Source organism: Bdellovibrio bacteriovorus, assembly GCF_041888015.1.
Classification (GTDB): domain Bacteria; phylum Bdellovibrionota; class Bdellovibrionia; order Bdellovibrionales; family Bdellovibrionaceae; genus Bdellovibrio.
On sequence record NZ_CP168968.1, the window covers coordinates 623,926 to 852,168 of the forward strand.

The following is a 228,243-nucleotide window of genomic DNA, read 5'->3' on the forward strand; positions in this document are numbered from 1 at the left end:
AATCCCTACATCTCCGTAGGAATGGGTGCAAGCCAGCTTGAGTTCGCCGACTTCGGCCTCAATACCCAGCTCTTCATTTAGTTCACGAGCCAAAGCTTCTTCAGGGGTTTCGCCATTTTCGATTTTGCCGCCAGGGAATTCCCACTGGCCAGCCAGAGAGTTGTTTTCAGGACGTTGACCGACAAGAATTTTACCGTCTTTGCGCAAAAAACCAGCCACCACAGGAATCCAATGACCCTTGCGGATTTTAGATTTTTTGGGTTTTGTCTCTACTGCGCTATCGTCCGTCATTATACCTTCTTGCTACGTTATGGAAAAAACCGGGTCCATGGAAAACAAGTGCAGAATAAATTTGAACAAGATCTGCGCCCATTTGCAATCTTTCAAAGACATCTTCTGGGCTCATAATGCCCCCAACGCTGACTAAAAGCAGTCCTTCGCGTTTTTTGCCTAAAGTTTGAACAGCAACTTCCAAGGCGCGCTTGGAAAGATTCTTTAGCGGAGCTCCGGAAAGTCCACCTTCTGCCGGGAAATGACAGCTCTCGGGGCGGGATAATGTGGTGTTCGTCAAAACAAAGCCATCAACACCCAGCTCCTGGCAGTTACTAACGGCTTCTGCCAAACCCTCATCACCCATGTCCGGGGACAGTTTCACCAAAACAGGTGTGGGTTCAAAGTGAGAGACGCGATCCATGATCGGTGAAATCAAGGCACGCAGATTTTCTTTTTTCTGAAGATCTCGCAAGCCTGCCGTGTTAGGGCTGGAGATATTCACAACAAAGGCGTCCGCAAACGGGCGGAATTGATCCACCAAAGTCAGATAGTCATTCACGGCACTGTTGTTGGGAGTATGACGATTTTTTCCGATATTTACAAAAATAGGGGTGCGATAGTTTGGAGCATAGTGCGCCAGATTGTAAAACACCTCATCCGCGCCATGACTGGGGAAGCCCATCTTGTTCCACATGGCCTGAAGATTCAGGTCACGATCCATGATTTTTCCGGGATTCGGTGATTGCGCACGCGGAGTGACTGTTCCGACTTCGACGAAGCCACAGCCCAAGGCCCACCACTCTTTCAAGTGTTCTGCATTTTTATCGACCCCGCCCGCAATGCCCAATGGGTTGGGGAAGTGCAGATCGCGCCAAGTGAAGCTGTTCCAGTGTGGGGTTTTTCTGCCGTGAAGAAGTGCGTAGGCAGGTAGGGCCAGTGAGCTCAGGTCATGAGCCCACTGGGGTGGTAAAAGAAGCCAAGGTTTTTTCATGAAGTCCAGTCCCACATCCTGTGCCCGGCGCCTTAGCGAGGGTACAAGCCTCTCAAAAGCATCGCGCGCTCAAGACGTTGAACAGAAACTGCCATTGCCGCAGATCTCATGTCGACGTTCTTTTCTTTCGCCAAAGAATATCCTTTGTCGAAGGCCTTTGTGATGATGCCTTTCAGGCGGCCATTGATTTCTTCTTCATCCCAGAAGAAGGACATGGTGTCCTGAACCCATTCAAAGTAAGAAACGATCACGCCTCCGCCATTGGCGATAACATCCGGAGCAATGAAAACACCGCGTTTGTGAAGGATCTTGGTTCCGGCGTTGGTCACGGGACCATTAGCGCCTTCCACGATGATTTTTGCCTGGATTTTTTCTGCGTTGTGAGTGTCGATTTGGTTTTCCAACGCGCACGGGAACAAAGCATCACACTTCACTTCAAGCAGTTCTTCGTTGCTGATTGGTGAAGCTTTTGGATAGCCCTTCAGGAATTTGTGAGCCTTGATGTATTCCATAACATCATTGATGTCCAGACCTTCACCGTTGAAGATGCCACCGGAAACATCACTGACAGCCACGATGCGAGCACCACGTTCAAAGGCGAATTTCGCAGCGAAGGAGCCCACGTTACCAAAACCCTGGATCGCGATGGACGCGCCTTTCAGGCTCATCCCACAAACTTCGAAAGCTTTTTCGGCAACATACACAACACCTAAACCGGTTGCGTGGTTACGCCCCAAAGAGCCACCGACTTCCACTGGTTTACCAGTCACAACACCTGGTTGTGCAAAGCCACCGTGTTCTTGAGAGTAAGTGTCCATGAACCAAGCCATTGTTTGTGGATCTGTGCCCACGTCCGGAGCCGGGATGTCTTTAGTTGGTCCAACGAAAGGACCAATTTCAGAAGCATAACGACGAGTCAGGTTTTGTTTTTCAGTGCGAGAAAGTTTTGTGGGATCAACAGTGATACCACCTTTTGCACCACCCAAAGGAAGACCAAGAACAGAGTTTTTGAAAGTCATCAAAGCCGCAAGGCCGACAACTTCAGAAAGGTCTACATTTTGGTGATAACGGATGCCGCCTTTGTAAGGGCCCAATGTTGGAGAGTACTGCACGCGATAGCCTGTGAAAACCTTCACACTGTGATCGTCCATGCGTACAGGAACGGAAACAGTGATGCAACGACGAGGTCTTTTCAGACGCTCAAGGATGTTGGGATCACAGTTGATAATTTTGGCAGCTTCGTCGAGAGTTTGGATGGCGTTTCGGAAAAGAGGTCCGTCATAAAGAGGCTCTATCTTGTGTTCCATGATGTGTGTCTCCTTAAGTACACCGAAAAATTTTATTGAAGTAAAAACTCAAAGTCACTCCGGAAAAAGGTGATGACTCAATGATTCTTTTTGGCCACAATGAGGCCTATGCTTCGGTCGTGGTTTTGTTTTTTCAGCCTTATTGTCGTCAGCTCCAACGTCTTTGCCGCCAACCCGCAACGAGCTTTTCTTGAACAGTTTCAAAGCTCTCGCATCAGTTTCCCCGGGGACAACTCTCCTCTTTTGGCAGACAGCCCGGGGCGTTATCCGGAGCCGTTGAATTTCATAATGAGCAATATCATCAGTTGGATTCCGACGGGGGAGCCTAAGTTGATGTCCACAGCCTGTGCGCCCGAGGTGTGGGCCGCACGACTGCAGGATCCTCGCGTCCAAAAGTCCGTTCAATTGCAAGGGGCTTTGGTTCAGAAATATTTCCAGGATTGTCGTGCGGAGCTTGAAACGGGGGATGATGGATGGCTGATAAACGTCCGTCGTATGATGACGATGAAGTACAATCCTCAGGGGCATCCTTTCTTGCGCCGAGTGGTCGTCAACTTGCCAGGCAATGTGAAGCTTAAAGGTTTGTTGGGACTTAAGGGGGACATGAAACGTCGTCCACTGGTGATCGTGCGTCTGGGAATCTTTTCGAATGTCGAAGATTTCAAGCCCGAGCGTGCCTGGATGATGATGCTCTTTGAGCAATCGCCATTCAATGTTTTGATGCTTGAGAATATGTCGAGCCCGGATTTTGTGGCCAACAACAGTCGCTTCTCTTTCGGGGGATATGACGAAGGCATTCAAAATATTCAGGTGGCTCGTTTGCTGACAGATCCGGTGGAGCCCTTGTCGCAGTTGGTGGACAGCATTCATCTTTTTGGTATCAGCCTGGGCGGGCATGGCGTTTTGTATTCTTCCTTGTTGAACAAATACAATTCACCGAAGCGCGGACCTTTGATCAACTCTTTCACGGCTTTGTGTCCGGTGGTGAACTTGCGGGCGACGATGGAAAGCCTGACCCACAGCGGGGTGAAGTCGGCCTTTGTGGATTTGTGGAGTCGTCAGCGTCTGAAAGGTCTTGATAGCAAGCTGCCTGCTCTGGAAAGTTTCGAAAGCTTTTCTTACTTGAGCAAAGCCATTTCCGAAATTGCCCGCACTTATCATGGGGGCCTTTCCTATGTGAACTCTGTAAAATTGCCGCCAGGGGTGGAGGATAGTACCCACTTCTGGGAGCTGAATGACTTCTGGCGCTTTTACAAACAAGTTGAAGAACCTGTCCTGATTTATGCAACCGAACAAGATCCGGCAGTTCCTTACGATTTGAACGCTCAGCAATTGCAAAACAAAGAGCTGAAAGTGGATAGCAAAAATATCCGGGTTGTGGAGTTACCGCAAGGAGTGCATTGCACGCTTCCGGTACCCTATGACTGGTCTGCTCTGACATCTTTGTTCCAGTCTTATATTCTTTCGCACTCTCCGGATTTTAAGATGAGCGAACGTCATTTGGATGTGGATTTGTCGGATGATGAGTGGAAGGGCTTCTTTGATCAGGGATCGCTTGTGCGTTTTGAGGTGGAAGAGCCGGGCAAGAAATCTGGTTTTGTAACCATCGCCCTGGAAGTCGAGAATGCCAAGGGTAAAGAGAAATCCATGAACCTTAGCCTGCCGCTTTCACAGTTTGATTTCCGTTTCCTGAATCAGGATATGACGGCGTCCGAGCAGGAAATGATTGTACGCTGGTTGAACCAGAATTTAAAAGTTTCCATTGATCAGAACAAAGGCAAGGCGACCCTTAAGGCTGTTTGGCCAGTTGCTCTTTAAAGAATTCCGAACGCTCGGCGAGCTTTGCCATGTACCCGCTGATATCTTCTTTGGCCTCGGCGGGCAGTCGGCTGAAGGGCGTGATATGTTCATCAGGAACATAGCGGAACGTGAAGTTGATTCTTCGTGTTTCAAAGTTGGTGATTTCATTTAGCGGGAAAACGTGACTTTCTTTGCGGTCCACGCGCTGAACACGATGGAACAGATGCTTTTTGAATTTATCCCCACCGAAAATTTGTAACGAACTGTCTTCAAGCCACTGCTGGAAGACTACGTTGGATTTGGATTCTGTCCCCTGACTGGAAACAAACTGGAAGAAGGCGCGTTCACCGAATGAAATCGAAGCCACGGGTCCCGGTTCAAAATCCTTGTGTTCACCCACGCGGGCGCAGTCGTTCTTTTTGCCGTCTTCACCGATTTGATCGCCATAATAATTGATCAAGCAGGTATTTAGATGCCAGCCGCGAGGGATGTCGCGCGGAGCATAAGTTTCGTGAACGAGGCCTTCAATTTTTTGGATCAGATATTCCAGGATTGGCGGGTAGCCCTCGGCCGTTACACAGCGGTTGTAGATCCCTTTCGGTGGGTGGTAATAGTTCAGGCAGGCAAACTGCCAGTTCCCCAGCCAGTACACGGGACGCAAGAGAGAGCGCTGTTTTTGATTATCCGGTGGGGGATTGTTTTTCGAATAGCGCATTTCCCAGATCGGATAAAGTGTGCGGAGGTATTCCAGGATCTCGGTTTTTTCGCGCGCTGAGATGTAGTTTTGTTTATAGATCAACCCGTAGGGCAGGCTTTTTTCCGAGGAACGCTCGGCCCCTTGGTTGCGGGCGGGGGCGCCTTTATGCGCAGGAGATTTGCCTTGAAACTTGCCTTTGGGTTTAAACATAGGTTGAGGGTTCTATCATGAGGGCGGCCTCAGAGCCAAGTCCGGGGTTTTAGGGGTGACAGTCCTGCCCCCATGGGCTACAAAAGAGCCATATCAGCTTCGGGAGAATGAAAAAATGACAACACCCGTAAAGGCCACCGTAGGCCCTCAGGAAAAAGAACTTCTCTTAAATCAGATCCCTTTTTTGAAGGGTAAGAAGATCCTTATTCTCGGCGACGTCGGTTTGGACGAGTACGTCATGGGCCAAGTGCGCCGTATTAGCCCTGAAGCTCCCGTTCCGGTTCTGGAAGTGGAAGAAGAAGATATGCGCTTGGGTTTGGCTGCCAACGTCGCTCAGAACGTTGCCAGTCTGGGTGGGGAAGCAATGTTGATTTCGGTTGTTGGGGATGACACCGGGGCGAATCTTCTGCGCGAGTTGTTTGAAAAGAACGGCGTTAGCTGGGACTACATGATTGTGGATAAGGCTCGCCCGACCACGCGTAAAACCCGTGTGATGGCAAAGCACCATCATTTGGTGCGTGTGGATTATGAGCTTAAAAAATATCTTTCGGCGGAAGCCGAGGCCCGTTTGATTGAGGCCGTGGAAAAGAATGTGGCAAAAGCTGACTGTGTGGTGATTGAAGATTATGCCAAAGGCGTGATCTCTCGTAACGTGGTGGAAAAAGTGGCCGCGATCTGCAAAAAGCACGGTAAAAAGCTGATGGTCGATCCACATCGCAATAACCATGGCTCGTTCTATCAGGGTGTGGATTTAATTAAACCCAATTATGATGAAGCGGTTGTGTTGACGGGCAAGGACTTCAATGATCTTCGCGACAACCCAAATAAAGTGATCGAAGTGGCGCGAGAGCTGCAAAAGATCACAGGAGCGAAGGATGTTGTTCTGACTCGTGGAAAAGATGGCATGACCATCGTTTCCGGCGATGAGATCACAGAGGTTCCGACCTATGCCCGCAAGGTGTTCGATGTGACCGGAGCCGGTGACACCGTTATTGCCACATTAGCGTTGGGTTTGATGTCGGGTCTATCCTTGGTTCATTCTTGCATGTTGGCAAACTATGCGGCGGGTGTGGTTGTTGGCAAAGTAGGCTGTGTGCCTTGTGAAATTCCTGAATTGAAAGAATATATTCAGACAGCGCACTAGGATGGGAGGGCAGATGCAAAAGACCTACACTGTGAATAGCAAGCTTTTGCCATCTGGTTTTCCCCGTGAGTTTGATGCACACATCTACTTTGATAAAGCTCATCGCGAAAAGGCGGAGCACTTCCGTGACGAAGCCATTCGCATGTTTGAAGGTAAAAAAGTTTTCGTGGGTGAGATGATTCCTGAGGCGATTGGTCCTCATCCTGTTCCTATGTTTGAAATCAATTTCCCCAAAGAACATTTTGCTGAAGTGGTCTTGTGGCTTATGCATGAACGAGGCGACCTGTCGGTCCTGGTGCATGAGCTGACCGGGGATGACCTTTATGACCATACCCAGGCGGCCTTGTGGCTGGGGCCTGCGGTTGAGCTCAAATACGATAGATTTAAGTAATCTTCGGGATTTTTTTAGTATTTGGACTGGCGGGATGCCTTTGGAATGCTATACTAGTTGTAACGACCGCAGTTCTTGTCGGGTCGCCCAAGATCCTCGTGACTCAAATTGATACTCGTTAGCTGTTTTCATAGATACTGAACCACAAGTGTTTTTTGTCCCAACAATGTTTCGCCAACAAAGGACATGCTATGAACGTTCAGATTGTATCGTTTCACTGTGTTCTTAAAAACAAGCTGGGTCAGGTCATCAGCTCCACGTACAACCGTGATGTTCTGACGTCGTTGCCGGAAGGTACAGATCATTCTTTGCCGGGGCTATCCGTTGGTCTTAAAAATCTCCGCAAGGGTGAAAAACGTCAGATTGAGCTGAGTGCCGGTGAGGCCTATGGTTTCTATGACACCACCAAGGTGCTGGAACTGGCGCGGGAATCTTTGTCGGGCAGTTCAAAACTGAAAGTAGGGGAAAGTGTTCTGTTTGCCCGTGAAGGCAAGAAGGCTGAAAAGTTTCGGGTGACCGACCTATCCCAAGACCGGATTACTTTGGATGGAAATCATCCTTTGGCAGGGCAGGACCTGATCTTTGAAATCGAGGCTTTGGATGTTCGGGAAGCCACGCCGGAAGAAATTCGCGAGTCACTTCCTGAAGAAGATGACGGAGTCATTCTTCACTGACAAACGGGCGCTGACTGCGGCCGTTCTTTATTTACATCCCATGGCTGAACTTAGCTGTGTCTGATAGGGACTACCCAGCTTTTTAACCAGTTCACAACTGTCGTTGATCTTGTGCGCGCAGACTTTGTAGGTGGGAACACCTTGAACTTGTAGCGTTTGCAGGATTTCAACAGCTGCTGGGCCACTTTGGATATGGCTTCTTAAGAACCAGTTGGTCAGACTGATGGAGCCCAGGCAAAGATCCATATTGATATTCCAAGTCGTCATTTTTTCGATAAAGGCTGGGCATTCATATTCCAGGGCTTGGAAAATCAAGGATTCAATCTGCGGCTGGGTGAGCATTCTTTTAAAACGGGATTCAGAAACAGACTCAAACATCTCGCGATTGCACTGGACGACGGCGGTTTCCATTGTGGAAAAAGAAATCGGGTTGTCTGGTTGAATCAATTGCCAAAGTGCAGTGGAGTTCTTGTAGTCTTCGTCAAAGATACCGACGATTGGCAAAAGCTCATGAAGGGCAAGGAGGTTCTTTTGTTTTTCGCTGAGGAACTTCCAAGCGGTGCGGGATATCACAATTTTGGGTGGAGTCGCCAAGGGCTGATTGATGGCGGCCACCTCGCGTCCATCAAGAATAAGGGTGTCGACAGAAGAAAGCACTACGGTTGCTTTGGCCTCTTCTAAGACTTCGCGTTTGATCGCAGCACCGTTTTCCAGAGGCAGGGTCAGAGGCAGTCGGGCCAAGACAGAATCCAGTACGACCAAGAATTCAGCAACAAAAGGATCGCCGCCGTTGGTTTCCTGTCCGTCCAATGGTGAAGCCGCGGCTGAAAAACTCAAACTCCAGATCAATAGAAATGAAAGGGTGAACTTCATAGAGTCTCCTGGTTGACGGGATAGAATGCGCTGCTGAAGTTATAGACGGCATTCAGCTGGTGCTTTCTTTTTTCCGCCAGGCGATGAATTTTCAGGCGCGCTTCGCGAATGATGTCTTTCATGGCAGGAATATCGTCGGTGTGAATGGCGACGGTCAGCGTGCTGTTGTCGCGTTTTTCCAAAGGAACCTCTTCCAAGGCCTTCTGAGCCATTTCCAAATATTTTTTTTGCAGATTGCGGCGCAGGTCACTGGTGTAGGGGATTTGGACGGTGGTTAGATTCGAAGTTGTATATCCCGGCCCATGAGGGTTCTTGTGAAGAATTTGATGGTTTTCCAGGAATGAAATCGTCTGCTCGATTTTTTCAACGGACATTCCAAAAAGCTCTGCAAGCAACGGAAGATTGCGGGGTGCGTTCGGAAGCTTCAGGGTCTCCAGCAGAATCGGATGGACCCAACTGTAAGTGGATTCAAAAAAATCCGCATTTAATGGATTGAACGAGTGAGTTTCGGTGATAGCATTTTTCAACTCGGCGGTTTCTTCTGATGACAGTTTCAGGCAATCCACCCACTTTTCCACCGTCTCATCTGAAGGAATGCGCAGACCATTGAGAATTTTAGAAAGAGAACTCGGATCTGTCTTAAGTAAGCGGGCAAAGGATCTTAAGGAGAACTTCGGGTTTTTCTCTTGGCGCTTTTTAAGCTGAGATTGCATGAATTTCTGTACAGTCATGGAACACATTAATTCATGACTCTTCCTTGCTTTTAAACAAAAAAGTGCAATAGGCGCTGGAAATGTGGCTTTAAACGAAGCCACATATTGCGCCGCAATGTGCATCTGAGAGCTAGACGAAGGCCTTTTGAAGTGAGCCACGGGCGCTTTTAAATGCATTACGACAACATAACGTGGCGACGAAATCGAGCAACACTGCGATTAATCCGAACCTTTCTTTAGATTATTTAAAAGCAGTACGTATTTTAACAGCGGAGCCCTGAATGAGTTGGGTCAAGATTTTAGCAGCTTTATTTATTCCGGCGATAGGCGTGGGATGCACCATTGAGGCCCGGCTTATTGACATGCACAAGTCCTTGGCGGTCCCAGAGGTTCGGCACGACAGGGATTATCAGAATACAGAAGTGGCTGTTTCCGGCTCTTATCAAGTTCAAGGGCAGATCGCTGAGACTGCAGAAAAGCGAAGCAGTGGGCAGTATACAATGGAAGGGGTGATCTCTTATGAATAGGTCCAAACTTTTTGTGCTGAAGCTGTTGATGTTGCTGTCTTCTTTCGCGCATGCACAGGTTTTGAATGCAAACAAAGGAATCACTTTTCAGGGTGTTATCAAAGACATCTCAAACCCCGCGAATCCAACTTTTCCTACAGTCACCTCCAATGTGGCGGTGCAAATTTTAGGAATTCGCAGCGACGGACATTCCTGTATTTTGTGGGAAGAACTGCACTCGGCGGTTTCAATCGAAAAAGGTTATCTGTATTTGATAGTTGGACGGGGCAATAAAACAGCGACGTCCTCCTTGAGCTTTCAGGATGTCTTCAGTGACAAACCCAAGACCGGGCTTTCCTGCTCCAGTGGTACGACTTACACGCCTTTGGCGACAGATGCCCGCAAACTTCGTGTTGTGGTGAGCAGTCTTAGTATTACGGCCGACTTTAATTTCCGTTCAGCGCCGTTTGCGGTGCAGGCCGAAAACGCAAATAATTCTGAAAAATTGGCAGGGAAATCGGCCGCCGAATTTCTGACAGTCAATGCCGGAGCGGGACTAACGCAAGCTTCAGCGGAAGCGTGGTTTTCGCAGACTGTGTTAATGAATAGTCTGATTAATGGAACCTACAATGCGGCGACTGCCACTTCGATTTCGGGAGTGGTGGCCTTGGCTAACGGGGGAACGGGAGCAACCACAGCCGCAGGTGCGCGTAGCAATCTGGAGCTGGGAACTTTGGCGACTCTTTCTCCGACGGGGACTGCCAACGGCAGCTCTTTCTTACGAGGCGACGGGACTTGGGCATCATTGCCTTCCGCACCGAATTTGGCGGGTGATGTGAGTGGGGCTTCCGGAGCAAACACCGTTGATAAAATCAAAGGTGTTGCCGTAAATGTAACAGCACCAGCGGCTGGAGAATTCTTCCGCTTTTCCGGGGGCGCCTGGATCAACGGAGCTTTGGTAGCTGCAGATATTCCCACCTTGGATTGGAATAAGATCACAACAGGAAAGCCGACGACGTTGGCGGGTTATGGAATTTCAGATGCCGTGAATAAAAACGGCGACACGATGGCCGGGCCTCTGAATATGGCGGGTAATAATATATCTTCAAGCGGATATATTTTGATGAGCCCGCAACGCGCTCTGGGGTTGGGGACTTACACCAATGCTCACGAAACCACTTTGGTGGGTTCGTTAGATGCGACTCACAAGGGTTATACTTGGTACAACAGTGATTCCAACCAGGTGAAGTTCTGGAACGGAGCTGCTGTTCAGACCTTGGGGGTTGCGGGTTCCGGAATAACCAGCATTGGTGGGCAGACCGGAGGAGTACAAGGATTTGCAACAGGCATCGCGGGGACGGCTCCGGTGTGGTCCTCTGGATCTGATACTCACACATTGAATATTCCAATGGCGGCGACGGCAACAGTGACAGCGGGGCTATTGAGCAATACCGACTATGCCGCCTTTACCGCAAAACTTGGGACCGCGACCACTTTTGGTGGCGATGTGACCGGTACTTACAATGCCATCACTTTAAATACGGTTCCTATTGGGAAAGGCGGAACCGGGCAGACCACGGCTGCGGCGGCCTTTGATGCCTTGTCTCCGCTGGCCAGTAAAGGGGATGTGCTTGTTCATAATGGAACGACAAACCAGCGCATGGCGGTGGGTGCGAATGGCAAAGCCCTGATTGCCGACAGCAACGAAACATCCGGAGTGAAGTGGGGCGATATCTTCGCCACGGACTTGCTTTCCATGGTCACCACGGGGATTGTTCAGCGTAACAGTGCTGGTTCCTATTCTGCAGTGACGGTGAACGGGCCTGTGACTTATTCATCCGGAGCTTTGGGACTGAATGTCGGCACAGTTGCTGGCAGTGTTGCAGCCGGGGATGATTCCCGCATCACTGGGGCTTTACAGCGCAGTGGTGGCACGATGGCAGGTGCGATCAACATGGGCGGCCAGGATCTGACTGCCGCAGGTTATGTATTGATCAGCCCGCAACGGGCGCTGGGGTTGGGAACTTACACCAATGCGCAGGAAACAACTTTGGTGGGTTCGTTGAATGGGGCTCACAAGGGCTATGCTTGGTTTAACAGTGACGCCAATCAAGTAAAAATTTGGAACGGAACTGCGGCGCAAGCTTTGGGTATTGCTGGTTCCGGGATCACTTCTTTCGGAGGACAGTCCGGAAACTCACAGTCCTTGGCGATTGGGACGGCTGGAAATTCACCAGCGTGGAGTTCTGCTGCCGACACACACACTTTGAATATTCCCATGGCATCGGCTGCGGGAGTCACTGCCGGTTTGCTGAATAAAACTGACTATGATGCTTTCGCAGCGAAACAACCCGCAGGTAACTATGTAACGGCATTGACGGGAGATGTAACGGCAACAGGACCCGGCTCCGTCGCGGCAACGATAGCCGCAGACGCGGTGACTTCTGCGAAGATCGCCAATGGTACGATTGTCAGTGCAGATATGGATTTCACCGGTGTGAACGGCGCTACGACGTCGTTCGCGATGAAAGACAGTACGGGCAAGTTTTATAGCTTTGCTTGCGCGACCACGGGCCATGTACCGACGTGGACTGTCGCTGGTTTTGCCTGTCAGGCGCCGACGCCTCTGTTGCCGACTTTGAATTCTGGAAACATCTGGGTTGGGAATGGTTCGAACGTGGCCACATCCGTAGCCATGTCTGGAGATGCGACTCTTTCAAATTCTGGCGCTTTGACCTTGGCAACTGTTGCGGTCTCCAAGGGTGGTACGGGGTCTACGTCTTTGACTGCTGGAGGTCTGATTGTAGGTAATGGCACGGGCGCTGTGACGTCTCTGGTCGGCGGGACGGCTGGAAATGTGGTCTATGCATCAGGTCCGGCGGCCTGGGCAAGTGGATCACCCGATGCGGCGGGCCTTGTCGATAAATCATCAACTCAAACTATTGCCGGAGCAAAGACCTTTACGAACTCTGTGCAAATGGCCGCGCAAAATCAGATGCGTTTCGCCGATTCAGATTCATCGCACTATATCGCCGTTCGTGCGCCGTCGACAGTGTCGTCTAATGTGATTTTGACTTTGCCGCAAACGGCCGGTTCGTCGGGGCAGGTGCTTTCAACAGATGGAACGGGGGGCTTGGCGTGGTCTACGCCCGCTAGTGGTGCGGCGTTGTCGGCACTGACTGCAGCGACCGCAACCAATACCATAGACAACTTGAACTTCGCCCAAACCTGGAACTGGTCAACTGCGACAACGCAAAATCCGATGACAATAAGTGCTAATGCTTTGTCGACGGGCTCGATTTTAAGACTTACGACGTCCAATGGTTCAGTCAATTCAACAAATGGTCTTTTGTATGTGGCCAATACAGGAGCATCGACCAATGGGAAAATTGCCAGAATTCAGTCTAATTCAACGGCTGGTAGTGGGCTGACAGTTCTAGCGAATGGAAATGTGGGAATTGGAACAAGTACACCTGGTCACCTGCTAAACTTAAGTGCACCGATGCCCGAACTCAGAGTTGAATCAACAAACTCATCGCTGATGGGAAGTTTTGATTTATCAAACGATGGTGCGGATATGCTTTCGTTCCGGCTTCAAGGGACAGCAGTGACAGGCAACTATCTCGGTGTTCCGCAAGCTGGGATGGGGGTTTTGGCCTATTCAGGTTTGCAAGCGTTTGCAATCTCCAGTTCCGCCGCGCCCATTGTGTTTGGAACAAATGGTTCGGAGCGTGTTCGTATTGCCGCGAACGGTAACGTTGGTGTCGGTACAGGGGTGCCAGGTTCGGCTTTGGATGTAAAAGGTGAAATCAGAACATCCGGAACGACTTCTGGCTATTCAGGATTCAGAGCTCCAGCTTCCGGTAATAATATCACTTACACTTTGCCAGGAGCAGACGGCAGCGCCAACCAGGTTCTGACGACGAATGGATCAGGCACACTTTCGTGGACGACGCCGGCGGCAGGAGGCATCACGTCACTGGGTGGTTTGACCGCGGCAACGCAAACGTTTGCTGTTGGTACAGCGGGGACAGCGCCAGCCTTCAGCTCAGCGACCAGCACGCATACTTTGAATATTCCGATGGCGTCGGCAGCCTCAGTGACCGCCGGTCTGATCAGCAAGTCAGACTATGACACCTTCAACGGCAAGCTGTCGGCTTCGATTACATCTCCTTTGGCGGGACAACATATTCGATATAATGGATCTGCGTGGGTGAATTCTTTGGTGGCATTGTCGTCAGATGTAACAGGGACTTTGTCCATTGCCAACGGCGGTACCGGCGCCACCAGCGCGGGATCGGCCCGGACAAGTTTGGGCATCGGATCTGCCGGTACAAAAGACACAGGGGCAGTTTCTGGAAATGTGCCTTTGGTGGGGGTCTCGGGGATCACGGCGAACAAGATGTGTACTGCCGATGGGACCAGCTCAATTATTTGTAATACCGACATCCCTTCCAGTCAGTGGATCAGTTCGGCTTCTGATATTTACTTCAACACCGGCAAGGTGGCCATCGGGGCTGCGGGTGCGGACCGCAATCTTTCGGTGGTAAACAATTCCTCGGGGCAAGGGACGATCAGCGTTCAGAACAATCACGGCAGTGGTGTGAGCTCGGTTGAGTTCTTTAATACAGGGGGCGGCTCAGAAGGATTTGTGGGTTGGGGGAACAGCAGTGCCAGTGGCGTCTCCAATACGGTTGTTCTTGGTTCTAACGGAGTTCGCCAGATCGCACTGTTTACCAATAACACAAAGGTTTTAACTGCGTTTCCGGCAGGTAATGTCGGTATTGGTGTTTCTGGCGATCCAGGGGTGAAGCTGAAGGTCAACGGAACCATCGCTTCGAATCAGGTAAGTGATGCCAGTCCGACTAGTTTTGATCTTTCACTTGGAAACTCCCAGCACACTTCGACAGGATGTTCCGGGGCTTCATGGGACCTGCAAAACATGGTGGAAGGTGCGACGTACACCATTGCTGTCCAGAACAACACGCACACGGGGGCTTGCAACTTCACTAATTCTGGTTCGACATTCCGTTATCAGCCGAGCAATGCGACTCCGGCCCCAGGGCATGTGATTTATTCCTTTATGAAGGTGGGCACAGTTGTTTATGTCTCGTGGATCGAAGGATTCAACTAAGTGTCTGAAAGCGGGGGAGAAATGTTTAAAAAGGCTGTGATGCTTCTTTCATTCATCTCGGTGCTGGTATCGCCAATGGGCTCTTTGGGATTTGGTAGAGGCGCATTTTGGCAAAAAAAGTATGTCGGGCTGCAACTTCTTGCAGGTCAGTTCCAAGCATCCGCCATGATAAACGGGCCCTTGAGCTTAGCCAGGTTTCGCGACCCTCGTGCGGTCGCCGTCAATGCGGCGGGCGACATCTTTATCGTAGACAGCAGTGCCTCTGTCATTCGTAAGATTTCTAATGGATTTGTTACGACTTTTGCCGGGAAGCTTGGTGTTTTTGGACATGTGAATGGAACGGGTGAAAATGCCCGGTTTGACTATCCGAAGGCAATCGCCATCGATGGAGCTGGAAATCTATTTGTAACTGAAGGAAATACATCCACCATCCGCAAGATCACCCCGGGGGGTGTCGTGACGACGGTGGCGGGATCGCCTGGAAATACCGGAAGCGAAGACGGGACCGGATCTGCGGCAAGATTCAACGACCCGGAGGGTATAGTATTGGCGGCGGACGGCAATTTTTATATCGCGGATAAAAACAACAGTATGATTCGTAAGATGACTCCAGCGGGGGTGGTGACGACTTTCGCCGGAAGCGAAACTGCTGGCTGTGCTGATGGGACCGGAGTGGCAGCGCAGTTCAGTTATCCGACAGGAATCGCTTCTGACTCTGCGGGGAATATTTTCGTAGCCTGTTCGACGTGTGCGACTATTCGTAAAATTACCCCGGCCGGGGTTGTAACAACTTTTGCAGGACAAGCTTATTCCAATGGTGCGGTTGATGGGACTGGTACGGCGACCCGATTTAACTGGCCGGTGGGGCTTACCATCGACAGTTCTGACAACTTGTATGTGGCCGACTATGGCAATTCTGCGATTCGCAAAATCACACCTTCGGCAGTGGTCAGCAATGTTGCCGGGGCTTACGGTGATTATGGTGCAGAAGATGGCACAGGGACCGCAGCGAAATTTTCCGGTCCTACGGGCATAGGCATGGATGGAGCCGGGAACCTGATAGTCACTGATTCAGACAATTCGACAATTCGTAAGATCACGCCCGCACGTGTTGTGACCTTGGTGGCAGGGAGCTTCAGCTGGGGCGGAGACGGTTCAGTGGATGGGACAGGGACCACCGCGCTGTTTTCTGCCCCGGAAGGTATCACGGCGGATTCTGCCGGTAATATCTATGTCGCAGACACGGCGAACAGAACTATCCGAAAGGTCACCCCCTCAGGAGTGGTAACCACCATTGCAGGAAGTCCCGGGCTGGCTGGAGATGCCGACGGAACAGGTTCGGCAGCCCGCTTCAGCTATCCCACAAGCTTAAGTATGGCAGAGGACGGCAATATCTACGTTGCCGACGAATATCGCATTAGAAAGGTCACTCCAGCGGGTGTGGTGACCACGTTGGCGGGAAGCTATAATAATTCCGGATTCGCTGACGGGACGGGGGCTGCGGCCCGTTTTGCTGGAGTGGCTGGAATCGCCAGTGATGGGGCTGGCAATCTTTTTGTCTCTGATTCGGGCAATTACGTCATTAGAAAGGTCACGCTTGCAGGGGTTGTAACGACATTTGCAGGACAGGTGGGAGTTCAAGGGAGCACGAACGGTACAGGAACCGGCGCAACCTTTTCCAATGTTAGGGGGATCACAGTTTCCTCTTCCGGACATATTTTTGTTGCCGATACAGACAACCACATCATTCGCAAGATCACTTCGGCGGGGGTCGTGACCACTTTTGCCGGTGCGGCCGGCCAGGGTGCAAGTACTGACGGAACGGGCAGTGGTGCGCGTTTTTCTCAACCCCATTCCCTGGCTTCAGACTCTGCAGGCAATATTTATACTGCGGAATGGGGTGAACCGATAATTCGCAAGATCACTCCAGGTGCGGTTGTCACTACCATCGCTGGGTTGCGAAGCACAGCTCCTGGGTATACGGGAGCTCCGTCAAATGGAAGCAAGGATTCAGAAGTTGGCTCGGCTTTCGGTCTTGTTGTGTCAGGGCGAAAAATCTTTTTCGTGGGCGAAAATACTGTCAAGTGGGTGCCACGCCCCTAGGGGCTTATTTGTACTTTCCAAAAATTCTGTCCAGTGTGCCATTCGACTTTACTTCAGCAATGGCACGATTCAATTCAGAAATCTTCAGTGGTGAGTCTCGGCGCAGCCAACAGCGCACCGGGATTTCCTCGGTGACAAGTCCACGTCTTTGAATCTTTGAACTTTTGTGGCGCTTAAGATAATAAGCCAAATGTATCTCTTCAACCACCGCATAGCTAAAGCGTGAAGCATCCAGCTTTTGCAGGTTGGCATCTTCGTTCGGGGAGTCGTCCCGAATAAGTGTTCCTGCATTAAAGCTGTCTTGAAGCGCCGGGTAGCGATACTTTAACACCGTTCCGACTCGTTGTTTTTTCAGTTGATCCAAAGACTTTACCGCCGCGGTATTTGAAACAATCAGATTTTTTGAAATAAAAAGAGGTTCCGACCAAAACACGTCGGCCTCGCTAACCTGGGCCCATTCACGGGAAGTATAGCAATTCAGATCAATTCTGTTTTTTTGGGAATACTCGCGAATTCGGAATTTCGGCAGGACAAGAATGTCAATTTGCCGTCCCAGCTCTGCAGCCAGTGCGCGCATATAGTCAGCGGTAATTCCCTTTGGAGATGCCGCCGAATCTGCAAAATACCATGGCGCCGACATATTTTCCCCAATCACGGTTTTTAACGGTGAAGAGGCCTGTGTCTGCAGGTGAAAAACGGAAACAAAAATAAAGGCGAAAAGTTTTCGGAATGGCACTCCCTATCTTAGTCACTAAAATAAGGAACTTCAACTATTCCGCGAAATCCTTTCCGAGCTGAAATGGAAGAGATAAGGGTTCGAATCGCGCCGATGTTTTTGCCTTTGGATCCCAGTATTTGTCCAATGCATTCTTTTTTGCAGCCGACGTGATATACGGTGGTTCTTTCTCCAACCTCGATATCAATGGACAGGCTTGAACTGTCTGTGACCAGTTCAGTCAGTAACCCCAGAATCAGTTTGCGTCCGTTTTCCCGTTCTGCTGCAAGATCAGTCGAAGACGGGGACACATCCACTTTGGGTGCTGAAGAAGATGAAGAGGCGGATCTGGTAATAATTTTCGGCAAACTCATAGAACTCCCGCAATAACAGTTGCTCTTTAAAGAGTATGCGGGTTTGCAGAAACAATCATGACTGAAGCAGCAAAAACGAGACCTTGTCGACGGTAAACTGAGGCTTTGGGTTAAGCCCCGAACGTTCGTTCAGGGATTCTTTTCGATTGCTGAAAGCGCCGTCCAGATCAGCAGTCCGCCTCCAGAGAAGCTGACCAGGTCCCTTGCTGAGTGCGGCAGCAATCGCACTTCCGGCTTTTGGTTGCGGGGATTGGTGCGAATTTCAAGACGGGCGCGGGAATAATGGCCCGGATTTTCGGGATCGATAAATAATATTTCCTGAGTTGCCGAGTCTGCAGCGACCTTCAGGACGAAGTGAAAACCGCGGATCTCGTTTTCATCCAGAATAGGAATTCCCATATCACGACCACCCTCTCGATCACCGCCAATGCGCGGGCTGCGGCCGCGTCCCATCGGCGGTTGCACCGGTCGAGGACGGGAGTCATAGCGCAGCAGCAGAATCTGTGGTTCGGAAGACAGCAGATCAGAAACCGTCAGGTCAGTGCCACCAAAGTGACGGCCTTTTCCACCGTAGTGGTTGTTTCGTCCCGTCAGTTGATCCAGATTCTTCAAGTATTGCACCAGTTGCGGTTCGATCAGCCCCTGATTCACATCGGTGCCCTGGGTTAGACTGACACTTGCGGCCTGGGCCAAAAGGTCAATCTGCTGGGACTTTGAAAGTGACTTTTTTTCAAGCTGCAACCAGTTGATCGCACTTGCGGGACCACATAATGAACTGGGGCGGGAATGAGGAATCACTCCTCGCAGATAGAGTTCATCATCATTCTGGTTCAGCATCAGCGCAGACAACTGGCTTTCGTGGGGAAGTTCAAGTGCGGCGAAGGCCAGATTGAAACCAAACAGGAAAATTGCCAACAGTGTTAAGCGCATTTGGACCTCTTAAACAGCCACGCATAGCTGTTCACCATTATGAAGGATCCCACCAGAAAGACAGAGCCAGCCAGGATCGCATTTTGAATGCCGAAGAAATCAGTCAGTTTGCCAATTCCGACGTGCATCAGGATCAGCATCAGAGAATCCGTGGTCATCATGTAAGTCACAGCTGTGTCGAGATCTTCCGGAAACTCGGATGAAATCCACGAAATCGCCAAGGGGTAAAAAGGTGCGATGGCGAGGCCCGTTCCCGCAAGGAACAGAGGATGAATATAGATGCCTGCCAGCAGCACCATCAAACAGATCACGGCAGAGGCCGACAGCAGAAAACGCGCCGTTTGACGGAAGCGAATCACAGCAAAAGCAAAACGTCCCAGCACCATGCAGACAAAGAAGTAAGTCACATAGATGCTGGAAGCCTCCATGGAATAGTTCCAGGTTCGTTGCATATACAGAGCCAGGCGCGAGGACACCATGATCTCCGCAGCAACTGCGAAGCTTAGCATGATGGCCAGGAACAACTGGGGCTTCAGGTTTTTCTTTTTGTTCGCGCGGTGCTGGTCGTCCGTCACTGAAGAGCGTGTGTGCAGGGACTTGTGACTTGAATGAAACATGTAAAGGTAAAGTGCTATCGGACCCACTGTGGCGGCGGCAAAGGTCCATCTCCAGCTTCCGGTCAGGTACTCAATGGCGGCGGCCATTAACGGAGCCACCAAGCTGGCAAGGCCATACATGGTGTGAAGGCCCGCCAGCATCTGCTGCTTGCGCTCCGGACTGGAACCCATCGGAACCAGAACGTTGGGAACAAGGCCTAAAATCCCCATGCTGAAGCCAAATCCGAAACTGAAGATCAAAAACACCGGGAAGATCGGGGATGCCGCAAGCCCCAGCAGGGAAATGATCAACCCCAGAGTGCCGGCCTTCAAAACGGTCAAACGGTCATAGCGACGCAGAAGATAGCGGCAGGCATAACTGGAAATCAAACCCGAAATGTTTGAGAAGGCAAACATCAGGGATCCCATGCCGTCGCTGACCCCGAATTGCTTCAGAATCTCTGGAAAAAGGGGGCCTCGGATGTTGTCGGTAAGGCCGAAAACAAACAAGCTGGCATAGGACAGGAAAATAAAGGGCCAAATCATGTTCGCCAATATAGAGATGCGCCGGGGAAAAACAAGGGGCCCCCGGGGGGCACTGGATTCTTTGCAGTATTGGTCAGGGCTTAGGCAGATGGTGTAAGAATTCCTGAAAAAGACTCTGAAGGCGCTCTATTGGGCCCCCAATTATATGAAATCCCTAGGAAAAGGGGGGTGCTTGTGCTACAAACGCCGCACACATAATCCTTTAACCAACGGGATCAGCCTTAGTGAAGGTAAGGTCCCAGCTGTAACAAGCACGGCTGTAACAAGCCAAGGAGCCCGAAGATGGAAGCAAACGCCGGCAGCATTCTTGCGCCCGTTAATTATTCTGACGACAACGTCGCCAAACCCCTTGAAAATCAACCTGTCAATTTTTACTCCCTGACATTGGAAGATCTGAAAGCTTATATCAAAAGCAAAGGTAAAGAGCAGTTCCGTGCTCAGCAGATCTTCAAATGGGTTTACGAGCAACGCGTGACTGATCCAGAGCAGATGACCAATCTGTCCAAGGAGTTCCGTCAGGATCTTCCATCGATGCTTTCTTTTGAGCTTCCTCCGGTGCTTCAGCATTTGAAGTCTGTGGATGGCACTCAGAAATTCCTTTTCGATATGAAGGATGGCATGTCTGTGGAAGCGGTCGTGATCCCTTCTGAAGACCGTCTGACTTTGTGTATTTCTTCTGAAGTGGGCTGTAACATGGCCTGCAAATTCTGCTTCACTGGCAAACAAAAACTAAAACGCCGCTTGCGCACCGAAGACATCGTGGGCCAGTTCATGCAGGTACATGACCGCTTGGGTGAAGGTCAGCGCATCACCAATATCGTGTTCATGGGTATGGGCGAGCCTTTGGATAATCCAGAAGCAGTGTTTAAAACAATCGACGTGATCCATTCTCCATGGGGGATCAATCTGTCCCGCAAAAAGATCACTGTCTCCACTTCTGGCATCGTGCCGGAGATGTGGCGTGTGGCTGATGCAAAAGTGCGTTTGGCCGTCAGCTTGAATGGTCCCAATGACGAAATCCGTACTCAGGTAATGCCAATCAATAAACGCTGGGACACCAAAACCTTGTTGGAAGCTTGTAAAGAGCACTACCGTGTTTCCAAAGACAAAATCACTTTCGAGTACGTTTTGCTAAAAGGTATTACGGATCAGTTGGAACACGCCCGTCAGTTGGTAAAACTTGTGAAAGACGTTCCATGCAAAATCAATATCATTCCGTTCAACGAACACCCAGGCTCTGGTTACGAGCGTCCTGATGACGACACGATCCAGGCGTTCCATACGGAATTGATGAACTTGGGCGCGCACGTTCTTCTTCGTCGATCCATGGGTCGCGATATCTTCGCAGCTTGTGGTCAGTTGACGACTGTGAAAGAGCGTCCTCAGACGATGGATATTTCCAACTCTCGTCTGGCGGGTCTTCCTAAATACAAACGTGAACTCTTGGCTGCTGAACAGGCTCAAGAAAGTAATCAACAATAGAGGTAACATTATGTCTGAAATTCTTGTTGTCGGCAGTCTTGCTTACGATTCCATCGAAACTCCCTCCGGTAAAGTGGACCGTGCTTTGGGTGGTTCTGCGAACTACTTCTCTTTAGCAGCGTCCTTGTTCTCTAAAGTCCGCGTCGTCGGTGTGGTTGGTGAAGACTACGATCAGAATGACTATGATCTTCTGAACAACCGTGGCGTGGATCTGGCGGGTCTTTCGAAAGTTCCGGGGAAGACATTCCACTGGGCCGGGTCCTATGAGGGTGACTTGAATGAAGCGAAAACTTTGAAAACGGACCTGAACGTTTTTGCAGACTTCAATCCGCAATTGCCAGAGCATTTCAAAGACTCCTCTTTCGTGTTTTTGGCGAACATTGCCCCGGAACTGCAATTGCAGGTTTTGGAGCAGGTGAAGTCCCCGAAATTTGTCGGCATGGACACGATGAACTTCTGGATCTCCATCAAAAAGGACAAGCTGATTGATGTTCTAAAAAAGGTGGATCTGGTTCTGATCAACGAAGGTGAAGCGAAAATGCTGACGGGTGCTGCGAATGCGATCTCTGCCGCTCCGTTGATCACGGCGTTGGGTCCTAAGGCTGTTGTGATTAAGCGTGGTGAGTATGGTTTTGCGATGTACACCAAGGACGAAGGTTACTTCATCCTTCCAGCAATGCCGATTCCAACTGTTGTAGATCCAACAGGGGCGGGTGACACCTTTGCCGGCGGTTTCTTCGGCTATCTGGCAGCTCAGAAGGAAGTTCCAACGATTGCTCATTTGAAGCAAGCTTGCATCATGGGCTCTATGATGGCTTCGCACACGATTCAGGATTTCTCTGTGAAGGCGTTGGCTAAGGTTACTCTAGGTGATCTTGAAAAACGTTTGGCTGACTACAAGAAGGTCATCACAGTTTAGTATTCTTTGTGCCACGGGGCCTTCAGTCAGAAGGCCCTTGGTCTAGTTCCTTGCAGAATTGCGCTTAATTCCCAATCCTAGGTCTGGCTATCGTCAGGCAAACCAAACAAAATTTAGCAAAAAATCCTCTGATGTATCAATGAGATGCGAGAGTTTGCCGATAGATGTGGATATGAAAACAAAGTACATCTTGTCATGGATTCTCTGTTTCGCAATAGTCAGCACAGTTTCCTGTTCTGGAAATGATCCTGCATTTCCAACAGTAACTGAAAACCCAAGTACCGATCCGGGTACCAACCCAGGGACTGATCCCGGTACAGACACGACGGACACAACAGTTCCAGCTGGCTCGGCCTTGTACTTCCGCTTGGGAGTGAAGTGGGAGTCCGCAGCAGAAACGGCCGCTTTTACGAATTTGAATAGAGCCGAAAGCGGTGATTGTATTGTCACTTCAGTGACTCCCGATATTACTTGCAGCTTTGCGATTCCAGAGGGACAGCTTTATCACAGTATCCTTCAATTTAGGATGGGCAGCAAAGCCGCAGCATCTTGCCCAATTTTGAAGTTCTCCCCATACTACTACCGAAAATCAGCGGCTTCCCCTGTGACGGATGATGCGGGCACTCCGGCGGATGAAACAGCTCCGGGCTATAATCCGGCTGGTGGTGACGCCGAACTATCTTGTGCTGATGGCAAAGAGCCGTTGTGTTACGGAGGTGCTGCGCCACATATGGTGGAAGGATTCCCGAAAAATACAGGGCACTACTTCTTGCCGCAGGTGACACCGGAGACCAGCTATACATTGAATTCAGAGAATAAATTGAGATCCTACTATGGAGCTGGAGTGAACTATCTGGTGACCAATGATCTTCCGACTTTAGATCGTGCAGCGAATGCGAATGCACCTGCTGATATTGCTGCTTCTAGAGAGCGTGTCGGAAATACCTTTAATGACTATTATATCTGGTGTGAGACTTTCTGGGCCGAGCCTGTTTTTAGTATCAAGGTTATGATTTCCGATGAGAACGTCGATCCGGATGGTGGTTTGGATCAATATCCAGACTGGCCCGGTGTTAACAACTAGTTGGCATTTAATATTTTATTCTTCAAGAGACCCTAGGCTTCTAGGGTCTCTTTGTTTTTGGCGATGGCTTTTGCGGGGATTTGTTCGGCGATATATTCCGCAATGGCGGCGATGGTCAGAGACGGGTTTGGTCCTGTGGAAGTGGGCAGAATACTACCATCCACAACATACAACCCGGGATGACCATAGACTTCACCCAAAGGGCTGACAAAGCCCGTGTCTGGAGTTTCCCCCATCGGACAGCCTCCTAAAGGATGGACAGCGACGACTTTATTTAGATAGGTCAATGGGTTGTCGACGAAAATACCACCGATTCTTTCGGCAATTTTTTTCATCTGGGTTCTCAGGCGGTCAAAATGCTCCCGGCTGGACTCCATTTTCCATTTGATAACCGCCTGATTGTCTTCGCGCAGGTGAACTTCGCCATCGGGTTTGTCGCGTCCCATGCCCAGCAGGACAAAGCATCGTTTCGTAAATTCAGCCCGATCGATGGCGCGCGCGAACTCTTCGCCGACATTGACGGGTGCGGTATTTTTAGCGCCAAAGATTCTTAATACGTATTTTTTAAGACTCTGTGTCACCAGATTCGTCAGTCCGGCAAGGCCGTGCAATTGCGGGATTTTGCCCGACAAATACCACGCAAAACCAACAGGAAACCCGGCTTCCTGAAGGTACATGCCATGAGGATATCCGTCTGAATAATCCTTGAAATTATACTCGATAGCACTCGTGATGACAGGACCGTTGGTGGCATCGACGTTTTCCTTTGAGCCGAATATCAACCCCAGAAGATCTCCATTGCCACTCCATTTTTTTCCCAACCAGGAATTCAAATGTGGCAGATGTCCCTGCTTTTTCATCTTCAAAAGCAGGGATGCTGAACCAATGGAACCCGCCGACAAAATAACTTTTTTAGCCGTGAAGCTGTTTTCTTGCTGAGGAAACTCTGGGATCACATAGGTGACTTTGTAGTGATCGCCCATGGATTCAATGCGGATGACTTGGGCATGAGTGCGGATATCCATGTTCGCGTCCCGCAGGTGTCGGGCCCGGAAGAGGTAATTCAGATCCAATGTGTTTTTTGCCTGGATGTTGCAACCGATGTCGCAATCACCGCATTTATTGCATTTGCTCTGTAAAGCGCCATGCATGTTGTGAGTTTGATGACCCGGGAAGCTGCCTTCAAAACGCACTGCTAAAGCGGGCAGTTCAAAGCGAGGTGCTTCCGTCGTCCCACTTGGAGGTGGCACTTCCTGCGAAAGTCGCTTGAGCAACGCTGTCTTGGGAGTGTTGCGATAGTAATTCTGACTTTCGAAGGGATAAGGTTTGGCCTCCATCATTTGCAGAACCCGGTCATAGTACTTGTCCAGAGAGCTTCTGTTGTAAATGCTCGGCCATCCTTTGAAGAAACGTTCGGGCATGCGATAAAGGACGTTGGCATAAATGAGACTGCCACCACCCAGTCCACTGGCGGTCAAAGTCAGAACATCGCTCTCAGGATTGTCGCGGACTTCCATCAGGCCGTACTTTTGATCCTCCGGGTCCCAGAACATTCTTTGCTGAATGTCGTGGGGACGACGGGGAAACTCATTCATTTTCCACTGTCGGCCTCGCTCCAACAGGCAAACTTTGTATCCTTTTTCCACCAATCGGCAGGACATGACAGAACCACCAAAACCCGAGCCGATCACAATATAGTCATAGTCCATAGTCATCCTAGGCAATACGCAAGCGTGCCTTTTGTTGAGGTTGTTGCACAGACGAGTGCTGCTTCAGAAATTGAACAAGTTCCGGAAAGACTTCTTTGTCGCAGAATTGTCCCATGAAAATATCCTGATGGCCGTAGTGGGGATACTCCCGGTATTGCACGCGAGGTCCGTTCGGCGTTTTTTGCAAGGCCTCGTAGGTCACTTTATTAGATTGTGGGAAGATGTGATTTTCTTCTCCGGAAATCAGAAGAGTCGGCGGCAAAGCCCGTGTCTTCATTTCTTCCAGATAGTTGATCTTACCATCCCATGAGACGGACTTTTTTTGTAACAGCATCTTTCGGATGTGTTTGTGATAGTGGAAGCTGGTTCCTCCGAACAGATCCGCCAGTCTGCGGTGAGTGGTCGGATGTATATTGCGGTGATTGAACACCGCCGGGAAACCCCATCCCCACATAAAGCTGATCATGTGACAGGCAGGTTCTTTGCATTCGCTTCGCAGCGAGCGCTCCATCACAGATATCCATTTCCCAAAAGTGGTTCCGGGCATATAGGGAATGCGTGGACTGATGTAAGGGTAGCCCAGAACATTTTCGAGAAGCTCTGGTCCAACCATCATCTTCATCAGGGCAGGCCAGTGAACTTGAGGGGTTAAGGAAACACTGTTGGCAGTGATACTGGCAATATCGTCAATATAGCCAGCTGCATAGGAGGCCATAAATGCCAGTGAGCCCACGCAATGTGCGATCACATGAATGCGCACATCCTTGCCGCAATGTTCGCGAATATACTGCACACCACGAGGGATATCATATTGAGCGATGTCATCTATTGTATAGCCATGTGGGGTCAGGTTGTATGCGAAGCGGCCACTGCCACGCCAGTCCAGCGACCAGACGTCACCGAAGCCGGATTTGTGCAGATGGTTCACCAGATTTTCATGTTCTGGCATAATGAACATATCCGTAGAGGAAGTCAGGCCATGAACCAGAAGAATGACATCCTTGGTTGCTTGGTATTTAAAACGCTGGATGGAAATGCTGAGTCCATCGCGGGTATCCAGAGGGTGCAGAGTGGATTCCCCCTGATGAACCCCCTGAAGTGTTTGAGGAGGGAAGGCGTGTTCATTCCAGCGATGAGTTGTCGTACTGAAAATGAATGGCGCATAGGCCTCCCACAGATTGCCCAGAAAGGCTTTGAAGTATTTTAGGATGGCCTGTTTGTCTTTAAGGGCGGTGGGGGCGTTGGTTTTAAAAGTTGAAAGTTGTTTAAGGAAATCAGTCGGACTGATTTTTAGAACTCCCACACCTGTGACTTCTTTGTCGCCAAAGTTTTCATAAAAGGAATGCCCTTCCCAAAGATAGAAATAGAGTGTGGTGGTCTGCGACCAGATGTCAGAAGAAGCTTCTTTTAGAAGATTCTTATATCCAAATAATGTCCACTTTCTTTCTTCGCGATCTGTCAGAAAAAGAGTGTAGTGCATTTCTTTGGCGGTATCACGATCCGGGCTGGCGGCTGGGCGGGTGAAGAGATGAAAGAAGCCGTGCTCGACAGATAAAGAATCTCCGAAGCGAATATCCGTAACGGCTCCCTTTACGGAAGAGGGAGTGCTGTTGTCAGCAAAGAATTTTTCCAGATCGGGAACTTGAATGGTTAGGTTGAACTCAAAGGGAAGTTTGTCAAAACGTTGGGCTTCCTGCTCAAAGTCATTCTGTGAAAGAGGTGAAGAGGGTGATAGGTTGAATCTCTTTGCGACAAAAAAACCGGCCATTCTTTCTTGAAATTCTAGATATGTGGCTTGTTTTGACATGTAACAATCCTTTGTTTATTGACTCACAATACGAACTTTCCAAATAACAGTAAATACGTCGCAAGCCTAGGTTTCATGGACGCACTAAAGATTTGACGGACGCACGCGTAGAGGGAGGAATGATGTAATCTTCAAAAAAGACGCGGGTCAAAAAATACCGATTGCGGCGGACAAGAGCAGCTTCTTTTGTTAAGCTGTCTTTACATTCATAGGAATCTTTGGGTTCCAGCCCGTCGGGTTGGAAGTTTATCGATGGTAGGGTCGCCGTCATAAGGAGTGCCCATGGATCTTCCTCAGAAGTTCTTGAACCTTTTGGTTATACTTATCCCTCTTGTCGTGCTGGTTTCAGCATTTTTCATTCTGGATTACCTGCAAAAAAGAAAGAAAAAGGATGCGGAATAGTCGCGCTCTTGTCTCGGATTGAGACGGGCCCGACCTAGATCCTGTTATTGATAGGGCTTTGTTTTATCCTTAAAGGGAGGACCGGAAAATTCCGATATTTCCCTTAGACATGAGCAAAAAGAAAAAGAAATCTTCAGCTGCTGAGAATCTCATTGAGTCATTAATGGATGACCTCAAGGATATTCAATCCGAGTCCTCGTATCGTACGGGTGGCTCTGATGATGATTTTGCCGGCTTGCCGGGGCTTGATGCTGATGAACACCGCTTGGATAAAACCTCTGCCGGGAATCTTTGGGACAGTCTGGAAAAAGATATCAGCAAAGACCCAGGTAAGGATCTAGATGCCTCTGAATTCATCGGTGGTGTGGACTATTCTTCTGATGCTGAAGTCAGTTCGTATGACGGATCTTACAAAGAAGCCGTTGTTGAAAACTCGGAAGATTCTGGCGATGCAAATGACTTTGAAATGCCAGATGGTTTTGGAGATCTGCCACCTTCAGAACGCTTCATGACGGGCCCGTCTGCAGGGGAAGAGGATCGCTATGACGGTCCTTCCGCGGATGTGGGATACCAGTCTGCAGATGAGTTGATGTCTCCTCCGACTCCGGAAATGGATGATGATTCCACACGCCCGGTCTTTAGTTCACATGCTCCGGCAGGTGAAGATAAGACGGTCTCTATTCAGCAGGATTTTGGTGCGACCAGTTCCGCTGTAGGTGGGACAGACGCTGACAAGACCGTGGCTGTTGAAGGCTTTGCGAATGCCCGCGTCGGTGCCCGTAAGGCTCCGGACGTGGATGTCAAAGTCAGTGTGGGCAATTTCCGTGGCAGCCGTGGTTCTGCCAATGTGATGACATCCGTTGATGCCAGTTTGGCTCAGGCTGAGAACCTGAAGCTGGCTCAGCAGCGCATCTTGGAGTTGGAAAAAGAAGTCGAGCTTCTGCGTGGCGAAAATGAGGAGCTGGCTTCCGCTGGTGAGATCATTCGTTCCCGCACGGATGATTTGACGGTCCGTATTTCTGAAATTGAAAAAGAAAAAACCGAGATGCAGGAATCCGCGCACAGCGAGATTCTGATTCTTAAGGGCAACCTTCAATACAAAGAAAATGAAGTGGCCAAGGCCCGCATCAAGGTCGAAGAGCTTGAAGCTAGACTTAAATCTGACTTTAAGAAGATCCGTGTTCGCGAAAGAGAGCTGGAAAACCGCCTGGAATTGCTCCGTGCAGAAAAATCCGCTCTTGTTCGGTCCAAAGATGAGTATATCTTAGAACAGAAAAGAAAGATTGATCAGCTCTCTCAGGAACTCGATAATTATCGTAAGAAATGTCTTGAGCTTAACAAGACTATCGAGGCCAATCAGGATCAGGTCAAACGCACCGAACGCGCACTGCGTTTGGCTTTGACGAACCTGGAGGCGAAAGAAGAGAATCTCGTTCCGTTGAAGAAAGCTGAGTAGTATGGAAGCCACTTCCCAGGCCGAGAGTAGCGAAGGCACCGCCGTCGCGAAACCCGCTCCCATTAAAAAGGTTAAGGTCATTATCAGTGATCTCCATTTGGGGAAGGGCCGTCTATTGGAACAAGGGGGGATCAACTCCCTGGAAGAGTTCTACTACGGTGAAAAACTGGTGGAATTCATTCACTACTACTCCACTGGTGTTTTCCGGGACTACGAGGTGGAGCTCATTATCAATGGCGACTTCCTGAACTTCCTGCAGTGCGATTACAAAGGGCATTTCCTGTCTGTGATCACAGAAGCCGTCACTTTGGAGATTCTCAAAGATTGCGTCAAAGGCCACCAGAATGTCTTTACAGCTCTGGCAGAGTTCGCCGCCAAACCGGGGAACACAATCACCTATATCGTGGGCAACCACGATCAGGGGATGTTGTGGCCAGCATGTCGCGCGTACCTGAATCAGGTGATCGGGACTCCCATCCGCTTTAAGAACATCGTTTATTTCTTCGATGGCGTGCATATCGAACATGGTCACATGCACGAGGCCGCCAACCGCATGGACCCCAAAAAAGTTCTTCCTGAAGAAAGATCTTGTCGAACCGATTCTGAATCTTCCCTTCGGGTCCCACTTCTTTTTTGGAAGTGGTGTTGAAGATCAAGCAACATTACCCACATGTGGATAAGATTCGCCCTTTTGGCAAGATGTTGCGGTGGGCTTTCCTGAATGAAACCGGAACTATGATCAAGGCGTTCTTTATGGCTATGGGCTATTTTGTGAAAAGTGCCTTCGTGAAGGACCCGCGCCGTCATTGGCCTCTCAAGCGTATTATTCAGGTTATTGCAGAAAGCGCTATTTTTCCGGATCTTAGTGAGTCTGCGCGCAAAGTTCTGAGCGATGAACGTGTCCATACGGTTATTTTTGGCCACACCCACGTTTACCAATATCGCCAGTGGTCAGAGAATAAAGAATATTTCAATACAGGAACATGGACTGAAGTCACATCTTTGGATATCGTGTCTTTGGGAAAAATCACGAAGCTGACCTATGTTCTTATCGAGTACCCGGAAGACGGAGGACGACCGCGAGGGCGTTTGAAGGAGTGGAAGGGTTACCACAAAATCGAAGAAGACGTAGCTATATCCTAACCGGCCGATGAAAACAGCCCGATCGACTGCGTTGTCGGAAAACCTTCTCGCTCCGACGTGCTTTGAGCACGCCTGCGCTGCGAGGGTTTCCCTCCGCCTTGCGCTCGAACTGTTTTGATCGGCCTTCAGCTTTAGGTAGAACTTTTTGGGGAAAGAATTTTTATGTTGGAGATTACTCAGGGGCTTCATAAGGTTGATCCGGTTGTTTTGGGGAAGTGTCAGGAGTCCTTGAAGTTGTTTTTGCAACGTAAAGAGATTGGCTTTCCTCAGTTGATGGAGAGGGTTTCTTTGTGGCAGCAGTCCTATAAAGTGGGGACGGAGCTGGCGGCGAAATTTAGGAAGCTTGTGATTGTGGGCCTGGGTGGTAGCTCTTTGGGGACTCGGGTTATTGCCGAGGTCTTCCGCGCTCGCAATATGTACTTTGTTGATAATGTCGATGCCTTGGATTTTGAAGCCATGATCGAAGAACTGGGTGATCTGAAAGAGGTTGCTTGGGCGTTTATTTCTAAAAGTGGTACCACGATTGAATCTTTGTGTGCCCTGGAGCTTGTGGATCAGGTCTATAAGGAGGAAGGTCTTTCTCTTTCACAACATAGCGTGGTTATTTCTGAAACCAAAGACAGCAGTTTGACCAAGTGGGCTCGGGATAACTCCGTCACGGTCTGTGAGATTCCGCTGGATATTGGTGGACGTTTTTCTGTGCTTTCCCCTGTGGGGATGATGCCAGCGGCCTTCCTGGGATTGGATCTGGAAAAGTTTCGCGTGGGCGCGATGCGTGCCTTGAATGATACAGCGGTGATCACGCAGACCATGGCGCAGGTGGTGCAAAGTTATTCCCGCGAAGAATGGATCACGCTTTTGTGGATTTATAACTCTCGTATGAAATCTTTCGGGGCGTGGTATCAGCAGTTGTGGGCAGAGTCTCTGGGGAAACCTGTGACCCGCGCAGGAAAACCGGCACCTCGAGTCAGCACGCCAATGGCGGCGGTGGGTGCTTCTGATCAGCATTCTATTTTGCAACAGGTGATGGAAGGTACGAAAGATAAGTTCGTGATCTTCCAACGCGTGGAAGAGTCCGAAGGCGGCTCTCAGCGCATTCTGCATGCTCAGTTTAAAGAAACGCAGGACCTGCAAGGGCGCACCATGGGCGAACTTCTGCGGGCAGAATGCCTGGCCACACAAGAGGCCTTGAATCAAAATGGGATCTCAACAATGACTCTTAAGACGAAGGTCTTAGACGAACACACCTTGGGGTACATGTTCATGTACTGGCAGCTGGTCGTGGCGGGGCTGGGCGAATATCTGCAAATAGACGCATTTAATCAGCCTGGTGTTGAGCTGGGCAAGAGACTAGCGAAAGAGAAATTGAAGAAAGCATGATTGTCATTCGTCGCCTCGGGGACTTATACTTTTCCTTATGGCTCACAATGATGACAATTCAGACAACTTAGAGAAAACCAGTATTGTTGCCAGCGACACTTTTAAAGGTCGTTTGAAAGAGGCTGATGATGTGCCTCCGGCAATTGTTGTATTGATTGGACCTCCGGGTTACGTCGGTAAACAGTATCCTATCACGGCCAATGATATTGTGATTGGCCGCTCTGTCGAGAGTCAGGTTTACATTGATGACAAAAGCTTGAGTCGTTCCCACGCGAAATTCGCAGTGAACGGCAGTGAAGTGTCAGTGATTGATTTGGGTTCGACCAATAAAACCATTGTGAATGGTCAGGTGATTCCACCATTGGCCTCTTGTCTGTTGAAAAATAATGATCAGATCAAAACCGGGAACGTCATTTTTAAATTCCTTGAAAAAGGCAGTATCGAAGCGATGACCAATGCGGCGATGTACGATCGTGCGCAAAAGGATGCTTTGACCGGAGCTCATTCCAAGGGTGCTCTTTTGGATAAGGGCCCTGAGGCGATGAAACGCGCCGAGGTTCTGAACGAGCCATTCAGTCTTGTGACTTTCGATATCGACCATTTTAAAAAGATCAACGACAGCTTTGGTCACCCGGGCGGAGACCATGTTCTGAAAGAACTTTGCCGTATCGTGATTACGAAGCTGATCCGCTCCAATGACTTCTTTGCCCGTTATGGTGGGGAAGAGTTCGTCTTGCTGTTGTCCGGGTCTCCGTCCAAGACGGCCGGTGAAGTTGGCGAACGTATTCGCCAGACTATTGAGGCCCATGACTTTGTTTTTGAAGGTAAGAAGATTCCAGTAACAATCTCTGTTGGGGTTGCCACGAAACTTCCGAACGAGACCGAATGGACTCAAGTGTACGATCGTGCCGATAAGGCCTTGTACCAATCCAAACAGGGCGGTCGTAACCGCACCACTATCGTTTCATAAAACTATTTGCATCGGGCTGCTGTGATGGTGGCTCCGGTGGTTGTTGTATTCAAAACCAGGTCGGCTCCGCAGCGACTGGTTTTGGCGATTCCACGCGCTTCTGTGCAAGCTTCCTGTGAACTGAAATAAAAAACTTTGCCATCAAGATCTGAATAGCGGCTGTCCACGAACATGACTTCGGATGTTTTGTCATTGCAGAACAAAGTCGCAAAGGCCGAACCGTCCTGCCCATAATAGCGATCCACGAACGGCGTCAGCTCCCGCACTGAATAGATGCGGAAAGAGCGAACACTTGTGGCATGGCTCAGGGAGGAAAACAGAATCAGGGAAAGGCAGGTGGAAAGGTATTTCATGAGACCTCCTGTTTTTCGGACTCCCTTAAACTCTATCTAAGAACGTCGGCGGCTTTAACATATTAATAGTGACCTTAGGCAGACACTGCTGCGCAGAAGGCGAACCGCAACACTTTAGACCTTGGTCTAGCCCATAAGGAATGATTATGGGTGTCATAACAAAACGCGTAATTCCTAAGATATTTCATATATTTAGAGCCACTTTGACTCCTGCCAATTCGGCATCATCGTTGCATTAATGAAAGAGTGTAGGCACCGCGGGTTTGGGGGCGAATTTACCGGGGGCTGAGGGGGGCAGAATGGCTCTTCTGGGAAAAAAATTCAGAACGTTAACCGAATTTAGACAGAAACGAGTCATAGTATGGAGAGAGATCTAAACGTGACGGATCTTGAACTGGTTGAAAAAGTAAAGTCTGGCGACAGACGTGCTTTTTCCGAACTCGTGAAACGACATCAGAGAAGTGTGCTGCGGTTGAGTTTGAGGTTTGTGAAGGACATGGACACTGCGGAAGATGTGACGCAAGAAGCGTTCATCAAAGCTTACGAGAAGCTGAACTCTTTTGAGGGCAGAGCTTCTTTCAAAAGCTGGTTGTTCCAAATTGCAGTTAACACTGCGAGGAACAAAATCCGCGAGTGGAAAAGGGACACCGTCGATATAGACGATGTGCAGTTAGCGGTGGATGCCGAAGCTGAAACTACATTAGTCCATACGGCGGTGGCAGATATCCTGCACAACGAAGTGGAAAAGTTGCCATTTAAACAAAAGACAGCGTTGGTACTTCGTGTATACGAAGACCTCAGCTTTAACGAAATTGCCGATATCATGCAGTGTCCTTACGACACAGCGAAGGCGAACTACCGCCACGCTCTCATGAAGCTTCGCCAAACTTTTGAGCAACAAGCAGAGCTCAAAAATTGGACGGAAGAAGTTGGTGGTTTCTTTATGGAAGTAAACCAAAGATTTGCGGAAGCAGAGGGATAATCAATGGACCGTATCGAACCGATGGATCGTATGGATAAAATGCGTAAGGGGCTGAAAGCCACCGATGAACTTGAACTCCCGATGAACGAAGATTTTTTCGATCGTCTGCACGACAAGATCATGGCTGAGGTTGAGCAAACAGAAATTGCGCCGGCTCCTCTACTTATGAAGCCCAGAAATGTTCTTCGCGCTCACTGGCGAGGATGGCTTTATCCGGCAGGCGGTATGATGTCACTTTTCCTTTTCTCAGCATTGTTGTTGGGTCAGGTGTCAAAAGTAAACCAGTCTATGCAGCGTGTGGGCTTATTGAGTGATGGTCACGAGCGTATCGTAGCGCAGGCTCTTCTGTCCCCAGAGGACCTATCCCAGACTTTAATCAGCACGCAGAGCGAATCTGACTTTTTTATGGACGTAGCTCGCGAATCATTCGAAAATTTATCTGTAGATAAATTCAATAAAATCATGGGTGAAAGCGGACGCTAACACCCTGACTTCGGGTGAGACGACGTGCGCAGACTGACTCTGTTATTACTTTCAATTTTCTGTCTAAATTCGGCTTTCTCCGTGGCGGTCCATGCTGCGGAGAAACGCAATCAGCTCGAAGAACTGTTAATCTGGAAAATGAGTGATGAGCTAAAGCTCAGCACCACCGAGGAAAAGAAATTTTCGGACATCGTCAGAGAAATCAATAAAAGAAAAGCACAATACAATCAGGAGCTTCAGGCTTCCGTTGAGAAGATGGGCAAAGCCACGACAGGTAAAGCCAAGGATGAAGAGCTGACTTTGTATCGCAAATCTTTGCAAAACTACGGACGTATGAGCGAGGAAGAGTTCGACAAGCTCAAGCCTTTATTGGGGCCGGAGCGTATGGTGCAGTATCTGCAAATCAAACAGGACCTTACAAACCGTATCAAGACCATGCTGACGAATCCCGAGGTCAGCCCCAAGGCAACCAAGCCGTTGCCTTCACCGAAGTTGATTGAGGAAAAATAAATCAGCGGCAATCTTTCCCATTGGGCCGACGATCACCCCAGCGCACCGCCGGGGCATAGTCTGAAGAGGAAATCAGTTCGCCACTGAGGGCTTTGGAGGCCACGTCCCACGCGGATATCTGGCGCCCCGGCCAGTGTTCAAAGCGGCACTGCTCAAGCTGGGCTTGGCCGTCACTGATGTCTCCGGTCAGATGAGGGTCCCCATCAGTTCTTTTTTTCCAGTCATACAGGTCACGCACTTGCAGGTAGGCATCGCGAATGCGCTTGTCGCGACTGTCTGTGGAAAACTCATCACGTAGATCCCCGCTTAAGCAGCGGTTTCCGTTGCTGGCCACTGCGCTCCATCCTTGATGAACAAGTTTTGCGCGGGCTTTCAGCAGGCCGCAAATACTTTCCACGACGACATCCACACGTTCTTCAAAGGTGGGAATGCGCGTGCGCAGAAGGCGGCGAATTTCTTCGTGCCACTGAAAGATCTGGCGGCGGTTGATAAGCTTTAGTGGGGCCCATTCGGCCAGTTCAAACTGATTCAAGCCATAACTTGGCAACTGCTCAGTGCGCAGGCTGTAGTGGCCTGGCTGTTTCCAAATGCGGTAGCCAGCACGTTTCAGCAGTGGTGCCATGTACGGGTTTTTGCTTTGGCTCAAGGTGCGTACCAGTCTTGGGGAGGTGGAGGAAATCACCTCGACAAATCCGGTGTCGGTAATGGATTTGACGTATTCGGCATGGCCGCCGTTAAATCCGGTTCGGCGTTTTTCTTCTTCAGAAAGATGCGGGCTCAGAAAGATGACGCCTGGGCGGAAGCTCTCTTTGGAAATCTGTACCGGGTAGGAATCCAGTTCCAGAGTATAGGTTGAACTCAGATCGCTGACGTATTCCAGGAAATTGCGCAGACGCTCTTTTTCAGGCAGATGATCCCAGCGGGACATCTTGTTGCTGATATAGCTGCCGCTTTTGGTTGGATCGGCAAACTGAACGGGCAGGCCATTTTTTGCAGCAAAGATCACTCGGGCAGCATAGACGGCATCCGCACAGTCGGTTTTCAGGCCATAGAAAGGTGACTGCGGGGAAGAAAAGATCTCTGCATGGAATTCCTTTTCGATAAAGGTAGAAAAGGCGATTTCATGCTCTTGATTCCAGGACTGGTGTGCGTTCCAGACGGAGGCACTTCCCAGGCATGGCAGAAGAAGGATCAGAAACGAAGTAAATAAAGATTTCATCAGTTCAGGTTCAATCCGGGCCAGGAAGAATCCGTGGCCTCTTTGATGATGTCAGTTCCCACTGTGAACTCGACCTGGTCTTCTGCATTCTTACGTGGAGCCTGGCTGGTTTCGCGGAACTCAAATCGGATCAGGCAGAAGCGGGGGACATTCATCGCGTTGGAATTCAAAAGCAGGCGATAGAAGGTCATTTGCAACGAAGGGAAGTTCATGAACGGAGTTCCTGAATTACCCAGAACCAAACCGGGAGCCGCAATTTCTGTCAACTCGCGAGGGCCGCTGTTATTGCGGTATTCGCAGACGAAATAAGAGCGCACTTGCAGTCCCGAGTTTTGGATATAGTTGCGGCTGGTGGCACCCAAAAGAGTTTGAATGCTGTATTTACCGATTGACAGATCTTCCAGCGGATTTGATCCGCCATTGCCATTGCCATTGCCATTGCCATTGCCATTGCCATTGCCATTGCCATTGCCCCCAGGTCCATTTCCGTTTCCTGGGTTTTGGTTGTCGACGCTTTCAGGATCATTGGCATTGTCCGGATTCTTGTATTGCCCGTAGCAGTTGCCGTTACTTTTTTTAAGGCCTTTGTCGCAGACGCCATTTTTTGAAGGTGTTTCATATACAGGGCCCAGATAGCAGAAATCCAGGTGGTAGCTTGCACCATATCGCTCGCTGGATAAATTCACTGTCAATTCGGTGATGTTATTGAACCACTGAGTTTGTGCCGAGGAATACACTTTCGGTTCTGAATCGGAAACCAGCACGTCATTGTCGATGGAATTGTTGTGACGGTCCGAGAGCTCAAAAGACAGGGAATCAGTTCCGGCCATCGGGTTGGTGATGACTTCGGATTCGCAGTTGGGATTTTCGCAGGCCCCGGAAGTCGGAGCCGACTGCCTTGGATGAGAAATCCCCAGATTGCATAAGTATAGATCTTCAGAATAGGTTCCATTCGGAAGAGGTTCGTCCTTTTTCTTTTTGATATTTACCTTTGCAGAGGCCTGCAGGCAGAACCCCAGGGTCAGCAGCAAGACAGCCAGAAGACGAATCATTACGGAGCCTCACAGTTTACAGCAGGGTCCTGTTGGAATGAGTGTGTGTAGTTACCCAAGACTGGTGATTCACGTTTGTAGGTATACTGTCCCAGCTTCAGGACGCCAGATGATGAATCGGCCTCCAGAATCTTAAAGCGAGTCGTCAGCTTGGAATAGAATTTGGACTTTCCTGCATCAGCACAGGACGATTTGGAAGGATTGCAGACTTTGTTGTAATAAGATGGCCATTGGTTGTTATCGCCAAACATGCGCAGGGACTGAATGGCTTGCTCTACGATTTGATTGGCATCGCCTGAGCTCAGCGCTGGCAAACCGGCCACGGGTCGCAAGCCACGGCTGCTGGTAAAGCCCGGCAATGAGCTGATAGGGTCAATGCCCGCAGTTCCCAAAGTGCCCTGGATATTGATCAGGAACTGGAAGAAGTCCTGAGTCGCCATTGTAAAGTCATCCAGAGGATCAACGAAAAGAGTGACTAGTTCGTACTCATCGCCTGCTTCAATATGAGTCTCTTGCAGATTATGAGGCACGGTTTTCAGAAGTCCCTGCCATTGTGGGAAAATAAAATCGGCATACCACCATGAATCGACAAGTTCTTTTTTTCCGTTGGCGGTGACACGGTACAACTCCATCTCTGCCGCGACTGGAGCCATGAAGTTGTTTGGTGTCGAGCAGTTGCCTTGCTTGCAGCTGCTTTGGCCAAGGTTTGAGGCCGCCAAAGATGTGATGATGGTGTAGGTGTTGTTTTGTCCCGTGATGCTGATGTTGCCCATGTGGGTATCAACCATAAAGTCAGTCGGGAAGCGCGGGTTTTCTTCGCCATTGTCTTCCGTCAACGCCATAAGCTGCTCGGAAGGCTGAATGTAAAAGCGTCCTTGGCGCGTACCCAGGGCCGTCAAGTCGGGACTTAGGCCGGAGTCGTCCCCAGAGAGGTAAGAGTTAAGAGCAAAGGGAATGTCCTGAGGATTGATGCCATGAGTTTTGAGGAATTCAGGACTTTGGCATTCTTCCTTGAGAGCGACACTGATGGAAACGCGGTTGAAGGGTCTTAGTCTTAGGAAACAATAGTCGCCTTCCATGCGAATATAGCCGCGGTTGTCATTGGTGACTTTGCAGGCTTTTTGATCAACTTTGAAATTTAAAGCGCGGCCTTCGAGATCAGCAACCGAAAGATAGGTGCATGATTTCAGGATCTGATGCTGTCGTGCCACCAGGCCGGCTGTGGGATAGATCGGTTCCTTAAGTTGGAACGGAGAGTTTTTGAAGGAGCAACGAGGTGCTTCCATTTTGCCGTCGAACACCAAATCAGAAAAATTGGCATCCACCTGAGGTGAAACAATGCCGACCGCCAACATCAGGAAAGGACCATCAGTCGCAGCACAGTGTTCAACAAGAGAGGGAACTTGGGAAGTTTTGGCACCGTTGGAGAATCGTCCAACGGCACCCGTTTCGGAATTCAAAAAGATGTTCAAAGAACCGAGATTCTGCATTCTGCAGGCAGCAAAGCCCGAAGAGGCAGAGACCAGAACCCCAAGAAGAGTCGCGAAGGTAAATATTTTTACAACATTTGATTTCATAACAGCCTCTTGGAGTTACCCGGCATCAGTAATTAGTGAACTTCTTCAATAGTTGTGTGAGTGCAAAGCTCAGCACCGTGACGCTGCCATTTTCTCAAGTTGAATTTCAATGCATTTGCAGAGTTCAAAGTCTGACGACCGTTAGTCTCTGTGAATACGTATCTAACTTTGCAGAAACGTGGAGTTTTAGTGTTATTTACGTTCAACCATTGACCGTTGTTGCCGCCAGCAGACTGAAGACCGGAGAAGTTCAGGTTCAAAGCGCCGCTGCCGAAGTCAGTTGTACCGAAAGAAGAAGAGGAAGCAGGAGTCGCAGTTGCGAACAAGTCACCAGCAAGCTTCTCAGTTGTTTTGGAAGCGTTGAATTGGAATGTCGCTTCGTTGATTGTAGTGTCATAGTAACCTTGGTTGTTTGCTGCATTTTGCAAGCTGCCCAAACCTTGTTGGTCACATACTACGTGTGCTTTAACTTGCAGACCGGAAAGCTTAGTGTATTTCAAAGCTTCAGCAGTTGCTTCTTCCAAACCTGGAGTGCCTACTGCGCCAGTGCCATCTTGACCGTGACCAACTGCAGAGTTCAGGAAGTCAGTCGCAGAAACCTGAGCGATGATGTTGAAGTTAGCAATAACGTTGTCAGCATTGTATTCGATTTGTGGGCCACGATAGCAGATATCAACGAAGTATTCAGCAATGTAAAGCTCAGAACCCAAGTTGAACTGAAGGTCACCGATACGGTTGCCATAAGCTTCATTTTCGCCGTTGCTGCCGTTGAACAATGCGTTCCAAGCACCACCGTCATCAGAAGATCTAGTTACAGTGTTAGTGTAAGCTTGACCAGCAGAACCAGCAGCTGGGTGATCTGTCCAAGGAGCATAGCTGACTTTCATGTAGTTCATCAAAGTATCGCCACCGTTTGTGCCAGAGCACACACACTGAGTGTCACAGATTTCTTTAGCTGTGTCACACGCAGTTGGAGTACAGGAAGCACCTGTTGTTTGGTTGTAGCAAACTTTACCTGTCTGAGCTGCGGCACGGATACCGGCGTTGCAGGCATAGATGCTTGGGCCAGAGCTGAAAGTTTTGAATTTGAAACGCAAAGAAATTGCGTTCGCGCTTTGTGCAGAGATCAATAGCATTGCTACTGCTGCGAATTTCATAATGTTAGTCATATTTTCTCCTTTTGATCTAACGTTCTGTTTTTAAGGTTGGTTTAATTTAATTTCCTGAGCACCGGATTCGACCCGAGGGGAATATTCCAGCACTTGCATTTCTTGGTTATAAGGGCCGACGCCGTCGCAGATGACGTACTTGATCCGGGTCGGTTCGTTATTCAGATTTTTTTCCAGAACCAACAGCGGTTGAGCTGAAGGGCTGGGACACAGGTTCTGGAAGCGTGTTTGAACCTCTACGCTGTCGATGGCAGAGTAGAAGTTGTAAATGCTACGAGCGGCAACGAAGACATGGCTGCTCTTAAACACTTTGGCAGCATTCTGGACCGGAACAGCCTGAAGCGTATTGCGATACAGGCGATCCACCTCTGTGAAGACAGTACGCAGAATTGGGTTGGCTGTGCCCAGGCAGTTAAAGCAAAGCTCCTGTTCCTTGTGGCAGGAATTCTTGTCACCACAGACGGTTTCACACAAAGACTCATCCGCGCGGCAGAACAAAGTGACAGTGTCGCTGAATTCGCCTTTGGAACCGACTTGAACTTTAGATTCAAGCGTCCAGGCGTGGACATTCAGAGCTCCCAGGAGAATGAGGGCGGTCAGAAGGTGCTTCATAGTCTATTTCCCCAAAGCCCTGCGGCAGCTTTTGCTCCAGCCGTAAACATTTGTAACTCGGAATTTTTCAAGTCGGTTTTCGTTGCAATAGGCAGTCACGGAGATATCGCCTTCGCAAAGATTGGTTCTTAGAACCGTATCTGTAGACAAACCTTGATAATCCCCATCATTGTGCACATACGCACTATGAACCTTGGCATTGTAAGTCTGCTCAATGTATTGGGCGGCCTTGGCAGCACAAGTGTCCGCGAAGCAGTTCAGACCTTTCCCCAGCATGTCTACGCAGTGAGAAGGAATCTCGCCATATTTTTTGTAAACTTCTGCTGCATAGGCAGGGTTTACGGTCCAGCCGCGAGGAATGTTGACCTTGTCCTTCTTCGCGTTGAAATATTTTTGGAAGGTACGGAACAGATAAACGATGAACTTGGCCGGATTCACACCGCCACTCCATGTGGCTGTGGAGGCCGCAGCAACAGCCGTGAAGTTCAATGTACAGCCACCGCAGAAAGAGCGCTCCGTGCTGGCACCATTGGCGAAGTCAGTGGCTTTCAGGGAGATAACTTCATTCTTTTGTTTGGAATCACAGTAGTTCACGCTCAAGCCGGTGAAAGAATAGAAGTTATAATGTTTGATTCCGTTGTTATTCAAAGAAACCGCGCATGGAGCCCCCAGTAATGGGCCGAAGTCAGCGACCAGTGAAGTTTGCGCTTTGGATTTCTCCAGGCGGGGATCGAACTTCAAAACTCCGTTCTTCATCAACTGATTGAAGGAAACCACTTTAGGTGCCGTGAAGTTCACGTCCAGATAGACGGGCAGAACGTTCCAGCCAAATAGCGCTGTATTGGCAAGATCAATCATAAAGACCTTGTTCATACGTTGAGTTTGGAACCAAGGATCGTACATCTTGCAAGTTGTCAGTTCCGCATAAGGATTGAACAGGTTTGGATCAGAGGATTTTCCTGCCAAAGGAATCAGGGCGTCGGCATAGACGGAAACGGCATACAGGTCGACAACACTCTTCACAGCCAGACGGGCACAGTCGATGGAACTGCTGCAGATCGTCTGAGCGCCAGCAGCAGTTTGACTGCTCCAGGACAGGGTGGCTTTGCCAGAGAATGCGGTCGGGGCAAAGGGAGCAGCATCCGGTTCCGCACCGATTTGCAGCATTTCTTTCGCCCAGGCAGAGAAACCCGTTTTGCTGACAGTGTAGCCCGGTTTGCTCCAATAGTTTTGCTTCTCAAGCTGGTTACAGGTCGCCAGAATCGGAGATGTCAGTCGATTGAAGAAATCAATGTGTTCTTTGATGGATCTTCTTTCGGAATACTGCATCTGAGTCATATTTTTAAGCTCAGCAATGCGATCGATATTGGATTTTAGGAAATCCAAAGAGTTGTCACCGGCAAGGCGTACTTCCGTGCACAGATAATAAAGCTCATTCATCAGGGCGTCAGATGAACCGTGAGAGGCAACTTCTTTGTTCATCCCATGCGCCAGCAGATCCACGCCCAGTTGGTCCTGAAGCAGGTTCAGATGCATGGTTGCGGCCTGATATTTTGTTTTGATCAAGGCGCGGGACTGAATAAGGTTCTTGCGGAAGTTGGACAACCAGCCCTGGGCTGTGTCGTGGGATTGAGTGCCCAGGAAGTCGTTATTGACGCCACGAACACCTTTTTCAAGAAGTTCCAACTCCGTTCCAACGGGCACATTGTCAAATTGTTCAGGTGTGACAGAGTCGCTGAGCTTTGCCAGTTCGCGAACGCTGTTGACGGAAAGGTATTCGCTGTCACAGGAAGGTTTGGTCATGCTCTTACAGCCGTTTGGAGAGAACATGATGGATTCTTCCAGGGCAATAGAGCGGAAAAGACGCCCAAAGGAAGGGCTGAGCATTTCAACTTCGTTGGTATTGCGCCATGCCCAGGACAGATAGATTTTCAGACTGTTCCAGAAATCAAAACCCTGAATTTCAAGAGAGTTTTTATTGGTTTCCCAGTCGATTTGCAAAGTCACAAAACGATTAGGCAATTTGTCGTCAGAATCAAAGCAGCCTGTCAGATAGTCAGCTTCATTCAGATAGGCCAGAGCCACATCCTGCAGATTGCTCTGATTGACTTCGGTATTGTGAAGGTGCCCCTGCAGGGCCGAGAATTTTTTAATATAATAGCAACCCAAGCGGTCTTTGGAAGAGTGCAGGGGGAAGTTGTATTGAGTGAAGCGGTCATAGGTCGTTAGTTCGGCGCGTTTTCCGGCGCGTGCCCAGATGCCAGCCAGATATTCATTCATGTCACCGCAGTTGTTTCCAGCTTTTTCGCATCTTTGAGATGCATCGACATACTTGGGAAGCTGGGCGGTTTTCAGATTCGTCGGCAGAACGGGCAACTGACCACGAATCATTTTGTTCATGATATTCAGGGTCATATAAGCCACAGAAAGACGGAATTCTTTCATGGCCTTGTTGCTTTGTTCTTCAGGAGCCAAGCCTTGCAGTTTTGCGACGGAGTTGGCCAGCTTCCCGGCATTGTAACCGTCAACCATCACCAGAACTGAAGACGTGGGTTTGTCAGCATCCAGAGCGCATTGCGCTCTGTTAGTGAAGCTCAGAGGACTCAGAAGTGTCGTTTGATGGGCTGGCACTTGGGCCAAAGCCAATCCAGGAACAAGTCCTGCCAGAACGAATCCGGAAATTAGAAGAGAGATCTTTGTAGTGATCTTCATGAGTCCTCTGTGAGTGAGCGATTAGTTAAGAGCTTTACAGTTATCGACTTTGTTCAACATTGTTGTGTAGAACAGGATGACGGTCTGATCGGCAGGAGAGAAGTTGCGTTTTGTAGAGCCGTCAGCGTTCACCATGTTGTACATGTATGTGTTTACAAAGCGATAAACAGAAGGCGTCACGCGCAGAGTGGAGTTACAAGAATAGTTTTTGTAAGTCACAGTGATGCCAGCGTGGTAGTCAGAGCCATCCTGCTGTTGAGAGCCCTTGCCGTCCCCGATGTAGAAGTTGTTGCCACCAGAGTTTGGATTGTTGCCGTAGCCAACCTGGAAGCTGACTGTCCAGCCTTCGCCGTGGCCATCAGTGCCGACGATAGAGCAAAGATTGCCTCTGCAGGCTACAGCCATTTCGTTCTCAATCTTTCTTTGAATCTCTGCTTCAGAGTAGTGTGGGTTTGGACGAGGATCGTAGTCAGGGCTGCCGCCGTCGAATTCATCAGCATGGACGTTTAGAGACATTGCCAAGGCAACAATGCCTGCAGCAAGGAACTTCAATTTCATAGTGCTCTCCAGTTATTTTGTGACCTGTCAGGTGCTGTGGACGTACTAATGTTTCCTGACAGTTTTTTAAAAGTTTTGGAGTTTTATTCTTATTACTCGTATTCCGCCAGAGCAGACTCACCGCGTGTAAAGAATTCTTTACCGCATGGGGTAGCCTGAACAGGTTACGTTGTTCTTGGAAACTTTCGTTTGTTTGTTTTTTTTACAACACGACGATTGGGGGAGAAGGTCTTCGCCAGTGATTACGTGAGCTTAAGGGTCATTGAGAAAATCTTGTAAAAGGCCTTTGATGTTACTTTTTAGCAATCATCTTCTTGAGTTCTGAGGCCGGATCTTGAGCCTTCTCAAGTCCGCGGCAGGTGGCGATGAATTTCGCGTAGTTTTGGCCAACTTGAAGGTACAGAGACTCGAAGTCCCCGAGATCCTGCATGTAGGTTTTGTAAACGAGAAGGCGGGCATTGTTGAGTTTGGCATCACTGAATTTTTTGTAGTTATCAGTCTTCAACTGCGGGCCGATTTCTGCAGTGAACTTTTTTTGAATTTCACGAATTCGTTCGCTGCGTTTCTCTTCGATACGTTCGCTGGCTGGCAAGTTCTTGTACCACTGTTCAAGCAGCTTGAGTTCACCTGAAATGAAAGTTGAAAACACCTTATTGTCTTCATTTTCCATTCGAATTTGCGCGAGAGTGGGGGAGTCGGGACCTTCTTTTTTTAGATAGAACAGCTCCGCACCTTTGTTGCCCAGAAAGGTCGCCAGACGTTCATTGAAGTCAGCGGCATGTTTGATGTACAGCGTGGCATGAACGGTCTCGTGAATGATGGTGTTCACAAGATCATAGTCATCATAGCGAAGCATGGAGCTGAGGATTGGATCATTGAACCATCCCAGAGTGCTATAGGCAGAAACGCCGCGCATGTAAGTGTCGAGATCTTCTTGTTGGAGCGATCTTTCTTCTTCGACAGCATCAGCTTCGTTGAAATAGCCTTTATAAGGCATCTTTCCCATGAAGGGATAGGACCATTGATAGTGCTTCAGCTCCCACTTGGGGGCGGCACTGACAACATAGGTGACATAAGGTCGGCCCAGTTCGACGTAAGATGTATAGTTTTTTGAAGAAGCCAAATGCAGTTCCTGTTCGGCAAACACACGGGCTTCCCGGGCCAGGCGCAGTTTTTTCTTTTTAGCTTCATCCAAGGCCGGGTCTTCCAGGGCCTCTTCCAGGGGGACTCGGCTGCTTAAAAGTTTCATCTGGCCATAGCCTGATTTCATCAGATAGCCCATCTGACAACCGCTGTTCAAAGCCGCAACGGCGACCAGCAGTGTGAGTGGTAGCAAATGTTTTACAGGGCCCAAGTCACACCCGCACGCACGGAGTTATCGTCCGTTTGCAGGCCGCCACCGATAGGAGTTTTCCAGACATCGTAGCTCAGTTTGATCCCCAGGGATTCCGTCACCTGAATTTTCAACCCGGCACCATAACTGGGAACCGTCACACTTTCAGGTTCAATCGTGTAGGTGTCTTGTCCTTCGATTTTGATTTGTTGGAAACGGCTGATCTGGGCACCGCCGCCTTTGATGTACGGCTGGAACAGAGCTTTGCGATCAGCGAAAGTCAGAATCAGATCGGCACCCAGGATCTGGGATTTTTGAGTGGTGGTGCGGCGAGCGTCACTCGGGCTGGCTTTTTCCTCGCGTAAACCTTTGGCGTCTGTGTAACTCAGTTCCACAGCCATGCGCTCAAGGAAATACAGAGATAGCGAACCGGTGATGGATTCCGAATCAAAAGAGTTGTCTTTATCGAACGTGGTGGTTTTTCGTCCGTAGGACAGCCCGAGTTCAGTGAAAAGAGCATGTGCAGGCACAGAGGTCCAAGTCAAAACGGCCAGGATGGTCAGAGATAAAAGCTTCTTCATATCCTTAGATCTTAGCAAGGTTGCATGGCGAACGACATGTCTTCAGACACACTCTGGACTAAAGCAGCTGGACCGGGTAAAACCAAAGTATGGATAAAAAGACTTTAAAATGCGGTTTGCCCTCGGACGAGGCGGAATTGCGAAAACTTCTGACTCCTGAGCAATATCAGATCATGGTACAAAACGGCACGGAAAGACCTTTTCAGAATGCCTTTTGGAATCATCATGAAGAGGGTATCTATGTGGATGCGATTTCCGGCGCACCTCTTTTTTCAAGCCAGGACAAGTTTGATTCCGGAACGGGATGGCCCAGCTTCACTCGTCCTATTGACGAGACGGCGGTGAAAGAGATCTCCGATCATTCCCACGGGATGACACGAGTTGAGGTGCGTGCCATAGATTCTAACTCGCACTTGGGGCATGTGTTTGATGATGGCCCTGGGCCGACGGGGTTGCGTTACTGTATTAATTCGGCGTCACTGCGTTTTATCCCAAAAAAGTCTTAAGGTGCTGAGCCCGCCTCAGCATTTTTTTTCCGCAAGCAAAAGAAAATCGTCCATAATGTGGCGATGAAAATGTTGGGATTTTTTCTTTCTTTGTTCTTCTGGGGTTCGCAAGCTTTGGCGCAGGATTGGCGGACGGCCACCCGTGAAAGTGCTCAGCTGGCGCCGCCCCCTCTGCAGGAAAAGCAAGCCGTGGTGCAGGTCTATGCCGCAAGAACGGTGAGCTGGCGTGGATACTTTTCAGTCCATTCCTGGATTGCCACCAAAGCCAAAGATGCTTCCCATTACACCACCTATCATGTGATTGGCTGGCGCGTGAAGAGGGGGCTTGAATCTGTCAGAATCGAGAATGACATTCCGGACCGTCACTGGTTTGGAGCCAAACCAGAGCTGATCGAGGACCTGCGTGGGGAAAAAGCCGAGGCGGCCATTCCTAAAATCGACGAGTTGGCGCGGAACTACGCTTATAAAAATACCTATCGGGCCTATCCGGGGCCGAACAGCAATACCTTCATTTCACATATCATTCGCAATGTTCCTGAGTTGACGGTGGAGCTTCCGCCCAATGCCATCGGCAAGGACTGGATCAACGAAGCTGATGTCGTGGGTTGGAGTGAATCCGGAACCGGCGTGCAGTTTTCCCTGCTGGGATTGTTGGGCTTGACCGTGGGTTTGCATGAAGGTGTGGAGTTGAATTTGTTGGGCCTGAATTTTGGAATCGACTTCTGGCGCCCGGCTTTGAAGCTTCCGATGGTCGGCCGTGTGGGAATGACCGACAAACCTTAGTTGCGGTTCACCAGCGCCGGTGGGCTGTAGCGCACCGTGAATGAAAAAACCAAATGAATAAAGCCATCATCTTTGACCATCTCTTGTGGAGGGTTGGGGAAGATGCGGGCTTCTTTAAAGGCATTGATCGCGGCCATATCAAAGTTTTTGATGCCGGAACTTTTCATGATCAAAGCGGATCTTAAATTTCCATTTTTATCCAGAATGAACTCGGCCTGAGTCACCCAATTGCGGTTGCCAGCATTGATGCGATCGATGCGATCGAAGCTGTCGATGGCTTGCTGAACTCGAGTTTCCCAGCGGAAGCGGATCAGCTCCTCCACTCGCGCATAGAAAGTATAGAACAAATAGCGATCCGTATTCAAAGCGGTGAAAGAGCCCACTTTGACGTCGGTGGGCAGGGATTCACCAACGGACGAATAGCCGTCGTTGAAGCGCTTCATCTCGGCTAACTCTTTGCTGATATCCACGTTGCGATAGCCATCTTTGTCAGCTTCTTCCGTCTTGATCTGTTCGCGTTTTTGCTCGGCCATCTGCGGGGCTTGTTTGGGGTCTTGCTGTTGAACGTTGCTGTCGCGATTGCTGCGGTTTTGAGTCATGCCGGTTTTTGCGGCTTGAGTTTCCTCTTTCACGCGCTGGTTTTTTTTCGGAAAGAAAGCGCGCCAGAGTGTCGTCTTCGGGAAGTTTCACTTTTTCGGGGACCAAAGCCTGACGAACCACGCTGCGATCCTTGGGTTTCAGCGCCTGCATGATCTCCTGTTCTGGAGAAAGTGTGACTTCGATCACTTCGGGTTCAGGCAGTTGCAATTTGGGCGCAAGCCAGATCAAGCCGATGATAACCAGCAAATGGAACATAAAACTGCATAGAATCGCCCTGACAACCGCCATGTGTCTCATTTTAAGCCGAAACTAGACCTAAGGGCAAGACGGCTAAAGTTGAAACACATCCTGCCGATAAGAATTAAGTCACAGGGGGACAAATGGGGAAAATTCTCGATATCACGCCACGTCTAAGATCTCAAAATTCTTTGGAAATTAAGGAAATTGAGGTCCGCGCGGAGGTGCTCGATATTACGGAGGCTCGTCAAGAGATTCTGAGCCGCGATCGCCGTGATGTAAAAAGAACCATTTTAACTGAATTTGTAGGAGCTTTTGTCGTATTACCAGAGAAGGGTCTTTTGAAGGCTGCTCTGTACGACATCTCAGAAAACGGGATGGCTTTTGACTTGGAGTTGGCCGAAGGTGGCTTTGCTCAGGGCGATGAAGTGGCTATGCGTGTGTACTTGAATCATTCAACGTACTTCCCATTCACGATTGTTGTATCCAACAGCCGTGCGATTGAGGACGAAGGCGTTGTTCGTCATGGTGCTGGATTTGTGAAGGGCACAATGAATGATGTTGCACTTCATCATTTTGTGAAGTTTATCGAAAATGTCAGTGCAAGTTTGAAAACCGATACGGGCGACGTCCTGGTATCTCATATTTCCTAAAAAATTTTGTAAGTCTGGCGAGGGAGCTCCGGTTCCCTCGCTTTTTTATTTTTCGGGCAGTGATTTTGACCTGCCTGCTTAGTAATGCTTTTCCGTGGACTTTGGTCCTGCGATTTGTTGCAATTTAGCTGTGGAGTATCTGCAGTCTAAGGGCAGATCACATGGACTATAACTACGGAGGGTGTCCATTGAGTAAATCAAAGCGCAGAAAAATCGTGGTCGATACGAACGTAATCCTTTTCGATTCTCAGGCAATCTTGAGATTTGGAGAGGCGGATGTTCATATCCCTATCTCTGTCATCGAGGAAGTGGACAAGTTCAAAAGAGATCAGGGTGAGAACGGACGCAATGCTCGTCAGTTCAGCCGCTTTATCGACGTTTTGCGCTCCAAGGGTTCATTGGCCAGCGGTGTTCAGATCGACAACTCTGAAACGATGGTTTACATCAACACGGATCTGATGCTGGCAGGTATGCCATCCGAACTGGATCACCAAAAAGCGGACAACCGTATTTTGAATACAGCTTTGGCTTTGCAGAAACAGCATCCACGCTACAAAGTGGAGCTGATCACCAAAGATATCAATCTTCGTATCAAAGCGGACGTTTATGGTGTTGTTGCCAATGACTACGATGCCAACGACATCAACCGTGATGATTTGTACGAAGGTTATCAGGAGATCATGGTGTCTCCAGAGCAAATCGATGCTTTCTACAAAGAAAAACGCTTTGTCACTGATGTAAAACTTTATGGCAACCAGTACGTGATCATGAAGGACTCGGCGAATCCAAATCACTCGGCGATTGGTCGCTACAGCTTGGCGGAAAAAGCCATCGTTCCTTTGATGCAGGCCGCTGATTCCATCTGGGGTATTCATGCGCGAAATGTCGAGCAAGCCTTCGCATTAGACTGCTTGCTGAATGATGAAATCATGTTTGTGTCCCTGGTTGGTAAAGCCGGCACGGGTAAAACATTGATGGCGATTGCTGCGGGTCTTCATAAAACTTTGGATCAAGGTCAGTTCCAAAGATTGCTGGTGTCTCGCCCGATTTTCCCAATGGGACGCGACATCGGTTACCTGCCTGGTGACATCGAGCAGAAATTGAATCCTTGGATGCAACCTATCTTCGATAACGTTGAGTTCTTGATGGGTGCGGACAAAAAAGCTGCGGGCCGTGCACAGGAATTGATCAATCAAGGGATGTTGAACATTGAGCCGCTGACTTACATTCGCGGTCGCAGCATTCCGAAGCAATACCTGATCGTCGATGAAGCACAAAACTTGACTCCGCACGAGATCAAGACAATTGTTACGCGTGCCGGTCGGGGGACAAAGGTTGTCCTCACAGGTGACGTTTATCAGATCGACAATCCTTACGTGGATTCCGCGAACAGTGGTTTGACTTACGCGGTAGAAAGATTCAAGGGCCATCCAATTGCAGCCCATGTGACTCTGACGAAAGGTGAAAGATCTGAGCTTGCTGAACTGGCAGCTAATATCTTGTAGTTTTTTAGGAGTTTTTTCATGGCTGAAGTGATTGATGTAGGATTCGAAGCAAAGGTAACTGTGCAAGTGACGGATAAAATGATCCAGCAATTTGCGGAGCTATCCGGAGACCACAATCCGATTCATTTGAACGATGAATACGCATCAAAAACACGTTTTGGTCGTCGTATCGCACACGGTATGATCGTCGGCGCTCTGATTTCCAGAGCGCTTGTTGATGGTATCGGTCAGGGCGGTATTTATCTTGCTCAAAATATGAAATTTGTGAACCCGGTTTTTGTTGATGACACAATTGTGATCACCATCAAAATCACGGGTCTGAGAAAAGAAAAAAGGCATCGCCACGGTTGAAACCAACGTGGCGAAGGTCAATGGGGATGTTGTGGTAAAGGGTGATGCCGTTATCATGATGTCTACGACTGGCCCTGCCGGTATATGAGTTCTGTCTTCCATCTTGTCTATTACAGCAAGGCGGCCGAGGATCTGAGTTATACGGACATCCGTGAGATCCTTGAAGTGTCCAGACGGAATAACGCTGCTCTGGGCATCACCGGCCTGCTGATCTTCCGGGATGGATTCTTTTTACAGCTTTTGGAAGGCACTGAAAAAAATGTGCGCGACACCTTAGGCAAAATCCGCGACGATGATCGCAACTACTCTGTCCGAGTTATGATTGAAACGGAAAGTGCCGACCGCCTTTTTGAAGGATGGTCCATGGCCTTTTATGACGGAGATATCTCGACGAATTCCACCCAGCATTTGGTGGATTTGTTTGAGGCGGTTTTGGAAGGTGGCATGAGTAAGAAGAATCTGATCATGCCGATTTTAAGAAAATTCCGCGCTTCTGCGCCTGATTTAAAATAGGTTCCGAATACACATCGAGAGAAAGGATTCTTTTTATGGCATCTCTGTTTAAGAAAATTATGGCTTCTAGAAATTTCAACACCAGCTATGATGACTTGGCGCTAACGCTTTTGCGGGTGTTTATCGGTCTGACTATGGCGTTCTCTCACGGTCTGGGGAAATTGCCTCCGCCGGAAATGTTGGTGGAAGGTGTTCGTGGTCTGGGATTCCCTATGCCGGAATTCTTTGCATGGTGTGCTGGTTTGGCTGAATTTGCAGGTGGCATTTTGTTGGCGCTGGGTCTTCTAACTCGTCCGGCAGCTGCCTTTGTTGTGTTCACAATGGCGGTGGCAGCCTTCGGTGTTCACGGTGCGGATCCTTTCATTAAAAAGGAAATGTCATTGCTCTATCTGTTTGCCAGCTTGTTCTTCGTGATTCACGGGGCAGGCCGCTGGTCTGTTGATCACAAAATCACTTCCAAAAAATAAATTCTCAGCGCTGATGAAAACCTTCTGTCCAGTCATCTATTTAGGTGACTGGACCACCCCTGTTCTGGGGGTGTATCTCTTTTCTCAAATCCCTACACTGATTTGCAGATTAAAGATGAAAGGAAGTGTCATGAAGTCTGCGAGTCGTTTTTTCGTTGGTAATGTTCTGGCTTTAAGTTTGTTGTCAGTTGTGGGCTGTGCAACTTTGCTCATGTTGCCAGATGAGGTCTCTGAAGATCACTATCGTTCCCAATCAGGGGATCAGAGTGCGCAAATCAAATCCAAGATGGCCATGATGAACCCTGGTGCCAAGCTGACGGCTCGGGAATCAAAAGAGGTCGGGATTCTTCCGGTTGTATATATCTATGATACAACGAACACTCTTAAAAAAAATGAAGAGGCTTACTATACTTCGATCTTCAACAACAGCACCGGCTCCTGGATTAGACCTTTTGCGGTGAGTGCCAGCAATGCTATTCGTGATGAGCTGACGACGCGTGGATTTAAACCATTTATCTATGCAAATTCAGATCTGGTCAGTTTGGGCATGGAAGACATCAATGCTTTGCTGGGGGATCTGACCGGTACAACTTTTAAAGCGGTGGCTTACAATGGGGACAGCCGTGAGACCAACTATGCCATGACGGATGTCACACAATTCCGCAGAGCCATCGTTGGGAAGGTTGATGGAGTGGCATTTATGAAAATCAAAGCAGATTGGGAGCCGTCTTCTGCCAATACTCTCAATGGTGATATCGTCCTAAATACAGGTCTAAAGCTGGGGTATGAAATCGTGCTTTGTGGTGCAGATTCCGGCTGTACAACTGCGGCGACTTCCTATGACAAGGGATTGATGTCGAATCTTTTTATGCCGAACAGAAATACCATCAACGACGCGGGCCTGGACAAAAACTATGAGCTTTTGCGCGATCTGCATGAAGCACAATTGAAGCAAATTGTTAAAATTGCTTTCGAAAGATTTGATCAGCAAGGCACTTTCAAAGACTGAGGATATATCAGCGGGGGCGTCCGGATGGCTATAGAACTTCCAGCAGACGCCTTTTCATTTTTTCTTTAAATTCTGTTTGGGGGACGGGCTGTTTGAGCAGCTCTTCCAGGCTGATCATAGTGTCTGAGGTGAAGCCGCACGGGTGAAGGCCTTGGAAGGCTTTGGGATCGTGAACGATATTGATCGCGGCTCCATGGAAGCTGACCCATTTGCGCACGCCAACACCGACGGATGCCAGTTTTTTACCCTGAACCCAGACGCCGGTTTCGTCGGCCTCTCCGGGGGCTTGGGCGGTCTTTGCTGATGAACGGCTTTCAACACCATTCAATCCGTAGCTTTTAACGACATCAACAATAGCTTCTTCCAAAACACGCAGATAGGCCGAGATTTCGCGTTCTTGCCGGCCTTTACGGGTCTTGGTCAGATTTAAAATTGGATAAACGACGAGCTGGCTGGGGCCATGATAGGTGGCTCGGCCGCCACGAGTGACTTCCACTATGCGACCATTCCAGGCAAAAACATCTCCAGGCTTGGTAGCACGTCCGACAGTGACCACTGGTGGGTGGGAGCAGAAGACAAGATAGCCGGGAAGGTCGTCGTTATGGACCTTTTCCACCAGCTCATTTTGTTTTTTTAGAGCCTCTTCATAGTCGATGAGACCCCAATCCTGAAATATCAGATCAGCCATGAATTCTTTGTGCCACTGATCTTTGGACATGTCATGCATTCTCTTCAAAGGTCCAATTCAGAGGAGAGTGCGAAATCTTTAGACAGCAATGTTTTTGAGTGTGTAAAGGCTTTAGTCACAAAAATTTCAAAATGAGATTCGTTTGAAAAGCCCCAGAAGATACCCCCACAATGGAATCAGGATCACATGAGCAGGGAGAGAACCTTATGAAAAATCTAGGACTGATGGGCATCTTGGTTGCGATGTTCGCGTTGACAGGATGTCTTGATAACGGTGGTGGCTCCGAGGTTAAGCAAGACCTCAACAACGGAGACTTCAGTGTTGTTACAGATCCAGAAGAAGGTGGCGGCAACTCCGGTGGTAACACGGACGAGGGCAGCACTGGTGGCAATGCCGGCGGTGGCTCAACGCCAACCACACCTGAAGCAAAAGAAGGCCTGGAAATCAATAAAGGAGCCACCCTGACGGGCTCAACCAAGCTGGCCTTGGATTTCTACTCTCCGTTTGTAGCGGCTTATGTGAAGGTTTCGGAAGGTGATACTTGTGCCACCGGGGCATGGGTGGATTATGTGGATTCCGGAACACTGAACAGTTCCAAAACCAATCAGAATGTTCCGGTCAGCGCTCAGTTCCGCGACCATGACGGCAGAACCAGTGCCTGCTATACAAGAAGCATCTACATTGACCAAGCCGGTCCGGAAATCATCTTTGCCAAATATCCTTCGGCTCCGGTGGAAGAAGGTTTGGATGTCGAGATTGTCTTCACCGTCACTGATGTGCCAGCAGGGGTGGCGAGTGTGACATGTTCCTTCGGTACAACGTCCAAGGCTTGTGCTGCTGGAACTAATAAAATCACTTTCCCGAAAATGGCGGGTGGGGATTACTCTCTGAAAGTTTCTGCAAAAGACAAAGTGGGCAATGCTTCTGAAAAATCCATCAGTTTCAAAGTTTCTTCCATGTATAAACAAATGGTGAACAATGTCCGTGTGAACGAATATCAAAAAGTCGACATCTTGTTTGTTATCGATAACTCCGGCTCTATGGAATATGAACAAAAAAGCATGGCGTCCCGTGTGCGCAACTTCCTGGATGTAGTGAAGGGTCTTGATTGGCAGATTGCTGTAACAACGACAGACCCGGTTCACAAGACTTTGGGTGATGGCCGCTTGGTGCAGCTTGCAAACAAACCGGGTCAGTATATTTTGACCTCATCCATGAACGACACAGATGCCAGAAACACTTTGAGCAGTACTTTGCAAAGAAGTGAAACGGGCAGTGGCAGTGAGCAGGGTATCTTGGCGGCTTATCGCGCAATTGAAAGATCTTTGAGTTCCAGTGGTGGCAATGCCAACTTCATCCGTAACGATTCCCAACTTGCGGTTGTGGTGATTTCGGACGAGGACGAATCCGCCAATGGACCGAAAAATGACCCTGCGAACTTTGTAAAGTTCGTTCAAGACAGCTTCGGGGCACAGAAGGCCATGAGTTTCCACTCTATCATCGCGCGTCCTGGTGATCAGGCTTGCTTGAAGGGTGAAGGTTACTCTGCAGGTTTCCGCTATGAGCAGATCTCCAAACTGACTGGTGGTGTGATCGGGGACGTGTGTGCGACGGATTATGCCGCTCAAGTGCAAGGGATCGCCGAAGGTGTGCGTAAGACTTTGAAGTCTATCACTCTGTCTTGTGCTCCGGTCGTGGATGCAATGCGCTCGATTCTGGTGCTGAAAGACGGTCAGGTGTATGACGGCACAAGAAAAATGGAAGGTCTGAACTTGGTGTTTGACCAGATGCTGCCACAGGGCAACTACGAAGTTTACTACTCTTGCGTAAAATAGGCCGGTTGGTGAAAAGGGCCCAATCGACTGCGTTGTCGGGGCCCCTCCTTCTCTCCGACGTGCTTGGAGCACGCCTCCGTTTCGGAGAAACCCCTCCGCCTTGCGCTTGAACCCTTTTGACCAACCTTAGATCTCAGGGTTGGTCTTTGTTTTTTTGCAGAAGCTTAGTCGTTGTCGCCTTGGTGAGTTGGTGGTGCGCGCAGGGCTAGGGCGGCAAGGACTTCTGTTTTTAGCAGGAAGGCGACCTCGCGGACGTCTGCGTGAACGGCGCAGATTTCAACCTTACGGTCGGTCATGGTTGTTTTTTTGCAAAGTGCAGGGTCCATAGTTTCGATCTGATCGAACAACGAACCATTGTTCTGGGCAGATTGAACAGAGGCGATGGCCTTGTCCAGTGCAGAAAGTACTTTGGTTGCGACATCTTTGCGGCCGGACTTTTCCAGAAGGTCATCCAATCCAAATCCAGGCTGGCTGTTGCTGAAACTTCCCGTGAAGATCGTACGGAAACCTTTTAGCTGGGCTTCAGCAGATCCCAATGACAGGCCGGAATACAGGTGTTCAACAGTGCTTGAGCACTTGTCTTCAGCGCAGTCTTTGTGACGGCCCATAGGTGCACCCAGCTTCGCATCTTTAAGTTTTTCAATGTGGGCCAGGGCGTCGGTCAGGGCATTAATGGATTCCTTGATGCTCTTGTAGCGGGAACCATCGATGAGTGTCTTGGTGAAGTTGCCGTCTGTAACGGACCAGCGGGACTTTAAGGTGACAGACTTGGCTTCAACATCCTTAACCAGCTCTTGCGCCCAGTGGCAGCGATCCAGTTTTTTCTGAGAGGCAGGACGTTCATTCCATTCTTTCATAGCCGGATTTGCGCGCAGATTACAGGTGCTTTTCAGGGACTTTTCAAACAAAAGATATTCAATCGCACTCAGGCCACGCACATTGAACAACAGGCGGTCACTGCTGATCGGAGTGTTGGAGTTTTCATAAGTTTTTTTGTCGATGTCACAGGTGTTCAGGTAAGGCCATGAATAAATAAAGTCATTCAAAAGGCGGCCGTCATCCAATAGGGGACCAAAAGGTGCGGCTTCCAACTGGTGGAAGGCCAGCATTGCACGTTCCCAGTCCAGCTGGGCTTGAGTTTCTTCGCGTCGGGTGGAGGATCCGTTGGACAGGGCCTCACAGTACTGGCGTAAAGAATTTTTTAATACCGGAACGGTCGCAGCAAAATTATCAGCAGAGCGGGAAAGAACATTCACGCCGATATTGATCAGCATTTTTTCTTCAGTAAAGGCACCCTCGTTGGGATTTTGGAATTCTCCCGGAAGGTTGCCATCTTGAGGTTTGTTGACGTTGTTGCCCGGAGTAGTCCCGCCGGAAGTGGTTGGTTTTTTAGTGTCAAAAAAATCTGAACAAGACGCCATGAACAGGCAGGCGACAGCACCAACAGATATCTTCAAAATCAGTGATTTTGCATTCATAAAACCCTCACTTCCCAAAGATTCTTTTTGCCTGAATCCTGCCGTTCTGACAAGTTTTTCATAGTCCCCCCGGACGTAAATGAAAGCCCATTGAGGATCAGGACTTGTCAGTGTCATTTCACGGTGTTTTATGCTAGAAGCTCTCTATGCTGGAAAATCCCGAGAATTGGACAAGGCTGCAAAAATTACTCTTTCAGTTTGATGAGCCCACCTCAAGGCTTTATCACGTCAATATTCTGTCCAGTCTGGCTTTGATTCTGGTGGTTTTGTTTATTCTGGCCCATCAGCAGAAAACCCCTCTAGGGACTCTGTTACGCCGCTGGGTTTTGCGCAGAAAGTACTGGTGGAATCACTCCACGAAGCAAGACTATCTGATCTATTTCCTGAATGCTTTGTTCAAAAGCTTTCTTTTTGTACCGCTCTTTGAATGCAGTTTCGTGATTTCACAAATGGTGATTCGTTTACTGGTTCGCTTCAGCGATGACGAGGTCCTGAATATCCCGGTGAACAATGGTTATTTACTGGCATTCACCTTGGGAGTTTTCGTCTGGGACGACTTCCTCAGATTTTTCCACCACTGGTTGATGCATAAAGTCCCCTTCCTGTGGGAGTTCCATAAATTACACCACAGTGCCCGCGTTCTGACCCCGGTGACTTTGTATAGAGCCCATCCGGTGGAATCCATCATGGCTATTTTCCGTAACAGCCTCAGCCTGGGAACCTCGACAGGCATTTTCATTTTCCTTTTCGGATCGAGCTTTTCTTTGTGGACCCTGCTGGGGATTAACGGCTTCGGTTTCCTGTTTAACTTGGTCGGAGCCAACCTAAGACACAGTCACATCCCACTGAGCTTCGGCCCTTTGGAAAGACTGCTGATCAGCCCGATTCAGCATCAAGTGCATCATTCCAAAGACGAATCCCACTACGACAAAAACTTCGGAGTCAGCTTAGCCATCTGGGACGCCTTCTTCGGCACCCTGGTCTTTTCAAAACAAGTAGGAAAAATAAAAGTAGGCTTAAACGAAAGATTCCGCACCTCCTTGTGGCATCACTACAAGGATCCATTCCTGGCGTTGCTTCCAAAGAAAAGCTCAACCCGCGAGCCTTCCCCAAAGTAATGTAAGAGTCTCAAGAAAAACCGAACGTCGTCCGCCGAAGCCCCTCTCAGGTCCTCGGTCGGTGGTTGATGTTCATGTTTAGAACGTGTGTTTGATTCCCACCAGAAGGCTTCTGGCTTTGCCTGGGCGTGCGCCAAACGGGCGCAAAGAAACCAAGTAGTCATTGTCGAAGATATTATCAACACGGGCATAGAAATTACCCTGTTTGTTGTATTGATATTTCGCCGTCCAGTCCACAACCCCGTAAGCGGGAATTTCAGAACGGTCAGTCTCGACAGTTTGGTCGTACATTTTGCCAGTCCAGGACAGGATCACTTCCTGAGTGTACTTGCGGTACTGAGTACCGAAGCTCAGGCTGTATTGTGCTTGCGGTACGTACGGCAGAGGATCGCCAGAATGAATCGCCCCAACACCCCATTCAGGATTGGTGGATTGAGAGTCTGATGCAAACTCCGCCTTGGTCACGGTCACGTTCAAGCTGACCGGCAGATACACGTTCTTATACTGGAAACCTTGAGCAAAGCGCGCCTCAAGACCTTGAATCAAAGCCTTGCCGCCATCAAATTCCTGATCAAGGGCATTACCCGTACACCCGGAAGAGAATGAACAAGTGTCTTTGATGTTCTTATAGTCTGCGCGGAAGGCAATCGCTTCGGCAAAGAACTCGCGGTCCGCGTTCGAATAGCGAACACCGGTTTCGTAGTTCACACTTTCTTCTGCTTTGTTACTTTGTGTCTGGCCAGGTCCCACAGCACTCATGCCGCGGTTGACACCAGCAAGCCAGGACCAATTTTCATTGAACTGGTAAAGAGTTCCAACACCCGGAACAAAGACACTTTGGCTGCCATCAGTAGTGACGCCTGTCAGGCCATTGTAAGATTCATAGTTCAGGCTTTCAAAGCGGCCTGCGGCTGTGAACTTCCAGGCATTCCAAAGAATCTCGTCAGAAGCAGTGACGGTGACGGCTTGAGTTTTATCCTGAGTCTTGTTTGTGTTCTTTTCAGGATCTGCCGTGCGCACCAGACGTCCATTGGTCATTGCGAAGATGTTCTCAGTATGGTCACGGCGAATCTGATCTTCATGCAAGCGCAGTCCCAAGCTGACCTGATGCATGAATTCCCCAGCTTGGTGAGCTGAGAAAGAACCCAACTGCAAACCCTGACTGTAGAAGAATCGGTCGTTGTTGGCCATAACGATGTCAGCTCCGGCGCCGACGCTGGAAGAGTCCGCCTGGCCGGTGATCACGTCATAGTACAACTGATTAGAGCCCGTTGTGGGATTACGCAGAACTTTGTTCACATCAATGGTTGTGTCGCGGAAGTTATTAAAACGATCCCAGTCACGGTGGAAATTGTTGCGATAAATGGTGGACCACAAACCCCAAGTGGAAGTCATTTGAGTCTTGTAGGTCACCTGTGCTTGTTGATGCTCAAACTTCATCAGGTCATTTTCCGAAGCGGCATAGCGACGGAACGGAGAGTTTGCGAAGTCATCCAGGGTCAGCCCCAGATAAGTTTCATCAGAAGCCTCGTCGGCATAGCCCAGCTTCCAGGAAATGGACTGCTGTCGGTCGCCGGGAAGTCGGTATTCACCTTTGATCAAAATATCATTCTTATCAAAGCCGGTATTACGACCTGTATCGAGTTTTTTGAAACCATCTGTTTTCAGGTGCGTGCCTTCAAACATGATAGCACCACGGTCCCAGACGTAACCCAGATTGCCACGGTATTTTTGCGTATTGAAACTGCCACCAGCCACTTCGACTTCCGCACGATTTTGAGTGGGAAGGCTGCGGGTGATGTAGTTGATCGCGCCACCGATGGAATTGGGACCGTAAGGAACAGAGGCGACCCCTTTAAAGACTTCCAGGGACTCAATTTTACTCATGAACGGAGTATAATAAGCCGCCGGAGCCGAGTAGGGAGCCGGTCCGATCAGAATACCGTCTTCAAGAATAACAACTTTACGACTGCGGTGCGGATGAGTTCCGCGCAACCCGATGTTCGGGCGAAGGCCAAAGCCATCTTCTTCCTGAACATAAACACCAGGAATCTGCTTCAAGACGCGGGTGACGTCAGTCTGTTGTTGTTGCTCCAATTTTTCCTTGCCGAAGAAGTGTGCAGAGTTTGGTTGAGTCAGTTCCTCTTCGGAACTGCCAATGACCTTGACTGCGCCCAGTTCGGACATGGAAGCGGAGACCTCAGAAACGTCTTCGGCCTGTGAAGACAGGCCGAAGAGGGAAATAGCTAGAAGTGTAGAAACAAACTTGCTCATGATTATTTGTAGTCAAGTTCCTTGATGATTTCTTTAGCTGCTGGAACGGATTCACCGATAACAGTCCAGTTGGTCGCATCCGCTTTGAATGTACCCCAGTCCTTGATCACAGTGTTTGGAGTCACACCCAAAGCTGCTGGGTATTCCAAGTGGCTGCCAGACAACCAAAGTTGGTTGTTCTCTTGCAACATCAAAGAGATGAATTGTTCAGCCAAAGCTGCTTTTTTGGAGTACTTCACGATACCAACGCCGGAACCGTTGACGTGGGCGCCAGTGGAGTCTTGGTTGGCGAACAATGGCTTGATTGGGAAGTTTGGATTTTGATCCAACATGCCTGCCAGGTAGTAAGTGTTAGCAATACCGATATCGCAGATACCGTTTGCCATTGCAGTCATCATCGCCGTGTCATTCGGATAAACGTCAACAGCCAAGTTGTCCAGGATGCCAGCCATGATTTCTTTCGCAGCAGCAGCACCTTTGTGGTGAACAAGGCTTGCGATCAAAGCAACATTGTAAGTGCCTTTGGAAGTTCTCATGCACACGCGGCCAGCCCATTTAGGATCAGCAAGATCTGCATATTCAGAAACTTCAGAAGGATTTACGCGATCTGGAGCATACACCAAAGTACGTGCACGGTAAGTGATGCCGATCCAGTTGTCGTTAAGGTCTTTCATTGCCGGAGCAACGCGGGACTTAACAGCCGCAGAAGTCAGTGGCTGCAACAAACCTTTTTGAGTCAGGTCAGAAAGGAAAACCAAATCTTTAGTGAAGATAAGATCTGCAGGAGTCGCTTCGCCTTCAGCTTGGACTTGTGCCAAAACGTCTGCATAAGCTTTTTCAACGATAACAACATCAACACCTGTTTGGGCTTTGAATTGATCAGCAATAGGCTGAACGCGCGCCGTAGGGCGGTCTGTGTAGATTGTCAGTGTTTCTGCAGAAGCAACAACAGCCGTCAAAGAAACGATAGCGGCAGCGATAAGCTTTTTCATGGAAGGAACTCCTTTGGTTTATGGCGCAGGAAATACCCAAATTAAGGCGCATTCACAACTGATGATTGTTAAGTCGCCCTAAATGATAAGTGACTGAAGATGAAAACCAAATGAAAGTGCTAATGGGCCTTCAGATAGCGATTAATTGCATCTGCCACCTCGGCGGACTCGTGAATGACCCTTTGGCTGATGGCAGGGTTTTCACCAAAATACCCAAAAGCCCTGATAATTTGTGTATTTTTCAAACCGGGGCTGATGTTTTGAAGGTTGTAACCGGCATTTTTATACGCTCCAGCCAAACACGGGCGGGCTGAGCGACATGGCAGCTGGCGCAGTCCATGTTTTCAGGGTTGAAGCTGTGGGGATCTTCGGCGCGATAAATGGCGCGAAGTTCTTTGCGCAGAATTTCTTCATTTCCAACCTTCAAGCGATCGGAATTCCCGATAACTTTATTGAAAGAATCATCCCCCGTTGCCGCCGGAGAAATCATACATATCGCCACCGCCACGCACCACCATTACAGTGACACGAGAGATATTCGCTGGTCCCGCATATTTTTTCACGATGTCATTGAAGGCGAGCAAAGCAGGGCTCTTGTCCGCTTGTTGGGCCCAGGCTGGGTGAATCTGCAAAGGCAGGCCCGCAGTTTGTAGCTGGTGAATCTTCTTCCAGGTCTCAAGGTCTTTCAGCAAGGATGAGAACTCCTGATCTTCAAGCACGTAAAAACTGTGCAGAGCTGCATCGACACTTTGCACGCGCCCGCGGAAGCCGGGTTCAATCGGCTGCCACACCAGGCGGATTTGTTTTTGACAGGATTGTGGGGTCGGCAGCGGGAAGCACGGATCCACGCGCACCGCGATCACTCGCAATGAAGCCGCGATATCCCCTTCATTCATCACGGGAGTCAAAGGGGGAATTGTTCCCAGAAAGGCCGGATTCAAAAGAGGCCCACTACGTCCGGGGGTGTGGATGCCCATAAGATTATCTCCTCCAACATGGGTTGGAAGAGGCATTAAGTAGGACACGTCATTCAGGTCCCAGGCAGCAGATACAGAAGAGCCCAGGGCTAGAGTCAGAATAAATGCGAGAGAAGCTTTCATGGACAGGAAAATTTCCATTTTTGATGCATCAATTCAACAAGTTTTCATGAAAGCTCCGGGCTAAGGCCCTAAATGAAAATGAAATAAACGCGCTTCGTGTTATCATGGTCTTTTCTGGAAGGAGCTGGAATGAAGCTACAAGGCGGAATCAATTTTAGGGATATGGGTGGATATTTGGCTGCCGACGGTCGTCGCGTAAGAAAGAACCGTTTGTATCGCTCAGGCTCCCTGTCTCGTTTGACATCGCAAGACTGTGCTCAGTTAGAAGCTTTGGCCATAACCCAGATTCACGACTATCGTGACGTCAAAGAATCCGAACACGATAAAGATGTGATCTGGAAGGGGGCTCAATATGAATGCTGCCCGGCGAATCCGGATTCTCATTCTGTGAAAGTGGCGGGTCATGACTTCTATGCAGAAGAAAGCCTGCAGGGCATTCCCAATAATTTTATGGAAAGCCTGTATCAGCAACTGCCATTTTCCAATACTGCTTATAAGCGCCTTTTCGAGCGTGTCGAGCCGCTGCAAGATGGAGCGTTGGTTCAGCACTGCGCCGTCGGGAAGGATCGCACCGGTGTCGGGTCGGCGTTGATGCTGATGTCGTTGGGAGTGAAGAAAGAAGTGGTTGTGGAAGACTATCTGCGCACGGAGCAGACCTTGCAGCCTTTTCGCGATATGATTCTGAATCAAAGCGAGAACAAGCTGTCCAGCCGAAGTCTTGAAACGCTTCGCTATTTGATGTCAGTTCGTGAACACTTCCTGGATGCGGCCTTTCACGAGATCCACCAGCGCTATGGCAGTATGGACCGCTATTTTGCGGCTGAGTTCAATTTGACTCCCGAGCGCCTGAAGGCTCTTCAGGACAAGTATCTGGAATAGTTACTTCAGAATCATCACCAGATTGGGTTCACTGACCAATACCAGCTCGCCCTGTTTCCCAAAGGTCTGCCCTTCATATTGAGGGGCTTCGCGCGGCAGATCCAAAGTGCTGACGACTTTTCCCAGAGCATTGACTCGCATCACGCGAGAAGATTCATGACTTAACAGCACTAGTTCAGACTTGGTATCGTCATAGAAGCAGGCAGAAAGATCACTCATGGTATGTTTTAGCAAGGCATCTGTGTCGTAGGGCTCACGCAGGCGCAGTTGTTCCGGATTGGTGATGTCGTCGGTGGTTTGAGGGCGCTTCCATTGAAAAATTCTTTTGGGCTTTTTTTCCTGAACAGCAAAGAGCAGATTCTGGGACTTTGAAAAACAGACGCCCTCCAGTCCTTTATTGTTTTTTGCCGGGCGGGGAAGCTGCATCAGTTGCACATCGGCGCGAGATTCACGCGCATCAACAGTGGTTTGCCCGGGCGAGATCTTCAGAATCAGAACGTGATTGGACTCGGTGCTGAGAGCGAATTCGTTATTTCCCAAATAGACAATATCTTCGGTGTCGTCATCCAGCAGATTCAATAGACGAATCACGCGCAAGGGCTTGGTGAAGTCCGCTTTGTATTCAAAGATCGTCCCGGAGTTATTTTGGATCAGGAAGTAAGAATCACTTTCTGGATTGTATGTGATCCCGGACAGGTTTCCACCCACTTCAGGCAGCACTTTTAGTTCGTTGGCAAAAGCAGATGTGGATAACAGAACTAACGTTGCGAAGATGCTCAGTGTTTTCATCAAATCCCCCGGGGTGCAGTCTTATCCTGAGACAGGATTTCATAGAACCTTATTCTGGCTCTGTTTCCTTTTTGTAAAGATTGTGCCGTTGGGGCTTAAGTCTAGTCCAGTCCTGCCGAAACTTAATCCGCGATTGCAACAAAGGAGACTCACAATGATTGCATCCCCGTTTAAGCATCTGTTTTTGGCTATCACTGCAGTAATGAGTTTGGCCGCGTGTTCTCAGGAAAGTGTTATCAAGGGCGCCGAGCTGACAACCCAGACACAGCAAGGAAACTTGTTTGTGGGTCTGAAGACCCATCTGGATTCCAATAGCATTCAGATCATGAATATCCAATTGCCGATCTATAATCCCGACAGTCCGCTGGAAATTCTGGGAATGTTGCAGGTGAACTCGCCAGCTCCGGGGGTGACGGATGTGGATCTTTTGGTGAATTTCACCCGAGTGACACAGATTCCTTCTTTGAAGGCTGAAAGGGGGCTTCCGAATGGAACCTTCTTCCCGGTGATGGGGGTGAAGACCGACAATTGGTATTCTATCCCTTTAAGCGACAGTCGCATTTCAAAGCTGTATCTGAATGTGGATTTGGCAGCATCGAAAGTGGTGCTGGGATATGCCTTGGGAACAGATGCAGTCAGTGCCGGGATCATCGCCAATCTTTTCACAGGATTTAGCTCAAACGGGATCACGGGTTATGGCGGTCTTTACAGTGGCGTGCAGCCTGGCCAAAGTGGGTTTGCCATCTTTGCGGATGTCAGCTCTATTCTGAAAAGCACAGTCACCTCTAAGGTGTTCTTTGTAGATAATACGACGGAGTCTCGTAAGAAGCCTTTGCAGAAACGGCTATGGGATTTGAACTTGAAGAAGACCTGGTTGCGGATTAATTAAAATTTCCAGTCTTCGATCAGCAAAGCCGCTTGCAGTTTGCCTTGGCGGGTCAGTGCGCTCAGGGATTTGATTCTGTAATCAAATGAAAACTGATTGGCAGAGTTGAGCTCTGTCACGCGATGGAATGGGAAGTTCAGGCGAAGTTTGGTGAACTTCACCACTTTCAAAGCCGTCGACGCCAAGCCAAACAATGCATAGTAAAACAGACTGTCCCGCTCCCAAAGATCAAACCATGGGTGCGTTGTCAGCTGTTCCAGTGTGAAAGAGCAACGATCATAGCAGCTCAAAGAGCGGAAGATTTGCAGTTGGTCCGAGTTGTAGATCTGAATGTACTTTTCGCGATGAATGGTGTCGTTCAAGTCTTCCGAAGGAATGATACCCACCCGGAACAGGAACTGAAAAACGAAGCGTTCGTGATTGAAGTCCTCGGTTTTGTATTCAGACTTCAATGCGCCTAAATAAGCTTCCAAGGCAGCAATCACAGCAGATTGTTTGCGTGTAGACAATTGGTGAAAGTGTGGCAGGTGATCGTGATCGAAAGGGCGAATGTTATATCCCATTTTTTTCAGGATAGACGAGAGCTCTAGCAAATTTGATCGATAAGTTGCCGTCGGTGAATTTAGTGTAAGGTCCATTTCCATAGTCTATCCGTCTTTAATAAAGTTCTACCGGATTAGGGGCGGGAAGGGAGCTATTTTTGAACTTACTTACAGATTTGTAAGGCTCGTAATGTTTAAGTGGGAAAAAACTCTTGATTGTCTACTTCCCCGGCCGAATGGAGAGAATAAAAAAAGGCCGACTTTTCAGTCGGCCTTTTTGCGAAAGCTTATGCCTTCAAAGGTTTTTGAATGATATGGATCGCGTGACCCAAGGTCGCTTCAGCGGCCTCCATCATTGTTTCACCCAGTGTTGGGTGAGGATGGATGGTAAGAGCCAAGTCTTCAATGCGAGCACCCATTTCGATCGCTAGAACTGCTTCAGAGATCAAATTGGAAGCTTCCGGACCAACGATATGAACGCCCAACAAAACGTGGGTTTTCTTATCTGCGATCATTTTTACAAAACCATCAGTTTCCATCATGCTCACCGCACGGCCATTGGCTGCGAACGGGAACTTGCTGATCAGAAGGTCGGTGTGACCTTTGGCTTTCGCTTCAGCTTCAGTCATGCCAGCTGCCGCAATTTCCGGGTCAGTGAAGACAACTGCTGGAACTGTTTTCGCATCGTAAACGCGGTTGTGGCCTGCGATCACTTCAGCAACCAAGACACCCTCGTGGGATGCTTTGTGCGCCAACATTGGCTGACCACAGATATCACCGATAGCAAAGATGTTGGAAACGTTTGTGCGGCGTTGAGCATCGACTTTTACGAAGCCACGCTCGTCAACCTGAATGCCTGCGGCTTTCAAGTTTGCCTGATCGCCATTTGGACGACGACCTACAGTTACAAGGATCTTGTCGCATTTAACGACTTCGTCTTTACCGTTGATTTCAACAGTGACTTCGTAGCCGTCTTTAACTTTTTTCTGACCTTTGGCTTTGGCTCCGTAAAGAACGTTCACGCCCGCTTTAGTCAGCTTGCGAGTCACGATCTGAGCGCAATCCGGATCTACCACGCCCGCAAGCAAAGATGCTTGAGCTTCGATCACAGTCACTTCAGTGCCCAGCTTGCGCAGGTAAGAAGAGATCTCCAGACCGATGTAGCCGCCGCCGATAACCGCGACGCGCTTAGGGATGGTATCAAACGCCAAAGCGCCTGTGGAAGAGCAGATGTCTTTTTCGTCGAATTTGAAACCGGGGATTTCAATCGGACGGGAACCTGTTGCCACAACGAAGTATTTCGCCTGAACAGCTTCAGTTCCTGCAGAAGACTTCACAGAGATTTCTTTGGAAGACTTGAATTCAGCATCACCCTTAATGATGGTAACGCCGTAACCTTTAAGAAGCTGGTTCACGCCGCCGGACATCTTGTCTGAAACGGATTGCTTCCATTTCACAAGCTGTTTCATATCCACATCGATGCCACCTTTGATATTCAAGCCCATTTCTTTGAAATTGTGCTGAGCTTTGTGCAAAAGGTGAGTCGCTGTGATCATGGCTTTGGACGGGATACAACCCACATTCAGGCACACGCCACCCAGGAATTCACGTTCGATAACTGCTGTTTTAAAACCAAGTTGTGCAGAGCGGATCGCAGCGACATAACCGCCAGGACCCGCACCAATTACTACTACGTCAAAATTTTGCATAATAAATCTCCAATTAAGTCCAGCTGAAACACCTGCCGGCGCTTCAGCCTCCTCCGGCGAGCCGGCTTAAACCAACTCCACCAAAAGTTTGCCTGGGTTTTCGATGCGGCCGATGAAGGCAGCAAGGAATCTTGCAGCAACAGCGCCATCGATCAAACGGTGATCCGCAGTCATTGTGTAGTTCATCACTTTGATTGCAGAAACCTGACCGTTTTTCAGAACGATCTTCTCGTCGATTTTGTACATGCCCAGGATCGCCACTTCAGGGTGGTTGATAACAGGAGTTGCATAAGTACCACCGATAGAACCGATGTTCGTCACAGTGATAGTTGCACCCTTCATTTCGTCTGGTTTCAACTTGCCGTCACGAGCACGTTTGGAAAGATCCAAGATCTCTTTGGAAATTTCCAAGATGGATTTTTGGTCTGCATTCTTGATCACAGGAACAACAAGTCCGTTTGGAGTGTCTGCCGCGAAACCAAGGTTGAAGTATTTTTTGTAAACGATTTCGCCAGCCGCATCGTCGATAGATGCATTGAACATCGGGAATTCGCGGATCGTTGCGATCAAGGCCTTCATCACGATTGGAAGATAAGTGATCTTCGTTCCGTTCTTCTCAGCGTGTTCTTTCAGACCTTCGCGAAGTGCAACCATCGCATCCACTTTCGCTTCATCCATGATGGTGAAGTGAGGGATCACGTGTTTAGAACGCTGCATGTTTTCAGCGATCTTTTTACGGATACCGATCAATGGAACGCGCTCTTCCGCAGCACCTGCTGGGCCTTGGTAAGCTGGTTTTGGAATAGAGATAGAACCTGTGGAAGCCGCTGCCGCTTTCGCTGGAGCTGCACCACCACCGGAAGACATCACATCTTCACGAGTCACGCGACCCGCAAGACCAGTACCGGAAAGGGAGTTGATATCAACACCCATTTCACGTGCCAGACGGCGTGTAGCCGGAGTTGCCAATACTTTGGAGTCCGCAACTGGAGGATGGATACCAGCAGAAGTGGAAGTCACGGCTGCCGGAGCTGCTTTAGCAGCCGGAGCCGCCGCAGGGGCTGCTGCCGGTGCAGAAGCTGTTGGAGCCGGAGCTGCTGCGCCGCCCGCACCCTCAAGAGTGATCATCGTGGAGCCGACTTTAACAACTTCACCGGCTTTGAATTTCAATTCTTTGACGATACCAGCTGCTGGAGTCGGAACTTCCACAGTAGCTTTGTCAGTCAGAACTTCAGCAATCGCTTGGTCTGCTTTTACCGAGTCACCTGGTTTTACCAACCATTTAACAAGTTCGCCCTCGGTAACGCCTTCACCCAATTCAGGAAGTTTTACGTCTTGAGCCTTACCTGCGGCGGCAGCCGCGGAAGGCGCAGGTTTTGCCGGAGCCGACCCAGTACTTGCCGCTGCCGGTTGAGCCGCTGGTTTTGCAGCGCCTGCACCATCAAGAGTGATCATGGTGGAGCCGACCTTAACAACGTCGCCGGCTTTGAATTTCAAATCTTTAACTACGCCAGCAACAGGAGACGGAACTTCAACCGTTGCCTTGTCGGTCAATACCTCTGCGATAGCCTGATCAGCTTTTACAGAATCGCCTGGTTTTACCAACCATTTTACCAATTCACCTTCAGTAACACCTTCACCAAGTTCGGGCAGTTTTACATCAGTTGCCATGTTGAGAAAGTTCCTTTCCTTGTTGCATAACTTAAATAAAAATAAATCAAAACCAGAGCTCGCGCCCTTCGCGATAAAGACACCTCTGCGAAGATATAAATAGCAGGTTGCGAGCAGCATCCCGTTCTATGCTCACGGTAGAGCATTTGCACCCATTAACGCCCCGCATAAGTGGTTATCTGGAGGGCTCTTTTGAGCTGCTACGCAACAGTGTCATTTTTGCAGGGAGGCCCTAAAGCTGTAGGGTGTCGGGTGGGACTTGAAAGGAATCGACAAAAGGGCGCCTCCCAGACTAATTTCATGAAAAAGAATTCGATTTTCAAATGAGGTTTTCATGAAGTTTCACAGCAAGTTGCAAGAAGGTATTTTCCTAAAACGCTATAAGCGCTTTTTTGCAGACATTGAGTGGAAAGGCCAGACCATCACAGCCCATGTGCCTAACACGGGCAGCCTAAAAAGCGTGAACAATCCGGGACAGCACTGTCTGTTCTCTGAAAGCACCAATCCGGAACGCAAGCTGAAGTTCACATTGGAAATGATCAAATCTCCAACGGGAGCGTGGGTAGGGGTTAACACCGCCACACCGAACACCGTGGTGCGTGAGACTTTACAGCATGTCGTGGGTCACAAAAAAGAGGTCGTTGGCACTTTTGCCCATTGGGCGGGTTTTGATGAGGTGAAGCCTGAATACAAGATCAGCGCAGAGACCCGTTTGGATTTTGCGTTGAAGAAAACAGGCAGCGAGTCCCTGCATTTTATCGAAGTGAAGAATGTGACTTTAGGGGAAGATGGCGTGGCTAAATTCCCGGATGCTGTGACTGAGCGGGGGCAAAAGCATCTGCGTGAGCTGATGGCTTTGATGGATCAAGGGCACACTGCTGAAATTGTTTTCACTGTTCAACGTCACGACTGCGGAACGTTTGCTCCGGCAGATGATATCGATCCTGAGTATGGCCGTTTGCTTCGGGAGGCTCATCAAAAAGGTGTGAAGGTTTCGCCGCTTGTGCTGGACTTGACCCCGGAAGCCATTGAACTATCAGAGACAGTTCTTCCGCTTAAACTGTAAGGAGTGTTGTGATGATTCCAGTGAACGCCTATGCCGCCTATCAATCCAAAGAACCTTTGAAGCCCTACAAGTTTGAACGCCGTCAACCGGGACCTCATGATGTCCAAATCGACATTCATTTCTGCGGCGTCTGTCATTCAGATCTGCACCAGGTGCGTGATGAGTGGGGTGGCTCTAAATTCCCGATGGTTCCGGGCCACGAAATCGTGGGAAAGGTGATCAGCGTCGGAAGCTCCGTGAAGAAATTCAAAGTGGGCGACTCGGTCGGGGTGGGATGTTTGGTGGATTCCTGTCGTACTTGTCCGTCTTGTGGGGAAGGGCTTGAGCAGTACTGTGAAAATGGTTCTGTCGGCACTTACAACTCTGTTGAAAAAGACGGTGTGACGGTCACTCAAGGCGGGTATTCCACTCAGATTGTGGTGAATGAAGACTTTGTTCTGAAGATTTCTCCAAAGTTGCCCTTGGATAAAGCGGCTCCGCTTTTGTGTGCGGGAATTACAACCTATTCGCCGCTTCGTCATTGGCAAGCCGGCCCTGGTAAGAAAGTGGCAGTGATGGGGTTGGGTGGCCTGGGTCATATGGCCGTGAAGTTGGCTGCTGCGATGGGGGCAGAGGTTACGGTGCTCAGTTCTTCCAATAAGAAGAAGGACGATGCACATCGCCTGGGAGCGCACAATTACGCTGCCACCTCTGAAAAAGAGACCTTCAAGAAATACAATCGCAGCTTTGATTTGATTATCAACACTGTGTCTGCACCGATTGACCTGAATGCTCACCTTCAACTACTCAAGCGCGACGGAACCATGGTGTTGTTGGGGGTGCCTGACAAGCCGGAAGCCATTCATGCATTCCCTCTGATCGGCGGGCGTCGCAGTCTGGCCGGATCTTTGATCGGGGGAATTCAAGAAACTCAGGAGATGTTGGATTTCTGTGCTCATCATGGAATCACCTCTGATATCGAGTTGATTAACATCGACAAAATCAATGAGTCCTATGAAAGAATGCTCAAGGGTGATGTGCGATATCGTTTCGTGATTGATATTGCTTCTTTGAAGTAAGACGCGTTCGTAAAATGATTATTCAGAGAGGGCGAGGTGATCCTCGCCCTTATTTTTGAGGCCTTTTCCAAGGTCTGGAGAGTGTCTGAAATCTCGACACTTTCCCTCTGAAAGTCTGACCAGTATTCAGCCAGTTCTTCGGTCTTTAAAGTTTCAAATATGAGCGGCCGATCTGCCTTCCGTGAACTATCACGGAGGATCACCATGGCTCTTATAAACTCAAAAACACTCTTGGTACTTTCCACGACATTTTTACTGGCAGCGTGCGGACCTGGGCTTCCCGTGTTGCCGGACGACCCGAATAACGAACCGACTGCCGAGATGCCTAGTGAAGGCAATAACTCGCAAGGCAGTACTGAAACTCCGGGGGTTGTTGAACCTCCCACGGTAACAACACCACCAACTCCGACTGTGCCTGACGAGGTTGTGGACGGGGACGAGGCGATTTTAAAACAGTACGACTATCTTGATCCAAACCATATCGTACCGACAGCGGGATTGAAGGCGGCGGTGTTGTACTTCCATAAGAACAAGACCCAGTTTAAGAATCAGTCTGTGATCTCGGTTTTGGATTTCAGTCAGAAATCCTCGCAAAAACGCTGGTATTTTATCGATATGAAAACCGGGGCAGTGTGGAATGTGCATGTGTCCCATGGAAAAGGATCTGACAGCGACCACGACGGATTTGCTGAAAAATTCAGTAACGTGTCTGGTTCGAATGCTTCTTCATTAGGGGCCTATAAAACCGCAGAAACCTACCAAGGCAGCAACGGCTACTCTTTGCGCCTGGATGGGCTGTCTTCCACCAACTCCAATGCGCGCTCTCGCGCCATTGTGGTTCACGGGGCCAGCTATGTTCAGGATTCAACTGTGATCCAGGGCCGCAGTTGGGGTTGCCCGGCGGTATCCCAAGCCAACCGCGACAAGGTCATCAACCTGATCAAGGGCGGCAGTTTGCTCTATGCATTTAAATAATAATTCAGTTCGTTTTTTTAAAGCTCATAGGACGACGGCATTCCTCCGATAAAAAGTCCTATGAGCTTCTTTTATTCTGTGTTCTTCTTTCAGTCTGACATGCCTTTGGTCGAGTTTTATAAACGAGACTTAGCTTATTTGTATTTAATCCGAAACGAATCTCATGTTCGAGGCCATCCGGCAACTCTATTTTAAATGCTCTCTTGTCTTGTTGCTATTGGTGGCAGCAGGTTGTTCCCCTGTGGTTTCCCAGGTGAAACAACTGCTGACGCCCGCAGATGGCATTGCCGTTCCAGCGCCAAATATTGCCGGGCAGGTGTCGACGGAATTCTATGTCGATGGAAAATGTCACAGCAAGACCATCGACATTCAGTATTCTTTGGATAGCGGCACGAATTGGCAGTCCGCCAAAGAATCCATTGTCGTAAAAAACCTGGTCCTGGAATGCGAAACCAAAAAGGAATTTTCGTTCGCGTTGGATCTTTCGGGTTATCCGCAAGTTTCCAAAGTGGGCCTGCGAAGTGTGATGCCGTCGGGGTATTCCAATGTTTTGGAAAAGACCATCGCCATCGACATGACCGCACCCACTGCCGTTTTGCAAGCTGAAGGAGCGGTCACCAATCTGCCTAATCCAACAACGGTTTTGGAATTGATCACCACAGACAGCGATATTTTTCAAATCTACCTTACCGATCAAAACACGTGTTTGAGTGGTGGTCAGTGGCGCAGCCTGGAGAAGAACAAACTGCCATGGACCTTCGTTACTGAGGGCACGCAATCAGTTTACTATAAGGTTCAGGACTTTGCCCGGAATCAAAGTCCCTGCCAGTTGTTGACCTTGACCGTGGATAGTTCGGTGACAGCTCCGACCGCTTTGGCGCTGGTCTTTCCACTGCAGAGTGTTTCCAATGAGCTGACCCTGACTGTTCGGGTGGAAGGGGTGGCATCAGGGGACACGGTGTTTGTGTATTCAGCGGGCGATTGTAATCCCGCCTCATTGATGGTTTCAGGACTTGCCGCAGGCAGTACCGCCACTCTCAACGCTACAATTCTGGGTTCTGATGGAGTCTATAGCCTTCATGCAAAACGTCGGAACAGTTTCGGAAATGAATCGGCCTGTTCCAGTGCCTCTTTGGCGTATTCACTGGATCGCATCGCACCCACGGGGCCTGCGGTCTTGGTCGCGGATACACCGGCGGTCGTAAACACCCAGTATGTGAATTTGGTTCTGGCAGCCGGAGACGGGCCGGAATTGATGCGTCTATTCAATGATGCCACCTGTTCGGTCGGGGGTTCTGCCTGGGCTCCTTATGCATCTCAATATCCTGCCTGGAATATGGGGGCTGGGGATGGCGTCAAAAATATCAGTGTGCAGTTTAAAGATGTTGCCGGGAATATTTCGGCTTGCACCAGCACTACCGTGACTTTGGATACAACACCACCGAGTTTGACCGGGCTTTCCAGCAGTACTACCGCGGTGCCTTCGCATACGTGGACCTGGGGGTGCTCTGAGCCTCCGTGCACTTATGATTTTGTCGTGGATGAATTCCCGACGGCAGAGCCGGGAAATAACTTTGTAGGCACTAATTCGTATGTGATTTCCGTGGGATCGCCGGACGCGTTTTATTACCTTCATATCAGGGCTAAAGATTCAGCCGGGAACATATCCACAACGGAACATTTCCTGGCTGTTGTGGGTGACTTTCCGGATGCGCCCAGCACGTTGACATTGTTGTCGCCCGCGACCCCTGTTTCCAATGTGAATGCGCCGTCAATTCAGGTCGCGGGGACCGCCAGTGGTAATATCATTGACCTGCATGCAACAGTCGATTGCAGTGATGACCCCTTAGCCAGTGTGACAGCGACAGGTTCTTCCGCCACACTGTCGCCATCGTTGTCGACGAATGGTATTTATAAATTTCATGCACGGGCTTTTAATGGAACAAATTACTCAAGTTGTTCTGCGGGCTCTTTAAGTTACACCTTTGACAATTCACCGCCTGCAACCATGGCGGTGCTTGATGATGGGGCTATGGCACTGAAGTCATTCAGTCCTTATCTTTCCTGGGGCCCAGCCACGGACAATCTTTCAGGTATTTTCCAGTATGAACTGCAGATAAAGCTGGCTGCAACTCCATTTACGGTGGTTAAACCCTGGGTGTCCGTGGGGGATGTGCGAAGTTATACTTTTGCTGGATTAAGTCTTACCGCCGGTACTGCCTACAAAGTGGAGATTCGGGCCACGGACGCAGCGGGAAATGTATCTGCCGTGCTATCTTCAGATGGCTGGACAGCCAAGGCTGAAACGACATTGCCGGGTCCACTCTGTTTTACAAGCGGAGGTGCTAAAGGCAGCGTTGACGCGGTCACTACGCAAGGGAATGTCGCTTACTTGGGCGGAAACTTTACAGAGGTCGGCACCTGCCGGGGCGGATTGGTCCTGTTGAATTCCAGTGGTGGATTTGTTTCAACATACAACGTGGCGGGAAGTGTGTCGGGAATGGTTTCCGACGGTTTCGGCGGCTACTATGTTTATGGTGACTTTGTGTATAAGCAGGGATCTTATACGGCGGCCAATTTCATCCGCATCAAGGCAGATAAGTCCGTGGATACAAGCCTGAGCCTGACAGCAAATGGGGTCATTAGTTCAGCCATAGTTTTTGGAACAAACCTTTATATTTCAGGGGGCTTCTCAAATATCAACGGGCAAGTAAGGTCTGGTCTTGTCCATCTTGATATCACGGCTCCGAACACTCCGGTATTAATGGGATCCGCTTTTTCAGTCAGCGGCAGCAGTATTAATGGAATGTACTATGAAAGCAGCGATAACAAGTTGTATGTGTATGGCTCTTTTACAAGTTTCGCCGGACAAGGCAAAAAGTTTCTTGTAAGGCTTTCGACCCCGGATACTTTAGGTGCAAGTCTGGATAATGCTTGGAGCCCGGTGCTAAGTGCGGCTGTGACAGATGTGGTGGCGGTAGGCTCAAATCTTTTTGTTGGCGGTTATTTCACATCGGTCAATGGCAGTCCCAGTAATTTCCTGACGAAAATGGGTCTGGCAACTGGTACATTTACTGCGATAGGCACCTCTTTTTCTTCCTCTACTTCCACCTCTAATGCGATATCAAGCTTGTTTGAAAAAGGTGGGGACTTGTATGCTACTCACTATTCAAACTTCAGTCGCATTAACACTTCCACACATGTTCCTTCCGTTGTTAACTCAGGTGCTAGTGGCATTAAGATCATTGGGGAGCTCGACTCTAAAGTTTTGCTTGGTGGTAGTTCCGGAGTTGTTCGTGATGTGCTGCCAGGTTTAAGTCCCCCAGTCTTTGGCAGCTATTCCATGTCTGTAAAGGGAGGCTCGGCAACGAAGATTGTACCTCTGGGTGGGGAATATCTCTTTGCGGGCAGCTTTATGACTATTGATAGCTTTGTGAACCGAAGCAATTTGGCAGCGGTGGATCTTGCCTCAGGCGGTCTTACTGCCTGGAGTCCATCTGCAAACTCCTACGTCAAAGATGTTATTAAATACAACGGTGATATTTTTGCGGTTGGAGGCTTTAGTTCCACATCAGGAGTGAACACCAGTTCGGTAACCCGACTTGATAGTGTTAATGGTAACGTGAAGCCGGCGAATATTGCAGCAGCAGGAGCCGTTAATGGAATTATAGCAAATGGCGACCTGGCGGTGTTGGCTGGATCATTTAGTGGTTTGAATAACAACAGTCGTACACGCATGGGGGCCGTGGATTTTTTGACGGGTGTGTTGGATTCCTGGGACCCATTCCCGTCAAGCACGGTTACCCAACTTGTGAAATTTGGTGCTGATAGGTTCATCGCAACTGGATCTTTCAATGTTATTGCCGGTGAAAGTCGGACGGGATTTGCGATATTCAATAACAATCTGCAGTTAGAGCCTCAGGTTATATCCGGTCATACCTCGTATACGCGGGTGGATGCTGATGCCGACAACCTCGTTATCAGCGGTGCGATCGTTGGTGGCACGCAAAGAAATTTGGCCTGCTTCGATAAGAATCTTAACCTGATTTGGAATACCCCAGAATCGAATGGTCTTGGAAGTATCAGCGTGAAGGTCGGAGACGCGCATATCTTTGTATCAAACAGTTCAGTATATCAGTATACGCTCGGGGCGGTTCCAGTTCCTGGTTATACTCTGGTGCGAACCCCCAAAGGGAGTTCGCTGAATATCGATGCATCCTGGTCGGCAAAGAGCAATGCCAATATAGTTCCACTCAGTGCCCAATCAGATAAGGTGCTGGTCGGAGGAGCTTTTGATCGTGTCAACTTCCAGCCGCGCAGTGGCTTTGCCATTGTGCCGTTAGCTGGGGATGGAAGCCCCACTCAGTAGCTACAGAAGGCGAAGCTGTTCGCCCACCAGTTTTTTCAGATTTTCGACGTAGCCAACGTATTCTTCCATATCCAAGCGTTCATCAGCGCGGACATGGGCGTTCGGAGAGTTGTAAGGGGTCAGTTCGATCACATCCGCGTGAGAGGAAATCGCGGAGAAGTTATTTTCTTCCAGAACTTGCATCAGGGCATCGAGGTCATGGCCTTCGTCGTCGTGGGGATATTCCAAACCACGCATTTCACAAAGAGCTTTCAGGAATTTTTCGCAGGCTTGTGCCAGGTTGTAGCCAACCAGGTCGTGCTGTTTTTCGTCGTTCAGGTGTTTTTTGGCGATGTCGAGATCGTCCTGGGCTTTGAGGATCATCGACTTGGCGTGCGCGCTCATGGTGGAGCTCCTTGGTGTTTGGTTCTCTTCCACTTTAGAGGCAGGACGTGGGTCTGGGCAAATAAAAAACCCACAGTTTTGAGGCTGTGGGTTTTTATTTTGATCTTTTTTAAAGAAGAATTACTTAGCTTCTTTAAGGTGACGATCGATGATTTCTTTGAAGTCAGCAAATGGATATGCACCACGCAAAGAAACACCGTTGATCAGGAAGCCTGGAGTCCCGGAGAAGTTGAATTTACGAGCTTCTTCCATGTCCGCTTCGATACGTTTTTGAACAACTTCAGACTTAAGGTCTTTTTCAACTTTCTTCAAGTCCGCGCCAACTTTTTTAGCGAAGTCTTTCAAAGCGCCTTCTTTTTTAGTACGCAGGTCGCCTTGGTTCTCAAACACTAGGTTGTAGAATTTTTCAGCTTTAGCGTGATCTTGAAGAGAGATAGCTTCGAAGTATTCAGCCGCAGGCATTGCCATTGGGTGGAAATCCAAAGGAAGGTGCTTGTACACAACGCGTACGTCTTTAGGGTAAGCTTTCATCACTTCATCAACAGTTGCGTGACCTTTAGCGCAGTATGGGCACTCGAAGTCAGAGTATTCAATGATAGTGATTTTGGCATCTTTAGGACCGAAGACAACGCGGCCTTCTTCGATAGCTGGTTTCAATGGGTTTTTGAATTCGTCATCGCGCTTTTTGCCTTCTTCAGCAACAGCTTTTTCCTGAGCTTTACGTTGAGCATTTTGAGCCGCTTTGTTAACAACTTCGATGAATTGCTCAGGATCTTTTTCAATCGCTGCGAATACGATGCTCGGATCTTTTTCTACTGCTTCCTTGAGTTGTTTAGCTGAAGGGGCACAGTTTACCAATGTAAGTGCCAGTGCTGAAATTCCAAATAACTTAAGTGCTTTCAATGTTTCCTCCAAGATGGATGATTTAATTTTTTGAGCCCCTTTATTTGACATCATTTTCAGTTTAGAGGGAAGGAAAAAATCCCGGTCCTAAGTCCTGCTAATCAGGACTTGTCTCACTCAGAGACCCCTTTAAACTGAGTTCTATGAATAAATCAAATTTCCTTTTAACAATGTTCGCTCTTATGTTTCTTGGCGGGACGGCGTATGCTGGCTTGCTGTTTAACTATTCTCAACTGGCTTTGAAGGATCTTGATCAGATGAACAAACTGGTCAGTGACAAGGTGACTGAGTCCAAAAAGTCATCCAGTGGCAAGGCTGTGCCACTGAAAGAGGCACTTCAGGCTGTCTATTCTCGTCCTAACGATGATGAAATGATTGAGAAAATTGTGTCACCTTTGCGTTCAAATCTGGATGAGTTGGAGTCCTGGGAAAAAACGATCAGTCAACTTACTGACGAAGCCATCAATGCCCTGAAAAATCCTCGGGCTTTTAAACCTGTCGTCCAAACAACCTACATCGTTTTTCTTGAGAACCTTTTGTCAGAGATCAAGCCGTACATGAAGAATGACGGATTTGAAAGGAAGATTGCCGAGCGTATCCGTGACGCAAAAATCGAAGTTTCCAAAGAAGCGGTCAGTGAAAGAAAGTTGCGCATGATGAAGGACACAACGTCTCCTTCTGAAATTGCGGGCAAAATCCTGGCTGAATCCTCTCAAGTTCCGACCGAAAAAGCGGCAGATTCTGCCGCCTCCGAACAGTAATTTCCCTCGACTTGACCGGGCCCAAGTCCGATTCGAATCTGGGCCAGCGTCAAACGATAGATCTCCTCAAGTCTTCAAAAATCGCCTCAAATTGACTCAAGTTCTAATGAACTCCTACCGATAGAAACACCATGTGGGCTGGATGCCCTTGAGCAATTAGGAGGATTCGATGTTTCTGCAAGGCGATTTGCAATTAGTGTTTGATGCTCTCTACAGCGTAGGGGCGATCGACCCTGTATTGAAGCTTGATTGGTCCGAAGTAACGAAGGAAATGATGGCGAACCCACAGATCCTGAGTGACGCTTTCCAGACAATCAACGGCTGCCGCGGCGACAAAGACCTTCTGGTTCAGAAGCTCCACATGATGGACCCTAGGTCCGTGAATTATATCGCTATGGAGGTGGCCCGTGAGTTTTGTGAGTTCCAAGATCGCACAGAGTTGCACTAAGGTTCTTTGCCTGTTGTTGCTTTCTTCTGTAGCGAATGCGTGGGAAGTGGATTTCTCCCGTCGTCAGGTTGAATTCAATAAGGTCAAAAACGAAGATCGTCTGCCAGCCAGTGTGCAGGAAGATCAATCCGTGAACATCCTGAGCAAGGTGTTTGATTCCGTCGAACCCACTCAGGACATCGTTATCATGAATACGGACAAGGGCTTCGTGCCCGAACAGGTGCGCCTGAAAAAGGGTGGTAACTACCGTGTTCATATCGTGAATGTGAACAGCAAGGAAAAAAACGTTAGCTTCGTGCTGGATGCGTTCTCTGAGCACCACAACACGGTGTTCGGTGAACAGAAAACTTTCTTTGTGAATCCAAAGACAGATGGGATTTTCTCTTACCAGTGCCCGGAAACAGCGGTGCAGGGGAAGTTCATCATCTATTCTGATGCGGTAGCGGCAGATCGCAAGCCGGCATCGAACTAATCTTTAGTGAGGAAAGGCACCCATGTCTGATCAGTCGAACGTTTTCAAACAGACCATTCAGCAGAATCTCGGTCCTGTTGCGAAATACCTCGAAGACAAGGGTGTGTCGGAAATTCTTGTAAACGGCCATAAGGAAATCTTCGTGGAAAGAAAGGGTAAGCTCGAAAGGGTTGCCGAATCTTTCCCGTCCGAAGATGATCTGCGAGCCGCAGTCAACAGTATCGCGCAAAGCGTGGGTCGACGTATTGACGACGAATCGCCTCGTCTGGATGCGCGTCTGCCGGATGGTTCGCGTATTGCGGCGGTGATCCCGCCGATGTCGCGCAAGGGGACGACTCTTTCCATTCGTAAGTTCACCAATAATAAAATCACTTTTGCCGATTACATCAAGTTCGGAGCGATCACTGAAGATGGTGCACGCTTTCTGGACATCTGCATGTTCCTTGGCAAAAATATCATCGTCAGTGGTGGTACCGGTTCTGGTAAGACCACACTGTTGTCATTGCTGTGCACACGCATTCCGAAAGGGCAGCGTGTGATGGTGATTGAGGACTCGTCCGAGCTTCAGGTGGACTATGAGCACGTGGTGATGTTTGAAACCCGCCAGGCCGATGCGGCTGGGAAGGGTGAAGTGACGATCAAGGATCTTCTGAAGTCTGCTCTGCGTTTGCGTCCCGACAGAATTATCGTGGGGGAGGTTCGTTCCAGTGAAGCCATGGAGCTTCTCAATGCGATGAACACCGGTCACAAAGGCTGTATGGGAACGGTTCACGCCAACACGCCCGAAGATGCGATTGTGCGTTTGGAAGCTTTGGCCCAAGGGGGCGACGCCAGGGTCAGTGAGAAGGCTTTGCGTTCTCAGGTGTCCTCGGCCATTGAAATTATTATCCAAGTTTCGCGTTTCTCTGATGGATCTCGACGTATCGCAGCAATTAGCGAAGTGTGCGGATTCAATGCGGATGGTTCATACAACGTGATTCCCATCTTCGAGATGTCCCGCTTAACACGTCGTCCTGACGGCACACTCGAAGGCAAGCTGATCCCAACCGGCAACGTCCCATCGTTTATGGAAGAGATCATCGACAATAACCTCCCATTCCCCAAATCCAAGTTCACCAAAGCCGCTTAAAGCGGTGAAAACCGTCCCATCGACTGCGTTGTCGGGCCTTTCGCTTCACTTCGACGTGCTGTGAGCACGCCTCCGCTGCGCGAAAAACCCTCCGCCTTGCGCTGGAACGGTTTTGACCGCTTTACTTCAAAAGGTGCCTGGTTGTTTTTTCTGGCGATGGCGCGTTATGGTCATGACGCGGATGCTCTTTTTCGAGTGAAAAGGGGGGGTGTTTTTTTGTGTTTAAAGAGTGGGGAAACTAGGCTAAGACCTACTTCGTGCACTTTAGTTGTAAGATTTCAAACGCAGTTTTATCCGTCCTGGAGCAGCAAGGCGAAGACCTCAGCCAGCTGTATGAGCAGGCCCATCTTCCGATGGAGCTGCTTAAGGATTCGTCGTATTGGATGACGGCGCCGGAAATGGAAAATTTCCTGGAGTCTGTTCTGCGTCTTCCCCTGAAAAGAGAAGAAAATATTCTGCTGCGGGCAGGGCATGAAGGCCCGGAGCTGCGTGCCTGGGGTGTGTTGGATAGCGTTCTGCGCATGATGCCGCATCCTCAGGAGATCTTCAATCAGCCGGAACAATTCCTGTCGTACTTTATTTCTCCAAAGCCGCCGATTGAAAATCTTCGTCGTGACGAAGCCAGCATCTCATTTGATTTGCCTTTGCCAGCAGAGCAATACCCTTTGGTGACGACCTACCTGAAAGCAGCGTTTGAGTCCCTGCCAGTGTACGTCGGTCAGCCTCCAGCGGTGTGCCACTGGGAAGGCATCACGATTCAGTTGAACTGGTCCACGCAACAGAGTTCCATTTTTAGTGAAAGTGTCGGCCATCAAGTCAGTCCGGCCTTGTTCCAAAGCCTGATCGACGATCTTCAGCGCACTCAGCGTGAGCGTGAGGATCTGCAAAAATACGTCGGCGATCTGGAAGAAAAAATCCGCACGATTGAAAAACAAAATCTTAAATCCTCCACGGGAGTGCCACCAGAAGAGGCGACGAATAATGCTTCTTCCCTGTTGCCTCATGAAGGATCTCTGTCACACTTGAATTTTGACAGTGAAACTCCAGGATATGTTTTGAGTCAGAACCTGGCGCGTTTGCACGACTACATGGTGCGCGCACAGCAGCTGATCACCATGCTCGCTGCTCAGGGGAAAATGACCCCGGCGGTGAAAGAGGCCATGCGCCGAGTGGATTGGGAGTTCGTAAAGACCCAGTATCCACGTACGGTCTTTGAAAGCATGGACCTGGTTAAGAAAACTATGAATAAGAACGCCGAGAAAGAAGGAAATCATCATGTCTGAAATTATCAACATCGTCTCTCGTGAAATTCTTGATAGCCGTGGAAACCCAACTGTTGAGGTTGAAGTCACCACTGCTGATGGCAATATGGGCCGTGCGGCTGTTCCGTCTGGAGCCTCCACAGGCGCGCATGAAGCTTGTGAGCTTCGTGATGGCGATAAGAACCGTTTCTTGGGTAAAGGTGTTTTTAAAGCTGTTGATAACGTTCGTGAAAAGATCGCTCCGGAAATCATCGGCTTGCAAGTGACTGAACAAACTTACATCGACAAGATCCTGCGTGATATCGATGGTACTGAAAACAAATCCAACTTGGGCGCAAATGCGATTCTGGGTGTTTCTTTGGCAGTAGCTAAAGCCGCTGCGGCTGATTGCAATTTGCCTTTGTATCGCTATGTGGGTGGTTCTCAGGCAACTCGTTTGCCGGTGCCTTTGATGAACGTTCTGAACGGTGGTGCGCATGCGAACAACGGTCTGGATATTCAGGAGTTCATGATTGTTCCCACTGTGAACAACTCTTATGCGGAATCTCTGCGCGCGGGCGCTGAAATCTTCCACACTTTGAAAAAAAATCCTGGCGAAAAAAGGTCTTTCCACGGCGGTGGGTGACGAAGGGGGCTTTGCTCCTAAACTGGGTTCCAATCAGGAAGCTTTGGATCTGTTGATGAACGCGATCGTGGATGCGGGTTATGACCCGGGCCAGAATGTGTTCCTGGCATTGGACGTTGCTGCGACTGAAATGTTCAGAGACGGTAAATATCAATGGCAAGGTGGCCAGATCAGCCCGACCGAGCTTCTGGGTATCTACAAATCCTGGGGTGAAAAATATCCGCTGGTATCCATCGAAGACGGCTTTGCTGAAGATGACTGGGATTCCTGGGTTCAGTCCACAGCACAAATGGGTTCCACTATGCAGTTGATCGGTGATGACTTGTTCGTGACCAATCCAAAACGTCTGCGCATGGGCCTTGAGAAAAAAGCGGGTAACGCTTTGTTGGTGAAAGTGAACCAAATCGGAACATTGTCTGAAACTTTCGATGCTGTGAATCTGGCGCAAAGAAATAAATATCGCACGATCATGTCTCACCGTTCTGGTGAAACAGAAGATGTGACGATTGCTGACCTATCTGTGGCGTTGAACTGCCATCAGATTAAAACCGGCAGCTTGTGCCGTGGTGAAAGAACTGCGAAATACAACCAGCTTCTGCGTATTGAAGAAGATTTGGGTGGTATGGGCTTGTATTGGGATAAAGCGGCTTTTAGATAAGCCGCCCTGGAAAGTAAAATTGAAAAAGCCCTGCGGGTTGTGCTCGCAGGGCTTTTTGTTTTTTTTACTTGAGCCCTAGTTTGGCGGCGATGCGGGTGCCGTAGTCGGGATCGCATTTGGTGAAGTGGGCGATGTTTCGGCGTTGCAGACCTTCGGGGATCGACTTCATCGTTCCTGCGATGTTTGTTGTCAGGCGGTCTTTTTCAGCATCGCTCAGAATACGGTACAAGTTTCCGGCTTGTGTGAAGTCGTCGTTGTCCTTGTGGGAATCATGACGATCCAAAGTGCCTGACAAAGCCAACGCGGGTTCGCGTACTGAGGTGTCCTGCACGGGGCCGCCAAAGCCGTTGGGTTCGTAGTTGTCACTGCGACCACCATTGCCATCAAAGCGCATCGCTCCGTCGCGGTGATAAGCATTCACCTCTGAACGTGGGCGATTCACCGGCAGATACTGATAGTTCACACCCAGGCGATAGCGTTGAGCATCGGGATACGCGAACAGGCGTCCTTGCAGCATCTTGTCTGGAGAGAATCCCACGCCTGGAGGCACGTTGCTTGGCGAAAACGCAGCTTGTTCCACTTCCGCAAAATAGTTTTCAGGATTGCGGTTTAGCTCCAGCACGCCGACATCAATTAGAGGAAATTCTTTGTGAGGCCACACCTTGGTAAGATCGAATGGGTCGAAGCTGAACTGCTCGGCCTGGCGTTCTGTCATGATTTGCACTTTCAGAGCCCATTTTGGGAACTCTCCGCGCTCGATGGCCTCAAACAGATCACGACCTGCATAATCCGGATCTGATCCGGCCAGTTCAACAGCCTTTTCGACAGGAAGATTCTTAATTCCTTGCATGGATTTGAAGTGGAACTTCACCCACACGCGTTCGTTTTGGGCATTGATAAAGCTGAATGTGTGACTGCCATAACCATTCATAAAGCGATATCCGTCAGGAATGCCACGATCACTGAACAAGATCGTGATCTGATGAAGGGCTTCCGGGGCGTTCGCCCAATAGTCCCACATGCGCACAGGATTTTTGTAACCAGTCTGAGGATCACGTTTTTGCGAGTGAATAAAATCCGGGAACTTCAGCGGATCGCGCTCAAAGAACACAGGCGTGTTATTGCCCACGATATCCCAGTTGCCTTCTTCGGTATAGAATTTCAGAGCAAAGCCACGGGGATCTCGTTCGGTATCGGCAGAGCCTTTTTCTCCGGCTACTGTTGAAAAACGCAAGAAGGCGGAAGTCTTTTTGCCAATCTGAGAGAAAAATTTGGCTTTGGTAAAGCGGGTGATGTCATGAGTGACCGTAAAGGTGCCGTAAGCGCCGGAGCCTTTTGCGTGCACCACGCGTTCGGGAATGCGCTCACGGTTAAAGTGTGCCAGCTTTTCAATCAGGTGATAGTCCTGCAAAGCTACCGGGCCACGCGGCCCAGAAGTCAGGCTGTGTTGATTTTCAGAAACGGGGATACCTGCGGATGTTGTCAGTGTCTTTTTGCTCATGGAATTAAGCTCCTTTAGTTGAAAGGGAAAAAAGTTTCATCACGGCTGAAATTCGACGAAGGAAGCGGGGGCGGTCCTGCTGATTTTCAGAGTTCAGATCGGCTAGCAAGGTTGCGACCTCGTGACGGCCAAAGGCTTCGGCAAAAGTCAGAGCTGTTTGTCCTTTGGGATTGATCACGCGCGGATCAGCGCCAGCGCGAAGCAATTGCTGAACAATTTGTTTGTGCCCTTTGAAGGCCACGCCCATTAAGATGGTATTGCCGGAATCATCACGGGAGTTCACATCCGCGTGGCAGGAGATTAGCAGACTTACCAGGGAAGCGTGGCCATTGTAGGCCGCCAACATCAGCAGGGAGTGCCCTTTGTGGTTGCGCAAGTTGGGGTTTCCCAGATTTTCCAGATATTTTAAAACTTCAGAATAACGTCCTTCGCGCACGGAAGCGAAGATGGGATCTTCAGTTTGTGCCGTTTTAAGATAGTCGGACCATGTTCTCATAACACCTCTCATGAGGTTAAGATCGGTGATTTTTGACAATAAATCGAATCGATAAAAATCATCATAAATATTGATTTTATCTATAGTTGGAGGACTGGACCTAGGCCTCAGTCCTGTAGCCACACACCCAAGATCTGGCTAGAATAAATTTATGTCTTACACTCAGTTTGCAGTAGGTTTACGACGTTTTTTAAACAGCCCCGCGAAAGTGGCCGTGGCATGCCTGACGGTCTTTTCTATTTCCATCGTGGTGAATGGGAATGCCTTCCGACTGTGGGGGCTTCACCGGGATTTCGATCGTATCACCTTTGAGATTCAGCAAACGCGTCAGAACATTGCAGCCCTGTCGGGCCAACTAAAGCAGGCCAAGGATCCTTCGTTTATTGAGCGCCAGGCCCGCGATAAATTGGATCTGGCGGGTGAACACGACCTTGTCTTTGTTTTCCCTGAACAATAGTCTGCAACCCATCGCATTATCGAGTGCAAACCGCCTATAATAGAAATAGTATTCCTGCTCTATTAGAGGATACTTTTTTAAGTGAATCTAGGGGTTTATATGCTTGAGAATCAAAAGCTTGATTGGAATAAAGAATCTGTCCACGATCTTCGCCTGCGTTTAGGCTGGAGCCGCTCTGATCTTGCCCGTCGTTTACGTTGTTCATCTGAAGATATTGAAGCACTTGAAACTGGCCGACGCTCTGTTGAAGGGTCGTTGAAAGGCGAGTTGGAAATCATCCTTCGTCAGGCGGAAGCTTGCTGTGATGAGGTTATGTACACTCCCGCTGCGGAAGCGGAGCTGGATAAAAAAGCCTTGGAGCAGATCGACTTTTCCCGCGTGAAAGCCGACTTGAAATAAGCATCAAGCATCGACATTCGGGCCCCTGCGGTGTAGACCTTAGGTTTTACATCCGGAGGTCCTTATGAAAAAACTCTACCTCATTGACGTCAGCGCTATGTTCTTTCGCGCTTACTACGCGGTTCGTCCGCTGTCGTCTCCATCAGGATTGCCGGTTAATGCCATTTATGGCTTTTTGTCGATGATCATCAAGCTGCTCAAGGAAGAAAAGCCTGAGTATCTGGTGTTCTGTTATGACCGTAAAGAGCCGTCTTTCCGTAAAACCATGTACGAGGCTTACAAAGCTCATCGTACCGAAATGCCGGACGAACTGGCGCAGCAGATTCCTTACATCAAAAAACTGGCGGACTTACTGGGTGTACCTTCCTTTGAAGTGGAGTCCTTCGAGGCCGACGATATTATTGGAACTGCCGCCAAGTGGGGCCGCCGCAATGGCATGGAAGTATTCATTGTCAGCGGGGATAAGGACTTCGGTCAGTTGGTTGAAGACCACATCATTCTTTACGACACCATGAAAAATGTCCGCTACGATGCTCAAGGAGTCTTCGAAAAGTGGGGTGTGCGTCCGGATCAGTTCATCGACTATCTGGCGATTGTGGGGGACACCTCTGACAACGTGCCTGGGGTAAAGGGCATCGGCGAAAAAGGAGCCATCAAGCTTCTGGAGCAATTCAAGCATGTTGAAGATATTTATGAAAATATCGACAAGGTTGAAAGCAAGAGCGTTCGTGAAAAGCTGCTGGCATCCAAAGAAAATGCTCTTTTGTCCAAAAAGCTGGTCACAATTTCTTTGGATGTGCCAATGCCGGATGAGCTGGCAGCCTATAAGTTAAAACCTTTCCATACGGAAGAACTCAAGGCCTTGCTGCATGAACTGAACTTCCGAAGTTTTGAGAAGAGTTTGTTTGGAACCGTTTCTGAAACGGCTCCCGCGACGGCTCCTCCGGCAGTGGCTCCGAAAGAGCTGGTCACTGCGGCTCCTGCAGGGGCGACCATTTCTGTACAAGAGGATGTGGTTCCGACGATCGTGATTGCGAAGGAAGAGCGAAGCTTCGTTGAAAAAAGTCTGAACACGCGTGAGCTGGCCGATATTCTGAAGGAAAAGCAGAACTTATGGGGCTTTGCTGATGTTCGTGGCGTTTTTGTCGGAACTGAAAGCGAGATCATTGAGATTCCAGACTCAGAATTTTTGGGCAAGTTGACCGATACTTTCCAGATTCAATGGCATGGCTATGATTTGAAAAACTTCTGGCATAAAATTGGTGCACGCACACCGACAGCGGCCTGGGATTCCCAGTTGGCGGCGTATGTGCTGAAAGCCGGGGACACCTCTGATTTCGGCAAGATCTACACTCGCTTTATGGCGGACGTGCTGCCTGAATTGGCCTCACCAGCGTATTTGTACAATGCTCATTTGAACTTTGCCAAAACCCTGCAGGATCAACTTAAGAATGTGCAAGGCGAGCAGGTCTATCGTGAATTGGATTTGCCACTGGCGCGCGTGCTTTTGTCCATGGAACGCTATGGAGTGCGCATTGATAAGGATCTGTTGGCGCAGCAAAGTGCCGATCTTGCCAAAGAGATTTCCAGCTTGGAAGAAAAGATCCATGCCGCTGCTGGTGAATCCTTCAATGTCGGAAGCCCGAAACAGTTGGGCGTGGTTCTGTTTGAAAAGCTGGGACTGCCGGTTGGTAAAAAGACGAAGACAGGATATTCGACAGATGAGGAAGTTTTGCTGGGGCTGGATCATCCTATTGCCAAGCTGGTTCTGAGCTGGCGCGAGCTATCCAAGCTCAAATCCACTTATGTGGATGCCTTGCCAGCCATGATTGATCCGAAAGATGATCGTGTACATACCAGTTTCAATCAGGCGTTGACGACAACGGGCCGTCTTTCCAGCACAGCGCCCAACTTGCAAAATATTCCGATCAGAACAGAGCGCGGTCAGCAGGTGCGCAAGGCCTTTATTGCGGCTCCTCGCATGAAGCTTCTTTCTGTCGATTATTCTCAGATTGAATTGCGTATTCTGGCGCATATTTCGGAAGATCCGAACTTGTGCAAGGCATTTGCTGACGACCTAGATATTCACGCCGCAACAGCATCAGAAGTCTTTGGGGTTCCTTTAAAAGAGGTCACTTCTGAACATCGTCGATCCGCCAAGGCGGTGAATTTCGGTATTGCGTACGGACAAGGGGCCTTCGGCTTGGCCGAGAATCTGGGTATTTCCAGAACCGAGGCTAAGGACATTATTGACCGCTACTTCAGTCGTTTCAAAAACGTGCGTGAATATATTGATGGCACAGTCAAGATGGCCCATGAAAAGGGCTATGTTGAGACCCTGTTCGGGCGTCGCCGCTATATCGAAGAACTTCAATCCAAAAATATGGCTATGAAGAAGTTCGGTGAACGAGCCGCGATCAATGCACCTATTCAGGGAACAGCCAGTGATTTGGTGAAAAAAGCGATGATCGAGGTCTTTGAAAAAGTGCCGGTGCGCATGCTGCTGCAAGTGCACGATGAATTGATTTTTGAGGACTTTGAAGAAAACCTGAAAAAGCACTCTGCAGAACTGGTTCACATTATGGAAAATGTGGTGAAGCTGAAAGTGCCTTTGAAAGTGAATTACGCCATCGGTAACAACTGGGACGAGGCCCACTAAAACAGGGCCCGCCGTTTTAAGGGAAACTATTCCGTTTCCCAGCCCACCACGCGACCGCCTTCGAAGTAAACGTATCGTGTTTCTTTGCGATAGCCTTCGGGGGCGGAAACAAACTTCTGATATTTCCAGCGTTCGTTCTTATAGATTGGATTTCCGGAAACCTCCACACTCATCGGGTCCCCCCAGGAGCGTTTAACATAATCCTGAGGCATGCCGACCGCGATGTCCTGAGTTTCAATCAAGCCTTTCATTTCCTCATGAGGGGCTTGAGAGCGGCTCCAGATATTATTGCGGTTGATCCATTGCTGGCGACCTTCGATGGAGGGTACAGACAGGAAATCGATTTTTTCCGCATCGCTCTTCAGCCACGGCAGGATCTTGGAATACTGTTCACGCTCTTTGCGCGAGGACAGGCTGCGCTCCAACTGGCGAATTTGCTGACGATTGCGGATTTCCTGAATATCTTTGCCGCTAAGATTAGCAGGGTCTTTGCCCAATTCATACGCGGTCTGACGTGTTTCGCGGTCATAGGTGCCACGATCTGACTGATCACTGTAACGAATGTCTTGAGGACTGCCTGCATATCCACTTTCTGTGGAACGGTGGAGATTTGCACAACCGGACAAGGCCATAGCGGCCACAAATACCAAAATCGATACTCTCATTATAAAGCTCCTACCCCTTTATGCTAGCCGATGGACTTCTGTTTATAAATTGTTCTTGCGGCGTATTTGATTCCTTCCTTACAATCGTCTTGGGGGAATGCATTTGGCTGAGCAGGAAAACACGACCAAAGTTGAGGAAGAGATCAAGGACGGCGCCACCGAAGGGGAAGGCGAAGATTTGATGTCTTTGGAGTCCTTGGACTCTGTTTTGGCTGAAGAAGATCCTGACTTTGCCAAATCTCTAAATGAAATCGGCCCGGATGTGGTGGGTGCGGGCGAGATCTACGAAGAAGGTCTTGAGCTGGAGTACACCTTGGCTGAGGAAGAAAAGCTTTGGCAATCAGCCACAGGTTTTCGCGCAAAGCTTTTAAAAGTCTTCCCGTTCCTGCCTAAGATTTCCTACAAGATCAAGATGAAGCGTACGGTGTTGCGCTTAAGCTTTAGAAAATTCAAAGAACAAGCTCGCCATCGTATTGTGAATGCAGGACCCTTGACGCTGGCCTGGCTGAAGTCAGCTTTGACGGGAACGAAGAAGACCGTTGGGGACGGGCTGACGTCTTTCAAAGGTTATTCTTTATTGAAGAAGTTGTCCTTGCTGGGCTTAGTGGTAGCGACCGGGGTTGCTGGATTTGTTTTGTATCGGGTCAGCACGAAGGGTTTGCTGCCGCACAGGGAAGATCTGTTTGTTCGTTCTTTGGCAGATTGGTCTTCGCAAAAATACCAATATGATCCCAAAACCGAAACGGAACCTTTTTACGACTCAACCCGTGCGGCTCAGAATATTTTTTTGATGAAACGTATGGTGGTGAATTTACGCCGTTCTGGCGAAGCCGGCGCAAATCCCATGGGGGCGTTTGAGTTCTATGTGGAAGGCGCGGCCTCTGATGTCGTCGTGGAAATCAAAGACCGCGAAGCGGAAGTGGAAGACTTGTTCCTGAGGACGATCGAAGAGATGACCTTCGATCAGGTATCCTCAGCGGAAGGTAAGCAGGCTCTTTGCGAGCGTTTGCGCAAAGAGGTTAATAAGGTTCTGACGAAAGGTTATGTTCGTCGCATCTTTATCAAAACGGCGATCGTTAAACCTTAAAATTGGCCAAATCAATATTGTAGTACTTCAGGCGGTCATGCAGAGTGCTTTTGGGCATTCCCAGGTCTTGGGCAGTTCTGCGTTGATTGCCACGATTGGCTTCCAGACGCTTGATGATCATCTGCTTTTCAATCTCTTTGATGACTGGAATATCATTGGTGACACGATCTTCTGATTTTTCCAGCAGGGTTTTATCCAGCAGCTTTTCAATATGATTTTCTGTGATATGCATGCGCGGGTAAAGAGCCGCAGCCCGGCTGACCAGATTTTTCAGTTCACGAATATTCCCCGGCCACGGATGCTTTTTAAGGCGGACAATCGCACCGTGAGAAAAGCGCACGCGCATTTTCTTGGCAAAGGTATAAAGCAGCTCTTCAAAGTCCTCCATGCGCAAAGACAGTGCAGGGGGAGCAATCGTGACAACATTCAAGCGGAAATATAGATCTGCACGGAATAGGCCTTCGCGAATTTTTTGTGCCAGATTCTGGTGAGTGGCCGCGATGATGCGAACGTCTGTGCGCACGTTGCGGTCTGCCCCTACCGGGCGGATCTCATTATTTTCCAAAGCGCGCAGCAGTTTGGCCTGTAAGCCGTACGAAAGATCGCCAATCTCATCCAGGAAAAGGGTGCCTGCGCGAGCAGCTTCAAAGGCTCCTTTGCGGTCATTGATGGCGCCTGTAAAGCTGCCTTTGATATGACCAAACAACTCACTTTCAATCAGGGTTTCACTGAGGGCGCTGCAGTTGACACTGACAAAAGGACCCTGATTGCGGCTGCTTTGTTCGTGCAGAGCATGAGCAATAACATCCTTACCGGTTCCAGAAGGTCCCAGAATCAACACGGGGAATTCAGTTTGGGAAACGTTGGACAGGGCTTGCAGCTCTTCATTCCAGACTTCGTTGCGGCTAGTGATAGGGAAGGGATTATTGGCTCTCTCTTGAGTCAGGAACAAAAACTCCTGATCTCCCAGGCGAATCACATCGCCTTCATTCAGAAAGGCTTCCATCACGCGAGCATCGTTGACGAAGGTGCCACTATTCGAGCGCAAGTCGCGAATCAGATAGGCCTGATCCTTCTTTTCGATGCGGGCGTGGCGATCTGCGACGTCAGTTCCGAGGATTTGGAACTGGCAGTTTGAATCCCTGCCGAAGGTTGAGAAGTCCTGAAGGCTGAGGGTTCTTCCGTTTTCATCCATAGTTTTCAAAAAGGCCTGTGACATGGGGTCTCCTGCTTAAAAAATGTCCAGCGTGAGTGCCGGGTTTGATGCTTTGGGCCTATTCAAGTCCCTGGCCGGGCTGGACTCAAATATAAGGGGGGCTCGGGGTTTTTCGACTCACCAGATTATCGGTGGGGAGACTTGATTCCGAGAATTGAGAAAAGGGGGGAGCTTTGATAGTCTTAGCTATGCCAAAGACGATTCAATTTATTAAAAGTGCCGTTCTGGAAAAAGACTTCCCTGTCCATAAAAAAGCAGAAGTAGCCATCGCCGGCCGCTCCAATGCCGGAAAGTCGTCTTTCATCAATGCGATGACCAAAAATAAGATCGCTAAAGTCAGCTCAACGCCGGGTAAAACACGTCTGTTGAACTTCTTTGATTTGGATCAGTCCTATGTTCTGGTGGATATGCCGGGGTACGGGTTTGCTGCGCGTTCGGGTGACGAAATGCGTGAATGGCACCGCATGATCGAAACCTATCTGATGAATCGTGAAAATCTGCGCGGTCTGGTGCTGGTGATGGATATTCGCCGTGCGTGGACTCAGGATGAAGAGCTTTTGAAAGAGTTCTCTGAAAGACGTGGCTTCCCTTTGGCTGTCGTATTAACCAAGGCCGATAAAATGTCCCGCAGTCAGATGTTGCAGGCGACGGCGAAAGTCAAAAAGGCTTCGGGCCTTAGTGCCGTGTTCCCGGTCTCTTCTTTGAAGAAAGAGGGCCAGGATGCAGTCGAAGAATACATTTACGAAAATTGGGTAAAAGAATGAAAATTGTTGGCGTGATCCCCGCTCGTTTTGGCTCCACACGATTCCCAGGAAAACCTCTGGTGAACTTGAAAGGCCGCCCCCTGATTCAGTGGACGGTGGAAGGAGCCAAGAAGTCCAAACTTCTGAGCGAGGTGATTGTCGCCACCGATCACGAAGGCATCAAAGCCGCGGCCGAAGCTGTGGGTGTCAAAGTCGTGATGACTGACAGTGAACTTCCGACCGGAAGCGATCGTATTCATGCCGCTATTAAAGACGTGGAGTGTGATGTTGTTGTTAACATCCAGGGTGATGAACCGTTGGTGACGGGCGAGTTGATTGACCGTCTGGCACAGGTCTTTGTGGATGATCCAAAGATGGATATGGCCACGCTGGCTCATCCTATCAGTGCGGAAGAACTGCAGTCTCCGAACTCTGTTAAAGTAGTGACGAATATCCGTGATGAAGCTCTTTATTTCAGTCGTTATGCCATCCCGTATTCACGCGTTTCCGCAGCGGATGCCGGGACGACGGACGGTTGCCTGAAGCATATTGGCATGTATGCCTATTCCAAAAGTTTTTTAAAGCAGTTCTGTGAAGCTCCTCCGGCCCTCATCGAGAAAGCCGAGAGTTTGGAGCAGCTTCGCGCTCTGTATTTAGGTGCAAAAATCAAAGTTATCAGAGTCAAGGAAGCCAGTATCGGGGTGGATACTCCCGAGGACTTGGCGCGACTCGAAAAACTCTTAAGCTCACAGGGGATGTAATGGCGAAGAGAAAGACAACTACCAAGGTTTCAACAGCAAAATCGACGAAGAAAGCTTTGAAACAGAAATTTATTTTTGTCACCGGGGGCGTTGTTTCCTCGATTGGCAAGGGACTGACAGCAGCAAGTCTTGGGGCTTTGCTGGAAGGCCGTGGTCACAAAGTGACCATCATGAAATTTGACCCTTATTTGAACGTGGACCCGGGCACGATGTCTCCTTTGCAGCACGGTGAAGTGTATGTGACGGAAGATGGCGCTGAAACAGATCTGGATTTGGGCCACTATGAACGCTTTACTTCGGCCCTGATGAATCGTTCCAACTCTGTTTCCACGGGGCAGATTTACGACACGGTTTTGAATCGTGAAAGACGCGGGGACTATCTGGGCGGTACGGTTCAGGTCATTCCTCATATTACTGAAGAAATCAAAGCGCGTATTTACGAAGCAGCTCAAGGCAGTGAGATCATTCTTGTAGAGATCGGCGGAACTGTCGGGGATATCGAAGGTCAGCCGTTCCTTGAAGCCATTCGTCAAATGCGCAATGATGTGGGTGTGGAAAACTCAGTCCTGGTGCATGTGACTTATGTGCCTTACATCGCTGCAGCGGGCGAACTAAAATCAAAGCCGACTCAGCACTCAGTGAAAGAGCTGCGTGAAATTGGTTTGCAACCGGATTTCCTGGTCTGCCGCAGTGAAAAGATCATTGATGACAACCTGAAAGCCAAAATCGGATTGTTCTGTTCTGTAAAACCTGAAAACGTGATCGCCGCTCAGGACAGTCGCTTCATTTATGAAGTGCCATTGTCTTTGCATAAAGAAAAGTTGGATGAGCTGATCATCGCACGTTTGGGCCTTTCTGCGGGTAAACTGAATCTGAAAGGGTGGCAGAATCTGGTGAAGATTCTGGGGAGCCCGGCTCATACCGTTAAGATTGGTGTGGTTGGAAAGTATGTGGATTTGAAAGAATCCTATAAATCCCTGCATGAATCCCTAGTGCATGGTGGTGTTGCCAACAATGCTCGTGTGGAAATTATCTATGTCGATTCCGAGAGCGTGACCGACAAAACAGTGAATTCTTTGTTGGGAAAAGTGGACGGAATTCTGGTGCCGGGTGGTTTCGGAACAAGAGGTGTGGAAGGTAAAATCACGGCGATCAAATTTGCCCGTGAAAAACGTATTCCATTCTTCGGTATCTGCTTCGGGATGCAGTTGTCGGCCATTGAGTTTGCTCGCAACGTTTGTGGTATCAAAGATGCGACCAGCCGTGAATTCCATGCGGAAAACAAACGCAGTGGCAATTTTGTGATCGATTCCATGGTTGAACAACGAGGCATCGTCAACAAAGGCGGAACAATGCGTTTGGGCGCTTTCCCTTGCGCGATTGTTTCCGGCACGCGTGCGCACCAAGTCTATAAGAGTTCGTCCATTATGGAACGTCACCGTCACCGCTTTGAATTTAATAACAAGTACAAAGCTTTGTTTGAAAAAAATGGCATGGTGGCTTCTGGAATCTGTAAAGAGCGTGATCTCGTTGAGATCGTGGAACTGCCGGATCACCCATGGTTTATCGGGGTGCAATTCCATCCGGAATTCAAATCCAAGCCTCTGGCTCCGCATCCCCTCTTCGTGCACTTTGTAAAAGCCAGCTTGAAGAAGAAGTAAGAAAGGTTTTGTTCTATGTCTAAGGTGATTCAACAGGCTTTGAAAGTTTTGGATGTCGAAGCTCAGGCGATTCTGGCTTTGAAAGAGCGAATAGGTCCCGATTTTGAAAAAGTGGTGCAGATGATTAAAGCCTGTGACGGAAAGATCGTTCTGACCGGGATGGGGAAATCCGGCCAAATCGCGCGCAAACTGGCGAGTACTTTTTCCTCGACCGGAACTCCGGCGGTGTTCTTACATCCTGCGGAAAGTTCTCACGGGGATCTGGGGTTGGTGGAAAACAACGATCTGGTGATGGCTTTATCCTATGGGGGAGAGTCACCGGAATTCGCAGGTATTTTGCGCTTTGTGAATCGCAAAGGGATTCCACTGGTGGCGATCACCGGGAAGCCGGAATCTTCCTTAGCGAAGGCCGCTCAGGTGACTTTGAATGTGCATGTTTCTGAAGAGGCTTGTCCTTTGGGTTTGGCCCCCACCGCGAGCAGTACGGCAACTTTGGCGATGGGTGATGCCATTGCCATGGCCGTGATGGCGGAAAAAGGTTTCAGCTCTGACGACTTTGCGGAATTCCATCCCGGTGGAAGTCTGGGCTATCGCCTGCTGACTCGCGTTCGCGATGTGATGCATGCCGGGGACGCTTTGCCGACAGTCAGTCTGGATATGCCAATTCGTCAGGTTTTCACTATCATGACCCATAAAGATGTGCGCGGTGCTGCCGGTATCGTGGATGAAAAAGGGGACTTGGTGGGGGTTATCACAGATGGTGATATTCGCCGCCGCTTGGAAAAGTCCAATGATCCATTAACTGGTGTTGCCAAAGATTTGATGACGACGAATCCGCGTACCATTGATGCCAATGAGCTGGCGGAAAAGGCGCTGTTTGTGATGGAACAGTTTCAGATTCAAATGGTCTTTGTTCTGGACAAAGAGTCGTCCCAGCCGAGAAAGCCTGTGGGCATCCTGCACATTCAGGATTTGTTGCGCGCAAAAGTTCGCTAGGTTTTATCGCTGCGATCGAGGACTTTTTCAAACAGCCCCTCGATCGCGTCTTCCAGAATATCAATCACCTCATCAAATCCTTCGGCCCCGCCATAATAAGGGTCCGGGACGCCTTTGTGTTTTCTTTCAGAGCAATAGTCAGTAATGAGTGACAGCTTGGAAAGCAAAGTGGGGTCAGGGCAGATGCGTTTGATAAAGTCCAAGTTGGAAGAGTCCATTGCCAGAATCCAATCAAAATCATAAAAGTCGGATTCGCGGATTTGGCGAGAGATGCTGGTCAGTTCATAGCCACGGCGACGAGCATGCAGGATACTGCGGGGATCTGAGGATTCCCTGTCATGGGCTCCCGAAGTCCCGGCAGAGTCAGCCACCCATGGCAGATCTTTCTGTTGAATAAGATGCGCCGCCACGGCTTCTGCAGTCGGGGATCGACAGATATTTCCTAAGCAAACAAAGAGTAACTTTTGGCTTTTCATTTAAAAGATTTTAGAGCTATTATTGGACCTTGTCACTATGTGGGGCTGTAGCTCAGCTGGGAGAGCGCAACGCTGGCAGTGTTGAGGTCGTCGGTTCGATCCCGATCAGCTCCACCATTTTCTCTTTTTCCGTTTTGTAATTGTTTGTATTTTGGCTTCGTTGTGGGTTTTCCTTGGATCGGGATGCGAGCCCGACGACGTCGGTCGCCGACCCGCCTTCGCGGGGCGGCTCCCTCCATGCTCCGCAATAAAAAGCGCCACTGTCGCTTTTTACCGCGGGCACAAGGTTCGATCTCTTTGTGCTTGTTTTGTGGGGGTGCTGATTTTGCAGTTCTCATTGAAAACAAAAAACAGTGTAGAAAGCCGGACTAAAGACGGTGTGGAGGCATCTCTGAGATTCCGATAACGAATCATGGCATATGTACTAGTTGTTTCTATTCTCGTAGCCCTCTCGGTGTTAGCAGTTTTTTTAAGTCGTAGATTTTTTAGTGCAGATGCGAGGGCGCAACGAGATTTGAATAAATATTTGCGCAGTGACCTTTCCTTTGTGGAGGTTGGAAGATTATATGAGCGATACATCGGGCATTTATATGAAAAAGAAGGCTACGACGTTGTGTATAACGGGGCACTTCGTGGTATCTCCGATCTGGGACGTGACCTTGTAGTCGGCTGCGTTGATGAGGTTTTTGTTATTCAAGTTAAATGCTGGGCGAAGTATAAGGAAATTAAAGAAAAGCATATTTTTGAACTTTTTGGCACAACGACTCACTTTAAGCTGACATCGGAAGGGGCAGGGCGTTCGGTCAAAGCAGTTTTCTATACGACTGCTAGGTATAGTGATGGAGCCAAGCACGTTGCAAAGGTTCTGGGGGTGGACTTAAAGACGGAACGACTGGACCGTTTTTACCCGATGATAAAATGTAGCATTTCTGCAGATGGAAAGAAGCTTTACTACCTACCTTTTGACGTGAATTACGATAAAATCAAAATCAATCTTCATAGAGATGAGCTATTTGCACAAACCGTTAAAGAAGCTGTTGGCAAGGGCTTTAAGAGAGCCGGATAGTTAGTATCTTTGTGCTGGAGCTGTTCAAGGAGGCAGTAAACCCTCCTTATTTTTTCAGAGATCTATAAATCTCATCCCAGTCAATGTCCTTGGTCTTGGCGAAGACCTGTTCTTCTTCTTCTGCGGAAAGAGCTTCATAGCCCCGGTGCTGACGCCAGCCGTATCCCCAGCGAAACGGGGTTTTAAATTCGGGGCCGCCACCGACGCGAACTCCGACCCAGTATAAGTCTCCGGTTTTTTGATCGGAAGCTTTACTAATGCAAGAGCGCAGCTCTTCATCTGCAAGGGATTTTTGCTCGACCGTGCCCCCTTGCCAGTACTGATAGTCGTGGCGCACACAGCATTGCAGGAAAGCCCGAGGTTCTTTGTGAGTGCCATCCGGGCTAATGCTGCAACCGTCAGTGGTGAAGGGAAGCAGCTCGTTGGATCTTTTCAGGACCGAGCTGCAGGACGCAAATATCAGGGTAAATAGAATAAGGCCGAACAGTTGTTTCATCTCCTCAAGCATACGAGATCTGCTTGAGGGAAAGAACTATTTTGTTTTTACCGAAGCGCCGCGAACTTGTTGGATATAATCCACAATCTGAGCTTCTGCGGCCAAGCGGGCTTTGCCTTGAGCTTTGGTTTTGGTGAATTGTCCATTCAGCATGACTTTTTGAATAGTGTCATCCACAACAATGGCGTGTCCGGCATTTTTCAAGATGGCTCGTGTATCCATGACCGCTTTCAAATAGCGGGTCATCTCGTTGATTTCAACGTCATTGTAACGATTCAAATCCAAAGACCACTTCATACCCAAAAGACCCAGTTTGATTTTGGTTTTCAGGTCCTTGTCGATATTGCTGGCTTTGGCAACCAGCATGGTCAGGATAAAGTTCTGGCGAGCCTGAAGGATCTGAATCAGTTTACTTTCAAAGGCCAAGAGGTCATAAGACGCCGGAGCCAGATCGTTGATAGAAATACGGCCAGCATCCAGTTCGGTCTTTTGTTTCAAGGCGCGTTCGATCAAAGAAAGCATCGACATGTGCTCAATGCCTTTGGGGTCAACGCGATTTTTCTGTTTGTCGTTGACCTCGTGTAAAGTCGTCACCAAGGCCAGGAAGTTCATATCGGTATTGTTGTCTGAAGTCGGAGAGATGAACTCTTCCGTTGGAGCATATTCATGAATCTCGCGGATAAATTCGCGTGCGGCTGAAGAGGCCAGCTCTTCGCGGCGATGATCGTTGTCCAGGCCCTGCATGGACCATAACTGGAATTCATAAGCCCAGAAATACTTCACTCCCAGGCTCAGCTTTTTTGCCATCTCTTTGGATTCGTTCATCTGCTGCAGGAATTCCTTGCGCAGAAGGGCGGCATTACCCTGGCGAAGGGCATCGTAAAGCTCGGCAGTTTTGTCATCCAAAGAGCCGGATTTTTTATCCAGCTCCGACGTCTTTTCTTCCATGCGCTTGGTGGTTTCACTCATTTCCACCGTGGCCTTGTGCATGTCATCCAGATTCTTTTTTACTTCACAGGCGCTAGTCAGACTGCCAACACAGGCAAGCACCAGCAGGGTTTTCAAACGTGAATCCCGAATCATAGATCCTCCAGACCGATAGATATCTCCGGAGGTAAAGCATAAAGGATGCCATCAAGACTAGAGCTTGGATTCTAATACAGAGTTTTATACGGGTTTTTCTGAACGCTCTGTAATGCAAAGACTGTCCTTCTTTTTGACAGAGCGGCAAAAAACCTCATCAACGTGCTATGTAGTACACGCCATCTTCCGGTGCGGGGCAGGCCCCCTTAAACAGGCGGCTGTGTGATGGCACCAGATAGACGCGACTCCACTTGTATCCGTTGCTTGTGACTACGGAAGAAGGACGAGGGTCGATATAAATCAGATCCCCATCCACAGTCTGTCCGCAGACTTTGGCGCTGGTGCCAGGGGCTGCGCGGATGTTACGGGTATCCACAACTTTCACTTGAGAATAACGTTGATCCACATCTGTGGGCAGACCTGATATCCAAGCCGCGATGATCTTGTTTACGCGCTCGCCTTCAGCGGTGCCATAGATTTGCTCTTTGTCTGCCGGAGGCATGGGGGTATAGCCCTCAACCCGTGCCACGGCTCCGTAGATTTTACTGCGCTCCACTTCGCGAGGCAAAATCCATTCATTCTTGATCAGGAAATCCAGATTGCTGAAGCGGTCGCTGGCGATATCCTGAGCTTGCATGTTACCGTGACATCCCAGGCAGTGCTTCTGAATCAGGCCTGTCTGAATCTGACGATAGCCTTCTTCCAGCTTCGCATTTTCGCGAATGGCAGATCGCCAAGCCAGCAGTTGCACCTGCGGGTCCACGCTGGAGCGGCGGCCTTCGCAGGGCTCTTGATAGTTTGCATCTTGCGTGCGGGCCAGGCGCAGGATCGTGCGGTTTTCGCGATCTTCAACAATCCATAAAGATCCATCCGAGGCTTCGGTAAAGGCCACCGGCGCGCCTTTCGGACGTACGCCTTTGACTTCATCCCATTTGGAAATGATCTCGCGGTAAGAACCGTGGCGATCCATGCCTCCGTGAGGCGCAAAGCCTTTGCGGGCGGAGCAAGCCCCTCTTTGATTGATGTTGTAGGCCGAGTTCTTTTCGTCTGCGCGAGGGCGTCCTTTGTCGTCAACAGGGTAGGCCACCAGGCGTTGTCCCGCCGGTTGGTAGCCGTGCCAGGTCACCAGCAGTTGACCACCGAAAAGATCGGCGAACATCTTTCCTTTGTAATAAGCCATGTGCAAAGGGGCTACATGCGGTGGCATCAACAGCCACGGGGCTTGATAGTCGCCGACCTCACGAGGTTGTATTTGTTCACAGTCCACGGGTTTTTTAAATTGCTGGTGCAGAGGAAGGTTTTTGTTTTCTGGGAACAGCCATTCCGGCGAAGTGGCGTGGAAGTTATAGCAATAAGGCCATCCATAGTGATAGCCACGGCCGTGATCCAGGTCGACGACGTTGATTTCCTCATAGGGCTCTTCCAGCTCTTGGAAGTCGCGGCTGTTTTCTCCTTGAATCAGGAAGCCGGCATCAGAAATTGCCATTGCCATTGAATTGCGAAGACCCGCTGCCGCCACTTCAAAGAAACGCAAACCCTTTGGGGGAATGTTTTTAAGATGTTCAGCCGGAATGCGATAGATAGCACCGTTGCCTTGAGCTTGCTCTTCGGGGCAGGTTTTGTAAGCGCCCGTTCCTTGAACCACACAGTGATCGCTGGGCGAGCCGGAGTTGATATAAAGATCCCCATTGCGTGGATCAAACACGAATTGGGACAGAGGATGCATGTAGCCCTCTTTGCGAGCGATATCGCCAATCACCAGCGTCCAATCTGTCAGCTGGTTGTTGCGCAAATGAAATTTCGAAATGCGCGTGCGTTCTCCGATGTAGAAGAACCCATCTGGTCCCAGCGCCAGTCCATGTGGAGTTTCCAATCCAACTTTGAGAGCTTTGATTTCATAAGGACCTGCCGCAGAGGGGGTCAGTAGGAACAGGCGGCCGTTTTGAGGGCTCCAGCCCCCCATGTCCACGACGAGGAAACTGCGAGTGCTTCCGATTTGCAGAATGGTGCGGGGCTTGATGAAGCTTTTTTGAGTGGCATTGTCCATAGCCCGGTCCCGCGGCATGACCATCCCAAGGCAAGTTCCCTGCATTGTTTCAACTTGCACACGGGGGAAACCGTCGCAAGAGGTGTCAGTGGGATCATAGAGATAACCACTTTTATCCAGCACCATGCGAGAGGCCGCAGCTCCACGTTGGACGGGATTGTTTTTGCTTTGGAAATAGGAACACTGAACCAGGACTAAAGTCAGAACGGACAATAATAGAATGCGCATATTTTCCCCGGAAAGAGTCTTTATTATAGAAGACCTTTCCAGGGTTTTGAAAAACAATTCTGTTATTGCTTGCTGAGACTGACTGAAGGTGTAGTGGAAATCGTGTTGTATTCCGCCAGGTAAGATCCCGTATCGAAAGCCAGAGGGATGAACTCAGTATAGCTAATCGCGCGAGGACCGGAGCGGTTGTTGATCATCTGCGCCACTTTGTTTTTGATCATCTGGCTGGCCACACCGCGATCGGAACTGTTCTGATCCATATCCGCATGCAGAAGAATGGCAAAGAAGAACTCACCATCTTTGGTGGAAATACTGCCCGCCAGAGTTTTGGCTTTGTTCACAGTTCCAGTTTTAGCGACCATCGCTCCGCTGGCAACCCCGCCAAAGTTATCCACAGTAGAGTCAGAATCTTTATTGGCAACAGCAATCACATCACTGAGCTTGTAGCCTTTTGCCGTCAGGGCCTTGTTCAATGCATAGATGGCTTTGATCATGGTTTCGCAACTGGCTTCGTTATAGACGGGTTTTGCGGTTGTACCCTCGTTATTGCCGGAACCGTTATGGAATACGATCTGACTACTGGTTGCATTCAGAGTCGCTTGCGCAAATGCATTAAAGGCCGTTGTACCGCCCAGATTCCAGTAAAGGTTGTCGGCGATATAGTTGTTGGACTGGTTGTTCATACGTTTCAGTAGCATACGCAAAGGAGCTGATTTCAATACGACAGAAGCTGTCAGCTGATCTTTTTGGTATTTGGCTTTGGGTACAAATTCCACAGCACGCACAGAGATTTTTGGTTTCTCGAGCATGAAGACATTGTTCTTTGTCGCTTTGGAACGCAGATTTGTATACATGGACTGATTGATCGCGGTGGCGAAGTATTCAGTCAGGTGTTTGCGAACCACGGCGGCTTGTTGTTCAATGGTATCGTATTTTGGTGTGACTCCACCAATCAAAGGGGATTCTTCCGCTAACCAGTGCATCAGGAAGTTTTCATCGAAGGTGAGGCTTTCAATGCTGGTGATCTTCATGCGATTGAGTTCGGAAATCAGGAAGTAACTCATGTTGCGACCGAACATAGGGTCGCGACTGCCTTCGATATGAATGTCCATTTTGCCATTCGCTGTTGGCGTCATATGCAGGATGGTTTTATAGCGATAATCCACACCGAGCTTTTCGACAGCCCACAAAGACGTCACAATCTTGGAGATAGATGCCAAAGGAAACTTCTTTGCAATATCACCATCACCTTTGATCTCTTTGGTGCTGGCGGACGTTTTCATGTGGCAGACGGAGTTGACATAAACTTTGGCCGAAGCCACAGAGGAAACCAGTAAAGTTCCAGCTACTGCCGTTAGAATATTTTTTGCGAACAGACGTACCATGGGCACTCCTTCCAGACGTTTGCCGCTGTTTCATAATCTGTGCCCGGAGGTTTTTCAATATGCTGCCATCTATAGAGGAAAGGGCTGTCAAATAGCCTGACAGGTGACAATAAAGGGACCCAAAAAAGGTCCCTTTCTGGAAAGGACACTGCCTAATAGCAATAATCCACGGCGTATCGAGTGTTGCCCCAGCGGTCCCAAGCTTCGCAATAGACACGATATCCGGCGATATATTCGGAATAGCAACCATAGCCACGGGCCCAGCAGGAGATGGTATATCCGCCCGCGCAGCGGGTCCACGCACGGCAGGTGTAAGTTTGGGCTTCAGGGGTTGAGCTGAGTTTTTCGGTGCCGCCGCTGACATCCTGGGCAACATCCAGCACCTGATCAAGATAGTTCAGGCCCGCACTGACATCACCGGTGGCCTGCGCCGAAGGAAGGCTGAACAAGAAGGCGAACATAGTGATTGCGAACAGAGTTTTCATAGATCCTCCTATTTTGGGGTGCATGACTCTTCTGACTACAAGATTAGGATGTGAATTTGAAATCAGCCAATCGCGGGTGGTCTTAGTGGCAGAATAAACATTCAATGGTTTCGGTCTTGTAATCTGTCGAACGACAGTGTGTAGATTGTCAGGACAGGCAAGAGCACAGAGGCAATTAAGACTCTGTCATTATGTTTTATTTTGGTTGAGATAACAGGCGATTGTTTGAAAGATGGGCCCTTCCTGATTATTTCTGTGGAGGCAGGGTATGTTGGATTTCACAGTCCTCAATTCATCGTTCGCAAACCCCACTTGGATTTCCGTCATCTATGCTTTTCTGCTCAGTTTTATTCTGGGTACGGCTTTGGCTGTGGCGTATGTGCGCACCTTTCGCGGTCTTTCTTACTCACTCAACTTTCTACATGGACTGGTGCTGCTTCCCATCGTGATCGCTATTGCGATGCAAGCCATCGGTGACAATGTGGCTCGCGGTATCGGAATGATTGGGGCGTTGTCATTATTGCGTTTCCGCACCAACGTCAAAGACCCTCGCGATATGTTCTTTATTTTCGCTTCCTTGGCAGTCGGACTGGCTTCGGGGGTGCATGCTTATGGTATTGCCATTATTGGTGCGGTCTGCTTTATCGCGGCCCTGATGGTGCTGCAAAAATCTCCTTTTGTATCCGGACCGCAGTTCGATGGTCTGTTGCGTTTGAATCTGGCGCGGATCGGTGATGATCAGCGTGAAGTGGAGGACATCTTAGGTCGTTCATGCCGGCATTTTGCTTTGGCGACAATCCGCGAGATGGGGCAAGGGGACCGGTTGGATTTTTCATATCAGGTACGCTTGAAACCTCAGGCGACATCCGCTGACTTGGTGGAGCAGTTGGGCAAAGTGTCCTCGGTCCGAGGACTGAATTTTATGAACCAGGAATCGGTGATCGAGGTCTGATTTGAAGCTGAGTGAGGTCTTCGGGACCGAAAACCGTTTTCTGCTAGGATGTTGGATTGCTGCTGTCACTTTGGTGGTTGTGCTGGGACTTTTCTTAAGCTCTGACCCTGTGAATATTCTAGGGGTGGCCGAATCCCGGGAGTTTCAAGTCAATTTTGACAGCCCTGTGGAGATCAAACATATCTATGTACTTCCCAGTCAGATTGTAAAAAAAGGTGATCTTCTGGCCGAACTTGGACAGTCCGAATGGGATGCTCAGCTGCGTGTTCTGAAAAGTCGTTATGACAAGCTGAATGCAGAAATGCGTTTACGCCGCGAAATTGCAGGCATTGCCAAGGACCTGGGGACCTCGGTTCCCAATGGGGCCGATCCTTTGCTTGTTGATCTGGAAGACACCAAACGCGAAATGGATCTGATCGAAGGTCGTCTGAAAAATCTTTTTGTGTTTGCCGAGGTCGATGGTGCGGTGGGGGCTGTTAATTTCAAAAGTGGCGAGAAGGCCCCGTCATTTGCGCCTTTGATCACGCTGCTGCCACTAAATCCAACTTATGTGAATGGTTATGTGAACGAAAGCCTGAACTCTTCTTTGTCTGTAGGACAGCCGGTGGAGGTTGTTTCCAGTGGCGGAAAGACAGTTCGAGGGCATGTGATGAGTGTGGGATCTCGGATAGTCCCGATCCCGGAGCGGTTGTTGCGAATTCAAACCTTGCCCGCATGGGGCCGCGAAGTGGTTATTAAGATTCCTCCGACCAATGGCTTCCTGCTGGGGGAAAAGGTGTCTGTGCATAAGAGCTGGGGTCTTTCTTTTGTCAACTTGGCTCAAGCCGACGAGCCGGTACCAGAATCAGTAGAGCAGCTGCCTCAGGATTTGGAAATGCCAGCGGATATTCTGACACAGTTCCGCCCCGAAATGTCAGGGATGGTCTTTGTGCCGGAACTTCGTCAATTTGTTTTGGTTTCTGACGACTATCCTGAAGATCGTCCGGTTCTTTTTCTAATGAATGAACAGGGGCAGGTGCAACCCCATCAGATTGCGATTGCAGGGCTGGATCAGATGCAGGATATCGAGTCGGTTTCTCTGCTTGGGGACCGGCTGTATCTCATGGGGTCGTTGTCTCGCACGAAAAAAGGCAAGCTAAAACCAGCCCGTCACCTGTTTGCGAAAGTACGTCGCAATGGATTGCGCTATCATGTGGAACAAACTATAGAGCTGCGTGAAAAGATATTGCAGGCATTAGCTCATTCAAAAGAGGCAGTCTTGCGTAAGATTGCAACTCTGGATCAACAAAATCCCAAGGGCGGTTTTGAAGTGGAAGGCCATGCCATCGAAGGGGAGGATCTGTATCTGGCCCTGAAAGGTCCAGCGTTATCCATGAATAAAGGCTTGATCCTTAAAGTGGATGATTTTCAGGAACTTTTTGAGGATCGCCCGGTGGCTTCGGATCGGGTTCATGTCGCAGCGGAATTTGAAATGAAGCTGCCAAATCTGAATGTCGAGTCTGTGGTTACTGATCTGGTCAAGGTGGGGGATAATTTTTATCTCGCCTCCAGTTGCCGAGGGGCTTCGTGCAGTGCGGTCTGGAAAGTGAAGGCCGGACAGTCGCAGGCAGAGTTGGTTCGGGATTTTTCTTACCCTCATTTGGAGGCCTTGGCTTTGCAGCCGGACAGCAAAAAATTATTTGCGGTGTTTGAGGCAAAAACCGGCGGACGGTTTGTGGTGATGCCCACAGTAGAAAAAAGGACACCCTGATGCTGTGGTTGTTGTGGCACTTATTCTTTTCTTTGCAGTCACAGGCGTTGACGGCAGAGCAGGTCTTAAAAACGGCCTGGCAGGATGAAACTGTGCTGTCGCAGGAACAGATGCGTTCTACAGATTCGCAGAATCCTTTAAGAAATGTGGAAGCCTTTGCTTCCGTGGAACGTGAGGACCGGAAACGGGAATATGAAGTCGGACTGAAGTTTCAGTTTCGTTCGTGGCCCGAGTGGAAGTTGGGTTCCAGTGCTGAGACGCAAAAGCAGATTGTGAAAGAGGCTTCCTTGGCCTGGGCGCTGCATGAACGCTATGTGCATCTGATCTCTTTTGAAATCACCCGACAGAAGAAAGAGGCCTTGCAAAAGGTGTTGAAGCTGTCGGACAGCTATCTGAAAGCTCAGGGGCTTTCCCTGCGAGCTGGGCGCAGCACCAGTAAATCATTTCTGGGGGCGCAGTCTGATATTTACAAGCTGAAACGTCTGGAAAGTGTTGTGGAGCAGGAGCATCTGGCGGTTGTTCAGAAGATCAAACAATGGGCCCCGGATTGGAATGAAGGGATCATAGCCGACTTTGATATGGTGGCGGTGGACGACATCCTGGATGCAGTCAGTTCCCAAAAGATCCATGAAAGCTCCTTAAGTGCGCGTCTGCTGCAGGCCGAGTACAAAGATTTGGGGAAAGAGCTGGAGATATTGCGTGCCCGGGAAAATCAATGGATCAAGGGGATGGATGTTTCGCAAAGCCGCAAAGATGAAGAAATTGGCTATAAGGTTGGGGTTAGCATTCAACTTCCCGGATTGGGGGCAGATGATCTGTCTCGCCAGAAACAAAATGAATTAGTTTTAAAAAGAGCCCTGAAGTTGAAAGAGGTCACCGGCAGCCAAGATCGTCTGCAAAGTCTTCGCAACCATATTCAGAATTTAGCCAGCTTATATAAGATGTCCAAAGCGGGGTTTGTGATGAGTCAAAAATCGCGCGGGGCCGATACGCTGACCGAACTGGAAAATCGCATGTCTTCGGAACAGGCCCAGTTGGATTTACTGTCCCAGCAGCAGGAAATCTTGGTGCTCTATGTGGAATACCTTCTGGAAAACGAGCGGTTGAGCGCGGAGCCGGCACGCAATTTTTTAAGCCGAACTTTGAAAACGGTATCCTTATGAGTGGCCCCGTTTCACCCTTGGCGCTGGAGCGCTATGAGTTGAAGTACCTGATTCCTCTTCAACTGGTAGATCCCATTTCTCAGTTCGTCGAACGCTATTGTGAAATGGACTATTATTCGCAGGTTTCGCCGGATCTGTTTTATACTATCAACAGTCTGTATTTAGACACCCCCAGCCTTTATATCCTTCGCTTTAAGGAAACAGCCAACGCGTTCAACTTCAATATGCGCATTCGTTCTTATGGCGAATGCCCCAAGCCTCCCTATTTTTTTGAGATCAAGTACAAGCTCAGGGACTTTGTCCGAAAGAAAAGGGCCAGGGTGGACTCTCAAGACTGGATGGACATTCTGGAATGGGGACATGTTCCGCCAGAGATGGAAGCAGGTTCACGGCATAATCTGGAGAACTTTCTTTTTATGAAGCAGACCTATAACGTCGAACCGGTCATACTGACCCAATATCGTCGCAAGGCCTATTTGTCTGTGATTGATGACTATGCCCGGGTGACTTTTGATCGGGATCTGCGCTATCAGGAGATGAATCGTTGGTGTGTGACTCCGGATGAAAGAAGCTTGTGTCATTATGATCATCCGGATTCGTTTGAAGAGCCCGGATGCAATGTCATATTGGAACTCAAGTGCGAGAAGAAGATTCCTCTTTGGATGATCGATTTGATTCGCTACTTCCAGTTAGAGCAAGGGGCCTTTTCCAAGTTTGGTAACTCTATGCAAACGCACTTGCAGCTGCCGGAAGTCTTAAGGCCGGGTGGGCTCTACTAGCGATGGATCAAAACTTTGCTCAGGAAAGTGCGGGTTCTTTCGCTCTCGGCGGAAGAAAAGATTTTTTCCGGTGTTCCTTGTTCGACAATTTGGCCTTGGTCCATAAAGAGGATGCGATCACTGATCTGGCGAGCAAAACCCATTTCATGGGTCACCACAACCATGGTTTTTCCTCCATGGGCTAGTGACTTGATAACATCCAGAACTTCCCCGACCATCTCGGGGTCCAGGGCAGATGTTGGTTCGTCAAAAAGCATTACCTGCGGTTCCATGGCCAGGGCCCGGGCGATAGCTACGCGCTGTTGTTGTCCTCCGGACAACTCATTCGGGTAAGAATGAGCCTTTTCCGCAAGGCCCACACGGGCCAAAAGCTCCTGTCCCTTGGCTTCGGCTTCCTGGGCCGAAAGACCCTTCACTTTCATTGGGGCCAGCATGATGTTTTCCAGTGCTGTTTTATGCGGGAACAAATTGAAACGCTGAAAGACCATGCCCACGTGGGCGCGAAGTTTGTTCAGATCCGTTTCCGGAGAGGTCACACTAAAGCCATCGACCTCAATAGATCCGCCTTGAGCTGTTTCCAGAGCATTGATACAGCGAAGAAAGGTGCTTTTGCCAGAGCCGGAAGGGCCGATCACGCAGACCACTTCGTTGTCCTTGATCTCGCAAGAGACATCTTTCAGAACCTGCTTGCTGCCGAAAAATTTCTGCAAATCACGAACTTTGATCATGCGGCTTGATACCTTTTTTCAAGGCGGTGAACCACGAAAGACATCGCCAGAGTGATAATCAGATACAGAACTGAGATAAACAGATAAGGCTCCCAGTAACGGGCATAGGCACCTGCGGCGGTGCGGGCGGCATAGGCCAGCTCGGCCAAGCCAATGGCCGACACCAACGAGGAGTCCTTTAACAGCGTGATGGCTTCATTTCCCAAAGGGGGCAGCATACGTCGGAAGGCCTGTGGGATAACAATGGACTTCATTGTGTGGAAATAGCTAAGCCCTAAAGAGCGGGCCGCTTCAAATTGCCCACGGTCAATGGACTGAATTCCAGCCCGGAAGATTTCGGCAATATAGGCCGCAGAATTTAAGCTCAAAGCCAAAGCTCCAGAGATCAAGGCGCCATATTCACGTTTCAAGTACAAAGCCCATTCACCCTGAATCAGAAGGCCGTCATCGGGGTGAATCAGCAGGGGCACCAGGGCAAAGTGAATCAGAAGGATTTGCACGAAAAGAGGCGTTCCACGGAAAAAGCCAATATAGATCTGTGAAGGCAGACGAATCAGAAGTTGAACGGGCCATTTCCACAGACCACGCTCGACTTTGGCAATTTTCCCCAAGCCCAGAAAGAGCCCCAAAAGGGTTCCGAAGAAAATACCAATAGCAGTCAGGATGAGGGTTGTACGCAGCCCCTGCAAAAACAAGGGCCAGTATTCGATGATAATATCAGTACGAAACCAGGCGAACATCAGTTCTTCTTTTCCCCGAAGTATTTTTTATAAATGCTTTCGTAAGTGCCGTCGGCTTTGATCTGGCCAAGGCCTGAATTGATTTTTTGCAGAAGTTCGGTATTGCCTTTTTTCACTGCAATACCATAGGACTCTTTTGAAAAGCTGGTATCAGAAAGTACTTTGAAGTTCTTGGGATTATTGGCAAAGAAATTATTGATAACACCGTTGTCGGCGACAACCGCATCGACACCGCCATTAATCAGTTCCTGCAAAGCCAGAGGCGTTCCCTCAAAGCGTTTGACACTGGCGCTGTCGCGGCCCAGGAGTTGGGTGACAACCGTGTCGCCGGTCGTGCCGATCTGAACACCGACTTTCAGTTTTTTCAGATCTTCAAACTTGCTGACCGTGGACTTGTTCGGGATCGCGATCAATTGAACAGCTTCAAAATAGGGCTCAGAGAACTCCATGGACTTTTTGCGTTCGTCGTTGATCGTGATGGCAGAGATAAGGATATCACGGTCTCCGGAATCCAGTTGATTGAACAGGCCTTCCCAAGGGGTGTTCACCACCTGGATTTTTAGACCGGCTTTGGCTGCGACCGCTTGGATAATTTCGATATCAAAACCGCTTAAAGTTCTATCGGCATTTTCACTTTCGAAGGGGGCATAGGCGGCATCGGTGCCCACGATGAGTTCTTTTTTTGAAGAGGATTTTTCCGCAGGAGAGGAGATCGACTCCTCCTTTTTCTGGGTGCATCCGAAAGAAGCTACAAGAAGGAAGCTGGTCAAAAGAAGCGCGAGTCTGGTCATAGCGATCTCCATTTAGGCTCACTTGACCATCGCTTCCATCTTGAGTCAAATATCATTTCAGGAGTCATTGATGAAAACGGTATTGGCCAAGATCTTGGGTTCTCTTCTTCGCAGTATTTTTGTTTCTGTGGTCATGTTCGTTATCGTTTTTTCTGTTATTACCAGAGAGTTCCCACCGAATTTTTCGAAACTGCAGAACTCCTGGCAGAGTTTGCAGAAGATGGCCCAGTTGAGTCGACAGATTCACGACCAGCATCAACTGCTCAAAGGACAACAGTCCGCAGGGGATGGGTTTGTTGAAGACGCAGATCTGGACAAATTGCAGGAGTTAAATCTGCGCCGGGCTGAATTAGGGGCAAATCTTTTAAATGGCACAGTTTCTGGTTCAGATTCTTCAGCAGAGGACCGGGCCCTAAAAGGGCGGGTCCAGGAATTGGAAAAGCAGCTCTTCAAATTGCAACAGCGAGTGAACGAGTTAGAGGCGAAGTGATCTGGACGTTCGTCGGGATCTGAATCAAACCCTAAGTCCTGTATCAGGGTGGGGCACTTGCCCCTTGATCTTTTATTTTTCACAATGATTCAGTGGGATTAGAAATATCAAAATTGAAAAATATCAAGATGTTGGTCCTCGATGTGGATGGCGTTTTAACGGACACTCGCTTGTGGTTTGATGGCAAAGAATGGCGTCGATTCTTTTCAATTCGTGATGGCGTTGGCATCAAACGCCTGACAGAAGCGGGTTACAAGATTGCGGTCATCACGGGCAGCAAGGCGGAAGACATCCGCGCGCGCGTTAAATCCCTGGGAATTCATTACTTTTACGAAGGCGCTCTCGACAAAGAGCCCTCTTTCTTACAACTGCAGCAGGAATCCGGCATCTCTACCAGTGAGATGGCCTATGTCGGCGATGACATTTTCGATATTCCGATGATTCAGGCAGTGGCCTTTGGTGCGACCGTCCCCGAAGCGGTGGACGAAGTTATGGAAGTTGCTGATTACGTCACTCGCAGACCAGGCGGTTGCGGGGCAGTTCGGGAAGTTTGCGATTACATTTATAAATACGGTGCCTTTTCATCGGGTAGGTAATACATGCTAAAAAATGGTTTCAAAGCCGCGCTCATCATAGTCCTTGCGTTGATGCTTCATAAGGCCGCCTTTGCTGCGGAAGTTGTGAATCTTCCAACTGAGGAACTGGCGCAAGAGTCCGTCCTTCCTGTTTTCGACAAACCCGTCAGCGTTAAGAACCGCAACGTGGTGACTCAAGGTCGATTTGAAATTGACGGCTTTTATGGCTATGCGATGACAGAGCCCATTGCCAATGTCAGCAAGCTGGGTCTTGGTCTTTACTACAACTCCAGTGAGCACCATGCCTGGGGTCTTCTGATTGCCAAAAACTTCTCCGGTCTTTCCAGCTATGCAGAGCAACTGCAGACTCAGTTCCCGAATGTGGAATATGGACCGGCTCCTTATCCTGAAATGACGATCATGGGAGACTACAATCTCAAGGCTTTCTACGGGAAGATGAGTTTGACCAAATCAATTGTTTTCAATACCCAGTTGTACGGGTCGCTTTCTGCAGGTGCGGTAAAATACGTCCACAAGACTTATCCGGCGGTAGCGTTCGGAATCGGCCAGAAGTTCTATTTCACAAAACAATGGGCCTTCCGCTTTGACTTGCGCTTGTATGCGCATCAGGCTCCGATTCCATTTATCGCAAACTCTGGATCGAATCCACCCCCTCAATATAGTGCTTATCAAGAACGCGTTACTTACACGACAAACCTGGATGTGGGTTTGTCTTATTTGTTCTAAGAGGAGCTGACAGATGTTAAATAGAAAAATCTCTTCTTTGTTACTGCTGCTGACTCTGCTGGCTCCGGGGCTTTCACAGGCTCAATCAGAAGGTGAAGAGCTGGACGTTATCGAGATGGAGCTTGAAAAAGAGGCTCCACGTCCGGCCATCACTAACTCAGTGCCCTCCTATCAGGAAACGTCTCCGAAAGACAATACACTGACTGATTTCTCAGGTCTGGGTGGTTTGGCTCCTTTTCAGGAAATTTCCGTTATTCAAAAACGTTTCCTTCCTAAAACGGGCCGTTTCCAGTTGTTCGGAGGTCTGACAACTGTGACCAATGATCCGTTCTTCCTGACGTTCGGGGGCGTGGCGAAAGCCAGCTACTTCATGAGCGAAAGCTGGGGATTGGAACTAAATTACTTCGGTTTGACGACCTCTAACCGCCAAGGAACTGATGAGCTGAGAGAGATTCAAGGGGTTTCCACTGAAAACCTTGTGTATCCAAAGTCTTTCATCGGGGCTGATTTGATGTACATTCCGGTGTACGGAAAAATGTCCTGGTTCAATGAAAAGATCATTCCGTTCGATCTGTATTTCTCTGCAGGTTATGGAACGACGAACACTCAGTCTGGCGAAAATGCCGGAACCATTCATCTGGCGACGGGTCAGATCTTTGCCATCAGCAAAGCCTATGCCTTGCGCTGGGATTTCAGTTGGAACTTCTTTAACGCCAAAGGCATCGACGGTTCGACAAACTCTTTCAACAACCTCTTCCTTACCGTGGGTATGAGTTGGTTCTTCCCGGAGGCTAGCTACAGATGAAGAAATTATTACTACTCCTGATTGCAGCAAGTATCGTGACTCCGGTTATCGGGGATGCGCAACAGCGAAAGACGTTGAAGAAGCAACCTGCGCGCAGCTCGGCTGTGCCGGGCAACTCCCGCGAAGCGACGCTCAGAAACCAACTGAGCAATGCTCTGCGCATGGCGCAAGGTGGGCAGTATGAATCTGCGGCTAATGCCTTATTTTCGCTGAGTCGTCGCTCTGAACTGACTGCGGAACGACCTCAGATCAAGTACATCCTGGGAACTATGTTGGTCGAGCTGAAGTTGTACCAAACAGCGGCTTTCCAGTTTGTGGATGTGATTCGTATGAAGCACCCAAAATACTCCAAGATGGCCATCGAAAAGCTGTCTGTGGTGGCCGATACACTGGGTGATGATACGATCCTGAATTATGCGGTTTCCCGTGTGGACTTGAACGACTTCCCAGCAAACCTTCGTGACATGATCAATTACCGCTTGGGTGAAATTCGCTTAAGAAACCGTGATTTTGCCAAGGCGGCAGAGCTCTTCGGTAAAGTCAGCTCAACCAGCAGCTATTACTTCCAGGCTTTGTATTCCAAAGGCTTGGCAGAGCTTGAAGCCAACCAGACATCTTTGGCCATTGGGACCTTTAATAAGATGCTCGATGCTCGCCGTAAGGCTCCAGTGACTGACACGAACAAAGTGGCAGCTCAGATGGGTCTGGCGCGTGCATTGTACCAAAAGCAGGATTGGGATCTGGCTGTAGAAGCTTATTCCCAGGTGCCGCGTGATACCCTGATGTGGCATGACGCTGTCTTTGAACAAAGCTGGGCGATGCTGCGCGGGGCGCGGTTCCGTTCGGCATTAAGTAACTTCCAAACTCTCCACTCGGCATATTACGAAGACTTCTATATGCCGGAGAGTTTACTTCTGCGCGCCATCGTTTACTTGTACATCTGTAAGTACGACGAGATGGAAAAAGTCCTAAGCTTGTTTGAAAAAACATATGGACCGGTTCGCGCGAAGATCGGGGATTTCCTGAAGTCCACCAACGAGGCGGGTTCCTTCTATAGTGAGATCGAAAAAGCCCACTTGATGAAGACAACCGACAAGTCCGCGAATCTTCGTCTTCCATACATTGTCCTCAGAAATGTTCTGGATCAGGGGGATGTGAAGCGGTCCATGAATTATCTGGAAAAGCTGACTCAGGAAAGACACCGTGTGGAATCCAACTCCTCTTTCCGTGCGTCTCCGTTGGGCCAGTATTCCCTTAAGATTCTCGCAAATCGCAGCAAGAACACCAAGTTTGCCATTGGCGATATGGCCAAAGCCCACTTGTTGAATATGCGCGTAGAACTGCGTGATCTTTACGAGCAGGCCGGATTCATCCGTTACGAGATGATCACGGGTCGTAAGGAAAGCATCAAAAAGAAAATTGCCGGTAAGGACATCAGCGGAGATCAGATCGACGAAAACGTCAACCGTAAGTTCTATATCGAAAATGGTTATGAGTACTATCCGTTCCAAGGCGAATACTGGCTCGATGAAGTTGGAAACTACCACTACCTTGGAAAACAAAGCTGCGAGTAATATATGAAATTCAACAGGCATCAACTTCTTGTCTCAGGATTTTTAAGCTTTCTTCTGGCGGCGCCTGCAACGCAGGCCCAGACGAAGACGGTGAAGACCACCAAAACTGTGAAGAAAAAGACAGTCGGTGAACTGTTGTCTCAGGCCAGCGAAAGCAGCCGGGGCGGCAAGGTGCAGATGTCCAAAACGGACACGTCCCTGCCATCCACGAACATGGGCTTTAAGCAGGATGTTCAGAATTACAATCTGGAATCTGTAAAGCCGCCGCGCTCTTCTGAAATCATGGAAAGAGACGCCGGTGGTGGTAATAAGGCCGAATATGAACGTGTTCTGGATCAGCAGATCCGTGAACTGTATAAGCTGACACAAAAGTTCAAATCCAGTCCGAACCGCGGGGAACTGTGGTTGCGTCTGGCGGAATTGTACGTTGAAAAAGCCAGCATCATCGATTCTCGCAAACAGGATGAATACGATGCCAAGCTTCGTGCCTTCCAGGCCGGTAAAACCAAAAGCAAACCGCGTTTGGATACGGCGGATGCCCGCGAATATAATAAAAAAGCCGTTCAGCTTTATGAATGGTTCCAGCGCGACTTCCCTCGTGATGAGAAGATGAGTCAGGCCCTGTTCTTCCTGGGTTATAACTACTTCGAGCTGGGGGATGTTAAAAAAGGGGCTGAGTACTACGAGCGCCTGACCAAGGGTTATCCGAATTCACCTTTTGTGGGTGAAGCGCACTTTGCCCTGGCAGAGTATTACTTTGAAAATGAAAAGTGGGCGAATGCTTACAAAGAGTATTCCCACCTGATCAAAGAAAAGAAACATCGTTTGCACACCTTTGCTCTGTACAAGGGTTCTTGGTGCTTGTTCCGTCTGGGCAAGGTTCAGCAGGCGATGGGCTATCTTGAGTACATCATCAAAGCGGGCAAGGCTGAAACTGGGGACCAGTTGGCAAGCCGTATGAAGGTCAATCGCAACCGTCTTGAAGGTGAAGCTTTGCGTGATATCGTTGTCTTCTATGCGGAAGGCGGCGATCCGAACAATGCGGCGAACTACTTCAAGAATCTGGTTGGCAATAACTACAGTCCATACCTGGAAAAGCTGGCTTATCAGTATGCCGACCGCGGTAACAAAGACGGTTCTCGAGAAGTCTTTAAGCTTCTGATTTCTCAAAATCCAACGGCACCGAAGGCCTTTGAGTACCAATACCAAATTGTTCAAAACTATTTCTATGCGAAAAACACCCAGCGCTTTAAAACCGAGCTTTACGGCTGGGTGAAGGACTATGATTCGTCCGGTGCTTGGTATGCCGCGAATAAGAACAACAAAGAGCTGGTGGAAAACTCGTACAAGCTGCGTGAAACCACGCTGCGTAACTATGTTTTGCAACAGCATCAGACCGCTCAGAACTCCCGGGCGGCGTTCTCTCAGACACAGGCTTATGAAGGTTACCAATTGTACCTTCGTGAATTCCCGGATTCTGCCAATGCCGCGGACATGCACTTCTACTTCGGTGAATTGCTGTACGATATGGCTAAATATGATGAGGCTGGGGCTCAGTACAAATGGATTGTGGACAATGCTCCACAAAGCAAGTTTTACGGCAAAGCCGCACAGAACTTGATTCTTTCTGTGGAAAGATCCATTCCATCTGATCAGGAAATGCAAAGACGCGTGGGTGAGTCGACGGACCCGGTTCCTTTGGAGCCGAAGGTGGATCGCTTCATCAAAGCGGGTCAGTGGTATGTGGAAAAGTTCCCGACATCCGAGAAGACCCCGGAAATCAAATTCCGTATCGGTCGTCTTTACTATCAAAGCAATCACTTCGATCCGGCAACCACTCAGTTCCGCGAGATCGTAAAGCAGTATCCTAATACCAAGCAGGCGGAATATTCCGCGAACTTGCTTTTGGATATCTACAATCTGCGCAAGGACTATGCGGGACTGGAAAAAACTGGAGCCGAGCTTTTGGCTGTTCCGGGCATTGCTTCCTCCAAAGCCGGCGCGGATATCCGCGGCGTGATGGAAAAGGCGTCCTTCAAACGTGGTCAGGATCTGGAACTTGAAAAGAAGTATGCAGACAGTGCCCAGGTGTTTGAATCCTTCGCAAAACAGAATCCGAAGTCCAGCCTGGCAGCCACGGCAGCCTTTAATGCGGCCGTCAACTATGAGCGCGCCGGGATGAATGGTCCGGCTATTGCGTCTTATCAGGGTGTTTTGAACTCCAAAGATCCGGCGGCAGATAAGTTAAAACCGAAATCCCGTCGTTTGTTGGCAAAACTTTATCAGGATTCCGCTCAGTTTGAAGAAGCGGCGAAGCTTTACAAGCAAGCCGCCCAGGAAAGTCCGACAGATCCGTTGGCTCCGAACTTGCTGTTCAACGCCGCAGTTCTTTATGAAGCCTTGGGTAAGACGGATGAAGCGATCCGGGCCTATACGGATTTCACCAAGATTAATAAAAAGCACAGCGACAACATTGAGGCTGTGTACAGTATGGCGCAGATCCATCGTAAAGCCGGTCAAACCGGGGCTGCGATTGCCCGTTACACCGAATATGTGGAAGGTGGCGGTCGTGATCAGGAAAGAGTGGTGGAGAGTGCCTACTGGGTGTCCGAGTTGTCGGCTCGTCAGCGTGCCACAACCCGTGCTCAGGAATGGAAGCAGAAGACTTTGGCTATCCAAAAACGTTTCGCACCAAATAAAAAAGGTGTCGGTGCCTCTTATGCCGCCAAGCTGAAGTTGAGCGATGCGGAAGACACTTATAAGGAAATGAAGGCCATCACATTCCCCAAAGATCCAGCCAAACAAAAAGCGGCTGCCGACAAGAAGGTCGCTTTGCTGACTCGCTTGACGGGGGAATTGGCAGAAGTGATCAAGTTTGACAGCGCCGAAGAAATCGTCAGCTCCCTTTCGATTCTGGGCGATGCCAACTTAAACATGGGGCACTCAATCCTGAATGCACCATTGCCTGCCGGTCTGAATGCCGAGGAGACGAAGCAGTATCAAGCTGGTGTTGAAAAGTTCGCGGAACCGTTCAATGTGAAGGCTCGTGAAAGCTATAAAGCCACTGTGGATCGCGGTCTGGAGCTGGAAGTTTATAATGCCGGCTTTAAATCCGCTTATGAATTTATGAATAAACTGGATCCGAAAAACTACTATAACGGTGGCGAAGTGGGATCTGACATTCGTCTAGTGAATTGGATAGGTCAATAATGAAAAAGATCATCACCTGTTTTTCTCTGTTGGCTTTGGCGGCTTGTTCATCCAGCCCCACAAAGGAAACTAAGGAAGAGACCAAGACTTCGACAGTGTCCGAGGCTCCGCGCGCGGAAGTGGACGAATTCAAGGATCTGGAAAAAGTAGAGCCGGTTCGGCCGGTGACACCTCCGGCGCCGTCTCAGTACGCTTCGTTGAATGAGGCTATCAAGTCCCAGAGTGACGAGAAAATTTATCAGGCGTCCACGCAGATTCTGACTCAGTCTCCGAATGATGCTCGCGCCTTGAATGCACTGGCGATGTACCACTATAAGCGCAGTCGCTTTGATCTGTGCCGCTATCTTCTGGGGAAGGCGATCACTGCCAGCCCTAAAACTGCGGAACTGTATTCAAATATGGGCATTGTTCAATTGGCGCAGGGTGAACGCCGGGATGCAATCAAGTCCTTCCGCAAGGCACTTGAAATCAACAATGATGAAGCGGTGGCTGCGGCTAATCTGGGTGCTATTTACGTCCAGGAACGCGACTACAATAAGGCCAATGTGGTTTTGGAAACAGCTTATCGTAAAGGCGTCCGAGATCCGAGAGTTCTCAACAACTATGCGATTGCATTGACGGCACAAGGCAAGCTGGATCGTGCAGAAGAGCTGTACAAAAACTCCTTGAAAGACAATGCGAACAGCAAGGAAGTGCTTTTTAATTACGCAATTCTTCTTGTGGATCACATGAAGAAGTATCAGGACGGTTTGGAAGTCATTAACAGACTAAAGTTTGTAGGTGGGCCTGCTGATAGCCGTAATCGCATTATTGCTTTGGAAAATAAGGCGAAAGCTGGTTTAAAATAGAGTGAAGGGTCGGGTGAAGACTATGTTGCGATACCTAAAACACATTACAATTTTGCTAGCGGCGCTTTTGGTTTATGAAGTAAGCCTTGCGCAGTCCACGACCCGCAGCACGACCACAACCACAACGACGACGACAACCGCCAAGAAAAAGGCGACATTGAGCTTCGAAGACGAATTGGTTGAAGGTTCGACTCAGAAGCCAGAGCTTTTTTATCTCTTCCAAAAGAAGAATTTCAACTACAAGAGATTGATCAAGTTGAGAGAGAACTTTTTACCCGAGATGAGAAGAACAACAGAGGATATACAGCGAGTTCGGGGTGCTAATTGAGATCGCCGTTAATTTTTAGAATTTTCAAAAACAATCAGCTTGTGGGCGTGAAGCAGTTTGACCAGGATCAGATCGTGGTCGGGCACAACGCTGAAGTGCATCTGGATTTGGACGCCGATGGCGTTTCTCCGATTCACTGCCTGATCGAACTTCGCGATAATGGATGGTATGTCTGTGATTTGGGGTCTTCGCAAGGGACTTTCAAAAACGGGCAGGCTGTGCTGGATGAATCCATCTCTTCTGGGGATGAGATCGAAGTTGGACCTTTCCGCATTGCTTTCTTTGTCGGTGTGCCAAAACCAAAAATGGTTCCTGGCGCAGCGCCAGTGATGGCAGACGAAACCCCGGCACCGATTGTTGAAGTTAAGGTTCCGCCTGCGAAACCAGAACCCTCCATGCCTCCGGCTGCGGTGGTGAAGACTGAGGAAATCAAAGTCACTCCGGTTATCCCCGTGGTGACACCAGTGATCCCAGCGGAAACTGCGAAGGCAGAGGAAAAACCTGTTTTGACATCAGTTCCGGTAAAGCCGGAGATTCGCAAAGAACGCAATTCTTATAAGAAGGTCAAGAAGAGCAAAACCTTTGCTCCGCCGAGTGAAATTAGAAATTTGAAGACTCATTTGAAACCGGGCAAAGGTTCTACAGTAGAAGTGCTTGTTGCTTGGAAAGAACGTGTTCTGACGACTTACCACTTCAAGGGCAATAAGACCATTCGTGTGAATACGGGTGGTGATCAGCAAGTGGCTTTGCCAGAAGGACTGGTTCCGCGCGGTTATGCCCTGCTGGATATGTCAGCCGGCTTGCGTGTAAACACCACCAGTGAAATGGAATCTGAACTGGTGACCTCTTCAGGCACCCAGTATGCGGAAGATCTGGTGAAAACCGGAAAAGCGCAAAAGGGTGGAGCTGGTTACAGCGTGCGGGTTGATCAAAACGAAATGCTTTGTATCACCTTGCCGGGTGGGAATATCTGTCTTTATATCCGTTTCGTGCCACAGGCACCAACGGTTCCAATGTTGCCTCCGCTGATGTTGTCGGGTTCCGAGACGATGGGTGTTCTGATGTCACTCATCATGGTGGGTTTGCTGGCTTTGTATATCTCTGCCACAACTCCCAAGGACTGGCAGGAAAACAAGCAGGAAGAAGTGCAGCGTATTGCTCAGGTGGTTTTCAACAATCCACCGCCAGCTCCGACGCCAACACCGACACCTCCTCCGCCGCAGCCGCCAACGCCGCCACCACAACCAGTGGCGACACCGACTCCGCCACCACCACCTAAGAAAGTGGTTGTTGCGGATCAGAATAAGGATGCGCAGAAGAAAGGTGCCAAGGCTCAGAATGCCGCTGCTAAAAATGAAGTGGCTGCACGGGCAAGTGAAGTGGCTCCGAAACCAAATGCCAAGGATCGTACGAAGAAATTCACGTCCACTCGTCAGGGTGGTGCTGTGAAGACGGGAAATACCGCCGGAGCAAATGCTCAATCTTCGAACAAAGATCTGTCTAAAGTGGGTCTGTTCAGTGCCTTTGGTGGCGGTGGAAGCCGTGCCAATATTGATAAGGCTTATTCTGGAGCCGGTGAAGTTCTGGGGATGGCGGACAAAGCCACGGGGACTTCCGGTTTCAATGAAGACCGTGCCGGTGATGACCTGGGTTCCAAGTTCAAAGACGCCGGAGCCGGCGGTAAAGGAACTGCGACTCAAGGTATTGCCGGGATCGGAACAAAAGGTCGTGGGTCAGGTCAGGCAGCTTATGGTGCGGCTGAAGGCTTTGGCTCTAAAACAACTGTTGCTATTGAAGGTGGCGGGAACGAAGAGTCCTTCGATCCGACTATTGATAAGGAAGCCATCCGTCGTGTGATTCGTTCCAAGTTGAATGAAGTGAAGAGCTGCTATGAGCGTGCTCTGAATACCTTGGAAAAGGGTCGTAAGATGGAAGGTAAAGTGATTCTGGGATGGGAGATCATTGAACGGGGTCAGGCGCGCAATGTGAAAGTGGTTAGCTCCACTTTGGGCAATGGCGAGGTGGAGGAATGTATCCGCCGCCGTCTGGCAAGCTGGGTGTTCCCGGAACCACCGACGGGCATGACTGCAGAAGTTCAGGCGTATCCGTTTGTTTTGAACCAGGCTAATTAAATTTTATAAAGTTTTTTAAGGAGGAGTTCTCGTGAACCCAACAGTTACAGTAGACAACATGAATTTCATCCAGCGTGCTTTCGCTGAGGGTGGTTTCGTCATGTACGTGATCGCAGTTATCGCTATCTTGGCGCTATTTGTGATCATCGAAAGAATGATGAAGCTAAAAAATCTTTCCGTGGACAAAAAGGAGTTCACTGACCAGATCTTCCGTATGGTTGTCGCTGGTGACCTTCGTCAGGCAATCAGCTATTGTGATGCTCGTCCGGCTCCCCTTACAAACACAGTGAAAGCTGGTTTGGTTCAGGCGATGAACAAACGCCCGGATGAAGAAGTGCAAGTGGCCATGGACGCAGCGGTTATGCGTGAAATGCCTAAAGTTGAAGGCTGGACTTCCTTCCTTGCCGTGTTTGGTAACGTTGCGGTTCTTGCGGGTCTTTTGGGTACGATCATCGGTATGATCGGTTCCTTCCGTGCGGTGGCAGCTGCCGATCCGGCAACCAAAGCTCTGGAGCTTTCCAAAGGTATTTCCCACGCCCTGAATTGTACGGCGTTTGGTCTTTTGGTTGCGATCATTTCCATCGTTGCTTACGGTTTGTTCCAGCATCGCATTCAAAAAACTGAAAACGAAGTTGTTGAAACAAGCATGAGTCTTTTGAATCTTGTTGTTGCAAATAGAGAAAAGATTAAAGACTAGTAGAGGTTTTCTATGGCTCACATAGATAGTGGCGATTCCAGCGGCAGAAAAAAGAATATCGAGTTAAATCTCGTGCCTTTCATCGACTTGATGAGCGTTCTTATCACGTTCTTGCTGATCACGGCCGTTTGGACCCAAGTGTCTATGATTCAAATTGGTAGTTCCCTCTATGGGAAGAAATCGGACACGCAGCCAAGCCCGACACCTCCGCCGAATGCCGATGTGGTATTGAAAGTGGATGTGAAGGAAGTTGGTTATGTTTTAACTGTTGGGAAACAAGTCATCAGTCTTCCCATGGTGAACGAACAATTTGATGAAGCAGGTCTTGTGGCGCAACTGCAACGTGTAAAGCAACTGTATCCTGAAAAAGTGGACGCGATTGTTTCGGTTGCAGACGTCATTCCTTATGAACAACTGATTAAAGCAATGGATAACTGTCTGGCTGCAGGCTTTTCAGCGATCTCTGTTGCGACGGGAGGGCCACAATAATGGCCATCTTCAGACCGGGTGAGCGTCATCGCTACCACAATATTTTAAGCAAAAGAAAAGGGAAACGCGACGTGACTGCCTTGCTGTCTTTGACGGCGATGGTGGATATGTTCACGGTTCTGGTTATCTTCCTTTTGCAGAACTACAATGCGACGGGTGAAATTCTTTATATCCCGAAGGAAGTTGTTCTGCCAAAAGCGGCTTCTGTTCGTGAGTTGAAGCCATCCCACGTTGTGACGATCTCCAACAAGGAAATTTTGTTGGACAAAGAAGTCGTGGCGACCTTTGATGAAGTCAAAGGCCAGGAAGACTGGATGATCGCAAAGTTGAAAGACCAGTTGGTGGATGCTTTGCAGAAATCCAAGGCTGAGCAGGACAGCAAACTTCAGAATAAAATTCGCGACGTGGTGGAAACAGCGCGCGGAGAGACTGAGGAAGACCCGAATGCCTGGAGCAAGGTGACTGTTCAGGCCGATAAGGGCGTCGATTTCGGAACGGTGAAAAAAGTGATGTACACCGTCACGGAAGCCGGGGCCAGCGAGATCAATTTCGCTGTTATGAAGCTTCCGCAGGAGTCGACATCAAATTAAGTGAGATGAGTACTAAAAAAGGCCCGAGTGACGGGCCTTTTTCTTTTTCGCTCTATGCAGCCCGGCTAGGCGATCCTTTTTGACCGATCCTGCGGGATAGTTTAAGCTTTCTTTCAGTTATGGGTAAATATAAGAATATTATTTTTCTGGTTCTGCTTCTCGCATTGTTTGTCGAGATTCTTATCATTTTCCCGGCACGTCTGGAGCATGAGGACGAAGCTGAAGTCCGCGCTCGCGTTGAACGTCAAAAAGAAGAAGCCGAAAAGAACAAAGATGCTCCGACACCCTCCACCTTGGCGGAACAGCGCATGGGTGGAGTTCACTTGGTTGAAAGCCAATCCGGCACTCGCGATTGGGAATTGTTCGCCGTTTCCGCTGAAGGGAATCAGGGGGAAGGCACTTGGAAGCTTAAGCAGGTTCGGGTCCTTTTTTATAACCGGGAAAAGGTGGAATTCACCGTCACCGGAGACGAGGGTTCCATTGATTCCAAATCCAAGGATCTGAGTGTTATTGGAAATGTGGTGACGAAGTCCGAGAATGGCTACGTTTTCAAGACGTCATCGATTTTTTATTCTTCAAGGACCCGTAGAATTGAAAGTCCCGAACAGGTTTTGATGGAAGGCCCCAAGGATTCTTCCGGAGCGGCCTTGTTCCTGAAGGGAGCCAGTATGAAAGTGCTGGTGGATCAGTCCAAGATGCTGATTGAAAAGCGAGTGACGGCGCAAAAGCCAATGAAGGATGGAAAGTCCTTCGATATTGTGGCGGATGGAGCAGAGTTCAGTGGCAAAAGCCGCGAGGCCCGCTTCTTGGGGGCCGTTCGCATGAGCTATGATAATATGAAACTGGAAGGACCTGAGGCCTCTTTCATGTATGGCAAAGGCGCAGATATTCTGAGCTCGGTGTCCATCAAAGGCGGGGTTCGAGTCAGTGACGTGGATAAATTTGCGACCGCAGAAAATGTGGATCTGGACCTGCTAGCGAATAAATACACCTTCAAGGGCCGTCCTAAAGTGATTCAGAATAATGATGAGCTGACAGGCGAGGAAATCATCTTTCTCGATGGCGGAAAAAAGGTTAAGGTAGAAAGAGTACGGGCCAAGGTGGAGAATAAAGATCAATGAGCATGCTCACCATCAAAGACATTTCTAAATCTTTCAAAAAACGCAAAGTCGTTGATGGCGCCTCTTTTTCAGTGGAATCCGGCCAGGTGGTCGGTCTGCTGGGGCCGAACGGTGCGGGGAAGACCACTTCCTTTTATATGGTGGTGGGACTGGTCCAGCCGGATGCAGGTTCGATCAATCTGGATGAGGTAAATATCACGCAAGAACCGATGTACAAGCGGGCTCGCGTGGGCTTGAGCTATCTGGCTCAGGAACCCAGCATTTTCCGTAAGCTGACAGTGGCAGAAAATATCACGGTGGCTTTGGAAGCCCACGGCTATTCAGGTGCTCAACGCTCTGAAAAGCTAGAGCAGCTTATTGGTGACTTCCATGTCGGCCATATCAGGGACAGCTATGGTTATGCCCTGTCAGGGGGAGAGCGTCGTCGGGTGGAGATCGCCCGGGCGTTGGCGGGATCTCCGAAGTTCATCCTTTTGGATGAACCCTTTGCCGGGATTGACCCGATCGCGGTCGCCGACATTCAAAATATCATCCGCGAACTTAAGGCCAAAGGTATAGGAGTTCTGATTACCGATCACAACGTGCGTGAGACTTTGGGCATTTGTGATTATGCTTATATACTGAAGGACGGGAAGATCCAGGTCAGCGGAAGCTCGGACGAAATTGCAAATTCCGAATTGGCACGTAAGTTCTATCTCGGCGAAAACTTTAAGCTGTAAAGCTTGTGCGAGGCGATCTGCCTCCAGCTCAGCAGTTTTCTTAGGAAAGGGAAAAATTAATGGCTCTTCGACAGACGATGAACCTGAGCCAGTCTCTGGTGATCACTCCGCAGCTGCAACAGGCGATCAAGCTTTTGCAGATGTCGCGCATGGAGTTGGAATCGGCTGTTCGCTCGGAGCTGGAAGAAAACCCTATTCTGGAAGAGGCAGAGGCTCTGAAAGAAGAAGACCTGCAAAGAGCCAAGGAAGCTGCCAACGAAGTGGAGCATTCCGAGGCCCCGGATCAGCAGAATATTCAGGACCCGCAAAAGCAGGACGAATTCGAGTGGGAATCCTACATCGAAGCCAATCAAAAGCCGCCTCAGTCCGGCATGGCCGGTTCTGAAGAAATCATGAACTATGAGAACATCATCACGGCGTCTCAAACCCTGCACGATCATCTTTACTGGCAAGTTAAAATGAACGGTTTCTCTGAAGAAGAGGAAAGAGCTGCAGACGCCTTAATTGGCGCTATTGATGATGACGGTTATATCAAGGTTCCTCTTGAGCAAATCGCGGAAGAGGAAAAGGTCGATCTATCATTGCTGGAAGACACGCTGACCCTGATTCACGAATTCGACCCGCCGGGCGTGGGTGCTCGTGATCTTCAGGAATGTCTTCTGATCCAGGCCAAACACATGGAAGAAGACACCCATGATTTGGTAACGCTGATCAAAAATCACGTGAAGGATCTGGAAAAGAAAAACTACGAGGCTATTGCCAAGGCCTTGAACCGTGACGTGGAAGATATTGTGGAAATCTGCAAGATTATCTACGCCATGGACCCGAAACCGGGCCGTGCTTTTGTCAGCAGTGACACGCACTATGTGACTCCGGATGTTTACGTTTACAAAGTGGGTGACGACTATGTTGTTTCCCTGAACGAAGATGGGTTGCCGCGTCTGAAGATTTCCAATTTCTATAAAAATATGCTTAAGGGTGGAAAAACCACCGGAGATAAAACTCAAGACTATATCCAGGAAAAACTGCGTTCTGCGGTCTGGTTGATTAAGTCCATCCATCAAAGACAGCGCACGATCTACAAAGTGACAGAATCCATCGTGAAGCATCAGCGCGACTTCTTTGAAAAGGGTTCCGAACACTTGAAGCCGATGGTCCTGCGTGATATCGCCAACGATATCGGCATGCATGAATCCACGGTCAGCCGTGTGACGACAGCGAAATACGTGCATACGCCACAGGGTATTTACGAACTTAAATACTTCTTCAACTCTGGTATCAGTTCTTCTGATGGGGATTCATTGGCTTCTGAGTCGGTGAAAATCAAAATCAAGGACCTGGTCGCGAAGGAAGATCCGAAGAACCCATTGTCTGACCAGAAGATCGTGGATCTTCTGAAGGTGGAAGGGATTCAGATCGCCCGCCGAACGGTGGCGAAATATCGTGATGTGCTGAAGATCCTGCCATCTTCGCAGCGCAAAAAATACTTCTAAAAAAACGCCCTCTGAAAAGAGGGTTTTTTGTCGGTGGAGACTGCCATGGATATAAAAAGCCTTATTCGTGATGTGCCTGATTTTCCGAAGCCGGGGATTCTTTTTCGGGATATGTCTCCGTTGTTGCAAAATGCGGAGGCTCTGAGTTTTGTTTCTCGCAATCTGGTGAAGCGGATCGATCTTGCAAAGGTCGATTATTTTGCTGGGATTGAGTCGCGGGGCTTTATTCTGGCGGCGCACATGGCGGCGACTCATGGAAAGGGTTTCCTGCCCATTCGCAAGGCGGGGAAACTGCCTCCTCCAACAAAGAAAGTTTCTTATGCTTTGGAATACGGTGCTGCGGAAATTGAACTTCCATTGGGTACGGGCAGTATCATGATTGTCGATGATGTTTTGGCCACTGGTGGCACGTTGCAGGCCGCGATTGATTTAAGTCAGGCGGCAGGGTATTCGGTGGAAGGGGTGGCGGTTCTGGTGAACCTGACCTTCCTGAATCAGATGAAGTTTAATAACGAAGAGGTCTTTTCCCTTGTTCAATATTAATGACGTGGCTCTGGTTATGGCTCTTCCTGGAGAGTCACAGGGGCTTTTTGAAAAAGAAAATATTCCAGTAATCTATTCCGGTATTGGCAAGGTGAACGCCACTTATGCAGCACTGGATACGATTCATAAAACCAAATGCAAAGTGATGATCAATCTGGGAACGGCGGGAAGCTCGCGCTTCAAAACCCATGATCTTGTCGAAGTTTCCAGTTTCGTACAGCGAGATATGGATATTTCGCCTTTGGGTTTCAAGGTCGGTGAAACCCCATTTGACCCACTGCCGGGCGCTATTGATCTGATCCCTTATTTCCCGGAACTGAATGCCGGAATCTGCGGGACGGGAGATGCCTTTGAAACCGGCACACCTAAAGTCACTTGTGATCTGGTGGATATGGAAGGGTATGCGCTGGCCAAAGTCTGCCGTAAAATGAATGTGCAACTGATCTCTTTAAAATACATCACTGATGGTGCGGATCACAATGCACACAATGATTGGGAGGCCAATCTGCTTCATGGAGCAAAAAAGCTTTTGGAGTATTATAAGAAAATGGTGAATCTCTAGGCGATCGGGTGAAGTCAGTCGCCTTTCTTAGTTAAAGTCTCGAATTGGAACATGGAATTTCCTCATCTTTAGTCGGGGAGTTCCGATAAGTTCCATATGATAAAGCCAGCACAAGTCGCAATGTTTGCTGTGGCCCTGTCCGGGCTGACCTTAGGAGTTCTTGCCAACCCGTTTGGCTCTTCAAAGAAAAAGATAGATCCGTTGGAAGTTGAAACCCGTATCGAACGGGCGGAAAGCTATTTCCATGCGGGCAACTATGAAGGAGCCTTGGAGGCGTCTAGAAAGATCCCTCCACACGTTCCGCGTTATGCTGATATCCGTGAGTTGCGTCGCAAGTCCGAAGAAGCCTTGCGCGAGTACAAACGAAAAATCGAGGTGGGGGAGGCGGAACCTCGTACGGTGGATCGGTTGCCGGCCGCTTTGAGAGATTCTTATTTTGATGCCAAGCTGGAATTCAGCCGCGGTCAGTGTCAGGAGGCTTATGCTTCTATGACCCCGGTGGCAAAATACCTGAAAAATCAGCAGGATGTTGAAATTTTTAAGGCCTGTCTATTAACCCAAAGAAAATCTAAATGAGTCTCAAAATAGGGCTCATCTTTAGTCCGGCTGGACCGATAAGAAGTCCAGGTACGAAACCAAGGCCTTGAAAGGGGCCGAGAAGGAGAAAACATGAAACTCAACTATACCTTTAAGCATCTCGATCACTCCGATTCCCTGGTGAACTATACAGAAGAAAGAATGTCTGAGGTCGGGCGCTTCCTGCTTAAAGAGGGTTACGGCAGCGTGTATTTCAGTAAACAGAAAAATGAATTCTGTGTTGAGATTTCCGTGAACACTCGCGAGAAATATTTTAAGGCGACGGCTTACGGTCCGGACATTTATAGTGTTGTAGATTCTGTGGCGGAAAAGCTGGAAAAGCAGTTCTTGAAAATCAACAAACAGTACAAGGACCACAAGAAACCGGAGAATACAAAAGAGACGCGTTATGAGACTTATGCCCGCTGGAAAAAGGCGGCTTGATTTTCGTGCAATTTTTATAGCATCGAACTATAGTATGGAGGTGGGCTTATCCACCTCTTTTTTTGTTTGGAACGTTGCTTGGAACAGGAAAGTCGATTGCATTGGGGCGCCAGTTTGTTCTCTTTGGATGTAAAAGAGGACGGTCTGGTTCGGCATTACAAGAGCCGCTTGCTGGTTCTTATCACGGTTCTGACGGGTCTCTTGATGTGGACCTATAGTTTGATTTCCTTATTTTTTGTGGAACAGCCGATTTTGGCCCGGATCGGTTTTACCTGCTCAGTGATCCACGCCTTTTCGCCGCTCGTGTATCGCTTCACCCGCTCTATGGTGGCCGCAGCCTATAATATGGTTTTGGCCGGAATGGCGTTTCAATTTTCCTTCTCGTTCTTTACGGGCGGTTTTTTTTCGCCCACGCTATTGTGGTTCGCCGTATTGCCTTTGATAGTGGGACTGCTGACTAATCGGACCCATGCGATTGCTTGGACTTTTATTTGTGTTTTGGCCTATATCTTCATGTTCTTTTTGCAAAACCAGGGTTGGGTCCCAGAGCCTGCCATCAGTTCGTTAGGTAAAACACTTGCCCAGTTCATGATTGGAATGGGGCTGATCGGCCTGGTGGGAGGCTTTACGGTCTTTTTCCTGGAGCTGGCCTATTTTTACCATCACAAACCCAAGGACTCTTGACCCCTCAGACACGTTTTGTTAGGTTGGCCGTTCGCTAAAAAAGGCCTGTTTCTTGGGCTGAATTTAGGATGGCCTTTTTGATGAGGCCGAGCTCATTAACACCTTTCCTAATGAGGAACGAAAGCAGTGAAAAACTATCTTTTTACGAGTGAATCTGTATCTGAAGGCCATCCGGATAAAATGGCGGATCAAATCTCTGACGGTATTCTTGATGCCATCCTGGCTCAAGACCCGAAGGGCCGTGTTGCCTGTGAAACCATGCTGACAACCGGTTTGGTTGTTGTTGCCGGGGAAATCACGACTTCTGCAAAAGTAAACTTCTCTGAAGTGGCTCGTGATGTTGTAAAACGTATTGGTTATGACCACTCTGATAAAGGTTTCGATTACAAAACTTGCGGCGTGATGATCGCCGTAGGTCAACAATCTCCAGATATCGCCGTCGGCGTAAAAGAAACTCTTTCTGATGATCAAGGCGCGGGCGACCAAGGTTTGATGTTCGGTTACGCAGTCAATGAAACTCCAGAGTTGATGCCTTTGAGCATCGCGATGTCTCACCAGCTTGTGAAGGATCTTGCGGTTCTCCGTAAAGCAAACAAGGTGGACTGGTTGCGTCCGGATGCGAAATCCCAAGTCACAGTTCAGTACGAAAACGGTATTGCAAAACGTATCGACGCAGTGGTGATCTCCACTCAGCATGCGGACAGTGTTTCCAATGCGGTCATCAAAGAATTCATCACTGAAGAGCTGATCAAAAAGTCCATCCCATCTCAGTGGATTGATGCTAAAACTAAATTCTTCATCAACCCAACAGGCCGATTCGTAACCGGCGGTCCAATGGGTGACGCTGGTTTGACAGGTCGTAAGATCATCGTGGACACCTACGGTGGTCATGGTGCGCACGGTGGCGGCGCGTTCTCTGGTAAAGACCCTTCAAAAGTGGATCGTTCCGCAGCTTACGCGTCACGTCACATTGCAAAGAACATTGTGGGTGCGGGCCTGGCAGAACGCTGCTTGGTTCAGGTCGCTTACGCAATTGGTATTGCGGAGCCTGTGAGCATCACTGTGAACGACTACGGAACAAGCAAAGTGGGTCCGGAAGTGTTGGAAAAAGCGGTTCGTCAGGTCTTCGATTTGCGCCCAGCTCGCATTACGAAGGATTTGGACCTGCTAAGACCAATTTACAGCCCCACAGCGGCTTACGGCCACTTCGGTCGTAATGAAGAATCTTTCACTTGGGAGCGCTTGAATAAAGTCGACCAATTGAAAGACGCTGTTAAAACCTTGTCTTAAAAATCTTTAAAACCTTAATCATTGCGCCGAGTTGTTCCTAGCAACTCGGCGCTTCTTATTTATAATACCGCCCTATGGATCCTAAATTTATACGTAACTTCTCAATTATCGCTCACATCGACCACGGCAAATCTACTTTGGCTGACGGTCTTCTTTCTGCAACCGGCTCTTTGTCGGATCGTGAGAAAAAGGATCAGTTCCTGGACAACATGGAACTTGAGCGCGAGCGTGGTATCACGATCAAAGCGCAAACGGTGTGTTTGGATTTTAAATCCAAAGACGGCAACATGTATCAGATCAACTTGATCGATACACCGGGGCACGTGGATTTTTCTTACGAAGTGTCTCGTTCTTTGGCTGCCTGCGAAGGTGCGATTCTGGTTGTTGATGCCGCTCAAGGTGTCGAAGCTCAGACGCTGGCCAACGTTTACCTGGCTATGGAAAACAATCTGGAAATCATTCCGGTTCTGAATAAAATTGATCTTCCCTCTGCGGACCCTGAAGGGGTTGCCAAGCAGATCGAAGACACCGTGGGCTTGGACTGCACAGGCATTATCCATGCTTCTGCCAAAGAAAAAATCGGCATCACGGATATTCTTGAAGCTATCGTTGAAAAAGTTCCGCCGCCAAAAGCGGATCGTTCTTTGACTCCGCGAGCGTTGATTTTCGACTCTTGGTTCGATGCTTATCAGGGCGTTGTCGTCTTGGTCCGTATGGTTGATGGAGTGATCAAAAAAGGTGATAGAATTAAATTCATGGCCACAGATCGTGACTATGAAGTTCTGCGCATGGGTAAGTACAAACCATTCCCAGCGATGCAGGACTCTCTTGAGGCTGGCGAAGTGGGCTTTATCGTTTGCGGTATCAAAGACATCCGTGACGTTCAGGTCGGTGACACGGTCACTGCGGCCAAGCACCCGGCAACGGAGCCGCTTGCAGGTTTCCAGCGTATTAAGCCGATGGTTTTCGCCGGTATTTTCCCGGTGGTGGCTTCTGAGTACGAAAACTTGAAAGTTGCTTTGGATAAGTTGTGTCTGAATGACTCGTCCCTGACATTCGAGGTGGAAAAATCCGCAGCCCTGGGTTTCGGTTATCGATGTGGATTCCTGGGCCTTCTGCACATGGAAATTGTACAAGAGCGTCTGGAGCGTGAATTCAACCTGGACTTGATCACGACCGCACCTACGGTGGTATATAGAATTACCAAAACTGATGGCACTGAAATTATGTTGGAAAATCCATCAGGCATGCCGATGGAAACGCAAATTGAAAAATTTGAAGAGCCCTACGTAAAAGTGACCTTGCATACGCCGACCGACTATATCGGTGGCATCCTGAAGCTGTGTGAGGACAAACGTGGCACTCAGTTGAAGATGGAATATGTCACAGACAAAAAAGTCATCATCGAATACAAGTTGCCGATGAATGAAATGGTTATGGATTTCTATGACCGCTTGAAGTCGATATCCAAGGGCTATGCGTCTTTGGAATATGAATTCATCGGTTTTGAAGAGTCAGACCTGGTGAAGCTCGACATCCTGATCAACGGCGAGGCGATTGATGCCCTGTCTTTGATTGTTCATCGCTCCAAAGCGCTGAATCGTGGACGTTTGCTTGCAGAAAAAATGAAAGAGCTGATTCCTCGCCAGCAGTATCAGGTTGCCATCCAGGCGGCGATTGGTTCGAAAATTGTCGCGCGTGAGACACTGGGGGCGATCAAAAAAGACGTGACCGCGAAGTGTTATGGTGGTGATATTTCCCGTAAGCGTAAGCTTCTGGAAAAGCAGAAAGAGGGTAAAAAACGCATGAAGGCCATCGGCCATGTGGAAGTCCCTCAGGAAGCCTTCTTGGCCATCTTGAAAGTGGAAGACTAGGAGAATCATCATGAGTGACAACAAACCTAAAAGCTGGGACTTCAAAACGAAGCACTTTTGGACCGAAGGTTGGGGCTCTTTGTTCCTGGCGGTTTTCATTGCTTTGTTCATTCGCTGGGGCTTCATTGAAGCTTACGTGATTCCGTCCGGTTCTATGCTTCCGTCCCTGCTGATTCACGATCATATCTTTGTGAACAAGCTGACTTACGGTCTGCGTGTTCCCTTCAGTGAAAAATGGCTGGTGAAGTTCAATGAACCAGAACGTGGCGAAGTGATCGTGTTCAAGTTCCCCAAGGATATGAGCACCTTCTTCATCAAACGTATCGTGGGCGAGCCGGGTGATAAAGTTTACTATGAAAATGGGACTCTTTATATCAACGACAAACCGGTTGAAAAGAAAGTTCCCGCGAACATGGATGACTTTGCATGGCTGCGCGATGCGGACTTCCAGCGTGATGGCAACATCAACGACAACAAAGAAAACTACGTCGAATTCACAGAAGCTTTGCCGCCGGGCAAAGGGACCAAAGAGGGAAGAGAGCACGCCATCCTTCTTCGCAAGGGTGATGTCTATGAGACCTTCGGTCCTGTGACAATTCCGGATGATCATCTGTTTGTAATGGGTGACAACCGTATGAATTCTCACGACAGCCGTGGTTGGGGTTTCCTGCCGAAACAAAATATTCTGGGTCGCGCGATGTTTGTATGGTTGAGCTGTGAAGAAACGATTCCGAATCTTCCGTTCCTGTGCAACCCACTGACGATCCGCTGGGGCCGCTTCTTCCACTCTGTTAACTAGATGTCTGAAGAAAACAGCACTCCCAATTTAAAAGGAACGTGGAATCAGGCGATTCTAACGTTCCTTTTTCCTATTTTGCTGGTGATGGGAGTGCGTTGGGCTTTGTTTGAGCCCTTTGTGATTCCTTCCGGCAGCATGATTCCCAATCTTCTGATTCACGATCACATTCTTGTTAAAAAATTTGCTTTCGGTCTGCATGTTCCCTTCAGTGACCGTTGGCTGCTGCAATGGTCTGCGCCTTCGCGTGGTGATATTGTGGTTTTCAAGTATCCCGAAAATCCGGATGTCTACTACATTAAACGTCTGATTGGCCTTCCCGGAGACCGCGTCGAAATCAAAGCTGGGCGTGTAGCGGTGAATGGGAACCCCTTCGCGATGATTCCGGTGTCGGACCAGGGACTTGAGGCGGGGTTTCAATACTTCACTGAAAATAATGGCGACCGAGCTTACACTGTTCGCTTTCTGTCCTCTGAAGATTCCGGCGATGTGCAGGTCTATAAAATCCCTGATGGGGAATACTTCTTTATGGGCGACAATCGCGATCAGTCAGCGGACTCTCGTGCTTGGGGATTTGTGAAAAATGAGTATTTGGTTGGAAAAGCCTCAGTGATCTGGCTTTCCTGTCACAGTACTTTGCCGACAATGACTTTTGTGTGTGATCCTTCACAGATTCGTTTCGACAGACTTTTCCAAAGCTTGCACTGATCTTTGAAAAAGACCTTTTCCGTGTAAAATTCCTTTGAAGCCCCTCCCTTGTTCCGTTTAGGATTTAAGGATGAGTCGCTGGCGGGAATATCTGACAACTTTGATTTTGGCTGTGCTGTGTGCGCTGTTCGTGCGCCATTTTTTGGTCACGGCCTATAAAGTGCCGACGGGTTCGATGCAGCCGGCACTTAAGCCCGGCGATTTCATATTTGCCTCACGCATTTCCTACGGTGTGCAAGTTCCTTTTGCCGCGAAAAGATGGTCCCTGACCTTGCCCGAGCGAGGTGATGTGGTGGTCTTCACTTATCCGAATCAGCCTTCGGTAACTTACGTAAAACGAGTGGTCGGTTTGCCCGGTGATCGCGTGCAGATTATCAAAGGCCGTTTGATTTTAAATGAAGAGCCTGTGAAATACGACAAACTGGATTCGGTGGCTGGCGACAATCCAAGCCCGGATCTTTTTGATATTTACTCTGAAAAAGTAGGCGAGTCTGCGTGGCGAGTGATTTTCCAGAAAAAGCCCGATGACAAGGACTTTGGCCCTCTGGTTGTGCCTCCCGGAGAGGTGTTCCTGTTGGGGGATAATCGTGATGCCAGTGACGACTCGCGCTATTGGGGCACGGTTCCTATGGCCCAGGTGGTGGGCCGGGTGGCTTTAATTTGGCTCTCGTTGGATTGGCAGCACAAATGGGGCGGGGATCGCTATCCTTCAGTGCGTTGGGACCGAGTTTTTTCCACGGTCCATTGACAAGCGTTGGCTTGGAACCTAGGCTTGGGTTCTAGATGTCCTCTAGGAAAAATTTCTCTCTTATTGATCTTCGCTCTCTTGAAAAAACAAAAATCGATTTCCTATTCTCTTTCGCCGACCAAATCGCGGCGGGAAAATCGTCTCCTATTGAGGGCTTCGGAAAAACCGGAGCCCTTTTGTTTTTTGAGGCCAGCACCCGCACCCGTATGAGCTTTGAAACGGCCTGCGCACGTTTGGGAGTTCATCCTTTACGTTTGGATGGGGGCGCCGGAAGCAGTCTGGAAAAGGGCGAGACCCTGGAAGACACAGTTTTAAATATCGAAGCCATGCAGCCTTCCTTTCTGGTGATTCGCAGCGGGGAGGATCTGGATCTGCAAGCTCTTTCAGAGAAAATCCCAACGCCGATTCTGAATGCGGGCTGGGGTAAGAAGGGGCACCCGACTCAAGCACTTTTGGATGCCTATACAATTCGCAAACATCTGGGGACCTGCGCCGGACAAAAACTTCTGATTGTCGGAGATGTTCGTCACAGTCGAGTGGCAGCATCGCACTTCGAGCTGGCGGAAAAGCTCGGATATGAAGTGGCGCTATGTGGGCCGGCAGAGTTCCTTCCGACACGACCACCTTGCCAGGTCTTTAAAGATCTTTCCCAAGGATTGCAGTGGGCGACAGCGGCAATGGCCTTGCGAGTTCAATTGGAACGTCACGATCATAAGTATGCTCTGGCGGACTATCGTGATCAGTTTGGATTCACGACCAAGAACCTTCAATCCCTGTCGGAAAAAGCACTCATCATGCATCCCGGTCCAATCAATCAAGGGACTGAGTTGGATTCAGAGATTCTTCAGGATTCACGCTGTAAAGTGCTGGATCAGGTTCGTAACGGGGTGCTGATTCGTCAGAGTCTGATTCAAATGACAATGAAAGAGGTACAGTAATGCGCGGCTATCTGGTGCTTGAAAGTGGGGAGATCTACACAGGTGAATGGCAAGGTGGCACTGATCGCGCAGGCGAAGTTGTTTTCAACACCTCGCATTCCGGCTACGAGGAGATTGCCACGGATCCCTCATATTTTTCTCAAATTGTGGTGCTGACGGCCCCGATGCAGGGGAACTATGGGGTTGAAGATGATGTTTGGGAATCCCGCCAGTTGTGGATTGATGGTTTTATCTGCCTGGAAATCCAGGATTCAGAAAGAGATCAGGCGTGGAAAAGACGTCTGACAGACAATGGAATCCCTTTACTCACTGAAATTGACACGCGCGCGCTGGCGTTGCGTCTTCGTCAGGGAGGAACTCCTTGGGGGGCCTTGGTGCAGGCTCAGGATCAAGCTGCTGCGATTGCCAAAGCTCAGGCCTTAATTGCCCAGAAAAAAACTTTGGACAAGGACTGGGTTTATATCGCGTCCCGCAAAGAACCTGAGGTGCGTCGTGGTGACAATATGGTGGGACCGCGAGTGGCAGTTTTGGATTTCGGCAGTAAAGAGAATATCTTAAGAGAGCTTCAACACCGTTGCTCGGAAATCAAGATTTTCAACAGCCGCACTTCTGTGCAGGATATTCTGGCTTACAATCCTGATGGGATTATGCTGACGAACGGTCCCGGAGATCCCGCAGACGTGAAGGTCGCTATCGGGACGGTTCGTGAGTTATTGGGAGTCAAACCCATCTTTGGGATCTGCATGGGGCACCAAATTCTGGGGCTAGCCCTGGGGGCTAAGACTTACAAGCTGAAGTTCGGTCATCGTGGCAGCAATCACCCGATTCGCGACACTGTGCTTAATCAGATTTATGTAACCAGTCAGAACCACGGATACGCCGTGGAAGAGTCCACATTGCCTTCTGATGTCAAGGTGACTCATGTGAATCTTAATGATGGCACTGTGGCAGGATTTTATAGTGAAAAACGCAAGTGTTTAGGAATACAATATCATCCGGAAAGTTGCCCAGGACCGCATGAAGCGTCCGGGCTGTTTAGCTATTTTATTGAGCGGATGATATGAACGAATACGAAAAACTGATAGAAAAAATTCTTAATCACTTTGTCAGCGACGCCTTCAAAGACGAATTGGCCATGGCCAAGAAAGAGTTCTTTGAAAATGCGGGTACTTTGGATGAAAACTCCGAGCACTATGAATCGCGCATGGCTCAGTTCTATGACTGGTATTTTTTCACCAGAGAGCTGAAAGGATTCGGTCAGACACCTTTGGAGGCCTGCTTGCTGGTGCGTGAGCTGCGTTTTTCTGAAGATGAGATGAAAACACTGGAAGTGCTTAAGCAGCACCGCCATTCGATTTACGAATTTGTGAAAATCAAGGACGGAGATGTTTATATCAAGGATCTTCTGCATGGGAAGAAGGGCTTGTTCGGAGCCGAAACCCTTGTGGTAAAGGCCTCTCCTTTCGTCTTTGGCTTTGACCCGGATGAACTTTTTGAAGTCCGCCTGATCCCTCACGGGGATTCTTATGTCTTTACCCGCGGCTTCTGTTTCCACCCTGAAAGTGCGAAGAAGTTCATCTTGGGCGAAGTGAAGCGTCACCGCAAAGATCCGGATCTTGACCCGGATCTGCTGATGCTTCGCCTGATTAAAATGCGTTATAAATTTGAACAGTACAAACACGTCAGACCCGAGATGATTTACTCCAATGAGGGGAAATTGGGGATCTGATGGCAGTGACCTAGGAGGAAAGAGTGCCACGCAAGTCCAGTATTAAGAGAGTTCTTATTATCGGATCTGGACCCATCGTTATTGGACAAGCCTGTGAGTTTGATTACTCTGGCACTCAAGCCTGTAAGGCGCTTATGAAAGAGGGATTGGAAGTTATCCTGGTGAACTCCAATCCCGCGACGATCATGACAGACCCGGAAATCGCCACCCGGGTTTATGTTGAGCCACTCAAAGTGGACTATCTTGAAAAAATCATCGAAAAAGAAAGACCCGATGCAGTGATCCCAACTTTGGGAGGCCAAACGGCTTTGAATCTGGCCTTGGATCTGCATGCTAAAGGCATTTTGCAGAAGTATAAAGTGGAGTTGTTGGGCGCAACCCCGCAGGTGATCAAAGCCGGAGAGGATCGAGAAATCTTCCGTGGTCTTCTCGATAAAATCGGGGCGAAATATCCGAAAAGCCATCTGATCCGCACTTACGAACACGGCCTGCAAATCGCTGAAGACCTGGGTTACCCCATGATTCTTCGCCCGAACTACACGTTGGGTGGTGGCGGTGGTGGTATTGCCTATTCTCCTGAAGAATACAAAAAAATGCTGGTGACAGCGCTGCATGAAAGTCCGACATCGGAAGTTCTGGTGGAAGAAAGCATTCTGGGCTGGAAAGAATATGAACTTGAAGTCATGCGCGATCATAAGGGCACCTTTGTGGTGGTCTGCAGTATTGAAAATCTGGATCCGTGTGGGGTGCACACTGGCGACAGTATCACGGTGGCGCCTCAGCAGACCTTGAGTGATCGCGAGTACCAGTCCATGCGTGATGAGGCTTGCAAGATCATCAATGAAGTCGGCATTCAAACCGGCGGAGCCAATATTCAGTTTGCTGTGCATCCAACCACCCGCGAGCGCGTGGTGATTGAAATGAATCCTCGGGTCAGTCGTTCTTCTGCGCTGGCAAGTAAGGCCACCGGATTCCCGATTGCCAAAATCGCGGCCTTGCTGGCGATCGGCTACAGTCTGGATGAATTAAAGAATGATATCACCAAAGTGACGCCATCTTGTTATGAGCCGGCTTTGGATTACGTCGTCACAAAAATCCCACGTTTTGCTTTTGAAAAGTTTGTGGGTTCCAAAGACACTCTGACCACGCAGATGAAAAGTGTCGGCGAGGTGATGGGGATTGGCCGGACGTTGCAGGAATCCCTGATGAAGGCTTTGGCCAGCCTTGAAAAAGATCCGCAAGCCATTCCCGAAGTGGCCTTGGAAACAGGCAAGATCTCTTATCCGAACAGTCGCCGTATCTATCATCTTTTCCAGGCTTTCCGTGATGGCAAGACCGTGGCCGAGATCGAAGAGCTGACAAGGATCAATCCTTACTTCCTTGAGCACATTGAAGCCTTGATCAAGTTTGAAAGAGCTTTCAAGGCGGACTTTACCGATAACAATGCAGACCTGCTTTTGAAAGCCAAAAGAAAAGGCTTCACAGATGCCCGACTGGCCGCTTTGGTTGGTAAGAAAGAAGCCGATATTCGGGCTTTGCGTGAAAAACACGGTATTCTTCCGCGCTATTCCCAAGTGGACACCTGTGCGGGCGAGTTTGAATCCTCCACGCCGTATTTCTATTCTTCCTATTGGCCGATGACTTCTGCGATTGTGAATGCGCCGGATGCCGTGGTTATCATTGGCAGCGGTCCGAATCGAATCGGGCAGGGGATCGAGTTCGACTACAGTTGCGTGCGGGGAGTAAAAGGGTTCCAGAAGAATGGCAAAAAAGTCATTATGGTGAACTCCAACCCGGAAACGGTCTCAACTGATTACGATACGTCGGACGTTCTGTTCTTTGAACCTTTGACGACAGAGAGCCTTTGTGAGGTCATGCGCTTTATCAAGCCGATGGGCTTTGTTGCGCAGTTGGGTGGTCAGACTCCGATTGGTGTGGCTCCGGATCTGGTGAAAGCCGGCTATCGCCTGCTGGGATCTTCGCTGGAAACAATTGATTTGGCTGAAGACCGTGGCTTGTTCTCTAAAATCTGTCGCGAGTTGAATTTTGCCATTCCGAATTCAGGCATGGCCGGTTCTTTGGAAGAAGCTTTGAAGATTGAAAAAACTGTTGGTTATCCAATGATTTGCCGTCCAAGTTATGTCTTGGGTGGGCGTCGTATGGAAGTCATCGAAAACACCGAAGAGCTTTTGTCCTACTTCCAACGGCATAAAGACTATATTTCTGAAGCCAAGCCTTGTCTGATGGATCAATTCCTAGCGGGGGCTTTGGAAGTTGATGTGGATTTGGTTCGTGGAGACGACTGGGTTGTTGTCGGTGGGGTTGTCGAACATATCGAAGCGGCGGGGGTTCACTCCGGTGATTCGATGGGGGTTTTGCCTCCGCATCGTCTGAAAGATGAAACTTGTGAGCGTATCGAGGATCTAAGCAAACAACTGGCCAACCGTATTGGTGTCATCGGACATCTGAATCTGCAATTGGCAGTAAAGAATGATGTCGTTTACATGCTCGAGGCCAATCCGCGCAGTTCTCGTTCGGTACCTTTTGTCGCCAAAGCCACGGGCATTCCTCTGATTGATCTGGGGGTTTCCGCGATGCTGGGGAAGAAAAAGAAAGATCTGAAGTTGGATTCTTTGAACTGGAGAAACACCCAGACGGTTTCTGTCAAAGGCGTGGTCTTCCCGTTTAAAAAGTTCCCCGAATCCGATTCGATCCTGGGACCAGAAATGAAATCCACCGGTGAAAGCATGGGCCGCGGAAAGAACTATTCCGAAGCTTTGGCGAAGGCCTTTCTTTCAAGTAACATAAGACTTCCTAAGATGGGGCAGGTATTCTTCTCTTTACGTGATAAGGACAAGGAAATCATGCTGCCTTTGGCGCGTGAACTGCAAAGAATGGGTTACGGTGTGTCGGCCACGACGGGAACGGCAACATTCTTTAATGACAAAGGTGTGAACTGTCTTTCTTTGCGCAAAGTCGATGAAGGACGTCCTCACTGCGTGGACAAGATTCGTTCGGGCGAGGTGGCATTTGTGATCAATACGACCTCCGGCCGTCGTGCGATTGAGGCCAGCTTCGACATTCGTCGAGCTTGTACGGATTATAATATCCCTTGTCTCACTGAAAGTGATGCGGCCGAGGCCTTTGTTCTTGCTTTGAAAAACGAAAGAAATGAGTCATCATCAGTCGAGGCCCTGGGGGCCATGGAGGCATTTTGAAACGACTCATTCTCGGCTTGCTGACAATTCTCTCAATTTCCACAGCACAGGCAGCGGAAGGAACCGCGGAAGCAGTTCCGCCGTCGATCACTCTGGGTGTGATTCCAGGGGGTAATCCAGAGAATTTGCGCGAGCAGGGGTTGGCCTTGGCCAAAGAGCTTCAGGCGAAGCTCAATATTCCTGTGAATATTTATGTCTCCAAGAACTATGCGGGGTTGGTCGATGCGATGAAGGCCAAAAAGGTTGATTTCGCCTTCTTCTCTTCCTCGACGTATGTTTTTGCAGAACAGCAGGCGCAGGCCAAGGTTTTGCTGAAGAAGGTCTGGAATCATCCTTACTACTATTCCGTGATCGTAACGCCTAAAAATTCCGGGATCAAAAAATTGAAAGATTTAAAGGGGAAGCGCATGGCCTTTGTCGATGACAAGTCCTCTTCAGGCTATCTGTATCCTCAGGTGGCCCTGCGCAAAATAGGATTGCAGGACAAGGACTTCAAGGAAGTGGCCTTTACAGGAAACCATCAGGCATCTATTCAGTTTCTTGAAGCCAAGAAAGTGGATGCGGCCGCAGTCTTCAGCGATGACGAAAAGGGCTTGGAAGGCGCTTGGGAAAAGTTTGGTACCGATAAAAAGGCTAAATACCGTATTTTATGGATGAGTGCTCCCATCCCGAATGACCCTTTCTGCGTTCGCCAGGAATTTTACGATACGTATCCAAAAATCACGCATACTTTGATGTTCACGCTGATTGATATTTTGGAACAAACTCGCAATAAAAACACCTACTCCGAGATTTTAGGCTCTCGTGACTTGATGCCTGCCACTTCTAAACAGTATGATCCTGTGAGGGAGATGGTGAAGGCTCTAAATATCGAGCTAAAGCCATAAGCAAATAATGGCTGTATTATCTATTGAAAAGCTGAATAAGACCTTCAAAGGCGGTCTTTTTGAAAAAGACCGTCATGTCTTGCGTGATGTCAGCTTCGCCTTGCCGGAAGGGCAGACCTCTGGTTTTGTCGGCAGCAATGGGGCTGGAAAAACCACTACGATCAAATGCATCTTCGATTTTATCCGGCCCGACAGTGGAATCATTCACTTCTTTGGTAAACCCCTGACCAGTGAAAGCAAAACCCGTGTGGGATATTTGCCCGAGCGTCCTTATCTCTATGAATTTTTGACGGGGATGGAGTTCCTGCGCCTGCACTGGAATCTTTGTTATGGGGCCTCTTTAAAGGACTTCCATGAAAGAGCTCACGAAGCCTTGAAAAAGGTGGATCTCTTTGAGGCTAAAGACCGTCGTTTGCGTACTTATTCCAAGGGCATGTTGCAAAGAATCGGGATTGCCCAGGCTATTTTGACCCGTCCGGATTTGCTGATTTTGGATGAGCCCATGTCGGGTTTGGACCCGGATGGTCGGGCCATGGTGAAAGATATTTTGCGGGAAGAACAAAAGCGGGGAGTCAGTTTGTTCTTCAGCAGTCATCTTCTGCAGGATATGGAAGAGCTTTGTTCACATCTGGTGGTGATCAATCGGGGGCAGATTCTTTATGACGGAGTTTTGAACTCTTTCATGGCGGAATACCAAAGTTTGGAAAAGGCGTTCTCTGTACTTAAGGGTAAGGAGGAAGGCCGTGTATAAGGTGTGGACTTTGGCGCGCACCACTTTGCGCGAAATGCTTCGGGAAAAGATCTTTATGGTGGCGGTGTTGATCGCTGTTGCCCTGTTGGCCTTAAGCTTTCTTTTGGGGGCTTTGTCCTTTGCTGAACAAAGAAAGATTCTGGCAGATTTCGGTTTCATGGCTATTCAGATTTCCGGCCTGGGGATTTCATTGTTTGCAGGCGCCTATCTTTTGGCCAAAGAAATTGAAAAGCAGACCTGTCTTTTGATTCTTTCTCGTCCGGTCAGTCGGGCTCAGTTTATTCTGGGGAAACTTTTTGGAGTTCTTGCTCTGAACACTCTTCTGATGAGTGCCTTGGGAGTGGTGCTTTACCTCCTGTTGGGCCTTTGGAAAGAGCCCAAACTTTTTCCTGCATTTTTCGAGATTGGCCTGAGTCTTTGGTGTGAAAGTGCTGTCATTCTTTGTCTGGTGATTTTCTTCAGCCTGGTGGTGCGTCCGGTTCTGGCTTTGGGGGCTGGATTTATGGTCTTCCTGCTGGGGCATTGGCTGGGAGATTTGGCTTTCTTTGCAGAAAAAAGCCAGGAAGACATGTTTGTGCAGGCGGTGAAGGTTTTGCACTGGGTGACACCGAACTTCTATCGTATGAACTGGAAGTCTGCTTACTTCCTTGAAAATGGCATTCCGTTTAACAACATCTTATGGATGCTGGCACACATGACAGGCTGGGCCTTGTTGGCGATTTTGCTGACCAACTTCTTCTTCAGGAGAAAAGACATTGTTTGATATCGACACGGGCTTTTATGTCCTTTTCTTTGTATTGGGTGCTATCTTTGGCAGTTTTGGAAACGTCATTATCTATCGTCTTCCGCGGGAAGAAAGCATCGTAAAGCCACGCAGTCATTGTTACAGCTGCAAAACTCCGGTGAAATGGTATGACAATATCCCCATTTTCAGCTGGTTTATCCTGCGTGGACGTTGCCGCAAGTGCCACGCCAAGTTCTCGTTCCGCTATCCGTTGGTGGAACTGATCACGGCAGTTCTGTTTGCTTTGAGCTATCATTATGCGGGTCTTTCGTGGACATTGCTTGAATACCTGATTTTTGTCTTTGGTTTGGTGGTTTGCACGTTTATCGACATTGACCACATGATTCTTCCGGATGAGTTCACTCTTTCCGGGATCGTTATTGGCTTGGTTGGGGCGGCCCTGAATCCACAGCGCGAGTTCCTGGATGCACTTTTTGGGATGCTGATGGGGGGCGGATTCCTGTGGGGGATGGCTTATGTCTATTATCTGCTGACAAAAAATGAAGGCATGGGCGGCGGGGACATCAAACTTCTGGCCTGGATCGGTGCGATCCTTGGGTGGAAGGCCATTCCATTTGTGATTATGTCTTCAGCAGTTATTGGAAGTGTGATTGGTTTGATCGCTGCCAGAAAACAGAAAGCAGGACTAAAGACGGTGATTCCGTTTGGTCCGTACCTGGCCTTAGGTGCGGTTCTGTACCTATTCGGGGGCGAGACCATCGCTCTTTGGTATCTTGACCTGTTCCTTCCGGGCTTGAGTTAGTTCTTCGACCGAGGCTGGACCTTTGGGTATGGCCTCGACCCTTGTTTGACATTCCCCACCCAAGCAGAAATAATTTTAGTATGTTAGACTTGTGTCTAAAGACGTAAGTCTTTGAAAAGACATCTGAGTGGTACAACTGGGGAAGCAGCGTAAGCATGTTTTTTAAATCGAAAAAAGTCATCGGACTCGACATCGGATCGAGCTCCATCAAACTTGCTGAAATGGACGTCAGTGGCAAAGGCGCCCAGCTTCTCTCTTTTGGTTTTGCACCAACGCCTCCCAACGCCGTGTCTGGCGGTGAAATTGTTGATATCGGTTCAGTTGGAATCGCGATTCAGCAGTTGATCGCTGAAGTTAAAACCAAACGCAAAGGCATTGCCACCGCGATGTGGGGAACGGCCGTTATCGTAAAAAAGATCACGATCCCTAAAATGGATCGCAAGCTGATCAAGGATCAGATTCGCTTCGAAGCCGAGCAGTATATTCCTTTTGATATCAATAATATCAGCCTGGCTCACCATATTCTGAATACCAGCTCGTCGCCGGATGCTATGGATATTCTGTTGATTGCTGCGCAAAACGAACTGGTCAGCCAGTACACCCAGGTGATTGAGGTGAGTGGGCTGAACTGCAGTGTTTTGGATGTTAGCGGTTTTGCTTTGGCCAATGCCTTTGAGCTGAACTATGGGAAAATTCCTGGTGAAGTCGTGGGCATCTTGAATTTCGGTGCTTCCATTACCAACTTCGTGGTTCTGCAAAATGGTGAAGTCATCTTCTGTCGGGATATCCCGGTTGGGGGCGCCAACTACACCAATGAAATCCATAAAGCCATGGGTGTGACTGTGGCGGAAGCGGAAGCTTTAAAACTCAGTGCCATTTCCCGTCGTGAAGTTCCGGACGAGGTTCACAGCATCATCAGTGCAACGAATGAGGCTGTGACCGAAGAAATCCGCAGCAGTCTGGACTTCTTAAGTGCGACCACCAATGGATTGGTTTTGAGCCGTTGTTTCTATACTGGCGGAAGCTCTGCAACTTCCGGTCTGGTGGAAACTGTATCGCGTGTCACGGGCATTATGATGGAGCCATTTAATCCATTCTTGCGTGTGAAAGCGAATCCGAAGAAGTTTTCTCCCGAGTATCTTGATCAGATCAGCTCATTTGCGGGCGTCGTCACCGGGTTGGCCTTGCGCCAACAGGGGGACGCCACATGATTAAAATCAATCTGGCAAATGGAGCTGGCGCCGGAGCTGGAGTCGGCGGAGCCTCTTTGGGGGCTTCTCTGGGGATTTCCAGTGACTCCTTTATGGGAGCCGATGAAATCCGCAAGGAGGCGTTGAAGCGTCTTGTGCTTTTGCTGGTGGGACCTTTGGCCCTCTATATATATGAAAGCCAGAACGTTCCGACTAAGGTGACGGAGCTGAACTCCAAGAACCAGATTTTGGCGGAGCTTCAGTCTTATAACGCCAAGGCTGCAGACTCAGTTGCAGAAATTAAGAAGTTTAAGGAAGACGAAGCCTTGATGGAGGCGCGCATTTCTGCTTTGGAAAAAATATCCAAAGATCGTCAGCGTGAAATTCGTGTTCTGGATCTGTTGCAGACAGTGATTCCGGAAAAAGCCTGGTTGACCCGTGTGCAGATCAATCCGGGACGTGTGAACATACAAGGTTTGGCTTTGAGTGACTTCGAAGTTTCCCAGTTCCTGGAAGCTTTGACGAAGAGTGTTTTCTTGATGGATGTGAACTTGGTCAGCTCCAGTGAGTCCTTACAGGACGGAGTGAGTTTGAAAAAGTTTGAGATCAGTTGTTTGCTGGAGAGACCAAATGAATAAGATATTTGACACTCTCGCAGTTCAAACGATTGGAAAGATTCTAATGATCGGCTTGGCTTTGACCGGGCTGTACTGGAACTTCATCTATGATGACGGTTCTGCGGTGGACGCTCAGATTGCGACTGTGAATCAGCAATTGCAGGAAGAGGAAAATAAGAAAAAGGACACCGATGCCACCTTGAAACAGGTGCAGGAAATGCAGGAAAAGGTCGGGCAGCTCAGCCAGAAGTATCAGGAGATTTCCCGCCGATTGCCGGCGGTATTGTTCTCGATTGATATTAATAAGGCGATCGACGACTTTGCCCGTAATGCAGGTGTCAGCGTGAAGTCCAAAAAACCGGGCGAGAACGTTAAAAAAGAAGTGGTGGAAGAAGTCCCGGTGGAAGTGTCTTTGGAAGGAAGCTATGCCGAACTGGCGCAGTTTACGTTCCTGGTCTCCACCGCAGAGCGAATGGCCCGTGTTCAGAACATTGTTGTGAGCGAGTCAGAGCCAGGTTCGAAGAAATTGAAATTTGAAGGACAGGTCGTGGGCTATAAACTGGCTCCGGAAGAAAAGAAACCTGCAGCAGCGGAGAGTGAGCAGTGAAATCTGTAAGATGGATTGTATCTTACATTTTGGTGGCTTCCTTGGGACTGTGGCTGGCCTTTGCGGTCAGCATGAAGTTCATGGCGCCGGCTCATTCTCAGGACGCTCCAGCTAACGGAGATCTGCCCGCAGAGTTCATGAAAGAGGTCGAGTCCACTCAAGTCCCTCCGGCAGGGGGTACAACTCCGCCACCAGCAGCGTCGAAACCTCCTGCGGCGGCAAGCGAAGTGCCACCACCACCGACAGAGCCTTCGCAGGTTCCTGCTCCTCCGGCGCAAGATATGCCAATTGGCGATGCGGTGACGGCACCTCCTCCAGCACAGGAAATCGTGCCACGTGACGGGTACGTTTATGACCCCACAGGCAAACGTGATCCATTTAAAGTGTTTAAAACAGTGCGACCTATTTTGCCAGAGGCGGCCCGACAAAATGAGATCCTGGAGCCATTGCAGCGCTGGGAAGTTGATCGTTTGCAGGTCGTAGGTATTTTGTGGGACGTAAGAACGCCTCGTGCGATGATCAGAGATCCCGATGGGGCTGTATTTGTAGTGACTAAGAATTCCAAAATTGGTCGTAGCGAAGGATTCGTGGCGACTATTCGTGAGGGTGAAGTCGTAGTGATGGAAACCAAGTACGAAGATGGCAAGGCCTATAAAGAGCCCCGCGTGTTGGAGTTGAAAAAATAGTTTTCTAAGTTTTAGGAGGAGCTAATGAACGGATTCATTAGATTGTTGATCCTGAGTGCAATGATTGCCTCTTTGACCTCTTGTGCAAGTCAGCCGGTAGAGGATGATTTGTCACTGGACGGTTTTGATTCCTCTGCAGAGGTTGCCCCTGCCGAAGAAGCGGCGCCATCCAATGCTGACAGCGATTTTGCCGAGTTCGATGAAGTCGACAATCAACCGTCTCAGCAGGGGGAAGCGGCTCCGACCGGAGATCAGGATCTGGCGATTGAAGAAGAGGTGAATCAAGCCGGTGGTGAAGGCCAGCAAGCGGCCCAAGAGACTCCAGCAGCTCCGGAAGAATCCAATCCTACCGAAGATCCATTTGCTGACAACTCTGTTGCTGATGTTCCAGCTCCGACGACGGAAGAGCCGACAGTGGCAGAAACCACTCCAGACCCGTTTGCGGAACAGCCAACGGTCACAGAAACAGCACCTCCTGCTCAGGAGACATTTGCGACGGTTCCATCCGGTTCTCCGGCGAACATCACAGATCTTAAGTTCCGCGCTAATGAAACAGGCGGAACGGTGATTGTTCAAGGGGATCGTCCTTTGACGTACACAACACGTACAAATCCGGATTTGCACCAGTACATCATCGAGGTGGACAATGCCAATCTGCCGGATCGTCTGAAGCGTTCTTTGAACACAAAAGACATCAAAGGCAGCGTGGGTGCTATTGATGCTTATCAAAATCCGGGCTCTGCTACGGCGCGCTTTGTGATTCAACTGCGTGACGGTGTGGGTGAACCGACGATCCAACAGGAAGGTAACAGTCTTCTGATTGTGGCCAGCGGCACAGGGGCGGCTCCGGCAGAGGCCGTGGAAGTGACTGATGTCAGCAATGCGATGGGGGACAACAAAATCCTTCCAAGCCAAAATCTGACAGAGTTCCTGGCTGGTAATACGAAATTCTACGGCAAAAAGATTTCCATTGAGACCAACAATATGGATATCCGTGACGCTTTGAACTTCATCACTGAAGAATCCGGCGTGAATATGGTGATCTCTGAGGACGTGAAGGGGGCCGTCAGTTTGAAACTGCGTCAGGTTCCTTGGGATCAGGCTCTGGTTGTTCTGATGCAAGCCAAAAAATTGGGCTACACCCGTCAGGGCAATGTCTTGCGTATCGCTCCTCTTCAGGATTTGAAAGCGGAAGAGGACGACGCAACGAAACTGGCTCAGGCGCGCAGAAATCTGGAACCATTGAAAGTTCGCATGTTCCCAGTCAGCTACGCCAAAGTGGATGAGCTGGAAAAGAAGATCAAAGACTTCCTGGGGGATCGCGGTAAAGTGGTTGGCGATGTTCGTACCAATGCCCTGGTCGTAACCGACATCGAGGAAAACCTGGAGCGTGCGGCGAAGCTGATCCAAAGCTTGGATACACAGCCACCGCAAGTTTCCATCGAAGGCAAGATCGTTGAAGCATCCGAGAACTTCACCAGAAATATCGGCATCAACTGGAGTGCTTCCGGTGCTCCGATCAAGTTGGGTGGTACTTCTCGTGGTCCGGTGAATATGAACCCAAGCTTCAACGTGAACTCTTCAGCAGCCGGTCAGAACGGTGCTTTGAACTTCGGTTTGAACGTGGGAACTCTGGATATCTTCGGAACTCTTTCCGCGGCATTGTCATTGAACGAAATCAACGACCAGGTGAAGATCATCTCGGCTCCAAGAATTTCGACCATGTCTAACGAGAAAGCTGAAATCAGTCAGACAACGGAAGTTCCGGTTCGTCAGGTGACTCAGAACGGGACGGCCACTCAGGAAACGTTCCAGTTCAAGCCATTGACTCTGAAATTGGATGTGACTCCGCAAGTAACGGCTGATGGATCTGTTATAATGAAAGTGCTTGTGAACAGACAGTTCCGAGGAGCTGACGTGAGTAGTGCGGGTCAAGGGGCGTTTGCGGTGAACAGCCGTGAAGCCAACACTCGTATCCTGGTTAAGAACGGACAGACTGCCGTTATCGGCGGTATCTATCAAAGTGATGCGACAGACGGGGAAACAGGGGTGCCTTGGTTCCGCGAAATCCCGGTCCTGGGTCATTTGTTCAAAACCAAAAATATCACGAAAGAAAAATCTGAACTGTTGATCTTCCTGACACCAAGAATTCTGGGTCAGGTGGGTTCGGGTTCCATGAATCCGGAAACAACGGATCTATAACGGAGGCAACGTATGAGACTTTTAAAAGCCCTGCTTTTGACATCTGCCGTTGCTGTCCTGCTGCCCAGTTGTTCTGAGCAACAAAGTGATTTGATGGTGCAGTTGGGGACGACACGTACTTACGTGATCAACGCCTCGGCAAAGAGTTGTTTGACCAAAGAAACAGAAGATCCGTCCAATCCGTCTCCCAATGACGTGGGGGCCGCGTTCTTCCAGGTTCAGTACTTGAATATCGCATGGCCTAATACGGAAAAGACACTGATCGTAGCGACGATTCGCCTGAAGTTCCAAGGGCCTCAATTCTCCGGTGGTACATATCTTTGTGAGTTCGCGGGCGACAACCTTCTGGCTCTGAATGAAATCTGGTATGCGAAAGGTGAGGCGGCAGTTGGGGGACCGGAAATCCCAAGCTATAAAAAGCCGACAAGCGCGGCTGAAAGATATACGCCAGCCCAGATTGTTTCCACAACATGTCCGATTGTGTGTGGTGGCTTGAATGCTTCTGCGTCCTTCCAGTCTTCAGGAGTCGTGGATATCATCGGTTTCTCTCGTGACGCCAAAGGGGAGCTGACTCCGGAAAGAACCACAGGCTTTATTTCCATTGAAAGTCTGGGCGATTAGCACTCAGTAACATTTACTTCTGACGGCATTGCGATTCCCGCAGCGTCTTGCAAAGAAACAGGAAAAAGGGCTCAGGAATGGGCCCTTTTTTATTGCCCGCATGCGGTCAGGCGCCTTTTTAGATGATTCCAGAGGGGGGATGGTTTATGACCCTTTTATGGATCTTTTTTCAGCTTCTCAGGCCTCTACAGGAATATCCCCATTATCCGAAATTCTTCGTCCAAAGAATCTGGATGAAATTTTTGGTCAGGAAAAGACCTTGGGGCCGAAATCCAAATTAGGCCAGATGCTGCGTAAAGGATATTTACCCAGTTTAATCATCTGGGGGCCTCCTGGAACGGGGAAGACCACTTTTGCGCTGGCCTTGTCTCAGCACTTTAATGCGCACTATGTGCACCTTAATGCCGTGGATTCAGGGGCCAAGGCATTGCGTGAAGTGGGCGAGTCGGGGAAAGACCGGCGTATTCAGTTCCAGCAAAAGACAATCCTGTTTGTGGATGAAATCCATCGCTTTAATAAAGCCCAGCAGGACGTGCTGTTGCCGTTCGTGGAAAAAGGGGATTTGGTTTTGGTCGGGGCCACCACTGAAAATCCCAGCTATGAATTGAACCGGGCCTTGCTCAGTCGGTGCCGTGTGGTGATCTTTGAACGGCTGTCTGATGACGATCTGAATAAAATCGTCACCCGGGCCGAAGCTCACTATGCCAAGTCCTTGGATCAGATCCTGACTGCGGCCGCACGACAGAATCTGATTGAGTATTCAGATGGGGATGCCCGTCGCCTGATCAACAGTCTTGAGATCCTGTACACCTTCACCAAGGATGAGGATCAAGCTGAGCTTCTTGATGTGAACGACATGCGTGAGCTGCTTCAGCAGAATCCGCTGGGTTACGACAAGAACTCCGAAATGCACTACGATACGATCTCGGCTTTTATTAAAAGTATTCGTGGCAGCGATCCGGATGCAGCCATGTACTATCTGGCACGCATGCTGGATGGTGGGGAAGACCCGATCTTTATTGCACGTCGTTTGATCGTGTTGGCCAGTGAAGATATCGGGAATGCAGATCCGCGGGCTATTTCTGTTGCTATTGCGGGCCTTCAAGCAGTGGAGGCGATTGGTCTTCCCGAGGGGGCGATCACATTATCCCAAGTGACGACCTATCTGGCATCGTGCCCGAAATCCAACGCGTCTTATATGGCTTTGCATAAGGCTCGCGAACTGGTTGAAAAGACTCGCACGCTGCCGATTCCACTGCACTTGCGCTCCGCTAAAACAGCCCTGGCGAAAGACTTGGGGTACGGCCGCGACTATAAGTATCCCCACAACTATCCTACGGGCTGGGTGGAGCAAAGCTATCTGCCAGGCGAAATCGAAGAAAAGCCATCACTCTATGAACCCACTTCGCGCGGCTTTGAAAAGAACATCAAAGAGTATTTGAACTGGATGAAGCTGAAGAAGGATCCCAAAGAATAGCCCTGCGGGGTTGTTCCTCTTAGGTTGTTGCCCTATGCTGGCAGTATGAATGACCATCCCGAGTTTCTTAATTTAAATATCATTGAAAAGTGCACACATGTGATCCCTATTTCTGAAGGGTGGTCCGGCGATCTTAAGTTTCAACTGGTCACCGATCAGGAAAGCTATCTTTTAAGGCTGACAGAGAAAGATCTCCTGGCAAAAAAGAAAGAACAGTTTAATGCGTTGTTGCCCCTGCGGGAACTGGGACTTCCGGTGAGCACTCCCTTGGATTTTGGAATATGCCAGTATAGGGGTCAAGACTATTGCTATACCTTGCTATCCTGGGTGCCGGGGCAAAATGCGGGAGATGCTCTTCGGGGGATGGCGGCGGATTCGCAATATAAGTTAGGTTATCAGGCCGGAAAAATTTTAAAGGCACTTCATTCAATCCCGATAGCACGCCAGCATCAGGAGCTAAATTGGGATCTCTATTTTAATAGAAAGCTGGACCGAAATATTCGAGTGTCCGGAGACTGTGTTATTAAGTGTGTCGGAAGAGACAAGATTATTTCCTATATAGAAAGCAACCGGCATTTGCTTATGGAGCGCCCAGTGAGTTTTCACCATGGCGACTATCATATTGGAAATATGCTTGTGCATAACCAGCAAGAGTTGGGGATTATTGATTTTAACAGGCAGGATCATGGGGACCCCTGGGAAGAATTCAACCGTATTACCTGGTGTGCGAAACTAAGTCCGCCTTTTGCGACGGGTAGAATTAATGGCTATTTTGACGACGTTGTCCCAGGGGCGTTTTTTAGATTGCTGGCATTGTATATAGCCAGCAATCAACTTTCTTCGCTGCCTTGGGCCCTTCAGTTTGGACAAGAGCAGGTGAATGTGATGCTTGCTGAAATTGAGAGTGTGCTAGCCAGCTACGATAATTTCAGCAAGTTTATTCCGGATTGGTACTTGGGGGAGTTTGATTCTTAGATGGCTCTTTGAGCGCAAACGCTGACACAAGGCTCGCTGCCTTGAGCAACGTAAGAAAAGCGGGTGTTGCCCGGAATTTCCACGCGGTCTCCGGGGCGCAGAACAAACTGATTGCCAGAAACGTTGAAAATCATTTCCCCGCTGATGATGACACGAACTTCAGCAAAGGGCTTGCGGTGATCGCTGATTTTTTTGTGTGGCTCCAGAACTTGCTCATAAGGCTCCATGCCCTCTGATTCCAGGATCAGGTTTACTTGCTGCTTGTTCGGAACAATGGGTGCTTGCCAACGTGTGATGATCATAGTGCGCCTCTTTCAGGCCTCGTTATCTCAAATCGGCACAGGCATGACAAGTCACGGTGCCGATGAATCTCGCCTTGAAACAGTATCACGAAAAAATATCTGAAATGCGACAGGATAAGAGGCCGGATTCTCAACTTTTTTTGTTTTCTCGTTAAGTCCTTGTATGGATTGTCGATACCTCTATTGTTGGAAGGACCCTATTTATAGGGGAGGGTAATTTGAGCAGTTCTAAAACTAAGTCGACACACGCTGAACTAGACAACATCCTGAATTTTGTCGATTCCTCTAAGGGGCTTAGAGCGAAGATTCATGAATCTGGCAAAGTGCAAATTCGCCAGGACCTCGACGGTAAAGTGTTCTCCTTCAATACTCAGGAAGTCAGCGAAGTTCTTCATCGCGCGGACTCAGAAGGTAAGCCGTTTATTCAGGTGAACTTTAAGAGTGGAGCAAAGGTGTTACTGACGGAAACTCTGGTGGGCTTCAAGCCTCTTGAGACTTTGGGGTTGGATATGTCCCGCATTCCTAAAGTCGTGACGACACCGGATCTTTTAAGTGTGTATGAGGCCATCGAAGAGTCCATGGGAGCTGACAATGGTTTGGATCACGAGGTTGAAATCCTTAAAAAGGTCTACACAGCTATTGTTTCTGGTGGGGAGAAGGTCGGGTTCGACCTTAGCTTTGAAAGAGCCTGGTTAAATAGACTTCTGGCGTCAAAATTTAAAGCAAGCGCTTAAAGTTCTGTATTTTCAATAACTTAATAATGTTTTTTACCATAACCGAGGCCCCTGCCTCGGTTATTTATTGAGCAACTTCTTGTGAGTTATTAAATTTTCGAAAAAAAGCTATTGACCTTTTTCGGGCCTTACGAGAAAACAGCTCCACTTCGTTTGGGGGCATAGCTCAGCTGGGAGAGCATCTGATTTGCATTCAGAAGGTCGCAGGTTCGATCCCTGTTGCCTCCACCAAATTTTTCGTCTATATGAACTCTTCGGAATTCCGCTATAACGAAATTCTTTTCTCTTTTTTAAGACGTTTGTCTTGATGAAGAAAAAATAAAAAAGATTGTTGACGAGAAACGAGAAATCGATAAGATTGGTTCCTCTCGCTTCGACTGCGAAGTGAAAGATTTAAAAAGTTCGCTCTTTGAAAACTGAATAGCTAGATAAAATAGATTTTTGGGCTCTTTGAATACCGAGTAATTGGTATTCACAATTTCAAAAAATATTCGAACAAACAACAGCGTAAAAGTTGGTGTTTGCTTCTAACAGAATTTAAACTGGAGAGTTTGATTCTGGCTCAGAACAAACGCTGGCGGCGTGCCTAATACATGCAAGTCGAACGGGGATAGCTTTCGGGTGAATACTAGTGGCGCACGGGTGAGTAACGCGTGGATAATCTGCCTTAGAGTGGGGGATAACTAGTCGAAAGATTAGCTAATACCGCATAAGACCACAAGAACTGCGGTTCAAGGGGTCAAAGGTTTTTCGCTCTAAGATGAGTCCGCGTAAGATTAGCTAGTTGGTGAGGTAATGGCTCACCAAGGCGACGATCTTTAACTGGTCTGAGAGGATGATCAGTCACACTGGAACTGAGACACGGTCCAGACTCCTACGGGAGGCAGCAGTAGGGAATATTGCACAATGGAGGAAACTCTGATGCAGCGACGCCGCGTGAGTGATGAAGGCCTTCGGGTCGTAAAGCTCTGTCGCAGGGGAATAACACAATGAATGTACCCTGTAAGAAAGGATCGGCTAACTTCGTGCCAGCAGCCGCGGTAAGACGAGGGATCCTAGCGTTGTTCGGAATTATTGGGCGTAAAGCGGATGTAGGTGGCTTTGTAAGTCAGATGTGAAAGCCCAGGGCTCAACCCTGGAAGTGCATTTGATACTGCGTAGCTTGAGTGCTAGAGAGGTTACTAGAATTGTTGGTGTAGTGGTGAAATACGTAGATATCAACAGGAATACCGGTGGCGAAGGCGGGTAACTGGCTAGACACTGACACTCAGACCCGAAAGCGTGGGGATCAAACAGGATTAGATACCCTGGTAGTCCACGCCGTAAACGATGGATACTTGTTGTTGGAGGTATTGACCCCTTCAGTGACGAAGCTAACGCGTTAAGTATCCCGCCTGGGGAGTACGGTCGCAAGATTAAAACTCAAAGAAATTGACGGGGGCCCGCACAAGCGGTGGAGCATGTGGTTTAATTCGATGCAACGCGAAGAACCTTACCTAGGCTTGACATGTACTGGAAGACTGGCGGAAACGTCGTCGCCCGCAAGGGTCGGTACACAGGTGCTGCATGGCTGTCGTCAGCTCGTGTCGTGAGATGTTGGGTTAAGTCCCGCAACGAGCGCAACCCCTGCATTTAGTTGCCAGCATTCAGTTGGGCACTCTAGATGGACTGCCGGTGTTAAACCGGAGGAAGGTGGGGATGACGTCAAGTCCTCATGGCCCTTATGCCTAGGGCTACACACGTGCTACAATGGTAGTCACAGAGCGAAGCTAAGCCGCAAGGTAGAGCAAATCGCTTAAAAGCTATCTAAGTTCAGATTGATCTCTGCAACTCGAGATCATGAAGTTGGAATCGCTAGTAATCGCGGATCAGAATGCCGCGGTGAATACGTTCCCGGGCCTTGTACACACCGCCCGTCACACCATGAAAGTTGGCTGTACCAGAAGTCGCTGCGCTAACCGCAAGGAGGCAGGCGCCCAAGGTATGGTCGATGATTGGGGTGAAGTCGTAACAAGGTAGCCGTAGGGGAACCTGCGGCTGGATCACCTCCTTTCTAAGGATTATCCGGTCAATCTTCATCAAGACTTGTTCTTGATAAGTTAAAATGGCCCAATCTTAGGTCAACTTACTCTTCCCGAGTAAGTGAGTCCCAAAAATCTTATCTAGCTGTTTAGTTTTGAAAGAGTGAAGCCTAACGGGCCTGTAGCTCAGTTGGTTAGAGCACACGCTTGATAAGCGTGGGGTCGGAAGTTCGAGTCTTCCCAGGCCCACCAAGTTCTACTAAGTTGAATGCGGTGAAGTTAGAGTTTTACATGAACATTTTTCGTTCTTTGACAATTGAATAGATTGATTTAGTTGATTTTTAGCGAGGTTAGTTCCATTTTTTTTAAGCTACAAAGGGCTTACGGTGGATGCCTTGGCACTAAGAAGCGATGAAGGACGTGGTAAGCTGCGATAAGCTTCGGGGAGTGGCACACACACTTTGATCCGGAGATTTCCGAATGGGGAAACCCACCATTTTATGGTATCATTCACTGAATACATAGGTGTCTGAAGCGAACGAGGGGAAGTGAAACATCTCAGTACCCTCAGGAAGAGAAATCAATTCCGAGATTACCCCAGTAGTGGCGAGCGAACGGGTAACAGCCTAAACCTTTTTCATTTATTTGAAGGAGGGGTCGTGGGACCGCGATGTGGGACCGGAGAAGTTAGAGTAACAGTCTGGAAAGTCTGGCGAAACAGGGTGATAGCCCCGTACTCGAAAACTTCGAAGGCCCTAGCGGCATCCCGAGTACCACAAGACACGTGAAATCTTGTGGGAATCTGTGAGGACCACCTCATAAGGCTAAATATTCCTTAGTGACCGATAGTGAACAAGTACCGTGAGGGAAAGGTGAAAAGAACCCCGAGAGGGGAGTGAAATAGAACCTGAAACCGTAAGTCTACAAGCAGTTAGAGCCCTTTAAGTGGGCGATAGCGTACCTTTTGCATAATGAGTCAGCGAGTTATGTTTGCATGCGAGGTTAAGCCGTTGTAGGTGGAGCCGTAGCGAAAGCGAGTCTGAATAGGGCGATTTAGTATGCAGGCATAGACCCGAAACCCGGTGATCTAATCATGGACAGGTTGAAGCGAGGGTAACACCTCGTGGAGGACCGAACAAGTTGAGGTTGAAAACTCTTTTGATGATCTGTGATTAGGGGTGAAAGGCCAATCAAACTGGGTGATAGCTGGTTCTCCCCGAAATATATTTAGGTATAGCGTCGAGTAAAAAATATCGTGGAGGTAGAGCACTGAATGGGCTAGGGGTCTTTACCGGATTACCAAACCCAAATAAACTCCGAATGCCATAGATATGTTCCCTGGCAGGCAGACTCAGGGTGATAAGGTCATGAGTCGAGAGGGAAAGAGCCCAGACCAACAGCTAAGGTCCCTAAATGCACGCTCAGTGGAGAACGTTGTGGAGTTACTTTGACAACTAGGAGGTTGGCTTAGAAGCAGCAATCCTTTAAAGAAAGCGTAATAGCTCACTAGTCTAGTGACTCTGCGCGGAAGATACAACGGGGCTAAGCGTGTTACCGAAGCTTTGGATTAAGATATTTTATATTTTAGTGGTAGGGGAGCGTTCTAGTGTAGGATGAAGGTTGACCGGTAGGACAGCTGGACGAACTAGAAGTGATCATGCTGACATAAGTAGCGTTGAACTCGGGTGAAAAACCCGGGCGCCGAAAACTCAAGGATTCCTGGGCAAGGATAATCCTCCCAGGGTTAGTCGAGACCTAAGATGAGGCCAATTGGCGTAGTCGATGGCAAAACGGTTAATATTCCGTTACCTAACAAATTGTGATTAAGGAATGACGGTGTAGGATATCACAGCCTCTTATTGGATTGAGGTGTAAGCATGTAGGAGGATCAGTAGGCAAATCCGCTGGTCGTAACTCTGAGGTGTGAATGCGAGGGACTTGTCCCGGAAGTGTGAAAAGCCATGCATCCAAGAAAAGTTTCGTAATTTTAGATTTGTTAGCTCGTACCGTAAACCGACTCAGGTGAGTGGGGTGAATATCCTAAGGCGATGGGGTGAATTTTGGTCAAGGAACTCGGCAACTTAACACCGTAACTTCGGGAAAAGGTGTGCCTGAGAGAGTGTAAGGACTTGCTCCCCAAGCTTTTTCAGGTCGCAGAGAAATGGGAGTAGCGACTGTTTATCAAAAACACAGGTATGTGCAAAGTCACAAGACGAAGTATACATACTGACGCCTGCCCGGTGCTGGAAGGTTAAGAGGATTTGTTAGCGCAAGCGAAGCAGAGAATCGAAGCCCCAGTAAACGGCGGCCGTAACTATAACGGTCCTAAGGTAGCGAAATTCCTTGTCGGGTAAGTTCCGACCTGCACGAATGGCGTAACGACTTCTCCGGTGTCTCGACCAAATGCCTCGCGAAATTGAATTCTCGGTGAAAATGCCGAGTACCCGCAGAAAGACGGAAAGACCCCGTGAACCTTTACTGTAGCTTGGCAGTGATTTTAGAGTTGGCATGTGTAGGATAGGTGGGAGACTTTGAAGCAGGGGCGCTAGCCCTTGTGGAGTCAACCTTGAAATACCACCCTTGGCAACTTTGAAATCTAACCTGCTCCTCTTTACGAGGAGAGGGACACTGTCTGGTGGGCAGTTTGACTGGGGCGGTCGCCTCCCAAAAAGTAACGGAGGCGCGCGATGGTCCCCTCAGCCTGATTGGAAACCAGGCGTCGAGTGCATTGGCATAAGGGGGCTTGACTGCGAGACCTACAAGTCGAGCAGGTGCGAAAGCAGGCCAAAGTGATCCGGTGGTCCCGCGTGGAAGGGCCATCGCTCAACGGATAAAAGGTACTCCGGGGATAACAGGCTTATTCCATCCAAGAGTCCATATCGACGATGGAGTTTGGCACCTCGATGTCGGCTCATCACATCCTGGGGCTGGAGCAGGTCCCAAGGGTTTAGCTGTTCGCTAATTAAAGTGGTACGCGAGCTGGGTTCAGAACGTCGTGAGACAGTTTGGTCCTTATCTTCTGTGGGCGTATGAGATTTGAGCAGACCTGTCCTTAGTACGAGAGGACCGGGATGGACGAACCTCTGGTGTTCCTGTTGTCGCGCCAGCGGCAATGCAGGGTAGCTATGTTCGGAATTGATAACCGCTGAAAGCATCTAAGCGGGAAGCAAACTGCGAGATTAGATCTCACTGGGGCTTCGGCCCCCTAAAGACTCCTCGGAGACTACGAGGTTGATAGGCTGAAGGTGTAAGTGTGGTAACACATTGAGCTGATCAGTACTAATAGGTCGTGAGGCTTTATTAAATTTTTCTTCTCAGGCTTCGGCTTGACGAAGATTTCGTCTCAGAGACTTCCTTTTTAAGGAACGAGAGACTAGCTCTCTGAATAAGTAAGAGAGTGATTGATGGGACTAACCGTTAATCGCTAAAAATCAATTAAATCAATCATTCAGTTGTATCTGAATAAGAAAGTAACTTCTCCATTTGTATTGGAAGTAAGTTGCACAAAGAACGAAGGTTAGTGTAAGAAGCTAACCACTTTGACTTAATAAACGCTTTGCTGGTGTTTATAGCAGAGGGGCCACACCTGATCCCATTCCGAACTCAGAAGTTAAGTCCTCTTGCGGCGATGGTATTGCATTGGTGACAATGTGGGAGAGTAGCACGACGCCAGCTCTTTTTTTACTCGAACCCGATTTACGAAAGTAAGTCGGGTTTTTTTTTGCCCGAAATTTGCTGGTAGATAGAAAAAGACCGCGCAGTAACGCGATCTTTTGTTTTATGCTAACGCCTCTTTAAAGATGTCTTTTTAGGGCTTTCCAGAAAGCATCGTAGTCTTCGATGAAGGGCATATGTCCAAGTCCTTTAAGCTCTTCCAATTTGGCATGTGGGATCAGGCGAGCGGTCTGTCTACCTAGTACTGGATAGTTGCCCATTTTCTTCTTCATATTTTCTGTCGCCCAGGCTTTGCCAATGGCCGTTCTATCGCGTTGGCCGATAATCAGAACAGTCGGTGCTTTTACATTTTTAAATTCATAGAAAACAGGCTGAGTGAAAATCATGTCCGATGTTAAAGCAGAGTTCCAGGCAATCACTGGATAGTCTGGGCCTTGGATCCAGCCAGTCGGAATTTCTAACCACTTGTCGTAGTCACTTTTCCATTTTCCATCATAGTAACTGTCTAGCTGGTACTGTTTGATCTTTTCAGCAGAGCTGGCGAGTTCAGCACGATAGTTGTCTTCAACAGGACGATAAGAAGTCATCGTCTTCCAGTCTTCAAGACCGATTGGATTTACCAGAAACAGTTGCGTGATGGACTCAGGGAACATCAAGGTCATTCTTGTTGCCACCATGCCACCCATCGAGTGGCCTAAGAGTTTGTATTTGTCGATTTCGAGGTACTTTAAAAGATTTTGAGTGTTCTGACCCAATGTATGGAAGCTGTATTGATAGTAGCTCGGCTTGCTGGATTTTCCGAAGCCGATTTGATCAGGCACTATGATGCGAAAACCTTCAGCTTTTAAAGAATTGATGACTTGCTCAAAGTAAGCGCCGGGAAAGTTCTTACCGTGAAGAAGAACAATGACGTCTTTGGATTCTTTCTCGGGCTTGATGTCCATATAAGCCATCTTCAACTCTTGTCCTTGGGACTTGAAGTTGTAGTAGCGGACCTGGAAGGGATAGTTGTATTGAGACAAAACCGCATCGAAGCCTTTCGGCGTGGAGGATTCAGAATGCGTCGGAGAATCTGTTTTACTTGGCTGAGAAGCACAAGCCGACAGCAACATCAAAGTGGGCAGAAGGAAGAGGGGCTTTTTCATCATAAAAAGTTCTCCTTGGTGATTTTTTCTGAAGAGTCACGGTGAAGGACTCTCCTTGTTATGGCACTGACGGGAAAATTACTTTTGTGCTTCTGGAGGAGTGTTTGCAGCGGGTGATGCTGTTGTTGTTTCCGATGTGGGAACAGTTACTGCTGAAGCTGGGGCGTCTTTTTTCCCTGGTGCTTCAGGAGCCTTTTCCGGTGTGACTTTGTTAAGATCATTCATCGTGTAAGTGCGACCGATCTCAAAGATTTTATTTTTGGATTTAATATTAAACAAACTGGCTTGAATGATCACACCTGGATTTTCGTCATCGGGAAGATCCACGATTTCAAGCTCCAGATAGTTGGCGCCTTGTTTTACCCGTTGAATGTTCGGGCGCTCTTTCCCAAGAATTGTACGAGCGAGCGTGGAGTTCATGCGAATTTCCACCGTTGCGATGTCTTTCCATTCAGGAGGTAACTGTCCTTCGGATTCCAGTGTTTGAAAATCATTATTGATCATTTTTGCCAGTTGTTGCGCCGGAGTCAGTTGCACGCAGGCTTCCGCCGTTTTTTTGTCGGACTTTTTAGGAAGATCAAGATCCTCTTTTAGGATTGTATACCCAATCGTAAGGGCTGCCAGAATGATAAGAGTGCCAAGAAGCTTTGCGACCATGTTGCTGACTCCTGTTTTGTAAGAGCCCACTACAAAAGGGCTCTTGTAGGGGCAGAAGAATATAACCGCACATTTATTATGTGAAAGATCCCAGGGCGCGACAAAGGCTTTACCCGGATCAGACGAAAATCGCTCCTTCGGCCTAGGCCTTCAAAAAATCTAACTCATTGAAATTGCAGCCGAAAAAGTGTCCTTCGCGGGCTCCTGTCAAAGATATCGACAACTCTGGGGTGGCAGGGGTCTTGAATTGAAACATAAAAATTCCAGTAATTTCAGCAGTTTGTAAAAAACACCCGGTCTTGGCACCGAGATTGGAAGTAAAGGGGTGAGAGAGGTGTGTCTATGAAAACACTCACTAAGATGGCTGCCATTTCCTTCTTCGTAGGACTTTACGTGGGATGTTCCCCGGTGAAGTTCTCTTTGGATGACAGCAAATGTAAAGACTCCGGGTGTGTGGTGGAGAACGGCAAGTACGCCTTTAATTACACGCAAACCGCAGGTCGTGGAAAAGTCGATATTCTTATCGTCAATGATAACTCTGCGTCGATGTCTTTTGAGCAGGCACGCCTGGCACCTCGATTTAGAAACTTTATCGCGGATCTGGATGCTCAGAAAATTGACTACCGTATTGCGATGACGACGACGGATGTCAGTGGCTCCCGAGGCGGAAATCTAATCTATTATAAAGAGGGCACTCCTTATATCACCCCAGCGCATACGGATCGTATGTCCTTGTTTGATAGTACAATTCAGCGCCCAGAGACTTTGGCGTGTGAAAAGTTTATTGCTAACTGGATTCGTGCACGCGGTGGCGATGTGAACTCTATTAACTCTTCAGAGTACTCAACGAAATATTCCCAGAACTGTCCGTCCGGTGATGAGCGCGGTGTTTATGCAGCGAACTTGGTTGTGAAGAACAACCCTTCCAGCTTTATCCGTAACGATGCTCACCTTGCAGTGATCTTCCTTTCTGATGAAGACGAAAGAAGCGGTCTTTATGGTGATAATGGCTATGTTCTGGATCAAATGGATCAGCCGAATTTCCTAATCACGAATGTTAAAAACAGCCTGGGTGCGGATAAGTTCAATTCACTCAGCGTACATTCAATTGTTGTGAAAGATAATGCCTGCTTGAATCAACAAAACAGCCAAGCGCTGGATGGATATGGTCCGACGGCTGGGTTGGTTACCGGCAGTATCGGCAGTGTTTACCTGAGCTTTGCAACAGCAGGTTGGGGCGCGGCTGCGGATATCTGTTCTGAGGATTATACTTCCCAATTGGGTCAGATCCGCTCCAAGATCACGGATCGTATTAAGGACATCATGTTGAATTGTGCGAACCCAAGTGATTTGATCGTCACGGTTTCCGGAACTCCGGTGGGTTACTATATGGATGGAAAAGCGCTGCGCTTCAATCAGTACCTGTCACCAGGTACGAGCGTAAACCTTTCCTATAAGTGTGAAGCTCTTCAATAGTAGATTTTGATTTTGAACCACCAAGGGCAAAGCTGTGAACCGGCTTTGCCCTTTTTCATTTTGAGGCATTGATATTTCTAAATGAGACGTTCCACATGAATTCTTATTAAAATGGGTCTTAGACCAGATCAAAGTTTCTTGATCGGTCGTTTTGGCTATCCAGGTGCTTTAGTCCTGTATTACGTTTCCGATATACTAGCTATGGGTATGTTAGACAGATACAAGAAAAAGGGCGGCTTTTATCAACTTTTGCAACTTCTTGAAACCTCTCCGGCAACGAAGCGAGAGCAGTTCCTGGGGTTGATCGGAGGGGAAAGCCCCGCATGGGAGGAAGCGCTTCGTAAGCGCATCCTGACGATCACACGCGTTTATAGCTGGGATGGTCAGTATCTGGTAGAGATCTTTTCAAGGGTGCAGCCGTTGACCTTGGCAAATGCCCTGCATGGCAACCCGCAGGAACAAGTGGACAGCCTGCTGAGCTGTTTGCCACCTATTTCCAAAAGAAAGATCACAGATATGATGGCTGACTCTGCGCCGACACCAGCAGAGAAATCGACCTGTATTTCCAAAATGCTTTCAGAGGTTCGTGGCTTTGTATCTCAGGGGATTATTCGTTTGGAGAAAGTGGATCCTGAACTTCATATCCCAGAGAACATTGAAGAGCTTCTCAGCGTGAATGCCTTTGCGACTCCGACGTTTGATACATCTCCCGGGCCCGTGGCAAAATCTGATGCTAAGCCTAATATTGTGGGGGATTCAGAGCCGGCAGCCCAGCAGGAGTATGAGTTCCTCAAACGTAAAGTGAATCAGCTTGCCTCAGAAGTGAATGCTTTGAAGCACGAGAATTCAGTTCTCAAAGATAAGCTTTCGCAAATCAAGAAAATTGCCTAGTCATCATCTAGAACAGATAAAAATCAAAAAACCGCTCCGAAGTGAGCGGTTTTTTTGTTTCAGGATGGAACAAAAATCACTGGAAAGAGAGCGTGTTGAGATTTAAGCAGCAGCAAGAGTCGTTCGCTGAGTTTCCGGCTGTTGAGTGGAATTCTTCGTGAAAATGTCGAGACTTTAGACAAACTGAGTTTTTTCTAAACCAGCTAAAAGCCGCCCCCGATAAGCCTTTCGAAGTACGTGAGGTAGAAAAATGGCAACGCAGTTTTGCAGCGTGTTTATCGGTACGATAGCGGTGTTCTCAGTGTTTGCGGGTTCTGTGGCTCAGGCGCAAATCCCAACAGTCGATCTTGAAACTCAGTTTTATCAGGAGCTGGCAAAGGAGTCCGGTGAGGATGTTCCTGCTGCCAAAGGTCTCTTTGATGAAGTGCCCGATGGCCTGAGCACGAAAGAGATTTCTCCGGGGTGTGATCCACGCCGCTTTGAAGACAGTGTGGTGGGGCGCAAGTTGACCACGGCCCAGTACTATAATGTGGCTCGGGCTTATTTCAAAAAATGTTCGGGTGAACTGACTCAAAGGTCCTGGACGGGAATGCTGGGGCTGTTGAAGTTCTCGAAGTATCAATATCCATTCTTGTCTCATCCACAGGTGAAAGAGTTTATGGTGAAGCTGCCAGACGGAACCAGAGTTCCGGGTATTCTGGCTTTGAAGCAAGACACACGCCCGCGTCCTCTTGTGATTGTGAAGTGTGGTGTTTTCTGTTCAGCAGCTCAGACGGCTTCCATGAAAAGCTATCTGATGCATCTATTTGACCAGTCACCTTTCAATGTTCTGTTGTTGGCGAACCAAACCGGCATGGACTATATCTATGTGAACAAGCGTGTGACATTGGGTGGATGGTCTGAAGGTTTCGAAGCGATTGAAGTGGGTAAGTGGATGCTTCAAAAGTGGGAGCATAAAGATCGCATTTCCAGTCTGCACTTTATGGGGATCAGCCTTGGCGGTAATGCCGCTGTGATGGGAGCTGCATTTAATGATAAATATCTTCTGCCTAACGGGAATAAAGTTTATAACTCCGTGGCGGCAATCTGTCCGGTGATCAGTCTGCGCCCAACCTTGGATCATCTGTATGGCACCCAGGTCGTGGGCCGTGTCTTTGCGAAAATGACTAAAGAGCATTTCAAAGAAGCGCGCAATTATATTACGGATGTTCCGGACCTGATTAGTGACAGCAAGATTCCGTCCAACCGTAAAGATATGCCGGACTATATTGCGACTTTGGCTTCAACATCTTTGCAGCGCCGGGGCATTGCGAGCACGCCGTCAACCTTTATGAAAAGTAACAACTTCTGGAACTGGAAGGAGGAGGTGAAAACGCCTCTGATGGTCTGGGCTTCCAAGGATGATATGGTTGTGAATAACGGCGTTAATGCGGAAGTGATGGAGCATGATGATGCCTATGAAAAATCGGCACACGTTGGGGTGTTGAATCTTAAATATGGCAATCACTGTGGTTTCTCGTCATCTTATGGAGCGCAGGCTTCCGCAGCAGTATTACGCACCTTTGTTTTGACTCACAGTCCGGAGTTTGTGGATAGCTACGATACCAAACAACAACTTCCTTGGACTTGGGGCTTTAAAAAGCTGGGTTCCCAATATGAACATATTGGTCAGAACTGGCACTTCTTCTCGAATTCAAATCAGGCCAAAGTGGTTTTCCGTCTATTCAATTGGAATGGTGGTAATGAGTGTGCGGATAAGGGACCGTGGTCTGGCACTTCCACTTGTGTCAGTACAAGAGAATACTGGATTCCTATTTCTGAGCTGAAGCAGATGGGGGGACGTGTTCCTCGCACCGATGCGGAAGCGCAGGCTTTGACTCGTGAATTTAACACGAAAGTGGAATTCCGTATTAAAGGACATCCTTTGAATGGTACATACAGTAATGACTTCTATATGACTTGGAGAAGTCATTACGAATAATGAAAGAAAAAAGAATTCTTATCACCGGCTTTCTCCCTTTCTTGGGCGAAAGCCTCAATCCCAGCCAAATCCTTCTTGAGAGAATCAAGAGGGATTTGTCGCTTCAAGATCAGATCGACACTTTACTTTTACCTGTTTCTTTTCAGCAGGCAGGGGCTCTGCTTCTGCAGCGTCTGAGTCTTCATCGTTATGAAGCTGTCCTGATGTTGGGACAGGCGGGTGGGCGTAAAAGGATTTCTTTGGAGCAGGTTGCTCTGAACTGGATTGAAACAGAAAAACCGGATGAAGATGGCTTCACTCCGCATCGAGGGGCCATAGCGCCTCAGTCGGAGGCCGCTTACTTCACGGACCTGCCTTTACCACAATGGCAGAAGCTTCTTGAAGACAGTCAAGTTCCGGCAGAAATTTCACTCAGTGCCGGTGGATATGTTTGTAATCATATTTACTATCAGACATTAAATGCCATTCGCGAGCAGGGGTTGCCTGTGCAGGCCTGCTTTATTCATGTCCCTTATTTGCCAGAGCAAACAGTGGGAAAAGCGGCAGAGACGCCGTCCATGGGGCTGGACCAGATGGAGAAGGGGATTCATTTGATCCTCAAAGCTCTTATAGATAAGCCTATCTCAAAATAAACGCTATTGGATTTCATGAACCTTTTCCGAAGTCCCTTCGTCTAAAGTTTCAATAGGAGGAAAGACATGATGCAAAACCTCATTATAGCAGTCGTAATGGCCATGACCTTGAGTGCGGGAACAGCCTGGGCCCGTGGCGAGGGACGTGGAGGTCATCATCATAAAGGGGATGAGATCTCGCCATTGGAAAAGCATTTCAGTCCTAAGAACATGAAGGAACTGGGGTTGACCGCAGAACAAAAAGAAAAGTTGAAAGCCATTCGGGAAACCAATCGCACGGATTCAGAGAAGTTGCGTGAAGAAATGAAGGCTGCCCGTAAAGCCTTTAAAGAGTCTCTGCGCGCCAGTGCGACCAAAGAGGATGTCACGAAAGCCTATCAGCTGATGCTGGATAAAAAGAACCAGTTGTCCAAAAGCCGTTTGGATTCCCTGCTGAATGCACGGGATGTTCTGACGGACGAACAAAAGTCCAAGCTTTTTGGTAAAGCTGAAAAAGAGGACTAGGGATTGTTGTGAGTTTTCACGAGGCAGATCAGTTTTCTGAATTTTATAAGACCCATGCCACGAAAGTGCGGGGTCTTCTTTTCCGTTTGGTCGGAGAAGCGGTTTTGAATGATCTGACTCAGGAGGCTTTTCTAAAGGCTTGGGAAAATCGTCATCGCTTCCGCGGCGACAGCGAGGCCTCTACCTGGTTGTACCGCATTACTTACAACTGCGCGGTGGATTATCTTCGTAAAAACAAAGGGGCCATAGATCTGGAAGTCAACGATCTGGATGAACGCCTGGAGCAGGATATATCCAATCGTGAACTTGTGGAGTTGGTGCTGCGATCCTTGGAAGCAGAGCTGCGTGTCGTGGTTATTTTATTTTATTTGGAAGAGCAGTCACTCAAAGATATCTCTTTGGCTTTAGAGATTCCCGAGGGGACGGTAAAGTCCCGCCTGAATACGGCCCGACAAAGAATGAATGACCTTTTGGTGAAGAAAGGAGTCAAACTATGAGCGATGAGCTTAAGAACTTTCTGAAAGAAAATGCCAGTCCGGCGCCGCCCAGTCCCCTGGGGGAAGAAAAAGCTATATGGCGTAAAATTGAGGATAAGAAGCGCAAACGCAGAGCTGCGTGGCTGGTTTTGGTTCCTTTGATGACAGCCTCACTGGCGGTGGTGGTGATGGTCGGTAATCCGCGTTCGGTCACGGTCCCGGAGGCCTCTGGTGAGGAAGACTATCTGTATCAGGAATGGCAGGACTTTGCCAAAGAAGTGGATTCGGACTTTGATCAGGAAATGATCATGATGTTTGCTGAAAAATAAAGACGCGACCTCGGCAAAGAGAATCGCGTCTTATTGTTATCTCGATATGAATCTAACGAATTTCTGAAAGCGCTCTTCTTAGAGCCTCTTCGTCTTTAACTCCCACAAAAATCAACTCAGCTCTGCGGTCATGGGATTTGATTCCAGTGGAATCGGTAGCCCCTTTACCCACAGCTTCGACGTTCGTGAAGCCATTGCGTTCGATAATGGACTTTACGGAATCAGCACGGGCTTGGGAGATTCTCTGATTTGTTGCTGCTGAACCAGAGGCATCGGCAAAGCCATGAACTTCGACTCTTTCAACCAGATCTGGATTTTCATTTAGAACTTTCGCCACTTGAGAAAGCTTACGCTGATCGGCTCCAGAGATTGCGTACTGCGAAGATCGGAACTGAATGGCGCTTCCGGCTCCGGCAATCATGTTCATATTCACGTCTCTAAGAGCAGATTCTGGAGCTTCCATGGTCGCCACTGGACGCGCTGGCTCGGTTCTTTGATACATGGACTCTTCAGTTGGTTTTGCAGGTTCAGAAGCTGCAGTGGAGCGTACGGATGTTTTATATGCCCCAGGATTCCAACCGATTTGCAGGTCGATCAGATACATATTCACCAGGCCGTCTGTATTATTCGTTAAGGATTCCGCACGTACACCCAGGCGGGCCAGCCAGCTTGGAGTCATATTGAATTCTCTCAGCAGTTGCAGACCTACGAAGTGGGCATCAGCTTGGTCCGCCAGATAGTTTTCACCTTGGTTATACAGTTGATTTGCCACAACACCCAGTTGCCAGCGGCTGTCGAATCTATAGCGGGCAGCAAACTCCAGAGCTCCATCAGTGATGGCAGTCTCTTGTCCGTTGCCAGCTTGAGAGAACTGCTGATTATTCACGCCATACCCCAGATCCATGACCCAGGGACTTTCCAGATACCATGAGCCTAAAAGTTTAATTGTGGATGGTGTTCCTTCTGCGGCGCCATTGGTGTCATAGCCAGTATAACCGCCGCCCAGTCCCAGGAAGGGCAGAACTCCACGGGGAGCCATTTGAGCTTCCTCTTTGGAGAATTCCAATGCACTCGTTGTTGCTGAGTCTTGATTGGCCTGTGCCGTCAGGCCGACACTAAGCAAAGCTGTTAGAATGATCGTTTTCATAGTCTTCTCCTTTTTTATTGAACGCTTTTAGTATTGATCTTGGGCTTCAGGGGTCAATTTTTTGAAGTAAGATTCAGGATATTTTGTCGAGATAAATAGAATTGGATATATCCAAAGTACGGTGAACTGGCCTATAGTTGTCGAATGCCACATGTAAGATTTCGTGCCGTTAAAAAAGAGGATGTCCAAAAATTAAGTCAAACCCTGCCTGCGGAGCTGGCGCCAGTGATGAACACGGCGCAGGACAACTTTACGTTTGAGCTTGTGCAGACACAGTTTTTTAGCGCGGGAGCCGCCGTGGAATCTTATCCTTTTATTGAGATTCTTTGGTTTGCTCGGTCTCAGGAAGTGCAGGATGACTGTGCAGGAATTATCACCCGGCAACTGAAGCATCTAGGGCATTATGAGGATGTGGTGGTGGTCTTCCAGGTCCTGTCCAAAGCATCCTATTATGAAAATGGGGTTCATTTCTAGGTCATCCATAGAAGTGTCAAAAGATTCGACAGGCCCCAGGTGGCCTTAAAGTGCCTTCATTGAGCTTCGTTAGGTATTTCTTTCATAGGGGGTGGGACGGGCCCCAGCTATATCCGTTTTAAAGATGCCATCTCTGTAACATGCTTCTTGCTTTGCTGTCTGGTGCAAATGAATGGAGATGACATGAAAGCTTCTTTGGTTGGGGCCGCGACGGCCGTTCTTATGAGTGTATTGACTGGTTATTCTGCTGCGGCTCAAGTGCCGACGGCTCAGGTGGTTAGCAAAAGCCAGTTGATCGTGGGAAAACAGTACTATATCGCCGCTGACACATTGAATGTCAGATCCAGCAATTCCACAACGGCAAACAATGTTGTTGGCAAGCTTTCCCGAAATGATGTTGTTGAGGTTTATGATGTTTTGAATGAAGCTTCTCCGCTGGTTCAGGTGAAGATCATCAACTCTTCCACAGTATCATCTTATGTGGCGGCTGAGTTCTATGTTTCCAAGGATTATCTAAGTGACAAACAGCTCGTTTTGCCAACCTCCCGTTATTTCGTGGTTCAGAATATCGCGACAGAAAAAACCCGCATCTATGAGCGTTGCACAACGTCCCCTGGTTGCGCGCACAAGATGGTGATGGAAACTGACACCGTGGTTGGTCGTCCTGAGGAGGGCGATAAGAGTGATCCGAATGCTTACAAAACGTGGGTGGGTCATTCTCGTATTTCTGAATGGGTGAAGTTCTATCAGGACGGAAAAGGTTTCTATCCACGCTGGTACACTCCAGGTCAGTCTTTAAAAGACATCCCAGGTGCGGTGACGGACAGCATGAGCTTGTACATGGGTGCAAGAAAATGGTCCGTAAGAAATGATCAGGGGAAATCCTCCATTCACGGTGCGTTCGGTTGGTATGCTGCCAAGTTGACACCTGCAGGTGAAAACGGTGGTGTAAACTATCAATGGATTCACGGTACAATCGGCTGGGGTAAAGATGGCGCCAAGCCCATCGAGATCACTCGTATGAAGATGATCAACTTCTTCAGCAACCCGGGTTCTCACGGTTGCACTCGTTTGGAAAACCAAGCGGTGGCTTATATGAGACACCTTCTGGGGCCGGGTACAGATATTTACCGTGTTTATGCCCGTGAAGCGACTCGTGATACTTCGTTGTCCAGATATCGTGATTCTCAGTTGCCTCTTCCTTGGGACTGGATGTTGTTGACGAACGGTGCGGCTCAGTCCAATGGTTTGACTGCGGACGCAGCGACGATTCGTGCTCAAGGTGTTTCTGTTCATAGCGGCAACCTGATTGAAAAAGGCACTTACCGCGTGGATCGTTATCCGACAGTTTCTGGTCTGAATTACAGTAAGTCCGCATCTTCTGGTTTGTCTGGTGATCGTTATGAGATCGATGCAAAAGCGAAAGGTGGTCAAACACACTTCCGTGGTTACTTCCTGATTGATGAAGGTCGTTTCGTGGATTACGCACACCCGAACTACAATGCGACTCGTGGCGCGGTACGTATCGGTGGTTTGCCTGATTTCACAAACTCTGTTCCTGAGTTCTTGCAGGCTCAGCGTGGTAACATTGTGATTCCGGAAATCGTTCGCTAAGATCTGACAGAACAAAAATAATTGACGGCCAAGGTTTAGCATCTTGGCCGTTTTCTATTTGTTGACCGCCCGCGACTTTCAGATGTCTTTCTCTTGAAATTTAAAGAGCCATAGTCAGTAATGTAAACATGGCTCAACTTATTTCAATTTCTATTCTTTGTGTTTTAACAATGATCTCAAAATCGGCCACAGCCGCTACTTTGCAGGAAGCCTATCAGTCGGCCTTGCAAAAAAATGAACTGGTGGGAACTCAGAACGAACAGGTTCGCCAGATTCGTGAACGGGTGAAGCAGGTGCGTGGAGGCATGTATCCGCAAATATCCGCCAATGCCACTTACTTGATGCAACCACAACCCTCTGATCCAGTCGCACGCGACTTCTTCCCGGAAAGACAAACGACCATTGCCTTGACGGCCAATCAAGTTTTGTTCCGTGGGTTGAGGGAGTTTGCGGGTATTCGTCAACAGAAGGACCTCGTCAGTGCTCAGGAAGAAATCCGCAATCAGATGGTGATCAGTCTGTATCAGGATGTCACCGGTTCTTATCTGAATATTCTGACGCTGGAACAGGACTTAAGAAACATTTCGGCTCAGACGAAGATTTACGACGAACGGGTGAGTGAGTTGTCAGGCCGAGTGCGTCGGGGAGAATCAAGTTCTTCTGACATGCTGACGGCCCAATCCAGTCAGGCGGCATTGAGGGCCGAGGCTCAAGTTGTGGAAGGAAACCTGAAGATGTCGCGCGAAGCTTTTGCCTTTATTACGGGCTTAAGTGCCGGGGAAGTTTTGACAGATCCGGATTTGGCCAAGTCGCAAAAGGTGGGAAGTCTTTCCAGCTATTTGAGCAAGATCGAAAATCGTTACGATATCAAAGCCGCACGAGAACAACTGAGTGCTATGGAAGAGGAAGTCAGTATCGCCAAGGGCGCGCACTGGCCCTCTTTGGACTTAACCGGGAATTATTATTTCAGACGTCCCGAAGGTTTCAGCGAGGACCTGAACTGGGATGTTCAGTTGCGCTTAAGTCTGCCGTTATTTGAAGGCGGCAGCACTCAATCCAAAGTACGAGAAGCGGCATCAAAGCGTATCGAAGCGGACCTGACTTTGGCTCGGGCGCGCCGAATGGCAGAACAGGAAGTCCGTACTTATTATGAGAACTTCCAAGCTCGTCTTAAGCAGGTGGAGGCTCTGGAAAAAGCCGGTAGCTTGTCAGAAAAAAACTATCAGGTTCTGCAAAAAGATTATCGCCGAGGGCTGGCTCGTAATATCGATGTGCAGGTGGCATTGACGGACTATCGCATGTCTGCTCGCGCCTTGGATCAGGCTCGTTTTGCCGCACAGATGGATCTTGTACGCTTGCAGGTGGCTGCCGCTGAAATTGAAGCTCCGAAAATGAAGGAAGATTAAAAATGACTTTGTCTGATTTATCAATTCGAAGACCCGTTTTTGCCTGGATGTTGATGTTCGGGTTGATTGTGTTCGGGGCGATCAGCTTTATGCGTATGGGGGTCAGCGAACTTCCTGACGTGGACTTCCCGGTGATTTCCTTGTCGGTTCGTTATGAAGGGGCGGCTCCTGAAGTGATGGAAGCCGATGTGATTGACCCCATTGAGGATGCCTTGATCAGTATTCAAGGGGTTAAGAATATCACCTCTGTCGCTCGTAACAGTACCGCTGATGTGACCATCGAGTTTGATCTGGAGCGTGATATCGACGTGGCCTTCCAGGACGTGCAAGCCAAGATTTCCCAGATTCAGGATGCCTTGCCTTTGAATATGGACCCACCGACCGTGATGAAGATCAATCCGGAGGACTTCCCGATCATGTGGTTGTCTTTGTCCAGTTCGAAAATGCCGCTGGAAGAAATGATGATCTTCGTTAAAGATCAGGTGCGTGACCGACTGACCACAGTCCCGGGTGTGGGGAACTTGTGGATGCCGGGATATCTTGAGCCCAACATGCGTGTATGGGTGCGTAACGAGGACCTGAATAAATACGCTTTGTCCGTGATGGATGTGACCAATACGTTACGCAGTGAACATGCGGAACCTCCGGCGGGCCGGGCAGAGTATGAAAAAACTGAATACAGCATGCGTACTTTGGGCGAAGCCAAAACCATTGATCAATTCAATAAGATTCTGGTGAACAGTCGCGGGGGAGGTCCCAACTATGCACCGATCCCTTTGGAAAAGGTGGTCGATTTTAAAGAGGGCATGGTGGACGTAGTTCAGTTTGCCCGCGCTAACGGGAAAGCCGCTGTCGGCCTGGGAGTGGTCAAGCAACGTGGTTCCAATGCCGTGACGGTGGCTCATTCGGTAAAGGATCGTATTGCGGAAATCCAGAAGACTTTGCCCGAAGGTATGAACATCGTTGTGAACTATGACGGGACCAAGTTCGTTGAAGAATCCGTGCATGAACTGGTTCTGACTTTGATTCTGGCCGCGATTCTGACTTCTTTGGTGTGTTGGTTGTTCCTGGGTTCATGGTCTTCGACCTTTAACGTCTTATTGGCGATTCCGACCTCGGTTCTGGGAAGCTTTATTGTTCTTTACTTCGCCGGTTTTACCTTGAACATCTTCACACTGATGGGTCTCAGTCTGGCCATCGGGATTGTCGTGGATGATGCCATCATGGTTCTGGAAAATATCATCCGCCATCTGGAAATGGGGAAAAGCAAACGTGAAGCCGCTTTGATGGGGGCTCGCGAGATCACTTTTGCCGCCATGGCGGCGTCTGTATCGTTGGTCGCAATCTTCCTTCCAATTGCCTTTATGGAAGGTTTGATCGGACGTTTCCTGTTCCAATTTGGGGTGACAATGAGTGCGGCGGTGATGATTTCATTGTTGGAAGCTCTGACCCTGACTCCGATGCGTGCATCTCAATTTGTGGAATCAGGAGAAAGAACCACCCGTTTGGGGCGTGCGTTTGAGTCTCTGTTTGATCGTTTGCATGTGGCCTACACCAAAACATTGGAAGTTTCCCTGAATCATCGTTGGAAAGTGATCGGGGCCTCATTGGTGTTCTTCATTTTCAGTTTTGGCTCAGTGGCTTTCCTGAAAGGCGAGTTCCAACCGGCGCAGGATCAAAGCTCTTTGATGGTTCAGATCAGCAATCCTCCGAAGTCCGCGATTTCGTTCACGGATGAAAAGGTCAAAGTGATTGAGGACTTCCTGTTAAACCGTTCAGAAGTGAATTCCACTTTCGTCGCGGCAGGAGGTTTCACTGGGGGTGAGGCCAATAATGCGATTGTCTTTGTGGATTTGAAGCCCAAAGGTCAGCGTGGTAAGTCGGCAGAAAAAGGTCGTGAGCTGAGTCAGCAGGAATTCATTGAAGTTGTGCGTGAGTATCTGAATAAAACAATTCCTGAATCCAAGCCGCAAGTGCAGGACCCGTCGACTCAGGGCTTTGGCGGCGGTGGCGGGAAGGGCTTCCCGGTTGAGTTCAGTATTCAAGGACCGGATTGGGCCAAGCTGGGTGAGTTCTCTGAACAGATTGTGGAAGAGCTTAAGACCAGCAAGGTCATGACAGATGTCAGCTCGGACTATCAGGCCGGGGCTCCGGAAGTGCAGATCATTCCAAATCGTCAGAAAGCGGCGGATCGGGGTGTCAGTGTTATCGCTATTGGTGAAGTGCTGAACGCCATGATGGGTGGTGTGGTTGTCGGAAGCTATGAAAGAGGCGGTCACCGTTATGACATCCGCGTGAAGATGAAAGAAAACGGCAAAAGTCCACAAGAGCGTATTCGTGATTTGAAGGTGCGCAACAATCGTGGGGAGCTGGTGCCGATCGCTTCTGTAGTGGATATTAAAGAAGCTTCCGTGGCCTCGAGTATCTCCAGAAAGAACCGTCAACGTTCGATCATTATTTACGGAAATATGGGACAGGGACTCAGTCAGCAGCAGTCCATGGAAAAAGCGCAGGAAGTCGCACGCAAGATCCTGCCTGCGGAATACAAGGTGGTCCTGAGCGGTTCTGCCGAAGAATTCCAGCAGAGCTTTATGAGCCTGCTGTTTGCCCTGGTTCTTGGATTTATTGTGGCCTATATGATTTTGGCGTCTCAGTTCAATAGCTTTATCGATCCTGTGACGGTGTTTATGGCCTTGCCGTTTAGTTTCTCTGGGGCCTTTTTGGCGCTGTGGATTGGCGGGCAATCACTGAATATCTTCAGTATGATCGGATTGATTCTGCTGATGGGGATTGTGAAAAAGAACTCAATCCTGCTGGTGGATTTCACGAATCAGCGCCGTGATGAAGAAAAGGTGCATGTTCACCAAGCCTTGATCGAGGCCTGTCCGACTCGTTTGCGCCCCATTTTGATGACGTCTTTTGCAACGATCGCCGGAGCTGTGCCGGCTGCCATGAGTCTGGGACCAGGAGCGGAAGCTCGTCAGCCGATGGCTATCGCTGTTATCGGGGGCGTTTTGGTTTCCACATTCCTGACTTTGTATGTGGTTCCTTGTGTTTACAGCCTCTTTGCAAAATTTGATCGGCGCGAAGGCGGTCTGGTTCATGAGAAATAACAAATTGAGAGCCCTAAAGGACTGAGGGACAATGGGGGTTCTGTAAGGAGAGCCCCCATGATCAGTCAAACCGATTTACTGAGAAAACGCAGTCATCCCGTTGACCAGGCCCTGGTTCCCGAAGAAATTGATCAGTATCTGACTTTGCTGGATGGGTGGGTTTTGATGGGGCCCCACATTGCCAAGACGTTTCATTTCAGCAACTACTATCAAACAATGGCCTTTGTGAATGCCATTGCGTATGTGGCGCACACGGAAGATCATCATCCAGAGTTGGAAGTTTCCTACAATCGTTGTCTGGTAAAGTATAACACGCACTCGGTGAACGAGGGCTTTGGTGGAATCTCAGAAAATGACTTTATCTGCGCTGCCAAAGTGGATGCTGTGGCCGCGAATCAGTATGCTCCGGTGTCTCACTGACCTGTGAGTTGTTGCAACTGCTGGGCATCCTGAGGGGCTTTAATCTTGAGGTCGTTGTCGAAATAGATAAAGGCGGTCTTTAGATCCGGAAGATCTTTTACCTCGGTGAGATTTTGTGCATGATTGGGAAGTCTGTGTTGGGACCAGGCCTGAAGTCTTTGCGCCCAAAATTTTAAAGAATCCTGGTCATAACCATCGTCATAGAAGGATTCATCACCATGCAGGCGCAAATATAAAAAGTCCGAGGTGATATCCTCCATATAGGGCCATTTGCCAGCGGTGTCGGCGAAGACCAATGCAATTTTGTATTTTCGTAAGAGCTCAATAAACGCAGGATTTTCAAAACTGTGATGACGAACCTCCAAGGCATGTCGCAAAGGCCTGTCGGACTGGGTAATATCTGCAGAATAGTCCGCAATAAAGCGCTTGGATTTGTTGGCCCAGGTCGAGGCTTCGCGAAAAGTTTTGGGCAGCAGACTGAAGAAATGTTCCAGGCGTGCCGCCTTTTCATCGTTGAAAACAAAGCTGGGAGGGAGCTGCCAGAAAATACAACCAAGCTTTGTTTTCAAAAGCAGGACTCCTGACGCCATAAAATTCGCCAGTGAATCTTCGATCTCTTTCAGTCGGTTGATATGGGTGATGTATTGGGGGCCTTTGACCGAAAAAATAAAGTTATCGGGCGTTTCGTCATACCAGTGCTGATAAGTCGAGGGCTTTTGGTAGGAATAAAAAGAACCGTTGATTTCTATAGACGTCAGGTGCCGACTGGCGTGAAAGAGCTCCTTCTTTTGCGGCAGATCTTCCGGATAAAAAGTTTTTCGCCACGGTGGATAGACCCAGCCGGACGTACCGATACGAATTTCCATTCTTCAAGTGATAGCTCATTGCAGGATGATTTATAATCTTAATTACTGTTTCTAAGTAAGAAACATACCGGACAAATACGGAAATGCAGTCCTGCATTAAGAGCAAAAATTTGACGTTCCCTGGGCAGAAATCTAAGATTTTCAGATCCATGTGGAGGAGAATATGCGTTCTATAGTTTTTGCATTTGTTGTTTTGTCTCTGGTGGGATGTGCTTCGCAACATAAGGCCAAGGATGTTGATACAAAGGTGGATATGTCAGCGCCGGTGCGTGGCGATTCTGTTGTTGGGGTTAAAGACGGTGATATGGTTTATCAGCGCAAAGTCGCGATGAATGAAGAACTGCGCCGCTTGGAACTGGATGTTTATAATCTGGAAGCCAATGTTTTCGGTGGCCCTCGCTATTTGGACAACCGTGGTCTGTATGGCGTTTTGCGTGACTGTCGCGTGCAACTGGGGGATGTAAAAAACGGTGGTGACGGCAAAGTGCGCTGGACGGAGTCCCGCGAATACGTGACCCCTGATGAGGATTTTTCTTCTATTGGTGTGGAAGATAAGAAGCGTATCGTCGGTGTTTCTGAAGAATTCCTGAAAGATCGTATGACCCGTTTCCGTGGTTATAAAGCTACTTTGGAAAAACGTCAGGATGAGTATGAAACCAAAGTCAAAGTCTGCCAGATGGAGCTGACGTCACAGAAACAAAAAGCCTCGCAATAGCGGGGCTTTTTTCTATGTTTTTCCAGGCGACTTTGCCATTTTGTAAGAAAGCCCCCCACAGTGCGGACGGAGAGGACGAATCGTCAGATTGATTTTATTTAATTCTTGGATCTTTGACCCTAGGGAAGGTCTTCCTTAAAACTGATCCCCAAAAAGGAGATATTTTAGTGAAACCATTGATTCAAAAAACTTTGTCTTTCCTCTTGGTGGGATCTTCTCTGGCAGTGGCTGCGGGCCTTATTACTAAAGAAGAAGTGAATAAACGAGTCTCTGCCATCGTGGCTCCGTACAACAATCAAACCACCGCGATGGATATTCAGTTCACGGATCTTTTGGTGGACGATGTGCGAGCTTTAGATTTTGGTGTCAAGGCCACAATCAAGAAGAAAGGGCCTGAAAATGAGCTGGCTCTGACTATTGAAAATGCGAAATATCAGTATGGCAATGGAACAGCTCCGATGGCGACCGCGGATCTGACGATGCAGACAGATTTAAGAAAAGCTTTTGGGCAGGAGACGCTGGATCAATTTGGCGAAGAACTCGATAAAGTTGCCCAGGAGCTGGCCGCTGATTATATCAAAAAATACGGCGAGGCAGCTATTTTAGATATCGGTATGGAAGATGTTCAGAAGGATGAGCAAGGTCATTTGAAGTCCGTCAGCATGCGTATGAATGCCACAATCGACATGTCCAAATTGCCAGCGGATATGAAGGCGGAAGATGTTGAAGTGCGTTCGGTGCAGGCGGTTTTGAGTATTTCCACAGGCGGAGCCCGCGGTCAGATTCAGGTCGTGATCAATCCAGCTTACAAAGGTTTTGATCCTGAACAAACCGGCATGAAGGAGCTGATTGAAAAGCTGCTGAGCGACGATCAGGAAACCTATGATGGACTTGCAAAACTCGTAGAGTCATTGGACGGCTTTGCTAATTGGTTTGTTAATCAGAAGGCCGAAGAAGGCCAATAGTGCTACTTTAAAGCAAGGCCCCTTAAAATGATCTGTACCCCAAATTCCGGACAGGAAAATAAAAGACCCTGTCCCGTTTTTGGGGTATTTTCTTATGAAAAGGAAGCAGATCATGGGTTTATTGTCCGAAAAAGATCGGAAAGATCTTGAGAAGAATCCAAATGTTCTCCAGCTTGTGAATGGATTGGGTCAATGTCGGCTGAGAGATCCCGATTCGTTCGGCAGCCCGGGATATATTCAAAGTGCGGGACACTTCCAAAAAATACTCCAGATCTGTGGCACTAGGTAACATTGGATTATCCTTTCAAGAAGAGAATCCAATATAGCTTAAAACCTATGTCATAAATTTTGGAGGATTATTTGCTGCCGGTTAGAACCTTTTTAATCCATGGCAGGGCATAAGAAGTTGCCGCATAACCTCCCACAGAGGAACCTTTGGCGCGGAATCCTGAACAGGCAGAGCCCCAACTGACAACACCAACCTGAACAGGGTGACCGTTCTGTTGAAGGAAGATCGGGCCGCCACTGTCACCTGGACACGAGGATTTTTGGTGCTGATAGGTTTCAATGCAAAGTGTTTCCGGTCCCAGTTCGTAGCCTCGCTGTTTCGGGAAGTCATCCTGGGCGCAAAGAGTACGGGGAAGTAAAGGGGCTTCCAGCTTTTTCAGCCACGCACTGTCTTGAGTGCCATCATTATCCGTTAAACCCCAGCCGGTGATCAGAACGGTTTGGGTGGAACTCCCCAGATCCCTATCATTCAGAGCAACGGGAGCGATATCTGTGACAGCTTCGGCCAGTTCAATCAAAGCAATATCGGATTTTGGCCAATTAAACTCTGGATGAGTTTGAATGGAGCGGATTTTTAATGAGCGGCCATCCTTACCAGATTGGGCAATGCCACCGATGAAGAGTCTCAGCTTACTGGGAGCTACGATGCGCTGGCGGGTTTCCGATTCGTCCTCAAGGACACAGTGGGCGGCGGTCAGCACCCAGCGGGGAGCGACTAAGCTGCCTCCGCAGTGATGGGAAACGTAGTTTTCTTTGGGATCATTGAACCAGATATTGACCATAAAGGGGAATTCGCCCGTCGAGGCCAGCTCTCCTCCAATAATTGCAATGGGTTCTTCCGCACTTTGACCCAGCGGCCGCGGAGTCGGCTGGCAGGACAACATAGAAAGGCCTAAAAGCAAAAGGATGGCGGACAGGTGATAACGTGACATGTGTTTGTCTTATTCGAGTCTTACAAAGACTTCACATGAAATGATCAAGGTGCCACCGGGCTTGAATATTTTTCCAGAGTTCCAGGATAGGGTTTGGCAACTTCCAGGAGGGTCGGTAGAAAGACCCCATGAAAACAGGCCTTCTTTTTTTGATATTGATGTTTCCGATGTTGTCTTGGGGTGTTGTTGGCGGTCGTGTTATTACGGATGGCTCCTATCGCCAAACCGTGGCCTTAACCTTTAAAGCAACGGGCGAACAAACTCAAGGGGAGGTCTTTTGCAGCGGAACATTGATCGGGCCACGGGTGGTTTTGACGGCTGCACACTGTATTTTGTCGGGAGCCAAAGCCTTCAAAGTTTCTCCTGAAGAATTTCCTCAGAAAACATGGATCTATGTGGGTGATTCCATGGACTTGGAAACGCGACCTTGGGTCACACCTCAGTTTAAAGTGGCAAACGCACATTTGCATCCACAACGTGATATCAATCGCGGAGATCTGGCTTTGCTGGTGTTGGAGCAAGATGTGGATCTGGCAGCCTACCAGATTCAGCCTGCACCCATGACCTTGGCACACACGAAAATGGTGGGGCGGGAACTCACGCATGTCGGGTATGGCATGACCGAGCATCAAGGAGTGAAGGGAATTAAGACCGCAGTCAGCCTGCCGTTGCGAGCGCTGAACGGCTATAATGGTTTGGAGATCGGCCTTATTTTCAAACCAGGTCCTGGAGCATGCCATGGGGACTCCGGTGGCAGTGCTTACTTGCGGGATGATGACGGTCAGGTAAAGTTTGTGGGTGTGGAAAACGCCATCTCCAACCATCCTTGCGGAGAAGCGGCCACCTATTTTATCCCGGTCTCACAAGAGATGTTTATCTGGATACGTGGTGCTGTTTCATTGCCGCTCTTTGAGTGAGCGCGCAGTTCTGTGAAACCGAACTGAATAAAAATGATCTGAATCAAGGAGTCCCGGAGTCATTGGAGCTAGTCTGTCGGCATAGATAGAGGTTTGGCCGATGAACTATCCAAGATTTCCTGACTACATAACGGATCTTCCTGACAACCATTCGTTGAAAGTTTATTTTGAAGAGAATGAGTTCATAAAACGCCTATTGGTGGAGCTGCAGATGGCTTCACCAAGTGAGGACTTTCAGAAGTTCCTTAATGTCTTTAATCAAGTTTGTGAAATTGAAAAGCGATATGCCCGCAAAGAGAATCAACTGTTCCCGTTTCTTGAAAAACGCGGATGGTATGGTCCGAGTCAAGGAATGTGGTCATTCCATGACAGTATCCGGGACATACTGCGTGCGATTCGGGCTCAATTGGAAAACAAAGAAATTCAGAGTCTGAATGAAAATGTCCGCCTGTTGATTGAGAACATGCACCACATGATTCATGTGGAGGAAAATCGCCTTTTCCCGAATGCCTTCCAGTTATTGCAGCCTGAGGACTGGGCTTCCATGATTTCCGGAGACGAAGAGATCGGCTGGGTGGATAAGAATCGTCGCATGTCTGTGGCCGCAGAGCCTTCAAATACAGCGCCAGCGAAATCCGCCAATGTATTCCCCGATATTTCAAAACTTAAGATGGACGAAGGGGTTTTGAATTTAGAACAGATCAATCTGATTTTAAAATTTCTTCCCGTAGATGTGACCTTTGTGGATGAAAATGACAAGGTGGCGTTTTACAATCGCGGCGAGGAGCGGGTCTTCCCGCGCAGTGCCGGAGTTATCGGACGCGAGGTTCGTTTCTGTCATCCTCCTAAAAGTGTCGATACGGTTTTGCGTATTCTTGAAGAATTTAAAGCCGGTCGGAAAGACGAAGCTGAATTCTGGATTCAGTTCAAAGGCCGCGTGATCCATATCAGATACTTCGCCGTTCGGGACAAAGATAAAAAGTATAAAGGTGTTCTGGAAATGTCCCAGGACATTACCGAGATTCAAAAAATTCAGGGAGAAAAAAGACTGTTGAGCTGGGATCAATAGTCTTGTCCTCGTGCTAGGAGTGAATATGGAAAACAGACCCATGATGACGGCAGAGGAAATGAAACAAAGTCAGATTTTGGTGCATGAGCCCTTTGCTGAGTTTCTAAGTGCTGACAAGGAAGAATACAGCTTCCCAATTTCACTTTTGGATGTTGTGCGCTTTGCGGGGCATGCATGTCCCTCGATGGTGGGGGCCTTTGTGATATCGCAAAGGGCTGTGCAAGAGCTCTTTCCAGATACGGGTGTTCTGATTCGCGGTCAGGTTGCGGTGGAGCTGGGTTCTTCTGTGGACCGGGGCGCTACGGGCCCGATATCGAACGTCTTTTCCATGATCTTCGGAGCTTGGGATAAAAGCGGTTTTGGCGGTATTCAGGGAAACTTTGTGCGTCGCGGACTGCTTTCTTATGACGTTTCTGATCTTTCACCGGGCACCTATCGCTTCAGGCATTTGGAAACAGGAAAGACAATCGAGATTTTCTATGACTCGTCCCAAGTGGATTTGAAAGGAGATCTCTCAGGACTTTCTTTTCAAGAGATCTGGCGAATGAAGATCCGAAGGGTTGTTGTGGAATCCAGTAAAGTTTTGACGGTCAAAGTGTCATAGGGTGTGTATTAGAATCCACCCGGGCGTTGGATTCCACCAGCAAGGGAGTTTGTTAAGGTGGGGGCCTCTATGAAAGATAATGTCGAAAATTTAGCAACGCTGTGTCTGTCGGAAGAGGCTGCCTTGAAGGGACTTTTTCTGGGGCCACAGGCGGAAAACAGTCAGTGGGTTTCTGCACAGATCAATACGCTTTTGAATTCCTGGTTTGAGTGGCGTCGCAGCTTTCGGCCAGGGGACGGGCGGGCTGTTTCCTTTGCTGATATGGAATCGGCTGACTACATCAAACGCCGTCAGCACACCGCCGATGTTTTGCAAGAGCTGGCTTCACGCTTTGAGTTGGAGATCCCCAAATTTTCCCCTCGCTATATCGGTCACATGTTTTCGGAAACCTCGTTGCCGGCATTGTTCGGACATATTCTGACTTTGTTGCACAACCCGAATAATATCTCAGGAGAATCCTCTTGGGTGGGTGTGTCTGTGGAAGAAGAGGCCATCGAAGCTCTGGGGCAGATGATGGGTTTTCCCAAAGGCGTTGGACACTTCACCTCTGGTGGCACGATTGCGAATTTCGAGGCTGTCTATCGGGCGCGCACGCGCTGTTACAGCTGGATGGCAGCGGGATTGGAGCAGGGGCACCATTCCGCCTTTGTGAGTGCGGCGATGGGGTATTCAAGCTATCAAGCGATTTCGGATGAAGTCAAAAAAGCCTCTGCGGGACTTAACCCGTTTGAATCAAATCCTTTCATCGCGGCGATGGAGATTGCACAAAAGACCGGGCGTGATTTCTTGGGGCCGGTGTTGCTCATTCCTGAACACAAGCACTATTCCTGGACTAAGTCGGCGAATGTTTTTGGTTTGGGCGCAGAAGCTCTGTGGCCCGTGCAGTTGGATTCCAACGGACATCTGGATGTGCAGGACCTGGAGGCGCAGATTCAGCGGGCCTATCGTGAAGACCGTCCCGTGGCGATGGTGGTTTCAGTTTTAGGTACGACGGAATTGGGGATGATTGACCCGATCCACAAAGTGCAAGCCTTATTGGATGAGTACCGTCACCTCAATGGCTGGCATATCTGGCATCATGTGGATGCGGCCTATGGTGGCTTTCTGTGCTCTTTACGAGGCGAAAACCCGGAGATTCGAAATGTCCTTTCTTCCCAAAGCCAGGAGGCTATTGAAGCCATGGGGCGGGTGACGTCGGTCACCATCGATCCCCACAAACTGGGATATGTGCCTTATTCGTCAGGGGCCTTTATAGCCTCGGATGAGCGGGATTATTATCAACGATCTTTCGGGGCTCCTTACGTGAATTTTGCAGTTCATAAAGACAAGGGGCCATTTACACTGGAAGGCTCGCGGTCCGCGGCGGGAGCCGTGGCCACTTGGATGACGGCACAATGTATAGGGTTTTCTCAGGAAGGGTATGGACGACTGATCGCCCGAACCATTCGTCTTAGAAAAGAGATGGAAGAGGCTTTGCGTGCGGAGATTCCAGATCTTCGTGTTGCGCCCAGTGGGGATGCCAATCTTCTGGGGTTCTGCCTGGCCAAACCGGGGGACTCTTTGCAAGAGGTGAATGAGCGGACCTTGCAGCTGTATGCAACGTTTGAAGCTGACAACCAAAGTGATTTCTTTATTTCAAAGACGCGGATTTATAAGAAATGTTATTCGCAGTACTTCGAAAAATTCGTCAGCTCTTGGCAGGGGAAAATGGATGCCGATGAGCTGGTCTTGGCCCGTATTTGTATTATGAATCCGTTCTTTAAGACAAAAGAGATGGATGTGGACTTTCAAAAACTGTTTATTCAATCTCTGCAGGATCGTTTAAAGGACCTAAACTTTCAGTAAGCCGCGGAAGCCGCGCACGGCATAGTACGATTCGGCCCCGTTGTGGTAGGTGAATACGTGGGGGGGCTGCAAGGGGCCGTCTGGTCGGTGTCGGTCCATCTCCAAAAAAACAAAACCCACTGTGAAGTGGGTTTTGCGATGCATGCCAGATATGGGTATTAAGAAGACTAAAATTTAGAGATTTGATCAACGTATTCCGGATGATCAATGAATGGATTGCGATTGCCTTGAACTCTTTCAATGGCATTGTTGCGTTCAACTTCGGCCTGATCTACAGGATCAAGCTTGTTCCAACGGCGCAGTGTAGCTTCCTGTGCGGCCGGGATCGGGAAGTCATAGCGAACGGCAAAATAGAATACCGCGCGGGCAACGTTGCCTTTGTGTTTTACAGGTGGTTCAAATACCAGCTCACGACCACCGCCGCTGCCCAGTTTGGATTCGGTGGTGATGTCCTGTCTTTGTTCGTCAAAGCATCTTGGGGCATTCTTAGTTGTATTCACATCGCCGAAGGCGAAATTGCCACGCATTGAATTGGCTCTGGAGTCTGACGGGTAAAGATGGTGAAGATCCGCTTTGCCAACGTTGAAGTAGTGGCGTCCTTTAAACCAGGATTGTGCAACCGTATGTTCAACATTGATGATCATTGAAGAGGGTTCTTTTCCTGGTCCGACGCCGTTTCCTAGATGGGTTTGGCCATAAGGGGTGGAGCAGTACACTTCGTCAATTGCGTAAGAGCCGTCATTCAGGCGCATAAGCGCGATGTTTCCGAGCAGCTCTACCTGTGCTTTGTCGTAAGAAATTGGATGATGGTCAGAAGTAACTTCTTTTTTCAGATCGCTGCGAAGGTCTGCTTTAGCAGAGATTGATAAAAAAAGCGCAATTGATAGCACAAATAATGAACGGCCCACAGTTCCCCCCTTGTAGACATGTCAGCAGTATCAAAGGGGTTTTAGTGTTTCAATCATGAAAGACAGGATGTCTTGGTGCGGCTGGGTATAAAAACGGATTCCTGACAAAACTATTTGTTCTTAAAAATCTCATCAATATTGGCGTGGAGTTTTGCAGTCAGGCTCTCCATGAGGGCGCTTGTGAAATCCTCCAGGGTGTCTGCGGATTCAAAACTTTCTTCAAGTAGCTCAGCCTCAGCATTCAGTTGTTCAGAAGTATCGGCTGGCAGGGTTTGATTTTTTGGATCCAAAGAATGAGACATAAAAACTCCTTAACTTTGATTTTGGTTTTGCGGGGGAGGGCGGGGATGGGGCTCGCGCCATCGTGGCGCTCGGTCCTTCGGACTGCGCTTTGCGCACCCTCGCGCTAGCGTCCTGCTAGGGCGAGCGAACCTACGACCCAAGCTTGATCGATAGATTCAAAGCCTATCTCCAAAACGAAAAAAGCCTTTTAAAACTAATCGCTTTGCGATTACTTCTAAAAGGCTAAAATGGTCGGGGAGATAGGATTCGAACCTACGACCCTCTGGTCCCAAACCAGATGCGCTACCAGACTGCGCTACTCCCCGACAGAGAATGGAAACTACATAATGGTGGGGCCAGTTGTCAAACTACTAGATTCTAACGCGCAACATAAGCTATCCTTTTTTCCATGGAAAACTTTTTGAATTCGCTGCCGAAGCCCGTTCTTGCCATCCTTGTCTTGGTGGCCGCTATTTTTGTTTTTATGGTCATGAGCCCACCTCACTCGGTGTGTGATACTCAGACTGAAGCCTTCAAGGAGTTGCAAAAAGGCAACATCTTCCCAACTCTCTATAAGAAGAACAAAATTCCACCGACCATTGTGCGTGCAAAAGAGGCATGTCAGCTTGGGAACAGTGCCGGGTCCTGTTATGAATACTTCACGATTCTGCGTCAAGTGGCTGAAGGCGTTGGTAAGGCGTCGGCAGAATGCACGGCTCAGCTTTATGAAGTGGCCGAGGTCCGTTCTGCCCTGAATGATGGGATGGAGCTGATGGCGCGGCTGGCGTGGGGGACAAAGCCCCCGGAGCCGGGATTGGAAAGATTCGGATGGATGCAAGACGCAGAAATCGCTATTTTTTGCCGTTTGAAGAACATCTACACGCGCGCCAATGGTGAAGAAGCCTGGGCGAATTTCCGCAAAAGAGTTTATGAGAAGCTTCCTGGTGAAGAGATTCCACCCTCTGCTGATCCCAACTATGTGGCGGCAGAGCCTCGTAAGGTGACGCTGGTCCTGTCAGAACAGGATATCTGGAACCGCAGTCTTTTTTCCGTGCGCTGTGAAGTTTATTAGTTAGACCGAAAGCTCCAGGGACTTCCACTGAGGTCTTTGGTTGCGGTATTCCATCTGTCCATACAGAACCAAATCGTGGTCCTCGCGATGCTGAATGCGGAAAACGAAGTTTTGGATTTTAAACAGACTCCATTCGGCTGGATTCAGGCCAAAGTTCTTCAGTTGGTTTTGCAGAAACAATAAATTAAATGCTGACAGTTTCATGGTTCCCCCATTGTTTTAGTTGTTGGGAACCTCCTAGTGCAAGGCGGGGACCGGACTGTGTCGGACGTCTGCTGCAATTTAAAGGGGTTTCGGCTGCCCTGGGTCTTGAGTTGTCTAAGAGCCTGGTCTAGCTTCTTGGATATGAGACGAAATGCCTTCCTTGGATATTTGATCGCCCAGTTTATTGTTATCATCGCTGTGATGGCCCTGTTTCGGGGGGTAGAGGATCGTCAGATCGCGGCAACCATGGCCGGGACGCTATTTGTGATTCTTCCGGCCGTTTTGATGGTTTGGGAGTATCGTCGGGCTGAGTTGAGTCAAATGCTGTGGTTTGTCATAGTTATGCAATTCTGGACCTTGTTTGCGTTACCTATTTTGGGGATTCGGCTGGCGAACTGGGGAGTGCCTTTTGAGCAGCTCTCGTTTATTGGGATTCCGGGTCCTGTGCTGCATCAATGGTCCAGTAAAAGTTACATGGCGATGATGATTGTGACGGCTTGGTGCTGGTGGAAATTGTCTCGAAAAAAGGCCTAAGGGGCTAAAATTCAGGTTTAAAACGCAAAAAAGCCGGTTTCTCAACCGGCTTTTTTTATCTTCCCAATCAGGAAATCTATCTTCAGCTTCAGATCGTCTTAGATCTCGAAAGGAGCTGGAGAGATTGCTTCTGCTCTGTGGAATGTATCGTAAGAGTCAGAGCCAGATGGCAATAGACCCAAATTACGGGACTTCTTTACAGCTGCGGCAACTTTTTTCTGTTGAGCAACGGAAAGTTTAGAGATTCTGGATGGAGTGATTTTACCACCGTCACCGATGAAACGAGTCAAAGATGCTGGATCTTTGTAATCGAATACGTGGTCGCCTGAGAATTCCTGACGGTATTTGCTACGAGTTGTCTTTTTCATTACTATCCTCTTTCGATTTCCTATTGGTTAGCGAGTTAATGTGTGTACAAGAAAAAAGAGTTGCCATCAAGTGTCTTTTTACTTTATATGGTTGTTTCTTGTTTTGCCGCGCCAATAGGCGCCAATCCAGACTTGTAGCCAGTTAGCGGGCCTTAGGCCTGCCTGTAAGAGATGAGCCAGAGGAGCTTAGAATGAGCAAATGTGAAGTAACGGGAAAAGGCCCCATTGTTAAGAACTTGGTGAGCCACTCCAACATTAAAACGAAGTCAACTGCTCTACCAAATGTTCAGAAAAAACGCATCTTTAGCCGCGTTCTGAACCAAATGGTTAGATTGCAAATCGCAGCAAGCGCTATCCGTGACATGGAACACGTTGGCGGTTTCGATAACTTCATTCTTAATCAAGATGACTCCAAGCTTTCTAAAAGAGCTTTGGCAGTTAAAATGAGAATTAAGAAGAAAATTAAGAACTAATAAGGCTGGCCGACATGAAATTGAAAATCAAAAAAGGCGCGACAGTACAAGTTATCACAGGCTCTGACAAAGGTAAGAAGGGCACTGTTATCACTGTTGATGCAACTGCAATGAAAATCCAAGTTCAAGGTGTGAAAGTACAAACACACTACGACAAAAAAGACGGTCTTTTGAAAAAAAGAAGGCTTCATCGACTACTCCAATGTGAAGTTGGTTGAAGGCGCTTCTAAAGAAAAGAAGACTTCTAAAAAAGCGACTAAGTCTAAAACTGCATAGTCTTTCATCCGGTTGTTCTGACGAGGCCAACCGGGCAAAGTTTGCCTAAGACAAAGTCTAAATTTGGTCCTTAAAGCGATCTCTTCGTTTTAGTCTCTTACATAGCTGCGTAAAATCTAAGTTGAGTTTAGAAATATTAATTTCGGCCAACTTGTTAAAAGAGGAGAGCAGCTTGAAACAGGACCAAATCTTTAAAGCAAAAAAACTAAAAGCACTGTTCTCGGTAACGATGACGGTGCTTTTTTTTTCGTCCCTAGGTCAGGCTGCTGAGCTGGGTGAGTCTCTTGTTTTATGTAAACACAATAAAACAGTGCGGACACTTCGTGTTGAGATCGACAAAGATCAAGTCTGCCGTACGATTTATACAAAACAAGGCGTAGATGAAGTGATTGGCTCTGGTCAAAACCACCAGTCTTGCAGTGAGTTCGTCACCAATGTCAGAAAAAATCTTGAAGACGCCAAATGGAACTGCCGTGAAGTGAAGGAAGCTCGAACTTCCAATGTTCTGTTGAATGCCGAGTAGGCCCGGGGGTTTTCGTGAGCAGTGAGCTGGTTGTTGCCGCAATTCAAATGACATCTGTGGATGATGTCGCAACCAACATCACTCAGATGGAAGAGCTCTTAAAAGAGGCCTTTAAAAATGCGTCTCCGCGCTTTGTGAGTTTTCCGGAAAATTGCCTGTATCTGCGACTGAAAGAGGGCGAAAAAATCGAGGGCCTGACTGTCAGTCATCCCGCATTTGCGCAACTCGCAGATCTTGCTAAAAAATATAATACCTATCTACATCTGGGGTCGGTGCCTTTGTATTTGGAAGGGCATCTCTATAACTCATCCACGTTGATTACTCCCGAAGGGGAAATTCGTCCTACATATCAAAAAATGCATTTGTTCGATATTCAGCTCGACGGGCAGGCGCCACTTCGTGAGTCGGATGTTTTCCGTCATGGGCAGGCTCCCAGTCTGATCGAAGTGGATGGATTCAGGATAGGCGAGGCTATTTGCTACGACGTGCGCTTTGCCGAGCTCTTTTCCCAGTACGCCCGTCAGGAAGTCGATGCGATCCTGTTGCCGGCGGCATTCCTGGTTAAGACCGGGGAGGCTCATTGGGAAATTCTGCTGCGTGCCCGTGCGATTGAGAATCAATCTTATGTGATCGCCGCAGCTCAAGGGGGCACACACCAAGGCCTTCGTGGGGGCACTCGAGAGACCTATGGGCACAGCTTGATTATTGACCCATGGGGGACTGTTGTCGGGCAGATCGAAAAGCGAGCTCCGGGAGTCACCATTTCCAAATTAACTCGCGAACGCATCGAATCTGTGCGCCGCCAGATCCCGATGAAGTTCCACCGCCGTCTACCGGTGGGCTAGAACTTTCTGGACTGAGTTCTGGATTTCCTGCAATATTTCAATGACAACTTTCTCAGTTAGCTTTTAATATGCGCCCCGAGCGCAGAAGATGGAGCTGGATTATGATCCGAGTTTTCTTATATTTGTTTCTGCTATCCTCAGTAGGTGTTCAAACCGCGCTGGCTCAGGATGCCACAGAGCCCCAGTACGATGAGGCTCGTGAAACAGAGATCGCTACAAAGGCTAAAAAACGCCTTTACCCTGGCGGTCGTGATGAAGAGGACTTGAAGGTGCAGTCTCAGTTGTCGACTCCGCCACGCAAGTTGGCCCCTCAGGCTGAAGTCAAAGACGAGCCGATGGAAGAATAGGCCTTTTGCCAGAAGTTGTTTTGAATTGAATGGAGAGAATATGTCTGTAAACGATCAACTACCTGAAGGTGTTACACGCGAAACGATGGACGTTGATGTCCTGATCGTCGGTGGTGGTGCTGCGGGATTGTCTTGCGCCCTTCACTTGCAAAATCAGATTCAGAAACACAACGAAGATGTTTCTGCGGGTCGCAAACAAGGTGAACAAATTCCTGAACAAATGATCGTGGTTCTGGAAAAAGCTTCCGAAGTGGGCGCACACAGCTTCTCGGGTGCCGTTTTGAATCCAAAAGCATTGCAAGAGCTTGTTCCCAACTTCAAAGATGAAGGCTGTCCGCTGGATTCAGAAGTGAAGAAAGATGCTGTTTATTATCTGGGCTCGGACTTCTCTTTCAAATTGCCAATCACTCCGCCGCCGTTCCACAACGAAGGCAACTACATTGTTTCTTTGAGCAAGTTCAACCGCTGGTTGGGCACGAAGTGTGAAGAAAAAGGCATCAACATCTTCCCGGGCTTTGCTGCAGTGGAAGCTTTGTATGAAGGCAATAAGATTGTCGGTATTCGCACAGGCGACAAGGGTCGCGATAAAAATGGCAACCCGAAAGCCAACTTCGAGCCGGGTTTGATCCTAAAATCCAAAGTGGTGATCTTCGCTGAAGGTACGCGCGGATCTTTGTTCAAACAAGTTGAAAAGAAATTGGATCTTCGCGCTGGCAAAAACAAAGAAGTTTTTGAAGAAGGCGTGAAAGAGATCATCCAGATGCCTCCGGGCACAGTGGAGGCGGGTCAGGTTATCCATACCATGGGCTTCCCGCTGTCCAAATCCATCGGTGGTACATTCATCTACACTTTGCCGGGTGATAAGATCATCGTGGGCTTGGTGGCTTATCTGGACACGAACGATCCTTTGCTGGATCCACACCGTGAACTGCAAAAGTTGAAAACTCACCCCTTCCTGAAGAGCATGCTTAAAGGTGGCAAAGTGGTCGCTTACGGCGGTAAAACTTTGCCGGCGGGTGGCTGGTATTCCATGCCGAAACTGTACGGCGATGGCTTTATGGTGTGTGGGGACTCTGCCAGCATGGTGGATGTTCAGAAGCTTAAGGGTATTCACTTGGCGATGAAGTCAGGTATGCAGGCTGCGGAAACCATCGTGGATGGTTTGGCTAAGGGCGCTGATTTCTCTGAAGATATCACCAAGGGCTATTCTGACCGCATTGAAGCAGGTTACGTAAAATCCGAGCTTTACCGCGTTCGTAACTTCCACCAGGCGCTGAGCAAGGGGATGGTGGAAAGCATGCCTCTGTTGGCCCTTCAGGAGCTGACAGGTGGCCGTGGACTTCAGGATCCAATGCCTATTGAGCATACAGACGCTGAAACGACTGAAAAAGTCATCGATATCTGGGGTCCGTATGGTCTGGATCACGAGGACAACAAGTTGCCGAAGCCGGATGGCGAGCTGTTCTTTGATAAGCTTTCCAGTGTTTATTTGACGGGCACCATGCACGACGAGGACTCTCCAAACCACCTTATTTTGAAGGATGGGGATATCTGCCGTACCGTATGTGAGCCGCAGTACAAATCACCATGTAATCATTTCTGCCCGGCCTCTGTATACGAGATGGTGCCGTCCACAAAAGAAGCAGGCAAGAAGGACTTACAAATCAATTATACGAACTGTATTCATTGCAAGACTTGTGATATTAAGTGCCCATTCGAAAATATCGAGTGGACCGTTCCTGAAGGGGGCGGTGGACCACAGTACCGCGAAGTCTAGGATTCCATCGGGGGTCCTGACTGGCGGTAGGAAAGCTCAGCGCATAGGGACTGTGCTTTCTTAACCAACAGAAAGGACAGCCCCATGCCAGAGTTTTTTGCCTCCACAGCCCGTGGACTTGTAGAACCACTAGAACAAGAATTGAAAGATCTAGGACTTAAAGTCACCAACCGTTATATCGGTGGAGTGTTCTTTGAGAGCAACTGGGAAGGTTGCTATAAAGCCAATCTTCATTCCCGTCTTGCCAGCCGTATCTTGAAGCCCGTTTTGGACTTCACGGCTTATCAGCCGGAAGAACTGTACAATCAAATTCTTCGCCACGATTTCACAAAGTACATCAAACCAACTCAGACAATTTCCATTGATGCCAGCGTGTCTGATTCGATGATGCGCGATCAGCGCTTTGTGGCGATGAAAGTCAAAGACGCCGTTGTTGACCAATTCCGTGAAAAGTTCGGCGTGCGCCCTGACGTTGACAATGAAAACCCCTCTTTGCGTATCCATGTGCGCGCAATTAAAAATCAATTCAATGTGGCGATCGATACTTCTGGCGACAGCTTGTTTAAACGTGGTTACCGTAAAGAAGTGGGCGATGCTCCATTGAAAGAAAACTTGGCAGCGGGTCTTTTGAGTTTGTCCGAATGGGACAAACAAACGCCGCTAGTGGACTTCATGTGTGGTTCCGGAACTTTCCTGATTGAAGCGGCGATGATGGCGATGAATATTGCGCCAGGCGTGAATCGCAAACGCTTTGGTTTCCAGAACTGGTTGAACTATGAAGAAAGCGCCTGGGAAAAGGTTATTCAGGAAGCCATGGATGCGGAAAAAGAAGAGCTTCCGTTTAAGTTCTATGGCTTTGATATTGATAAACGCGTTTTGATGAATGCCAAAGACAACGCCAAACGTGCAGGTGTTGATGAAGTGATCGAATTCAAAAAAGAATCTGTAGCCACGGTGGAGCCACCGGTTGAAAAAGGTCTGATCATCGTGAATCCGCCTTATGGTGCGCGTATCGGTGATGAAGACAATCTGCGCGACGTGTATCGCGATCTGGGTTTCACATTGAAGCACAGATTCAAAGGCTGGGATGCATGGATTCTTTCCGGCAACAAGGAGTTGATTGCGGATTTGAAGTTGAAATCCACGCGCAAACATTTCGTATATAACGGCAACATCGAATGCCGTTTCCTGAAGTACTCCATGTTCTAAGGGCCAAGGCGTCCCGATAAGGGGCGCCCGCTAAATCCAGAGGGGGATTTTGTGAAGATTATGATTCTGTTGATGGGGCTTCTGCCGGGAATTGCCTGGGCTGGATTGACCTCTAATGACGTGGTTCAGAAGGTTGAATGCCGATTGTTGAATGATGGGATTGTTCTTAAGGAACACGACGCCTACATGATGAATATCGTCATTGATAAGGAATATGGGAAGTTCATCCAGATTCAGTTCGGGGATGAAAACCTGCCGATTCAATATCAGCTTTTGATTGAAAATGATCCGGAATCGCCAGTGTCGGGATCGTTGATTTTCCTGCAGAACCTGAAAGTCGGTGAACGCGAAGCGACTCAGGAGTTCTCAGGCCAGCAGGTAAACTGGGTGCGCACAACAAACGAAGGTTACATGGTTCAATGCAATCTTCCGGAACCAATTAAATAGAATTTCAACCAGTGTTTATGGAGATAAAAATGAAACGTTGGATGAGTGCAGCGGCTTTGATCACGATGGTTTCTGCCGAGGGTTTCGCGGCAAAATCTTATGTTTGTGAAGGCAAGACGGAAGAGAAGTCTCCGGTGCGCCTGGAGATTTCTGTTGATAACAACGATTATGCGGCAGTGAAGTTTACTGGTGTGGACTATGAAAACGAATGGGTGGGCGAAAATACCCGTATTTATCGTACTATCGGTGGGCGTACCAAGATCACCACGGCCTATGGAAGTCGCACAGAGTATTTCGTAAAGTTGGAATTATCTGATGATGGTACCGGCAGCCTGGTGTACGAGGAGGATGATTCCGGATGGGAATACTTCGTTGAAGCTCAGGTGAAGTGCAAATAGTTAGAAATAAAAAAACCGAGGCTTTGACCTCGGTTTTTTGTTTTAAGCGGTATTGGCTTTTTAGAATGGCTTGTTGATCGCAAAGATCGCAGCGGTGGTTCCCAAAACCAAAAGCAGGATGGCGATAGGCCAGCCGATATAGCCCTTTCTTTTGATCAAAGAAACTGCGACTCCCAAAAGAACCCAGATCAGCAGCTTGCCGTACAGCCAGCCTGGCATTGCGCCCATGATGCCTAGTTTGGCCATCATTCCAAAGCCGCCGACCAGCAGCAACATCAAACCCAAGCCATGGGTGATAAAGCACATGATGCGGGCTTGTTTATTCAGTTGCACGCGAGCATAGTTTGCCACCAAAAGTCCACCCAATCCGAAGAACAAAGTCATAAGACCGAGGAAGTGCATGATTTTATAGAACTGATACGTCATTGAGAAATCTCCTTGTTATTCTTCTTTGAGGCCAAGATGTTTGATCACACGGGCAAGATCTTTGCGGATGCGTGTGATGTGGGTTTTATTAGTCAGGGTTTTAAGTGCATCACGCAGAGGTTCCAGCGGATAGCCACCATACTGACCCGGTTCTGTGATGTTATAGGTGACTGCTCCACGGCCCGCAATAATAACACGGTCGGTGACAGTGACGTGGTCAGAGACCGCCACCTCGCCACCAAACATGCAGTTATTGCCGATCTTGCTGGAGCCGGCCACGCTGAATTTGGCTGCGATCACGCAGTTTTCGCCGATGATCACGTTGTGAGCGATATGGCAGAAGTTGTCCATTTTAGTGCCGTTGCCGATGCGGGTTTCCGTCAGGGCAGCACGATCAATGGCGCAGTTGGCACCCAGTTCGACGTCGTCGCCGATCACAACGCGGCCGATTTGTGGGATCTTTTTCTGATGCCCTTCTTTGGTCATCACGAAAGAAAAGCCGTCAGATCCGATGGTGGTGTGCGGATGCACCTCGCAGCGGGCTCCCAAAATACAGTGCGAGCCTACGAAAACATGGGGATGCAGCAAGCTGTGATCACCCACCTCCGCGAAGGATTCAACAACCGTGTGCGCGCCAATGGTGGTGCCGTCGCCAATTTTAGTCTGCTCGCCAATAACCACATAAGGGCCCAGGCAGACATTTTTTCCCAGATGCGCAGACGGATGAACGACGGCGGTCGGGTGGATTTTCTCGGTCTGATTGAAGCGATTCATTTTTCCATCGAACAAAGGCAGGATTGCTGCCATCGCAAGTTGTGCGGAGTTCGCTGAAAACAGAGTCGATGTGCTGTCAGCAGGAAGTGCCAGGGCTTTGTGGGCCACGATGATCGGCGCTTTGGCCGTCAGGGCCGCGGCCAGTTGCTCCGGCTTGGAAACGAAAACCAAACTTTCAGAGTCGCAGCTGTCCGGAGGAAGAACCTTGGATGCCACGGCCTCAAGAGAGCCGGAAACGAAGTTGATATCGGGAGAATTTAGCTCTTTGATAACTTGTGCTGTAATCATAGTGATGCCTCGCGCTAACACTTTACTATTATTTTTTTGATGTCAAGACACTGGGTGATAGTATAAAGCTGCTTATATAGACACTTTTTGATTCTTTCTCACCTTTAATTTTGGAGAGGAAACGCGATGGCGAAAAAGGCAGCGAAAAAGGAAGCACCTGCGGCAAAGGCAAAGAAAACGGCAAAGCCGGTAGCGAAGAAAGCTCCGACAAAGGCCCCTGCGAAGGCGGCTAAACCTGCCAAATCTGCGAAGCCTGCTGCAAAACCTGCTAAACCTGTAAAGGAAGTCAAAGCAACGAAGGCTGCTCCTGCTAAAAAAGAAGCAAAACCTGTTGCTCCAGCCAAGCCTGCTCCGAAAGCTGCTAAACCAGTAGAGAAAGCTCCGGCTCCTGTGAAGGCTGTAAAAGCTGAAAAACCAGAGAGAAAATTGAAACTGGTTGAAGAGGCGCCGACGGCAGAGGTTGTTCAAGCTCCTAAAAAAGAAAAGAAAGTCAAAATTGACAAGACGGGCCTGTCTGAAGACCAGGTAAAGTGGCATGAACTTCATGAGAAGTACAAAGCCATGAAGGCCCCTTCTTACAGCATTTCGGGTCAATTTGAGGCTAAGACTCCGCTTCAGCATAAAATCTTTGGTTGGGGTTTTATCCTTTCCAATGAATATGACCGCCTGGAAGTCCTTTTTGAGGATGGAAAGCGCATGCTGATCAGCAATAGAAAACTGTCTTAAGTAAGTCCAAAACTCATGTTTCGGGGTGCGACGGGCAGAAAAGTATTGCAAGGCCCCGGAAACTGACCTAGAAATTTATCTGCATGGCAAAAGACGATTTGGTACAAATTGACGGAAAAGTGATCGACGCCCTGGCGGGTGGTCTTTACAAAATTGAACTTGATAATAAAGTTATCATTAACGCAAAACTTTGCGGAAAAATGAGACGTTTTAATATTCGTGTGGTTGTGGGCGACCGTGTGAGCGTAGGGGTTTCTCCTTACGACCCATCTCATGGCTTGATCCAATTCCGTCACAAATAATACCGATTTAATACCTTCTAACATTTCCAATTAAATCTAGAGGTTCTATGGATCAGGCTCTTCAGAGTTATTTGGCACGTATTGCACCTACCGTTTCTGCAAAATCAGCTCAAGCTGTTATTGAGCTTGCTGCGGAAGGCGCAACAGTTCCATTCATCGCTCGTTACCGTAAAGAAAAAACTGGGAATTTGGACGAGGTTCAAATTCGCGCCGTTATTGAAGGTCACGAAACTTACAACGAAATCGTGAAGCGTAAAGCTTTCTTGATCAAAGAGATCGGGGAGCAAAACAACCTCACGGCGGAAATCCAAAAGCGTATCGAGCTTTCTTGGGATTTGGGCGAGTTGGAAGAAATCTACAAACCATTCAAAAAGAAAAAGAAAACCAAAGCAACCATCGCGCGCGAAGCGGGGCTGGAACCTTTGGCAAACTGGATCTGGGAAATGGGTCATGGTTTGATCAAAGACGATCAGACCATGGAGATGAAGGCGAAAAACTTCCTCAATCCAACTGCAAAAATCGCAACATACGAAGAAGCGCTTAAAGGCGCTCAGGACATCTTGGTCGAAAAAGTGGCCAATGATGCTGATCTTCGTGCGATGGTGGCGAAAAACTATAACGACAGCGGTCGTGTGGTGGCTAAAGCAGCCAAAGGCTACAAAGCAAACTCCAAGTACGAAATGTACAAGGAATTTGAAGAGCCGGTTAAAAATCTTCTGGATGCAAAAAACAATCACCGCTACCTGGCGATGAGACGTGGTTGGCAGGAAGAGGAGCTTTCCGTTGACGTTAAAGGCGACGACGAAGCTATCTTGAAATCCTATGAAAATTTCGCAACATCCACTCCGGACAATGCGATCGGCGATTACTTGAAACAGTGTGCTCGTTTGGCATTGAACGTTTACGTTCTTCCTTCTGTTGTGAACGAAGTTCACCGTGTATTGAAAGAAAAAGCTGATCAAGATGCGATCACAGTTTTTGCTGAAAACGTGCGTAAGCTTTTGTTGGCTTCCCCGTACGGACCAAAATGTGTTCTGGGCGTGGATCCTGGTTTGCGAACAGGCTGTAAAGTGGCCCTGATCGACAAATCCGGTGCATTCATTTCTCACACTGTTCTTTACACGTTGGGCGATGATGCTGACCGCAAAGCCAAAGTTCTATTTGGTGATGTGATGAAGCAGATCCAGATCGAAGCCATTGCGGTGGGTAACGGAACTGCCGGTCGTGAGACCGAGTCCTTCCTGAAGAAGGTTCTGAAAGACCTGGGTAAAAACATCCCGGTTGTGATGGTTTCTGAGTCCGGAGCTTCCGTGTACTCGGCGTCTGAAGTGGCTCGTGAAGAGTTCCCGGATCTGGATGTCACTGTCAAAGGTGCGATCTCTATCGCGCGTCGTTTGCAGGATCCATTGGCAGAACTAGTTAAAGTGGATCCTAAATCCATCGGCGTTGGTCAGTACCAGCACGATGTGAATCAGTCCCAGTTGAAAAAATCCCTGGAAGCAGTGGTTGAGTCCTGCGTGAATAACGTGGGTGTCGACGTGAACACGGCTTCTGCGGCGTTGCTTTCCCACGTGGCGGGTATCGGCCCGGCATTGGCGAAAGGTATTGTTGAGGCTCGTAAGAAGACCTTGTTCAACGACCGTACTGAGCTTTTGAAAGTTCCAAAATTCTCTGCAAAAGTTTTCGAACAAGCCGCAGGTTTCTTGAGAATCCCACAAAGCAAACAGGTTCTGGATTCCACAGGTATTCACCCTGAGCGTTACCAAGCTGTGACGGACATGGCGAAAGACCTTGGCGTTTCTTTGTCTGATGTTATCGGTGAAGGCGCGAAGAAATTGGTTTCTCAAAGAACCAAATGGGCGCAACTGGTGGGTGAATTCACCTTTGATGATATCGTCAAGGAATTGGAAAAACCGGGACGCGATCCTCGTGATCCGTTCAAAGTATTCCAATACCGTGATGACATCATGGAAGTAAAAGATCTTAAAGAAGGCATGATCTGCCCAGGTATCGTGACGAACGTAACCAACTTCGGTGCTTTCGTGGATATCGGTGTTCACCAGGATGGTTTGGTGCATATCTCTGCATTGTCTCACAAGTTCGTGGATGACCCTCGTAAAGTGGTGAATCCAGGTGACCATGTGACAGTGAAGGTTTTGAAAGTGGATGTTGTTAAGAACCAGATTTCATTGACCATGAAAATGGACGATGCTCCAGAGGCGACTGCGCCACGTGGTGAACGTCGTCCTGAAAACCGTGGGGCTTCCCGCCCAATGGGTCAAGGTCAGCGTCCTCCGGCAGGAAAACCTGCTCAGGCACCGATGAAACCTGCAAATCCGTTCAATAATCCGTTTGCCGCATTGATGAACGTTCCGACAAATAAAAAATAAGGAGAACTAAAATGGCAGCTAAAGGAAAATCCAAAAAAGGTATCCGTCACAGAAAAAAACGTATCTTGACTAAGAAACGTATGTACAAAGCAAAGATCCGTAAATAGGTTTTGCTAAAAGAAAAGCGCCCCGAGAGGGCGCTTTTTTTATGGCTGCTGGTTGGCTGTCTGTTGCAACAGCAGCAAGTCCTTGTAAGTAAAGATCCGATCCTCGCGGGAAGTATGCAAGTCCTTATCGGTGACATTCGCATAAGAAGCCGCAAACAAGCTTGCGCCCAGATCCTTGCCCTTCATTTCAATCGTTCGAGAAGCAAAACGCAGACTGCCTTCGCGCAAAGCCGTCAGACTGGTAAAGCGGGCGGCGGCCACTGTTGGCAGGGAGCTTAAAGTCGCTACCAGGCTGGTTTCAATCGCCACCAGAGTGTTTCCGACAGATTGGCCTGCAAAGAACAAAGCCAGAGTTGAGTAAAGCACCCGAGCTTCAGCATTTTTCACCGCCGTATGGCTTTGCGCCCCGGTCAGCCACAAAGCAAAGTTGCCTCTCATCTTGTGGTAGTCATCGTAAAGCTGCTTGCCTGTGATGGCGGTCACGGTGCCACCGCACGCCAATGACACGGGCCAAGCTTGCAGAACAGCTGCTACCAGAGAACAAGTTGAAAATGCTGCCAGTTTGATACTTGGAGAATTTCTTTCAAGCCAAGCCTTCAAGCCCACCGCATGTTTTTGGTTGGTTAACAGAAGCTGGACCATACGCTGCTTAACAGGATTGCCTGCAACAACACTGGCGACAACCGGCTCGTAGACCAGGAAACTTATCATGGGGTTCTTGTCGGTATCATACAATTCACTCAAGGCCTTATGAACACGTTCGATGTATTTTCCCAAGGCGGTCGCAACTTCTTGGTCCGTCGGTTTGTCGTTCGGAAGATAGATCACGAACGGTACTTGATGGATGATCAGAAAGGCCTGCATGCGGTAGAATTCGGCGGCTTGTTTCAGGTCATTTTCAATCGCGTAACCTGTGGGGTCAAAGCGAGGGCTTTTCGGGAGGTCTTGATATTTTAAGTCCGCCTTGTCGGAGATGGCCTGATAGTCTTCTTTATAAAGACGGCGAAGCAAGGACAGTTCGGATTGATCCTTGTTGAATCTGGTTTCATAGCGGACATAGGGCAAAGTCATTCCCAGGCTGGCAGCAGCGACGTTGTTGTAAACCCCAGGGCCGGCCACAGTTTTACCGTTGGCCAGTCCCACCAGCAGGCGGTATTCCTCGGACTTCTGCTTGATCGCGGTGCGAATCAGAGGAAGTTTTGCTTTGATTTCTTCGTCACACAGATTCCTGAAGGCGAAGCAACGGCGCAGTTTTTCGGCCTCCCCCTTTTGTCTTTCCACCAGTTCGATGGTTTTGCCTTTGATCTCCAGAAGAAGGGCTTCTTGAGCAGCAGTGAAAGCGGGTTGAGTGCTGGCACTGGCGGAAGTCGCAAGCATCAGCGTGGACAGAATCAGAGAGATCACGTTCATACAATTTCCTTACAATTCCTCAAATTTTATCGCCCTGCCGGCAATAGTCGGCACTTTGTCAAAGGACTCGACATTGGAAGGGCTTCATTTGAGTTGAGAACTCATTCATTACTCCTGCACGGGGCGTCTTCAAGTCCCGTTCCATAAGAGACCAAATTAAAAGCTCTATCTGGTGATACTCCGGGGTGTGACGGCACGACCTGTGGGGTTTTTCACTTTGGAGGAGGACTCAGGTAGGATACTCTTGAAGCTCTTAAGGAGGCCCTCATGATCGTTCAACCTCATATCCTGACAAAAGCTCTGGATGCAGCTTTGAGTACAGGTGCTGATTTCGCAGATATCTTTTTGGAAGATACATATTCCTCTCAACTGAGTGTTCTAAACTCCAAGCCTGAACAGGCCATTGTGGGTCAGCTTTACGGGGCCGGGATTCGTTTGTTCTTCGGTCATGAGATCGTCTATGTGACGACCAATGATTTGTCTGAAGCAGGCTTGGTGAAGGCCGCCTTGAATGCAGCCCAAAGCCGTGGTTCCGGGGCGGCAGCTAAGTCGATGCCTTTGATGCAGGTGCCATTTGATACGATCCACACCTACGGTGAAAAACCTTGGGAGATGAGCCGCGATCGCAAGTTCCGTTGGTTGAACACGATTGATCAGGTATCTCGTGCGCGCAATTCTGCGGTGACCCAGGTCGAGGCGGGACTGAATGAAAAATTCCAGCGTGTGCAAATCGCCAATTCTCGCGGTTTGATGGCTTATGATGAGCGCGCTTACACGCGTCTGCGTATGCAGACCTTCGTTGAAAATAACGGTGTGAAAGAAAGTGCCAGCGAAGATGAAGGCCATATGGGGACTTCTGAGATCTATGACCAAGTGGATCTGAAATCCCTGGCCGAACAGTCTGTGGATCGTGCGATGATGCTGACAACAGCCGCTTATGCGCCCGCTGGTGAAATGCCGGTGGTGATTGATAATGCGTTTGGTGGTGTGATCTTCCACGAAGCTTGCGGGCACGGTCTGGAAACCACGTCTGTAGCCAAAGATGCTTCTGTGTTCTGCGGAAAGCTGGGTCAGAAGATCGCGCACGAAAGTGTGACGGCGATTGACGATGGAACAATTGAAAATGGCTGGGGCTCTTTGAACATGGACGATGAGGGCAATAAGACCAAGAAAACCACACTGATTGAAAACGGTGTTTTGAAGTCCTATATCGTCGATGAAATGGGTGCTCGTCAGACGGGCTATGATATCACTGGCAGCGGGCGCCGCCAGTCTTACAAGTATGCTCCGGCATCTCGTATGCGTAACACGTTTATTGCCGCAGGTAAGGATAAGTTTGAAGACATGATCCGTGATGTGGATTACGGCCTTTATGCCAAGAAAATGGGTGGCGGTTCTGTGAACCCTGGAACAGGGGATTACAATTTCCAAGTGGGTGAAGCTTATATCATCCGCAACGGTCGCATCGAAGAACCTGTCAAAGGGGCCTGCCTGATCGGTCGAGGTATTGATACGTTGGGTAAAATCACCAAAGTGTCTGATGACTTGAAGCTGGCGCGCGGTATGTGCGGATCTGTCAGTGGTTCCATCCCGGCAGCCGTGGGACAACCACAAATTCTTGTGTCCAGCCTGATGGTTGGGGGGAGAGCGAAATAATGGATACTGTTAAATCAACCTTCCAAACAATTGTTGAAAAAGCCCGTCAAGATGGCGCGAAAGTAGAAATGCTGATCTCTGGCGGAGAAAGTCTGAGCATCGGCTATTCTAAAAAGAAGCTGGAGTCGTTTGAGTCCACGCAATCCCAAATGGCGGGTTTGCGTGTGGTATTAGGGGCTAGCCAAGGTTATGCCTACACCGAGAATCTTTCCGAGGACTCTTTGTTGCGCACTTATGTTGAGGCCTTGAACAATGCCAAGACCGTGCAAAGTGGTGACACTGCGGTGGTGGAAATGGTGAAGCCGCAATCCGTGAAAGCGATGGAAGGCCTGTTCAAAACCGAACAGGTGGAGATGGATAAAAAATTGGAAGTCGCCCGTTTGTTGGAAGAAAAATGTCTGGAGAAGGATGCCCGCATCACGGCTGTTCCATATTCCGGATTTAGCGAAAATGTCAGCTTTAAGCGTGTCATGAACTCAGAAGGTCTGGATCAGGAATTCAAGCAAAGCTATTACTCTGGTTACGCTTACCCATTGGCGAAAGAGGGTGAAAGCTCCAAAATGGGTGGCGAAGGCTTCTTTGCTCGCAGTTTCGCGGATATCAATGCCGAGAAAGTGGCTCACGAGGGCGTCGATAAGGCGGTTTCGCGTTTGGGTGCTCAGAAGTTGGCGACGGGCAACTATGCGGTTGTGATCGGTCGTGATGAGTTCCCGATGGTTTTGCAGATGATCTATCAGTATTTCTCTGCAAAAGAAGTTCACGAAGGGAAATCCCTGTTCCAAGGGAAATTGGGGCAAAAGATTGCCAGTGAAAAGTTTGAGCTTCTGGATGATCCATTTGAAACACGCGGCACGGCGGTGCGCCCATTTGATGATGAAGGGGCCGCTTCGCAGAAAACTGTTTTGTTTGAAAAGGGAGTTCTGAAAAATTTCCTTTCTAACTTGGAATACGCTAAGAAGATGAATCTGCCGCACACGGCGCATGCTCGTCGCAGTCCCGCTTCACAGCAGGCGATTGGGCCGACGAATTTGGTGGTGGCCAAGGGTGAAAAATCTTTGCAGCAACTTTTGTCTTCCCATGACAAGGTTGTGTATCTGACAGAGTTCTCTGGTGGATTGCATGCGGGCTTCAAAGAATCTACAGGGGATTTCTCGATGCCAGCAGAGGGTTTTTTGTATGAAAACGGTCAGAAGATTGCTCCAATAGATCAGTTTGTCATGTCTGGAAATGTCCTGGATCTGCTTCGTGATATCGAAGCATTGGGGAATGAATACAACAAACCAGGCAGTTCCTTTATCTGCCCGGATGTATTGGTGAAGTCCCTGAGCTTTGCGGGTGCCTAGATGAAGTTCGTTCTGGGGATTGTATTAGCAGCATGGATGTTGGTCAGCGGGTTGGGATGTGCCAGCCTGCTGGGCTATAAAGAAGAACCCAAGGTGCAGTTGCACGAGGTCTATGTCAAAGACGCGGATCTGGTGGGGACGACGCTGGTGTTTGTGATCGACGTTGAAAATCCCAATGAACGCGATATCAAAGTTGATGAGATCACCTACAAGGTGTTTTTGTCCGGTAAAGAGCTGACAGAAGCGAAGACTGAAAAACCCGTCACCGTTCCAGCGAAACAATCGGCGAAAGTCGAGGTTCCGTTGCCTGTGAAATACACAGCCTTACTTGGTAATATCGGCAACATCCTGATGGCTCGAGAAGTGAGCTATCGTATCGAAGGTGATGCAAAGCTCTCGTTCTTTAGAATTCCCTTCTCCAAAGAGGGAAAAGTCGAACTCCGCTAACCCAAAAGGTACGGACTTACTTCTGGTAGTGCATTGGCGTTAGACGCACTATTGCTACCAGAAGTAAGTCCGTACCTTTGTGTAATTATTTGCGACCCATCCTTTTGCCCCCTATGCTTATTGAAAGTTTTTAGAGGGGCTATGAAGTTCGTTTTATTTCTATCTCTGATTTTTTCTTCCGTTTGTTCTTTCGCACAATCCGTTATCAAAGTTCAAGGCACAGAAGCAACAGTTCATCTGAGTGCTGATGAAGTTATGAAGGTGGGTGACCGTGTTCATTTCCTGAATTCCAAGCTGGATACGGCGGGTGAAGGTGAAATCACCAAAATTTCCAGCGGAGGCAAGAAGGCCCTGGTGAAAGTGGTGGCTGGTAAAGTTCAAGCCGGGATGACTTTTGAAAAGAAAGCAGCCAAAGAGGCCGTAACGACAGCCGACGACTCGGAATCATCCATGGAAGTCAGTAAGTCTGATGGAATTTCATACGCTTCTTTGAGTGAGCGTGATCGCGAAATTCTGGCGCGCGGAGAAATTTCCAAAGGCCGTTACATCGTGGGTGGTATTTTGGGCACTTACCCTTTGGGCTTCGGTATTGGACACGCCATTCAAGGACGTTACACAGAAAAAGGCTGGATCTTCACGGTTGGTGAAGCGGGTTCCTTGGCCGTTCTTATTGCCGGAATGGGAAGCTGCATGAGCTCATGGCATTCAGATAACTGCAATGGCAATGGGGGGCTGATTTGGATTGGTGCTTTTTCTTTTATCGGCTTCCGTATTTGGGAGATCGTCGATGTGTGGGCGGCTCCGCCAGAGCTGAACCGCCGTTATCGTGAACTTAAATCCCGCCTGCCAGCCAGTGAGGGTGAAATCACTTTTGAACCGGGCTTTATGCCCTTGGCAGACGGAGACGTCTTAGGCCTGCGTATGACTTTCTAGAATTGCTTTGGCAATTTCAGTGAAACCCAACCCACCTCGGTCCTTGGAGACATAGGTGGGTTTGTTTTTTATCTGGTCGATAAAGTTTTGAATGTTTGCCACTGCAAAGCTGTGCGGGAAGTAGGCGAACATGGGTTCGTCATTCGGGGAATCACCGGAAAAACCGCAGACTTTCTTTGCTTCTTCCGCGGTGACACCGAATTCCTTTTCCAGAAATCTTAAAGACATAGTGAGTTTGTCATAACTTCCGAACCAGCCATTGACGTGAATGGAGCTGACTTTGGCTTGAGCCCCGTGCTGTTGGAAGATGTCCACGATCTTTTGCACTTCGGATTTTGGCAAGGCGGGGACGTCTTCGCAGAAGTCGATGGCTAAATCCATCAAACGGCAGAACTGATCACTGGCCAGATCGCAGCCCGGCACTTGGTGCAGAATCTCTTTTTCAAGTTGCTGAAGTTTTGTGCGATTTTCTTTTTGAGTTTTTTCATCAAAGAAAAAATGGCGTTGCATGGTTTTGTCGTGATAGCGGAAATAGAAGCCGCCGTTTTCTCCGACGATGCCACTGACGGGCCAGACGCGGGCGATCATTTCACACCATCCGGCAGGGCGCCCGGTGACGGGAATAACATGAATACCAGCACGATGCAGAGCCCACAAAGCTTCGTAAGCTTCAGGACCTAGTTGTCCTTCGTCAGTCAAAGTGTCGTCGATATCAGTCAGTAAAAAGCGCAAAGGGCTTGAGAATTCAGAGGCGTTTTTCATTTCCGCAGTATAGCTGGACATCGAGCTAAGGTCTAAGTTGATATGGCTCGTCAAAGTTTAGACTTGCACGGGCGGGCATTCGCCTTCATGTTTTGTCTATTATATAGGGGCCGCTACAGCTTCTCATTTTGATGACGGCTCCTGGACGAAGGGCTTGGTCATGGCAAAAAAAAGCGACGCATCAGACGGGATCAAATTAGTCATCGTGGAGTCTCCCACGAAGGCTAAGACCATCCGTAAGTTCCTGGGTAAAGACTATGTGGTAGAGTCCTGCATGGGACACATCCGTGATTTACCCCAATCCGCCAAAGACATCCCTGAAAAAGTAAAAAAAGAAAAATGGGCGCAACTGGGTGTGAACGTCGATAAAAACTTCGAGCCGTTGTACTGCGTTCCCAAAGATAAAACCAAAGTCGTCAAAAATCTGAAAGACAAACTTGAAGAAGCCTCAGAGCTGTATCTCGCGACCGATGAAGACCGCGAAGGGGAGTCTATCAGCTGGCATTTGCTGGAAGTGCTAAAACCAAAAGTTCCAACCAAGCGCATGGTGTTCCATGAGATCACCAAGGACGCGATTCAAAAAGCCCTGAAAGACACTCGTGAGATCGACTTCAATCTGGTGCGCGCCCAAGAGGCCCGTCGAGTGTTGGATCGTTTGGTGGGTTACACGATTTCTCCGTTGCTTTGGAAAAAAGTGGCTTATGGTCTTTCTGCAGGCCGTGTTCAGTCCGTGGCAGTGCGCCTGATTGTGGAAAGAGAACTAGAGCGCGTGCGCTTTAAAAAGTCCTCTTACTGGGGTGTGCTTGCGGAACTTTCCAAAGACGGTGTGAACTTTGAATCCCGTTTGCAACAATACAAAAATCAACGTGTGGCTACCGGTAAGGACTTCGATGGTCTGACGGGTCAGTTGACGGCGGGTAAAGACGTTCTGGTTCTGGATGAAAAAACCGCGGGCAAGTTGTCCATGGATTTGAAATCCGGCAACTGGCAGGTGACGGATGTCGAAGAAAAACCGACCTTCCGCAAACCTGCTCCACCGTTCATCACGTCCACATTGCAGCAGGAATCCAATAGAAAATTGGGTTTGAGCTCTCGTGAAACCATGCAGGTTGCACAGAAGTTGTACGAGCAGGGTTTCATCACCTATATGCGTACGGATTCCACGTTCCTTTCCAACGAAGCGCTTACCGCGTCTCGGGACTGTATCGAAAGCAAATATGGAAAAGAGTATCTGACTCCTCAGCCGCGCAATTACGCAGCGAAAAAAGTCAAAGGTGCCCAAGAGGCCCACGAAGCGATTCGTCCTGCCGGTAACCAGTTTATGGACCCGGATGAAACAGGTCTGACGGGCACACAGTTCCGTCTTTATGACCTGATCTGGAAACGTACGATTGCATCCCAAATGGTGGATGCCCGTCAAAAACAAGTCAGCGCGAAGATCACTGTGGGTGATGCGTTGTTTGGTGCTTCTGGTATGACCATTGAATTCCCGGGCTTCTTGCGAGCTTATGTGGAAGGCAGTGATGATCCTGAAGCAGATTTGGCAGAACGTGAAGTGCGTTTGCCAGCGTTGAAAACCAAAGACGCTGTTAAATGTGCGAAGCTGGATCCAACATCCCACGAAACCAAGCCGCCAGCTCGTTACACAGAGGCAAGCCTTGTACAAACGATGGAAAAAGAGGGCATCGGCCGTCCTTCCACCTACGCTTCTGTAATCGGAACTATCATTGATCGTGGTTACGTTCGTAAGAATGGAACAGCTTTGGTGCCGACATTTACGGCGATGATTGTTTCCAAATTGCTAAGTCAGTATTTGTCTCAGTACGTGGATTTGGGCTTTACTTCTGAAATGGAGCAGAGCCTGGATAATATCGCCGATGGCGAGCTGGACTGGGAAAGCTACTTGGCTTCCGTTTACAAAGGCCCTAAAGGCCTTCGTGCCTTGGTGGACAACCAGGGTGATAAAATTGATCCCAATGAAGCTCGTACGATGACCTTGGAAGGCATGGATAAATATAAATTCCACGTCGGTCGTTATGGCGCTTATGTGACCACTCAACGCGATGGTGAAGATGTCAGTGCATCCTTGCCAGACAATGAGTCTCCGGCGGATATCACTCCGGAAATTGCGGAAAAACTTATCGATCAGAAAATTAATGGTGCTGATTCTTTGGGTAATGACCCCGAGACAGACCTGCCGGTTTATGTTCTGAACGGCCGTTATGGTCCGTATGTTCAATTGGGTGATGTGACTCCGGAAGATGACAAGCCTAAACGTGCGTCTTTGCCTCCGGGAACTCAGCCAGAACAAGTGGATCTGGCGATGGCGCTCAGCCTTCTGTCTTTGCCGAAAACTTTGGGAACTCATCCAGGCACTGGCAAGGAAATCAAAGCGGGCTTGGGACGTTTTGGACCGTTTGTGGTTCATGATGGGGACTATCGTTCGATTCCTAAAGGTGAAAGCATCTTTAACATCACTTTTGAAAAAGCGATGGAAATGCTGGCGCAACCGAAGAAGGGGCGCGGTCGTGCGGCTCCATTGAAAGAGCTGGGCGCGCATCCTGAAACGGGTGATGCGATTCAGGTCTTCAACGGTCCTTACGGTCCTTATATCAAATCCGGCAAGGTCAATGCCTCATTGCCAGAGGGGGCGACTCCGGACACGGTGACCTTGGAACAAGCCGTGGCTTTGATCAATGAAAAGGGCCCGGCAAAAGGCAAAGGCAAGGGGAAGGCGAAAGCGGCTCCGAAAGCCAAGGCGGCAAAGGCGGCGGGTGAAAAAACCGCTCCTAAAAAGCCAGCTTTGAAGAAGGCGGCCACAGCAAAAGAAAAGGCCGAAGCCTTGGGTGTCAAAAAAGTAGTCACTCGCAAGGCGAAGAAGTAATTTGTTCAGGCCCCTTTTCGGGGCCTTTTTTATTTGGTAAATTCACACCCACTGTTTAGCTTGAAAATCTTGGAAGGAACGGTCGTTATGGGTGAGAGTCCCCTGAAGGGACAATTGGAACTAGGGCTTAATCGCCCTAAGGAGAAGGATAGAAACTTCCATCTTGGAGGTCGCAGTTTCTATTTCTTCGATTTCGACGACAATATTGCGTTCCTAACCACGCCTTTGATTCTTTTTAGTAAAGAAGACCGTTCTGAAGTGCAAATCTCCAGTGGGGATTTTGCCCAGTATCACCAGTCCATTGGGGAATCCGGCCCCTTTGCGGACTATGAAATCGATTTCTGTGATTCAACAGGGACCTTCAGAAACTTCCGCGACGTTCATGTGGACGAATTGGAAAAGCTCAATGGCAAAAAGCAAATCTTTGTTCAAGATGTGGCCGCGGCCTTGGGCTTCCCGGACTTCCAGTGGAAGGGGCCTTCTTGGGAGTGCTTCTATCACGCCGCTTTCAATCAGCGTCCTCTTTCCGTGATCACTGCGCGTGGTCACCATCCAGAAACTTTGAAGGACGGGATCCGTGTCTTTGTTCAAAGTAAAGTTCTGCCATTGGAGCCCAACTATCTGAGCGTCTATCCGGTGAGCCACAAAGAGACACGCATTTTGCTGGGTGATTCGGAGTTCAAAGCAGGTACTGCAGAGTTGAAGCAGCGTGCAATTCGCGCGAGTGTTGAGACCGCGATTGAAACTTATGGTTACAATGCTCACCATCGCTTCGGGATGTCTGATGATGACCCTAAGAATATCCAGCTGATTGTCGAGGAAATGACCCGACTTAAGGCTAGGTTCCCGGAGATGTCGTTCTTTATGATCGAGACCCAGCATGGAAGTTTCATTAAGCACGAAGTCAAATTGAGTGGCCTTCGTGGTGACAAAGTGGACAATCTCTCACAACTCTCTTTCTTCGAGGAAGATCGACGAAAGTCTTAAGAATCCTTTCTACGTCCTAATTTATGACGAGCTTCATAAATTGCATGCTCTCTGCTAAATCTTTGATAATCTAATGCAATTAGGATTGCTCCCGTATGGGGAGCCACGGAAGGATCATCATGAGTTCATTCTCGAAAGGCATTAGAGGTTTGGTTGTTGCTGGTTCATTGGCAATTTCATCACTAGCCTCCGCACAACTTAAAGAAGGCCTAGAGTGCCGCTATCTGACAGTCATTGAACAAGGTTTTTTGGCGAATCACGTTAAGTACACGAATCGAGATGCTGATCTTCAGAATCGCGTAGTTGAACAATATCTAAAAAGACTGGATCCTTCAAAAATCTACATGACTCAGGCTGATGTGGATGCGATCCGCAAAGCAGCTGGAAATGTGTTTGATAAGACAAAGAACCGTGATTGTTCTTTCCTGGATCAGGCACAGAAAATTGTTGTTGAGCGTGTGAAAGATCGTTCTGAATTTGCCAAAAAATATCTGGGTAAAGACTTTAAGTTTGATGCACAAACAGAGTTCACTTTTGATCCAGAGAAAAAAGCTTGGCCGAAAGATGCCAACGAAGCCAATGAATATCTGAAAAAATACATTCAGTTCCAAATCGGGAATTACTTGGCAACAGACATGAAATTGGATGAAGCCAAAAAGAATGTAGTCAAAAACTACGAGCGCGCTGTGAAGAGAACTCAAGAGACAACGCAAGACGATTTGTTCTCTGGCTATCTTGATTCTTTTGCCCGTGCTTTGGATCCGCATTCCAGTTTCTTCTCTCGTGACGTTCTTGAAGATTTCGAAATTCAAATGCGCCTGTCTTTGGAAGGTATCGGGGCGACTCTTTCCTCTCAGGATGGCTTCACTGTGGTGGAGCAGTTGGTTCCAGGTGGTGCCGCTGCGAAATCCGGTTTGATCGAGCCACAAGACAAGATCATTGCTGTAGGTCAGGAAAAAGGATCTATGGAAAACGTGATTGATCAGGATTTGAAAGACGTTGTTAAAAAAATCCGTGGTAACAAGGGGACGAAAGTTCGCCTGACGATCCTAAGAAAATCCGGTGATGGCAAAAAACGTTTCGATGTTACTTTGACTCGTGAAAAAGTGAATCTGGAAGACGAAGCAGCTTCCATTATTTATCAGGATCATGAAATCAACGGTCAGAAAAAGAAAGTGGGTATCATCAACTTCCCATCTTTCTATGCTGATTCCCGTCGTGGCGGCAGATCTTCTGCTGCGGACATGAAAAAGCTGATCAAAGAAGCTAATGAAAAGAAAGTGGACGGGCTGGTGTTGGATCTTTCCAACAACGGTGGTGGTTCCCTTGAAGATGCTGTGAAAATTGCCGGTTTGTTCTTCCAAACGGGTAACGTGGTAAAACAATCTTCCAAAAACGAAGGCCGTGCAGAGTCCGCTTTGCGCGACACAGATCCAATGGTTGATTGGGCAGGTCCACTGGTTGTATTGACCAGCCGTATCTCTGCCTCCGCTTCTGAAATCGTGTCCGGCACTTTGCAGGATTACAAGCGTGCGGTGATCGTTGGTGGCGACCACACTTATGGTAAAGGCAGCGTTCAGTCAGTTCTTCCAATCCCGAACAACCTGGGTGCAATCAAAGTCACTGTAGGTATGTTCTTCATCCCGGGTGGTAAATCCACTCAGCATCGTGGTGTTGATGCGGACGTGGTTCTTCCAGGTCCATTCAGCACGGATGATATCGGTGAGAAGTACATGGACTACTCTTTGCCACCGAAAACAATCGAAGCGTTCCTTTCTCCGGATGCTTACGTGAAGGAAGGCCCAGGGGCGTGGAAAGAGATCAAGCCAGAGTGGCTGAAATCTTTGCGTGATAGATCCTCTGAGCGTGTAGCGAAGAATGATGAATTCAAAAAGATTGTTGATGAGCTGAATAAGGCCAAAGCCCGCGGTAAAATAATCCGTGTCAGCGAAGTTCTTAAAGATAAGAACGAAAAAGAGAAAAAAGAAAAAGCTAAAAAGACCGCAAGTAAGGCGAAGAAAAATGAAGAGTACTTGAAGCGTCCTGATATTCAGGAAGCCGAGAGTGTTCTTCTGGATCTGATTCAGTTGGAAGACGGGAAGTCCCTGGTTCCACAGAAGCAGGCCAATGCCAAATAGTGCGACTTGATAGAGAAGCGTTCGTTGTTGTGAAAAGCCCGGGCAAACCCCGGGCTTTTTTTTGCCCAAATGACAAAATAAGCTTAAAAAATGGGCATTTTGGGCGGGTTTTATAGGGGTTAGATCGGATTTATTGGCTTTGGGGCGAGGGTGGTTTCTGAGGGTTGATTGGGCGTGACAAAGGGTCGTGTTTTCGCTTAGATAGACGCGATTAATGGAGGCCCTAGAGATGTCTAAAAAGACCACTGTGAAAACAGGGGGTAAGGCAGTTGCTGGTAAGACTACCAAGAAAGCTGCGAAACCTGCTGCGAAGTCCACTGTGAAAGCTTCTAAAAAAGCTGCTGCTCCTGCCAAAAAGAAGCAGAGCTTTGGTGGATTGTCTGAAGAAATTCTATTGCGCATGCATGACCTGATGGTCAAGTCGCGCGTTCTTGAAGAGCGTTTGATCAAAATCTACAAGGCTGGTGAAGCTTACTTCTGGATCGGTGGTCCGGGTGAGGAAGCTTGGGGCGTTCCACTGGGAATGTTGGCGCGTAAAGGTTCCGGTCCGGAGAACGACTGGTTGCACTTGCACTATCGTTGTACGCCAACCATGGTGGCTATGGGCATGACCATGATTGATTCCATCCGCTTGATGATGAATCGTGCGACAGATCCTTCGACGGGTGGTCGTAATTTCTCCAGTCACTATTGTTTCCCTGAATGGAACGTGGCTCCTGTGACTTCTCCTTTGGAAGTTCAGTATCCGATCGCATGTGGTACAGCTCAGGCGCAAAAGCGTGTGGGTAAAGGTGCGTTGTCCATCGTGACGGGTGGTGATGCGGGAACAGCAGAAGGTGATTTTGCTTCCTGCTTGATTCTGGCGTCCCGTAAAGGTCAGGAACTTCCGGTTCTGATCACGGTTCAGAACAACGGCTATGGTATTTCGACTCCGTACGATGGTCAGCACGGTGAAACTCACATCGCGGATCGTGCTCGTGCGTTTAATATCCGTTCACGTGTGATCAACGGCAATGACCCAATTGAGACATATTTGGCTTTGAAAGAAGAGATGGAATACATCCGTAAAACTGGCAAGCCGTCCTTCATTGAAGCGATGGTGACTCGTTTGTACGGTCACTCTTCCGCGGATGGTGCCAACAAGAAGCCGGCTTTGTTCGATCCAGTTTTGAATTTTGAACAACGTCTGATCGATGCGGGCATCTTGTCTGAAAAAGCCGCGAAGAAAATCTGGGAGATCTACGAGACTGAAGGGGTTAATGCCCAGGAACAAGCTCGTCAGGAGCCGGTTCCGACGCCGGAGTCTGTTTGGGATCACGTTTACGTTAACAATGAAAATGCAGATTGGAGAAAGTTCTAATGGCAAGTATTGCACAGGCCATCAGAATGGCCCTTCACTACGGTGAAGAAAACATGGGCGTAAAAGACATCTTTGGTCAGGACGTGGGCGCACCGCTGGGCGGCGTTTTCACAGCGACGCAAGGTTTGCAGACAGCTTGGAACTCCACTCTGGATGAGCGTGGTATCATCGGCATGGCAATGGGTATTGCCATGGCGGGTGATCGCTGCGTGGCTGAAATCCAGTTTGCAGATTATATCTTCAACACTATGGACCTTTTGAAAATCGCCGGGAACACTTTGTGGTGTACGAACGGTCAGATTCAACTTCCTATGGTTGTGATGACTCCAGTGGGGGCAGGGATCTTCGGTTCCGTTTACCACTCTCACTCTTTTGATGCTTGGGCATCTCGTTTGCCGGGGTGGAAGATCGTGATGCCGTCCAATCCATTGGATGCTTACGGTTTGATGTTGTCTGCGATTGAAGATCCAAATCCGGTTCTTTATTTGAAATCCAAGGCGTTGATGCGCCATAAAGGCGATGAGCTGATCCCGGGTGAGCCTGCGGATGAAAAAGAGCTGAAAGCCATGATCGACAAGCCTGTGCAGAATGCTGACGGCTGGAAGCCTCGCTGGCCGGAGCTTGAAAAGTACATGGTGCCAATTGGAAAAGGCAAAATCACTCGCGCTGGTGAGCACATCACGGTTGTTACTTACAGCCGTATGGTTCACTTGTGTGACGAAATTGCTGATAAACTGGCAGAAGAAGGCATCTCTGTTGAGGTGATCGATCTGCGCTCTATCTATCCTTATGACTGGCAGTTGATTAAGTCTTCCATCGAGAAGACTGGCCGTGTGTTGTTCGTGAACGAGGACACAGAAGTGACCAACTTCGGTGAGCACTTGGCTTATCGTGCTACTCAAGAGCTGTTCTATCAATTGATGGCGCGTCCACGTGTTCTGGCGGGTAAAAACCTTCCAGGCATCGGCTTGCACCCAAATCTTGAAAAGAACTCTGTGCCTCAGTTGCATGACATTGAGTCTGCAATTCGTGAAGTTGTTGCGGAAGTGCCTTAATGAGCAAACAGGATCTTATCCATCGCAAAAAAGTGCGCCGTCGTGTGGTTAAAAAAACCTCAAAGATGCAGTTTGATAAATATGAGCTGTATCGCAAGGCTGTGCAGTCCGCGGAAAACGATGTGGTCTTTATTTCAAATACCTATCGTGAACTTAAAGGAAAAAATGCGCGCACTTTCCGTGAGGACTTCTGCGGGACTTTTGCGCTTTCCAATGAGTGGATTAAGCTGAATCCGCGCCATGAAGCGGTGGGAATTGATCTTGATCCGGAGCCAATGGCTTACGGAAAGACTCACTATCTGACAAAGCTGAAGCCGGAACAACAGCGCCGTATGCGCCTGATTGAGGGCAACGTGCTGGACCCGAATCTGCCGAAGGCGGACGTCGTGGCGGCGATGAATTTTTCCTACTTCTGCTTTAAGCAGCGCGATTTGATGAAGAAGTACTTCTCAAACGTGTTAAAGACGCTCAACAAAGACGGCATGTTCCTGGTGGATATCTTCGGCGGCTCTCAGTGCTACGATGCGATTGAAGACACCATTAAGCATGAAGGGTTCACTTACTACTGGGATCAGACGAACTTTGATCCTGTGACTAATGAGGCTCTTTTCCATATCCACTTCAAAGTGGGTGGAAAAAAGCTGGAACAAGTGTTCACCTATGACTGGCGCTTGTGGACGATTCCAGAGATCAGGGACCTGATGCAGGAAGTGGGCTTCCGCAAGGTGCATGTATTCTGGGAAGGCACGGCTCCGGACGGCTCTGGTGATGGCAACTTCACCCGTGTGGATCACGGGGAGGCCTGTGAAAGCTGGATCGCTTACGTCGTGGGCGAAAAGTAGTCCTAAATATCTGGTCTGGCTCTTGCTCCTTAAGGGGGCATGAGCTTTATACTCAAATTAATCTCTTTTAAGCCCCTCAAGGGACGCTGGTTGGCGTTGGCTGTCTACTTTATAGTCAGTGCTCTGGTTCCCGCGGCTTACTCAAAAAACACCCTTAAAGACTTTACCAGTGATGGTTGCAGCATGAGCCCGGACGGTTTCGCCTGGGACGTGAATGCCTATTTGGACTGTTGTATCGATCATGACATCGCTTACTGGCAGGGCGGCACCCGTGATGACCGTGAACACGCAGACCAAGAGCTGCGTAAGTGTGTTGAATTTTCCTCTAACAAATACATGGCAGATGCCTACTATCGCGGCGTGCGCGTGGGTGGGACTAACAAGCTGCAAACGCCTTTCCGGTGGGGCTACGGCTGGACTGAGGAAAGAGGCTATAAACCTTTGAGTCGTGAAGATCGACAACAGATAAAGGCCAAGGCCGCCGAGATTGACTGGGAAGAAATTTATAATTCAATTTTCTTAGGAAACAAACGATAGGAGAACCTTTATGAAAAAGTATCTGGCATTCTTGGCAGGGCTGATGGTGGCGGCTGCGGCAGAAGCTAAAGTTCTGGTGGTCTCAGATATTGATGATACCCTGAAGGTGTCCCACGTTCTTTCTAAAAAAGGTGCGGCGACCTCTTTCCTGGATGATGACAGTCTGTTTGTGGGTATGCCGGAAATCTTCCAGATGCTGAACTATCAGCACCAGGATATCGAGTTCCACTATGTCAGTCTGGCGCCTAAGGTTCTGATGAATGATCAGCACTCGGACTTCCTTGAAGAAAATGGTTTTCCCATCACTCAATTGCACATGAATTCGGGAGTGAAGCAAGATCCGGAGCTAAAGCAAAAGGTCATTCGCAAGCTATTGGCGGCGAAGAAGCCAGAGCTGGTGATTTACTTTGGTGACAACGGGCAGTTTGATGCCATCGTCTATGACCAGATGGTGAAAGAGTTCCCGCAGATTCCTTATGTCAGCTATATCCGCGAAGCTTATTCCAAGCTGGATCGTTCCAAGTATCCAACGATGGAAGGTCAGATTGGTTTTGTCACCAGTGTGGAAGTGACTGTGGATCTTATTTCTCGCGGTCTTTTGTCCAAGAAGGCTTATGCGCCGATTGAAAGCATCGTCTATAAGCGTCTGTTGCGCGATGATGATCACGAAAGATTCGGTGCGATGGTTTTCCCATGGTGGCAGGACTGTCGTGATTTCAAATGGCAGTGGAATATCAAGAATCCATCCCAAAAACTGCAAATCATCCAAAACGCCATCGACAAGAAGTGCGGAGTGTAGGGTATGAAACGCTCGATCTTGCTATTTTCTATAGGAATGACTTCACTGATTTCAGCGTGTTCTTTTCAGAAGGACCCGAATAAAGAACCAGTGACAAAAGTGATTGCCGTGGAGAAAGAAGTAAAGGTCGGGATGACTAAGGAAGAGCTTTACGCAGATGTCCAGGCTAATAAAAAACTTAGTTTCCCGGACAAGCTTAAAATAGCTATGAAAAAAGATGATGAAGAGCTTTTCGAGAAGCTGTTGCGTGAGGTGAAGAGCTACGAGGTCAATGAGCTGGGAGAAGATGGTGATACTGCACTTTTGATGCTTCTTAAAATGGATGCCGATAAGGAGTATATTTTTAACCTACTGAGAAACGGAGCTTCTCCTTATACTCCTTCAAGAGGGGTGAACGTAAGTTCATTTGATCTTTTGAAAGAGAAAGACTCGTCCTGGGATGACATAAGGGCTCAGTTGCCATTTGTCGATGATGAGCTGCATAGATCTTTGGCAGCCAGTCTGTATCATACGGGGTTTATTGTTGAGAGATATTTTCAAATTCGCTTTCCCTTTTTGAAAGAGGTAAAAGGGCGACCTTCAGCTCTAGAACAACTGATGAGCTTTCAGTTTGAACATCGAAGAAATAACCAAGAGAATATTTGTCCAGAGTCAATGAGGCCATTCTTGGGTTTAATAGAAAAGCTGGAGGGACCAATTCAGGTAAAAGATCCTTTCGGGATGACATTGACCTTTTTTACCATGGAAGACATCGGTGGATTTGATTTCTTTAGAGCAAAAATGGGAAGAGATTTTTCTACAGAAGAACGGGTCCTTCTGTTGGCTTCACTGAAGGATGCTAGCTTGACCTGGGTGCGAGATGCGCATTTCATTTTAAATATTACTGATGACGAAATGGGGCTTGTTAGGGATGCGTTGGAGAAAAATATCAGCAGCCGTAATAGGAAGCTCCTAAAAAAAGAGTTCCAGCAGGATACTGTTGAGCAGATGTTAAAGGAAAAGTATCCAAAATCCCACGAACAGTTGTTTAGCAGATTAGAAATAAATGAGATACAGCTTTATGTTGATCATGAATGTGGAGCTTGTGAAGTATTGAAGGAAGCTAACTACGTACGTAAGACTGATGCATTGCATGACCTTCTGTTGAAGGAAGGTCATTATTACCCCGAATGCTTTTTAAAGTAGCTCAATTAGCGTACGCCTGCGCCGCCACCGGACGAGGGCTGTTTTTTCAAGCCTGGAGGAGTCGGATTGGAGAAGGGTTTGGGTTGTGTCTGATGTTCAGAGCCCTTTGAGCCCGTGCAGAAATCCAATTTGATATCGCAAGCGTTTGCCATAGATTTACAGAAATCCTGATTTTCAGCTGTATTATTCAAGAATGAATTTAGAAGGGGATCTCCAGCGCCATTCTGCATGCGGTTGACCTCTTCAAGACATGTATCAAGGCCATTGGCCTTGTCTTTGGAAGCGATGATCTTCTTTACGTCAGACTTCTTTTCGCCAGAGACGTCATATTCACTTGGGAATGCCTGCGATAGACGCTCTTTGAAGCGAGATCTTCTTTCCTGGCTTTTTTGATCAGTATAAAGAGGATACTTAGCATTAAAGTCTTCTTCCCCTTTTTTGTAGTTTCGATGAGGTTCAGGGCTGCCAGCGATGAGGAAGTTCATCTTTTCCCCAGCATCCCATCCCCAGAAGCTATCATCGAAGCCATAGTATTTACCTAACTTGTTAACCGCGCCTTTATCTACGCCAGAACTGCGTGTTGTTGCCGGGTAGATATAAGCTTTCCATTCGTCAGCTTTGATATCTGATCTTGTCGGGTCTTTCGGGCCTTTTGAATTTGAATAGTTTTGGCAGAAGCCGTAGTTGCGAAGCATGGAAATCACGACTTTTTGATAATTTTCTTTGGCCACTGAACTAGTTACGACGGTGTCTTTTGCATTTTCCCCCAGTGCGAAGTTCTGTACTGCACTGGTTCCCAGCAATGCCATCCACTTTTCGGAGGGTACAACTTCTCTATTGGGAGCTTTTTTTGCGAAGTATTTTTGAGCTCCGCATGTAACGCATTGAAGATGTGCTAGTTTAAGGTTTCCGCTGGAACGACAGTCAAACTCGTCATACCCCGCAACGGCTGTCGATGTGGCGAAAACAATAGCTGTGCCTAAAAGTGCCTTAGAGAACTGTTTCATCTTGTCTTCTCCTCGATAAGATAAACCAGTCCTCTGTATCGGCTAGAAATCGGATTTCTTGAAGAGCGGACGAAGGTCCAGCCCGATCTCAGTCAGCTTGGGTTCAGGGAAAGCAGGGCCTCGGTGGATCACGCACAGAACTGTGGAAACATTCGCACCGATCGAACGTAAATCCGCGGTGGAAAGAACCACCTGGCCGCCCGTGGTGACAACGTCCTCAATCACGCAGACCTTCTTGCCGGTGATCTCCAGGCCTTCGGCAAACTTGCAGGTGCCGTATTCTTTGGCCTCTTTACGAACGAAAACACAAGGGATGCCAGTTTCCAATGACAAGGCTGTGGCTATGGGGATGCCGCCCATTTCAAGTCCGGCAAGAACTTCAGTACCCGCAGGAATCAAAGGGACCATCTGTTTTGCGATCTCGCGAAGCAAAGTGGGTTGTGCCTCAAAACGATACTTATCGAAGTACTCGTTGGAAATTTGTCCGGAGCGCAATTTAAATTCCCCGGTCAGGTGGGCAATGTCATAGATCTTCTTGGCAAGTTCTTGTCGAGTCATCGAGATAAGCCTTTTGCTAAGGGTTGGGGCAGGCGCGAAAAGTCTATGTTGCGCATGCACTACCAAAAGTAAGTCCGTACCTAGATTTCTTCAAGCCACTTCTTGTATTCGGGATTAATTCCAAGGATGGGGAGAGTCATGATACAGGGGATGTCGTAAGGGTGAAGCTCTTTCACTCTTTTTGTGACTAAGTCCTGTGCGTCAGAGGTTTTCAAGACTTTCAGGATTAAGATATGCTCAGAGCTTGTCTCTAGTTTTCCTTCCCACCAGTACATCGATTCCATTCCCGGAATGATGTTGGCGCAGCCGATCAGTTTTTCTTCCAAAAGAGTTCTGGAGATCTTTTCGGCGCACGCTTTGTTAGGGCAGGGGATATAGAACAAAATCACAGATTAGCTCCGGCGCAGTTTTTGTTTGCGCAGTTGCCATTGCTCCAACGCGAATTTGCGCATGTCTTCCACACTGTCCAGCTCATCGACGATTTCAACGCCCAACAAAGTTTCGACAGCGTCTTCCAAGCTGACCAGACCGGCAACAATGCCGTATTCGTCCACCGCCAAAGCCACGTGTTCTTTTTCTTTAATGAAGAAGTCCAGAACCTGAGATACGGTCATGCGCTCGGGAATGCTGGAAATCGGAGTCACGATATCGCCAATCACTTTGTCGTGTTGATCGTTCGACAAAGCTTCGTGAATTTTATAGCGATAGGTCATGCCGATAATGTTGTCCAGACTGCCGTCATAAACCGGGATGCGTGAGAAGCGCAAAGGACGGTATTTGTTAAACACCTCTTCCACGGTTTGATCCTTATCCAGGGCAAAGAACACGGATCTTGGAGTCATAATGTCAGACACATAGATTTTATCCAGCATCAGAAGGTTCTTGATGATGTTGGACTCTTTGCCTTTCAGGGTTCCCTCTTCCACGCCAATCTCGGCAGTCATCAGGATTTCTTCGCGAGTGACTTCAGGGTCTTCAGATGTTTTTGCAAAAAGACGCCCCAACCATTCGGACATAATCACCAAAGGGTAAAGCAGCAGGATCATCAGTTGGATAGTGTAGGCAGCAAATGGGACCAGAGCTTTCCAGTGAGCCGCGCCGATGGATTTGGGGATGATTTCAGACAAAATCAAAATCAGAAAGGTCAGAGCAAAAGAGGCCACGGTGACAGCTTCATGGCCATATTGAGTTTGGATCTGGTAGGCGATGGCGGCAGAGCCCAGGGTGTGGGAAACGGTGTTCAAGGTCAGGATGGCAGAGATAGGACGGTCGATGTTTTCTTTCAGGTGCTCCAGAAGCTTGCCGCTTCTTTTGTTCTCTTTGACCAGAACTCCGATGTAAGCCGAAGTCGAGGTTAGAAGAACAGCTTCCAACATTGAACATAAAAACGAGATACCGATGGTACTGATGAACAGAACAATAATAATTGTCATAGAGTGGTGCTTAATTCAGAGAAGTTAAATGTGACGGGCCTAGGCCTGTGATATTCCATATGAGCCATCAGTGTACCATGACCAGGAAGGCATCTGTCTATAACGCAACTTGCAAGAAGTCCTGTTATATTTGATTTAATTGGGCTTTTTGCGAATCAACACCTCTTTGGGGGTGTTTTTGACCTTTCAGAAGCACCTTCATAGACTTTGGTAAAGTCAGAAGGAGTTTGAGATGAAATTGCGAAATTTCGTGATGGCGGTTGTGACCGTTTTTTCAGGGGCCGTGGCAATGGCGGAAATTAAAGCTGAAGCCGTGGATTACAAAGATGGCAAAACAGTCTTGGAAGGATTCTTAGCCTATGATGATACGATCAAAGGATCGCGTCCTGCGGTGATTATCATTCACCAATGGATGGGGCTTACGGATCACGAAAAGAACAGCGCGCGTCTGTTAGCTGAAAAAGGCTACGTGGTTTTGGCCGCGGATATTTACGGTAAAGGCGTGCGCCCAGGGTCCCCGGCAGAAGCTGGCAAGTTTGCCGGAACCTATAAAGAAGACGTAAAGCTTTTCCGTACACGTGAAAAGGCTGCATTTGATTATTTAAAGAAGAATAAGAATGTCGACCCCAAGCAGATCGTCTTCATGGGGTACTGCTTTGGTGGGACCGGAGCTTTGGAGGCGGCCCGTTCGGGATTGCCGCTTGCCGGAGCTGTCAGCATTCACGGTGGTCTTGCTAGCAAAAATCCGGGTGATGCTAAAAACATCAAAGCCAAGGTTCTGGTGTTGCACGGGGCGATGGATCCGTATGTACCCCAAACCGAAGTGGATGGTTTCATGAAAGAGATGAATGAAGCCAAGGTGGATTATCAGTTCGTGGCCTATTCGGGAGCAGTTCATGCCTTTACCCAAAAGGACGCGGGCAATGATCCGTCCCAGGGACACGCCTATAATCCGACGGCGGCAAAACGATCTTGGGAGGCTTTGATCTCATTCCTGAATGAAGTGGTACCCATAAAGTAGCAGTCCATGTTCGGTAACACCGGACCTGATTTGCTTACGCAAAAATAACTATCACTGCTTTCAGCATTCATGTTGCGATGAAGACAATCTTAACAAAGGAGTCTTCATGAAAGCAGTGATAGTGGCTTTACTCGCGACCGCATTCTTGTCTTCTTGTGCCTCCAAACAGACTTACAGGGCAAAAACGCCCCCATCTGTTTCTGTATCTGAAAAAACGACGACTACTATTGTAAGTAAAGAACCCGCGACACCTCAGGAAGAGCTGGATGCCCTGATCGAGGGCAATCGCCGCTTTGTCCAGAATGAGCTGCGGGGGCAGGATTTTCACTATCAGATTGATAAAACTAAAGATGGTCAAAAGCCTTACGCTGTTATTCTCAGTTGCCTTGATTCGCGAGTTCCCCCCGAGATCGTGTTTGATCAGGGGATTGGTGAGCTCTTTGTTGCCCGTGTAGCGGGAAATATTGAAAACGATGATATTCTAGGGAGCATGGAATTCGGGACCGCAGCCATGGGGGCCAAGTTGATTGTGGTCTTAGGGCATACCAAGTGCGGTGCCGTCAAAGGGGCGTGTAACAATGTGAAGCTCGGGCATCTGACTGGAGTACTGTATGATATCTCCTCCGGCAAGGTGGGGTTCTTGCCAGGCAGGGTTCTGGATACGCACAAGCAGCTAAGTCTGCAGTAGAGCCTAAATGCAATTGAGGGCTTTTGAGCTGTTTAAACTCTGAACAATCGTGAAAATATGGCAAGGGTGGTGTCGTAGAATGGCTCTTGGGGCCACCTTGTGCTAAAGACTCGCTTTGAAAACATAAGGAGTCTTAGAATGAAAACTATCTTGTTGGCAGCCCTGCTTTCTGTGGCATTTGCGGCACCTGCTTTTGCAACTATCGGTTCTGGTGATCAGAACGTCATCTCTGCTAAAAAAGGAAAAGGCAAAAGCGAGCCAGCTCCCAAAGACGGTGAAGAGCGTGGTGAGGAAAAAGATCCTCGCGAAGAAACTTACGAAGGCAATGACCGCGGTGGTGGTTCCTTTGATGGTGGTGGATACGGCGGTGGCGGCTTCGATGGCGGTGGCTATGGTGGCGGTGACGGCGGCGGCATGATCGGAGAGATCTTCTCTGTGGCTGGTAAAGGAAAGACTTATCCAGTGACAACCAATACGACTGTTGAAGATCGTGGCGATGTTTTGGTTTACACAACTCGCACTCAAGAAGACATCAGCTATGATGAAACTTGCACGACAATCACAGTTCTGACAGTGGCTAAAGCCACAGGCAAAGTAATCTCTTCTGAAAGCCAGGAATTCTGCAATCGCTGGCCGATGTAAGAGCTCATCTATAAATGATCTCATAGAAAGAAAAGGGCTGGTAAAACCGGCCCTTTTTTCTTTTGTGAGCAGGGTAAAAAAAGCGGGTCTTTAACCCGCTTGCGGCTCTTGTTTTTCGCTTCGTTTATTCTGTCGTTCTTCGATGTAGTCCATCACCAAAAGGGCAACGGCATTTTCCAGTGCACCACTTTGCTTGGGTGGTGTTGGACGTTCTGCAAACCCCAGCGCCTTCAGCCAGGTTTTACGATTCAGGCTGTAGGCCAGAACACCGGCAGAAATCACAGTCATGCAAAGATAGACGATCATGCCGCCAGAGATCTGAAACTCTTCACCCTTGTCCAATTGGCCTGCAATGCTGGCGATAAACAGCGACAATCCCACACAGCTTAAGGCCAGCGATCCTATGGTGGAAACCAACACGAACGTGATCGCACGCAAATGCAAAACCAGTTGTTGAGTGATGGCGGTGCCGGGCTCTTTGAAGAGGCTTTTGGCGTTGCCAATAAAGAATGAGATGATGGGCAAAAGAAAGTTCATTTAATCGTCCTTTCTTTTGTAAAGCATGCGGGCAATCACAAACCCGGCCAGTGCGGCAATGCCGACAGAGATCCACGGATTTTCCTTCACCTGCACAGTCAGCGTGTCTTTGAGGTCTTTGATCTGTTCACGCTGTTCAGCAGGCACCTTGTCTTTCAAGGACTGAGTGTACTGCTTCATCTCTTCCTGCAGTTGCTTTTTGATTTCGGCGATAAGCTGATCGCGATCCATGCTGGCCGTCCCTTCATGAAGTTGCTCAGGAATAATACGCAGGACTTTTCGGCATGGAAGCGGAGATTGTTTAGAGAGCTCGGGCAAGATGAGGGCTTAGGTCCGGCAGTGGGGTACGAAGGTCGAGGAGGAGTTTTTGAACATAAAAAAAGCCCGGTGTTTCCACCGGGCTTTGAAGTTTGAAGATCAAACTTTGAAGACTACTTCTGCTCAGCTGCACGCTTAGCTTGGTATTTCTTCGCAAGTTCTTCCTGGATGTTACGAGGTACTGGAGCGTACTTCGCGAATTCCATAGAGAACTCACCTTTACCTTTAGTAGCAGAACGAAGATCAGTTGAGTAACCGAACATTTCTGTCAGTGGTACTTCTGCTTCGATAACTCAGTTACCGTCGAAGGCAGTAGTGCCCACGATAGTACCACGGCGTTGGTTGATTTGACCAACAGCTGCACCTTGGTATTCGTCTGGAACTGTTGTCTCAAGCTTCATGATTGGCTCAAGAACAGTTGGTTTCGCGTTAGTGTAAACTTCACGAAGAGCCGCCATACCAGCGATTTTGAACGCCATGTATGAAGAGTCGACGTCATGGTATGCACCGTCGTCCAAGTGAACTTCAACGCCTACGATTGGGAAGCCAATGAGTGGACCTTTAACAGTTTGCTCTTTGAAACCTTCTTCAACCGCTGGGATGAATTCCTTAGGAATACGACCACCAACAACGTTGTTAACGAATTTGAACGTAGAGCCATCTTCTTGAGGCGCAAGTGGAAGGATTTTACCCACACACTTCGCGTACTGACCCGAACCACCCGTTTGTTTTTTATGAGTGTAATCGTAAGCAGCCTCTTGAGAGATCGTCTCACGGTAAGCAACCTGTGGTTGACCCACGATCACTTCACAGTTGAACTCACGCTTCATACGCTCAATGTAGATCTCCAAGTGAAGCTCACCCATACCAGAGATGATAGTCTCGTTGGATTCCTCGTCACGGTGAACGCGGAATGTAGGGTCTTCCTTACGGAATTTTTGAAGAGCTTTGGAGAAGTTGTTAGCTGCAGTTTTGTCTTTAGGCGCAACTGCCAAGCTGATAACTGGTTCAGGCACGTGCATGGACTGCATGGATGCGTGAATTTTGTCATCACAGAAAGTGTCACCGGAAGCACAGTCGATACCGAACAATGCAACGATGTCACCAGCGTAAGCTGTTTCGATGTCGTCCATCTTGTCAGAGTGCATACGCACCAAACGAGGAATCTTAACAGATTTCTTGTTCGTCTGATTGATAACGAAGTCACCTTTGGACATCTTACCTTGGTAGATACGCATGTAAGTCAACTGACCAAATGGAGTCTCTTGAAGTTTGAACGCCAAGGAAACCAATGGTTTGTTGTTGTCTGGGACAAGGTCGAACTTCTCTTCGTTCTTATCAAGATCAAGAGCTTGCTCTTTTTTTCTCAGCAGGGGACGGAAGATAGTAGGTAACCGCGTCGATAAGACGTTGAACACCTTTATTTTTGAACGCAGAACCGCAAAGAACTGGAACCATCTTCAAACCGATAGTGCCTTTACGGATAGCCGCGCGAAGCTCTTCAACAGTTGGCTCTTCTTCCATCAAGAATTTTTCTTCGATAGTAGAGTCAACGTCAGCAAGTTTACCAATCATGATGTGACGGTATTTCTTAGCCTGATCAACCATATCTGGTGGGATTTCGCCGCGAACAACGTTTTCACCGTCTTTACCTTCGTTGATGTAAGAGCACATTTCCACAAGGTCAACGTGACCTCTGTGTTGGTCTTCTAGACCAATTGGAATAGTGATCATAACAGCGTTCAAGCGAAGTTTTTCGATCAAAGCGTCAGTAACACGGTAAGGATTGGCACCTTGACGGTCCAATTTATTTACGAAAGCCAAACGAGGTACGTTGTAACGTTTCATCTGACGGTCAACAGTGATGGATTGAGATTGAACGCCGGCAACACCGCAAAGCAAAAGGATCGCACCGTCAAGAACGCGAAGAGAACGTTCAACTTCAACTGTGAAGTCCACGTGCCCCGGTGTATCGATCAAATTGATGGTATAGTCTTTCCACTGAACCTGAGTCGCAGCAGAAGCGATCGTGATACCTTTTTCTCTCTCTAGATCCATGGAGTCCATTGTAGCGCCGACGCCGTCTTTACCACGAACTTCGTGGATAGCGTGGATCTTACCTCCATAGAACAAAATACGCTCAGAAGTCGTCGTTTTTCCGGAGTCAATGTGCGCCGAGATACCGATGTTTCTGACCATATCAATATTCCAATTTTTGGACATATCTTTACCCTTCGTTTATATGGTTTTAACCGCTGTTTTCATTAGCAAAATTTATGAAAGCAATCGAATTATCATCAAATACTACTAAGTGCAAAAAAAGATTCTAGCCCAGATTCGCGACGCGCTGCAACTATCCAGTGCGGGAAGCCTTCCGACCGCCTTCTTCGTAGCGTAAACTGATCGGCACTATGACCGATCTTCTTCAGCTTTTAAAAGCGAACTTTCATTTTACTTCTTTCCGGGGCGAGCAGGAATCCATTCTGCATAAAGTTTGGGCAAATGAAAATCTGTTGGCCCTGATGCCTACGGGAATGGGAAAAAGTCTCTGTTTTCAATTTCCAGCCAAGACTCGGGATGGACTTGTCGTTGTTATTTCGCCCTTGATTGCCTTGATGCAGGACCAGGCGCAGAAGGCCCATGAACTAGGGATCTCGGCCACATTTTTAAGCTCTACTTTGAGCAGGGATGAGCGAGAGTCCCGGCAGGCCCGCCTGGCTCAAGGGGCCTACAAACTTATTTATGTGACACCAGAACGTTTTCGCAAGCCTGAATTCCTGCAGGCCATCGAGCAGCGCCAGATCCAGCTTCTGGCGGTGGACGAGGCTCACTGTATTTCTCAATGGGGGCATGATTTTCGTCCGGACTATTCCCGGGTGGGTGAGTTTCGGGCCATGTTGGGAAACCCGCCCACCTTGGCCTTGACCGCGACGGCGACCCCCGAGGTTCAAAAAGATATATTAAAAAAGCTGAACATCGAAGATGCGCCGATTATTTCAGCGGGGATTGAGCGTCCCAATCTGGCATTGAACGTCCATGACATCTACGGCATCGACGAAAAAATTCGCGCTGTCGTGGGGCTTCGACATCAGGTCGGGGGCACGGCCATCATTTATTGCTCTTTGATTCAAACCTTGAAAAAGATCTCGTCAGCCTTGAGCCGGATGGGAATCAAACATCTGGTGTATCATGGAGATTTGCCGCCGCAGGATCGCAAGCGCAATCAGAAGGCCTTCCAAATTGAAGAGGCTCCTCTGATGGTGGCGACTCCGGCTTTCGGGCTGGGGATTGATAAAAGCAATGTGCGTCTGTTGATTCATGCTGAAACTCCGAATTCGCTGGAATCTTATTTTCAGGAGGTGGGCCGCGCGGGACGAGACGGGCAGGAGTCTTACTGTCATTTGCTGTATGATCAGGACGATGTCAGCATTCAGATGGAATTTTTAAAGTGGTCGCATCCTGAACCGGAATTCATTCGAAAAATCTATCAACTGATAGAAGACAAAAGAATGCAGGTGGACCAGGGCGGGTTTGACTTCCTTCGTGAACAAATGAATTTTAGAAATCGCCGGGATTTCCGCTCGGAAGCTGCTGTCAGTATTTTGGAGCGCTGGGGTTGTTTGCAAAAGTCTGATGATCCTTTCCCGTATGCTTGTGTGCAGGCGCCGACGGATGAACAGTTTTTGGCCGAAAATGGGGAAGCCATTCTGCGGGCGCAGAATTCAAAGCTGCTGCAGATGGTTCAGTGGGCCCAGCAAGACAGCGAGTGTCGCATGAATCGGATTTACAGTTATTTTGGGCACGAACACCCGAGTCCCTGTGGCAAGTGCGATATCTGCACCAGATAGAAGGAGGACGTATGAAGAAGCTGGCCAGTATTCTGACAATGACTTTTTTAGCGGCTCCGGCATGGGCAAAGCTGCCCTTGGAGAAACTGAAAATGCCTCCGGGTTTTTCCATTTCTGTCTGGGCTCAGGTCCCTGGGGCCAGATCACTGGCGCAGGCTCCTGACGGACGTGTTTTTGTGGGGTCGCGGTCTGGCGACAAAGTTTATGTGGTGAAAGATGGCAAGGTGCAGATTTTCGCACAAGGTTTGGAGAGCCCCAACGGGGTGGCATTCAAAGACGGCAAAGTCTATATCGCCGAGATCTCAAGCATTCGTGAATACGACGGCAGTCTTGCCGCCAAGCTGCCGTTAAAACCCGTGCGCACATTGGCGCAAAAGTTTCCCTCAGACACTCATCATGGCTGGAAGTTTATTCGCTTCGGTCCTGACGGAAAGCTGTATGTCCCGGTCGGAGCCAACTGCAATGTTTGTGATCCGGGCAAAGACTACGCCCGCATTTATAAAATCGACGTGAATGGAACCTCTAAGGAAGAAGTGGCTGCGGGAGTTCGCAATACCGTAGGCTTTGATTTTCATCCTCTGACCAAAGAACTTTGGTTCACCGACAACGGACGCGACTGGATGGGAGACGACCGTCCTCCGTGTGAAGTGAATCGTCTGACAGCCGTTGGACAGAACTTTGGATTTCCTTACTGCCATGGCAAAGACATTCTGGACCCTGAATTTGGCAGGGGAAAAAAATGTTCTGACTATGTGGCGCCGGTAGTTGAGCTTCGGGCCCATGTGGCTCCGTTGGGAATGCGTTTTTATACCGGCCAGATGTTTCCGGCAGAGTATCAGAACAGTATTGTTCTGGCAGAACATGGTTCTTGGAATCGCTCGACACCGCAAGGTTATCGTCTGACATTTGTGAAGTTGAATGGCTCTCAGGTTGAAAAAACCGAAAGCTTTATCGACGGATGGCTGCAAGGGGATTTGGCCTGGGGGCGTCCGGTGGATGTGGAAGTTTTATCAGACGGATCGATGTTGATTTCTGATGACAAGGCTGGCGTGATTTACCGTCTGACATACAAGGTTCAAAGATAATGCAGGGGAAGCTTCGTTCTTCAGTTGATTTTCCAGATGCACGTGACACCTTGGCTGAAGGAATTATTGCCATCGGTGGTGTGTTGGATGTCGGAACTCTTTACACGGCTTACAGCAAGGGGATCTTCCCCTGGCCGCAGCCGGGATTACCCATGCTTTGGTTTTCTCCAGAACAAAGGGGTGTCCTGGAGTTTGAGGATTTTCATGTTCCAGAAAGTCTGAAGCGTTTTCGTCGCCGTCATCCGGAAATCACTTTTACGGTGAATACAGATTTCCATCAGGTCTTGGAGGAATGTTCCAAGCAGCCCCGCCCAGGACAGGAGGGCACTTGGATCTCTGCTCAGATGAAAAGAGCGTATCTTGAGTTTTTCAAAGCGGGCTATTGCATGTCCGTGGAGGTTCGCGAGAATAACGCTTTAGTCGGAGGGATCTACGGAGTTCTGGTCGAAGGTGTTTTCAGCGGAGAAAGCATGTTTTATAAGAAGCCCAATGCTTCCAAACTGGCGTTGTGGCATTTGGTGGAAGTTTTATCGGAAATGGGACACCAGTGGATTGATGTTCAGATGGTGACACCGGTTGTGGCAAGTATGGGCGGAAAACTTGTGGATCGCGAGCGATATCTGGAAATGCTGGAACGGCGACACTTTCAGTACGAAACCACATGATGATGGATCTCGTACTGATGGATTAAGCGAACTTACTTAAGAATAACCTGAGCAGCTTTGCCGTCTTTGATTTCATAGACCGATGCCGGTCCAAGATATCTTTCAATCTGAATGCCGATTTTCTTTCCCAATTTTTTTGCATGTTCGCCGTCAGCAGGCAGAACATACAAAGGAATGCCGGATTCCGCTGGCTTTGCTTTATCTTCTTTAGGCAAAACAGTGGCTTTGATGTTGGCGATATTCCAGGATTGGATTTCCACGGCTTGCCAAGTATTGTCTTTTTTAGTCAGAGCCACCGCATATTGGCGGCTTAAATCGCTGCCCAGAAGAACGATATCTTTTTCGCCATTGTTGTCGAGGTCCGCGATGAAAGCCATCGGAACTCCGTTAGGCTCCACATCTTTCACCAGACTCAAAACGGACTCGCTGTAGTCCTTCAAGTCGAAGACAAGAAACTCAGGGTTCCAGGCAATCAGGGCTTTTTTGGCTTCGGCAGGCAAAGAGATTTTGGCATTTCCATCTTTGATAACGACTTCGGCCATGCCGGTTTTGGAGATATCCACCGGAGCTGCACTGCAAAGGCTGCTAAAGAGAAGAGTTGCAATAAGTGGTCTGATCATTATCGGACTCCTGTGCTGGTTTTGCTGCTGCCACTGCTGGATTTTTGCTGTGAAGTTTTACTGTTGGCTCCGAGCTTTTTGGGACAGGACTCACCACGGGGAACCAGGAAGGTGTGATTGCCGATGGTCCCACAGTTCGTCATGCGTCGGGCCCAATACGGCCGGGCAACATGGGGATTGTAGTAGTAGATGATGTCGTTGGCACCTTCACGGACGGCCAGGGTGACGGCCTTTTTACACTGGTCCAGGCCCTCTTTGTCTTCATCTTTGGTGGCGTTGATGTTGTTGGAGTGTTTGTCCTGTGTCCAGCTGAACTGAGAATCCTCATAGACCACACTGCAGGCACTGTCAGGGTGAGAGTCGGCTTCGACCCTGGACAGAACAACTTTGGTTACGGCCACCATGCCATCGAAAGACTCGCCACGGGATTCGTGATAGCAATTGCAGATCATGCAATTGGTGGCTGACTGCTTTCTGTTGCAAGTCATGGAAGCGGCCAGGGCTTCTGAGTTCAAAAAAGACACGCCAATAAATGTAGTTAGTAAAGCAACGATCTGTATTCTCATTAAATTCAGTTTAACTGGGGAAGACTGAATCGGAAGAGTTTTTTGATTTTTGCCAGGACTCTGGATGTTTTACTGTTCCGAACCTTAGCCTAAAGTCCAGCGTGCCTTGAGAGCAGGAAATGTCACCCTGGTTAACGTATTTACAGTAATGTCCGTGTACGCTGGGCATGGTGCGGGAACAGGGTTTGCAAATAAGCGCAGCGATGGAAGTATCAGGTCGTTTTGTCATGTCTGGAATTCTTTCGTTGTTGCTGACGGCAACGGCGGGGTGTTCTTTTAAAAAGAACCCGACACGGCCTACTCAAGTGACCTTTGTTGAAGAAAAGGCCCGTCCGATTGTTGTTCCAAGCATCGAGGAAATCATAGCCGGTGAAGATGAAGAACAAGCCATCGAGCAACTGGCGGAACGGAAGGCAGAGCTTGAAAGCCTTGTCAAAAACGCCTCGGCGAGTGCCATTGATTTTGCCATTAAATACAAGAAAACCAAGATCCTGAGTTATCTGCTGATTAGTGGTCACAGTCCATTTGTGCTGAATCAGGACAGCCGGGAGAAGATTGGGTATGACCGCGACCTAAGCAG

Annotated in this window: 217 protein-coding genes, 4 tRNA genes, 3 rRNA genes and 3 pseudogenes (2 of these 227 cut by a window edge); 153 read left to right on the forward strand and 74 right to left on the reverse strand. The window is 48.8% G+C overall.

Annotated elements, in window-relative coordinates; translation table 11 throughout:
- The 3 genes in view from mutT to ACES2G_RS03125 are tightly spaced (at most 32 nt apart) and all read right to left on the reverse strand, a layout consistent with a single transcriptional unit that may run on beyond the window.
- On the reverse strand, positions 1-291 hold the 5' portion of the coding sequence (gene mutT, locus ACES2G_RS03115; protein ID WP_347359378.1) for an 8-oxo-dGTP diphosphatase MutT. 171 nt of this gene lie to the left of the window's left edge; the window shows 291 of its 462 coding nt (coding positions 1-291); its start codon is at positions 289-291; its stop codon lies off the left edge, out of view.
- Positions 278-1,264 carry a quinone-dependent dihydroorotate dehydrogenase gene (locus ACES2G_RS03120; RefSeq protein WP_374001311.1) on the reverse strand — a complete coding sequence of 329 codons (987 nt, stop codon included), beginning with the start codon at positions 1,262-1,264 and terminating at the stop codon, positions 278-280. The genes mutT and ACES2G_RS03120 overlap by 14 nt, the downstream gene beginning before the upstream one ends.
- Positions 1,265-1,296: 32 nt before the next feature.
- On the reverse strand, positions 1,297-2,571 hold the full coding sequence (locus tag ACES2G_RS03125; protein ID WP_374001312.1) for a Glu/Leu/Phe/Val dehydrogenase: 1,275 nt from the start codon (positions 2,569-2,571) through the stop codon (positions 1,297-1,299).
- Positions 2,572-2,859: 288 nt separating this feature from the next.
- Here ACES2G_RS03125 and ACES2G_RS03130 point away from each other — a divergent pair, with 288 nt between their 5' ends.
- On the forward strand, positions 2,860-4,389 hold the full coding sequence (locus tag ACES2G_RS03130) for a hypothetical protein (RefSeq protein ID WP_374001313.1): 1,530 nt from the start codon (positions 2,860-2,862) through the stop codon (positions 4,387-4,389).
- Here the strand turns inward: ACES2G_RS03130 and ACES2G_RS03135 are convergent.
- Positions 4,361-5,278 (reverse strand): alpha-ketoglutarate-dependent dioxygenase AlkB, encoded by a 918-nt coding sequence (locus ACES2G_RS03135; protein WP_374001314.1) that lies wholly within the window; start codon positions 5,276-5,278, stop codon positions 4,361-4,363. The two genes, ACES2G_RS03130 and ACES2G_RS03135, sit on opposite strands and share 29 nt — an antisense overlap.
- 115 nt (positions 5,279-5,393) lie before the next feature.
- Here ACES2G_RS03135 and rfaE1 point away from each other — a divergent pair, with 115 nt between their 5' ends.
- The 3 genes from rfaE1 (at position 5,394) to ACES2G_RS03150 (ending at position 7,487) form a co-directional block, all read left to right on the forward strand.
- A complete protein-coding gene (gene rfaE1, locus ACES2G_RS03140; RefSeq protein WP_374001315.1) occupies positions 5,394-6,422 on the forward strand; it encodes a D-glycero-beta-D-manno-heptose-7-phosphate kinase in 1,029 nt (342 codons plus the stop codon).
- 13 nt (positions 6,423-6,435) lie between these two features.
- On the forward strand, positions 6,436-6,813 hold the full coding sequence (locus tag ACES2G_RS03145) for a DOPA 4,5-dioxygenase family protein (RefSeq protein ID WP_374001316.1): 378 nt from the start codon (positions 6,436-6,438) through the stop codon (positions 6,811-6,813).
- Between the two features lie 191 nt (positions 6,814-7,004).
- Positions 7,005-7,487 carry a peptidylprolyl isomerase gene (locus tag ACES2G_RS03150; protein WP_374001317.1) on the forward strand — a complete coding sequence of 161 codons (483 nt, stop codon included), beginning with the start codon at positions 7,005-7,007 and terminating at the stop codon, positions 7,485-7,487.
- A 27-nt stretch (positions 7,488-7,514) separates the two neighbouring features.
- Here the strand turns inward: ACES2G_RS03150 and ACES2G_RS03155 are convergent, their stop codons facing one another.
- Together ACES2G_RS03155 and ACES2G_RS03160 are read right to left on the reverse strand one after the other, a co-directional pair.
- A complete protein-coding gene (locus ACES2G_RS03155) occupies positions 7,515-8,360 on the reverse strand; it encodes a hypothetical protein (RefSeq protein WP_374001318.1) in 846 nt (281 codons plus the stop codon).
- Positions 8,357-9,091, reverse strand: a complete 735-nt coding sequence (locus tag ACES2G_RS03160; RefSeq protein WP_374001319.1) for a TIGR02147 family protein — start codon at positions 9,089-9,091, stop codon at positions 8,357-8,359. The genes ACES2G_RS03155 and ACES2G_RS03160 overlap by 4 nt, the downstream gene beginning before the upstream one ends.
- Before the next feature lie 263 nt (positions 9,092-9,354).
- On the opposite strand from ACES2G_RS03160, the gene ACES2G_RS03165 reads away from it, so the two are divergent.
- The 3 genes from ACES2G_RS03165 to ACES2G_RS03175 are packed head-to-tail and all read left to right on the forward strand — an operon-like array spanning position 9,355 to position 16,816.
- Positions 9,355-9,600, forward strand: a complete 246-nt coding sequence (locus ACES2G_RS03165) for a hypothetical protein (RefSeq protein WP_374001320.1) — start codon at positions 9,355-9,357, stop codon at positions 9,598-9,600.
- Entirely contained in the window at positions 9,593-14,713 is a 5,121-nt protein-coding gene (locus ACES2G_RS03170) for a beta strand repeat-containing protein (protein WP_374001321.1), read from the forward strand. Before ACES2G_RS03165 ends, ACES2G_RS03170 begins: the two co-directional genes overlap by 8 nt.
- 21 nt (positions 14,714-14,734) lie before the next feature.
- Positions 14,735-16,816 carry a hypothetical protein gene (locus ACES2G_RS03175; protein WP_374001322.1) on the forward strand — a complete coding sequence of 694 codons (2,082 nt, stop codon included), beginning with the start codon at positions 14,735-14,737 and terminating at the stop codon, positions 16,814-16,816.
- Positions 16,817-16,820: 4 nt separating this feature from the next.
- Here ACES2G_RS03175 and ACES2G_RS03180 read toward each other — a convergent pair whose 3' ends face one another.
- The 4 genes from ACES2G_RS03180 to ACES2G_RS03195 all read right to left on the reverse strand — a co-directional run bounded on the left by ACES2G_RS03180 (position 16,821) and on the right by ACES2G_RS03195 (position 19,977).
- Positions 16,821-17,456 (reverse strand): substrate-binding periplasmic protein, encoded by a 636-nt coding sequence (locus tag ACES2G_RS03180; protein ID WP_374001323.1) that lies wholly within the window; start codon positions 17,454-17,456, stop codon positions 16,821-16,823.
- Positions 17,457-17,560: 104 nt separating this feature from the next.
- Complete coding sequence (locus ACES2G_RS03185; RefSeq protein ID WP_374001324.1) at positions 17,561-17,905, reverse strand: KH domain-containing protein; 345 nt, start codon at positions 17,903-17,905, stop codon at positions 17,561-17,563.
- Between the two features lie 129 nt (positions 17,906-18,034).
- Positions 18,035-18,835: a hypothetical protein gene (locus tag ACES2G_RS03190; RefSeq protein WP_347359062.1), complete on the reverse strand. Its 801-nt coding sequence runs from the start codon at positions 18,833-18,835 to the stop codon at positions 18,035-18,037.
- Positions 18,826-19,977, reverse strand: a complete 1,152-nt coding sequence (locus ACES2G_RS03195) for an MFS transporter (protein ID WP_347359063.1) — start codon at positions 19,975-19,977, stop codon at positions 18,826-18,828. Before ACES2G_RS03195 ends, ACES2G_RS03190 begins: the two co-directional genes overlap by 10 nt.
- 282 nt (positions 19,978-20,259) lie before the next feature.
- On the opposite strand from ACES2G_RS03195, the gene rlmN reads away from it, so the two are divergent.
- The 3 genes from rlmN (at position 20,260) to ACES2G_RS03210 (ending at position 23,462) form a co-directional block, all read left to right on the forward strand.
- Positions 20,260-21,459 carry a 23S rRNA (adenine(2503)-C(2))-methyltransferase RlmN gene (gene rlmN / locus ACES2G_RS03200; protein ID WP_374001325.1) on the forward strand — a complete coding sequence of 400 codons (1,200 nt, stop codon included), beginning with the start codon at positions 20,260-20,262 and terminating at the stop codon, positions 21,457-21,459.
- 10 nt (positions 21,460-21,469) lie between these two features.
- Entirely contained in the window at positions 21,470-22,378 is a 909-nt protein-coding gene (locus ACES2G_RS03205; protein ID WP_262553452.1) for a PfkB family carbohydrate kinase, read from the forward strand.
- Between the two features lie 172 nt (positions 22,379-22,550).
- Complete coding sequence (locus tag ACES2G_RS03210; RefSeq protein WP_374001326.1) at positions 22,551-23,462, forward strand: hypothetical protein; 912 nt, start codon at positions 22,551-22,553, stop codon at positions 23,460-23,462.
- 32 nt (positions 23,463-23,494) lie between these two features.
- On the opposite strand, the gene ACES2G_RS03215 is transcribed toward ACES2G_RS03210, so the two are convergent.
- Positions 23,495-25,171 carry a GMC oxidoreductase gene (locus ACES2G_RS03215; protein ID WP_374001327.1) on the reverse strand — a complete coding sequence of 559 codons (1,677 nt, stop codon included), beginning with the start codon at positions 25,169-25,171 and terminating at the stop codon, positions 23,495-23,497.
- Between the two features lie 7 nt (positions 25,172-25,178).
- Entirely contained in the window at positions 25,179-26,978 is a 1,800-nt protein-coding gene (locus ACES2G_RS03220; RefSeq protein WP_374001328.1) for an alpha/beta fold hydrolase, read from the reverse strand.
- 565 nt (positions 26,979-27,543) lie between these two features.
- Between ACES2G_RS03220 and ACES2G_RS03225 the strand changes: the two genes are divergently transcribed.
- The 5 genes from ACES2G_RS03225 to ACES2G_RS03245 all read left to right on the forward strand — a co-directional run bounded on the left by ACES2G_RS03225 (position 27,544) and on the right by ACES2G_RS03245 (position 32,329).
- Positions 27,544-28,836, forward strand: a complete 1,293-nt coding sequence (locus tag ACES2G_RS03225; RefSeq protein ID WP_347359068.1) for a hypothetical protein — start codon at positions 27,544-27,546, stop codon at positions 28,834-28,836.
- Position 28,837: 1 nt separating this feature from the next.
- Positions 28,838-29,485, forward strand: coding sequence for a hypothetical protein (locus ACES2G_RS03230; RefSeq protein ID WP_374001329.1), 648 nt, complete (start codon positions 28,838-28,840; stop codon positions 29,483-29,485).
- Positions 29,482-29,979, forward strand: a complete 498-nt coding sequence (locus ACES2G_RS03235) for a hypothetical protein (protein ID WP_374001330.1) — start codon at positions 29,482-29,484, stop codon at positions 29,977-29,979. Before ACES2G_RS03230 ends, ACES2G_RS03235 begins: the two co-directional genes overlap by 4 nt.
- 162 nt (positions 29,980-30,141) lie before the next feature.
- Positions 30,142-31,359 carry a glucose-6-phosphate isomerase gene (locus ACES2G_RS03240; RefSeq protein ID WP_347359070.1) on the forward strand — a complete coding sequence of 406 codons (1,218 nt, stop codon included), beginning with the start codon at positions 30,142-30,144 and terminating at the stop codon, positions 31,357-31,359.
- 37 nt (positions 31,360-31,396) lie between these two features.
- On the forward strand, positions 31,397-32,329 hold the full coding sequence (locus ACES2G_RS03245; RefSeq protein WP_347359071.1) for a diguanylate cyclase: 933 nt from the start codon (positions 31,397-31,399) through the stop codon (positions 32,327-32,329).
- 2 nt (positions 32,330-32,331) lie between these two features.
- Here ACES2G_RS03245 and ACES2G_RS03250 read toward each other — a convergent pair whose 3' ends face one another.
- The gene (locus tag ACES2G_RS03250; protein ID WP_347359072.1) at positions 32,332-32,682 is read right to left on the reverse strand and encodes a hypothetical protein; all 351 of its coding nucleotides are present in this window, start codon (positions 32,680-32,682) and stop codon (positions 32,332-32,334) included.
- A gap of 379 nt (positions 32,683-33,061) precedes the next feature.
- Between ACES2G_RS03250 and ACES2G_RS03255 the strand changes: the two genes are divergently transcribed.
- From ACES2G_RS03255 to ACES2G_RS03265, 3 genes are read left to right on the forward strand one after another with little or no spacing between them, the layout of a single operon-like run.
- Positions 33,062-33,664 carry an RNA polymerase sigma factor gene (locus ACES2G_RS03255; protein WP_374001331.1) on the forward strand — a complete coding sequence of 201 codons (603 nt, stop codon included), beginning with the start codon at positions 33,062-33,064 and terminating at the stop codon, positions 33,662-33,664.
- A gap of 3 nt (positions 33,665-33,667) precedes the next feature.
- Positions 33,668-34,147 carry a hypothetical protein gene (locus ACES2G_RS03260; RefSeq protein ID WP_374001332.1) on the forward strand — a complete coding sequence of 160 codons (480 nt, stop codon included), beginning with the start codon at positions 33,668-33,670 and terminating at the stop codon, positions 34,145-34,147.
- A gap of 24 nt (positions 34,148-34,171) precedes the next feature.
- Entirely contained in the window at positions 34,172-34,657 is a 486-nt protein-coding gene (locus tag ACES2G_RS03265; protein WP_374001333.1) for a hypothetical protein, read from the forward strand.
- A gap of 1 nt (position 34,658) precedes the next feature.
- Here the strand turns inward: ACES2G_RS03265 and ACES2G_RS03270 are convergent, their stop codons facing one another.
- From ACES2G_RS03270 to ACES2G_RS03310, 9 genes are all read right to left on the reverse strand, one after another.
- The gene (locus tag ACES2G_RS03270) at positions 34,659-35,876 is read right to left on the reverse strand and encodes a hypothetical protein (RefSeq protein WP_347359076.1); all 1,218 of its coding nucleotides are present in this window, start codon (positions 35,874-35,876) and stop codon (positions 34,659-34,661) included.
- Positions 35,876-36,928: a hypothetical protein gene (locus ACES2G_RS03275; protein WP_374001334.1), complete on the reverse strand. Its 1,053-nt coding sequence runs from the start codon at positions 36,926-36,928 to the stop codon at positions 35,876-35,878. Before ACES2G_RS03275 ends, ACES2G_RS03270 begins: the two co-directional genes overlap by 1 nt.
- Positions 36,928-38,505 (reverse strand): hypothetical protein, encoded by a 1,578-nt coding sequence (locus ACES2G_RS03280; protein ID WP_347358740.1) that lies wholly within the window; start codon positions 38,503-38,505, stop codon positions 36,928-36,930. The genes ACES2G_RS03275 and ACES2G_RS03280 overlap by 1 nt, the downstream gene beginning before the upstream one ends.
- 32 nt (positions 38,506-38,537) lie before the next feature.
- On the reverse strand, positions 38,538-39,674 hold the full coding sequence (locus ACES2G_RS03285; RefSeq protein WP_347358741.1) for a protease: 1,137 nt from the start codon (positions 39,672-39,674) through the stop codon (positions 38,538-38,540).
- A gap of 30 nt (positions 39,675-39,704) precedes the next feature.
- Positions 39,705-40,286, reverse strand: a complete 582-nt coding sequence (locus ACES2G_RS03290; RefSeq protein WP_347358742.1) for a cation-transporting ATPase — start codon at positions 40,284-40,286, stop codon at positions 39,705-39,707.
- 3 nt (positions 40,287-40,289) lie between these two features.
- Entirely contained in the window at positions 40,290-42,998 is a 2,709-nt protein-coding gene (locus ACES2G_RS03295) for a hypothetical protein (RefSeq protein WP_347358743.1), read from the reverse strand.
- A 21-nt stretch (positions 42,999-43,019) separates the two neighbouring features.
- Positions 43,020-43,556, reverse strand: a complete 537-nt coding sequence (locus tag ACES2G_RS03300; RefSeq protein WP_347358744.1) for a protease — start codon at positions 43,554-43,556, stop codon at positions 43,020-43,022.
- Between the two features lie 292 nt (positions 43,557-43,848).
- Complete coding sequence (locus ACES2G_RS03305; protein ID WP_347358745.1) at positions 43,849-44,910, reverse strand: aminopeptidase; 1,062 nt, start codon at positions 44,908-44,910, stop codon at positions 43,849-43,851.
- A complete protein-coding gene (locus ACES2G_RS03310; RefSeq protein WP_347358746.1) occupies positions 44,898-45,470 on the reverse strand; it encodes an outer membrane beta-barrel protein in 573 nt (190 codons plus the stop codon). The genes ACES2G_RS03305 and ACES2G_RS03310 overlap by 13 nt, the downstream gene beginning before the upstream one ends.
- An 89-nt stretch (positions 45,471-45,559) precedes the next feature.
- Between ACES2G_RS03310 and msrB the strand changes: the two genes are divergently transcribed.
- Together msrB and ACES2G_RS03320 are read left to right on the forward strand one after the other, a co-directional pair.
- Positions 45,560-45,976 (forward strand): peptide-methionine (R)-S-oxide reductase MsrB, encoded by a 417-nt coding sequence (msrB, locus tag ACES2G_RS03315; protein ID WP_347358747.1) that lies wholly within the window; start codon positions 45,560-45,562, stop codon positions 45,974-45,976.
- Between the two features lie 69 nt (positions 45,977-46,045).
- Complete coding sequence (locus tag ACES2G_RS03320) at positions 46,046-46,759, forward strand: DUF3750 domain-containing protein (protein WP_347358748.1); 714 nt, start codon at positions 46,046-46,048, stop codon at positions 46,757-46,759.
- Here the strand turns inward: ACES2G_RS03320 and ACES2G_RS03325 are convergent.
- The gene (locus ACES2G_RS03325) at positions 46,756-47,391 is read right to left on the reverse strand and encodes an energy transducer TonB (RefSeq protein WP_374001335.1); all 636 of its coding nucleotides are present in this window, start codon (positions 47,389-47,391) and stop codon (positions 46,756-46,758) included. The two genes, ACES2G_RS03320 and ACES2G_RS03325, sit on opposite strands and share 4 nt — an antisense overlap.
- Positions 47,392-47,739: 348 nt before the next feature.
- Between ACES2G_RS03325 and ACES2G_RS03330 the strand changes: the two genes are divergently transcribed.
- The 6 genes from ACES2G_RS03330 to ACES2G_RS03355 all read left to right on the forward strand — a co-directional run bounded on the left by ACES2G_RS03330 (position 47,740) and on the right by ACES2G_RS03355 (position 52,094).
- Entirely contained in the window at positions 47,740-48,249 is a 510-nt protein-coding gene (locus ACES2G_RS03330; RefSeq protein WP_347358750.1) for a PilZ domain-containing protein, read from the forward strand.
- Positions 48,250-48,410: 161 nt separating this feature from the next.
- Positions 48,411-49,754: a PhoH family protein gene (locus ACES2G_RS03335; protein ID WP_347358751.1), complete on the forward strand. Its 1,344-nt coding sequence runs from the start codon at positions 48,411-48,413 to the stop codon at positions 49,752-49,754.
- A gap of 18 nt (positions 49,755-49,772) precedes the next feature.
- The gene (locus tag ACES2G_RS03340) at positions 49,773-50,105 is read left to right on the forward strand and encodes a MaoC family dehydratase (protein WP_374001336.1); all 333 of its coding nucleotides are present in this window, start codon (positions 49,773-49,775) and stop codon (positions 50,103-50,105) included.
- 84 nt (positions 50,106-50,189) lie between these two features.
- Positions 50,190-50,618 carry a BLUF domain-containing protein gene (locus tag ACES2G_RS03345; RefSeq protein WP_347358752.1) on the forward strand — a complete coding sequence of 143 codons (429 nt, stop codon included), beginning with the start codon at positions 50,190-50,192 and terminating at the stop codon, positions 50,616-50,618.
- A gap of 35 nt (positions 50,619-50,653) precedes the next feature.
- Positions 50,654-51,085, forward strand: a complete 432-nt coding sequence (locus tag ACES2G_RS03350) for a DoxX family protein (RefSeq protein ID WP_347358753.1) — start codon at positions 50,654-50,656, stop codon at positions 51,083-51,085.
- Positions 51,086-51,215: 130 nt separating this feature from the next.
- The gene (locus tag ACES2G_RS03355) at positions 51,216-52,094 is read left to right on the forward strand and encodes a hypothetical protein (protein ID WP_347358754.1); all 879 of its coding nucleotides are present in this window, start codon (positions 51,216-51,218) and stop codon (positions 52,092-52,094) included.
- Between the two features lie 28 nt (positions 52,095-52,122).
- On the opposite strand, the gene lipB is transcribed toward ACES2G_RS03355, so the two are convergent.
- Entirely contained in the window at positions 52,123-52,812 is a 690-nt protein-coding gene (lipB, locus tag ACES2G_RS03360) for a lipoyl(octanoyl) transferase LipB (RefSeq protein WP_347358755.1), read from the reverse strand.
- 176 nt (positions 52,813-52,988) lie between these two features.
- On the opposite strand from lipB, the gene ACES2G_RS03365 reads away from it, so the two are divergent.
- A complete protein-coding gene (locus ACES2G_RS03365) occupies positions 52,989-54,617 on the forward strand; it encodes a hypothetical protein (protein ID WP_374001337.1) in 1,629 nt (542 codons plus the stop codon).
- A gap of 164 nt (positions 54,618-54,781) precedes the next feature.
- Here the strand turns inward: ACES2G_RS03365 and ACES2G_RS03370 are convergent, their stop codons facing one another.
- Entirely contained in the window at positions 54,782-56,095 is a 1,314-nt protein-coding gene (locus ACES2G_RS03370; protein WP_374001338.1) for an imelysin family protein, read from the reverse strand.
- Positions 56,096-56,241: 146 nt separating this feature from the next.
- On the opposite strand from ACES2G_RS03370, the gene ACES2G_RS03375 reads away from it, so the two are divergent.
- Entirely contained in the window at positions 56,242-57,213 is a 972-nt protein-coding gene (locus ACES2G_RS03375) for a sterol desaturase family protein (protein ID WP_374001339.1), read from the forward strand.
- Positions 57,214-57,291: 78 nt separating this feature from the next.
- On the opposite strand, the gene ACES2G_RS03380 is transcribed toward ACES2G_RS03375, so the two are convergent.
- From ACES2G_RS03380 to ACES2G_RS03395, 4 genes are all read right to left on the reverse strand, one after another.
- Positions 57,292-59,487 (reverse strand): TonB-dependent receptor family protein, encoded by a 2,196-nt coding sequence (locus ACES2G_RS03380; protein ID WP_374001340.1) that lies wholly within the window; start codon positions 59,485-59,487, stop codon positions 57,292-57,294.
- A gap of 2 nt (positions 59,488-59,489) precedes the next feature.
- Positions 59,490-60,479 carry an extracellular solute-binding protein gene (locus ACES2G_RS03385; protein ID WP_374001341.1) on the reverse strand — a complete coding sequence of 330 codons (990 nt, stop codon included), beginning with the start codon at positions 60,477-60,479 and terminating at the stop codon, positions 59,490-59,492.
- A 241-nt stretch (positions 60,480-60,720) separates the two neighbouring features.
- Positions 60,721-60,969: a hypothetical protein gene (locus ACES2G_RS03390; RefSeq protein ID WP_347358761.1), complete on the reverse strand. Its 249-nt coding sequence runs from the start codon at positions 60,967-60,969 to the stop codon at positions 60,721-60,723.
- The gene (locus ACES2G_RS03395; protein WP_374001342.1) at positions 60,941-61,597 is read right to left on the reverse strand and encodes a hypothetical protein; all 657 of its coding nucleotides are present in this window, start codon (positions 61,595-61,597) and stop codon (positions 60,941-60,943) included. Before ACES2G_RS03395 ends, ACES2G_RS03390 begins: the two co-directional genes overlap by 29 nt.
- A gap of 111 nt (positions 61,598-61,708) precedes the next feature.
- Between ACES2G_RS03395 and ACES2G_RS03400 the strand changes: the two genes are divergently transcribed.
- The gene (locus ACES2G_RS03400; RefSeq protein WP_347358763.1) at positions 61,709-62,458 is read left to right on the forward strand and encodes a tyrosine-protein phosphatase; all 750 of its coding nucleotides are present in this window, start codon (positions 61,709-61,711) and stop codon (positions 62,456-62,458) included.
- Here ACES2G_RS03400 and ACES2G_RS03405 read toward each other — a convergent pair whose 3' ends face one another.
- Positions 62,459-63,247, reverse strand: coding sequence for an SdiA-regulated domain-containing protein (locus ACES2G_RS03405; RefSeq protein WP_374001343.1), 789 nt, complete (start codon positions 63,245-63,247; stop codon positions 62,459-62,461). It abuts the gene before it with no gap.
- A gap of 154 nt (positions 63,248-63,401) precedes the next feature.
- On the opposite strand from ACES2G_RS03405, the gene ACES2G_RS03410 reads away from it, so the two are divergent.
- The gene (locus ACES2G_RS03410; RefSeq protein ID WP_347358765.1) at positions 63,402-64,136 is read left to right on the forward strand and encodes a hypothetical protein; all 735 of its coding nucleotides are present in this window, start codon (positions 63,402-63,404) and stop codon (positions 64,134-64,136) included.
- On the opposite strand, the gene ACES2G_RS03415 is transcribed toward ACES2G_RS03410, so the two are convergent.
- The 3 genes from ACES2G_RS03415 to ACES2G_RS03425 all read right to left on the reverse strand — a co-directional run bounded on the left by ACES2G_RS03415 (position 64,133) and on the right by ACES2G_RS03425 (position 68,055).
- Positions 64,133-64,777 (reverse strand): hypothetical protein, encoded by a 645-nt coding sequence (locus ACES2G_RS03415; RefSeq protein ID WP_374001344.1) that lies wholly within the window; start codon positions 64,775-64,777, stop codon positions 64,133-64,135. The two genes, ACES2G_RS03410 and ACES2G_RS03415, sit on opposite strands and share 4 nt — an antisense overlap.
- A 185-nt stretch (positions 64,778-64,962) precedes the next feature.
- Positions 64,963-66,384 carry a dihydrolipoyl dehydrogenase gene (gene lpdA, locus ACES2G_RS03420; RefSeq protein WP_374001345.1) on the reverse strand — a complete coding sequence of 474 codons (1,422 nt, stop codon included), beginning with the start codon at positions 66,382-66,384 and terminating at the stop codon, positions 64,963-64,965.
- Positions 66,385-66,450: 66 nt separating this feature from the next.
- Positions 66,451-68,055: a 2-oxo acid dehydrogenase subunit E2 gene (locus ACES2G_RS03425; protein ID WP_374001346.1), complete on the reverse strand. Its 1,605-nt coding sequence runs from the start codon at positions 68,053-68,055 to the stop codon at positions 66,451-66,453.
- A gap of 334 nt (positions 68,056-68,389) precedes the next feature.
- Here ACES2G_RS03425 and sfsA point away from each other — a divergent pair, with 334 nt between their 5' ends.
- The 4 genes from sfsA to ACES2G_RS03445 all read left to right on the forward strand — a co-directional run bounded on the left by sfsA (position 68,390) and on the right by ACES2G_RS03445 (position 75,523).
- A complete protein-coding gene (gene sfsA / locus ACES2G_RS03430) occupies positions 68,390-69,121 on the forward strand; it encodes a DNA/RNA nuclease SfsA (RefSeq protein WP_374001347.1) in 732 nt (243 codons plus the stop codon).
- Positions 69,122-69,132: 11 nt separating this feature from the next.
- The gene (locus ACES2G_RS03435; protein WP_347359531.1) at positions 69,133-70,179 is read left to right on the forward strand and encodes an NAD(P)-dependent alcohol dehydrogenase; all 1,047 of its coding nucleotides are present in this window, start codon (positions 69,133-69,135) and stop codon (positions 70,177-70,179) included.
- 204 nt (positions 70,180-70,383) lie between these two features.
- Positions 70,384-71,154, forward strand: a complete 771-nt coding sequence (locus tag ACES2G_RS03440) for a murein L,D-transpeptidase catalytic domain family protein (protein ID WP_347359532.1) — start codon at positions 70,384-70,386, stop codon at positions 71,152-71,154.
- A gap of 163 nt (positions 71,155-71,317) precedes the next feature.
- Positions 71,318-75,523, forward strand: a complete 4,206-nt coding sequence (locus ACES2G_RS03445) for a hypothetical protein (protein ID WP_374001348.1) — start codon at positions 71,318-71,320, stop codon at positions 75,521-75,523.
- On the opposite strand, the gene ACES2G_RS03450 is transcribed toward ACES2G_RS03445, so the two are convergent.
- The gene (locus tag ACES2G_RS03450) at positions 75,524-75,907 is read right to left on the reverse strand and encodes a HEPN domain-containing protein (RefSeq protein ID WP_347359667.1); all 384 of its coding nucleotides are present in this window, start codon (positions 75,905-75,907) and stop codon (positions 75,524-75,526) included.
- Positions 75,908-76,027: 120 nt separating this feature from the next.
- Entirely contained in the window at positions 76,028-76,810 is a 783-nt protein-coding gene (locus ACES2G_RS03455; RefSeq protein WP_347359668.1) for a thioredoxin domain-containing protein, read from the reverse strand.
- Positions 76,811-76,953: 143 nt separating this feature from the next.
- On the opposite strand from ACES2G_RS03455, the gene ACES2G_RS03460 reads away from it, so the two are divergent.
- The 6 genes and pseudogenes from ACES2G_RS03460 to eno all read left to right on the forward strand — a co-directional run bounded on the left by ACES2G_RS03460 (position 76,954) and on the right by eno (position 82,165).
- Positions 76,954-77,571 (forward strand): hypothetical protein, encoded by a 618-nt coding sequence (locus tag ACES2G_RS03460; protein ID WP_374001349.1) that lies wholly within the window; start codon positions 76,954-76,956, stop codon positions 77,569-77,571.
- Between the two features lie 169 nt (positions 77,572-77,740).
- Positions 77,741-78,019 carry a cytochrome gene (locus ACES2G_RS03465; protein ID WP_347359670.1) on the forward strand — a complete coding sequence of 93 codons (279 nt, stop codon included), beginning with the start codon at positions 77,741-77,743 and terminating at the stop codon, positions 78,017-78,019.
- Positions 77,979-78,491 carry a cupredoxin domain-containing protein gene (locus tag ACES2G_RS03470; RefSeq protein ID WP_374001350.1) on the forward strand — a complete coding sequence of 171 codons (513 nt, stop codon included), beginning with the start codon at positions 77,979-77,981 and terminating at the stop codon, positions 78,489-78,491. The genes ACES2G_RS03465 and ACES2G_RS03470 overlap by 41 nt, the downstream gene beginning before the upstream one ends.
- A gap of 22 nt (positions 78,492-78,513) precedes the next feature.
- Positions 78,514-79,620 carry a CpaF family protein gene (locus tag ACES2G_RS03475; RefSeq protein ID WP_374001351.1) on the forward strand — a complete coding sequence of 369 codons (1,107 nt, stop codon included), beginning with the start codon at positions 78,514-78,516 and terminating at the stop codon, positions 79,618-79,620.
- Positions 79,621-79,877: 257 nt separating this feature from the next.
- Complete coding sequence (locus ACES2G_RS03480; RefSeq protein ID WP_374001352.1) at positions 79,878-80,903, forward strand: hypothetical protein; 1,026 nt, start codon at positions 79,878-79,880, stop codon at positions 80,901-80,903.
- A pseudogene (gene eno / locus ACES2G_RS03485) lies at positions 80,896-82,165 on the forward strand (phosphopyruvate hydratase). The gene ACES2G_RS03480 and the pseudogene eno overlap by 8 nt, the downstream one beginning before the upstream one ends.
- A gap of 64 nt (positions 82,166-82,229) precedes the next feature.
- Here eno and ACES2G_RS03490 read toward each other — a convergent pair.
- Together ACES2G_RS03490 and ACES2G_RS03495 are read right to left on the reverse strand one after the other, a co-directional pair.
- Complete coding sequence (locus ACES2G_RS03490; RefSeq protein ID WP_374001353.1) at positions 82,230-83,666, reverse strand: catalase; 1,437 nt, start codon at positions 83,664-83,666, stop codon at positions 82,230-82,232.
- Between the two features lie 4 nt (positions 83,667-83,670).
- Positions 83,671-84,162 (reverse strand): ankyrin repeat domain-containing protein, encoded by a 492-nt coding sequence (locus ACES2G_RS03495; protein ID WP_347356965.1) that lies wholly within the window; start codon positions 84,160-84,162, stop codon positions 83,671-83,673.
- 151 nt (positions 84,163-84,313) lie between these two features.
- On the opposite strand from ACES2G_RS03495, the gene ACES2G_RS03500 reads away from it, so the two are divergent.
- From ACES2G_RS03500 to polA, 3 genes are all read left to right on the forward strand, one after another.
- A complete protein-coding gene (locus ACES2G_RS03500) occupies positions 84,314-84,619 on the forward strand; it encodes a septum formation initiator family protein (protein ID WP_347356967.1) in 306 nt (101 codons plus the stop codon).
- Between the two features lie 99 nt (positions 84,620-84,718).
- Positions 84,719-85,018, forward strand: a complete 300-nt coding sequence (locus tag ACES2G_RS03505) for a helix-turn-helix transcriptional regulator (RefSeq protein ID WP_347356970.1) — start codon at positions 84,719-84,721, stop codon at positions 85,016-85,018.
- Between the two features lie 64 nt (positions 85,019-85,082).
- Complete coding sequence (gene polA, locus ACES2G_RS03510; protein WP_374001354.1) at positions 85,083-87,677, forward strand: DNA polymerase I; 2,595 nt, start codon at positions 85,083-85,085, stop codon at positions 87,675-87,677.
- 26 nt (positions 87,678-87,703) lie between these two features.
- Here the strand turns inward: polA and ACES2G_RS03515 are convergent, their stop codons facing one another.
- The gene (locus ACES2G_RS03515) at positions 87,704-88,342 is read right to left on the reverse strand and encodes a hypothetical protein (RefSeq protein WP_347356973.1); all 639 of its coding nucleotides are present in this window, start codon (positions 88,340-88,342) and stop codon (positions 87,704-87,706) included.
- A gap of 97 nt (positions 88,343-88,439) precedes the next feature.
- On the opposite strand from ACES2G_RS03515, the gene ACES2G_RS03520 reads away from it, so the two are divergent.
- Positions 88,440-89,429 carry a flagellar basal body-associated FliL family protein gene (locus ACES2G_RS03520; RefSeq protein WP_374001355.1) on the forward strand — a complete coding sequence of 330 codons (990 nt, stop codon included), beginning with the start codon at positions 88,440-88,442 and terminating at the stop codon, positions 89,427-89,429.
- On the opposite strand, the gene ACES2G_RS03525 is transcribed toward ACES2G_RS03520, so the two are convergent.
- Complete coding sequence (locus tag ACES2G_RS03525) at positions 89,419-90,648, reverse strand: sigma 54-interacting transcriptional regulator (RefSeq protein ID WP_374001356.1); 1,230 nt, start codon at positions 90,646-90,648, stop codon at positions 89,419-89,421. The genes ACES2G_RS03520 and ACES2G_RS03525 overlap by 11 nt on opposite strands.
- A 170-nt stretch (positions 90,649-90,818) precedes the next feature.
- Between ACES2G_RS03525 and yihA the strand changes: the two genes are divergently transcribed.
- Genes yihA through ACES2G_RS03545 form a run of 4 tightly spaced genes read left to right on the forward strand, consistent with a single transcriptional unit; the run spans position 90,819 to position 94,806 of the window.
- Positions 90,819-91,409 carry a ribosome biogenesis GTP-binding protein YihA/YsxC gene (yihA, locus tag ACES2G_RS03530; RefSeq protein ID WP_347356978.1) on the forward strand — a complete coding sequence of 197 codons (591 nt, stop codon included), beginning with the start codon at positions 90,819-90,821 and terminating at the stop codon, positions 91,407-91,409.
- A complete protein-coding gene (kdsB, locus tag ACES2G_RS03535; RefSeq protein ID WP_347356980.1) occupies positions 91,406-92,149 on the forward strand; it encodes a 3-deoxy-manno-octulosonate cytidylyltransferase in 744 nt (247 codons plus the stop codon). Before yihA ends, kdsB begins: the two co-directional genes overlap by 4 nt.
- Positions 92,149-93,810, forward strand: a complete 1,662-nt coding sequence (locus ACES2G_RS03540) for a CTP synthase (RefSeq protein ID WP_347356982.1) — start codon at positions 92,149-92,151, stop codon at positions 93,808-93,810. Before kdsB ends, ACES2G_RS03540 begins: the two co-directional genes overlap by 1 nt.
- A gap of 15 nt (positions 93,811-93,825) precedes the next feature.
- Entirely contained in the window at positions 93,826-94,806 is a 981-nt protein-coding gene (locus ACES2G_RS03545; RefSeq protein ID WP_347356983.1) for a KpsF/GutQ family sugar-phosphate isomerase, read from the forward strand.
- Here the strand turns inward: ACES2G_RS03545 and ACES2G_RS03550 are convergent.
- Positions 94,803-95,282: a low molecular weight protein-tyrosine-phosphatase gene (locus ACES2G_RS03550; RefSeq protein WP_347356985.1), complete on the reverse strand. Its 480-nt coding sequence runs from the start codon at positions 95,280-95,282 to the stop codon at positions 94,803-94,805. The genes ACES2G_RS03545 and ACES2G_RS03550 overlap by 4 nt on opposite strands.
- Positions 95,283-95,323: 41 nt before the next feature.
- Between ACES2G_RS03550 and ACES2G_RS03555 the strand changes: the two genes are divergently transcribed.
- Both ACES2G_RS03555 and ACES2G_RS03560 read left to right on the forward strand, forming a co-directional pair.
- Positions 95,324-95,399 (forward strand) — tRNA-Ala (locus ACES2G_RS03555).
- A gap of 295 nt (positions 95,400-95,694) precedes the next feature.
- Positions 95,695-96,348, forward strand: coding sequence for a restriction endonuclease (locus ACES2G_RS03560; protein WP_347356987.1), 654 nt, complete (start codon positions 95,695-95,697; stop codon positions 96,346-96,348).
- 46 nt (positions 96,349-96,394) lie between these two features.
- Here ACES2G_RS03560 and ACES2G_RS03565 read toward each other — a convergent pair whose 3' ends face one another.
- From ACES2G_RS03565 to ACES2G_RS03585, 5 genes are all read right to left on the reverse strand, one after another.
- Positions 96,395-96,844, reverse strand: a complete 450-nt coding sequence (locus ACES2G_RS03565) for a helicase (RefSeq protein WP_347356989.1) — start codon at positions 96,842-96,844, stop codon at positions 96,395-96,397.
- 36 nt (positions 96,845-96,880) lie between these two features.
- Positions 96,881-97,927: a hypothetical protein gene (locus ACES2G_RS03570; protein ID WP_347356990.1), complete on the reverse strand. Its 1,047-nt coding sequence runs from the start codon at positions 97,925-97,927 to the stop codon at positions 96,881-96,883.
- Between the two features lie 157 nt (positions 97,928-98,084).
- Positions 98,085-100,202 carry a sorbosone dehydrogenase family protein gene (locus ACES2G_RS03575; protein WP_374001357.1) on the reverse strand — a complete coding sequence of 706 codons (2,118 nt, stop codon included), beginning with the start codon at positions 100,200-100,202 and terminating at the stop codon, positions 98,085-98,087.
- Between the two features lie 62 nt (positions 100,203-100,264).
- Complete coding sequence (locus tag ACES2G_RS03580; RefSeq protein ID WP_374001358.1) at positions 100,265-101,587, reverse strand: D-alanyl-D-alanine carboxypeptidase; 1,323 nt, start codon at positions 101,585-101,587, stop codon at positions 100,265-100,267.
- Between the two features lie 152 nt (positions 101,588-101,739).
- On the reverse strand, positions 101,740-102,072 hold the full coding sequence (locus tag ACES2G_RS03585; RefSeq protein WP_347356993.1) for a hypothetical protein: 333 nt from the start codon (positions 102,070-102,072) through the stop codon (positions 101,740-101,742).
- 268 nt (positions 102,073-102,340) lie between these two features.
- On the opposite strand from ACES2G_RS03585, the gene ACES2G_RS03590 reads away from it, so the two are divergent.
- From ACES2G_RS03590 to ACES2G_RS03605, 4 genes are read left to right on the forward strand one after another with little or no spacing between them, the layout of a single operon-like run.
- A complete protein-coding gene (locus tag ACES2G_RS03590) occupies positions 102,341-103,024 on the forward strand; it encodes a DUF4956 domain-containing protein (protein WP_347356994.1) in 684 nt (227 codons plus the stop codon).
- A gap of 1 nt (position 103,025) precedes the next feature.
- Positions 103,026-104,774: an HlyD family secretion protein gene (locus tag ACES2G_RS03595; RefSeq protein WP_374001359.1), complete on the forward strand. Its 1,749-nt coding sequence runs from the start codon at positions 103,026-103,028 to the stop codon at positions 104,772-104,774.
- A complete protein-coding gene (locus tag ACES2G_RS03600) occupies positions 104,774-105,937 on the forward strand; it encodes a hypothetical protein (RefSeq protein WP_374001360.1) in 1,164 nt (387 codons plus the stop codon). The genes ACES2G_RS03595 and ACES2G_RS03600 overlap by 1 nt, the downstream gene beginning before the upstream one ends.
- Positions 105,934-106,716: a polyphosphate polymerase domain-containing protein gene (locus ACES2G_RS03605; protein WP_347356998.1), complete on the forward strand. Its 783-nt coding sequence runs from the start codon at positions 105,934-105,936 to the stop codon at positions 106,714-106,716. Before ACES2G_RS03600 ends, ACES2G_RS03605 begins: the two co-directional genes overlap by 4 nt.
- On the opposite strand, the gene ACES2G_RS03610 is transcribed toward ACES2G_RS03605, so the two are convergent.
- From ACES2G_RS03610 to ACES2G_RS03620, 3 genes are read right to left on the reverse strand one after another with little or no spacing between them, the layout of a single operon-like run.
- Positions 106,713-107,444, reverse strand: coding sequence for an amino acid ABC transporter ATP-binding protein (locus ACES2G_RS03610; RefSeq protein ID WP_347357000.1), 732 nt, complete (start codon positions 107,442-107,444; stop codon positions 106,713-106,715). The genes ACES2G_RS03605 and ACES2G_RS03610 overlap by 4 nt on opposite strands.
- Positions 107,441-108,184 carry an amino acid ABC transporter permease gene (locus tag ACES2G_RS03615; RefSeq protein WP_347357002.1) on the reverse strand — a complete coding sequence of 248 codons (744 nt, stop codon included), beginning with the start codon at positions 108,182-108,184 and terminating at the stop codon, positions 107,441-107,443. The genes ACES2G_RS03610 and ACES2G_RS03615 overlap by 4 nt, the downstream gene beginning before the upstream one ends.
- Positions 108,184-108,975 carry a basic amino acid ABC transporter substrate-binding protein gene (locus ACES2G_RS03620; RefSeq protein WP_347357004.1) on the reverse strand — a complete coding sequence of 264 codons (792 nt, stop codon included), beginning with the start codon at positions 108,973-108,975 and terminating at the stop codon, positions 108,184-108,186. Before ACES2G_RS03620 ends, ACES2G_RS03615 begins: the two co-directional genes overlap by 1 nt.
- A gap of 70 nt (positions 108,976-109,045) precedes the next feature.
- Here ACES2G_RS03620 and ACES2G_RS03625 point away from each other — a divergent pair, with 70 nt between their 5' ends.
- The 41 genes from ACES2G_RS03625 to ACES2G_RS03825 all read left to right on the forward strand — a co-directional run bounded on the left by ACES2G_RS03625 (position 109,046) and on the right by ACES2G_RS03825 (position 150,463).
- Positions 109,046-109,465: a hypothetical protein gene (locus tag ACES2G_RS03625; protein ID WP_347357006.1), complete on the forward strand. Its 420-nt coding sequence runs from the start codon at positions 109,046-109,048 to the stop codon at positions 109,463-109,465.
- A 113-nt stretch (positions 109,466-109,578) separates the two neighbouring features.
- A complete protein-coding gene (locus ACES2G_RS03630; RefSeq protein WP_374001361.1) occupies positions 109,579-110,061 on the forward strand; it encodes a KdsC family phosphatase in 483 nt (160 codons plus the stop codon).
- Positions 110,062-110,064: 3 nt separating this feature from the next.
- On the forward strand, positions 110,065-110,787 hold the full coding sequence (locus ACES2G_RS03635) for an outer membrane beta-barrel domain-containing protein (RefSeq protein ID WP_347357009.1): 723 nt from the start codon (positions 110,065-110,067) through the stop codon (positions 110,785-110,787).
- A gap of 13 nt (positions 110,788-110,800) precedes the next feature.
- Positions 110,801-111,592 (forward strand): outer membrane beta-barrel domain-containing protein, encoded by a 792-nt coding sequence (locus ACES2G_RS03640; RefSeq protein ID WP_374001362.1) that lies wholly within the window; start codon positions 110,801-110,803, stop codon positions 111,590-111,592.
- A complete protein-coding gene (locus tag ACES2G_RS03645; protein WP_347357013.1) occupies positions 111,589-113,166 on the forward strand; it encodes a tetratricopeptide repeat protein in 1,578 nt (525 codons plus the stop codon). Before ACES2G_RS03640 ends, ACES2G_RS03645 begins: the two co-directional genes overlap by 4 nt.
- A gap of 3 nt (positions 113,167-113,169) precedes the next feature.
- Positions 113,170-116,376 (forward strand): tetratricopeptide repeat protein, encoded by a 3,207-nt coding sequence (locus ACES2G_RS03650; protein WP_374001363.1) that lies wholly within the window; start codon positions 113,170-113,172, stop codon positions 116,374-116,376.
- Entirely contained in the window at positions 116,376-117,224 is an 849-nt protein-coding gene (locus ACES2G_RS03655) for a tetratricopeptide repeat protein (protein WP_347357015.1), read from the forward strand. The genes ACES2G_RS03650 and ACES2G_RS03655 overlap by 1 nt, the downstream gene beginning before the upstream one ends.
- 22 nt (positions 117,225-117,246) lie before the next feature.
- A complete protein-coding gene (locus ACES2G_RS03660) occupies positions 117,247-117,552 on the forward strand; it encodes a hypothetical protein (protein ID WP_374001364.1) in 306 nt (101 codons plus the stop codon).
- Positions 117,549-119,684, forward strand: a complete 2,136-nt coding sequence (locus ACES2G_RS03665) for an AgmX/PglI C-terminal domain-containing protein (protein ID WP_374001365.1) — start codon at positions 117,549-117,551, stop codon at positions 119,682-119,684. The genes ACES2G_RS03660 and ACES2G_RS03665 overlap by 4 nt, the downstream gene beginning before the upstream one ends.
- Before the next feature lie 31 nt (positions 119,685-119,715).
- Entirely contained in the window at positions 119,716-120,381 is a 666-nt protein-coding gene (locus ACES2G_RS03670; RefSeq protein ID WP_347357020.1) for a MotA/TolQ/ExbB proton channel family protein, read from the forward strand.
- 12 nt (positions 120,382-120,393) lie between these two features.
- Entirely contained in the window at positions 120,394-120,870 is a 477-nt protein-coding gene (locus ACES2G_RS03675) for an ExbD/TolR family protein (protein WP_374001366.1), read from the forward strand.
- Complete coding sequence (locus ACES2G_RS03680; RefSeq protein ID WP_347357024.1) at positions 120,870-121,460, forward strand: biopolymer transporter ExbD; 591 nt, start codon at positions 120,870-120,872, stop codon at positions 121,458-121,460. The genes ACES2G_RS03675 and ACES2G_RS03680 overlap by 1 nt, the downstream gene beginning before the upstream one ends.
- Positions 121,461-121,579: 119 nt before the next feature.
- The gene (lptC, locus tag ACES2G_RS03685; RefSeq protein ID WP_347357026.1) at positions 121,580-122,581 is read left to right on the forward strand and encodes an LPS export ABC transporter periplasmic protein LptC; all 1,002 of its coding nucleotides are present in this window, start codon (positions 121,580-121,582) and stop codon (positions 122,579-122,581) included.
- Positions 122,578-123,300 carry an LPS export ABC transporter ATP-binding protein gene (lptB, locus tag ACES2G_RS03690; protein ID WP_347357027.1) on the forward strand — a complete coding sequence of 241 codons (723 nt, stop codon included), beginning with the start codon at positions 122,578-122,580 and terminating at the stop codon, positions 123,298-123,300. The genes lptC and lptB overlap by 4 nt, the downstream gene beginning before the upstream one ends.
- Positions 123,301-123,359: 59 nt before the next feature.
- On the forward strand, positions 123,360-124,793 hold the full coding sequence (gene rpoN / locus ACES2G_RS03695) for an RNA polymerase factor sigma-54 (RefSeq protein WP_374001367.1): 1,434 nt from the start codon (positions 123,360-123,362) through the stop codon (positions 124,791-124,793).
- 45 nt (positions 124,794-124,838) lie between these two features.
- Complete coding sequence (locus ACES2G_RS03700; protein WP_347357029.1) at positions 124,839-125,336, forward strand: adenine phosphoribosyltransferase; 498 nt, start codon at positions 124,839-124,841, stop codon at positions 125,334-125,336.
- 16 nt (positions 125,337-125,352) lie between these two features.
- Positions 125,353-125,898: a 5'-nucleosidase gene (locus ACES2G_RS03705; protein ID WP_374001883.1), complete on the forward strand. Its 546-nt coding sequence runs from the start codon at positions 125,353-125,355 to the stop codon at positions 125,896-125,898.
- 96 nt (positions 125,899-125,994) lie between these two features.
- Positions 125,995-126,474, forward strand: coding sequence for a hypothetical protein (locus ACES2G_RS03710; RefSeq protein ID WP_347357030.1), 480 nt, complete (start codon positions 125,995-125,997; stop codon positions 126,472-126,474).
- A gap of 93 nt (positions 126,475-126,567) precedes the next feature.
- Positions 126,568-126,918, forward strand: coding sequence for a ribosome hibernation-promoting factor, HPF/YfiA family (hpf, locus tag ACES2G_RS03715; RefSeq protein ID WP_347357031.1), 351 nt, complete (start codon positions 126,568-126,570; stop codon positions 126,916-126,918).
- Positions 126,919-126,996: 78 nt separating this feature from the next.
- Positions 126,997-127,602, forward strand: coding sequence for a hypothetical protein (locus tag ACES2G_RS03720; RefSeq protein ID WP_347357033.1), 606 nt, complete (start codon positions 126,997-126,999; stop codon positions 127,600-127,602).
- 126 nt (positions 127,603-127,728) lie between these two features.
- Positions 127,729-128,892 (forward strand): methionine adenosyltransferase, encoded by a 1,164-nt coding sequence (metK, locus tag ACES2G_RS03725; protein ID WP_347357035.1) that lies wholly within the window; start codon positions 127,729-127,731, stop codon positions 128,890-128,892.
- Between the two features lie 74 nt (positions 128,893-128,966).
- Complete coding sequence (lepA, locus tag ACES2G_RS03730; RefSeq protein ID WP_347357036.1) at positions 128,967-130,766, forward strand: translation elongation factor 4; 1,800 nt, start codon at positions 128,967-128,969, stop codon at positions 130,764-130,766.
- Positions 130,767-130,776: 10 nt separating this feature from the next.
- Positions 130,777-131,565: a signal peptidase I gene (lepB, locus tag ACES2G_RS03735; RefSeq protein WP_347357037.1), complete on the forward strand. Its 789-nt coding sequence runs from the start codon at positions 130,777-130,779 to the stop codon at positions 131,563-131,565.
- On the forward strand, positions 131,566-132,270 hold the full coding sequence (gene lepB / locus ACES2G_RS03740) for a signal peptidase I (RefSeq protein ID WP_347357039.1): 705 nt from the start codon (positions 131,566-131,568) through the stop codon (positions 132,268-132,270).
- Positions 132,271-132,340: 70 nt separating this feature from the next.
- A complete protein-coding gene (gene lepB, locus ACES2G_RS03745; protein WP_347357041.1) occupies positions 132,341-133,018 on the forward strand; it encodes a signal peptidase I in 678 nt (225 codons plus the stop codon).
- 35 nt (positions 133,019-133,053) lie between these two features.
- The gene (locus ACES2G_RS03750; RefSeq protein ID WP_347357043.1) at positions 133,054-133,956 is read left to right on the forward strand and encodes an aspartate carbamoyltransferase catalytic subunit; all 903 of its coding nucleotides are present in this window, start codon (positions 133,054-133,056) and stop codon (positions 133,954-133,956) included.
- Entirely contained in the window at positions 133,956-135,020 is a 1,065-nt protein-coding gene (gene carA, locus ACES2G_RS03755) for a glutamine-hydrolyzing carbamoyl-phosphate synthase small subunit (protein WP_374001368.1), read from the forward strand. The genes ACES2G_RS03750 and carA overlap by 1 nt, the downstream gene beginning before the upstream one ends.
- On the forward strand, positions 135,017-135,685 hold the full coding sequence (locus tag ACES2G_RS03760; protein ID WP_347357046.1) for a hypothetical protein: 669 nt from the start codon (positions 135,017-135,019) through the stop codon (positions 135,683-135,685). The genes carA and ACES2G_RS03760 overlap by 4 nt, the downstream gene beginning before the upstream one ends.
- Before the next feature lie 23 nt (positions 135,686-135,708).
- Positions 135,709-138,903 carry a carbamoyl-phosphate synthase large subunit gene (carB, locus tag ACES2G_RS03765; RefSeq protein WP_374001369.1) on the forward strand — a complete coding sequence of 1,065 codons (3,195 nt, stop codon included), beginning with the start codon at positions 135,709-135,711 and terminating at the stop codon, positions 138,901-138,903.
- Positions 138,900-139,790: a phosphate/phosphite/phosphonate ABC transporter substrate-binding protein gene (gene phnD, locus ACES2G_RS03770; RefSeq protein ID WP_347357049.1), complete on the forward strand. Its 891-nt coding sequence runs from the start codon at positions 138,900-138,902 to the stop codon at positions 139,788-139,790. The genes carB and phnD overlap by 4 nt, the downstream gene beginning before the upstream one ends.
- 7 nt (positions 139,791-139,797) lie before the next feature.
- A complete protein-coding gene (locus ACES2G_RS03775; RefSeq protein WP_347357051.1) occupies positions 139,798-140,541 on the forward strand; it encodes an ABC transporter ATP-binding protein in 744 nt (247 codons plus the stop codon).
- Complete coding sequence (locus tag ACES2G_RS03780) at positions 140,534-141,304, forward strand: ABC transporter permease (RefSeq protein ID WP_347357052.1); 771 nt, start codon at positions 140,534-140,536, stop codon at positions 141,302-141,304. The genes ACES2G_RS03775 and ACES2G_RS03780 overlap by 8 nt, the downstream gene beginning before the upstream one ends.
- Positions 141,297-142,088, forward strand: a complete 792-nt coding sequence (locus ACES2G_RS03785; protein ID WP_347357053.1) for a prepilin peptidase — start codon at positions 141,297-141,299, stop codon at positions 142,086-142,088. Before ACES2G_RS03780 ends, ACES2G_RS03785 begins: the two co-directional genes overlap by 8 nt.
- A 155-nt stretch (positions 142,089-142,243) precedes the next feature.
- Positions 142,244-143,299, forward strand: coding sequence for a type IV pilus assembly protein PilM (gene pilM / locus ACES2G_RS03790; RefSeq protein WP_347357055.1), 1,056 nt, complete (start codon positions 142,244-142,246; stop codon positions 143,297-143,299).
- Positions 143,296-143,916, forward strand: a complete 621-nt coding sequence (locus ACES2G_RS03795; RefSeq protein ID WP_347357057.1) for a PilN domain-containing protein — start codon at positions 143,296-143,298, stop codon at positions 143,914-143,916. Before pilM ends, ACES2G_RS03795 begins: the two co-directional genes overlap by 4 nt.
- Positions 143,909-144,502 (forward strand): type 4a pilus biogenesis protein PilO, encoded by a 594-nt coding sequence (locus tag ACES2G_RS03800; protein ID WP_374001370.1) that lies wholly within the window; start codon positions 143,909-143,911, stop codon positions 144,500-144,502. Before ACES2G_RS03795 ends, ACES2G_RS03800 begins: the two co-directional genes overlap by 8 nt.
- Positions 144,499-145,188: a pilus assembly protein PilP gene (locus ACES2G_RS03805; protein WP_347357060.1), complete on the forward strand. Its 690-nt coding sequence runs from the start codon at positions 144,499-144,501 to the stop codon at positions 145,186-145,188. Before ACES2G_RS03800 ends, ACES2G_RS03805 begins: the two co-directional genes overlap by 4 nt.
- 24 nt (positions 145,189-145,212) lie before the next feature.
- The gene (gene pilQ, locus ACES2G_RS03810; protein ID WP_347357062.1) at positions 145,213-147,390 is read left to right on the forward strand and encodes a type IV pilus secretin PilQ; all 2,178 of its coding nucleotides are present in this window, start codon (positions 145,213-145,215) and stop codon (positions 147,388-147,390) included.
- A gap of 12 nt (positions 147,391-147,402) precedes the next feature.
- Positions 147,403-148,011 (forward strand): hypothetical protein, encoded by a 609-nt coding sequence (locus ACES2G_RS03815; RefSeq protein ID WP_347357064.1) that lies wholly within the window; start codon positions 147,403-147,405, stop codon positions 148,009-148,011.
- Between the two features lie 157 nt (positions 148,012-148,168).
- Positions 148,169-149,488 (forward strand): replication-associated recombination protein A, encoded by a 1,320-nt coding sequence (locus ACES2G_RS03820; RefSeq protein ID WP_374001371.1) that lies wholly within the window; start codon positions 148,169-148,171, stop codon positions 149,486-149,488.
- Positions 149,489-149,533: 45 nt separating this feature from the next.
- On the forward strand, positions 149,534-150,463 hold the full coding sequence (locus tag ACES2G_RS03825) for an aminoglycoside phosphotransferase family protein (RefSeq protein ID WP_374001372.1): 930 nt from the start codon (positions 149,534-149,536) through the stop codon (positions 150,461-150,463).
- Here ACES2G_RS03825 and ACES2G_RS03830 read toward each other — a convergent pair.
- Positions 150,460-150,765, reverse strand: a complete 306-nt coding sequence (locus ACES2G_RS03830; protein WP_347357067.1) for a cupin domain-containing protein — start codon at positions 150,763-150,765, stop codon at positions 150,460-150,462. The genes ACES2G_RS03825 and ACES2G_RS03830 overlap by 4 nt on opposite strands.
- 218 nt (positions 150,766-150,983) lie before the next feature.
- Between ACES2G_RS03830 and ACES2G_RS03835 the strand changes: the two genes are divergently transcribed.
- From ACES2G_RS03835 to rrf, 6 genes are all read left to right on the forward strand, one after another.
- Positions 150,984-151,499 (forward strand): hypothetical protein, encoded by a 516-nt coding sequence (locus tag ACES2G_RS03835; RefSeq protein ID WP_347357068.1) that lies wholly within the window; start codon positions 150,984-150,986, stop codon positions 151,497-151,499.
- A gap of 155 nt (positions 151,500-151,654) precedes the next feature.
- Positions 151,655-151,730, forward strand: a tRNA-Ala gene (locus tag ACES2G_RS03840).
- Between the two features lie 308 nt (positions 151,731-152,038).
- Positions 152,039-153,552 (forward strand): 16S ribosomal RNA (locus tag ACES2G_RS03845).
- Between the two features lie 143 nt (positions 153,553-153,695).
- Positions 153,696-153,772 (forward strand) — tRNA-Ile (locus ACES2G_RS03850).
- A 111-nt stretch (positions 153,773-153,883) separates the two neighbouring features.
- Positions 153,884-156,824: ribosomal RNA gene (locus tag ACES2G_RS03855) — 23S ribosomal RNA — on the forward strand.
- A 254-nt stretch (positions 156,825-157,078) separates the two neighbouring features.
- A 5S ribosomal RNA gene (rrf, locus tag ACES2G_RS03860) occupies positions 157,079-157,195 on the forward strand.
- The 16S, 23S and 5S rRNA genes sit together here with 2 tRNA genes alongside, the layout of an rRNA operon.
- Before the next feature lie 119 nt (positions 157,196-157,314).
- Here the strand turns inward: rrf and ACES2G_RS03865 are convergent.
- Both ACES2G_RS03865 and ACES2G_RS03870 read right to left on the reverse strand, forming a co-directional pair.
- Positions 157,315-158,340 carry an alpha/beta fold hydrolase gene (locus ACES2G_RS03865; protein WP_374001884.1) on the reverse strand — a complete coding sequence of 342 codons (1,026 nt, stop codon included), beginning with the start codon at positions 158,338-158,340 and terminating at the stop codon, positions 157,315-157,317.
- A gap of 78 nt (positions 158,341-158,418) precedes the next feature.
- Positions 158,419-158,997: a hypothetical protein gene (locus tag ACES2G_RS03870; protein ID WP_374001373.1), complete on the reverse strand. Its 579-nt coding sequence runs from the start codon at positions 158,995-158,997 to the stop codon at positions 158,419-158,421.
- Positions 158,998-159,339: 342 nt separating this feature from the next.
- Between ACES2G_RS03870 and ACES2G_RS03875 the strand changes: the two genes are divergently transcribed.
- The 7 genes from ACES2G_RS03875 (at position 159,340) to ACES2G_RS03905 (ending at position 165,286) form a co-directional block, all read left to right on the forward strand.
- A complete protein-coding gene (locus ACES2G_RS03875) occupies positions 159,340-160,473 on the forward strand; it encodes a hypothetical protein (protein ID WP_374001374.1) in 1,134 nt (377 codons plus the stop codon).
- A 207-nt stretch (positions 160,474-160,680) separates the two neighbouring features.
- On the forward strand, positions 160,681-161,364 hold the full coding sequence (locus ACES2G_RS03880) for a FliG C-terminal domain-containing protein (RefSeq protein WP_347358842.1): 684 nt from the start codon (positions 160,681-160,683) through the stop codon (positions 161,362-161,364).
- Between the two features lie 250 nt (positions 161,365-161,614).
- Positions 161,615-163,345: a hypothetical protein gene (locus ACES2G_RS03885; protein WP_347358843.1), complete on the forward strand. Its 1,731-nt coding sequence runs from the start codon at positions 161,615-161,617 to the stop codon at positions 163,343-163,345.
- On the forward strand, positions 163,345-163,977 hold the full coding sequence (locus ACES2G_RS03890; protein ID WP_347358844.1) for a pyroglutamyl-peptidase I: 633 nt from the start codon (positions 163,345-163,347) through the stop codon (positions 163,975-163,977). Before ACES2G_RS03885 ends, ACES2G_RS03890 begins: the two co-directional genes overlap by 1 nt.
- Before the next feature lie 66 nt (positions 163,978-164,043).
- Positions 164,044-164,481, forward strand: coding sequence for a Spy/CpxP family protein refolding chaperone (locus tag ACES2G_RS03895; RefSeq protein ID WP_347358845.1), 438 nt, complete (start codon positions 164,044-164,046; stop codon positions 164,479-164,481).
- An 8-nt stretch (positions 164,482-164,489) separates the two neighbouring features.
- Positions 164,490-164,978 (forward strand): sigma-70 family RNA polymerase sigma factor, encoded by a 489-nt coding sequence (locus ACES2G_RS03900; protein ID WP_347358846.1) that lies wholly within the window; start codon positions 164,490-164,492, stop codon positions 164,976-164,978.
- Positions 164,975-165,286, forward strand: a complete 312-nt coding sequence (locus tag ACES2G_RS03905; protein WP_347358847.1) for a hypothetical protein — start codon at positions 164,975-164,977, stop codon at positions 165,284-165,286. Before ACES2G_RS03900 ends, ACES2G_RS03905 begins: the two co-directional genes overlap by 4 nt.
- A 52-nt stretch (positions 165,287-165,338) precedes the next feature.
- Here ACES2G_RS03905 and ACES2G_RS03910 read toward each other — a convergent pair whose 3' ends face one another.
- Entirely contained in the window at positions 165,339-166,433 is a 1,095-nt protein-coding gene (locus ACES2G_RS03910) for an OmpA family protein (RefSeq protein ID WP_347358848.1), read from the reverse strand.
- 144 nt (positions 166,434-166,577) lie between these two features.
- On the opposite strand from ACES2G_RS03910, the gene ACES2G_RS03915 reads away from it, so the two are divergent.
- From ACES2G_RS03915 to ACES2G_RS03935, 5 genes are all read left to right on the forward strand, one after another.
- Positions 166,578-166,907, forward strand: a complete 330-nt coding sequence (locus tag ACES2G_RS03915) for a DUF1904 domain-containing protein (RefSeq protein ID WP_347358849.1) — start codon at positions 166,578-166,580, stop codon at positions 166,905-166,907.
- A gap of 183 nt (positions 166,908-167,090) precedes the next feature.
- The gene (locus tag ACES2G_RS03920; RefSeq protein WP_347358850.1) at positions 167,091-168,521 is read left to right on the forward strand and encodes a L,D-transpeptidase; all 1,431 of its coding nucleotides are present in this window, start codon (positions 167,091-167,093) and stop codon (positions 168,519-168,521) included.
- A gap of 128 nt (positions 168,522-168,649) precedes the next feature.
- Positions 168,650-169,927, forward strand: a complete 1,278-nt coding sequence (locus ACES2G_RS03925) for a TolC family protein (protein WP_374001375.1) — start codon at positions 168,650-168,652, stop codon at positions 169,925-169,927.
- A 2-nt stretch (positions 169,928-169,929) separates the two neighbouring features.
- The gene (locus tag ACES2G_RS03930) at positions 169,930-173,040 is read left to right on the forward strand and encodes an efflux RND transporter permease subunit (protein ID WP_347358852.1); all 3,111 of its coding nucleotides are present in this window, start codon (positions 169,930-169,932) and stop codon (positions 173,038-173,040) included.
- A 57-nt stretch (positions 173,041-173,097) separates the two neighbouring features.
- On the forward strand, positions 173,098-173,460 hold the full coding sequence (locus ACES2G_RS03935; protein WP_347358853.1) for a 4a-hydroxytetrahydrobiopterin dehydratase: 363 nt from the start codon (positions 173,098-173,100) through the stop codon (positions 173,458-173,460).
- Here ACES2G_RS03935 and ACES2G_RS03940 read toward each other — a convergent pair.
- Positions 173,454-174,326, reverse strand: a complete 873-nt coding sequence (locus ACES2G_RS03940; RefSeq protein WP_374001376.1) for a DUF72 domain-containing protein — start codon at positions 174,324-174,326, stop codon at positions 173,454-173,456. The two genes, ACES2G_RS03935 and ACES2G_RS03940, sit on opposite strands and share 7 nt — an antisense overlap.
- Positions 174,327-174,489: 163 nt before the next feature.
- On the opposite strand from ACES2G_RS03940, the gene ACES2G_RS03945 reads away from it, so the two are divergent.
- Positions 174,490-175,041 carry a hypothetical protein gene (locus ACES2G_RS03945; RefSeq protein WP_347358855.1) on the forward strand — a complete coding sequence of 184 codons (552 nt, stop codon included), beginning with the start codon at positions 174,490-174,492 and terminating at the stop codon, positions 175,039-175,041.
- A 167-nt stretch (positions 175,042-175,208) separates the two neighbouring features.
- Positions 175,209-176,006, forward strand: coding sequence for a hypothetical protein (locus tag ACES2G_RS03950; protein ID WP_347358856.1), 798 nt, complete (start codon positions 175,209-175,211; stop codon positions 176,004-176,006).
- Positions 176,007-176,124: 118 nt separating this feature from the next.
- Here the strand turns inward: ACES2G_RS03950 and ACES2G_RS03955 are convergent, their stop codons facing one another.
- Together ACES2G_RS03955 and ACES2G_RS03960 are read right to left on the reverse strand one after the other, a co-directional pair.
- Positions 176,125-176,298, reverse strand: coding sequence for a LysR family transcriptional regulator (locus tag ACES2G_RS03955; RefSeq protein ID WP_347358857.1), 174 nt, complete (start codon positions 176,296-176,298; stop codon positions 176,125-176,127).
- Positions 176,299-176,362: 64 nt separating this feature from the next.
- Positions 176,363-177,226 (reverse strand): trypsin-like serine protease, encoded by an 864-nt coding sequence (locus ACES2G_RS03960; RefSeq protein WP_374001377.1) that lies wholly within the window; start codon positions 177,224-177,226, stop codon positions 176,363-176,365.
- Positions 177,227-177,354: 128 nt separating this feature from the next.
- Between ACES2G_RS03960 and ACES2G_RS03965 the strand changes: the two genes are divergently transcribed.
- The 4 genes from ACES2G_RS03965 (at position 177,355) to ACES2G_RS03980 (ending at position 181,661) form a co-directional block, all read left to right on the forward strand.
- A complete protein-coding gene (locus ACES2G_RS03965; protein ID WP_347358859.1) occupies positions 177,355-178,143 on the forward strand; it encodes a S1 family peptidase in 789 nt (262 codons plus the stop codon).
- A gap of 100 nt (positions 178,144-178,243) precedes the next feature.
- On the forward strand, positions 178,244-179,212 hold the full coding sequence (locus tag ACES2G_RS03970) for a DUF438 domain-containing protein (RefSeq protein WP_374001378.1): 969 nt from the start codon (positions 178,244-178,246) through the stop codon (positions 179,210-179,212).
- Between the two features lie 25 nt (positions 179,213-179,237).
- Complete coding sequence (locus ACES2G_RS03975; protein WP_347358861.1) at positions 179,238-179,816, forward strand: hypothetical protein; 579 nt, start codon at positions 179,238-179,240, stop codon at positions 179,814-179,816.
- Between the two features lie 69 nt (positions 179,817-179,885).
- Entirely contained in the window at positions 179,886-181,661 is a 1,776-nt protein-coding gene (locus ACES2G_RS03980) for an aspartate aminotransferase family protein (protein WP_374001379.1), read from the forward strand.
- Here ACES2G_RS03980 and ACES2G_RS03985 read toward each other — a convergent pair.
- The 4 genes and pseudogenes from ACES2G_RS03985 to ACES2G_RS04000 form a co-directional block, all read right to left on the reverse strand.
- Positions 181,647-181,721, reverse strand: a pseudogene (locus ACES2G_RS03985) (DUF4256 domain-containing protein); the annotation flags it as partial. The gene ACES2G_RS03980 and the pseudogene ACES2G_RS03985 sit on opposite strands and share 15 nt — an antisense overlap.
- Positions 181,722-181,828: 107 nt before the next feature.
- Positions 181,829-182,569 (reverse strand): endonuclease I family protein, encoded by a 741-nt coding sequence (locus ACES2G_RS03990; RefSeq protein WP_374001380.1) that lies wholly within the window; start codon positions 182,567-182,569, stop codon positions 181,829-181,831.
- A gap of 110 nt (positions 182,570-182,679) precedes the next feature.
- Positions 182,680-182,871 carry a hypothetical protein gene (locus tag ACES2G_RS03995; RefSeq protein ID WP_374001381.1) on the reverse strand — a complete coding sequence of 64 codons (192 nt, stop codon included), beginning with the start codon at positions 182,869-182,871 and terminating at the stop codon, positions 182,680-182,682.
- A 229-nt stretch (positions 182,872-183,100) separates the two neighbouring features.
- Positions 183,101-183,177 (reverse strand) — tRNA-Pro (locus tag ACES2G_RS04000).
- An 83-nt stretch (positions 183,178-183,260) separates the two neighbouring features.
- Here ACES2G_RS04000 and ACES2G_RS04005 point away from each other — a divergent pair.
- Positions 183,261-183,923: a hypothetical protein gene (locus ACES2G_RS04005; RefSeq protein ID WP_347359591.1), complete on the forward strand. Its 663-nt coding sequence runs from the start codon at positions 183,261-183,263 to the stop codon at positions 183,921-183,923.
- Here the strand turns inward: ACES2G_RS04005 and ACES2G_RS04010 are convergent, their stop codons facing one another.
- Positions 183,924-184,127, reverse strand: coding sequence for a hypothetical protein (locus tag ACES2G_RS04010; protein WP_347359590.1), 204 nt, complete (start codon positions 184,125-184,127; stop codon positions 183,924-183,926).
- Between the two features lie 141 nt (positions 184,128-184,268).
- On the opposite strand from ACES2G_RS04010, the gene ACES2G_RS04015 reads away from it, so the two are divergent.
- The gene (locus ACES2G_RS04015) at positions 184,269-184,661 is read left to right on the forward strand and encodes a hypothetical protein (RefSeq protein WP_347359592.1); all 393 of its coding nucleotides are present in this window, start codon (positions 184,269-184,271) and stop codon (positions 184,659-184,661) included.
- A gap of 98 nt (positions 184,662-184,759) precedes the next feature.
- Here ACES2G_RS04015 and rpsR read toward each other — a convergent pair whose 3' ends face one another.
- Positions 184,760-185,029, reverse strand: a complete 270-nt coding sequence (gene rpsR, locus ACES2G_RS04020) for a 30S ribosomal protein S18 (RefSeq protein ID WP_347359589.1) — start codon at positions 185,027-185,029, stop codon at positions 184,760-184,762.
- 191 nt (positions 185,030-185,220) lie between these two features.
- On the opposite strand from rpsR, the gene rpmB reads away from it, so the two are divergent.
- From rpmB to ACES2G_RS04065, 9 genes are all read left to right on the forward strand, one after another.
- Positions 185,221-185,502, forward strand: coding sequence for a 50S ribosomal protein L28 (rpmB, locus tag ACES2G_RS04025; protein WP_262554330.1), 282 nt, complete (start codon positions 185,221-185,223; stop codon positions 185,500-185,502).
- Positions 185,503-185,516: 14 nt separating this feature from the next.
- Positions 185,517-185,720, forward strand: coding sequence for a KOW motif-containing protein (locus tag ACES2G_RS04030; RefSeq protein ID WP_374001382.1), 204 nt, complete (start codon positions 185,517-185,519; stop codon positions 185,718-185,720).
- A 230-nt stretch (positions 185,721-185,950) separates the two neighbouring features.
- On the forward strand, positions 185,951-186,301 hold the full coding sequence (locus ACES2G_RS04035) for a hypothetical protein (protein ID WP_374001383.1): 351 nt from the start codon (positions 185,951-185,953) through the stop codon (positions 186,299-186,301).
- A gap of 14 nt (positions 186,302-186,315) precedes the next feature.
- Positions 186,316-187,146 (forward strand): carbon-nitrogen hydrolase family protein, encoded by an 831-nt coding sequence (locus ACES2G_RS04040; RefSeq protein ID WP_374001384.1) that lies wholly within the window; start codon positions 186,316-186,318, stop codon positions 187,144-187,146.
- A 101-nt stretch (positions 187,147-187,247) separates the two neighbouring features.
- Entirely contained in the window at positions 187,248-187,493 is a 246-nt protein-coding gene (locus ACES2G_RS04045; protein ID WP_347359585.1) for a hypothetical protein, read from the forward strand.
- A 40-nt stretch (positions 187,494-187,533) separates the two neighbouring features.
- Complete coding sequence (locus ACES2G_RS04050; RefSeq protein ID WP_347359584.1) at positions 187,534-189,270, forward strand: electron transfer flavoprotein-ubiquinone oxidoreductase; 1,737 nt, start codon at positions 187,534-187,536, stop codon at positions 189,268-189,270.
- Positions 189,271-189,354: 84 nt separating this feature from the next.
- Positions 189,355-190,479: a class I SAM-dependent RNA methyltransferase gene (locus ACES2G_RS04055; RefSeq protein ID WP_374001385.1), complete on the forward strand. Its 1,125-nt coding sequence runs from the start codon at positions 189,355-189,357 to the stop codon at positions 190,477-190,479.
- A gap of 60 nt (positions 190,480-190,539) precedes the next feature.
- Complete coding sequence (locus ACES2G_RS04060) at positions 190,540-190,926, forward strand: branched-chain amino acid aminotransferase (RefSeq protein ID WP_374001885.1); 387 nt, start codon at positions 190,540-190,542, stop codon at positions 190,924-190,926.
- A 29-nt stretch (positions 190,927-190,955) separates the two neighbouring features.
- On the forward strand, positions 190,956-191,324 hold the full coding sequence (locus tag ACES2G_RS04065) for a polyketide synthase (protein WP_374001386.1): 369 nt from the start codon (positions 190,956-190,958) through the stop codon (positions 191,322-191,324).
- A 60-nt stretch (positions 191,325-191,384) separates the two neighbouring features.
- Here the strand turns inward: ACES2G_RS04065 and ACES2G_RS04070 are convergent, their stop codons facing one another.
- Positions 191,385-191,750, reverse strand: coding sequence for a hypothetical protein (locus ACES2G_RS04070; RefSeq protein WP_374001387.1), 366 nt, complete (start codon positions 191,748-191,750; stop codon positions 191,385-191,387).
- Positions 191,751-191,765: 15 nt separating this feature from the next.
- On the reverse strand, positions 191,766-192,812 hold the full coding sequence (gene lpxD, locus ACES2G_RS04075) for a UDP-3-O-(3-hydroxymyristoyl)glucosamine N-acyltransferase (protein ID WP_374001388.1): 1,047 nt from the start codon (positions 192,810-192,812) through the stop codon (positions 191,766-191,768).
- A gap of 126 nt (positions 192,813-192,938) precedes the next feature.
- Here lpxD and ACES2G_RS04080 point away from each other — a divergent pair, with 126 nt between their 5' ends.
- From ACES2G_RS04080 to ACES2G_RS04090, 3 genes are all read left to right on the forward strand, one after another.
- Positions 192,939-193,538 carry a hypothetical protein gene (locus ACES2G_RS04080; protein WP_374001389.1) on the forward strand — a complete coding sequence of 200 codons (600 nt, stop codon included), beginning with the start codon at positions 192,939-192,941 and terminating at the stop codon, positions 193,536-193,538.
- Positions 193,539-193,621: 83 nt separating this feature from the next.
- Positions 193,622-193,840 (forward strand): translation initiation factor IF-1, encoded by a 219-nt coding sequence (gene infA, locus ACES2G_RS04085; RefSeq protein ID WP_011163494.1) that lies wholly within the window; start codon positions 193,622-193,624, stop codon positions 193,838-193,840.
- Positions 193,841-193,887: 47 nt separating this feature from the next.
- Complete coding sequence (locus tag ACES2G_RS04090) at positions 193,888-196,230, forward strand: helix-hairpin-helix domain-containing protein (protein ID WP_374001390.1); 2,343 nt, start codon at positions 193,888-193,890, stop codon at positions 196,228-196,230.
- Between the two features lie 146 nt (positions 196,231-196,376).
- On the opposite strand, the gene ACES2G_RS04095 is transcribed toward ACES2G_RS04090, so the two are convergent.
- Positions 196,377-197,747 carry a hypothetical protein gene (locus ACES2G_RS04095; RefSeq protein WP_374001391.1) on the reverse strand — a complete coding sequence of 457 codons (1,371 nt, stop codon included), beginning with the start codon at positions 197,745-197,747 and terminating at the stop codon, positions 196,377-196,379.
- A 267-nt stretch (positions 197,748-198,014) separates the two neighbouring features.
- Here ACES2G_RS04095 and ACES2G_RS04100 point away from each other — a divergent pair, with 267 nt between their 5' ends.
- From ACES2G_RS04100 to ACES2G_RS04115, 4 genes are all read left to right on the forward strand, one after another.
- Positions 198,015-199,403, forward strand: coding sequence for a TldD/PmbA family protein (locus ACES2G_RS04100; RefSeq protein ID WP_374001392.1), 1,389 nt, complete (start codon positions 198,015-198,017; stop codon positions 199,401-199,403).
- Positions 199,403-200,746 carry a TldD/PmbA family protein gene (locus ACES2G_RS04105; RefSeq protein ID WP_374001393.1) on the forward strand — a complete coding sequence of 448 codons (1,344 nt, stop codon included), beginning with the start codon at positions 199,403-199,405 and terminating at the stop codon, positions 200,744-200,746. The genes ACES2G_RS04100 and ACES2G_RS04105 overlap by 1 nt, the downstream gene beginning before the upstream one ends.
- On the forward strand, positions 200,747-201,193 hold the full coding sequence (locus ACES2G_RS04110) for an LEA type 2 family protein (RefSeq protein WP_374001394.1): 447 nt from the start codon (positions 200,747-200,749) through the stop codon (positions 201,191-201,193).
- A 141-nt stretch (positions 201,194-201,334) separates the two neighbouring features.
- The gene (locus ACES2G_RS04115) at positions 201,335-202,126 is read left to right on the forward strand and encodes a hypothetical protein (protein ID WP_374001395.1); all 792 of its coding nucleotides are present in this window, start codon (positions 201,335-201,337) and stop codon (positions 202,124-202,126) included.
- On the opposite strand, the gene ACES2G_RS04120 is transcribed toward ACES2G_RS04115, so the two are convergent.
- Complete coding sequence (locus ACES2G_RS04120) at positions 202,103-202,909, reverse strand: HAD family hydrolase (RefSeq protein ID WP_374001396.1); 807 nt, start codon at positions 202,907-202,909, stop codon at positions 202,103-202,105. The genes ACES2G_RS04115 and ACES2G_RS04120 overlap by 24 nt on opposite strands.
- A gap of 139 nt (positions 202,910-203,048) precedes the next feature.
- Between ACES2G_RS04120 and topA the strand changes: the two genes are divergently transcribed.
- The 9 genes from topA to ACES2G_RS04165 all read left to right on the forward strand — a co-directional run bounded on the left by topA (position 203,049) and on the right by ACES2G_RS04165 (position 214,675).
- Positions 203,049-205,772, forward strand: coding sequence for a type I DNA topoisomerase (topA, locus tag ACES2G_RS04125; protein ID WP_374001397.1), 2,724 nt, complete (start codon positions 203,049-203,051; stop codon positions 205,770-205,772).
- An 87-nt stretch (positions 205,773-205,859) separates the two neighbouring features.
- On the forward strand, positions 205,860-206,759 hold the full coding sequence (locus ACES2G_RS04130) for a hypothetical protein (RefSeq protein WP_374001398.1): 900 nt from the start codon (positions 205,860-205,862) through the stop codon (positions 206,757-206,759).
- Between the two features lie 119 nt (positions 206,760-206,878).
- Entirely contained in the window at positions 206,879-208,897 is a 2,019-nt protein-coding gene (locus ACES2G_RS04135) for a S41 family peptidase (protein WP_374001399.1), read from the forward strand.
- A 229-nt stretch (positions 208,898-209,126) separates the two neighbouring features.
- A complete protein-coding gene (locus tag ACES2G_RS04140; RefSeq protein WP_347359548.1) occupies positions 209,127-210,257 on the forward strand; it encodes a thiamine pyrophosphate-dependent dehydrogenase E1 component subunit alpha in 1,131 nt (376 codons plus the stop codon).
- Positions 210,257-211,312, forward strand: coding sequence for a transketolase C-terminal domain-containing protein (locus ACES2G_RS04145; protein ID WP_347359549.1), 1,056 nt, complete (start codon positions 210,257-210,259; stop codon positions 211,310-211,312). The genes ACES2G_RS04140 and ACES2G_RS04145 overlap by 1 nt, the downstream gene beginning before the upstream one ends.
- Complete coding sequence (locus tag ACES2G_RS04150) at positions 211,312-212,154, forward strand: class I SAM-dependent methyltransferase (RefSeq protein ID WP_347359550.1); 843 nt, start codon at positions 211,312-211,314, stop codon at positions 212,152-212,154. The genes ACES2G_RS04145 and ACES2G_RS04150 overlap by 1 nt, the downstream gene beginning before the upstream one ends.
- Positions 212,155-212,193: 39 nt before the next feature.
- Entirely contained in the window at positions 212,194-212,691 is a 498-nt protein-coding gene (locus tag ACES2G_RS04155) for a helicase (protein WP_347359551.1), read from the forward strand.
- 10 nt (positions 212,692-212,701) lie between these two features.
- On the forward strand, positions 212,702-213,490 hold the full coding sequence (locus ACES2G_RS04160; protein WP_374001400.1) for a phosphatase domain-containing protein: 789 nt from the start codon (positions 212,702-212,704) through the stop codon (positions 213,488-213,490).
- 3 nt (positions 213,491-213,493) lie between these two features.
- Positions 213,494-214,675, forward strand: coding sequence for a hypothetical protein (locus tag ACES2G_RS04165; RefSeq protein ID WP_374001401.1), 1,182 nt, complete (start codon positions 213,494-213,496; stop codon positions 214,673-214,675).
- Between the two features lie 5 nt (positions 214,676-214,680).
- Here the strand turns inward: ACES2G_RS04165 and ACES2G_RS04170 are convergent, their stop codons facing one another.
- The 4 genes from ACES2G_RS04170 to ACES2G_RS04185 form a co-directional block, all read right to left on the reverse strand.
- A complete protein-coding gene (locus tag ACES2G_RS04170; RefSeq protein WP_374001402.1) occupies positions 214,681-215,682 on the reverse strand; it encodes a hypothetical protein in 1,002 nt (333 codons plus the stop codon).
- A gap of 42 nt (positions 215,683-215,724) precedes the next feature.
- Positions 215,725-216,240: an orotate phosphoribosyltransferase gene (pyrE, locus tag ACES2G_RS04175; protein WP_374001403.1), complete on the reverse strand. Its 516-nt coding sequence runs from the start codon at positions 216,238-216,240 to the stop codon at positions 215,725-215,727.
- 80 nt (positions 216,241-216,320) lie between these two features.
- Positions 216,321-216,629 carry a divalent-cation tolerance protein CutA gene (gene cutA, locus ACES2G_RS04180; protein WP_374001404.1) on the reverse strand — a complete coding sequence of 103 codons (309 nt, stop codon included), beginning with the start codon at positions 216,627-216,629 and terminating at the stop codon, positions 216,321-216,323.
- A 3-nt stretch (positions 216,630-216,632) separates the two neighbouring features.
- Positions 216,633-217,673, reverse strand: a complete 1,041-nt coding sequence (locus tag ACES2G_RS04185) for a hemolysin family protein (RefSeq protein WP_347359697.1) — start codon at positions 217,671-217,673, stop codon at positions 216,633-216,635.
- Positions 217,674-217,905: 232 nt separating this feature from the next.
- Between ACES2G_RS04185 and ACES2G_RS04190 the strand changes: the two genes are divergently transcribed.
- The 3 genes from ACES2G_RS04190 (at position 217,906) to ACES2G_RS04200 (ending at position 220,024) form a co-directional block, all read left to right on the forward strand.
- Entirely contained in the window at positions 217,906-218,694 is a 789-nt protein-coding gene (locus ACES2G_RS04190; RefSeq protein ID WP_347359698.1) for a dienelactone hydrolase family protein, read from the forward strand.
- A 106-nt stretch (positions 218,695-218,800) separates the two neighbouring features.
- Positions 218,801-219,382 carry a carbonic anhydrase gene (locus ACES2G_RS04195; RefSeq protein WP_374001405.1) on the forward strand — a complete coding sequence of 194 codons (582 nt, stop codon included), beginning with the start codon at positions 218,801-218,803 and terminating at the stop codon, positions 219,380-219,382.
- Positions 219,383-219,520: 138 nt separating this feature from the next.
- On the forward strand, positions 219,521-220,024 hold the full coding sequence (locus ACES2G_RS04200) for a hypothetical protein (protein ID WP_347359700.1): 504 nt from the start codon (positions 219,521-219,523) through the stop codon (positions 220,022-220,024).
- A gap of 90 nt (positions 220,025-220,114) precedes the next feature.
- Here ACES2G_RS04200 and ACES2G_RS04205 read toward each other — a convergent pair whose 3' ends face one another.
- The 3 genes and pseudogenes from ACES2G_RS04205 to fusA form a co-directional block, all read right to left on the reverse strand.
- Complete coding sequence (locus tag ACES2G_RS04205) at positions 220,115-220,561, reverse strand: hypothetical protein (protein ID WP_347359324.1); 447 nt, start codon at positions 220,559-220,561, stop codon at positions 220,115-220,117.
- Complete coding sequence (locus ACES2G_RS04210) at positions 220,562-220,792, reverse strand: hypothetical protein (RefSeq protein WP_347359325.1); 231 nt, start codon at positions 220,790-220,792, stop codon at positions 220,562-220,564.
- 200 nt (positions 220,793-220,992) lie between these two features.
- Positions 220,993-223,102 (reverse strand): annotated as a pseudogene (gene fusA / locus ACES2G_RS04215) (elongation factor G).
- A 188-nt stretch (positions 223,103-223,290) separates the two neighbouring features.
- Between fusA and ACES2G_RS04220 the strand changes: the two are divergent.
- From ACES2G_RS04220 to aat, 3 genes are read left to right on the forward strand one after another with little or no spacing between them, the layout of a single operon-like run.
- A complete protein-coding gene (locus ACES2G_RS04220) occupies positions 223,291-224,727 on the forward strand; it encodes a RecQ family ATP-dependent DNA helicase (protein ID WP_347359327.1) in 1,437 nt (478 codons plus the stop codon).
- 11 nt (positions 224,728-224,738) lie between these two features.
- The gene (locus tag ACES2G_RS04225; protein WP_374001406.1) at positions 224,739-225,812 is read left to right on the forward strand and encodes a sorbosone dehydrogenase family protein; all 1,074 of its coding nucleotides are present in this window, start codon (positions 224,739-224,741) and stop codon (positions 225,810-225,812) included.
- Positions 225,812-226,477 carry a leucyl/phenylalanyl-tRNA--protein transferase gene (gene aat, locus ACES2G_RS04230; protein ID WP_347359329.1) on the forward strand — a complete coding sequence of 222 codons (666 nt, stop codon included), beginning with the start codon at positions 225,812-225,814 and terminating at the stop codon, positions 226,475-226,477. The genes ACES2G_RS04225 and aat overlap by 1 nt, the downstream gene beginning before the upstream one ends.
- Positions 226,478-226,509: 32 nt before the next feature.
- Here the strand turns inward: aat and ACES2G_RS04235 are convergent, their stop codons facing one another.
- Together ACES2G_RS04235 and ACES2G_RS04240 are read right to left on the reverse strand one after the other, a co-directional pair.
- A complete protein-coding gene (locus ACES2G_RS04235; RefSeq protein ID WP_347359330.1) occupies positions 226,510-227,097 on the reverse strand; it encodes a hypothetical protein in 588 nt (195 codons plus the stop codon).
- Entirely contained in the window at positions 227,097-227,612 is a 516-nt protein-coding gene (locus tag ACES2G_RS04240; RefSeq protein ID WP_347359331.1) for a cell wall hydrolase, read from the reverse strand. The genes ACES2G_RS04235 and ACES2G_RS04240 overlap by 1 nt, the downstream gene beginning before the upstream one ends.
- A gap of 254 nt (positions 227,613-227,866) precedes the next feature.
- Here ACES2G_RS04240 and ACES2G_RS04245 point away from each other — a divergent pair, with 254 nt between their 5' ends.
- On the forward strand, positions 227,867-228,243 hold the 5' portion of the coding sequence (locus tag ACES2G_RS04245; protein ID WP_347359332.1) for a hypothetical protein. It continues 823 nt past the right edge of the window; 377 of the gene's 1,200 nt are visible here — the first part of the coding sequence; its start codon is at positions 227,867-227,869; the stop codon falls past the right edge of the window.

Bases quoted from the DNA above. Each gene is read 5' to 3' on its own strand.
- ACES2G_RS03920 (WP_347358850.1), top strand. From the start codon at position 167,091: ATGAAAGCTTCTTTGGTTGGGGCCGCGACGGCCGTTCTTATGAGTGTA.
- ACES2G_RS03970 (WP_374001378.1), top strand. From the start codon at position 178,244: ATGAACTATCCAAGATTTCCTGACTACATAACGGATCTTCCTGACAAC.
- ACES2G_RS04150 (WP_347359550.1), top strand. From the start codon at position 211,312: ATGAGCAAACAGGATCTTATCCATCGCAAAAAAGTGCGCCGTCGTGTG.
- ACES2G_RS04070 (WP_374001387.1), bottom strand. From the start codon at position 191,750: ATGACGTATCAGTTCTATAAAATCATGCACTTCCTCGGTCTTATGACT.
- infA (WP_011163494.1), top strand. From the start codon at position 193,622: ATGGCAAAAGACGATTTGGTACAAATTGACGGAAAAGTGATCGACGCC.
- ACES2G_RS03560 (WP_347356987.1), top strand. From the start codon at position 95,695: ATGGCATATGTACTAGTTGTTTCTATTCTCGTAGCCCTCTCGGTGTTA.
- ACES2G_RS03285 (WP_347358741.1), bottom strand. From the start codon at position 39,674: ATGACTAACATTATGAAATTCGCAGCAGTAGCAATGCTATTGATCTCT.
- ACES2G_RS04165 (WP_374001401.1), top strand. From the start codon at position 213,494: ATGAAACGCTCGATCTTGCTATTTTCTATAGGAATGACTTCACTGATT.
- ACES2G_RS03370 (WP_374001338.1), bottom strand. From the start codon at position 56,095: ATGAATGCAAAATCACTGATTTTGAAGATATCTGTTGGTGCTGTCGCC.
- ACES2G_RS03120 (WP_374001311.1), bottom strand. From the start codon at position 1,264: ATGAAAAAACCTTGGCTTCTTTTACCACCCCAGTGGGCTCATGACCTG.
- ACES2G_RS03500 (WP_347356967.1), top strand. From the start codon at position 84,314: ATGTCTTACACTCAGTTTGCAGTAGGTTTACGACGTTTTTTAAACAGC.
- ACES2G_RS03270 (WP_347359076.1), bottom strand. From the start codon at position 35,876: ATGAAATCTTTATTTACTTCGTTTCTGATCCTTCTTCTGCCATGCCTG.
- pilQ (WP_347357062.1), top strand. From the start codon at position 145,213: ATGAACGGATTCATTAGATTGTTGATCCTGAGTGCAATGATTGCCTCT.
- ACES2G_RS04065 (WP_374001386.1), top strand. From the start codon at position 190,956: ATGAAACGTTGGATGAGTGCAGCGGCTTTGATCACGATGGTTTCTGCC.
- ACES2G_RS03465 (WP_347359670.1), top strand. From the start codon at position 77,741: ATGTTTCTGCAAGGCGATTTGCAATTAGTGTTTGATGCTCTCTACAGC.
- ACES2G_RS03440 (WP_347359532.1), top strand. From the start codon at position 70,384: ATGGCTCTTATAAACTCAAAAACACTCTTGGTACTTTCCACGACATTT.
- ACES2G_RS03435 (WP_347359531.1), top strand. From the start codon at position 69,133: ATGATTCCAGTGAACGCCTATGCCGCCTATCAATCCAAAGAACCTTTG.
- ACES2G_RS03380 (WP_374001340.1), bottom strand. From the start codon at position 59,487: ATGAGCAAGTTTGTTTCTACACTTCTAGCTATTTCCCTCTTCGGCCTG.
- ACES2G_RS03495 (WP_347356965.1), bottom strand. From the start codon at position 84,162: ATGAGAACATGGTCCGACTATCTTAAAACGGCACAAACTGAAGATCCC.
- ACES2G_RS03175 (WP_374001322.1), top strand. From the start codon at position 14,735: ATGTTTAAAAAGGCTGTGATGCTTCTTTCATTCATCTCGGTGCTGGTA.
- ACES2G_RS03575 (WP_374001357.1), bottom strand. From the start codon at position 100,202: ATGCGCATTCTATTATTGTCCGTTCTGACTTTAGTCCTGGTTCAGTGT.
- ACES2G_RS03275 (WP_374001334.1), bottom strand. From the start codon at position 36,928: ATGATTCGTCTTCTGGCTGTCTTGCTGCTGACCCTGGGGTTCTGCCTG.
- ACES2G_RS03185 (WP_374001324.1), bottom strand. From the start codon at position 17,905: ATGAGTTTGCCGAAAATTATTACCAGATCCGCCTCTTCATCTTCTTCA.
- ACES2G_RS03880 (WP_347358842.1), top strand. From the start codon at position 160,681: ATGTTAGACAGATACAAGAAAAAGGGCGGCTTTTATCAACTTTTGCAA.
- ACES2G_RS03645 (WP_347357013.1), top strand. From the start codon at position 111,589: ATGAAGAAATTATTACTACTCCTGATTGCAGCAAGTATCGTGACTCCG.
- ACES2G_RS03425 (WP_374001346.1), bottom strand. From the start codon at position 68,055: ATGGCAACTGATGTAAAACTGCCCGAACTTGGTGAAGGTGTTACTGAA.
- ACES2G_RS03390 (WP_347358761.1), bottom strand. From the start codon at position 60,969: ATGATTTCTCCGGCGGCAACGGGGGATGATTCTTTCAATAAAGTTATC.
- ACES2G_RS03565 (WP_347356989.1), bottom strand. From the start codon at position 96,844: ATGAAACAACTGTTCGGCCTTATTCTATTTACCCTGATATTTGCGTCC.
- ACES2G_RS03385 (WP_374001341.1), bottom strand. From the start codon at position 60,479: ATGAAAAAGCTTATCGCTGCCGCTATCGTTTCTTTGACGGCTGTTGTT.
- ACES2G_RS03590 (WP_347356994.1), top strand. From the start codon at position 102,341: ATGTTGGATTTCACAGTCCTCAATTCATCGTTCGCAAACCCCACTTGG.
- ACES2G_RS04155 (WP_347359551.1), top strand. From the start codon at position 212,194: ATGAGCTTTATACTCAAATTAATCTCTTTTAAGCCCCTCAAGGGACGC.
- hpf (WP_347357031.1), top strand. From the start codon at position 126,568: ATGAAACTCAACTATACCTTTAAGCATCTCGATCACTCCGATTCCCTG.
- ACES2G_RS03775 (WP_347357051.1), top strand. From the start codon at position 139,798: ATGGCTGTATTATCTATTGAAAAGCTGAATAAGACCTTCAAAGGCGGT.
- ACES2G_RS03125 (WP_374001312.1), bottom strand. From the start codon at position 2,571: ATGGAACACAAGATAGAGCCTCTTTATGACGGACCTCTTTTCCGAAAC.
- ACES2G_RS03490 (WP_374001353.1), bottom strand. From the start codon at position 83,666: ATGAGCAAAAAGACACTGACAACATCCGCAGGTATCCCCGTTTCTGAA.
- ACES2G_RS04185 (WP_347359697.1), bottom strand. From the start codon at position 217,673: ATGACAATTATTATTGTTCTGTTCATCAGTACCATCGGTATCTCGTTT.
- ACES2G_RS03210 (WP_374001326.1), top strand. From the start codon at position 22,551: ATGAAAACAAAGTACATCTTGTCATGGATTCTCTGTTTCGCAATAGTC.
- lepB (WP_347357037.1), top strand. From the start codon at position 130,777: ATGAGTGACAACAAACCTAAAAGCTGGGACTTCAAAACGAAGCACTTT.
- ACES2G_RS03460 (WP_374001349.1), top strand. From the start codon at position 76,954: ATGAATAAATCAAATTTCCTTTTAACAATGTTCGCTCTTATGTTTCTT.
- ACES2G_RS03330 (WP_347358750.1), top strand. From the start codon at position 47,740: ATGGGGAAAATTCTCGATATCACGCCACGTCTAAGATCTCAAAATTCT.
- ACES2G_RS03515 (WP_347356973.1), bottom strand. From the start codon at position 88,342: ATGAGAGTATCGATTTTGGTATTTGTGGCCGCTATGGCCTTGTCCGGT.
- ACES2G_RS03660 (WP_374001364.1), top strand. From the start codon at position 117,247: ATGTTGCGATACCTAAAACACATTACAATTTTGCTAGCGGCGCTTTTG.
- ACES2G_RS04235 (WP_347359330.1), bottom strand. From the start codon at position 227,097: ATGATCAGACCACTTATTGCAACTCTTCTCTTTAGCAGCCTTTGCAGT.
- ACES2G_RS03155 (WP_374001318.1), bottom strand. From the start codon at position 8,360: ATGAAGTTCACCCTTTCATTTCTATTGATCTGGAGTTTGAGTTTTTCA.
- ACES2G_RS03320 (WP_347358748.1), top strand. From the start codon at position 46,046: ATGTTGGGATTTTTTCTTTCTTTGTTCTTCTGGGGTTCGCAAGCTTTG.
- ACES2G_RS03925 (WP_374001375.1), top strand. From the start codon at position 168,650: ATGGCTCAACTTATTTCAATTTCTATTCTTTGTGTTTTAACAATGATC.
- ACES2G_RS03815 (WP_347357064.1), top strand. From the start codon at position 147,403: ATGAGACTTTTAAAAGCCCTGCTTTTGACATCTGCCGTTGCTGTCCTG.
- ACES2G_RS04115 (WP_374001395.1), top strand. From the start codon at position 201,335: ATGAAGTTCGTTTTATTTCTATCTCTGATTTTTTCTTCCGTTTGTTCT.
- rlmN (WP_374001325.1), top strand. From the start codon at position 20,260: ATGGAAGCAAACGCCGGCAGCATTCTTGCGCCCGTTAATTATTCTGAC.
- ACES2G_RS04005 (WP_347359591.1), top strand. From the start codon at position 183,261: ATGGAAAACTTTTTGAATTCGCTGCCGAAGCCCGTTCTTGCCATCCTT.
- ACES2G_RS04030 (WP_374001382.1), top strand. From the start codon at position 185,517: ATGAAATTGAAAATCAAAAAAGGCGCGACAGTACAAGTTATCACAGGC.
- ACES2G_RS03800 (WP_374001370.1), top strand. From the start codon at position 143,909: ATGAATAAGATATTTGACACTCTCGCAGTTCAAACGATTGGAAAGATT.
- ACES2G_RS03955 (WP_347358857.1), bottom strand. From the start codon at position 176,298: ATGTTACCTAGTGCCACAGATCTGGAGTATTTTTTGGAAGTGTCCCGC.
- ACES2G_RS03365 (WP_374001337.1), top strand. From the start codon at position 52,989: ATGAAAAATCTAGGACTGATGGGCATCTTGGTTGCGATGTTCGCGTTG.
- ACES2G_RS03135 (WP_374001314.1), bottom strand. From the start codon at position 5,278: ATGTTTAAACCCAAAGGCAAGTTTCAAGGCAAATCTCCTGCGCATAAA.
- ACES2G_RS03250 (WP_347359072.1), bottom strand. From the start codon at position 32,682: ATGAAATACCTTTCCACCTGCCTTTCCCTGATTCTGTTTTCCTCCCTG.
- ACES2G_RS03980 (WP_374001379.1), top strand. From the start codon at position 179,886: ATGAAAGATAATGTCGAAAATTTAGCAACGCTGTGTCTGTCGGAAGAG.
- ACES2G_RS04195 (WP_374001405.1), top strand. From the start codon at position 218,801: ATGAAAGCAGTGATAGTGGCTTTACTCGCGACCGCATTCTTGTCTTCT.
- ACES2G_RS03335 (WP_347358751.1), top strand. From the start codon at position 48,411: ATGGACTATAACTACGGAGGGTGTCCATTGAGTAAATCAAAGCGCAGA.
- ACES2G_RS03825 (WP_374001372.1), top strand. From the start codon at position 149,534: ATGAATGACCATCCCGAGTTTCTTAATTTAAATATCATTGAAAAGTGC.
- ACES2G_RS03910 (WP_347358848.1), bottom strand. From the start codon at position 166,433: ATGAAAACGATCATTCTAACAGCTTTGCTTAGTGTCGGCCTGACGGCA.
- ACES2G_RS03965 (WP_347358859.1), top strand. From the start codon at position 177,355: ATGAAAACAGGCCTTCTTTTTTTGATATTGATGTTTCCGATGTTGTCT.
- ACES2G_RS03580 (WP_374001358.1), bottom strand. From the start codon at position 101,587: ATGGTACGTCTGTTCGCAAAAAATATTCTAACGGCAGTAGCTGGAACT.
- ACES2G_RS03450 (WP_347359667.1), bottom strand. From the start codon at position 75,907: ATGAGCGCGCACGCCAAGTCGATGATCCTCAAAGCCCAGGACGATCTC.
- ACES2G_RS03520 (WP_374001355.1), top strand. From the start codon at position 88,440: ATGCATTTGGCTGAGCAGGAAAACACGACCAAAGTTGAGGAAGAGATC.
- ACES2G_RS03345 (WP_347358752.1), top strand. From the start codon at position 50,190: ATGAGTTCTGTCTTCCATCTTGTCTATTACAGCAAGGCGGCCGAGGAT.
- ACES2G_RS03445 (WP_374001348.1), top strand. From the start codon at position 71,318: ATGTTCGAGGCCATCCGGCAACTCTATTTTAAATGCTCTCTTGTCTTG.
- ACES2G_RS03570 (WP_347356990.1), bottom strand. From the start codon at position 97,927: ATGATTCGGGATTCACGTTTGAAAACCCTGCTGGTGCTTGCCTGTGTT.
- ACES2G_RS03700 (WP_347357029.1), top strand. From the start codon at position 124,839: ATGGATATAAAAAGCCTTATTCGTGATGTGCCTGATTTTCCGAAGCCG.
- sfsA (WP_374001347.1), top strand. From the start codon at position 68,390: ATGAAGTTTCACAGCAAGTTGCAAGAAGGTATTTTCCTAAAACGCTAT.
- ACES2G_RS03300 (WP_347358744.1), bottom strand. From the start codon at position 43,556: ATGAAATTGAAGTTCCTTGCTGCAGGCATTGTTGCCTTGGCAATGTCT.
- ACES2G_RS03945 (WP_347358855.1), top strand. From the start codon at position 174,490: ATGCGTTCTATAGTTTTTGCATTTGTTGTTTTGTCTCTGGTGGGATGT.
- ACES2G_RS04140 (WP_347359548.1), top strand. From the start codon at position 209,127: ATGTCTAAAAAGACCACTGTGAAAACAGGGGGTAAGGCAGTTGCTGGT.
- lpdA (WP_374001345.1), bottom strand. From the start codon at position 66,384: ATGCAAAATTTTGACGTAGTAGTAATTGGTGCGGGTCCTGGCGGTTAT.
- ACES2G_RS04130 (WP_374001398.1), top strand. From the start codon at position 205,860: ATGGGTGAGAGTCCCCTGAAGGGACAATTGGAACTAGGGCTTAATCGC.
- aat (WP_347359329.1), top strand. From the start codon at position 225,812: ATGCAGGGGAAGCTTCGTTCTTCAGTTGATTTTCCAGATGCACGTGAC.
- ACES2G_RS03635 (WP_347357009.1), top strand. From the start codon at position 110,065: ATGCTAAAAAATGGTTTCAAAGCCGCGCTCATCATAGTCCTTGCGTTG.
- ACES2G_RS03355 (WP_347358754.1), top strand. From the start codon at position 51,216: ATGAAGTCTGCGAGTCGTTTTTTCGTTGGTAATGTTCTGGCTTTAAGT.
- ACES2G_RS03940 (WP_374001376.1), bottom strand. From the start codon at position 174,326: ATGGAAATTCGTATCGGTACGTCCGGCTGGGTCTATCCACCGTGGCGA.
- ACES2G_RS03130 (WP_374001313.1), top strand. From the start codon at position 2,860: ATGAGCAATATCATCAGTTGGATTCCGACGGGGGAGCCTAAGTTGATG.
- ACES2G_RS03760 (WP_347357046.1), top strand. From the start codon at position 135,017: ATGAACGAATACGAAAAACTGATAGAAAAAATTCTTAATCACTTTGTC.
- ACES2G_RS03885 (WP_347358843.1), top strand. From the start codon at position 161,615: ATGGCAACGCAGTTTTGCAGCGTGTTTATCGGTACGATAGCGGTGTTC.
- ACES2G_RS04120 (WP_374001396.1), bottom strand. From the start codon at position 202,909: ATGTCCAGCTATACTGCGGAAATGAAAAACGCCTCTGAATTCTCAAGC.
- ACES2G_RS03190 (WP_347359062.1), bottom strand. From the start codon at position 18,835: ATGCGCTTAACACTGTTGGCAATTTTCCTGTTTGGTTTCAATCTGGCC.
- ACES2G_RS03260 (WP_374001332.1), top strand. From the start codon at position 33,668: ATGGACCGTATCGAACCGATGGATCGTATGGATAAAATGCGTAAGGGG.
- ACES2G_RS03905 (WP_347358847.1), top strand. From the start codon at position 164,975: ATGAGCGATGAGCTTAAGAACTTTCTGAAAGAAAATGCCAGTCCGGCG.
- ACES2G_RS03230 (WP_374001329.1), top strand. From the start codon at position 28,838: ATGGAAGCCACTTCCCAGGCCGAGAGTAGCGAAGGCACCGCCGTCGCG.
- ACES2G_RS03410 (WP_347358765.1), top strand. From the start codon at position 63,402: ATGATTGCATCCCCGTTTAAGCATCTGTTTTTGGCTATCACTGCAGTA.
- ACES2G_RS03245 (WP_347359071.1), top strand. From the start codon at position 31,397: ATGGCTCACAATGATGACAATTCAGACAACTTAGAGAAAACCAGTATT.
- ACES2G_RS03960 (WP_374001377.1), bottom strand. From the start codon at position 177,226: ATGTCACGTTATCACCTGTCCGCCATCCTTTTGCTTTTAGGCCTTTCT.
- ACES2G_RS03215 (WP_374001327.1), bottom strand. From the start codon at position 25,171: ATGGACTATGACTATATTGTGATCGGCTCGGGTTTTGGTGGTTCTGTC.
- rpoN (WP_374001367.1), top strand. From the start codon at position 123,360: ATGGCTCTTCGACAGACGATGAACCTGAGCCAGTCTCTGGTGATCACT.
- ACES2G_RS03830 (WP_347357067.1), bottom strand. From the start codon at position 150,765: ATGATCATCACACGTTGGCAAGCACCCATTGTTCCGAACAAGCAGCAA.
- ACES2G_RS04045 (WP_347359585.1), top strand. From the start codon at position 187,248: ATGATCCGAGTTTTCTTATATTTGTTTCTGCTATCCTCAGTAGGTGTT.
- ACES2G_RS03170 (WP_374001321.1), top strand. From the start codon at position 9,593: ATGAATAGGTCCAAACTTTTTGTGCTGAAGCTGTTGATGTTGCTGTCT.
- ACES2G_RS03915 (WP_347358849.1), top strand. From the start codon at position 166,578: ATGCCACATGTAAGATTTCGTGCCGTTAAAAAAGAGGATGTCCAAAAA.
- ACES2G_RS03240 (WP_347359070.1), top strand. From the start codon at position 30,142: ATGTTGGAGATTACTCAGGGGCTTCATAAGGTTGATCCGGTTGTTTTG.
- ACES2G_RS03625 (WP_347357006.1), top strand. From the start codon at position 109,046: ATGAAAACGGTATTGGCCAAGATCTTGGGTTCTCTTCTTCGCAGTATT.
- ACES2G_RS03975 (WP_347358861.1), top strand. From the start codon at position 179,238: ATGGAAAACAGACCCATGATGACGGCAGAGGAAATGAAACAAAGTCAG.
- ACES2G_RS03340 (WP_374001336.1), top strand. From the start codon at position 49,773: ATGGCTGAAGTGATTGATGTAGGATTCGAAGCAAAGGTAACTGTGCAA.
- ACES2G_RS04200 (WP_347359700.1), top strand. From the start codon at position 219,521: ATGAAAACTATCTTGTTGGCAGCCCTGCTTTCTGTGGCATTTGCGGCA.
- ACES2G_RS04010 (WP_347359590.1), bottom strand. From the start codon at position 184,127: ATGAAACTGTCAGCATTTAATTTATTGTTTCTGCAAAACCAACTGAAG.
- ACES2G_RS04110 (WP_374001394.1), top strand. From the start codon at position 200,747: ATGAAGTTCGTTCTGGGGATTGTATTAGCAGCATGGATGTTGGTCAGC.
- ACES2G_RS03505 (WP_347356970.1), top strand. From the start codon at position 84,719: ATGCTTGAGAATCAAAAGCTTGATTGGAATAAAGAATCTGTCCACGAT.
- ACES2G_RS04220 (WP_347359327.1), top strand. From the start codon at position 223,291: ATGACCGATCTTCTTCAGCTTTTAAAAGCGAACTTTCATTTTACTTCT.
- ACES2G_RS03935 (WP_347358853.1), top strand. From the start codon at position 173,098: ATGATCAGTCAAACCGATTTACTGAGAAAACGCAGTCATCCCGTTGAC.
- rpsR (WP_347359589.1), bottom strand. From the start codon at position 185,029: ATGAAAAAGACAACTCGTAGCAAATACCGTCAGGAATTCTCAGGCGAC.
- kdsB (WP_347356980.1), top strand. From the start codon at position 91,406: ATGAAAATTGTTGGCGTGATCCCCGCTCGTTTTGGCTCCACACGATTC.
- ACES2G_RS04095 (WP_374001391.1), bottom strand. From the start codon at position 197,747: ATGAACGTGATCTCTCTGATTCTGTCCACGCTGATGCTTGCGACTTCC.
- topA (WP_374001397.1), top strand. From the start codon at position 203,049: ATGGCAAAAAAAAGCGACGCATCAGACGGGATCAAATTAGTCATCGTG.
- ACES2G_RS04060 (WP_374001885.1), top strand. From the start codon at position 190,540: ATGATTCTGTTGATGGGGCTTCTGCCGGGAATTGCCTGGGCTGGATTG.
- ACES2G_RS04190 (WP_347359698.1), top strand. From the start codon at position 217,906: ATGAAATTGCGAAATTTCGTGATGGCGGTTGTGACCGTTTTTTCAGGG.
- ACES2G_RS03180 (WP_374001323.1), bottom strand. From the start codon at position 17,456: ATGTCGGCGCCATGGTATTTTGCAGATTCGGCGGCATCTCCAAAGGGA.
- ACES2G_RS03600 (WP_374001360.1), top strand. From the start codon at position 104,774: ATGCTGTGGTTGTTGTGGCACTTATTCTTTTCTTTGCAGTCACAGGCG.
- ACES2G_RS03620 (WP_347357004.1), bottom strand. From the start codon at position 108,975: ATGACCAGACTCGCGCTTCTTTTGACCAGCTTCCTTCTTGTAGCTTCT.
- ACES2G_RS03525 (WP_374001356.1), bottom strand. From the start codon at position 90,648: ATGTCACAGGCCTTTTTGAAAACTATGGATGAAAACGGAAGAACCCTC.
- ACES2G_RS03640 (WP_374001362.1), top strand. From the start codon at position 110,801: ATGTTAAATAGAAAAATCTCTTCTTTGTTACTGCTGCTGACTCTGCTG.
- ACES2G_RS03605 (WP_347356998.1), top strand. From the start codon at position 105,934: ATGAGTGGCCCCGTTTCACCCTTGGCGCTGGAGCGCTATGAGTTGAAG.
- ACES2G_RS04080 (WP_374001389.1), top strand. From the start codon at position 192,939: ATGGCGAAAAAGGCAGCGAAAAAGGAAGCACCTGCGGCAAAGGCAAAG.
- ACES2G_RS03280 (WP_347358740.1), bottom strand. From the start codon at position 38,505: ATGAAATCAAATGTTGTAAAAATATTTACCTTCGCGACTCTTCTTGGG.
- ACES2G_RS03795 (WP_347357057.1), top strand. From the start codon at position 143,296: ATGATTAAAATCAATCTGGCAAATGGAGCTGGCGCCGGAGCTGGAGTC.
- lepA (WP_347357036.1), top strand. From the start codon at position 128,967: ATGGATCCTAAATTTATACGTAACTTCTCAATTATCGCTCACATCGAC.
- ACES2G_RS03655 (WP_347357015.1), top strand. From the start codon at position 116,376: ATGAAAAAGATCATCACCTGTTTTTCTCTGTTGGCTTTGGCGGCTTGT.
- ACES2G_RS04145 (WP_347359549.1), top strand. From the start codon at position 210,257: ATGGCAAGTATTGCACAGGCCATCAGAATGGCCCTTCACTACGGTGAA.
- ACES2G_RS03705 (WP_374001883.1), top strand. From the start codon at position 125,353: ATGGCTCTTCCTGGAGAGTCACAGGGGCTTTTTGAAAAAGAAAATATT.
- ACES2G_RS04170 (WP_374001402.1), bottom strand. From the start codon at position 215,682: ATGAAACAGTTCTCTAAGGCACTTTTAGGCACAGCTATTGTTTTCGCC.
- ACES2G_RS03890 (WP_347358844.1), top strand. From the start codon at position 163,345: ATGAAAGAAAAAAGAATTCTTATCACCGGCTTTCTCCCTTTCTTGGGC.
- msrB (WP_347358747.1), top strand. From the start codon at position 45,560: ATGGATAAAAAGACTTTAAAATGCGGTTTGCCCTCGGACGAGGCGGAA.
- ACES2G_RS03310 (WP_347358746.1), bottom strand. From the start codon at position 45,470: ATGAAGAAGCTTTTATCTCTGACCATCCTGGCCGTTTTGACTTGGACC.
- ACES2G_RS03895 (WP_347358845.1), top strand. From the start codon at position 164,044: ATGATGCAAAACCTCATTATAGCAGTCGTAATGGCCATGACCTTGAGT.
- carA (WP_374001368.1), top strand. From the start codon at position 133,956: ATGCGCGGCTATCTGGTGCTTGAAAGTGGGGAGATCTACACAGGTGAA.
- ACES2G_RS03750 (WP_347357043.1), top strand. From the start codon at position 133,054: ATGTCCTCTAGGAAAAATTTCTCTCTTATTGATCTTCGCTCTCTTGAA.
- ACES2G_RS03675 (WP_374001366.1), top strand. From the start codon at position 120,394: ATGGCTCACATAGATAGTGGCGATTCCAGCGGCAGAAAAAAGAATATC.
- polA (WP_374001354.1), top strand. From the start codon at position 85,083: ATGAAAAAACTCTACCTCATTGACGTCAGCGCTATGTTCTTTCGCGCT.
- ACES2G_RS03540 (WP_347356982.1), top strand. From the start codon at position 92,149: ATGGCGAAGAGAAAGACAACTACCAAGGTTTCAACAGCAAAATCGACG.
- ACES2G_RS03220 (WP_374001328.1), bottom strand. From the start codon at position 26,978: ATGTCAAAACAAGCCACATATCTAGAATTTCAAGAAAGAATGGCCGGT.
- rfaE1 (WP_374001315.1), top strand. From the start codon at position 5,394: ATGACAACACCCGTAAAGGCCACCGTAGGCCCTCAGGAAAAAGAACTT.
- ACES2G_RS03395 (WP_374001342.1), bottom strand. From the start codon at position 61,597: ATGGAAATTTTCCTGTCCATGAAAGCTTCTCTCGCATTTATTCTGACT.
- pyrE (WP_374001403.1), bottom strand. From the start codon at position 216,240: ATGACTCGACAAGAACTTGCCAAGAAGATCTATGACATTGCCCACCTG.
- ACES2G_RS03475 (WP_374001351.1), top strand. From the start codon at position 78,514: ATGTCTGATCAGTCGAACGTTTTCAAACAGACCATTCAGCAGAATCTC.
- ACES2G_RS03290 (WP_347358742.1), bottom strand. From the start codon at position 40,286: ATGAAGCACCTTCTGACCGCCCTCATTCTCCTGGGAGCTCTGAATGTC.
- ACES2G_RS03865 (WP_374001884.1), bottom strand. From the start codon at position 158,340: ATGAAAAAGCCCCTCTTCCTTCTGCCCACTTTGATGTTGCTGTCGGCT.
- ACES2G_RS03150 (WP_374001317.1), top strand. From the start codon at position 7,005: ATGAACGTTCAGATTGTATCGTTTCACTGTGTTCTTAAAAACAAGCTG.
- ACES2G_RS04100 (WP_374001392.1), top strand. From the start codon at position 198,015: ATGATCGTTCAACCTCATATCCTGACAAAAGCTCTGGATGCAGCTTTG.
- ACES2G_RS03870 (WP_374001373.1), bottom strand. From the start codon at position 158,997: ATGGTCGCAAAGCTTCTTGGCACTCTTATCATTCTGGCAGCCCTTACG.
- ACES2G_RS04205 (WP_347359324.1), bottom strand. From the start codon at position 220,561: ATGAACTTTCTTTTGCCCATCATCTCATTCTTTATTGGCAACGCCAAA.
- ACES2G_RS03875 (WP_374001374.1), top strand. From the start codon at position 159,340: ATGAAAACACTCACTAAGATGGCTGCCATTTCCTTCTTCGTAGGACTT.
- ACES2G_RS03145 (WP_374001316.1), top strand. From the start codon at position 6,436: ATGCAAAAGACCTACACTGTGAATAGCAAGCTTTTGCCATCTGGTTTT.
- ACES2G_RS03995 (WP_374001381.1), bottom strand. From the start codon at position 182,871: ATGTCTCATTCTTTGGATCCAAAAAATCAAACCCTGCCAGCCGATACT.
- ACES2G_RS03205 (WP_262553452.1), top strand. From the start codon at position 21,470: ATGTCTGAAATTCTTGTTGTCGGCAGTCTTGCTTACGATTCCATCGAA.
- ACES2G_RS04160 (WP_374001400.1), top strand. From the start codon at position 212,702: ATGAAAAAGTATCTGGCATTCTTGGCAGGGCTGATGGTGGCGGCTGCG.
- ACES2G_RS03550 (WP_347356985.1), bottom strand. From the start codon at position 95,282: ATGAAAAGCCAAAAGTTACTCTTTGTTTGCTTAGGAAATATCTGTCGA.
- lpxD (WP_374001388.1), bottom strand. From the start codon at position 192,812: ATGATTACAGCACAAGTTATCAAAGAGCTAAATTCTCCCGATATCAAC.
- ACES2G_RS04055 (WP_374001385.1), top strand. From the start codon at position 189,355: ATGCCAGAGTTTTTTGCCTCCACAGCCCGTGGACTTGTAGAACCACTA.
- ACES2G_RS03680 (WP_347357024.1), top strand. From the start codon at position 120,870: ATGGCCATCTTCAGACCGGGTGAGCGTCATCGCTACCACAATATTTTA.
- lptC (WP_347357026.1), top strand. From the start codon at position 121,580: ATGGGTAAATATAAGAATATTATTTTTCTGGTTCTGCTTCTCGCATTG.
- ACES2G_RS03650 (WP_374001363.1), top strand. From the start codon at position 113,170: ATGAAATTCAACAGGCATCAACTTCTTGTCTCAGGATTTTTAAGCTTT.
- lepB (WP_347357039.1), top strand. From the start codon at position 131,566: ATGTCTGAAGAAAACAGCACTCCCAATTTAAAAGGAACGTGGAATCAG.
- pilM (WP_347357055.1), top strand. From the start codon at position 142,244: ATGTTTTTTAAATCGAAAAAAGTCATCGGACTCGACATCGGATCGAGC.
- ACES2G_RS03295 (WP_347358743.1), bottom strand. From the start codon at position 42,998: ATGAAGATCACTACAAAGATCTCTCTTCTAATTTCCGGATTCGTTCTG.
- ACES2G_RS03165 (WP_374001320.1), top strand. From the start codon at position 9,355: ATGAGTTGGGTCAAGATTTTAGCAGCTTTATTTATTCCGGCGATAGGC.
- ACES2G_RS03160 (WP_374001319.1), bottom strand. From the start codon at position 9,091: ATGACTGTACAGAAATTCATGCAATCTCAGCTTAAAAAGCGCCAAGAG.
- ACES2G_RS04050 (WP_347359584.1), top strand. From the start codon at position 187,534: ATGTCTGTAAACGATCAACTACCTGAAGGTGTTACACGCGAAACGATG.
- ACES2G_RS04090 (WP_374001390.1), top strand. From the start codon at position 193,888: ATGGATCAGGCTCTTCAGAGTTATTTGGCACGTATTGCACCTACCGTT.
- ACES2G_RS04210 (WP_347359325.1), bottom strand. From the start codon at position 220,792: ATGGATCGCGATCAGCTTATCGCCGAAATCAAAAAGCAACTGCAGGAA.
- ACES2G_RS04135 (WP_374001399.1), top strand. From the start codon at position 206,879: ATGAGTTCATTCTCGAAAGGCATTAGAGGTTTGGTTGTTGCTGGTTCA.
- ACES2G_RS03710 (WP_347357030.1), top strand. From the start codon at position 125,995: ATGATAAAGCCAGCACAAGTCGCAATGTTTGCTGTGGCCCTGTCCGGG.
- ACES2G_RS03415 (WP_374001344.1), bottom strand. From the start codon at position 64,777: ATGGAAATGGACCTTACACTAAATTCACCGACGGCAACTTATCGATCA.
- ACES2G_RS03545 (WP_347356983.1), top strand. From the start codon at position 93,826: ATGTCTAAGGTGATTCAACAGGCTTTGAAAGTTTTGGATGTCGAAGCT.
- lepB (WP_347357041.1), top strand. From the start codon at position 132,341: ATGAGTCGCTGGCGGGAATATCTGACAACTTTGATTTTGGCTGTGCTG.
- ACES2G_RS03350 (WP_347358753.1), top strand. From the start codon at position 50,654: ATGGCATCTCTGTTTAAGAAAATTATGGCTTCTAGAAATTTCAACACC.
- ACES2G_RS03930 (WP_347358852.1), top strand. From the start codon at position 169,930: ATGACTTTGTCTGATTTATCAATTCGAAGACCCGTTTTTGCCTGGATG.
- rpmB (WP_262554330.1), top strand. From the start codon at position 185,221: ATGAGCAAATGTGAAGTAACGGGAAAAGGCCCCATTGTTAAGAACTTG.
- ACES2G_RS04015 (WP_347359592.1), top strand. From the start codon at position 184,269: ATGAGACGAAATGCCTTCCTTGGATATTTGATCGCCCAGTTTATTGTT.
- ACES2G_RS03585 (WP_347356993.1), bottom strand. From the start codon at position 102,072: ATGAAAACTCTGTTCGCAATCACTATGTTCGCCTTCTTGTTCAGCCTT.
- ACES2G_RS03405 (WP_374001343.1), bottom strand. From the start codon at position 63,247: ATGAAAACACTGAGCATCTTCGCAACGTTAGTTCTGTTATCCACATCT.
- ACES2G_RS03375 (WP_374001339.1), top strand. From the start codon at position 56,242: ATGCTGGAAAATCCCGAGAATTGGACAAGGCTGCAAAAATTACTCTTT.
- ACES2G_RS03225 (WP_347359068.1), top strand. From the start codon at position 27,544: ATGGATGACCTCAAGGATATTCAATCCGAGTCCTCGTATCGTACGGGT.
- ACES2G_RS04225 (WP_374001406.1), top strand. From the start codon at position 224,739: ATGAAGAAGCTGGCCAGTATTCTGACAATGACTTTTTTAGCGGCTCCG.
- ACES2G_RS03615 (WP_347357002.1), bottom strand. From the start codon at position 108,184: ATGTTCGCCTGGTTTCGTACTGATATTATCATCGAATACTGGCCCTTG.
- ACES2G_RS04105 (WP_374001393.1), top strand. From the start codon at position 199,403: ATGGATACTGTTAAATCAACCTTCCAAACAATTGTTGAAAAAGCCCGT.
- lipB (WP_347358755.1), bottom strand. From the start codon at position 52,812: ATGTCCAAAGATCAGTGGCACAAAGAATTCATGGCTGATCTGATATTT.
- lptB (WP_347357027.1), top strand. From the start codon at position 122,578: ATGAGCATGCTCACCATCAAAGACATTTCTAAATCTTTCAAAAAACGC.
- ACES2G_RS03400 (WP_347358763.1), top strand. From the start codon at position 61,709: ATGAAGCTACAAGGCGGAATCAATTTTAGGGATATGGGTGGATATTTG.
- ACES2G_RS03820 (WP_374001371.1), top strand. From the start codon at position 148,169: ATGGATCTTTTTTCAGCTTCTCAGGCCTCTACAGGAATATCCCCATTA.
- ACES2G_RS03195 (WP_347359063.1), bottom strand. From the start codon at position 19,977: ATGATTTGGCCCTTTATTTTCCTGTCCTATGCCAGCTTGTTTGTTTTC.
- ACES2G_RS03610 (WP_347357000.1), bottom strand. From the start codon at position 107,444: ATGATCAAAGTTCGTGATTTGCAGAAATTTTTCGGCAGCAAGCAGGTT.